Annotated in this window: 167 protein-coding genes, 8 tRNA genes and 4 pseudogenes; 103 read left to right on the top strand and 76 right to left on the bottom strand. The window is 45.7% G+C overall.

Features of this window, described 5'->3' with window-relative positions; translation table 11 throughout:
* Nucleotides 1-240 (top strand): annotated as a pseudogene (locus L5M17_RS05005) (IS4 family transposase); the annotation flags it as partial.
* Nucleotides 241-323: 83 nt separating this feature from the next.
* Here L5M17_RS05005 and L5M17_RS05010 read toward each other — a convergent pair.
* Nucleotides 324-1,757, bottom strand: coding sequence for a glyceraldehyde-3-phosphate dehydrogenase (locus L5M17_RS05010; protein ID WP_028759978.1), 1,434 nt, complete (start codon nt 1,755-1,757; stop codon nt 324-326).
* 203 nt (nt 1,758-1,960) lie between these two features.
* Between L5M17_RS05010 and L5M17_RS05015 the strand changes: the two genes are divergently transcribed.
* Both L5M17_RS05015 and gap read left to right on the top strand, forming a co-directional pair.
* A complete protein-coding gene (locus tag L5M17_RS05015; RefSeq protein ID WP_263145673.1) occupies nt 1,961-2,860 on the top strand; it encodes a DUF2989 domain-containing protein in 900 nt (299 codons plus the stop codon).
* A gap of 201 nt (nt 2,861-3,061) precedes the next feature.
* Nucleotides 3,062-4,072, top strand: a complete 1,011-nt coding sequence (gene gap / locus L5M17_RS05020; protein ID WP_006081590.1) for a type I glyceraldehyde-3-phosphate dehydrogenase — start codon at nt 3,062-3,064, stop codon at nt 4,070-4,072.
* A 159-nt stretch (nt 4,073-4,231) separates the two neighbouring features.
* On the opposite strand, the gene nadA is transcribed toward gap, so the two are convergent.
* The 5 genes from nadA to astE all read right to left on the bottom strand — a co-directional run bounded on the left by nadA (nt 4,232) and on the right by astE (nt 10,423).
* Entirely contained in the window at nt 4,232-5,314 is a 1,083-nt protein-coding gene (gene nadA, locus L5M17_RS05025) for a quinolinate synthase NadA (protein WP_028759980.1), read from the bottom strand.
* 132 nt (nt 5,315-5,446) lie between these two features.
* Nucleotides 5,447-7,057: a dihydrolipoyllysine-residue acetyltransferase gene (locus tag L5M17_RS05030; protein ID WP_263145674.1), complete on the bottom strand. Its 1,611-nt coding sequence runs from the start codon at nt 7,055-7,057 to the stop codon at nt 5,447-5,449.
* 9 nt (nt 7,058-7,066) lie between these two features.
* Nucleotides 7,067-8,044, bottom strand: a complete 978-nt coding sequence (locus tag L5M17_RS05035) for an alpha-ketoacid dehydrogenase subunit beta (RefSeq protein WP_028759982.1) — start codon at nt 8,042-8,044, stop codon at nt 7,067-7,069.
* 3 nt (nt 8,045-8,047) lie between these two features.
* The gene (locus L5M17_RS05040; RefSeq protein ID WP_006081586.1) at nt 8,048-9,226 is read right to left on the bottom strand and encodes a thiamine pyrophosphate-dependent dehydrogenase E1 component subunit alpha; all 1,179 of its coding nucleotides are present in this window, start codon (nt 9,224-9,226) and stop codon (nt 8,048-8,050) included.
* A gap of 162 nt (nt 9,227-9,388) precedes the next feature.
* Nucleotides 9,389-10,423 (bottom strand): succinylglutamate desuccinylase, encoded by a 1,035-nt coding sequence (gene astE, locus L5M17_RS05045; RefSeq protein WP_263145677.1) that lies wholly within the window; start codon nt 10,421-10,423, stop codon nt 9,389-9,391.
* Between the two features lie 330 nt (nt 10,424-10,753).
* On the opposite strand from astE, the gene msrA reads away from it, so the two are divergent.
* Entirely contained in the window at nt 10,754-11,233 is a 480-nt protein-coding gene (msrA, locus tag L5M17_RS05050; RefSeq protein ID WP_105252470.1) for a peptide-methionine (S)-S-oxide reductase MsrA, read from the top strand.
* A 116-nt stretch (nt 11,234-11,349) separates the two neighbouring features.
* On the opposite strand, the gene pgm is transcribed toward msrA, so the two are convergent.
* Entirely contained in the window at nt 11,350-13,002 is a 1,653-nt protein-coding gene (gene pgm / locus L5M17_RS05055) for a phosphoglucomutase (alpha-D-glucose-1,6-bisphosphate-dependent) (protein WP_263145680.1), read from the bottom strand.
* A gap of 73 nt (nt 13,003-13,075) precedes the next feature.
* On the bottom strand, nt 13,076-13,618 hold the full coding sequence (seqA, locus tag L5M17_RS05060; protein WP_198573466.1) for a replication initiation negative regulator SeqA: 543 nt from the start codon (nt 13,616-13,618) through the stop codon (nt 13,076-13,078).
* 298 nt (nt 13,619-13,916) lie between these two features.
* On the opposite strand from seqA, the gene L5M17_RS05065 reads away from it, so the two are divergent.
* The 6 genes from L5M17_RS05065 to efp all read left to right on the top strand — a co-directional run bounded on the left by L5M17_RS05065 (nt 13,917) and on the right by efp (nt 17,781).
* Entirely contained in the window at nt 13,917-14,693 is a 777-nt protein-coding gene (locus L5M17_RS05065; protein ID WP_263145683.1) for an alpha/beta fold hydrolase, read from the top strand.
* Nucleotides 14,694-14,794: 101 nt separating this feature from the next.
* Nucleotides 14,795-15,016 carry a DUF2788 domain-containing protein gene (locus L5M17_RS05070; protein WP_006081578.1) on the top strand — a complete coding sequence of 74 codons (222 nt, stop codon included), beginning with the start codon at nt 14,795-14,797 and terminating at the stop codon, nt 15,014-15,016.
* Between the two features lie 10 nt (nt 15,017-15,026).
* The gene (gene ybfE, locus L5M17_RS05075) at nt 15,027-15,299 is read left to right on the top strand and encodes a LexA regulated protein (protein WP_006081577.1); all 273 of its coding nucleotides are present in this window, start codon (nt 15,027-15,029) and stop codon (nt 15,297-15,299) included.
* Nucleotides 15,300-15,353: 54 nt separating this feature from the next.
* On the top strand, nt 15,354-15,881 hold the full coding sequence (gene fldA / locus L5M17_RS05080) for a flavodoxin FldA (protein WP_006081576.1): 528 nt from the start codon (nt 15,354-15,356) through the stop codon (nt 15,879-15,881).
* 112 nt (nt 15,882-15,993) lie between these two features.
* Nucleotides 15,994-17,175, top strand: coding sequence for an elongation factor P maturation arginine rhamnosyltransferase EarP (gene earP / locus L5M17_RS05085; protein WP_263145686.1), 1,182 nt, complete (start codon nt 15,994-15,996; stop codon nt 17,173-17,175).
* 45 nt (nt 17,176-17,220) lie between these two features.
* Nucleotides 17,221-17,781: an elongation factor P gene (efp, locus tag L5M17_RS05090; protein ID WP_105252465.1), complete on the top strand. Its 561-nt coding sequence runs from the start codon at nt 17,221-17,223 to the stop codon at nt 17,779-17,781.
* 146 nt (nt 17,782-17,927) lie between these two features.
* Here efp and L5M17_RS05095 read toward each other — a convergent pair whose 3' ends face one another.
* The gene (locus L5M17_RS05095; protein ID WP_317629587.1) at nt 17,928-19,262 is read right to left on the bottom strand and encodes a glutamine synthetase family protein; all 1,335 of its coding nucleotides are present in this window, start codon (nt 19,260-19,262) and stop codon (nt 17,928-17,930) included.
* 296 nt (nt 19,263-19,558) lie between these two features.
* Nucleotides 19,559-20,941, bottom strand: coding sequence for a Na+/H+ antiporter NhaC family protein (locus tag L5M17_RS05100; protein WP_263145690.1), 1,383 nt, complete (start codon nt 20,939-20,941; stop codon nt 19,559-19,561).
* Nucleotides 20,942-21,695: 754 nt separating this feature from the next.
* Here L5M17_RS05100 and L5M17_RS05105 point away from each other — a divergent pair.
* From L5M17_RS05105 to L5M17_RS05115, 3 genes are all read left to right on the top strand, one after another.
* Complete coding sequence (locus tag L5M17_RS05105) at nt 21,696-22,910, top strand: pyridoxal phosphate-dependent aminotransferase (RefSeq protein ID WP_263145692.1); 1,215 nt, start codon at nt 21,696-21,698, stop codon at nt 22,908-22,910.
* A gap of 212 nt (nt 22,911-23,122) precedes the next feature.
* Nucleotides 23,123-23,710 carry a 5'-deoxynucleotidase gene (gene yfbR / locus L5M17_RS05110; protein ID WP_263145695.1) on the top strand — a complete coding sequence of 196 codons (588 nt, stop codon included), beginning with the start codon at nt 23,123-23,125 and terminating at the stop codon, nt 23,708-23,710.
* A 25-nt stretch (nt 23,711-23,735) separates the two neighbouring features.
* Entirely contained in the window at nt 23,736-25,085 is a 1,350-nt protein-coding gene (locus L5M17_RS05115) for an anti-phage deoxyguanosine triphosphatase (RefSeq protein ID WP_263145698.1), read from the top strand.
* Nucleotides 25,086-25,270: 185 nt separating this feature from the next.
* Here the strand turns inward: L5M17_RS05115 and L5M17_RS05120 are convergent, their stop codons facing one another.
* Genes L5M17_RS05120 through zwf form a run of 4 tightly spaced genes read right to left on the bottom strand, consistent with a single transcriptional unit; the run spans nt 25,271 to nt 29,964 of the window.
* Nucleotides 25,271-25,912 carry a bifunctional 4-hydroxy-2-oxoglutarate aldolase/2-dehydro-3-deoxy-phosphogluconate aldolase gene (locus L5M17_RS05120; RefSeq protein ID WP_028759995.1) on the bottom strand — a complete coding sequence of 214 codons (642 nt, stop codon included), beginning with the start codon at nt 25,910-25,912 and terminating at the stop codon, nt 25,271-25,273.
* A 20-nt stretch (nt 25,913-25,932) separates the two neighbouring features.
* The gene (edd, locus tag L5M17_RS05125; protein WP_028759996.1) at nt 25,933-27,759 is read right to left on the bottom strand and encodes a phosphogluconate dehydratase; all 1,827 of its coding nucleotides are present in this window, start codon (nt 27,757-27,759) and stop codon (nt 25,933-25,935) included.
* Between the two features lie 24 nt (nt 27,760-27,783).
* Nucleotides 27,784-28,482 carry a 6-phosphogluconolactonase gene (pgl, locus tag L5M17_RS05130; protein WP_263145701.1) on the bottom strand — a complete coding sequence of 233 codons (699 nt, stop codon included), beginning with the start codon at nt 28,480-28,482 and terminating at the stop codon, nt 27,784-27,786.
* A gap of 9 nt (nt 28,483-28,491) precedes the next feature.
* Nucleotides 28,492-29,964 (bottom strand): glucose-6-phosphate dehydrogenase, encoded by a 1,473-nt coding sequence (gene zwf, locus L5M17_RS05135; RefSeq protein WP_028759998.1) that lies wholly within the window; start codon nt 29,962-29,964, stop codon nt 28,492-28,494.
* A gap of 312 nt (nt 29,965-30,276) precedes the next feature.
* On the opposite strand from zwf, the gene L5M17_RS05140 reads away from it, so the two are divergent.
* On the top strand, nt 30,277-31,131 hold the full coding sequence (locus L5M17_RS05140; RefSeq protein WP_006081563.1) for a MurR/RpiR family transcriptional regulator: 855 nt from the start codon (nt 30,277-30,279) through the stop codon (nt 31,129-31,131).
* A 187-nt stretch (nt 31,132-31,318) separates the two neighbouring features.
* Nucleotides 31,319-32,758 carry a pyruvate kinase gene (gene pyk / locus L5M17_RS05145; RefSeq protein WP_168825238.1) on the top strand — a complete coding sequence of 480 codons (1,440 nt, stop codon included), beginning with the start codon at nt 31,319-31,321 and terminating at the stop codon, nt 32,756-32,758.
* Nucleotides 32,759-32,988: 230 nt separating this feature from the next.
* Here the strand turns inward: pyk and L5M17_RS05150 are convergent, their stop codons facing one another.
* On the bottom strand, nt 32,989-35,268 hold the full coding sequence (locus tag L5M17_RS05150) for an acyl-CoA dehydrogenase (protein WP_263145706.1): 2,280 nt from the start codon (nt 35,266-35,268) through the stop codon (nt 32,989-32,991).
* 16 nt (nt 35,269-35,284) lie between these two features.
* Nucleotides 35,285-35,923 (bottom strand): TetR/AcrR family transcriptional regulator, encoded by a 639-nt coding sequence (locus L5M17_RS05155; RefSeq protein ID WP_028760001.1) that lies wholly within the window; start codon nt 35,921-35,923, stop codon nt 35,285-35,287.
* A 220-nt stretch (nt 35,924-36,143) separates the two neighbouring features.
* On the opposite strand from L5M17_RS05155, the gene L5M17_RS05160 reads away from it, so the two are divergent.
* Nucleotides 36,144-38,006, top strand: a complete 1,863-nt coding sequence (locus L5M17_RS05160; RefSeq protein WP_263145710.1) for a M2 family metallopeptidase — start codon at nt 36,144-36,146, stop codon at nt 38,004-38,006.
* A gap of 84 nt (nt 38,007-38,090) precedes the next feature.
* Here L5M17_RS05160 and smrA read toward each other — a convergent pair whose 3' ends face one another.
* Entirely contained in the window at nt 38,091-38,681 is a 591-nt protein-coding gene (smrA, locus tag L5M17_RS05165; RefSeq protein ID WP_263145713.1) for a DNA endonuclease SmrA, read from the bottom strand.
* Nucleotides 38,682-38,799: 118 nt separating this feature from the next.
* On the opposite strand from smrA, the gene L5M17_RS05170 reads away from it, so the two are divergent.
* Together L5M17_RS05170 and L5M17_RS05175 are read left to right on the top strand one after the other, a co-directional pair.
* Nucleotides 38,800-39,375 carry a DUF4440 domain-containing protein gene (locus L5M17_RS05170; protein WP_028760004.1) on the top strand — a complete coding sequence of 192 codons (576 nt, stop codon included), beginning with the start codon at nt 38,800-38,802 and terminating at the stop codon, nt 39,373-39,375.
* Nucleotides 39,376-39,479: 104 nt separating this feature from the next.
* Nucleotides 39,480-39,995 carry a YchJ family protein gene (locus tag L5M17_RS05175; protein ID WP_263145717.1) on the top strand — a complete coding sequence of 172 codons (516 nt, stop codon included), beginning with the start codon at nt 39,480-39,482 and terminating at the stop codon, nt 39,993-39,995.
* Nucleotides 39,996-40,167: 172 nt separating this feature from the next.
* On the opposite strand, the gene L5M17_RS05180 is transcribed toward L5M17_RS05175, so the two are convergent.
* The 3 genes from L5M17_RS05180 to L5M17_RS05190 all read right to left on the bottom strand — a co-directional run bounded on the left by L5M17_RS05180 (nt 40,168) and on the right by L5M17_RS05190 (nt 43,580).
* Nucleotides 40,168-42,351, bottom strand: coding sequence for a putative bifunctional diguanylate cyclase/phosphodiesterase (locus L5M17_RS05180; RefSeq protein ID WP_263145719.1), 2,184 nt, complete (start codon nt 42,349-42,351; stop codon nt 40,168-40,170).
* 244 nt (nt 42,352-42,595) lie between these two features.
* Nucleotides 42,596-42,883, bottom strand: coding sequence for a DUF406 family protein (locus L5M17_RS05185; RefSeq protein ID WP_219233569.1), 288 nt, complete (start codon nt 42,881-42,883; stop codon nt 42,596-42,598).
* Between the two features lie 208 nt (nt 42,884-43,091).
* Nucleotides 43,092-43,580, bottom strand: a complete 489-nt coding sequence (locus L5M17_RS05190; RefSeq protein ID WP_131524165.1) for a VC2046/SO_2500 family protein — start codon at nt 43,578-43,580, stop codon at nt 43,092-43,094.
* A gap of 125 nt (nt 43,581-43,705) precedes the next feature.
* On the opposite strand from L5M17_RS05190, the gene L5M17_RS05195 reads away from it, so the two are divergent.
* The 4 genes from L5M17_RS05195 (at nt 43,706) to L5M17_RS05210 (ending at nt 45,550) form a co-directional block, all read left to right on the top strand.
* Nucleotides 43,706-43,790: transfer RNA gene (locus L5M17_RS05195), tRNA-Tyr, on the top strand.
* Between the two features lie 71 nt (nt 43,791-43,861).
* Nucleotides 43,862-43,946 (top strand) — tRNA-Tyr (locus tag L5M17_RS05200).
* 142 nt (nt 43,947-44,088) lie between these two features.
* A tRNA-Tyr gene (locus tag L5M17_RS05205) sits at nt 44,089-44,173 on the top strand.
* Between the two features lie 231 nt (nt 44,174-44,404).
* Nucleotides 44,405-45,550, top strand: a complete 1,146-nt coding sequence (locus tag L5M17_RS05210; RefSeq protein ID WP_263145726.1) for a PLP-dependent cysteine synthase family protein — start codon at nt 44,405-44,407, stop codon at nt 45,548-45,550.
* Nucleotides 45,551-45,648: 98 nt separating this feature from the next.
* Here the strand turns inward: L5M17_RS05210 and queE are convergent, their stop codons facing one another.
* Nucleotides 45,649-46,317 carry a 7-carboxy-7-deazaguanine synthase QueE gene (gene queE / locus L5M17_RS05215; RefSeq protein ID WP_263145728.1) on the bottom strand — a complete coding sequence of 223 codons (669 nt, stop codon included), beginning with the start codon at nt 46,315-46,317 and terminating at the stop codon, nt 45,649-45,651.
* A gap of 171 nt (nt 46,318-46,488) precedes the next feature.
* On the opposite strand from queE, the gene queC reads away from it, so the two are divergent.
* Complete coding sequence (queC, locus tag L5M17_RS05220; RefSeq protein ID WP_263145731.1) at nt 46,489-47,211, top strand: 7-cyano-7-deazaguanine synthase QueC; 723 nt, start codon at nt 46,489-46,491, stop codon at nt 47,209-47,211.
* Entirely contained in the window at nt 47,208-47,804 is a 597-nt protein-coding gene (rrtA, locus tag L5M17_RS05225) for a rhombosortase (protein ID WP_263145734.1), read from the top strand. Before queC ends, rrtA begins: the two co-directional genes overlap by 4 nt.
* Before the next feature lie 76 nt (nt 47,805-47,880).
* On the opposite strand, the gene uvrB is transcribed toward rrtA, so the two are convergent.
* The gene (gene uvrB, locus L5M17_RS05230; RefSeq protein WP_028760013.1) at nt 47,881-49,887 is read right to left on the bottom strand and encodes an excinuclease ABC subunit UvrB; all 2,007 of its coding nucleotides are present in this window, start codon (nt 49,885-49,887) and stop codon (nt 47,881-47,883) included.
* A gap of 305 nt (nt 49,888-50,192) precedes the next feature.
* Nucleotides 50,193-50,345, bottom strand: a complete 153-nt coding sequence (locus L5M17_RS05235) for a hypothetical protein (RefSeq protein WP_158497640.1) — start codon at nt 50,343-50,345, stop codon at nt 50,193-50,195.
* Nucleotides 50,346-50,955: 610 nt separating this feature from the next.
* Here L5M17_RS05235 and L5M17_RS05240 point away from each other — a divergent pair.
* The 13 genes from L5M17_RS05240 to gloA all read left to right on the top strand — a co-directional run bounded on the left by L5M17_RS05240 (nt 50,956) and on the right by gloA (nt 61,652).
* Nucleotides 50,956-51,031 (top strand) — tRNA-Asn (locus tag L5M17_RS05240).
* A gap of 57 nt (nt 51,032-51,088) precedes the next feature.
* A tRNA-Asn gene (locus L5M17_RS05245) sits at nt 51,089-51,164 on the top strand.
* A gap of 32 nt (nt 51,165-51,196) precedes the next feature.
* A tRNA-Asn gene (locus tag L5M17_RS05250) sits at nt 51,197-51,272 on the top strand.
* Nucleotides 51,273-51,323: 51 nt separating this feature from the next.
* A tRNA-Asn gene (locus L5M17_RS05255) sits at nt 51,324-51,399 on the top strand.
* Nucleotides 51,400-51,610: 211 nt separating this feature from the next.
* The gene (locus L5M17_RS05260; RefSeq protein ID WP_263145739.1) at nt 51,611-53,515 is read left to right on the top strand and encodes a GGDEF domain-containing protein; all 1,905 of its coding nucleotides are present in this window, start codon (nt 51,611-51,613) and stop codon (nt 53,513-53,515) included.
* Between the two features lie 125 nt (nt 53,516-53,640).
* Nucleotides 53,641-54,219 carry an electron transport complex subunit RsxA gene (rsxA, locus tag L5M17_RS05265; protein WP_006081543.1) on the top strand — a complete coding sequence of 193 codons (579 nt, stop codon included), beginning with the start codon at nt 53,641-53,643 and terminating at the stop codon, nt 54,217-54,219.
* 1 nt (nt 54,220) lies between these two features.
* Nucleotides 54,221-54,820 (top strand): electron transport complex subunit RsxB, encoded by a 600-nt coding sequence (gene rsxB / locus L5M17_RS05270; protein WP_263145741.1) that lies wholly within the window; start codon nt 54,221-54,223, stop codon nt 54,818-54,820.
* Nucleotides 54,814-57,426 (top strand): electron transport complex subunit RsxC, encoded by a 2,613-nt coding sequence (gene rsxC / locus L5M17_RS05275; protein ID WP_263145744.1) that lies wholly within the window; start codon nt 54,814-54,816, stop codon nt 57,424-57,426. The genes rsxB and rsxC overlap by 7 nt, the downstream gene beginning before the upstream one ends.
* A 26-nt stretch (nt 57,427-57,452) precedes the next feature.
* Nucleotides 57,453-58,502 carry an electron transport complex subunit RsxD gene (rsxD, locus tag L5M17_RS05280; RefSeq protein ID WP_263145747.1) on the top strand — a complete coding sequence of 350 codons (1,050 nt, stop codon included), beginning with the start codon at nt 57,453-57,455 and terminating at the stop codon, nt 58,500-58,502.
* Between the two features lie 72 nt (nt 58,503-58,574).
* On the top strand, nt 58,575-59,213 hold the full coding sequence (gene rsxG / locus L5M17_RS05285) for an electron transport complex subunit RsxG (protein WP_105252444.1): 639 nt from the start codon (nt 58,575-58,577) through the stop codon (nt 59,211-59,213).
* On the top strand, nt 59,206-59,904 hold the full coding sequence (locus L5M17_RS05290) for an electron transport complex subunit E (RefSeq protein WP_028760019.1): 699 nt from the start codon (nt 59,206-59,208) through the stop codon (nt 59,902-59,904). The genes rsxG and L5M17_RS05290 overlap by 8 nt, the downstream gene beginning before the upstream one ends.
* 204 nt (nt 59,905-60,108) lie before the next feature.
* Complete coding sequence (gene nth, locus L5M17_RS05295; protein WP_168825144.1) at nt 60,109-60,750, top strand: endonuclease III; 642 nt, start codon at nt 60,109-60,111, stop codon at nt 60,748-60,750.
* A 491-nt stretch (nt 60,751-61,241) separates the two neighbouring features.
* Complete coding sequence (gene gloA, locus L5M17_RS05300) at nt 61,242-61,652, top strand: lactoylglutathione lyase (RefSeq protein WP_263145750.1); 411 nt, start codon at nt 61,242-61,244, stop codon at nt 61,650-61,652.
* Nucleotides 61,653-61,824: 172 nt separating this feature from the next.
* Here the strand turns inward: gloA and msrQ are convergent, their stop codons facing one another.
* Entirely contained in the window at nt 61,825-62,493 is a 669-nt protein-coding gene (msrQ, locus tag L5M17_RS05305; RefSeq protein ID WP_263145752.1) for a protein-methionine-sulfoxide reductase heme-binding subunit MsrQ, read from the bottom strand.
* Between the two features lie 46 nt (nt 62,494-62,539).
* Complete coding sequence (msrP, locus tag L5M17_RS05310; RefSeq protein WP_028760022.1) at nt 62,540-63,574, bottom strand: protein-methionine-sulfoxide reductase catalytic subunit MsrP; 1,035 nt, start codon at nt 63,572-63,574, stop codon at nt 62,540-62,542.
* 253 nt (nt 63,575-63,827) lie between these two features.
* On the opposite strand from msrP, the gene rmuC reads away from it, so the two are divergent.
* The 10 genes from rmuC to L5M17_RS05360 all read left to right on the top strand — a co-directional run bounded on the left by rmuC (nt 63,828) and on the right by L5M17_RS05360 (nt 83,190).
* A complete protein-coding gene (gene rmuC, locus L5M17_RS05315) occupies nt 63,828-65,402 on the top strand; it encodes a DNA recombination protein RmuC (protein ID WP_131524979.1) in 1,575 nt (524 codons plus the stop codon).
* An 81-nt stretch (nt 65,403-65,483) separates the two neighbouring features.
* On the top strand, nt 65,484-67,409 hold the full coding sequence (locus tag L5M17_RS05320) for a transglycosylase SLT domain-containing protein (protein ID WP_263145755.1): 1,926 nt from the start codon (nt 65,484-65,486) through the stop codon (nt 67,407-67,409).
* A 239-nt stretch (nt 67,410-67,648) separates the two neighbouring features.
* Nucleotides 67,649-68,353, top strand: coding sequence for an EAL domain-containing protein (locus tag L5M17_RS05325; protein ID WP_263145757.1), 705 nt, complete (start codon nt 67,649-67,651; stop codon nt 68,351-68,353).
* 185 nt (nt 68,354-68,538) lie between these two features.
* A complete protein-coding gene (locus tag L5M17_RS05330; RefSeq protein WP_028760026.1) occupies nt 68,539-69,450 on the top strand; it encodes an AAA family ATPase in 912 nt (303 codons plus the stop codon).
* Nucleotides 69,451-69,521: 71 nt separating this feature from the next.
* A complete protein-coding gene (locus L5M17_RS05335; RefSeq protein ID WP_263145760.1) occupies nt 69,522-70,628 on the top strand; it encodes a DUF58 domain-containing protein in 1,107 nt (368 codons plus the stop codon).
* On the top strand, nt 70,625-72,796 hold the full coding sequence (locus L5M17_RS05340) for a DUF3488 and DUF4129 domain-containing transglutaminase family protein (protein ID WP_263145762.1): 2,172 nt from the start codon (nt 70,625-70,627) through the stop codon (nt 72,794-72,796). Before L5M17_RS05335 ends, L5M17_RS05340 begins: the two co-directional genes overlap by 4 nt.
* Nucleotides 72,797-72,951: 155 nt before the next feature.
* The gene (gene recC / locus L5M17_RS05345; RefSeq protein WP_263145765.1) at nt 72,952-76,710 is read left to right on the top strand and encodes an exodeoxyribonuclease V subunit gamma; all 3,759 of its coding nucleotides are present in this window, start codon (nt 72,952-72,954) and stop codon (nt 76,708-76,710) included.
* Nucleotides 76,707-80,504 (top strand): exodeoxyribonuclease V subunit beta, encoded by a 3,798-nt coding sequence (gene recB, locus L5M17_RS05350; RefSeq protein WP_263145766.1) that lies wholly within the window; start codon nt 76,707-76,709, stop codon nt 80,502-80,504. Before recC ends, recB begins: the two co-directional genes overlap by 4 nt.
* A complete protein-coding gene (gene recD, locus L5M17_RS05355) occupies nt 80,501-82,699 on the top strand; it encodes an exodeoxyribonuclease V subunit alpha (protein ID WP_263145768.1) in 2,199 nt (732 codons plus the stop codon). Before recB ends, recD begins: the two co-directional genes overlap by 4 nt.
* A 95-nt stretch (nt 82,700-82,794) precedes the next feature.
* Nucleotides 82,795-83,190, top strand: coding sequence for a hypothetical protein (locus L5M17_RS05360; RefSeq protein WP_263145770.1), 396 nt, complete (start codon nt 82,795-82,797; stop codon nt 83,188-83,190).
* 164 nt (nt 83,191-83,354) lie between these two features.
* On the opposite strand, the gene L5M17_RS05365 is transcribed toward L5M17_RS05360, so the two are convergent.
* Complete coding sequence (locus L5M17_RS05365; protein WP_263145773.1) at nt 83,355-83,825, bottom strand: GNAT family N-acetyltransferase; 471 nt, start codon at nt 83,823-83,825, stop codon at nt 83,355-83,357.
* 321 nt (nt 83,826-84,146) lie between these two features.
* On the opposite strand from L5M17_RS05365, the gene L5M17_RS05370 reads away from it, so the two are divergent.
* The gene (locus tag L5M17_RS05370; protein ID WP_168825124.1) at nt 84,147-85,160 is read left to right on the top strand and encodes a D-alanine--D-alanine ligase; all 1,014 of its coding nucleotides are present in this window, start codon (nt 84,147-84,149) and stop codon (nt 85,158-85,160) included.
* A gap of 202 nt (nt 85,161-85,362) precedes the next feature.
* On the opposite strand, the gene L5M17_RS05375 is transcribed toward L5M17_RS05370, so the two are convergent.
* The 4 genes from L5M17_RS05375 to L5M17_RS05390 form a co-directional block, all read right to left on the bottom strand.
* A complete protein-coding gene (locus tag L5M17_RS05375) occupies nt 85,363-87,627 on the bottom strand; it encodes an EAL domain-containing protein (RefSeq protein ID WP_263145774.1) in 2,265 nt (754 codons plus the stop codon).
* Between the two features lie 148 nt (nt 87,628-87,775).
* Complete coding sequence (locus L5M17_RS05380) at nt 87,776-88,990, bottom strand: RsmB/NOP family class I SAM-dependent RNA methyltransferase (RefSeq protein ID WP_168825119.1); 1,215 nt, start codon at nt 88,988-88,990, stop codon at nt 87,776-87,778.
* Between the two features lie 143 nt (nt 88,991-89,133).
* Nucleotides 89,134-90,405, bottom strand: a complete 1,272-nt coding sequence (locus L5M17_RS05385; protein WP_263145777.1) for a sugar MFS transporter — start codon at nt 90,403-90,405, stop codon at nt 89,134-89,136.
* A 141-nt stretch (nt 90,406-90,546) separates the two neighbouring features.
* A complete protein-coding gene (locus L5M17_RS05390) occupies nt 90,547-92,169 on the bottom strand; it encodes an alpha-glucosidase (protein ID WP_263145779.1) in 1,623 nt (540 codons plus the stop codon).
* 494 nt (nt 92,170-92,663) lie between these two features.
* On the opposite strand from L5M17_RS05390, the gene L5M17_RS05395 reads away from it, so the two are divergent.
* The 5 genes from L5M17_RS05395 to L5M17_RS05415 all read left to right on the top strand — a co-directional run bounded on the left by L5M17_RS05395 (nt 92,664) and on the right by L5M17_RS05415 (nt 100,937).
* Complete coding sequence (locus L5M17_RS05395) at nt 92,664-95,486, top strand: TonB-dependent receptor (RefSeq protein ID WP_028760039.1); 2,823 nt, start codon at nt 92,664-92,666, stop codon at nt 95,484-95,486.
* 120 nt (nt 95,487-95,606) lie between these two features.
* A complete protein-coding gene (locus L5M17_RS05400; protein WP_263145783.1) occupies nt 95,607-97,847 on the top strand; it encodes a glycoside hydrolase family 13 protein in 2,241 nt (746 codons plus the stop codon).
* Nucleotides 97,844-100,015: an alpha-amylase family protein gene (locus L5M17_RS05405; RefSeq protein WP_263145785.1), complete on the top strand. Its 2,172-nt coding sequence runs from the start codon at nt 97,844-97,846 to the stop codon at nt 100,013-100,015. The genes L5M17_RS05400 and L5M17_RS05405 overlap by 4 nt, the downstream gene beginning before the upstream one ends.
* A gap of 143 nt (nt 100,016-100,158) precedes the next feature.
* The gene (locus tag L5M17_RS05410; protein ID WP_263145788.1) at nt 100,159-100,542 is read left to right on the top strand and encodes a VOC family protein; all 384 of its coding nucleotides are present in this window, start codon (nt 100,159-100,161) and stop codon (nt 100,540-100,542) included.
* A gap of 185 nt (nt 100,543-100,727) precedes the next feature.
* A complete protein-coding gene (locus L5M17_RS05415; protein WP_113939622.1) occupies nt 100,728-100,937 on the top strand; it encodes a hypothetical protein in 210 nt (69 codons plus the stop codon).
* Nucleotides 100,938-101,028: 91 nt separating this feature from the next.
* Here the strand turns inward: L5M17_RS05415 and L5M17_RS05420 are convergent, their stop codons facing one another.
* The 3 genes from L5M17_RS05420 to def all read right to left on the bottom strand — a co-directional run bounded on the left by L5M17_RS05420 (nt 101,029) and on the right by def (nt 103,450).
* A complete protein-coding gene (locus L5M17_RS05420) occupies nt 101,029-101,655 on the bottom strand; it encodes a LysE family translocator (RefSeq protein ID WP_131525774.1) in 627 nt (208 codons plus the stop codon).
* Nucleotides 101,656-101,882: 227 nt separating this feature from the next.
* Entirely contained in the window at nt 101,883-102,728 is an 846-nt protein-coding gene (gene rhlP / locus L5M17_RS05425; protein WP_263145790.1) for a rhombotarget lipoprotein, read from the bottom strand.
* 230 nt (nt 102,729-102,958) lie between these two features.
* Entirely contained in the window at nt 102,959-103,450 is a 492-nt protein-coding gene (def, locus tag L5M17_RS05430; protein ID WP_011789520.1) for a peptide deformylase, read from the bottom strand.
* Nucleotides 103,451-103,729: 279 nt separating this feature from the next.
* Between def and L5M17_RS05435 the strand changes: the two genes are divergently transcribed.
* Entirely contained in the window at nt 103,730-104,158 is a 429-nt protein-coding gene (locus L5M17_RS05435; protein WP_212600583.1) for an MGMT family protein, read from the top strand.
* A 215-nt stretch (nt 104,159-104,373) separates the two neighbouring features.
* The gene (locus L5M17_RS05440) at nt 104,374-105,165 is read left to right on the top strand and encodes a DUF3108 domain-containing protein (RefSeq protein ID WP_105252420.1); all 792 of its coding nucleotides are present in this window, start codon (nt 104,374-104,376) and stop codon (nt 105,163-105,165) included.
* Nucleotides 105,166-105,485: 320 nt separating this feature from the next.
* Here the strand turns inward: L5M17_RS05440 and L5M17_RS05445 are convergent, their stop codons facing one another.
* Nucleotides 105,486-106,265 carry a class II glutamine amidotransferase gene (locus tag L5M17_RS05445; protein ID WP_212600585.1) on the bottom strand — a complete coding sequence of 260 codons (780 nt, stop codon included), beginning with the start codon at nt 106,263-106,265 and terminating at the stop codon, nt 105,486-105,488.
* Nucleotides 106,266-106,509: 244 nt separating this feature from the next.
* Between L5M17_RS05445 and fadE the strand changes: the two genes are divergently transcribed.
* Nucleotides 106,510-108,957 (top strand): acyl-CoA dehydrogenase FadE, encoded by a 2,448-nt coding sequence (gene fadE, locus L5M17_RS05450; RefSeq protein WP_263145793.1) that lies wholly within the window; start codon nt 106,510-106,512, stop codon nt 108,955-108,957.
* 272 nt (nt 108,958-109,229) lie between these two features.
* Here the strand turns inward: fadE and L5M17_RS05455 are convergent, their stop codons facing one another.
* The gene (locus L5M17_RS05455) at nt 109,230-110,387 is read right to left on the bottom strand and encodes a cupin domain-containing protein (RefSeq protein WP_263145795.1); all 1,158 of its coding nucleotides are present in this window, start codon (nt 110,385-110,387) and stop codon (nt 109,230-109,232) included.
* Between the two features lie 219 nt (nt 110,388-110,606).
* Here L5M17_RS05455 and L5M17_RS05460 point away from each other — a divergent pair, with 219 nt between their 5' ends.
* Nucleotides 110,607-111,233: a PolC-type DNA polymerase III gene (locus L5M17_RS05460; protein WP_263145798.1), complete on the top strand. Its 627-nt coding sequence runs from the start codon at nt 110,607-110,609 to the stop codon at nt 111,231-111,233.
* A gap of 117 nt (nt 111,234-111,350) precedes the next feature.
* On the opposite strand, the gene L5M17_RS05465 is transcribed toward L5M17_RS05460, so the two are convergent.
* Complete coding sequence (locus L5M17_RS05465; protein ID WP_113939612.1) at nt 111,351-112,397, bottom strand: LacI family DNA-binding transcriptional regulator; 1,047 nt, start codon at nt 112,395-112,397, stop codon at nt 111,351-111,353.
* A 104-nt stretch (nt 112,398-112,501) separates the two neighbouring features.
* Complete coding sequence (locus L5M17_RS05470; RefSeq protein ID WP_028760052.1) at nt 112,502-113,230, bottom strand: DUF3334 family protein; 729 nt, start codon at nt 113,228-113,230, stop codon at nt 112,502-112,504.
* 357 nt (nt 113,231-113,587) lie between these two features.
* Between L5M17_RS05470 and L5M17_RS05475 the strand changes: the two genes are divergently transcribed.
* From L5M17_RS05475 to crr, 5 genes are all read left to right on the top strand, one after another.
* On the top strand, nt 113,588-115,225 hold the full coding sequence (locus tag L5M17_RS05475; protein ID WP_028760053.1) for a methyl-accepting chemotaxis protein: 1,638 nt from the start codon (nt 113,588-113,590) through the stop codon (nt 115,223-115,225).
* 208 nt (nt 115,226-115,433) lie between these two features.
* The gene (locus tag L5M17_RS05480) at nt 115,434-115,829 is read left to right on the top strand and encodes an ACT domain-containing protein (RefSeq protein WP_198573284.1); all 396 of its coding nucleotides are present in this window, start codon (nt 115,434-115,436) and stop codon (nt 115,827-115,829) included.
* Between the two features lie 28 nt (nt 115,830-115,857).
* Nucleotides 115,858-116,115, top strand: a complete 258-nt coding sequence (locus L5M17_RS05485; protein ID WP_028760055.1) for an HPr family phosphocarrier protein — start codon at nt 115,858-115,860, stop codon at nt 116,113-116,115.
* Between the two features lie 178 nt (nt 116,116-116,293).
* The gene (gene ptsP, locus L5M17_RS05490) at nt 116,294-117,997 is read left to right on the top strand and encodes a phosphoenolpyruvate--protein phosphotransferase (RefSeq protein WP_263145805.1); all 1,704 of its coding nucleotides are present in this window, start codon (nt 116,294-116,296) and stop codon (nt 117,995-117,997) included.
* A 71-nt stretch (nt 117,998-118,068) separates the two neighbouring features.
* A complete protein-coding gene (gene crr, locus L5M17_RS05495; protein WP_006081821.1) occupies nt 118,069-118,578 on the top strand; it encodes a PTS glucose transporter subunit IIA in 510 nt (169 codons plus the stop codon).
* Between the two features lie 221 nt (nt 118,579-118,799).
* Here the strand turns inward: crr and L5M17_RS05500 are convergent.
* Nucleotides 118,800-120,159, bottom strand: a pseudogene (locus L5M17_RS05500) (MFS transporter).
* A gap of 269 nt (nt 120,160-120,428) precedes the next feature.
* On the opposite strand from L5M17_RS05500, the gene L5M17_RS05505 reads away from it, so the two are divergent.
* The 11 genes from L5M17_RS05505 (at nt 120,429) to L5M17_RS05555 (ending at nt 130,016) form a co-directional block, all read left to right on the top strand.
* Complete coding sequence (locus L5M17_RS05505; RefSeq protein ID WP_263145808.1) at nt 120,429-120,773, top strand: ArsC family reductase; 345 nt, start codon at nt 120,429-120,431, stop codon at nt 120,771-120,773.
* Entirely contained in the window at nt 120,773-121,912 is a 1,140-nt protein-coding gene (gene dapE, locus L5M17_RS05510) for a succinyl-diaminopimelate desuccinylase (RefSeq protein ID WP_263145956.1), read from the top strand. The genes L5M17_RS05505 and dapE overlap by 1 nt, the downstream gene beginning before the upstream one ends.
* Complete coding sequence (locus L5M17_RS05515; RefSeq protein WP_263145809.1) at nt 121,906-122,619, top strand: M15 family metallopeptidase; 714 nt, start codon at nt 121,906-121,908, stop codon at nt 122,617-122,619. The genes dapE and L5M17_RS05515 overlap by 7 nt, the downstream gene beginning before the upstream one ends.
* 112 nt (nt 122,620-122,731) lie before the next feature.
* Nucleotides 122,732-123,562: an alpha/beta fold hydrolase gene (locus L5M17_RS05520; RefSeq protein ID WP_263145811.1), complete on the top strand. Its 831-nt coding sequence runs from the start codon at nt 122,732-122,734 to the stop codon at nt 123,560-123,562.
* Nucleotides 123,563-123,887: 325 nt separating this feature from the next.
* Nucleotides 123,888-125,066 carry a porin gene (locus L5M17_RS05525; RefSeq protein ID WP_263145813.1) on the top strand — a complete coding sequence of 393 codons (1,179 nt, stop codon included), beginning with the start codon at nt 123,888-123,890 and terminating at the stop codon, nt 125,064-125,066.
* Nucleotides 125,067-125,076: 10 nt separating this feature from the next.
* Entirely contained in the window at nt 125,077-125,514 is a 438-nt protein-coding gene (locus tag L5M17_RS05530) for a phosphate ABC transporter substrate-binding protein (protein WP_113939603.1), read from the top strand.
* Between the two features lie 298 nt (nt 125,515-125,812).
* The gene (gene can, locus L5M17_RS05535; RefSeq protein WP_263145815.1) at nt 125,813-126,430 is read left to right on the top strand and encodes a carbonate dehydratase; all 618 of its coding nucleotides are present in this window, start codon (nt 125,813-125,815) and stop codon (nt 126,428-126,430) included.
* 193 nt (nt 126,431-126,623) lie between these two features.
* Complete coding sequence (gene kdnA / locus L5M17_RS05540) at nt 126,624-127,811, top strand: 8-amino-3,8-dideoxy-alpha-D-manno-octulosonate transaminase KdnA (RefSeq protein ID WP_028760065.1); 1,188 nt, start codon at nt 126,624-126,626, stop codon at nt 127,809-127,811.
* Nucleotides 127,812-127,831: 20 nt separating this feature from the next.
* Nucleotides 127,832-128,902: a 3-deoxy-alpha-D-manno-octulosonate 8-oxidase KdnB gene (gene kdnB / locus L5M17_RS05545; RefSeq protein WP_113939602.1), complete on the top strand. Its 1,071-nt coding sequence runs from the start codon at nt 127,832-127,834 to the stop codon at nt 128,900-128,902.
* 97 nt (nt 128,903-128,999) lie between these two features.
* Nucleotides 129,000-129,737 carry an 8-amino-3,8-dideoxy-manno-octulosonate cytidylyltransferase KdsB gene (gene kdsB / locus L5M17_RS05550; protein ID WP_028760067.1) on the top strand — a complete coding sequence of 246 codons (738 nt, stop codon included), beginning with the start codon at nt 129,000-129,002 and terminating at the stop codon, nt 129,735-129,737.
* Nucleotides 129,738-129,782: 45 nt separating this feature from the next.
* A complete protein-coding gene (locus L5M17_RS05555) occupies nt 129,783-130,016 on the top strand; it encodes a DUF2897 family protein (protein ID WP_263145817.1) in 234 nt (77 codons plus the stop codon).
* Nucleotides 130,017-130,203: 187 nt separating this feature from the next.
* On the opposite strand, the gene L5M17_RS05560 is transcribed toward L5M17_RS05555, so the two are convergent.
* Together L5M17_RS05560 and L5M17_RS05565 are read right to left on the bottom strand one after the other, a co-directional pair.
* A complete protein-coding gene (locus L5M17_RS05560; RefSeq protein WP_263145819.1) occupies nt 130,204-130,671 on the bottom strand; it encodes a hypothetical protein in 468 nt (155 codons plus the stop codon).
* Nucleotides 130,672-130,968: 297 nt separating this feature from the next.
* Nucleotides 130,969-131,973 carry a rhodanese-related sulfurtransferase gene (locus L5M17_RS05565; protein WP_263145821.1) on the bottom strand — a complete coding sequence of 335 codons (1,005 nt, stop codon included), beginning with the start codon at nt 131,971-131,973 and terminating at the stop codon, nt 130,969-130,971.
* 362 nt (nt 131,974-132,335) lie between these two features.
* Between L5M17_RS05565 and L5M17_RS05570 the strand changes: the two genes are divergently transcribed.
* Entirely contained in the window at nt 132,336-132,992 is a 657-nt protein-coding gene (locus tag L5M17_RS05570; protein WP_263145823.1) for a glutathione S-transferase, read from the top strand.
* Nucleotides 132,993-133,179: 187 nt separating this feature from the next.
* On the top strand, nt 133,180-133,377 hold the full coding sequence (locus L5M17_RS05575; protein ID WP_263145958.1) for a hypothetical protein: 198 nt from the start codon (nt 133,180-133,182) through the stop codon (nt 133,375-133,377).
* A gap of 133 nt (nt 133,378-133,510) precedes the next feature.
* Here the strand turns inward: L5M17_RS05575 and L5M17_RS05580 are convergent, their stop codons facing one another.
* Nucleotides 133,511-135,268, bottom strand: a complete 1,758-nt coding sequence (locus L5M17_RS05580) for a SulP family inorganic anion transporter (RefSeq protein ID WP_263145825.1) — start codon at nt 135,266-135,268, stop codon at nt 133,511-133,513.
* 183 nt (nt 135,269-135,451) lie between these two features.
* Nucleotides 135,452-136,078, bottom strand: coding sequence for a LysE family translocator (locus L5M17_RS05585; RefSeq protein ID WP_263145826.1), 627 nt, complete (start codon nt 136,076-136,078; stop codon nt 135,452-135,454).
* A gap of 92 nt (nt 136,079-136,170) precedes the next feature.
* Between L5M17_RS05585 and L5M17_RS05590 the strand changes: the two genes are divergently transcribed.
* Nucleotides 136,171-137,529, top strand: coding sequence for a PLP-dependent aminotransferase family protein (locus tag L5M17_RS05590; protein ID WP_263145829.1), 1,359 nt, complete (start codon nt 136,171-136,173; stop codon nt 137,527-137,529).
* Between the two features lie 208 nt (nt 137,530-137,737).
* Here the strand turns inward: L5M17_RS05590 and L5M17_RS05595 are convergent, their stop codons facing one another.
* Together L5M17_RS05595 and L5M17_RS05600 are read right to left on the bottom strand one after the other, a co-directional pair.
* The gene (locus L5M17_RS05595; protein ID WP_173496653.1) at nt 137,738-139,645 is read right to left on the bottom strand and encodes a cation:proton antiporter; all 1,908 of its coding nucleotides are present in this window, start codon (nt 139,643-139,645) and stop codon (nt 137,738-137,740) included.
* Between the two features lie 508 nt (nt 139,646-140,153).
* Complete coding sequence (locus L5M17_RS05600; RefSeq protein ID WP_028760076.1) at nt 140,154-140,573, bottom strand: PRC-barrel domain-containing protein; 420 nt, start codon at nt 140,571-140,573, stop codon at nt 140,154-140,156.
* Between the two features lie 285 nt (nt 140,574-140,858).
* On the opposite strand from L5M17_RS05600, the gene L5M17_RS05605 reads away from it, so the two are divergent.
* The 7 genes from L5M17_RS05605 to L5M17_RS05635 all read left to right on the top strand — a co-directional run bounded on the left by L5M17_RS05605 (nt 140,859) and on the right by L5M17_RS05635 (nt 145,280).
* Nucleotides 140,859-141,020 (top strand): DUF3309 domain-containing protein, encoded by a 162-nt coding sequence (locus tag L5M17_RS05605; protein WP_263145833.1) that lies wholly within the window; start codon nt 140,859-140,861, stop codon nt 141,018-141,020.
* A gap of 38 nt (nt 141,021-141,058) precedes the next feature.
* Nucleotides 141,059-141,400 (top strand): BON domain-containing protein, encoded by a 342-nt coding sequence (locus L5M17_RS05610; RefSeq protein WP_028760077.1) that lies wholly within the window; start codon nt 141,059-141,061, stop codon nt 141,398-141,400.
* Nucleotides 141,401-141,504: 104 nt separating this feature from the next.
* The gene (locus L5M17_RS05615; RefSeq protein ID WP_263145835.1) at nt 141,505-142,203 is read left to right on the top strand and encodes a Crp/Fnr family transcriptional regulator; all 699 of its coding nucleotides are present in this window, start codon (nt 141,505-141,507) and stop codon (nt 142,201-142,203) included.
* A 122-nt stretch (nt 142,204-142,325) separates the two neighbouring features.
* Nucleotides 142,326-143,093, top strand: coding sequence for a Crp/Fnr family transcriptional regulator (locus tag L5M17_RS05620; protein WP_263145836.1), 768 nt, complete (start codon nt 142,326-142,328; stop codon nt 143,091-143,093).
* A gap of 376 nt (nt 143,094-143,469) precedes the next feature.
* On the top strand, nt 143,470-143,646 hold the full coding sequence (locus L5M17_RS05625) for a hypothetical protein (protein ID WP_258547609.1): 177 nt from the start codon (nt 143,470-143,472) through the stop codon (nt 143,644-143,646).
* Between the two features lie 345 nt (nt 143,647-143,991).
* Entirely contained in the window at nt 143,992-144,414 is a 423-nt protein-coding gene (locus tag L5M17_RS05630) for a DUF4398 domain-containing protein (RefSeq protein ID WP_219254834.1), read from the top strand.
* On the top strand, nt 144,414-145,280 hold the full coding sequence (locus L5M17_RS05635) for an OmpA family protein (protein WP_263145840.1): 867 nt from the start codon (nt 144,414-144,416) through the stop codon (nt 145,278-145,280). Before L5M17_RS05630 ends, L5M17_RS05635 begins: the two co-directional genes overlap by 1 nt.
* A 142-nt stretch (nt 145,281-145,422) precedes the next feature.
* On the opposite strand, the gene L5M17_RS05640 is transcribed toward L5M17_RS05635, so the two are convergent.
* The 3 genes from L5M17_RS05640 to dnaQ all read right to left on the bottom strand — a co-directional run bounded on the left by L5M17_RS05640 (nt 145,423) and on the right by dnaQ (nt 148,108).
* A tRNA-Asp gene (locus tag L5M17_RS05640) sits at nt 145,423-145,499 on the bottom strand.
* Nucleotides 145,500-145,995: 496 nt separating this feature from the next.
* Entirely contained in the window at nt 145,996-147,369 is a 1,374-nt protein-coding gene (locus tag L5M17_RS05645) for a TIGR03503 family protein (RefSeq protein WP_263145843.1), read from the bottom strand.
* A gap of 10 nt (nt 147,370-147,379) precedes the next feature.
* Nucleotides 147,380-148,108 carry a DNA polymerase III subunit epsilon gene (dnaQ, locus tag L5M17_RS05650; protein ID WP_263138397.1) on the bottom strand — a complete coding sequence of 243 codons (729 nt, stop codon included), beginning with the start codon at nt 148,106-148,108 and terminating at the stop codon, nt 147,380-147,382.
* A 70-nt stretch (nt 148,109-148,178) separates the two neighbouring features.
* Here dnaQ and rnhA point away from each other — a divergent pair, with 70 nt between their 5' ends.
* Nucleotides 148,179-148,649: a ribonuclease HI gene (gene rnhA, locus L5M17_RS05655; RefSeq protein ID WP_006081489.1), complete on the top strand. Its 471-nt coding sequence runs from the start codon at nt 148,179-148,181 to the stop codon at nt 148,647-148,649.
* 190 nt (nt 148,650-148,839) lie between these two features.
* On the opposite strand, the gene L5M17_RS05660 is transcribed toward rnhA, so the two are convergent.
* Nucleotides 148,840-149,748 (bottom strand): LysR substrate-binding domain-containing protein, encoded by a 909-nt coding sequence (locus tag L5M17_RS05660; protein ID WP_263145846.1) that lies wholly within the window; start codon nt 149,746-149,748, stop codon nt 148,840-148,842.
* Between the two features lie 33 nt (nt 149,749-149,781).
* Nucleotides 149,782-150,519, bottom strand: coding sequence for a class I SAM-dependent methyltransferase (locus tag L5M17_RS05665; protein ID WP_263145848.1), 738 nt, complete (start codon nt 150,517-150,519; stop codon nt 149,782-149,784).
* 154 nt (nt 150,520-150,673) lie between these two features.
* Here L5M17_RS05665 and gloB point away from each other — a divergent pair, with 154 nt between their 5' ends.
* On the top strand, nt 150,674-151,465 hold the full coding sequence (gene gloB, locus L5M17_RS05670; protein ID WP_263145850.1) for a hydroxyacylglutathione hydrolase: 792 nt from the start codon (nt 150,674-150,676) through the stop codon (nt 151,463-151,465).
* Between the two features lie 232 nt (nt 151,466-151,697).
* A complete protein-coding gene (locus L5M17_RS05675) occupies nt 151,698-153,245 on the top strand; it encodes a LysM peptidoglycan-binding domain-containing protein (RefSeq protein WP_263145852.1) in 1,548 nt (515 codons plus the stop codon).
* Between the two features lie 140 nt (nt 153,246-153,385).
* Here L5M17_RS05675 and L5M17_RS05680 read toward each other — a convergent pair whose 3' ends face one another.
* Genes L5M17_RS05680 through L5M17_RS05690 form a run of 3 tightly spaced genes read right to left on the bottom strand, consistent with a single transcriptional unit; the run spans nt 153,386 to nt 156,385 of the window.
* Complete coding sequence (locus L5M17_RS05680; RefSeq protein ID WP_263145855.1) at nt 153,386-154,006, bottom strand: BsuPI-related putative proteinase inhibitor; 621 nt, start codon at nt 154,004-154,006, stop codon at nt 153,386-153,388.
* Nucleotides 154,006-155,832: an AsmA family protein gene (locus tag L5M17_RS05685; protein WP_263145856.1), complete on the bottom strand. Its 1,827-nt coding sequence runs from the start codon at nt 155,830-155,832 to the stop codon at nt 154,006-154,008. Before L5M17_RS05685 ends, L5M17_RS05680 begins: the two co-directional genes overlap by 1 nt.
* 58 nt (nt 155,833-155,890) lie before the next feature.
* Complete coding sequence (locus tag L5M17_RS05690; protein ID WP_263145858.1) at nt 155,891-156,385, bottom strand: putative 4-hydroxy-4-methyl-2-oxoglutarate aldolase; 495 nt, start codon at nt 156,383-156,385, stop codon at nt 155,891-155,893.
* Nucleotides 156,386-156,605: 220 nt separating this feature from the next.
* Between L5M17_RS05690 and L5M17_RS05695 the strand changes: the two genes are divergently transcribed.
* Nucleotides 156,606-156,926: a hypothetical protein gene (locus L5M17_RS05695; protein WP_028760093.1), complete on the top strand. Its 321-nt coding sequence runs from the start codon at nt 156,606-156,608 to the stop codon at nt 156,924-156,926.
* A 251-nt stretch (nt 156,927-157,177) separates the two neighbouring features.
* Here L5M17_RS05695 and L5M17_RS05700 read toward each other — a convergent pair whose 3' ends face one another.
* On the bottom strand, nt 157,178-158,950 hold the full coding sequence (locus L5M17_RS05700) for a DUF885 domain-containing protein (protein ID WP_263145860.1): 1,773 nt from the start codon (nt 158,948-158,950) through the stop codon (nt 157,178-157,180).
* A gap of 310 nt (nt 158,951-159,260) precedes the next feature.
* Here L5M17_RS05700 and L5M17_RS05705 point away from each other — a divergent pair, with 310 nt between their 5' ends.
* From L5M17_RS05705 to L5M17_RS05715, 3 genes are all read left to right on the top strand, one after another.
* A complete protein-coding gene (locus tag L5M17_RS05705) occupies nt 159,261-160,664 on the top strand; it encodes a DEAD/DEAH box helicase (RefSeq protein WP_263145863.1) in 1,404 nt (467 codons plus the stop codon).
* A gap of 61 nt (nt 160,665-160,725) precedes the next feature.
* A complete protein-coding gene (locus L5M17_RS05710; protein WP_105252328.1) occupies nt 160,726-161,226 on the top strand; it encodes a peptidylprolyl isomerase in 501 nt (166 codons plus the stop codon).
* A 671-nt stretch (nt 161,227-161,897) separates the two neighbouring features.
* Nucleotides 161,898-162,788 (top strand): DMT family transporter, encoded by an 891-nt coding sequence (locus L5M17_RS05715; protein WP_242068414.1) that lies wholly within the window; start codon nt 161,898-161,900, stop codon nt 162,786-162,788.
* Nucleotides 162,789-162,882: 94 nt separating this feature from the next.
* Here L5M17_RS05715 and L5M17_RS05720 read toward each other — a convergent pair whose 3' ends face one another.
* Both L5M17_RS05720 and L5M17_RS05725 read right to left on the bottom strand, forming a co-directional pair.
* Nucleotides 162,883-163,023 carry a hypothetical protein gene (locus L5M17_RS05720; RefSeq protein WP_263145870.1) on the bottom strand — a complete coding sequence of 47 codons (141 nt, stop codon included), beginning with the start codon at nt 163,021-163,023 and terminating at the stop codon, nt 162,883-162,885.
* A gap of 323 nt (nt 163,024-163,346) precedes the next feature.
* Nucleotides 163,347-163,505 (bottom strand): hypothetical protein, encoded by a 159-nt coding sequence (locus L5M17_RS05725; RefSeq protein ID WP_263145873.1) that lies wholly within the window; start codon nt 163,503-163,505, stop codon nt 163,347-163,349.
* Nucleotides 163,506-163,550: 45 nt separating this feature from the next.
* Between L5M17_RS05725 and L5M17_RS05730 the strand changes: the two are divergent.
* From L5M17_RS05730 to L5M17_RS05750, 5 genes and pseudogenes are all read left to right on the top strand, one after another.
* Nucleotides 163,551-163,844, top strand: a pseudogene (locus tag L5M17_RS05730) (IS256 family transposase); the annotation flags it as partial.
* Between the two features lie 182 nt (nt 163,845-164,026).
* Nucleotides 164,027-164,317, top strand: a complete 291-nt coding sequence (locus L5M17_RS05735) for a hypothetical protein (protein ID WP_263145875.1) — start codon at nt 164,027-164,029, stop codon at nt 164,315-164,317.
* A gap of 239 nt (nt 164,318-164,556) precedes the next feature.
* Nucleotides 164,557-165,237, top strand: a complete 681-nt coding sequence (locus L5M17_RS05740) for a hypothetical protein (protein ID WP_263145878.1) — start codon at nt 164,557-164,559, stop codon at nt 165,235-165,237.
* A gap of 137 nt (nt 165,238-165,374) precedes the next feature.
* On the top strand, nt 165,375-166,658 hold the full coding sequence (locus tag L5M17_RS05745) for a metallophosphoesterase (RefSeq protein ID WP_263145880.1): 1,284 nt from the start codon (nt 165,375-165,377) through the stop codon (nt 166,656-166,658).
* A gap of 42 nt (nt 166,659-166,700) precedes the next feature.
* Nucleotides 166,701-166,982 carry a hypothetical protein gene (locus tag L5M17_RS05750; protein ID WP_263145883.1) on the top strand — a complete coding sequence of 94 codons (282 nt, stop codon included), beginning with the start codon at nt 166,701-166,703 and terminating at the stop codon, nt 166,980-166,982.
* Between the two features lie 471 nt (nt 166,983-167,453).
* Here L5M17_RS05750 and brxL read toward each other — a convergent pair whose 3' ends face one another.
* From brxL to L5M17_RS05830, 16 genes are all read right to left on the bottom strand, one after another.
* Complete coding sequence (brxL, locus tag L5M17_RS05755) at nt 167,454-169,532, bottom strand: protease Lon-related BREX system protein BrxL (RefSeq protein WP_411568933.1); 2,079 nt, start codon at nt 169,530-169,532, stop codon at nt 167,454-167,456.
* A 254-nt stretch (nt 169,533-169,786) separates the two neighbouring features.
* Nucleotides 169,787-172,438 (bottom strand): BREX-1 system phosphatase PglZ type A, encoded by a 2,652-nt coding sequence (pglZ, locus tag L5M17_RS05760; protein ID WP_263145888.1) that lies wholly within the window; start codon nt 172,436-172,438, stop codon nt 169,787-169,789.
* Nucleotides 172,439-172,518: 80 nt separating this feature from the next.
* A complete protein-coding gene (locus tag L5M17_RS05765) occupies nt 172,519-174,336 on the bottom strand; it encodes a hypothetical protein (protein ID WP_263145891.1) in 1,818 nt (605 codons plus the stop codon).
* A gap of 116 nt (nt 174,337-174,452) precedes the next feature.
* Nucleotides 174,453-175,688, bottom strand: coding sequence for a hypothetical protein (locus L5M17_RS05770; RefSeq protein ID WP_263145892.1), 1,236 nt, complete (start codon nt 175,686-175,688; stop codon nt 174,453-174,455).
* Nucleotides 175,689-175,778: 90 nt separating this feature from the next.
* On the bottom strand, nt 175,779-177,581 hold the full coding sequence (gene pglX / locus L5M17_RS05775; protein WP_263145894.1) for a BREX-1 system adenine-specific DNA-methyltransferase PglX: 1,803 nt from the start codon (nt 177,579-177,581) through the stop codon (nt 175,779-175,781).
* Entirely contained in the window at nt 177,578-179,704 is a 2,127-nt protein-coding gene (locus L5M17_RS05780; RefSeq protein ID WP_263145896.1) for an ATP-binding protein, read from the bottom strand. The genes pglX (L5M17_RS05775) and L5M17_RS05780 overlap by 4 nt, the downstream gene beginning before the upstream one ends.
* Entirely contained in the window at nt 179,701-181,068 is a 1,368-nt protein-coding gene (locus L5M17_RS05785; RefSeq protein WP_263145899.1) for an SIR2 family protein, read from the bottom strand. The genes L5M17_RS05780 and L5M17_RS05785 overlap by 4 nt, the downstream gene beginning before the upstream one ends.
* Nucleotides 181,065-182,996, bottom strand: coding sequence for a BREX-1 system adenine-specific DNA-methyltransferase PglX (pglX, locus tag L5M17_RS05790; protein WP_263145901.1), 1,932 nt, complete (start codon nt 182,994-182,996; stop codon nt 181,065-181,067). Before pglX (L5M17_RS05790) ends, L5M17_RS05785 begins: the two co-directional genes overlap by 4 nt.
* A gap of 68 nt (nt 182,997-183,064) precedes the next feature.
* Nucleotides 183,065-184,816, bottom strand: coding sequence for a DUF262 domain-containing protein (locus tag L5M17_RS05795; RefSeq protein ID WP_263145903.1), 1,752 nt, complete (start codon nt 184,814-184,816; stop codon nt 183,065-183,067).
* A gap of 108 nt (nt 184,817-184,924) precedes the next feature.
* Nucleotides 184,925-186,070 (bottom strand): hypothetical protein, encoded by a 1,146-nt coding sequence (locus tag L5M17_RS05800; protein ID WP_263145905.1) that lies wholly within the window; start codon nt 186,068-186,070, stop codon nt 184,925-184,927.
* On the bottom strand, nt 186,070-187,668 hold the full coding sequence (locus L5M17_RS05805) for a hypothetical protein (protein ID WP_263145908.1): 1,599 nt from the start codon (nt 187,666-187,668) through the stop codon (nt 186,070-186,072). The genes L5M17_RS05800 and L5M17_RS05805 overlap by 1 nt, the downstream gene beginning before the upstream one ends.
* 16 nt (nt 187,669-187,684) lie before the next feature.
* Nucleotides 187,685-191,359 carry a BREX system P-loop protein BrxC gene (gene brxC / locus L5M17_RS05810; RefSeq protein ID WP_263145911.1) on the bottom strand — a complete coding sequence of 1,225 codons (3,675 nt, stop codon included), beginning with the start codon at nt 191,357-191,359 and terminating at the stop codon, nt 187,685-187,687.
* 100 nt (nt 191,360-191,459) lie between these two features.
* Nucleotides 191,460-192,074 carry a DUF1788 domain-containing protein gene (locus tag L5M17_RS05815; protein WP_263145914.1) on the bottom strand — a complete coding sequence of 205 codons (615 nt, stop codon included), beginning with the start codon at nt 192,072-192,074 and terminating at the stop codon, nt 191,460-191,462.
* On the bottom strand, nt 192,071-192,670 hold the full coding sequence (locus tag L5M17_RS05820; protein WP_263145917.1) for a DUF1819 family protein: 600 nt from the start codon (nt 192,668-192,670) through the stop codon (nt 192,071-192,073). The genes L5M17_RS05815 and L5M17_RS05820 overlap by 4 nt, the downstream gene beginning before the upstream one ends.
* A complete protein-coding gene (locus tag L5M17_RS05825; RefSeq protein ID WP_263145920.1) occupies nt 192,667-193,566 on the bottom strand; it encodes a WYL domain-containing protein in 900 nt (299 codons plus the stop codon). The genes L5M17_RS05820 and L5M17_RS05825 overlap by 4 nt, the downstream gene beginning before the upstream one ends.
* 191 nt (nt 193,567-193,757) lie before the next feature.
* The gene (locus L5M17_RS05830; RefSeq protein ID WP_263145923.1) at nt 193,758-193,964 is read right to left on the bottom strand and encodes a helix-turn-helix transcriptional regulator; all 207 of its coding nucleotides are present in this window, start codon (nt 193,962-193,964) and stop codon (nt 193,758-193,760) included.
* 122 nt (nt 193,965-194,086) lie between these two features.
* Here L5M17_RS05830 and radC point away from each other — a divergent pair, with 122 nt between their 5' ends.
* From radC to L5M17_RS05870, 8 genes are all read left to right on the top strand, one after another.
* The gene (radC, locus tag L5M17_RS05835; RefSeq protein WP_263145925.1) at nt 194,087-194,593 is read left to right on the top strand and encodes a RadC family protein; all 507 of its coding nucleotides are present in this window, start codon (nt 194,087-194,089) and stop codon (nt 194,591-194,593) included.
* Nucleotides 194,594-194,633: 40 nt separating this feature from the next.
* Nucleotides 194,634-194,996 (top strand): hypothetical protein, encoded by a 363-nt coding sequence (locus tag L5M17_RS05840; protein WP_263145927.1) that lies wholly within the window; start codon nt 194,634-194,636, stop codon nt 194,994-194,996.
* A 139-nt stretch (nt 194,997-195,135) separates the two neighbouring features.
* On the top strand, nt 195,136-195,510 hold the full coding sequence (locus L5M17_RS05845) for a type IV toxin-antitoxin system YeeU family antitoxin (RefSeq protein ID WP_263145930.1): 375 nt from the start codon (nt 195,136-195,138) through the stop codon (nt 195,508-195,510).
* A gap of 215 nt (nt 195,511-195,725) precedes the next feature.
* Entirely contained in the window at nt 195,726-196,139 is a 414-nt protein-coding gene (locus tag L5M17_RS05850) for a DUF2787 domain-containing protein (protein WP_263145932.1), read from the top strand.
* 189 nt (nt 196,140-196,328) lie between these two features.
* Nucleotides 196,329-196,736, top strand: a complete 408-nt coding sequence (locus L5M17_RS05855; protein ID WP_263145935.1) for a DUF2787 domain-containing protein — start codon at nt 196,329-196,331, stop codon at nt 196,734-196,736.
* Nucleotides 196,737-196,844: 108 nt separating this feature from the next.
* A complete protein-coding gene (locus tag L5M17_RS05860) occupies nt 196,845-197,411 on the top strand; it encodes a site-specific integrase (RefSeq protein WP_263145960.1) in 567 nt (188 codons plus the stop codon).
* An 87-nt stretch (nt 197,412-197,498) separates the two neighbouring features.
* Nucleotides 197,499-198,176, top strand: coding sequence for a lecithin retinol acyltransferase family protein (locus L5M17_RS05865; RefSeq protein ID WP_263145937.1), 678 nt, complete (start codon nt 197,499-197,501; stop codon nt 198,174-198,176).
* A 316-nt stretch (nt 198,177-198,492) separates the two neighbouring features.
* Complete coding sequence (locus tag L5M17_RS05870) at nt 198,493-198,735, top strand: CopG family ribbon-helix-helix protein (protein ID WP_263145939.1); 243 nt, start codon at nt 198,493-198,495, stop codon at nt 198,733-198,735.
* A 225-nt stretch (nt 198,736-198,960) separates the two neighbouring features.
* Here the strand turns inward: L5M17_RS05870 and L5M17_RS05875 are convergent, their stop codons facing one another.
* From L5M17_RS05875 to L5M17_RS05895, 5 genes and pseudogenes are all read right to left on the bottom strand, one after another.
* Nucleotides 198,961-199,704 carry a hypothetical protein gene (locus L5M17_RS05875; protein WP_263145942.1) on the bottom strand — a complete coding sequence of 248 codons (744 nt, stop codon included), beginning with the start codon at nt 199,702-199,704 and terminating at the stop codon, nt 198,961-198,963.
* An 836-nt stretch (nt 199,705-200,540) separates the two neighbouring features.
* Nucleotides 200,541-201,203 (bottom strand): inovirus Gp2 family protein, encoded by a 663-nt coding sequence (locus L5M17_RS05880; RefSeq protein WP_263145944.1) that lies wholly within the window; start codon nt 201,201-201,203, stop codon nt 200,541-200,543.
* Nucleotides 201,204-201,548: 345 nt separating this feature from the next.
* Nucleotides 201,549-202,985: a YfjI family protein gene (locus L5M17_RS05885; protein ID WP_263145947.1), complete on the bottom strand. Its 1,437-nt coding sequence runs from the start codon at nt 202,983-202,985 to the stop codon at nt 201,549-201,551.
* A gap of 39 nt (nt 202,986-203,024) precedes the next feature.
* Nucleotides 203,025-203,237 carry a helix-turn-helix transcriptional regulator gene (locus tag L5M17_RS05890; RefSeq protein WP_263145950.1) on the bottom strand — a complete coding sequence of 71 codons (213 nt, stop codon included), beginning with the start codon at nt 203,235-203,237 and terminating at the stop codon, nt 203,025-203,027.
* 73 nt (nt 203,238-203,310) lie between these two features.
* A pseudogene (locus L5M17_RS05895) lies at nt 203,311-203,537 on the bottom strand (IS4 family transposase); the annotation flags it as partial.

Consider the following 203,537-nt stretch of genomic DNA (forward strand, 5'->3'; position numbering starts at 1 on the left):
CATCGGTCGGTCCACCCCAATCAACTGAGTTTTCGGGATGCGGCGAGTTATATCATCTTCAAGTTGACACAACTGCCATCACAAACACCGGGGAATGTCCCGAGAGACGTATTGGATATAGAACGAAATGCACGGCAATTTAAGCTGGATGGTAAACGGGAAAGGGCATATCCACGAGTTCTTAAAATGAGCAAAAACAAGTTTCCGGTTAGACCAAAGAAAAATGCCGTTCACTCTTAAGTGAACGGCATTACCCTATTGGGCGCTTTATTCAAAGGTTAAGCAAAGTCATTAATCACTCGAGCAAAACCTACGTGAGCAATTTACGCAGGTAGAGATAGCGTCGTTAAACCTAACATAGTTTGCATTACGCCAACCACTTGGCAACTGTAACCAAATTCGTTGTCATACCATACATAAAGAATGGCACGCTTGCCTTCTGCAATAGTCGCTTGTGAATCAACCACACCCGCGTAGCGAGAACCGACTAAATCGCTCGATACAATCTCAGTAGAGTCTGTGTAGTCAATTTGATTTTGCAGTGGTGATTGTAGCGCCGTATCTTTCAGATACTCGTTCAGCTCGTCTTTACTGGTTTCAGCATTCAGGTTCATGCTGATGATCGCCATAGAGACGTTAGGCGTCGGCACACGAATCGCGTTACCTGTTAACTTACCGGCTAATGCAGGCAAAGCTTTAGCAACCGCTTTTGCTGCCCCCGTTTCAGTGATCACCATGTTTAATGGTGCACTACGGCCACGACGGTCAGCGGTATGATAGTTATCAATCAGGTTTTGATCGTTGGTATAAGAATGAATCGTTTCAACGTGACCATTCTCGATACCATATTTATCATTCACAGCTTTCAGTACTGGCGTAATAGCATTGGTGGTACAACTCGCCGCAGAAACAATAATGTCTTCCGGGGTAATATCGCCTTCGTTCACACCGTAAACGATATTCTTAATCGCGCCTTTTGCAGGAGCCGTCAGTAATACTTTGCTGGCACCTGGGCTCTTAAGGTGTAAACCAAGACCCGCTTCATCTTTCCAAATACCTGTATTATCAACAATCAATGCATCATTGATGTCGTATTTAGTGTAATCCACTTCGTCGGGTGAATTGGCATAGATCACTTGGATATAAGTGCCGTTGGCTATGATGGCGTTGTTCTCTTCGTCAACTTCAACAGAGCCATTGAAAGGACCATGAACTGAGTCACGACGCAGTAAACTCGCGCGTTTTTCTAAATCGCCTTTCTTACCGCCACGTAAAACGATAGCGCGTAACCTTAACTTATTGCTGCGACCTGTGCGTTCAATCAGCAAGCGTGCCAATAAGCGACCGATACGGCCAAAACCATAAAGCACGACGTCACGCGGTGCGACATCATCGGCATGGTCGATAGCATCGGCCAATTCTTTTGCCATATAGCTTTCAATTTCGCTGACATCAGTATGGTCGCGCCAGTAATTGACAGCGAGTTTACCAATATCCACTTTACATTGTTTAACTGCGAGTTTGCTCAAAGCTTGAACGAAGGGGAAACTCTCGCGTAAACGTAATTTTTCACCGACATGACGACGAACTAAACGGTGCGCTTTAATGATTTCAATCGTAGAAGCATTGAGTAACGGCTTGCCGTAGACCACGACTTCAACGCCTTGGTTACGGTACAACTTGCCTAACAAAGGCTGCATCGCCTCTGCCATTTCAAAACGTTCTTGCCAACTTTGTAGGTGTTTATCAGCGCTCATTTACAGATCCTTTATCTCACTTTTCAATAAAATGTACTGAAAGGTTTGAGTAACATGACGAAAAGACCAATAATCTAATGCGGGTTTTAGGGAAAACCCTGTTTTGGTCGGCGCCATTGTAATGAAAGTCGCGCTTTGTTGCCAGTAAGATATTTTCTGTAAATCTGTAATTTTATTAGAAAAATTATCGTTTGGAGAGTGTTTTGAGACAAAATCTAGTAATAATTACATCATTTACCTTAGGGATGAGCTTTTTCAGTCTTTTCGGTTGTGATAATGACCGAAATATCTCAGCAATTTGTAAAAATAATCCTGAAATTTGTGCCGATTTGCATAAGGACAGCTGGTGTTTGACTGAAAAGACCAAACTTATCCAAAACCGCTACAAGTTAAAAGACAACGAAAACCTCACAGGTAAGCAGCTCTACTCACAATTAACCTACCTTGAGGATTACAGCCGTTGCATTGAACTCGCCTCTGGCGTTCAGCATATCATCCACACCAATCGCACAGCTGATAGAGCCAGAGCCTTTAGACTAAGCACTCAAAATTTAAGTTTACTACAAGATCAAACCCGTGAACGGCAAGACCCTTTTATGTCCTATTACCAATGGACTCGCTTTGGCGATACCGCAGCGTTAAATAGATTATTAGAACAGGAAAACGCCGGAGAAGTGACCGACCCCTTTCTACTTGCCCAAGTCGCAACCTATTACAGCAATCGAAATGCCATCAAAGCGCAACAACTCTATCTTAAAGTCTTTGCGGAGATCCAATACGATGATTTCGACGTTAACTGGTTACTTGGGCTCGCATCTGCCTATCGCCAGCAACAAGTTTTAGATAAATCCTATATGCTGACGAAAGCAAATTTACTACTTACGCAGCAGAAGTATTCTGAAGAAAAAATGCTAGCCTTGCTCGGTGGCAATAAAACGCTGGCGATTGAACTCGATTTAAAAGCCCAAGCCCTTATCGATGCGCTAAAAAAGGGCACTTATTCTATGAGTCCAGTAAGACAATGGCTTGATCCTCAAGCGGTTGCCCAAGCGCCAACTGAAACCGAAGCTGTGCCGCCTGCACCTGTCGAAAAAGTAAACTAAGCAACTGATGGCAAAATGTTTGCCATCTTGTAATTTTTTACCCAATTAATTCGTAAAAAATGGCGATTTCGCGACCGATGTAAAAAAAATACCTAATTTGTTAATCAAGACAGCGGTAAAATGCCGATTTAACTTGACGATAGCTGTCAGTTTGGTAATTTTACTACCAGTTGAATTTTATAATCACCAGAGGGATATGAGATGACTATCCGTGTAGCAATAAATGGCTATGGCCGTATCGGTAGAAACGTATTACGCGCCTTGTACGAAAGCGAAAAAGCTTATCCAATCAAGATTGTCGCTATTAATGATTTAGGCGACGCTTCAATCAACGCTCACCTGACAAAATACGATTCTGTTCATGGTCGTTTCAATGCGAAAGTTGACCATGATGCCGAAGCTATTTATGTGAATGGCGATAAGATCCTCACTTTCCAAGAACGTGATCCTGCAAAACTGCCATGGGCAGAGCTACAGGTTGACGTGGTTTTCGAATGTACCGGTATCTTCACTTCTAAAGAAACCGTTCAACCACATTTAACCGCTGGCGCGAAGAAAGTGATTATTTCTGCTCCAGGTAAAAATGTGGATGCCACAGTTGTTTACGGTGTGAACAACAACGTGCTGACGTCAGACATGACAGTGATTTCAAATGCTTCTTGTACAACAAACTGTTTAGCCCCTTTTGCTAAGCCGTTAAATGACGAGATTGGTATCGAATCAGGCCTGATGACCACCATTCACGCTTATACCAACGATCAACGTTTATCTGACGTGTACCATACAGATTTACGTCGTGCCCGTGCTGCGGCACTGTCAATGATCCCAACTAAAACTGGCGCAGCTGCTGCTGTAGGTTTGGTTGTACCTGAATTACAAGGTAAGTTCGACGGTTTAGCGGTTCGTGTACCTACAGTTAACGTATCACTCGTGGATTTATCTTTCATCGCTGCCCGTGACACGACAGTTGAAGAAGTGAATGCCATTATCGAACGCGCTGCCAGCGTTGCGCCATTGAGCGAAGTGTTAGCGGTAAACAAAGAGCCATTGGTGTCTATCGACTTTAACCACAATGCGTTTTCTTCAAACTTTGACGCAACTCAAACCCGTGTAAACGGTCGTTTAGTGAAAGTGATGTCTTGGTATGATAACGAGTGGGGATTCAGTAACCGTATGTTAGATAACGCGGTTGCACTGATGAACGCCAAGTAAGCGTAAAGTAATCTAGTCACTAGATCCCGCGTTACTCAATCAAGCCTCGCATTTGCGAGGCTTTTTATTGCCTTAGTTTTAATAAAAACAACAGACATAAAAAATCCCCACGCTATGGTAGGGATTTTTATTAGGCTGAAGAAAAGCTAAATAACGCGCTTAGGCATTACCCTTCACTTTCATATTCAGTGTCTTGGCAAAATCCAGCATACGCGTCAGCGGGATCAGCGCTTTAACTCTTAAGTCTTCATCCACAAAAATCTCATGGGTGGTTTTATCGCTGTCGGCGAGTGACGCTTCAATCGCCTGTAGACCGTTCATCGCCATCCAAGGACAGTGGGCGCAGCTCTTACAGGTTGCGCCATTTCCGCCGGTTGGCGCTTCAATTAAAATTTTACCTGGCGCCGCCTGCTGCATTTTATAAAAAATGCCGCGATCGGTTGCCACGATAAAACGCTCATTTGGCATGGTCTGCGCTGCTTTAATCAGTTGACTGGTCGAGCCAACTGCATCGGCCATCGCCACCACACTGGCTGGCGACTCAGGATGCACAAGAATAGCCGCATCTGGGTAAACGCTTTTCATATCGCGCAGCGCATTAGATTTAAACTCGTCGTGAACGATACAATCGCCCTGCCACATCAACATGTCGGCGCCCGTCTGCTTGGCAATATAGCTGCCTAAATGACGATCGGGTCCCCAAATGATCTTTTTGCCTTCGCTGTCTAAGTGCTCTACGATTTCAAGGGCAATGCTCGATGTCACCACCCAATCGGCGCGCGCTTTAACCGCAGCCGAAGTATTGGCGTAAACCACCACAGTATGATCTGGGTGCGCGTCGCAGAAAGCGCTGAACTTATCAATCGGACAACCTAAATCCAATGAACAGGTCGCTTCAAGGGTCGGCATTAGGATAGTTTTTTCAGGGCTCAAAATCTTGGCGGTTTCGCCCATAAACTTGACCCCAGCAACGATCAAGGTTTTTGCTGGGTGATCGCGGCCAAAGCGCGCCATTTCTAAGGAGTCTGAAACGCAGCCGCCAGTCTCTTCGGCAAGGGCTTGGATTTCAGGATCGGTATAATAGTGGGCAACCAGAACGGCATCTTTTTCAATGAGCAGTTGTTTGATACGCGCCTTGTAATCGGCTTTTTGCGCATCGGACAAAGGCACTGGTTTAGGCGGAAACGGGTAATCAATGGTTTCTATTGTTGGAGCAAATGGGCTGGGGGCTAACTGACTCATAACACATCCATCAGGATAACTACGTTCGGGAATTATACGTAATCGGGATCAAAAGATTAACCCATTTGTGCAAAGCAAATAAAAAAGGACGCTTTTAGCGTCCTTTTTGTGTCAGTTATTCGTGCCAGCGGCTTAGCGCATCGCTAATAACATCTCTTGAGGCTGCTCAAGATACTGTTTCCACAGATTACAGAAGCGAGCAATGGTGCCGCCATCGATCACTCTATGGTCACCTGACCAGCTCACTTGCATGATTTGGCGAGCTTCGACTTCCCCTTTCGCGTTAAAGCGCGGTAGGGTTTGCAACTTACCTAAGGCCACAATCGCCACCTCAGGTTTGTTGATAATAGGCGTCGCCACTGTGCCACCTAAGGCGCCAATGTTCGATATGGAAATCGTGCCGTCTTTCAGATCCGCTGGCGCCACGCGGCCGCTGCGGGCTGCTTGGGTCAGGCGGGTGATTTCTGCCGCCACTTCTAAAATGCTCTTGTCCTGCACATCTTTGATGTTGGGCACCAAGAGACCGACTTTAGAATCCACCGCCATGCCGATATTGTGGCGCGCCTTATAAGTCAGCTCAGTGCAATCCGCATTCACTTGACTGTTCATCACAGGGAACTGACTTAACGCGAGCGACATCGACTTCATGAAGAAAGGCATCATGGTCAGCTTCACTTCATCTGACGAATACTTCACTTTCATGCTTTCACGCAGTGCAACTAAGTCTGTTAAATCAAACTCTTCGCAATAGGTAAAGTGCGGAATGCTCGATACAGATTCCACCATCATGCGTGCCATCACAGCTTTTACGCCGCGAATCGGCTCAACCGTGTCAGCGCGTTGAGTCACTGTCGATGTTGGAACTTGGGTTTGAGATGTTTGAGTCGCTTGAACTGACGCCTCTTTTACCTGAGCCGCACTTGATGCAGAAACATTGCTCGCGCCTTGTTGGAAGCGAGTGATGTCTTCCTTATACACACGGCCGTGCTTTCCTGTGCCAGGTACTTGGCTCAAATCGATATCTAACGACCGCGCCATGCGACGAACTGCGGGGCTGGCTAAGGCTTTACCTTGGCGAGCAGGCTCTGCATTCACAGCCTGCACTGCAGGTGCCGCATTAGCCGCAGTATCTGTATTTGTTGTCGCCGCAGGTGTAGAAGCCGCCTGTTCAACTTCAATGGCAAATAAAGGCGCATGTACTTTAGCTAGCTGACCTTTGCGATAATGCAGTTTGGCAATTTTACCCGCTTTAATGGCAGGAATTTGCACCAGCGCTTTATCTGTCATCACGTCGGCAATCGGTTGATCTTCCTCAACCCAATCACCTTCACTCACCAACCATTCAACTAGTTCACATTCAACAATGCCTTCGCCGATATCTGGTAGCAAGAATTCTTCAATGCTGACAGATGAATGAGATGACGTGGTCGCGTTTGTTACTGCCACTGGCTCAGCCACAGCAGATTCAGCCGCAACAGACTCTTCAGCTGCGATTTCAACGGCACCTTCAATTTGTACGGCATAGAGCGGAGCATGCACTTTCGCAATATCGCCCTTGGCGTAATACAGTTTAGTGACCACGCCCGCAAAAGGCGCAGGGATTTGCACTAAGGCTTTGTCTGTCATGACATCGGCAATCGGCTGATCTTCAACGACTGTGTCGCCTTCTTTGACCAGCCATTCAACCAACTCACACTCCACAACGCCTTCGCCAATATCCGGCAAAATAAAATCTTTAATCATACCGGACTCCTAGAAGGTCACTGATGCTTTGATGGCTTCAAACGTTTTGAATGCATCTGGCATGTATTCTTTTTCATGAATGAGTGGGTACGGGGTATCCAAACCACAAACGCGGCTGATGGGCGATTCTAGATACAAGAAGCATTCTTGCTGAATCGTCGCCGCTATCTCACCAGCAAAACCACCGGTTAATGGCGCTTCATGGTTAACCAGTAAACGTCCGGTCTTTTTGACTGAATCGGCAACGGTATCGATATCCCAGGGTGACAAGGTGCGTAAATCGATAACTTCACAGGAGATCCCTTCTTTAGCGGCCATGTCGGCGGCTTTTTCAAGGATTTCCATTTGCGCGCCCCACGCCACTAAGGTGATGTCTTTACCTTCGCGAACCACTTCAGCCTTACCCAGTTCAATTTCATAATCGCCCGCTGGCACTTCGCCAACCGATGCACGATATAAACGCTTAGGCTCAAAGAAGATCACCGGATTTTTGTCACGGATTGACGCCAACAGCAGTCCTTTGGCTTGCTCAGGGTTGCGTGGCACCACCACTTTTAACCCCGGCGTCTGGGTAAAATAGGCTTCAGGTGATTGTGAGTGATAATGGCCGCCCGCTATGCCGCCGCCATAGGGCGTACGGAACACTAATCCACCGACATCGAACTCATTACCGCTACGGTAACGGAACTTAGCCGACTCGTTGACGATTTGATCAAACGCCGGAAAGATATAATCGGCGAATTGAATTTCAGCCACGGCGGTCATGCCATTTGAGGCTAAACCATTGGCAAAACCGGCAATACCTTGTTCTGTCAGCGGCGTATTAAAGCAGCGAGCGCGACCGAATTTTTCTTGAAGACCAGAGGTGGCGCGAAATACCCCGCCAAAGTGGCCCACATCTTCACCAAAAACCACCATGCGTTCATCGGCTTGCATGGCAATCGACAAGGCCTCATTGACGGCCTGTAACATATTCATTTCAGCCACGGCTTATAGTCTCCCTGCACTTTTTGGATAGGCTTGCGGATATTTCTTGATATGTTCTTTAAGATCGGCAAGTTGCTTTTTCAGCACTGGCGTCGGCTTGTCGTACACATCTTCAATAATTTCATCCAGCATAGGCACAGGAATTTTTTCAGCCACTTTTACTGCAGCCAATACTTCTTCACGATATTTTTCATGCAGTTTCACATCATCCGCTTCAGCCAACCAACCTTTGTTGATAAGCCATAATTTGAAGCGTTTAACCGGATCGTGTTGCTGCCACTTGGCTTCTTCATCTTTCGAGCGATAACCTGAGGGATCGTCTGAAGAAGAGTGTGCGCCGAGACGGTAAGTCATGGCTTCAATCAGCACAGGCGCATTATGCTCAATCGCATAGGCACGGGCTTGCTGGGTTGCCGCTAACACGGCCAACATGTCATTGCCGTCTACACGAATGGTGTGCATGCCATAACCTACACCGCGGCTGGCAATACCGTTTCCAGCAAACTGCTCTTCAGTGGGGGTAGAAATCGCGTAGCCATTGTTACGACAGAAGAAAATCACTGGGCATTTCAGTACCGCGGCCATGTTTAGGCCAGCATGAAAATCCCCTTCCGATGCAGCGCCTTCGCCAAAATAACAAACCGCGACTTTGCGCTTACCTTGCATTTTTAAGCTGTAGCCCACACCAGTCGCCTGCGGGATTTGCGTGGCTAACGGTGACGAAATCGTTTGATAATGCAATGCCGCACTGCCGTAATGGATTGGCATTTGGCGACCTTTACCAAGATCTTTCTCGTTACTGAACATCTGATTCATAAACTGTTCAGTGGTAAAGCCGCGATAACGCAGCGCCGCATGCTCACGATATTGTGCAAGGATCACATCTTCTTGATCGAGTGCGGCCACACTGCCAACAATCGCCGCTTCTTCACCCGTACAGGTCATGTAGAAACTGATGCGTCCTTGACGCTGGGCGCCAAGCATACGTTCATCAAGTACCCGAGTGAATACACAGGTATCGTAAATTTTAGTGGCTAAGGTTTCATCTATCACAGGCAAAACCGCGGTTTCATAAGTGGTGCCGTCGGCTTGTAGAATTCGAAGGATAGGAATGTGTAGCGATGCCTTATCCAAGAAGCCGACACGGTGCACTGTATCAGTGTTGAGTGTTGCTTTGCTCATATTGTGCTCTTGTTATCTCATTACGCATCAAAGCGTTTTGATGCGTCTGTTTATACGAATATGCCCGACGAACATTACGTTAACGTAAACTACCTATCAACCATTGGCATAGCTCAAACCACAAGTTATCCCTGCCACGCATGTATATATTGCTTTACAAGCCTAACGCACGTCCGCATTCACCGCAGGGATCAGGCAAATCACAGTGCGATTACCAATAGGCACTTTGGCATTAGGGAACACGACAGACTCAAACTCATGTTCCACTTTAATTTCTTGCCCACCTTCCCGCGCTAAAACAAAGCCCTTCGGGAAAGATCTGAAGTTTTCGACATCAGTTGCGAAGGTAAATTCAAAATCATCGAAATGTTTATTGATGACGCGGCACACTTGGTACAAGTTAACCTTATCGGCATCAAATGCATCCAGCGCCAACGGCTTAGCGGTGATCAAGCGCATGAACATTTCATGGGTGGCGATAAAACGCATCATGTCGTTCTGCCCCATGGGATACACTTTGCCAAGCTCAATGGTAAAGGCATCGGCACCGTAGCGTTCAGAGGAAAAATAGCTGAAGGTCGTGGTCGGTTCATGGTGGAAAAGTACTGTATCGACGCCGCTTGCGGCTAAAAACATAATTTGCTCGCCGCTAAAGGCGCGCCCAGGACGATAGGGATAGATAGCGAACTTTTCATGCTTCGAGGCGCGCATCGCCGTGTGCAGATCATAATGGATGCGCTGACGTCCATCGGCAACCGCAGTATAAAAACGATCGACATAGGCTTCGAGTTTTTTCGCGCGAACTCGCTCAGGGTTCACTAACCCTGGTGGATTGGAATGCTCACCACTAAAGAGACGATTCATGTTTTCGTCAATAATCCGCGTGCCGTTATTAATCGCTAATGGGTTACCAATGAGAAATAAAGTGCGCTGCTTTGCGATGATCTTTTGCTGTAGAAGTTGTTTAATTAAGCTATTGCAGAGTTCAATAGGCGCGGTCTCGTTACCGTGAACACCGCAGGAAAGCACAATATCTTTTCCTTCATTCTTTACTGGTTCGAAAACAATAACACCGGTATCCCACACTTCCACTTGAGTATGATCGCCTAAGTTAAATGAAAATTCGCCATCGAACTGTTTAGGGTGGGCTAAGGTGAGCGCTAAAAAATCCTTTGAATCTAACAGAGCTTGTAACACAGAATTCTCCTTATAATGATGTGTAACAGTATTGGCGCAATAGCATAAGTACAGGCAGTAATTACCACTTAAGCATTTATCTCACCGCGGTTAGTCTCACTCGCACCTAAAAAACGGCTTCAATACTAACACATGTTTTTAGTGCTGTTCTCAGACATTTATTGCCGTAGGACCCAGTTTTAAGCGGAATGACATTCAACTAAGCTGATTGTTAAATTCTTAGGACATTCCCTAAGAATTTCCCATGATAAATATTCCAGCTTGAGGCTTGCTTTTGCACTCAAGTTTTATCACAATCCTTAGCCATCTAGACTTCTATTGGATTTAATTATGGCGTTAGCAACCTTTGGTGCCGGCTGTTTCTGGGGCGTAGAGTATTTTTTTAGACAAGTGAACGGCGTATCGAATGCCACCTGCGGCTATATGGGCGGCAATAATGCGGCGACGAGCTATGAAGAAGTCAAAAAAGGCAAAACGGGCCATGCCGAAGTGGTGCAAGTGGAATTCGATCCCGCCCTTGTCAGTTATGAAGACTTGCTCGATGTATTTTGGAAAAACCATAATCCTACGAGTCTGAACATGCAAGGCGGAGATATTGGCACCCAATATCGCAGCACCATTTTCTTCCACGACCGTGAGCAAAAAGCGGCCGCAGAAGCCTCAAAGTTAGCTTTTGCCCGCTCGGGCCGTTGGGGATTACGCCATATCGTCACTGAAATAGTGCCACTTCAACAGTTCCATGTGGCTGAGGAATATCATCAAAATTACATCGATAAGAATAACTTACCGAGTTGTCATATCGAGTACTAAATACGGTCAAATCAGTATTAGATCAACTACTCACAGCTGAATTAGACACAAACAAAAACGCACTCAAATCTGAGTGCGTTTTTTATTTTGAGACGTTAGCTAAACCTACTACTGCATTAAGCGTTTAGCGCCTTATCAATTAATGCCTGCGCATCTTTGATGATCTCAGCCAAATGCTGCTCACTGATAAAACTTTCGCCGTAGATTTTAAATAACGCTTCAGTGCCCGATGGACGCGCCGCAAACCACCCATTAGCGGTGGTAACTTTGATGCCGCCAATCGCCGCATTATTGCCTGGCGCATGGGTTAACACGTTTTCGATTGTCTCACCTGCAAGCACAGTGGCATTTAAGGTATCGGCATTGAGCAAAGCAAACTTGGCTTTGTTTTCAAGACTGATTGGGCTATCGATACGCTTATAGAAACTTTGGCCAAATTGTTTTACTAACTCTTGGTGACGCTGACCTGGGGTTTTACCTGTCACCGCAAGAATTTCTGCGGCAAGTAATCCTAAAATGAAGCCGTCTTTATCTGTGCACCATGTGCTGCCATCACGGCGTAAAAATGCCGCGCCAGCACTCTCTTCACCGCCAAAGGCGATTGTGGCTTCGGCTAAACCGTCGACAAACCACTTAAAGCCCACAGGCACTTCGAGTAACTTTTTGCCGTGGAAAGCACAGATTTTATCGATAAGCGCACTCGATACTAAGGTTTTACCTATGGCTAAGGTATCGCTCCAATCTGGTCTGTGTGTCAGTAAATAATCAATAGCGACCGCAAGATAATGATTCGGATCCATCAAACCCGTACCAGGGCAAACGATGCCGTGACGGTCATAATCGGGATCATTACCAAGGCATAAATCAAAGGATTCTTTATGGGCGAGTAACCCGGCCATCGCGTAGGGAGATGAGCAATCCATGCGGATTTTGCCGTCTTTATCCAGCGGCATAAAGCTAAAGCTTGGATCAACCTTATCATTAACTAACGTGATATCGAGCCCATAACGCGCGGCAATCGGTGCCCAATAGAAAATCCCTGAACCACCGAGCGGGTCAACGCCGATACGCAGCTTAGCGTTGGCAATCGCCTGCATGTCGATAACATTTTCTAAATCAGCCACATAAGGCGTGATCAAATCAATGGCGTTGACATAGCCTGATGCCAGCGCTTCGGCATACGCTAATTTTTGCACGCCAGCTAACGCTTGGCGCAAGTAATCATTGGCCCGCGATTCAATCCAAGCGGTGATATTACCTTCGGCCGGTCCACCATGGGGTGGATTGTACTTGATGCCACCATCTTGAGGCGGATTGTGGGAAGGCGTAATGATCAAACCATCGGACAATGCCGCACCCGTAATATTGGCTTCGCGATTGGCGCAAATCACCCCATGGGAAACCACTGGCGTTGGCGTAAATCCATCGTTCTGTTGGATTTTCACTGTGACTTTATTTGCCGCCAGCACTTCAATTGCCGACAAATAGGCCGCATAGGATAACGCATGGGTGTCAATCCCAAGGATCAGCGGCCCATCGATATTTGCCGATTGACGGTAGTCAACCACAGCTTGGGTAATCGCCCAAATGTGTTGTTGGTTAAAACTGCCATTGGAAGCGCAGCCTCTGTGCCCAGAAGTGCCAAAGGTGACGCGTTGTTGTACGTCATCCATATTTGGCGTGATGCTGTAATAATGGCTCATCAGTTTTGGAATATTGACCAGATCCGTCTGATTAGCGATTTGTCCTGCCCTTTGATGTATTGCCACCTATGGCTCTCCTGCACTCAATTACAATTAGAAAAAGTAGAAAAATGTCGTACTAACCAGGCTCACCCGAGGATTAAACGCGCTCGGCGATGCCCGCTGCTACTGTCGCATCACAACCAAATTGCACTAAAACTTCCGATAAAATAGTGCGTTTCTTGGCGGTATTGTTGTTACTCGTTACCCAGAAACCACTTGCACCAATTTCTTTTGGGTTAGCCGAAGCACTCGCTTCGAGCAGTTGCTCCTTAGAGCGAGCAAAATACAAACGATCGCGCCCTTGGATCTGCAAAATTTGTGAGAATTGCTCTGGGGCTAATTGATACAAACTTTCGAGCAAAAACAGAAAACGACCTACTGCGCCTTTTTGCTGCGATAACTGATGTTCATCGACTAAGCGACTAAAATCATTCACTGCTGGCACTGTTTGCGCCGCGATGGGCTGAATAGGTTCAGCTTCAAGACTGGGTTGGCTAATCGCCAAAGGCTGGGGTTGTTCGACCGCATCGACGGACAGGCCGAGTAATCGACGAAGAATGTCAGAGGCGCTCTCACCAATTCGTTCTGTTTTGCTGGCAATATGACGATAGAGCTCTTCATCTACTTCGATATATTTCATAACCTTAATTATCCTTTGTTATTCGACAGGCTTAACCGAAAAAAGTGTACCACAGCGATCGGGGCAGATCATTGCGATCTGTTACCAGTGTATCTATCTCTATCAATCTGATAAAGCGCCATTATTCTAAAAGTGCGGGAAATAGCACAGCAAACTAGCAGTTAATCGACAATTGCCGAAAAAGCACACAAGTTACTGGCCGCCCCCACTATAGAAATGGCAACTGACTTGTCAAGCCAACGGCATTAAGGGCACAATTCGCGTCACGCTAAGCTAAAAATCTCCAACAGGAATCACCATGAACTTTGTTTCCACAGGCCAAGGACCCGCAGTGCTCTTGATCCACGGCTTGTTCGGTAATCTAGATAACCTCAAAGGTCTAGGGCAAGTATTAGAAAATCAGTATCAAGTTATTCGTGTCGATGTGCCCAATCATGGTTTAAGTGAGCATTGGGATCAAATGGACTACCCTCGTCTGGCCACTGCAATGATCAGCTTGCTCGACGAACTGGCTATTGAACGCGCCCATATTGTGGGTCACTCCATGGGCGGTAAAATCGCCATGGCGACGGCGTTAGCCTTTCCAGAGCGCATTATCAGCATGGTGGCAGCCGATATCGCCCCCGTAGCCTATGAGCCAAGACACGACACAGTGTTTGCTGCATTAGAAAGTCTGCCCTTAGAAGGCCATACCGACAGGCGCTTTGCCCTAAACCACTTAATAGACAATGGTATTGACGAAGCCACGGCACAATTTTTACTCAAAAATCTACAACGCACTGATACTGGCTTTCGTTGGAAAATGAACTTAAGTGGCCTAAAGGCTTGTTATCCTAATATTATTGGCTGGCAAAATCAGACGCCAAATCCAGTACAAAGCTATGCTGGACCAAGTCTGTTTATTCGCGGCGGCGACTCAAATTATGTCACTAGCGAGCACAGAAGCGCTATCATGGCGCAATTCCCCGCGGCACAGGCAAAAACACTTGAAGGATGTGGTCATTGGTTGCATGCGCAAAAACCCGTCATTTTTAACCGGATCGTGTCTGAATTTATTGACAAACATTCAATGTAAATCAGCAGCAAACTCGACCGAAAGCATATGGCAGCCGCCATCTTGTTGTGATATATTCGCGCCTCTTTTGGCCTTAGAACACTCTCAAGGACTAAGAAAGTATGTTATCTCAGTACATGGAACAAATTGAAACCATCGGCCTGAACCTGTTTTTTGCCTCGATATTTTTCTTTATCGGCATGGCCATCCACGATGTGCTTAAACAAGGTAACGTGCCAAAATTTGGTCGATTTATTGTTTGGTTAGTGTTATTTCTCGGCTGCGCCGGGTTTATTGTAAAAGGTATTATCCAGATCACTTGGGAAGGCTCAGGGATCGGTTAACAATAAGAACATGGCAAAAGAAGCGACAGACAGAACCACCATTGACCTTTTTGCCAATGAAAAGCGCCGGGGCCGCCCAAGAAGTAATCCTTTGTCCCGTAGCCAACAGCTTAAGGTCAACAAACGCAATCAAATCCAGCGCGATAAAGCCAACGGATTAAAGCGAATAGAGTTAAAGGTGTCACAAGATTTGTATGACGCCTTGAATGAGCAGGCATTGGCCAGTAACATCAGCCGTAGCCAGTTAATCGAATTAATTCTTCAGCAACAAGTTGAGTGCTGAACGAGTACCAGCAAGATTAACCTAATAAGTGAACTAGACATTAAAGGATAGACAATGGCAACTGTAGGTCTTTTTTTCGGTAGCGACACAGGTAACACCGAAGCTGTAGCCAAGATGATCCAGAAAAAACTGGGTAAAAAAATGGTTGAGGTGAAAGATATCGCCAAAAGTACCAAAGAACAGATTGCAGAGTATGACTTGCTGCTGTTCGGCATCCCGACCTGGTATTACGGTGAAGCGCAATGTGACTGGGATGATTTCTTCCCTGAATTAGAGCAAATTGATTTTACTGACAAACTTGTCGCTATTTTTGGTTGTGGTGATCAAGAAGACTACGCTGAGTATTTCCTTGATGCCATGGGCATGGTTGGCGATATTGTTCAGGCCCGTGGTGGCATCATCATCGGCCATTGGCCAACTGCAAGCTACAATTTTGAAGCCTCTAAAGGTCAAGTCGATGACGACCACTTTATTGGTTTAGGTATCGATGAAGATCGCCAACCAGAGCTGACTGAAGAACGTGTTGATGCTTGGGTTAAGCAAATTTACGAAGAAATGTGTTTAGCTGAATTAGAAGATTAATTCTGTTAACCATTTGATTAAAGCGGCTTAACGCCGCTTTTTTTATGCATATATTTCTGACTTGTTGCAACTATCTACTTTTTGTAACTAAGAATAACGACATACCACACTCATGACCAACACAGCCCGCTCTAATCACTGGGATATTTTTTGCACCGTCGTTGATAACTACGGCGATATTGGCGTCACTTGGCGTTTAGCAAAACAAATAGCCAATGAGTATCAGATCCCTGTTAATCTGTGGGTCGACGACCTCGCAAGCTTCTCCCATATTTTACCGACACTCGAACCACTAAAAGCCACTCAAACCTTCAATGGTGTGAATATTATTCATTGGAAAGAGCCTTTGCCTGTAGCGTTTGTCGCAGGAGCTGTGCTCATCGAAGCCTTTGCCTGTGAACTCCCTGAACAGGTAAAAGCGCAGCTGGCTTATTTACATCAGAACGCCCCAAAATCTGTACCTGTCTGGCTGAATTTAGAGTATTTAAGTGCTGAGGATTGGGTTGAAGGCTGCCATGGTTTGCCATCGTTACAAGCCAATGGTTTGAAGAAGTATTTCTACTTTCCCGGTTTTAGCGCCAAAACGGGTGGACTCATTTGCGAGCAAAATTTGTTTGCAGAGCGTGATGCTTGGCAAGCTGATACTGCCAATAAATTGCAGCTTTTTACTGATCTAGGTCTTAAGGACATTCAGGCACAAGACACTGTTATTAGCGTTTTTAGCTATGAGACCGAGGCGCTACCCGCATTATGTGAGTTATGGCAGCAATCGGTAGAAAAAATCCATGCGCTGGTCCCCAAGGGGCGTAGCTTAAACAGTCTGACGCATTTACTACCCTGTGAAATTGCTGCTCTAGTGCCGGGTCAACAGATAAATCATGGCAATTTAACCCTGCACATTTTACCCATGACAGACCAACAGGGGTTTGATCGCCTGCTCTGGAGCAGTGATTTTAATATCGTGCGCGGTGAAGATTCCTTTTTACGTGCCCAATGGGCCGCAAAACCCTTCATTTGGCACATTTATCCCCAAGAAGATGATTATCACCTCGTAAAATTAGAAGCTTTTCTCAAACTTTACTGCGATAATCTGCCACCTAAAATTGCTTGTTATTGGTCTGAATTGAATCTCGCGTTCAACCAAGCACAGCAATCAGCCGTGAGCCTTCACTGGCAAAACCTTAATCCTGTTAATTTGCCCTTGTTGCATCACCATGCTAAACAATGGCCAATTAATGCATTAAATGCTGCAGATCTCGCTACTCGACTAGTTCAGTTCGTTAAAAACAGCTAAGATACTGCGCGAAAACAGAAAAATCTAAATATAGGAAATAGTGTAATGAAAACTGCTCATGAAATCCGTCCTGGTAACGTGATCATGTTAGATGGCAGCCCATGGGTTGTGCAGAAAACTGAAACAACTCGTTCTGGCCGTAACGCTGCTATCGTTAAGTTAAAGTTAAAAAACTTGCTGCTTAACTCTGGTACTGAAACGACTTTCAAAGGTGAAGATAAGTTAGAAGACATCATCCTAGATCGTCTTGACTGCACATATTCTTACTTTGCAGATCCTATGTTTGTATTCATGGATGCAGAATACAACCAATACGACGTAGAAGCTGAAAACCTAGGTGATGCAGCGGCTTATATCGTTGACGGTATGGAAGAAACTTGCCAAGTGACTTTCTATGATGGCAAAGCTATCTCTGTTGAAATGCCAACCACTATCGTACGTGAAGTGATCTACACTGAGCCTTCAGCCCGTGGCGATACTTCAGGTAAAGTGATGAAGCCAGCGACTATCACTGGCGGTGGCACAGTAAGTGTTGCTGACTTCGTGAAAGTAGGCGACAAAATTGAAATTGACACTCGTACTGGTGAATTCAAGAAGCGCGTTTAATCGCCCTTCTCGTTTCCAGACGAAGAAAAGCCAGTGCTTGCACTGGCTTTTTTGTCGCTATTTTTTAGTCACTCATTTTTAAGACTCTTGAGTCATTGAAGGGGTTAAAACTTTTATAAGTAATAATTCCCTTATTCATAAAAGCGTTAGCATTGCGGCCCTAAGAAACGTCGCTCCCAAGCCCCTATCTCACTCAAATAACTTTGGAATTCAATTTCCTTCACCGATACAAAGCCAGTGACAAAATCGTCCCCGAGTAAGCGTCGTGCCGAATCACTTTGGCGCATTTGCGTTAACGCAGCTAAAAATGTCTGCGCGAGGTCATGGCAGCTATCGTAGGCGCTCCCAGTTTCTGGTGCACTTGGCGATAATTTTTCTTCTATTCCGGCAAGGCCCGCAGCCAAAGATGCGGCAATCATCAAATACGGATTGGCATCGGCGCCCGCAATACGATTCTCTACCCGTCTCGCCACTGGAGCACTTAATGGCACACGTAGGCCCGTGGTGCGATTATCAACGCCCCAGCTTAAATTAATCGGCGCTTGACTGCCGGAAATGTAACGTCTAAATGAATTGATATTGGGTGCAAATAACAACATTAAATCAGGTAGATACTTTTGTAATCCGCCGATATAGTGGTGAAAACGGTCAGTGTCGCTACCATCTGCATGGCTGAAAATATTATGACCTTTATCATCGACGACACTTTGATGTAAATGCATAGAACTGCCGGGTTGACCCGCTATGGGTTTCGCCATAAAAATCGCATTCAAGCCATGTTTTATGGCGATTTCTTTCGCGGCGTATTTAAACATAAAGGCTTGATCTGCAAGAGCCAGCGGATCGCCATGCACTAAGTTAATTTCATATTGCGATAGCCCCATCTCATGGATCCAAGTATCACCTTTAATCCCAATCGCATCGATAGCGGCATTAAACTCATCCCAAAATGGCGCGAGTTCATTGAGCATATTCATGCTAAACGCAGATTGACCGTTTTCAGCTCGGCCACTTTTTGAAATGGGCGCCTGATACGGCACACTCGGATCGGTATTGGCTTCAGTCAGATAAAACTCAATCTCAGGGGCCACCACGGGTGTTAACCCAAGGGCTTGGTAACGGGCCAACACATTTTTTAACATAGAGCGCGGCGCAAATGGACATAAATTGCCATCCAGTAATACGCAGTCATGGATGGCAAATGCGCGCGGGACTGTGCTCCATGGGATCATCTTGAGAGTGCTGTAATCGGGGACGAGTAAAAGATCAGGATCAGCATCAGGGAAAACAGGATCGTAGGAATACTCACCGGTAATCGCCTGCATCGAAATCGCTTGGGCAATACGTAATTCAGCACCCTGAGCAAAACTTCGGGCTGGCATAAGCTTTCCCCTTGGATAGCCTGAAATATCAGGGAATAAACACTCGACATCACGTATTGTGCCGTGCTCGAAAAACGCAGTAAGAAGAGTTGAGTCCATTTGATTCGTTTGCCACTAATGTTGAAAATAATGCCCTGAAGGATGCAAAGTATAATCAGGCTTTGATTTGAAAAGCTACATGGCGACGATGAAATATGTAAAATATAAATGACAATTCCGTAAAATATAATTTGACATCAGTTGAAAATCTTCATTTAACAGTGTAATCGTGTTTATCCTAGTTCAAGCCTCCTCACTCTTTACTCACCTTTTACTCATTCTAGCCGCCTAACCCCATTACGGCAGACATAAAAAAACCAGCCGTAGCTGGTTTCTTATATTAATCGTGACAGAAGTTATGCAATCACAATAAAGCCGATAAATGCTATTACTGCTGCGATAAGTGCATAAGGTAACTGAGTCACAGCATGGCTCACTAAGTTACAACCTGAGCCTTGGGCGGCCAATACGGTTGAATCTGAGTAGAAGCACGCTTGGCTACCAAATGATGATGCAGACAATAAGGCCCCAATGACTAATGGGATGTCCGCCCCAACCGCTTGCGCTAATGGCATCACGATAGGAATCGTCACGGCAAATATACCCCAGCTCGAACCTGTGGCAAACGCGAGTATAGCCATAGATAAAAACACTACCGCAGGCAGCAATTTAGGTGTCATAAATGGGCTTAATGACTCAATGACATACTGCGGCAGTAACAACTGATCGCACACATCCTTAAACACAAACGCCGCAATCACAGTGCTAATCGCCGGTAGCATGCTCTTAAAGCCATCGATCATCTGATCCATCATCTCGGATAACGGCATTAAACGCTGCCCCGCATAATAAGGAATCGTGATCACTAAGGTCGCCAGCAAGCCTTTCCACACATCGATATCAAAGTACACGGTAAAGGCCACTAACAAACAAATCGGCACTAAAAAGTTATGCAGTTTGCCATGATTATCGGCGTGCTTAAATTCCTCTTCGATGGCTTTAACCGCATATTCATCCGAGGTTTGCACTTGGTCGAAATCCACTTGGGCTTCTGCTGGTTCGCCTTGGGCGGCGCGCAGCTGCGCAGTCTTCATCGGACCAATGGCAGGCACTATGCCGAGTGCCACAAGCAGCACCATAGCCACGGCTAACCAAGCATAAAGCATGTAAGGAATCGCTTGCATATAAACAGCAATGCCCTGACCTTCTGCTGCCACACCGTTATCGACCAGTAATCCACCAAAGAATACAGCCCAGGTCGACAATGGCACTAACACGCACACGGGCGCGGCGGTGGAATCTACGACATAGGCGAGCATTTCACGGGATACTTTAAATTTATCCGTTACACGCTTCATGGTTTCACCCACGGTCAACGCATTGAGATAGTCATCGATAAAAATCACGATCCCAAGGATAAAAGTCATTAATAGGGAAGATTTAGGTCCTTTCGCCAATTTAAGTGCATTGCGGCCAAACGCTAATGCGCCGCCAGTTCGAACTAAAAGTGCGATGAGCGCGCCAAAACCACCACACACCAGAATCAACCAACCTATGGTTTCATCGGCCATAACCTTCAATGACACACTAGCAAAATTGTTTAAGACTTGACTGGGATCGAGTAACAGGAAACCGGTTACCGCACCTATGATCAAAGATAAAATAGGACGGCGTAACCAAATAGCTAACACCAATACCACCAAAGGTGGAATGAGACTTAACGCTGTCGGTTCAGACATGCACTTAGGTCCTCTAAATAAATCGCCTAAAAGGCAAATGGTTTTAGAATAACGTCTGAAATCAACACGATTCAGAACGTCAACACAGCTGCTTCATGATGACTAACCCTGAAGATAAAACCCGCGAATTGCTTGCTATCTAAGGTGCCTTGCCAAAAACATCGCGCAGAAAATAAAGCGCATCGAATATTGAGTCAACTATAAATTTAACTTGATAGAAAATAAATTTAATTCCCGCGAGAAAATTTTACATAACCGTATAATCTAGAAGACTTTTAACGCCATTGTAACTTAAACATTTATGATCTTCTTAGCTTAATAAGCATTCAATAAATATGCCTAATTATCACAAAATAAAATGCCGCTTGCATAAGTTTACCTTATCAAAAATCTGTGATTAAAAATCAACCATTAAGTATCAGCTAAAATACATTTTCTTCTGTCACGATTGATATGGCTAATATAGAGAAATTAAATATGGGTCAGCTAATGAAAACGCATTTTCATCTTTCGAAATGAAAAAACATAAACAAGATTCCCCTACCAACCCAATAGATAAACAATCTTAAAATCATGCCAATGTCAGAACATAAAACTTGTGCAGATTTCTTTAATCGACTGTTAAAGCATATTTAACTGAGGGGTATTTATAAAAAAAGCGCAATTCTGTGCTTATCCCCCCTTTCATCTGCAATGAAATTTCGTTATGGTGCGCTAACTTAAGCCAAAACTTTATGCATGTTCCGAGGTGTAAATGCGCCCTATCATCAAATCCAACAAGCTGGATACCGTTTGCTATGACATCCGCGGCCCAGTGCACAAGGAAGCCAGACGTTTAGAAGACGAGGGGCATCGAATCCTCAAACTCAACATTGGTAATCCGGCCCCCTTCGGTTTCGAAGCGCCTGAAGAAATTGTGCGCGATGTGATCCTCAATTTACCCAGTGCCCAAGGCTACTGTGAGTCAAAAGGATTATTCTCTGCCCGTAAGGCCATAGTGCAGCATTATCAAGCCCAAGGGATTTTTGGTGTCGATATCGAAGATATCTATATAGGTAACGGCGTTTCAGAACTCATTATGATGGCAATGCAAGGCCTGCTAAATACCGATGATGAGATCTTAATCCCCTCACCAGACTATCCCCTGTGGACAGCAGCGGCGAATCTCGCGGGCGGCAAGGCTGTGCATTATCGCTGCGATGAAGAAGCGGACTGGTTCCCCGATCTCAACGACATTAAAAGTAAAATTTCATCACGTACTCGCGGCATAGTGCTGATTAACCCGAACAACCCAACCGGAGCGGTATACAGCAGAGAATTACTGCTGCAAGTGGTTGAACTGTGTCGTCAACATGATCTGATCCTTTTTGCCGATGAAATTTACGATAAAATTTTATACGACGAAGCCAAGCATATTCCTGCTGCGGGTCTATCAGACGATATTTTAACTGTTACTTTTAACGGTTTATCAAAGGCTTATCGTGCAGCAGGATTTCGTGTTGGTTGGATGATGTTATCTGGCAATCTTAAGGCTGCTAAAAGTTACATCGAAGGCTTAGAGATGCTGTCCTCGATGCGCCTCTGTGCAAACGTGCCCAATCAACATGCGATTCAAACTGCGCTCGGCGGTTATCAGAGTATTAACGAGCTTATTTTGCCTAATGGCCGCCTCACAGTCCAAAGGGATGCCTGTTACGAATTGCTTAACCAAATTCCAGGCGTGAGCGTTAAAAAACCCAAGGGCGCACTCTATGCCTTCCCGAAACTGGATATGAAAAAATTCAATCTGCGGGATGATGAGCGTTTAGTGCTGGATTTGCTCAGAGAAAAGAAAATCCTGTTAGTCCATGGCAGCGCCTTTAACTGGCCTGAGCCTGACCATTTGCGAGTGGTTTTCTTGCCCTATAAAGATGATCTGAAAAAAGCATTTACCGAGTTTGGCGCCTTCCTCGAAAACTATCGGCAGTAAGTTTATCCTCAGTTAACAGTTTGAGTCATAAAGCGATCTTAGTGGTCGCTTTATTTTTAGCTATTTCTTTAAATCCTCCACGCTCATGCTCACGTGTCATCCAAGGCTGTGATAATCTAAGACTTCACTAGCGTCAATACTGCCTATTCACTCGTTTCATGTCTTCCATTGCAGCTTGTCGCCTACCGATTTCACTCTTTAGCAGGAAAACTATGAGTCACTTATTTGCGCATTTAGCTCGCATGAAACTTATCCAACGCTGGCCTTTGATGTACAACGTTCGCACTGAAAATGTTCAAGAACACTCGTTGCAAGTTGCCATGGTGGCCCATGCACTGGTGATCATCAGTAATAAGAAATTCGGCACGACGCTCGATCCCCATCAAGCCACGAGTCTGGCGATTTTTCACGATGCCAGTGAAATTCTCACGGGTGACTTACCGACGCCGGTAAAATACTTCAATAAAGAAATTGAAGCCGAGTATAAAAAGATTGAGGCGATTGCCGAGCAGCGCATGTTAGATATGGTACCTGAGGAATTTAAAGAAGATTATCGCAGTCTGTTCATCAGCGATTACGCCGATCCCGTTTACAAGAGCATAGTGAAATCGGCTGATACTCTGTGTGCCTATCTTAAATGCCTTGAAGAAAACCGTGCAGGCAACAGTGAATTCAATACTGCCCGCAAGCGACTTGAAGACATGCTAGCGACGAATCCTAATCCTGCAGTACAGTATTTTATGAACTGCTTTGTGCCCAGTTTCACTTTGAATTTAGACGAAATTAACAAGATGCTTTGATTTTCCACTCTCGCTAGGAATGCATATGACTTCAAGTGTTTGGCAAGAACGCCGTCATGGTGAAGATAAACAACGGCGCTTTGATCACCGCAGCCCTTACCAAAGAGACAGGGCGCGTATTCTCCACTCGGCCGCCTTTCGCCGCCTTCAGGCCAAGACCCAAGTGCTCGGCGTTGGCATGAATGACTTCTATCGCACCCGATTAACCCACTCACTCGAAGTCTCGCAAATTGGTACCGGCATAGCTGCTCAGCTCAGGCGCAAATATCCACAACATAAACAACTGCTTTGCTCTATGAGCTTATTAGAGTCCCTGTGCTTGGCCCACGATATTGGTCATCCTCCCTTCGGCCACGGTGGTGAAGTCGCATTGAATTACATGATGCGCGACCATGGCGGTTTTGAAGGTAACGGCCAAACTTTTCGCATTTTATCTAAGCTTGAGCCCTATACATTAGATTTTGGGATGAACTTGTGTCGGCGTACCATGCTCGGGATTTTAAAATACCCAGCGCCGCACTCGAGGCTATTTGTCGCGGGTGAACATAATGAAATCACCAACCATAGACAGCTCAAGCCGTCACAATGGCCGCCGGTTAAGGGCATTTTCGACGATGATAACGACATCTTCGCTTGGGTGCTTGAGCCTTTGTCTGAGGCGGATAGCCGTCGTTTTACCTCGACACAGCAAGGTTCACACCCCGCCCTGCACCACTATCCACATCTGCGAACCCAGTTTAAATCCTTCGATTGCTCGATTATGGAACTGGCAGATGACATCGCCTATGCGGTGCACGATCTCGAAGATGCGATTGTGATGGGCATAGTCACAGCGTCCCAGTGGCATCAAGATGTGGCGCCGACACTGACCAGCAGCAGTGATGCGTGGATAAAACAAGAGCTGGCAGATATTGGCAACAAGCTGTTTTCACATGAGCATCACCTACGTAAAGATGCCATAGGCACACTCGTTAATGGCTTTGTCACCGCTATTGTTATCTCAGAAGATGACGTGTTCGAAGAGCCATTATTGCGCTTTAATGCGACGTTAGAGCCGGAGTTTGCCATTGCGCTCAATGTACTTAAGCAACTGGTTTATAAATACGTTATTCGTAAACCCGAGATCCAAATGCTCGAATATAAGGGCCAGCAGATTGTGATGGGATTATTCGAAGCCTTCGCTTCCGATCCCGAGCGTTTACTGCCACTGAACACCCAAGAGCGCTGGCGCGAAAGTGAGCAACAAGGCTTAAACAGTCACAGAGTGTTGGCGGACTATATTTCAGGGATGACAGATGAGTTTGCGGGGCGACTGTATCAACAGTTATTTAGCCCCAAAGCCGGCTCAAATGTCGAATTGAGTAAGGAAATGTAGCCAAGCTGACATTACGTAGCCCGACTTGCTATAAATCCAGACCGTTTGTAAATGTGCGAGTTACTGTAAAAACCAGACTTTCTACAGAGTCAGCTATCGCAGCCGTTCTTTATCAAAATGCGAAAAATAAAAGACAAAAAACCACCTCGCGGTGGTTTTTATTTTGTCACTATTTCAAACTCGATTTATAAAGCGCCAATGGCATCTTTACAAAGTTGAGTGATACGATCCCAATCGCCGTGTTCCATTGCATCCGTTGGCGCAATCCAACTACCACCAATACAATCGACGTTTTTCAGCGCTAAATAATCTTTATAGCTACTTGGCGTAATGCCACCTGTTGGGCAGAAGCGAATATCCGCTAGCGGACCCGAGAAGGCTTTAAGAGCATCAACACCACCCGAAGCTTCAGCTGGGAAGAATTTAAAGTGGGTGTAACCGAGCGCCATCCCCGTCATCACTTCTGAAATGCTCGCAACCCCTGGAATTAAAGGGATTGGACCATGCATACCCGCTTTGAGCAGTTCAACCGTTGCACCTGGGGTAATAATAAACTGCGCACCCGCGGCAATCGCAAGATCAAGCTGAGCTTCGTTTAAAATAGTACCCGCGCCCACTAAGGCCTCTGGCACTTCTTTGGCGATTTTAGTGATAGCTTCGAGTGCACAAGGAGTACGCAAAGTCACTTCTAATACGCTAATGCCGCCGGCAACCAGTGCTCGCGCTAATGGCACCGCATGTTCAATCTTGTTAATCACCATAACAGGAACAATAGGGCTGCGTTTAAAAATATCTTGTGGCTGTAGTGACCAGTTATTCTCAAGCATTGCGTTATTCTTCCTTTGTATTAATAAAGTTCATCGATGGCATTAGTACAACGCGCACCAGTTTCTGGACTACTTAGATTTGAACGTAGCGCACTAAATAACTCGCGGCCCATGCCATAACGTGAGCGATGTAAATCCACAATTCCCGCGGCTCTGGTGGCAAGTTCAGCTTCAGAGACCAGCAGGCTCAGTTCGCCAGTTAACGCATCGACACGGATCAAGTCGCCATCTTGGACTTTGGCAATTAAACCGCCATCTAAGGCTTCTGGCGTTAAATGAATGGCCGCAGGGACTTTACCCGACGCGCCAGACATACGACCGTCGGTCAGCAGCGCGACTTTAAAGCCTTTGTCCTGAAGCGTTCCCAATAATGGGGTTAACTTGTGCAGTTCTGGCATACCATTGGCTTTCGGGCCTTGACCTTTAACCACCACAACACAATCTCTATCCAGAGCACCGGCTTGGAACAAGGCATCGAGTTTGTTTTGATCGTCAATCACCACAGCGGGCGCTTCAACGACACGATGTTGTTCTTGTACTGCTGACACTTTGATCACAGCGCGGCCTAAGTTACCTTTGAGTAATTTCAAGCCACCGTTGCCTTGGAAAGGTGATGCGACTGACGTTAACACTTCAGTATCTAAGCTAGTCGTTGGACCATCGACCCAGCGCAGTTCACCGTCGAGCAACCTTGGCTCTTGGGTATAACGGCGTAAACCAAAGCCCGCAACGGTATTCACATCTTCATGCAATAAACCCGCATCGAGCAATTCTTTGATTAAGTACGCCATGCCACCGGCTGCATGGAAATGATTAATATCGGCATGACCGTTTGGATACACGCGCGCCACTAATGGTACAGCATCGGATAATTCAGAAAAATCATCCCAGTTCACAATAATACCGGCAGCACGAGCCGCGGCGACAATGTGCATCGTCAAGTTAGTAGAACCACCAGTAGCCAAAAGTGCCACTATGCCGTTAACCACAGATTTTTCGCTGACCACTTCACCGATTGGGGTATATTGAGTCCCCATTTCGGTTAAACGACACACTTGCTTAGCTGCCATCTTATTTAATGCTTCGCGCAGTGGATCATCAGGATTCACAAATGACGAGCCAGGTAACTGCAGGCCCATCACTTCAAGCATCAACTGATTCGAGTTTGCCGTGCCGTAGAAAGTACAGGTTCCCGCACTGTGGTAAGACTGGGCTTCAGCTTCTAACAGTTGCGCGCGATCCACTTTACCTTGGGCAAATTGCTGACGAATACGGGCTTTTTCTTTGTTCGGGATACCTGATTTCATCGGCCCAGCAGGCACGAATAACATAGGCAAGTGACCAAAGCTTAAGGCGCCGATAAGCAAACCTGGAACGATTTTATCGCAAATGCCGAGCAGTAAAGCGCCATCAAACATGTTGTGAGACAAGCCCACAGCCGTTGCCATCGCAATCACTTCACGACTCAGTAAGCTCAATTCCATACCGGGTTGACCTTGAGTCACACCGTCACACATGGCCGGAACACCGCCCGCCACTTGTGCAACACTGCCGACTTCCTGACAGGCTTTTTTAAGCAATTCAGGATAGCTTTCATAGGGTTGGTGCGCAGATAACATATCGTTAAATGCCGTCACTATGCCGATGTTCGCTTTATTCAATTGACGCAATGCATTTTTGTCGTCTGGATTACAGGCGGCAAAACCATGGGCTAAGTTGCCACAGCTCAATGAGCTACGGTGTACACCATGGTTACGGGCATCATTCAATGCGGCGAGATAACCTTCACGTGACGCTTTACTACGGGCAATAATTCTGTCGGTAACAGCTTGAACTACTGAGTGTATTTCTACTGAGTGCATAGTGACTCCTTAAGCGCTCCAGAACACATCAACGGGCGTTTTACGCTGCGCTAATACGGCTCTGATAGGCATAGCATGGACATCATCACTTTCTAACGCTTGACGATATACGGATAATTTCTGTTCCCCGACCAAGTGCAGATAAATTTGTCTGCTGTTCAGAATCGCACTCTTAGAGAGCGTAATTCTACCATGGGGCGCTGTGGTGGGGTTCGTCGCCACACACAGGGCTTGGGTTGTGAGCGCATGTTCAAGCTCAGCACTGCAGGGAAACCAAGAGCAGGTATGACCATCGTTACCCATGCCTAACACCACCACATCAAAAGGACGTGGGAAGTTAGACAAGGACTCGGCGGCCATATCGGCGCCCGCTTCTGCGGTCGAAAACATGTTTTTTAAACCGCGGAATTTGGCATTCGCCGCACGGTTTTGTAATAAATGTTCACGCACGAGACGCTCATTAGAAGCATCGGCGTCGGCTTCAACCCAGCGCTCATCGGCAAGCGTGATATAAACATCACTCCAATCGATGGATTTCATGCTCAATAGTTGAAATAACTTAAGCGGCGTCGAACCACCGGAAACCACTAAGCTGGCTTTTCCGCGGGCATCGACGGCTTCCTGCAACTGGCTCGCAATTCTATTCGCAAGCTGTTGTTCTAACGCACTTGGCGTATCGAAAGATTTGAATACGGTTTCTTTAATCATCAAAGTCTCCTACTCGTCCCACGAACGGCCATCTTTGGTAATCAAAGCAACTGACGCAACTGGACCCCAAGTACCCGCAGGATAAGGTTTTGGTTTTTCGTTGCTTTGTTCCCACGATTGGATAATGCCATCCACCCAAGTCCATGCCTGCTCGACTTCGTCGCGGCGCACGAACAGCGCTTGATTACCGAGCATAGCTTCGAGTAATAGACGCTCATAGGCATCGGCGATACGTTCATTTTTAAAGGTATCGGAGAAGCTCAAATCGAGTTTAGTGGTTTGTAGACGTTGTTTTTGCTCCAAACCTGGCACTTTGTTCATCATCTGGATTTCAACCCCTTCATGGGGCTGCAAACGGATTGTCAGCTTGTTCGGTGGCAGATTACGGTAGCTTGAGCGATACAAGTTATGCGGTGGGTTTTTGAAATACACCACAATTTCAGAGCTCTTAAACGGCATACGTTTACCGCTACGTAAATAGAAAGGCACGCCCGCCCAACGCCAGTTGTCGATATCCACACGAATAGCCACGAAGGTTTCTGTGTGTGATTGAAGGTTGGCGCCTTCTTCTTCTAAATAACCCGGTACTGGGCTGCCCTTTAAGAAGCCAGCACTGTACTGACCGCGTACGGTATTTTCATACACATTGTCAGAATTAATCGGACGCAGTGATTTGAGCACTTTGACTTTTTCATCACGGATGCTGTCAGCGTCTAAGTTGACCGGTGGATCCATAGCAACGAGCGTTAACACTTGCAGCAAATGGTTCTGGATCATGTCACGCATTTGACCCGCTTTGTCGAAGTAACCCCAACGGCCTTCGATGCCCACTTCTTCTGCGACTGTGATCTGGACGTGGTCAATCGTACGGTTGTCCCACTTAGAGGCAAATAAAGAGTTAGCAAAACGCAGTGCAATCAAGTTCTGTACGGTTTCTTTACCTAAGTAATGATCGATACGGTAAACCTGACGTTCTTTGAAGTAAGCGGAAACTTGGTCATTGATAACGCGAGAAGAGTCTAAATCTGAGCCGATGGGCTTTTCGAGCACCACGCGTGAATCTGGGTGGATAAGATCTTGTTCATGCAAACAACGGCAAATGTCGCCGAATATTGCAGGTGGCGTAGCAAAGTAACTGACCATAACGCGCTCTTCTGGTTTGAGCAGATCATGGAAGGCACTGTAGCCCGCTGAATCGGTAAAGTTAGTGCCTATATAATGGCAGCGGGACAGGAAACGTTGGAGAGTCTCTTCGCACAAAGGCTCTTTCACGAAGGTGTTTAATGCAAGCGTGACTAATTCGATAAACTCATCTTGAGTAAACTCGTCTTTCGCGACACCGATCACTTTCGTATCTTTATCGAGAAGTTCAGCTTTATCTAGCTGGTATAAAGAAGGTAACAACTTGCGTCGTGCCAAATCGCCTTTAGTACCAAAGAGTACGAAGTCACAAGCTTTGGCGCCTGATGTTGTTTTGCCCATTGCGTTACGATCTCCTTTGTATGTCGTGTCCCTTCATGTCGATGAAGAAATCCACACTTTTGTTGTAATATAACAACAGAATTTGTTAAATGCATCTATTTTTATAAATATTAACATTCTTGCTAACTAGTCACTTGCTGCATAAATCTGATATGCTTTTTGTGCTTAAATTACTGAAGGTAGTAAAGTCTTATTTCAAAATTGTACTGAAAAGTTACTACATAGAGTCTATTAGTGGGCCGCCAGTCTTGATCAGCTCCCACGAAATAAAAATAAATAAAATTACATTCTCAATTTAGCGGACATACGCGTATGAATACCCTAGAAAAGGTTCAAAAAAGCCTCACCCATTTTAGTAAATCAGAACGCAAAGTTGCAGAGGTGATCTTAGCATCACCACAGACAGCTATACATTCTAGCATCGCCACACTGGCTAAGATGGCAGATGTCAGTGAACCTACTGTGAATCGTTTCTGCCGCCGCTTAGATACTAAAGGTTTCCCTGATTTTAAGTTACATCTAGCACAAAGTCTTGCGAACGGTACACCTTATGTGAGCCGCCACGTTGAAGAAGATGATTCGACAGAGTCTTACACGACAAAAATATTCGAATCTTCAATGGCTTCGCTCGATACCGCACGTCAAAGCCTAGACATTTCAGCCATTAATAAAGCCGTTGATATTCTCACTCAAGCTAAGACTATTTCCTTTTTTGGCCTAGGCGCATCCGCTTCAGTTGCCCATGACGCGCAAAATAAATTCTTCCGCTTTAATGTGCCTGTCATCTGTTTTGACGATGTTCTAATGCAACGCATGAGCTGTATTAACAGTAATGAGGGCGATGTGGTGGTATTGATTTCCCACACTGGCCGCACTAAGTCATTGATTGAAATAGCGCGTTTAGCGAGAGAAAATGGTGCAGCTGTGATTGGTATTACTGCCCGCAACTCGCCTTTATCAATGGAATGTACACTGCCCGTGACAATGGAAGTGCCAGAAGATACTGACATGTATTTACCTATGGCCTCGCGTTTAGCCCAATTAGTCACTATAGATGTATTGGCAACGGGTTTTACCTTACGTAGAGGCCCACGTTTCCGCGATAATTTGAAACGAGTGAAAGAAGTGTTAAAAGAGTCTCGCATCAATAAAGATCCGATACTGTAACTCACTTCCTTTTCTAAAAATGGCTAGCGTTGATCATTAACCTAGCCATTTATCGTGCAAATATCAGCGATACCTCACAATTTTCATACATAACTTTAGATCAATTTGATTGTAACTTTACTACAAAATTTGGAATTGCATGGTAATATAGTCCCAAGATTTTTTTTAACTTTAACGGAGTATCCTTATGTTCCGCAGAACCAAAATCGTCACCACTCTAGGTCCCGCTACCGATCGTGATGATAACCTACGCCGCATCATCGCGGCAGGTGCAAACGTTGTACGTCTTAATTTCTCCCACGGTTCCCCCGAAGATCATCTAAAACGAGCAACTCAAGCGCGCGAAATCGCTAAAGAGTTAGGCGTTCATGTGGCCATTCTTGGTGACTTACAAGGCCCTAAAATCCGCGTTTCTACTTTCAAAGACAATAAGAAAGTACAACTCGTATTAGGTCAAGCCTATGTACTTGATGCCGAGTTAGCCAAAGGTGAAGGCGACGAGACCAAAGTGGGTATCGATTACAAGCAATTGCCAGACGATGTGACTGTTGGCGATATCCTGATGTTAGATGATGGCCGTGTTCAATTACGCGTTGAGCGTGTTGAAGGCCGTAAAGTGCATACCACAGTGACTGTGGCAGGCCCTTTATCTAACAACAAAGGTATTAACAAACAAGGCGGCGGACTTTCTGCTGCTGCGCTGACCGAAAAAGACAAGGCTGACATTCTCACTGCAGCAATGATCCAAGTGGATTATTTAGCCGTGTCTTTCCCGCGCAGTGGTGCTGACTTGGACTATGCACGCGATCTTGCCCGTCAAGCCGGTTGTAATGCGTTGATCGTTGCTAAAGTTGAACGTGCTGAAGCGGTTGCGACCGATGCCGCTATGGATGATGTTATCTTAGCGTCTGACGTTGTTATGGTTGCCCGTGGTGACTTAGGTGTTGAAATTGGTGATGCTGCACTCGTTGCAGTACAAAAGAAGTTAATCGCCCGTTCACGCCAACTGAATAAAGTCGTCATCACTGCCACCCAGATGATGGAATCGATGATTTCAAGCCCAATGCCAACCCGCGCCGAAGTGATGGACGTGGCGAACGCTGTGCTTGATGGTACCGATGCTGTGATGTTATCTGCTGAAACTGCTGCCGGTGACTTCCCAGAAGAAACCGTTAAGGCAATGGCAAACGTGTGTGTTGGCGCTGAATCTCACCCAAGTGTGATTGTGTCTAAGCATAGATTAGATGTGCGTTTCACTTCAGTTGAAGAGACCATTGCGCTATCAACTATGTATGCAGCAAACCACCTAGAAGGCGTTAAGGCGATTATCGCTCTGACTGAATCGGGTGCAACACCACAGTTAATGTCTCGTATCAGTTCTTCACTGCCAATCTTAGGTTTATCACGTCACGCAACAACCTTAGCCAAAATGGCCTTGTACCGCGGCGTGTTGCCAATCTACTTCGATTCAACGATCCACCCAGCCGATGAGCTAGCGCAAAAAGCGTTAGAAGCATTAACAGCGGCTGGTTATTTGAATAGCGGTGATATGGTATTAATGACCAAAGGCGATGCAATGGAAACCATCGGCGGCACTAACACCTGTAAAGTGTTGATCGTAGCTTAAGTTGCTTAAGCTTCTTCTAACAACTCAAGCTCGTTAGAAAACAGCCAATAAAAAACCACCTCATGAAGGTGGTTTTTTTATATTGACTGTTTTCTGTAAGTGCAGATTTCTGTTGGTGAAAATTTGTTGGTCTCTCATTTCAGAGGTAAATCCAAACGGCCCAAGCGGCTTAGCTATCGAACTTAACACCGCTTAGACCAAACTGCGCTAACATCAAACACTAATAATCACTATAACGCTTCGAAATCATTCACATTAATTGCCGCTAAGCGCAGCTTATCAGCATGCTGTAACTTTTGTTCTTCGTCGGCAGTGATAACGCCAGTCTCGAGTGCTTTTGCAAACAAGACTTGATTCGGCACTTTTGCTGGCAACTCACCGGCACGCTGCGCTTTCTTCAGTTTTTTATAGATATCTTTACAGGCATATTGCGCGATAAATGCTTGCTCAACTTCAGCAATACCGCCCTTATCCCCTTCAAATTCAGGACATAAGAAAGTAATACGTTCGCGAGCAGGGCCAGGCTTCAACATGCCGCTAACTAAATCGGTCGCCATTTTGTCGCTCGGTGCAGTGAAGTGATTACCCAGCGGGAAGATTAAGCCACGCAGTAACCATGCCACAGGACGGCTTGGAAAGTTACGAATCGTGTCTTCCAACGCTTTCGCCGCCAAGTGCAAACGATTGGCCATTACATAACGTACCGCAGGCAAATCGTCCTGTTGACGGCCATTATCTTCAAACAACTTCAAGGTTGCTGAGCCTAAATATAACTGGCTGAGCACATCACCCATACGTGCTGAGAGCATTTCTTTGCGTTTTAAATCGCCGCCCATGATCAGCATTGATAAATCTGTCATTAAGGCTAATGCAGACGAAATACGCGACATATCTTTATAGTACTGCTTAGTTTCACCGCTCACTGGCGCACTGCCAAAACGGCTACCGCTTAACGCGCTAAACAAAGCACTGAAAGCATTACGCGTGGCATAACCCATGTGACCCATTAATAACGCATCAAAACGCTCTAAGGCTTCATGTTGGTTTTCCATCGCTGCGGCTTCCATTTCGGCAAGTACGTAAGGATGGCAGCGAGTCGCACCTTGACCAAAAATCATCAATGAGCGGGTTAGAATATTCGCGCCTTCCACAGTGATCGAAATTGGATTCGACATATAAGGGTGGCCTAAATAGTTTTTAGGTCCTAATTGAATGCCCTTACCCGATTGAATATCCATGGCATCGTTCATCACAGAACGGCCTAATTCAGTCATGTGGTACTTAGCTATTGCAGTCACGACCGAAGGTTTGACTTTAAGATCGATACCCGTGGTTGTTAAACGGCGTGCGGCTTCTAACTGATAAGTGTTGGCAATAATACGCGCCAGCGCTTCTTGCACCCCTTCAAACTGACCAATTGCCATTCCAAACTGGTGACGCACATAGCTGTAAGCCGTTGTCGTCTTAGTCGCCATGTGACCAGAAGCCGTTGCCAATGCTGGCAATGAAATACCGCGGCCCGCTGACAAACACTCAACCAGCATACGCCAGCCTTTACCGGCAAACTCAGGGCCACCGATAATCCAATCGAGCGGAATAAACACTTCTTTACCTTGAGTAGTACCGTTCATAAACGCCATGCCCAGCGGATTATGACGACGACCAATCACCACACCAGGATGATCCGTTGGGATCAACGCACAGGTAATGCCTAAGTTTTTCTTATCGCCAAGCAGACCTTCAGGATCGCGCATTTGGAACGCTAAACCCAGAACTGTTGCTACAGGCGCCAGCGTGATATAACGCTTATCCCAGGTGAGTTTTAGCCCGAGCATTTCTTCGCCATTGAAGGTATCACGGCACACAATACCCACATCTGGGATAGCGCCGGCATCACTGCCCGCTTCTGGACCAGTTAATGCAAAACAAGGAATTTCATCGCCTTTAGCTAAAGCAGGTAACCAACGTTCTTTCTGCTCGCTCGTACCATAGTGGGTCAGCAACTCACCTGGGCCTAAAGAGTTCGGCACCATCACAGTAACAGCGGCGCTTACGCTACGGCTGGCTAATTTGCTGACAATGGTCGAGTTTGCATAGGCAGAGAAAGCTTTACCACCAAATTTCTTCGGAATGATCAGTGCGAAGAAACCTTCTTTCTTAAAGTATTCCCACAGCTCTGGCGGTAAATCCTTGCGGTTATGCACTATGTCGAAATCATCGATCATCGTCAGTGCTGTCATCACTTGATTATCAATAAAGTCTTTTTCTTCTGCAGTTAGCGTGGGTTTGCCATAGCTATGCAAGGTATTCCAGTTAGGATTTCCGCGAAATAACTCCCCTTCCCACCAGACATCACCCGCTTCCATCGCTTCACGCTCGGTATCGGAAAGTGGCGGCAAGACCTTCTTGAAAAAACTAAAAACTGGGCGGGTAATAAACTGCATCCGGATATTTTTCACCGCAAACAACACGACAATGGCTATCAGGGCAAGAATTATAATCGTCAACATTATCAAGACCTTTTAATTAAGAAGAAACGGGGACTGATACGCCAGCCGCCATGTAGGGGATCACTTTACGGATCACGGCTTCGATGTCGTTATGCTCACCAAACTCAGCAGCAGCAATGTCATTTAGGGCATCAGCGGACGCCATAGTGAACACGATAGTGCCTAAGGTAAAGTGTAAGCGCCAAAACATTTCAGCGGGTGGAATATGTGGTGCACTGGCCGACACGGCTTTAACAAAAGCATCGAGATGCTGGCCGTAATGGGTAGTAATAAACCAACGTAAATGCCCTTGGCTTTCGATATAGCCACGGCCTAAAAGCTGCAGGAAGATCGTGGTGCCTTCGGTACGTAGCGCGTTTAAATCCAATAAAGGATCGACCAAAGAAGACAGGATCTCTTCGAGTGTTGCTTGTGCTGGAGCGGCATTTAAACGATGAATTTGGCTTGAAGCGGCAGGCATAAACACGTCTAAATAGCGGGCTAACACTGCACGGATCAGCTCTTTTTTAGAACCAAAGTGATAATTGACCGATGCTAAATTCACCTCAGCTTTGCTGGTAATGAGTCGCAAGGAGGTCTCAGAAAAGCCCCGTTCGGCGAACAGTTTTTCTGCGGCATCAAGTATTCTAGTTTTTGTATCGGATCGACTTGCCATTCCGTGACCTTGAATTAATTTAAAACACTCGTTTAAATTAAACATTGGCACCACGGATGTCAAACTAAAATTGGACAAATTCACCGCTTTCTAGTCTGTGATACAAGCGGTATGTCGTACATGTCCGAATAAGTGTTAAAAACAAGTCAATTAACCCTTGTGCAATAACTTTGTGGTTTAGGTAAACTGTGTAACACAAAAACAACAAGGACAACTAGACATGGTTATTTCATTGAATCGTCGCAGTAAAATCGCCCTCACAGTGGCACTCGCGCTGGGATTAACGGCCTGTAATGATGCACAAAGTAAAACAGACAAGACAGCTACTGCAGCAGCTGTCATCAATATCGCCCCAGATAAAGCACAAGCCATTGCTTTTATTAACGATGCTGAAGCCAAGATGGCCGAATTATCGATTGAATCTAATCGCGCCGAGTGGATTTACAGCAACTTTATTACTGATGATACCGCGGCCCTGTCTGCCGCAGTCGGCGAAAAGGTCAGTGCCGCGTCGGTAAAATTTGCAACCGAGGCGGCTAAGTACGCCAATGTAGAACTCGATCCCATTAATGCCCGCAAGCTCAATATCCTGCGCAGTGCGTTAGTGTTACCCGCGCCGCTCGATCCTGCGAAGAACACCGAGCTGGCGCAAATTAGTTCAGAATTAAATGGCTTATACGGCAAAGGAAAATACTGTTTTGCCGACGGCAAATGTATGACCCAGCCTGAGCTATCGAGCTTAATGGCCGAATCACGAGATCCCGTAAAATTACTGGAAGCGTGGAAAGGCTGGCGTGAAATAGCTAAACCCATGCGCCCCTTGTTTCAACGCGAAGTTGAACTGGCCAATGAAGGCGCAAAGGATCTCGGTTATGCCAACCTGTCTGAGCTATGGCGCAGTCAATATGATATGAAACCCGATGATTTTTCACAGGAACTCGATCGTCTTTGGGGCCAAGTAAAACCCCTTTATGAATCTTTGCACTGTTATGTGCGCGGTGAACTCAATAAAGAATACGGCGATAGCGTCGCACCGACCACTGGCCCCATCCCTGCACACTTACTTGGCAACATGTGGGCCCAGCAATGGGGCAATGTGTATGATCTCGTCGCCCCTGACAATGCCGATCCGGGTTACGATGTCACTGAGTTATTGGCAAAGAAAGGCTATGACGAGCATAAAATGGTGAAACAAGCCGAAGGCTTCTTCACATCATTAGGGTTCGCACCATTGCCAGAAAGTTTTTGGGCGCGTTCTCTATTCGTACAACCAAAGGACCGTGATGTGGTTTGTCACGCTTCGGCGTGGGATCTCGATAATCTCGACGATATCCGCATTAAAATGTGTATCCAAAAAACTGCCGAAGATTTTAGCGTTATCCACCACGAACTTGGGCATAACTTCTATCAACGCGCTTATAAGCAACAACCCTTCCTATTTAAAAACAGCGCTAACGACGGTTTCCATGAAGCAATTGGTGACACGATTGCACTGTCGATCACGCCAAGCTATTTAAAGCAAATCGGCTTATTAGAAGAAGTACCTGATACATCTAAGGATATCGGCCTTTTACTAAAACAAGCCTTAGACAAAATTGCTTTCTTGCCCTTTGGCCTGATGATAGATCAGTGGCGCTGGAAAGTGTTTAGCGGCGAAATCACGCCCGCCCAATATAACCAAGCTTGGTGGGATCTGAGGGAAAAATACCAAGGCGTCAAAGCACCGACTGAACGTAGTGAAGCAGATTTTGATCCGGGTGCTAAATACCATGTACCAGGCAATGTACCCTACACCCGTTACTTCCTAGCGCATATTTTGCAATTCCAATTCCATCAAGCGCTGTGTGAAACTGCAGGCGATAAAGGTCCGGTACACAGATGCAGTATTTATGGTAATCAAGCCGCGGGAGAGAAACTCAATAAGATGCTCGAGTTAGGCTTAAGTAAACCTTGGCCAGAAGCATTGAAAGAAGTCACCGGCAAAGAAACGATGGATGCAAAAGCGGTGCTCGATTACTTCGCCCCACTTAAAACATGGTTAGATGAGCAAAATACCACCGCAAACCGCCAGTGTGGTTGGTAAGGGTTCATAAAATCATCACCCAATAACATAAAACAAAATGCCCAATAAAATTGGGCATTTTTATTCAATACTTATCTGTTTAATCTAACGCCATCCCATTCCTTTACGATTGGCTTCACGGTTTTCAAGCTTAAGCTGTTCTGACTTAGTTAACATCACATAAAGTGCCCCAGCACCGCCCTGCTCGGTTTTCGCCGAATGATAGGCAAGCACCATGTCGAGTTGTGATAACCAATAGCACACAGCGGATTTGAGCAATCCCGCAAAGGGTTGACTCTGATAGCCTTTACCGTGGATCAACATGACACAGCGTTCACCATGTGCCTGCGCTGCCAGTATATAGTTAAGGACGGCATCACGAGCTTGGTTTAACCGATAAGCATGCACATCAAGCTCCATCTTGATGCTGTATTGCCCCATTCGGAGTCGTTTAAAAACGCCGCCTTGTACCCCCTCACGCTTAAAGCTCACAATGTCATCTGGCGCTTGCTGTGGAAACGCTTTTAAATCCAGTGGCATACACGCTAGGAAGGCTTCCCGTTGTAAAGCATCGCGTCTGTGTATTTGCTCAGCCGTCAACGCTTTCGGTGCTAAATTTACCACTGGCATATCGCCTTTTAGTGGCACGACTCCAGCCATTTCCTCAAAAAACAGTGCTGATTCATCATCCAGCATGGCAAGCTCCTTTACTTCACACTCTTGTACAGAAACACACTTTGTAAACATTCAAGGCTTTAGTTCAGCGGGCGCCTCCATTATAGTGACGCCATGATTGCCAGATTAGAATAAAGTAATGAAATTTTTGCCGCTAGTCCTGATGTGCTTATTGTCACTGCCAAGCTTAGCCAATCCAGCTAAAACTCATACAAAATCCACTGATGATCAATTGATCAACGCTAATTACCCTTTGTTTATTAGCGCTTTTAATCAATTGTCCCCTGAGGTGACCCGTGAGATTTACGCTGATGACGCTAGCTACTTATCTGAGAGTCAAAGTAAAGAAATTTACTATGGACGAGACAATATTGTCGCCATTTACAAGAAGTTTTTCGATAAAATCCGCGCCAAAAAAGCTACTATTGACGTGGATTTCCGCATTACTAAACGCAAAATTATCGGTAATGGTGCCATAGATACTGGCTATTATTTGGTTCGATTTTACCCAGCACAAGAAACTGGCGAACCTGTGAGTGAATTTGCGGGCAAATTTGCTATTGGTACAGAAAAAGTCTCATCCACCCAATGGAAAGTGAGCTTAGATACCAATAACCGCGCAGAACCTAGCTATTATCTGAATGCGAAACCAGTGCCTAACTTGTATTATGGTCGCCAATTTCCGCCTTTACCTGCGGGTAAAAAATTACCCTAATGTTAATGCCGATTACGTTTAAATGGGCTGTCTAACATCTAACGCATTTAGATAGAAATCGAATAAATTTAAACAAATACAATTAAATTAAAGATTTAGCTAACATGACTACAACTAAGCAAACCTGTCCCTGTGGCAGTGGGCTAAGCTATCAAGATTGCTGTGGTCCACTGCATACGCATGTAGACTCTGGGCAAGAGATTGCCCGCACACCTGAACAGCTTATGCGCTCACGCTACTGCGCATTTGTATTGAAAAATTTTGATTACATTTTGAAAACACATCATCCCGAGTACCTAAACGGCCTCACCCTAGCAAGTTTGAATATTGGCCCTCACCCACATTGGCTAGGATTAGATGTACAGAGCAGCACTGAAACACCAATCCACAATGCTCAAGCGGCGATAGCTGAACAACGACATGGCACTGTTACTTTTAAAGCTTGGTATAAGCTCGATGGTGAAATTGATGCTATCTATGAGCGATCCGAATTTATCTACCAAGCAAGTCGCTGGTATTACAGCCAAGGCCAGCAAATGACGGCTAAATTACCCGGTAGAAATGATCTCTGTATTTGCCATAGTGGCAAAAAATTCAAACAATGCTGCTTAAAATCTTAATAGGTATACAGTGCTGAACTGCACTGGAGAATGACGGTGAAGGTTTATAGTGCTGATTGAACAAGCACAGAGATGAATAATAAAGGCAACCTAGATTACAAACCTAGGTTGCCTTTTTTTATCGTGAGCAGCACATTTGAAATAATTGTGACTTAGTGGATTATGTGTAACTTTAATGGGTTATGACCGAAGCGCTTTTAGCCGACAAGATAAATTGTGCAAACTCAGGCTCCCGTAATGCAGGGCTATAGAGATAACCCTGTGCCTGATGGCAAAAACTTTTCGCTAAAAATGCTTCTTGCTCAAGGGTTTCAACCCCTTCTGCCGTCAGAGATATATTCAATGCATTCGCCATAGCAATAATGGCTGACACAATTTCGCGACTTTCGCGGCTGACGGTAAGATCTGAAATAAACGAACGATCAATCTTAAGTTTACTGATCGGAAACTGCTTCAAATAACGCATAGAGCAGTAACCCGTCCCAAAATCGTCAATCGCGAGCCCTACGCCTAATTCCGCTAATTCTTGGCATAACAAGGTCGCATGGCGAATATCACCCATCAATTCAGTCTCAGTGATCTCTAAGATTAAAGTCTTAGGTTTCAAGCGATAACGCGTCAACAACTGCCACACTTGCTCAAATAAATTACCACTGAAGAACTGGCGGGCCGACACATTCACATGCATTGTCATATCTGCATTATGATGCTGCCATAGGTTTAACTGTCGACAAGCGGCCTCTAAAACCCAACTGCCGATAGAATTAATCATCCCCGACTGCTCTGCAATATCAATAAAGGAAGCTGGAAATAACACGCCTCTTTTAGGGTGGTGCCAACGGATTAAGGCTTCGGCGCCAATATAGGTATTCTGCTCAAGATCCCTCAGTGGCTGATAATAAAGCTCAAACTGACGGCCACGGATCGCACTGTGTAAATCACGTTCTATCTGCGCATCCTCTTTAAATGCACTCAATAACGTGCTGTTAAATACTTGGATTGCAGTGCCTTTTTTCTTTTTAGCATACTGCACTGCAATATCGGCACAGGTTAATGGGGCAAACAAACTCGCCACAGAGGCAATATCAACCACAGCTAAAGCAGGCTTAGGTTCGACTTGCTCGCGGCCGATTAAAATAGGCATAGCAAGATGTTGATACAGGCGCGTACTAAAATAATCGAGATCGTAAACGGCATTATCATCGGTCAATAGCACTGCAAATTCATCGCTGCCGACGCGGGCAATTTCGGTGGCCTTATTAATCTCAGAAAAATGTTTCAAACGGCGGGCAATTTCTATCAACAAGCTATCGCCATTTTCATGGCCATAAGTATCGTTAAAACGCTTAAATCCCACTAAATCAACTAATAACAACAGTCCCTTCGTGGTACGTTCAAGGACTCGATTAAAATGAGTACGGTTATGTAGCCCCGTTAATCCACAACGCCAAGCAAGCCGTTCAAGCTCTGACTTATAGTTATGCTCGTCGGTATTCTCTTCACACGAGACCAAGGCATAATGATTGCCGCGATCGGTAATGAATTGACTCAGCACGTATGTCAGCCAATAACGACTGCCATCGGCACGACTAAACTGCACTTCGCCTTTGGCAATTTCGCCCCTAAAGATTTGCGCTAGGGTTTGCTCGGCTAATTGGGCATGCTGCTTGAAAAAAGCCAACTCACGGATATTAGCGCCGATAATCTGTTCACGGGGCATGCCAGTGATTTCACTGTGCGCCTGATTCACATACTCGACTTTTTCAGTATGCAGATTAATTAACATACTGATTTGTCGCGATTGTTCAGTGGCACAGCGAAATAAACTCAAGCTTTCTTCTTTATCGTAGCTGTGCTTTGTCGCTAAGGTCAGGGCTAATTGGTCAGCCATCTGGCACGCGAGGTGAATTTCACTGTCATGCCAGTGGGGAGTCAATTGTGCCCGCTCGATGCAGAGCACACCTTCGAGATGGCCATTGATACGAATGGCGATGTCGAGACTCGAGTTGATTTGCCGCGGGATAAAATAGCACTCAGCCAATTCACTTAAACGTGGATCGGTCAGGGCATTGCCTGCATCGATATGGCGCAGAGTTTTGAGCTCGTGTACATACCGGAGACAATCTTGTAATAACTTAGGTCTATGAATGTCTTGCAACATCATAGAACCAAATTGTGCGACGAGTGATTGGGTTTGTTGATCAGATGAAAAAGTCCACACTGATACCAAAGAAACCGCTAAATTCTGGCACAACAACTCTGTGGTTAACTCTGCCGTCTTTGTGAAATCGCCCTGCTGTTTTGCAGTTGACTGTACCAAAGACTCCAATAAATGCTGATGCTGACGTCGCTTCACGCTGGTTCCCTACAAAACTTCGTGTTGGGCTAAAGGTCTTTGCTGTTAGCAAACTTACCTCAAAATGTGGAATTAAGCTGATTGAATTATTCTTATTTGGAGGCAGATTACACTAACTGTTGTAAGCACAGCAACATGTGGCACAATTTATTACAATTTGGTTAACAATAGCAGCATTTTTAGGCAATTAGCGCGATTTCCGGATATCCATAACCGACTAAAAACTAAAGTGCTGCTTTAAAAATTACAGGCCGTTTTCCAATTGAAAAATCATTTTTTCCGCGCTGACATTGAAGGTCAGCAGTAAGTCGACGCCTTCAGCTTTAGTCACAAATTCAGTTTGCACTTCAGCAAATCGAGTTTGAGCGCGTGTTGCCATGCTTTCGGCATCTGCTTGAGCGCTATCGCCAACAAAATTTAACGTCAATAACGTATCGTGCTCATCAATAACGGCGCCGATATCGACAAAGCTGCCGCAATCGGTGCAAGTGTCATTCACTGTCGGGCTCTGTGCTTCTATTATGCCTTTCATCTGTATTCCTTAATGTATAGAGCGACTGATTAACGGCATCACTAAAATATGCTCGTTAAATTTTTAACGCGGTAAATTTTAACTCGATAGGTTAATACGAATTATAGGTAATTAAGCTTCAAGATAACTGGCTTTAGCTCACGCTTATTTATCGAAATGGATCAGATTGACCCGATGGGTATTGAAGATCGCTTGCGGGAAGACAGGCTTAGGCTGAAGCGAGCAAAGGTACAAGATTACGTTGGATTGCCAATTGATCAGCAAAGTGCATGATCTCGACTTTGGGTGCGGTTAATTGGCCCCTTTGCCTCAGCTGAGTGACATGGTCACAGTTACTTAACGCTTCTGCCATTGCGACTGACTCGCCGCCACGGATGACTAAGGCTTCCGGTCGCAATGCTTGTTGTAATTGAAACGCACGTGGACCTTGAGCCATAAAAATACTGCTGTTATCAACCACTGGTTCAGCAGACGATAAATCCGCCATTAAACTTTGCTGCGGTGGTAATTCGAACTGACGCTGTAATTTTTGCGCCATATCGAGTTCATTTTGCCATTGGAATTGTGCCATGTCCCGTGCGTCAACCGACAGTAACGACAGCAACAGGGCGAATTCGCCCCGTCTGTCGTTTTCTATCGCCGCGTTTAAGCGGGTGCCAATTTGGGCTTCGTTGACTAAAGGAACATCAATTTGCATAAAAAAACATCGTCAAAACAATTCGTTGTTAGTTAATCGACCATTTGATACATAACTTTAGGAATATTTTTAAATTGGGTATTTACATGGAAAAGGTTTCTGACTACTATGGCGGCCGCAATTGAGGAGGGGTTCCCGAGTGGCCAAAGGGATCAGACTGTAAATCTGACGGCTCAGCCTTCGAAGGTTCGAATCCTTCTCCCTCCACCATTTGCACTGCAAGTTTTATCGTGTTGTTCGAAAATGATGTAGAGTTTTACAAAAGCGTTAAAGGTATTCGTGGAGGGGTTCCCGAGTGGCCAAAGGGATCAGACTGTAAATCTGACGGCTCAGCCTTCGAAGGTTCGAATCCTTCTCCCTCCACCATCTTTATCTCTAACGCAGAGAATCATTTTCAAAAACTAAACATGGCCAATGTTTAGTTTTGTCTTGATAAACAAGTCCGTTATTGATGATGTTTTGAAAGACAATTTTAAAAGTCAGTTGTAAAGCTAAAAAGAAAGTTTGTGGAGGGGTTCCCGAGTGGCCAAAGGGATCAGACTGTAAATCTGACGGCTCAGCCTTCGAAGGTTCGAATCCTTCTCCCTCCACCATTTCTTTCACTCTCGCATATCCTTCTTGTTCCACTTCCGCATAGTCTTTTTCAACTTAATCTGACTGTTCCAGCTTAATCTAATTAAATTCTTGGCATTTCTATATTAAGTAAACCTCTTGGTGAGCGACATTTGTTTTTGATTTCAATTACGTCGTGCTCTACTTTAAGCGAATGACTTCAAGCTCATCCAATAAAACCGCTTTGCCCGTCCCTGTGATATGCTCTGAAAATGATCTCTTTCGATGTGACTACTATGATTTCTAACACGATTCAACCACCAGTGGATTCTCACAGCGCTCACAGACTCTGCCCAACATGGGAAGCCCACGCGATAGGCAAGATTGAAGCGGATTTTCAGCGCAGCGCCGATACCCACTTGATTAAGCTTGAATTACCTATGCTCGATGGCATAGATATTTATCTCAAAGATGAAAGTACCCACCCGACAGGCAGCTTAAAGCATCGCCTCGCCCGCTCACTCTTCCTCTATGCCCTGTGTAACGGCTGGATTAAGCAAGGCACGCCGATTATCGAATCCTCATCGGGCAGCACAGCGATTTCTGAAGCCTACTTTGCCCGCTTACTCGGTTTACCTTTTATTGCCGTAATGCCCAAAAGCACAGCTAAAAAGAAGATTGAGCAGATCACTTTCTATGGCGGTCAATGTCATTTTGTCGATCATTCCAGTGAGATTTACGCCGAATCGGCGCGCCTTGCCGCAGAGCTAGGCGGACATTATATGGATCAATTCACCTACGCCGAGCGTGCAACCGACTGGCGCGGTAATAACAATATCGCTAACTCGATTTTCAATCAGATGGAGCGCGAGCCACACACAATCCCGCGCTGGATAGTGATGAGCCCAGGCACTGGCGGCACATCGGCGACCATAGGCCGCTACATTCGCTATCAGAGGTTGGCAACACAACTTTGCGTGGTCGACCCGCAAAACTCCGTTTTTTTTGATTACTATCAGAGCGGCGATGCCAGCTTAACCTGTTGCAATGGCAGTAAGATTGAAGGCATAGGTCGACCGAGAGTCGAGCCATCGTTTATCCCAGGTGTTGTCGATACTATGCTGCAAATTCCCGACGCCGCATCGGTGGCGACGATTCATTGGTTAGAACAATTGATTGGCCGTAAAACCGGCGCATCCACAGGAACCAACCTGTACGGAGCATTGCAACTGGCGGTACAAATGCAAGCGCGTGGAGAGCAAGGCTCAATAGTAACCCTCATTTGTGACTCGGGTGAGCGTTACCTTGATACTTATTACGATACAGATTGGATTACAGCTAACATCGGCGATATTGCGCCCTATCAGCGCCAACTTGCAGCATTTAATCATTTCGGCCAGTTAAGTGAGCTTGATTAAGCAACTGTATTAAGTCGTTAGGTTTAGAATCCACAAAACATCCACCATAAAAAACGCCCCACAACTGTGAGGCGTTTTTTATGCTTTGCAAATTAGCATTAATCAATATTCAAATACTTATGGGTCTGGATCGATAAGCGCCAATTACGGGCGATACACACTTTCATCGCCAGTTCTGTCGCTCTAGGCTTTTGACTAATCGGCTGCAGGCAAATCGTTTTCGCTGAAATATCGATGTCATGCAGTAACTCATCAAGTTCATCGATGTGATTTTCAGTAGCGATAGGATGCTTAATCTCATTGGCGCGGTTCAGCGCCTGTGCTAATACCTGATAGCCCCCTTTCATGTTCACCTTGGGTGATACTGTCACCCAAGTGTCATCGGCACAGTTGATTTCAAAGGTGCCACTGGTTTCGATTTGAGTCGCAAAGCCTTGACTGTGCAAGGTCTCGGTTAATTCGCGTAAATCGTACATACAAGGCTCACCGCCGGTGATCACGATATGCCGCGCAGTAAAGCCTTTAGCGTGAAAAGCAGCAATAAGACTTTGCGCCGTATGATCTGCCCAGCGACCAATAGTGCCGTCTACGCTAATGACTTGCTCTGGCGTCACTTTATTCACTTCAAGCACATCCCATGTCTGTTTCGTATCGCACCAAGCACATCCCACGGGACAACCTTGTAGGCGGACAAATATGGCGGGTACTCCGGTAAAGACACCTTCACCTTGAATGGTTTCAAATACTTCGTTGACAGGGTAATTCATACTGACGTTCCACTTTTCTGGGGCGGCATTTATAGTGGATTTTAGCTTGAGCTGCAAGTTTTTGCGCCGAGAAAGCCTATTTCGACCCTATAGTCAGAGTTTGCAAGCCCTAAGGCCTGAGTTACACTAACGACCTATTTATACCTGTTCTACGGTGAAGTGAAATCCTTTATGTCAACGAGCTTAGTGTCAAAAACAGTGGTGTCCAAAGCAGTGGTGGTATTCAGTGGCGGTCAAGACTCAACAACCTGTCTTATTCAAGCCCTAACCCAGTACGATGAAGTACATGGGATCACTTTTGACTACGGTCAACGTCACCGCGAAGAAATTGAAGTTGCCAAATCCTTAGCAAAACGCTTGAAGATCACCAGCCATAAAGTCATGGATGTCACCTTACTCAATGAGTTAGCTATTTCAGCCCTCACCCGTGATGCGATACCCGTTTCACACGAGTTGATGGAAAATGGCTTACCCAATACCTTCGTACCCGGCCGTAATATTTTATTTTTAACGCTTGCAGGTATTTATGCCTATCAATTAGGGGCGCAGGCGATTATCACAGGCGTGTGTGAAACTGATTTTTCAGGCTACCCTGATTGTCGTAACGATTTTGTCAAAGCGATGGAATCCGCCTTAGTTCAAGGCATGGATAAGCAACTAAAAATCATCACGCCTTTAATGTGGCTCAATAAGGCACAAACCTGGGCACTGGCGGATAAATATCGGCAACTTGATCTGGTTCGCCACCATACTCTCACCTGTTATAACGGCGTGATTGGCGATGGCTGTGGTGATTGCCCTGCCTGTCATCTTCGCAAACGTGGATTAGATGACTATCTACAGAATAAAGCGGCGGTTATGGCTGAGCTTGACGCCAGCGAGCTAAAAGCATGACACGCAGTCCCTATTGGGTCGCGCTGATGGTGAGTCTGATCTGTGCGGGTTTGTATGCCGCAGGCTTAGCAAGCCCCACTGTCGATAACTTACTCGCCTATCGCCGCAGTGCAATTAGTGAGGGTGAATGGTGGCGATTAATCAGTGGAAATTTACTGCACACGAATCAATGGCATCTATTGATGAACCTTGCAGGGCTGTGGGTGGTGCTATTTTTGCACCATTTTCATTATCATCTCAAAGGCTTAAGTGCACTATTTTTCGTGTTATGTTTACTTGAAGGTATAGGCTTGTATTTAGGCTATCCGCAATTGCTTGGTTATGTCGGCTTAAGCGGTATGTTGCATGGCTTGTTCGCCTACGGCGCAGTGCAGGATATTGTCCGTAAGCTGCGCTCAGGCTATCTGCTGCTCGTTGGCGTTATCATCAAGGTCGGTTACGAACAGCTTTATGGTGCCAGCAGTGATGTCACCGCCATGATAGGTGCGCGCGTGGCAACCGAGGCGCATTTGGTCGGCTTAATCTGCGGGCTGATTTGCGCTTTAGCGGTGTTTATCAAGCTAAAAATGAGCCAATCAAAAGTCCCTGCTTAATCCAAGTCAAGATATTAAAAAGCCGTCGCTGCATGATTGCTGGACGGCTTTTTTAATGCTGAGCGCAAGAATAAATCTAGGCTTTGATCAACAGGTCCCGCAGGTGCTTGACTTCATCACGCATTGCCGCCGCTTGTTCAAACTCTAAGTTGCGCGCATGTTCATGCATCTTCTTCTCAAGCTGATCGATTTGATGGCTCAACTCTGCCGCATCGGCTTTATGGTAATGGGACTTAGGCTCAGCCACTTTGCCATACACAGCTTTACTGTCGCGGCCATCATCCACATCCATCACATCGGTGATCCGTTTAACGACGCCCTTAGGCGTAATACCGTGTTTTAAGTTGTGCGCCCGCTGACGTTCACGACGTCGGTCAGTTTCACCTATCGCTTTCTCCATCGAATTGGTGATGCGATCGGCATAGAGGATCACTTTACCATTGACGTTACGCGCCGCGCGGCCAATCGTTTGGATGAGCGAGCGTTCAGAGCGCAAGAAGCCCTCTTTATCGGCATCTAAAATACACACCAATGACACTTCAGGCATATCTAAGCCTTCGCGCAATAAGTTGATCCCAACCAGCACATCAAACTTACCTAAACGCAGATCGCGGATGATCTCAACCCGTTCGACTGTGTCTATGTCCGAATGCAGATAACGCACTTTTACGCCATGTTCGTCGAGGTATTCAGTCAAATCCTCCGACATACGCTTAGTCAACGTCGTCACTAACACCCGCTCATTGACGGCCACTCGCTTGGCGATTTCAGACAATAAATCGTCCACTTGGGTCCCAACGGGGCGCACTTCTAATTCAGGATCGAGTAATCCCGTTGGCCGCACGACCTGCTCAGCAATTTCGCCTTCGCTCTTTTCCAGCTCGTAGGCACTCGGTGTTGCCGACACATAGATAGTTTGCGGCATCAATTGCTCAAACTCTTCAAATTTGAGCGGTCGGTTATCCAAGGCGGACGGTAAGCGGAAACCATATTCCACAAGTGTGGTTTTACGGGAACGGTCACCTTTGTACATAGCGCCGATTTGCGGCACAGTCACATGGGATTCATCGATAATTAATAAGCCGTCGGCAGGCAAATAGTCGAGCAAGGTTGGTGGCCCTTCCCCCGGTGCGCGGCCAGACAAATAGCGCGAGTAGTTTTCGATGCCAGAGCAATAACCCAACTCCACCATCATTTCCACATCGTATTGCACCCGCTCATGGATACGCTGGGCTTCAATTAACTTGTTGTTATCAAGTAGATATTGTTTACGCTCACGCAGTTCTTCTTTAATAAACTCAGTGGCAGCGATAATTTTTTCCCGCGGCGTGACATAGTGTGTTTTAGGGTAAACCGTCGTGCGGGCGATACGTTTAATAATATGGCCCGTTAACGGGTCAAACTCACTTAAGCGTTCAATCTCATCGTCGAACAACTCGACTCGAATGGCATTACGCTCAGAATCGGCGGGGAAAATATCAATCACTTCACCGCGCACACGATAAGTACCACGTTGTAGCTCAATATCATTGCGCTTGTACTGCAATTCACTGAGACGAATTAAGATGTCACGCTGCCCCATCACATCGCCTTGGCGTAGATGCAGCAACATTTTTAAATAGGAATCGGGATCGCCCAAGCCATAAATAGCCGACACCGAAGCAATCAGCACCACATCCTTACGCTCTAATAGCGCCTTAGTGGCGGATAAACGCATCTGCTCAATGTGAGCATTAACCGAAGCGTCCTTTTCGATAAAGGTATTTGATGCAGGTACATAGGCTTCGGGCTGATAGTAATCGTAGTAAGAAACGAAATACTCGACCGCATTATGGGGAAAGAACTCTTTCATCTCGCCATAAAGCTGCGCCGCCAAGGTTTTATTAGGCGCCATGATAATCGTGGGCCGACCTAACTTTTGGATCACATTGGCAATCGTGAAGGTTTTACCTGAGCCCGTCACCCCGAGTAAAGTTTGGCAAGCCAGACCCGCTTCGAGTCCATCGACTAATTTGGCAATCGCTGTAGGTTGGTCGCCTGCGGGGGCGAATTGCGATTCAAGCTGAAAAACAGATTCTGACACGCGCACATATCCTTTTAGTGAGTCGCCCCATTCTAATCAAGTCACCGACTAAGCTCCACAGTTATCCTTCCTGTCGTCATATCAATACGATCTAAAACCGCAAGATGACAATTTAAAGGAAGAAACATGAAACTTTTAAACTAAGGCGTTTTCAGCGTTTTTTGCTCACAAAACACCCGCAAACTAAGCAAAAATGCCAATTTAATACACAAGAAATCAATTTCGTTCGATTACAAAATTGCAACCTTGTTTTCACCCTCAACAAAAACCACTTGCTTTTAGTATGCATTTGATAATGCTTAAATTTATTTTTGAACCCCAAAATAGTGCATTTTAAGTCCGCCGCCCATACCCCAAGGCTTTGGCGGCCATTTTTCAGGACAACTCACAGGGTTATCCACAGATTTTGTTGATAAGTCGAAATAACCTAGAAACCACGCGGGATTGGAGGCTGTCATGTGTCTTAACAACCGTCTCTCGGCATTTAGTAATTTAATTACATTTGATAAATGTTGCTACTTGTATCAATTTCACTAACTGTAATTAACGCGAGCTGTAGTCGCGCATCTGGTGCCACAACTTATAGTGAAGTGCATCACTTAATTTGAAAAACAGCTCACGCTAATTCGATAAAGCCTCAATTAACACCTCCATCAACAACAGCAAACTTGTTAAAACAGAAAAACGGGCTTTAACAGCGAAAAGATAACCCACGTTTTCTATCGGTATAAAGAACTGAGTAAATTCACATTACCCCACCTGAGATCCTTTTTTGAGCGGTTTGAGTCTTAAGTACTCGACCAAGTACCGAAAACGGTGTCGATTATTTAGCGAATGATTTCAATTTCATAGAATCACCGCTTAAAAACGATGGACTCAATTATGGCTATATTGCGAATTGTTAAGTGGTTTTTCACGAAAAATGTCGAATTCTGCACCACGATGCACATTAGATGAGCACTTAACAGCATAATTACACTTTTTTTAGTAACTCGAGTTGACTCATCCAACAGAGCGTTTTACTATGCGCTCCGTTCTCAACGAGTCGCTACGATTGTGTGAAACGATTCCCCTGTAGTTCAGTCGGTAGAACGGCGGACTGTTAATCCGTATGTCACTGGTTCAAGTCCAGTCAGGGGAGCCACTTTAAGCACATGATAAAAATGAGTTAGAACAAGCAGTAAGATAAGTTGTAAACAATTCCCCTGTAGTTCAGTCGGTAGAACGGCGGACTGTTAATCCGTATGTCACTGGTTCAAGTCCAGTCAGGGGAGCCAATTACATTATCAAGCTGAAGCATTAAAATGATTCCCCTGTAGTTCAGTCGGTAGAACGGCGGACTGTTAATCCGTATGTCACTGGTTCAAGTCCAGTCAGGGGAGCCAATTTAAAAAATGTTATTTCTGTAAAGTCGATAGCAATATCGCACCCTCTACTCCCCTGTAGTTCAGTCGGTAGAACGGCGGACTGTTAATCCGTATGTCACTGGTTCAAGTCCAGTCAGGGGAGCCAATTTATTCTTCGTTTTGTTCCCGTGTCTTTGCCTCTTCTGGCTTCTAGTTACCCTATTCTTTTCCGTTTTGTTTTTAAGCAAATGCAGTTACACTGTTATCAGCTTATTAATAAAAATTTATGAGTGTCATCACACAGATAGCTGCAGTTAAGTATTCTTGACTTAAACTTATCCTGTTTGAGCTCACCCAAAAAAATAGAGCGGATTTTTATGGCCATGTCAAAATCATATCCAATTTTTTTACTGCTTATTTTCTTAGGTCTTTTTGCTTGGGTTTATCAAAGCGAAAATAGCCAATTACAAATCCAACAACAGCAAGAACTGGATAGCTTTAAAACCAGTTTAACCCGCTACCAACAATGGCAAGGTGATGGCGCCGAACTCTTCAAAAAGCTTTCTGAAAATTACCCATTCCAATTTTTCCAATATATTGATGATACCGATGGCCAACGGAGTCATACCGAAGGTCGTTTAGACAGCCAACATCCTCATCCTTTAGCCCGTTTATTTTCTATCGAGCTCAGTCATACACAAAAATTGGCAACCGGTCGTTTACAAGTCAAACTCAGTGCAAACCAAGCGATTGAAACTTCGATTAGTCATACTCAAAAGCTCGGTATCATGTTACTGGTGGCTTACCTTATCTTGCTGATAGAGTTTATTCTGTTAATGTCAAAACATAGGGCGGCAATACGTTATGCTGCTGATTATATTTCAAAAATACCTGAGTTAGGGTTTTCTGCTGTCGCATCATCAAAACTCACAGGTGAGCTCAACCCCATTGGAATATCCCTTGAAGAATGTCGTCTTCAACTTAAAGCCCAAATCGATAAACTCAATCAAGAGAATGAAAAGCTGCATAAAGCGGCCTATCAAGACACAGTGACGGGTTTTGGTAGTCGCCAGCGCTTTACCCAAAAATTAGAAACCATAAGCAATCCCGATATTCCTCAATTGGGGCTGATGGCAATGGTTAAAGCCACAGAGCTTGCGCAAATCAATCAAAAACAAGGGCGAACTGCAGGGGATGATTATCTTTCAAGGGTGGCCAATTGTATCCGCAAAGCCTGTAGTAAGTATTCAGACGCAGAATGTTTCAGGGTATCGAGCGCTGATTTTGCCATCTTTATTCCTGATGTCATGCTGAAGGATGCGCCAAAATTTTTAGACCAATTAAAAATTTATCTCGATGAATATTTGCAGATGACAAAAGCGGAATCTGTTGCCCATATCGGTTTAGTTCCCTATCACCAAGGTACCGATGCGGTTAATTTGCTGACGATTGCGGATACCGCAGTCAGCATAGCGCAGACCCTTGGACCGAATAGCTATCATATCCAAGAAAAACTCAATGGTGACGAGCAGTTTGGTGATGATCGCTGGAAAATGGCGATCAATGATTTAGTCACTCGCCAAGCATTAAAATTCTACCAACAGCCAATTCAGCCGTGTCGTACCGATGTAGAGGTTTACCGTGAGTTGTTGGCGCGCTTTTACAATAGCGAAGGTAAGTTTTTACCGACCACCACAGTGATCGCTATGGCCGAACGTCACGGTATGAGTTCTGAATTAGATAAACTGGTGGTGATCAGTGCATTAAGAATGCTTAAGGAAAACCCGACCATTTCGGGTAACTTTGGCATCAATATCAGCGCATTTTCTGCGCATCAAGATATGTTTGTCGCTTGGCTAAAGGACATTTTAGGCAAGCAAAAATACATCGCCTCGCGCTTAGTATTTGAGATCAATGAGTCAGGTATGCAGTCTAACTTAGGGGCAAGCTATAAGTTCGTTCGCGAAATACATAGCGTTGGATCACGGGTGTCGATAGAGCGTTTTGGCATGAGCTTTACGTCCTTCAAATTCTTCAGCGAAGTGCGCCCAGACTACATAAAGCTTGATGGCAGCTACACATCGAACATCGATGAAGACAGCAATAATAAGTTCTTCGTCCGTATGATGGTGGATGTTGCAAGACGGATAGGCATTCGGGTTATTGCGACCAGCGTCGAACGCCAAGAAGAAAAACTCACCCTCGAAAAACTCTTAGTTGATGGATTGCAAGGCTATTACATAGCACAGCCCCAAGCCATGGCGATTACAGATCAAATTTAATACTTTAACGGGTTAATTCGTCGCCAAAATTTACAGTAAAGATGGTTAACCCTGCATTCTATATGTTGTTTATGCAAACGGAAAAGTCGATAATACGGCCAAGATCCGTTTAGAAAAGTATTGAGATGACTGAATATCTCCTCTTGTTGATCAGTACAGTACTGGTCAACAATTTCGTTTTAGTAAAATTCTTAGGCTTGTGTCCTTTCATGGGGGTCTCCAGTAAACTGGAGTCCGCTATTGGCATGTCTATGGCGACCACTTTTGTGCTGACGTTAGCCTCGATTCTCAGTTACCTCGTCAACCAGTATCTACTATTGCCCTTTGATCTGAGCTACCTGCGAACCATGAGCTTCATTTTAGTGATTGCGGTTGTGGTGCAATTTACTGAAATGGTGGTGCAAAAAACCAGTGCTGCACTGCATCGCGCTTTAGGCATTTACCTGCCGCTGATCACAACTAACTGTGCTGTGTTGGGTGTTGCCCTATTGAACGTTAACGAGAAGCACGATTTTATCCAATCGGCTATCTATGGCTTTGGTGCTGCGTTAGGCTTCTCATTAGTGTTAATTCTCTTCTCGGCGATGCGCGAACGTTTAGCTGCCGCAGATGTCCCCTTACCTTTCAAAGGCGGCGCCATAGCGATGATCACCGCAGGTCTTATGTCCCTCGCCTTTATGGGATTCACAGGATTGGTTAAGTAAGATGTCCGGAATTTTAATTGCAGTCATATTGTTGACCCTATTGGCATTAGTCTTTGGGCTATTACTCGGTTTTGCCGCCGTTAAATTTAAGGTTGAAGGCAATCCGATTGTCGATGAACTCGAAGCGATTCTGCCACAAACACAATGTGGTCAATGTGGTTACCCTGGCTGTCGCCCTTATGCTGAAGCGATTGCCAACGGTGATAAAGTCAACAAATGCCCTCCCGGCGGCACTGCCACCATGGAAAAACTGGCGACCCTGATGGGCGTCGAGCCAGAGCCGCTGAATGCCGAGGCACAATCTCAAGTGAAAAAGGTAGCCTACATACGTGAAGACGAATGTATTGGCTGCACTAAGTGTATTCAAGCCTGCCCTGTGGATGCGATTATCGGTGCAGGTAAGCTTATGCATACTGTGCTGACAACCGATTGCACGGGTTGCGATCTCTGTGTTGAGCCTTGTCCCGTCGATTGTATTGATATGATCCCAGTCACCCAGAATCTTAAAAATTGGAACTGGCGCTTAAATGCCATCCCAGTGACTCTCATTCAAGAGATTCAGAGCCAAGAACCACAGTTAGAAGAGGAAAAGCGGTGTTAACTTTATTAGATCAATTAGATAAAGGAACCCTTTGGCGCTCACCCGGTGGTATACATCCACCCGAAGTCAAATTCCTCTCGAACGCGACGCCGATTAGCCAACTGCCCTTAGCCACTACGTACTTAGTGCCCATCCCTCAAGTCGGTGAAAACTGCACACTTGCGGTAAACATCGGCGATAGCGTATTAAAAGGCACACCGTTAACTCAAGGTACCTCCATTTGGCATTTACCTGTGCATGCGCCGACATCAGGCACTATCGTTGCCATTGAGCCAAGGGCCAGTAACCATGCTTCAGCATTGCCAGTTAACACTTGCGTTATCCAAGCCGATGGCAAAGACACTTGGTGTGAGCTGGTGCAAAATGAGCTTGAGGATTTAACCCATCAGCAGATGATCGATAAGATCCGTGCTGCTGGTATTGCAGGCATGGGCGGCGCGGCGTTTCCAACTCATATTAAGCTTAATCCGGTCAGTGAAATTGATTTAGTCATCATCAACGGCGTCGAGTGCGAACCTTATATCAGCGCCGATGACAGATTAATGCGCGAATACAGCCAAGATATCCTCGCCGGTATTGGCATTATTCATCGGTTATTAACGCCAAAACGCATTGTTATCGCCATTGAAGATAATAAGCCAGAAGCGGCCAAAGCCATGCAAGCTGCAGTCGTCCAATGTGGGCTCCCAGCGGACAGCATTCGGGTAACGGTCATTCCGACAAAATATCCTTCTGGTGGTGAAAAGCAGTTAATTCAAATCATTACTGGCCGCGAAGTGCCCTCGGGCGCTATTCCCGCCAAACTCGGTATCGTCGTGCATAACGTCGGCACTGCCTTTGCGATTCATCAAGCGGTTACCCAAGGTAAACCGCTGATTGAGCGCGTTGTGACTGTGACGGGCAAAAATGTCGGTAAACCGGGGAACTACTGGTTACCGATAGGCACACCTGTTGAGCATGTGCTTGCTGCGACTGAGTTCACGCCAGAGCCTGAACAAAAGGTGATTATTGGCGGGCCTATGATGGGCCATGCATTGGCGAATATCCAAGTGCCTATTTTAAAAGGTACTAACTGTATTCTGGTGCCAAGCAGCCAAGAAATAGGAACTACGCCAGAAGAAAAAGCCTGTATCCGCTGCGGCGAATGCGCCAATGCCTGCCCTGCTCTCCTATTGCCACAGCAACTCTTTTGGCACGCCAAGGCCGAAGAATATGACAAAGCTGCCAGCTACAATCTAAAGGATTGTATTGAATGCGGTTGCTGTAGTTACGTCTGCCCGAGTGATATTCCCTTAGTCGAGTATTACCGCATTGCCAAGTCTGCACTTAAACAAGCCGCCGATGAAAAGCAACAAGCGGAGCGCGCTAAACAGCGTTTCGATGCCCGTTTAGCGCGTCTTGAAGAAGAAAAGCTTGCCCGTGAAGCTAAGGCCAAAGAAGCCGCAGAGCGCCGACAAGCGACTATGACTGGCACGGATAAAAATGCAGTCGCCGAAGCCATGGCACGGATCGCCGCGAAAAAAGCCGCAGCGGCACAATCAGTCACTGGCGAATCAATTACCGAAGAGTCAAGCGCCACAACAACTGACACCACGGAAGTGCCAAAAGGTAAGGCCGCCGTTGCCGCCGCCATCGCCCGTGCTAAGGCGAAAAAAGCTGCACAAGCAAATGCCGATGGCACTGACACCAATGGTGCTGAAACTGACAGTGCCAAAACAGACAATGCGGTGAATGTTGACGCAAACGACTCCATCTTAGCAACAGATGCAATCGCGCAAGAAGCGCCGTTATCTCAGAAGGACAAAGTCGCCGCGGCCATTGCTCGCGCCAAAGCTAAAAAGGCGGCTCAGCAAGCCGATATCGCGCCGCTTGAAACGACTGAAACGGCTGACAGTACACCAGAAGCCAGCGCTGCCGATGATAAAAAGGCCAAAGTAGCTGCCGCAGTCGCGCGGGCAAAAGCCAAGAAAGCGGCGCAGCAAGCAGACACCGCCGCTAGTGATATTGAAGTTAGCAATACTGACGTTAGCGTTAGTGATGTTAGCGTTAGTGACGTTAATGATTCAGAAGCGATTAAGAAAGCCAAAGTAGCCGCCGCGGTTGCCCGTGCTAAAGCGAAAAAAGCCGCGCAGCAAGTTGAGACAAATGCTGACAATGATTTAACTCAGACCGCGACTCCAGCAGTTGATTCCGCAGCTAGCGTTCAAGCAGATGTGAATGATGATACAGAAGCAGCCGCTACTGACGTTAACGACGCTGAAGCAATTAAAAAGGCCAAAGTGGCCGCCGCTGTTGCTCGTGCTAAAGCGAAGAAAATAGCTGCGGCATCAGCTGCTGAGTCTGAAATAGAGTCCGTTGACGACATTCAAACTAAAGCTAACGTGGCATCGCCGTCGATAGCAGCACTTGACGCCGTCGCAGCTAAACCCGAAGCCGTTTTACCATCCGCAGAACAAATTGCAGAACCCATTGAAACGACAGCCTTATCAGGCGATGAGCTTAAAAAAGCACGGATTGCTGCGACCATCGCCAAAGCGAAAGCCAAAAAAGCGGCACTCGCTCAAAAAACCGAAGCTTCGAGCGATTCAAGTGTTGCTAATGATTAAGAACAGAATGATAAAAAGGGAACACAATGGCGTTTAAAATAGCCTCATCACCCCATGTCACACGTAATTTGCAAACCTCAACTGTGATGCAAAGGGTGATTTTATGTTTACTACCGGGCCTTGTGGTGCAATGCGCCTTTTTTGGCTGGGGCACACTCGTGCAAGTCCTGCTGGCGATCCTCGTAGCCTTAAGTTGTGAGGCCGCGGTGATGAAACTTCGCAATCGTAATATCAAAGCCAGCCTTAGCGATAACAGCGCCATGCTGACCGCAATCTTGATTGGTGTCGCCATTCCTCCCCTAGCACCTTGGTGGATGATAGTGATGGGCACCGCCTTTGCGATCGTTATCGTTAAGCACCTTTACGGCGGTTTAGGCCATAACCTGTTTAACCCTGCAATGGCGGCGTATGTATTGCTGCTAATCTCATTCCCAGTGCAAATGACCACTTGGATAGCACCGAGTACCGTTGCGCTGCATTCACCTAGCCTAGCTGAGAGCTTGCAACTTATCTTCAACATTGGCGCCCACGTTAACTTGGAACAGTTTCGTTTAGGGATAGATGGCATCGCAATGGCGACGCCACTCGATACCCTTAAAACCGATTTATCCCTAGGATTAACCACCACAGAAAGCCTGACTAAAGCCATTTTTGATGGCAGCACAGGCGTAGGTTGGTTCTGGGTGAATTTAGCTTATCTGGCTGGCGGTTTAGTGTTACTTAAACTGAAAGCCATTCGTTGGCACATCAGTACTGGCGTGTTATTGGGGCTCTTTGTTGCATCAAGTATCGGTTTCTTACTGTCGCCCGATACCCAAGGCAGTCCCCTATTACATTTGTTTTCTGGCGCGACCATGTTAGCGGCATTTTTTATCGCAACCGATCCCGTCACAGCTGCAACCAGCCCCCGAGGTCGCATTATCTTCGGCGCGTTAATTGGTGTGTTGGTGTATATCATCCGCATTAAAGGCGGTTACCCTGACGCCTTTGCCTTTGCCGTGTTATTGGCTAACCTCTGCGCCCCTTTTATTGACTACTATGTGCGTCCACGCACCTATGGTCATTCAGCTAGCTAAGGCCATTGGGCGGACTAGTCATGCTACAAGATAATGTCATTCTGCTGGCAACGAGAGCTTAAGGAAAAAGAGTTGAAAAATCCGATGATTAAAAATGGTTTTTTATTGGCACTGTTTGCCTTGATTTGCACGGGTCTCGTCGCCGCGGTCAATCAACAAACCTTTGACAAGATTAAGCAGCAAGAACAACAGGAATTGATGCGAGTATTGCAACAATTAATCCCTGATGAAATACATGATAACGAGCTTACCGCTCAGTGTACCTTGCTATTAAACAAAGAAGCATTAGGCACGGATAGTCCAATGCCGGCCTATATTGCTACCCATGCAGGCAAGCCTGTCGCTATCGCCATGGAAGCCATAGCACCCGATGGCTATAGCGGTAATATCAAATTAATTGTTGGGATTAATATCCAAGGTGAAGTCTTAGGCGTACGTACCTTGTCCCATCAAGAAACCCCTGGGCTGGGTGACAAAATTGAACTACGTAAATCGAATTGGGTCACTCAGTTTGTTGGTAAAGTGTTGGGCTCTGCAGATGATAAGCAATGGTTAGTTAAAAAAGATGGCGGCGATTTTGACCAATTTACCGGTGCAACCATTACCCCGCGCGCTTATGTTAAAGCAGTCAAAAACGCGGTATGGTATTTCAGCACTAACCAAGCACAAATTTTCAGCCAGCCGCTAAATTGTGAGGCCAACCATGACTAATTATCGCGAAATTGCGTGGCAAGGACTGTGGAAAAACAACCCAGGCCTAGTGCAACTGTTAGGTTTATGTCCGCTACTCGCGGTTACTGCAACGATCACTAACGCCCTTGGCCTTGGTCTAGCCACTATGCTGGTGCTGATTGGCTCTAACATTTTGGTGTCACTGGTGCGCGACTATGTGCCCAAAGAAATTCGTATTCCTGTGTTTGTGATGATCATCGCCGCGCTAGTCACCACAGTGCAACTGCTCATTAATGCCTATGCCTACGGCCTGTATTTATCCCTTGGGATCTTCCTGCCATTAATTGTGACGAACTGCATCATCATCGGCCGCGCCGAAGCCTTTGCCTCGCGTAATAATGCGTTTAGTGCCGCCTTCGATGGTCTAATGATGGGCCTTGGTTTTACTTTAGTGCTTACAGTGCTGGGCGCAACGCGGGAAATCTTAGGTCAAGGCACACTGTTTGATGGTGCGGATCAACTGCTCGGCCCATGGGCTAAATCGTTAACCATGCATCTATGGCAAGTCGATACCCCATTTCTCCTTGCTATGCTGCCACCCGGCGCATTTATCGTGATGGGATTATTGATCGCATTGAAAAATGTGATTGATAAAAAAGTCAAAGAACGCCAACCTCAAGTCGCCGCAGAGCCGAGTGTTACCCGCGCACGGATCACTAAGGTAGGTTAGGCTTTCAAGTAACGACAGGCATTATGGCGATCAGATATGCCCTAGTGTTAACGCGTTTAATGTGTGCCTAGCACATGATTAGCGGCAAAACTCAAAGCATAAGAAAATCAGCGAACGTGGGTTGTAAACTCATCAATCATCATTAATAAGATAGTGATAATGAACGGTTGAGAGTTGAACCCCACCACAGCGCAGGAATCGTACATGAATCAAGAAAAACGTATCCAGATCCTCACTCGTCTTCGCGATAACAATCCCAAACCTGAAACCGAACTCAATTTTTCAAGTCCCTTCGAACTGCTAGTGGCAGTGACGTTATCGGCCCAAGCAACAGATGTGAGTGTTAACAAGGCAACGGATAAACTCTTTCCTGTGGCGAACACAGCCCACAGCATTTATGCCCTTGGCGTAGAGGGTTTAAAGCAATACATAAAAACCATAGGCTTATATAACAACAAAGCCATCAATGTGATCAAAGCCTGTGAGATCTTAATTGAGAAATACAATGGTGAAGTGCCAGAAAACCGCGAAGCTCTAGAGTCTCTGCCCGGCGTTGGCCGCAAGACGGCTAACGTGGTACTAAACACTGCCTTTGGTTGGCCAACCATCGCCGTCGACACCCATATTTTCCGCCTCGCCAATCGCACTAAATTCGCGCCCGGCAAGAACGTAGTCGAAGTGGAAGAGAAAATGCTAAAAGTCGTGCCGGCGGAATTTAAAGTCGATGTACACCACTGGTTTATCCTGCATGGCCGCTACACTTGCCTTGCGCGCAAACCCCGCTGTGGCAGCTGTATCATTGAAGATTTATGTGAGTTTAAAGAAAAAATATACCCTGAAGAATAAGCTTCGAATCAACTGAGTGGAGTAAATTGACGTTTCAGTGTTGTTTTCACATTGATTAGACTGGATTTCAAACAAACAAAAAGCCGCAATAGCGGCTTTTTGCTTAACTTGGAACTGGGTTAACTCAAACTTGTATTAGTCGTTAAAACATTGAAACAAAGAACGCACTGAAAAATAAAGCAATAACAACTGTGGTGCCTAAAGCCATTTTAAGTTCGGTGTTCATCATTCACTCTCCTAGTTGGTATGGCTACATTATTATCAACCCAGTGATAAAAACCCATGTTTGTCTCTGTGTTTTGTGAGCGATAGCCAATTTATCGGCAATTTTCTCTTCTAAATCCTGAAAATCCCTCTTACAGACAATCATTTCCCTATCCTAAGCTTTAATCTGGGTCAAGCGCTGTAAAAACAATGGCTGACATTTATCGAGGTCCATCTACGGATTTTTGGTATACTCCACCCCCGTAATCTATTTAGAGAGAGGACCTATGTCGCAACTATTACATACTATGATCCGCGTCGGTAACTTAGAACGCAGTATTGCTTTTTATACTGAAGTGCTCGGCATGAAACTACTTCGCACCTCTGAAAATCCAGAGTACAAATATTCTTTAGCTTTCGTGGGTTACGGTGAAGAATCCACAGGCCAAGCCGTAGTTGAACTGACCTATAACTGGGGCACTGACAAATATGATTTAGGCACAGGCTTTGGCCACTTAGCGATTGGCGATGAAGATATCTACGCCCGTTGCGCTGCGATTGCCGCAGCCGGTGGCAAAGTGACTCGTGCTCCAGGTCCTGTCACAGGTGGTACCACTGAGATTGCGTTTGTTGAAGATCCAGACGGTTATAAAATTGAGTTCATTCAAATGAAATCAGCGACCAAAGGTTTAGGTTAAGTCTTGCCACCTGAGCAAGAAGATTAACTGAGCTAGATTAACTGAGCAGAACAGTTCGCTAAATGAGAAATGCCGAATCAAGATTCGGCATTTTTGTTTTTATAATTTATATCTTGCGTTAGGCACAAAGAAACGTAAAACAAGCCAAAGATTCACCGCTCGCACTATGCGTTTAAGCTGATTTAATCGACGTTTTATCTTGTCCAATGGTCGTCTTTTTCACGGTTTTATTCGTCCCTTTACGGCTGAGGATGCGCTTAAGCCAAGGCGTGCGCCATAGCAATAACACGCTAAAACCTACGATATACAGACTCGGTTCGATGATTTCTGATTTTACCGACCAGTAAAAATGGATTGGCGCCAATATCGCGACTAAATACACCCCATAGTGCAAGGTTTGCCAACGACGTCCCATCTTGCGCATCAAGGCTTTAAACGAAGTTATCGCCAAAGCGGTGACGATAAGATAAGCCACAGCGCCGACTAAAATGTACGGCCGTTTTACCACTTCACTAAACAGTAATTCCCAAGCAAATAACAGATCTAAACTAAAAAACGCCAAGATATGCAAGGTGGCATAGGCAAACACATATAAACCCACTAAACGGCGGGTCTGCATCAACAGCCCTTGCTTGGTCAACTTGGCAATCGGTGAGATCAGCAAGGTCGCCGCTAGCGCATTTAATGCGCCTATGCCTGTGTAGTGAATAATGTGCTGCACGGGATCGCCACCCGCACGGCCAAGCACCACAGTGAGCACAAGGTAGACGATGGGCACTAAACCCAACAAATGAAATAACGCCTTTAGCCAAAACAAGTGCTTAGCGGTTAATCTCAACATAGCTTGTCCCCGCTTAATGGCGAATCCCCAAACAACAAACCAATCATCAATAGTATTTCCTCAGATCCATGCCGTCATACAGTGAAGCCACAAACTCGCCGTAACCGTTGAACGGCTGGGTATCGATGCGGGTTGCTGAAAACAATCCCCCCTCGCCGATACGACGCTCTGTGGCCTGCGACCAGCGCGGATGATCCACCGCCGGATTAACGTTGGCATAAAATCCATACTCGTGTGAGGCAAGCTGATTCCAGCTGGTCGGCGGTTGTTTATCCATGACGCGAATTCGCACTATTGATTTAATACTCTTAAAGCCGTATTTCCACGGCACCACTAAGCGAATGGGCGCGCCGTTCTGCGGTGGCAAGGTTTTACCGTACAAACCGACCGACATTAAGGTTAAATCGTTCATAGCTTCGGCTATCGTGAGGCCTTCAACATAGGGATAATGAATACCTCCCCCCATTAATCGGCTCTTCTGCCCCGGCATTTGCTCGGGATCAAAAGCGGTTTCAAAGGCGACATACTTGCCCTTACTGGTGACGCCAACTTTTTTCAATAATGCCGCCAGCGGGAATCCCACCCAAGGGATCACCATAGACCAAGCTTCAACACAGCGCAGGCGATAGTTACGCTCCTCAAGCGGGAACATTTTAGTCAGATCATTAAAATCTAAAGTCATGGGCCGTTCAACTTCACCTTCGATACGCAGTTGCCAAGGATCGACTTTAAAGCCTTGGGCATTATTGAAGGGATCTTGTTTGTCCGTACCAAATTCGTAGAAATTATTATGCTGCGTCACTTTATCAAACGGGGTTAACACATCAGCGTCACCGTACTGCTTATTGGATTGAAACGTCAGTGGCGTAGTGATAAATGAGGACTTAGGTTGATCGCCAAATAGATCGAATAATCCAGCCTGCACATAACCGGGCACGCTGGCACCGATAGCACCGAGTCCCATGGCTTTTACAATTTGCCGACGCGAGCGAAATACCGCTTCGGGCGTCACTTGGTTGTCTTGCATGTGCCACTGCGCTTTTTTAAGAATACCTGGGGTAAAACGGGAATGTTTAGCCAATTGACACCTCTACCATCCAATGATTAAAGCCACCGAGTCGCGATAAAAATCTTCTCTGGCGCTAGTCTGTATCGCTCACTCTTATATAGACAGGTAAAAGTCAGAAAAACTTTCCACCCGTGAATAAATTCACCTTAAACGTATAAGACTTGCTCATTCAAGCATTAAGCGCAGATATAGTTGATTAAAGGGCTTGAAGCCTGTTGGGGGGCATGCGAACCTAAGCGCCAAAGCTAAAGGAGTGCTATTGATCATGCCATTTTCTCAATCTTTTTCTGTCGCCGAAATCATCGGCCTTCTCGCCATTGCCTTCTTAGGCCTGTTGATCGGTGCTCTGCTCAATCAAAGACTCACCCGCCAACGCTGGCAACTACACAAAGACCAACTTGAGCAAGAAATGCGTCAAGTAAATGAAGATGCAGAATTATCCTTAGCACAACAGCAAATTTTGGTCGATGACAAAGAAGCGCAATTACGTCAATACCAGCAACGCCTTGAGCTCAAAATTGAACAACTGGGCAAAGCCGAGGCCTTAGCCGAACGCGTTCCCACCTTAGAGCAGCAATTAAATGATAGCCAGCGCCGTCAGTTAGAGATCCAATTAGCCCTGTCGAAATCCAATGCCATGCAGCAAACCATTCAAGCCAAGGCCGATGCCCAGCAAGAATCGCTGCAGGATAAAATTGCCAGCTTAGAATCGGCCGAAGTGCGTTTACAAACCCAATTTGAAAACCTCGCAAACCGTATTTTTGAAGAACGTAGCGAAAACTTTAAGCACCAAAATGCCAGCCAACTCGAAGGCGTACTTGGGCCATTGAAGCAACAGCTTGAAGGATTCAGACAGCAAATTCGTGAATCCTACACCCACGAACAATCCGAGCGCAGCGCCCTCAAACATCAGCTTGAGCACTTAAGGGAGCTCAATCTAAAGATGAGCCAAGATGCTATCAACCTGACCAAAGCACTCAAGGGCGATAACAAGCAACAAGGTAATTGGGGTGAAGTGATCCTCGATCGCGTGCTGCAAGAAAGCGGTCTACGTGAAGGCCATGAATACCATACTCAGCAAGATCTCAAAGATGATAGCGGTAAACGCTTTAAGCCGGATGTGATTGTGCATCTGCCAGAAAATAAAGATGTGGTCATTGATGCTAAGATGTCGTTGGTCAGTTATGAGCGCTACTTCAACAGTGAAGATCCGGCACTGCGCCAACAGGCGATTAACGAGCATGTCATTTCAATTCGCAGTCACATTAAAGGCTTAAGTCAAAAGGATTATCAACATCTGCATGGCCTTAAGAGTCTCGATTATGTATTGATGTTTATTCCTATCGAACCGGCATTTTTACTGGCGTTAGAGCATGATCCTAGCCTAGTCAATTTTGCCCTTGAGCAAAATATCATGCTCGTTAGTCCAACGAATTTGTTGGTGGCCCTGCGCACAATTAACAATATTTGGCGCTACGAATATCAAAATCAACACGCACAAACCATTGCAAAACAAGCGGGTCGAATTTACGACAAGTTATGTGGTTATATTGAAGACATGGAAAAACTCGGCCGCGCCTTAGATAATGCAGAAAAAACCTATCACAGCGCAATGAACAAGCTGTCATCGGGCAAAGGCAACCTAGTGCGTCAAGCCCATTTAATGCAGCAGCTCGGGGTCGATACCAGCAAACAACTGGATAAAATGCTGCTAGAAAAAGCACTCAATGAAGCCCAAGACGATAACGACACTCAGGATGACGACGCTGAACTTAATCTGTCGCATACCCGCGATCCTAAGGACACAGAAATCGAGCCTGTCGAGTGCAATGATAGATAACAAGAATTGAACACCCATTAATTACCTCAAATCGATACGGACATGTCGATTGATACCTTGATGCCCGGAGGCAAACGCTCCATGTGCAAAGCAGTTATAAATGTGGTTATATCCAGTGCAATATTGCTCGCAGGCGCATTGAATGCCCCTGCTGCACTTGCGTTAACGTCAACGCAGAAAACCTTTCTTGAGGCCGAAAAAGCCCTGAAGAAGCAAGATTATGCAACCTACAAACCCCTACGGGCAAAACTAGGTAATTATCCGCTCGCGATTTATTTAGATCATGATATCGACATAGGTGCTCTTAATGCCTTGCAGGGTTATGCAGCTAAAGCCTTGATTGAAAAATATGAAACCACACCCATGTACAATAGGTTACGGTCTAAATATTTAAACAACGCTGGTAGCCAAAAACGCTGGAATGATTATCTTGCGATCACCCCAGAAGCGCCTAGCGACATCCGCCTGCAGTGTTATTACTATGAGGCGAAACTCGCCAAGGGCGATCTAAAAACGGCTTATGCGGCCGCACAATCACTTTGGGTATTTGGGGGGTCGCGACCAAAGGAATGTGATCCTCTTTTCAACACATGGACCAAAGCGGGCAAACGCACACAAGATGTCGTATGGGCGCGAATGATGCTGAGTTTCGAGGCTGGCGAAACGAGTTTACTGAGTTATTTATCCCAAAAAATCACCACCCATAGTAACGAAGCTAAGCGTTTAGTCGCCGTCTATAAAGATCCCAATAGCCTGCGCCATACCGAAAAGTTTAAAGATAAAAATCCCATTGTCGGTGACATTGTTGCCGCAGGATTAAAACGCCTTGCCCGTAAGGATCTCGACCAAGCCATTAATTTGTATGACCGGTATCAAAAGGCCCATCGTTTTACCCCAGAACAAGCGCAGCAACTCGATAAATACCTTGTTCGCCGCATTTTAATTGAACAAGAAGATAACTATAAAAACTATGTCGACAATGTGCTCACTGAGCTGAAAAATGACGACTTATTTGAGCGCCGTTTAAGATGGGCTATCCGCGATCACGACATGCGCAGTATTGCCCGTTACTTGAACCTACTCCAACCAGAAACCTTGGCAAAGGAACGTTGGCAATACTGGCTTTATCGCACCAATGCCAAAGAAGCGCCTGAAAGCGCCATAAAAGCGCTCGCGACAATCAGTAATGAACGTAATTTTTACGGTTTTGCTGCTGCGCAGTTCTTAAATAAACCGGTATCACTCAATCAAAGCCCTGAGCCTGTTGTTGATGCCAATAGCCAAAAGTTAACCGATGATCTCGGCTTTGTCAGAGTGCAAGAGTTAATGGCGCTCGACCGTTATTTCGATGCTCGCTATGAATGGATGTCGCTACTAAAACGCAATGACAATACGATGCGAGCACGCTATGGACGCTATGCCCATGAACAGGGCTGGTACGATTTTGGTGTTGAAGCCAGTATTCAAGGTAAGCTGTGGGATGATATTCCTCTACGCTTCCCTATGGCGCACCAAGCCGGTTTTGAGCACGCCAGCAAAAAGCATAGGGTTAACATCGATGAGATCCGTGCGATTAGCCGCCGCGAAAGTGCATTCTATCTTTATGCGACCTCGGGTGTAGGTGCCCGTGGCCTAATGCAAATTATGCCTGCCACGGCCAAAGCTACAGCCAAAAAACACGGGGCCAGATATAGCGATCCAAAGGATCTCTACAGCGCAGAGCTTAACCTCAATCTTGGTAGCGCTTACTATGCCCAGCTGTTGAAAGAGTTTAACCAAAACCGCATCCTCGCCACGGCGGCCTATAACGCGGGTCCCTCTCGCGTGCGTCGCTGGTTATCAAACTCTGATGGCAAACTCGATGCCATGGGCTTTATCGAGGCCATTCCCTTTACTGAAACCCGTGAATATGTTCAAGCCGTCCTCAGCTATCGATTGATTTATGAGGCGCAAAAGCAAAAAGCACAGCCATTATTCAGTGAAGCTGAGCTTAAGTTTGCTTACTAACTCGTGACATGAAAAGGAACTCGATACTCAGCTGCATCGAGTTCCTCCTTTTCAGCATACCCTAGGGTAACGCTCATGCTTTAACCACCAAAAATTCTAAATGATATTCTCTAAATTCAAATAATTAGCAAAGCGAATAATTATTCAGCAATCACGCCGTTTTATCGAAAACTTGTTTGCACTGAAAGGCGTTAAATGCGAATAATTAGTATTAAAGCATTAAGAATCCCATTACACCCATGATTAACCTTAGTTCGTTAACCCTTAGCTGCGAATACCAACCCTTTGTCAATCCTCATACTTTAGCCATCGACGGCTATGAAGCCTTAGCACGCTTTTACTTGCCTAATGGTGATGCGGTTGCACCTAATATTGTGTTCGAGCAATTGCATGAATCCACAGAAATACTCGCTGCAGTTGAATATCAAGCCAAGGCATTTCAACTCATCCATGCGCCGAGTCAGCAGCGAATTTTTATCAATGTTGATCCCCACGCCGTCGATGGACCACATACCGCCAAGCTCATTCGTTTGCTGTCCCACTATGAACGAGTCACGGTCGAGATCATCGAAAACACCTGCATTAACGATGCCCAGCTGGCCAGTCAATTATTCACTCAATTTAAACAAGCTAAGATACATGTGGCGCTGGATGATATTGGTGCGCCCCACTCCATGCTCAGTGTCGATCTGATGATGAACGTGGATTATCTTAAGTTCGACCGCCATTGGTTAACGCACATAACACACCCCGAGGGAGCACAATTATTAATTGCATTGGTCAACTTTGCCAAAAAGACCCACAAACAGTGCATTTTAGAAGGCATAGAAACTGAAGCTCACTTAGCCTTTGCGCGGGATATCGGTGTCGACTTTGTCCAAGGCTTTTTGTTTAAATCCTGGTTTATTCGCCCCATCAGCAGCCAAGCACTGTGCCTTACGTAAGATCAGGCTAAAACGGTTTACATTCGCGCCACCAGCCCACTCAAGACCAAACCTAATGCTGTCGAGTAGTTGATTTAGCAATAGAAATGCCACTGGATATACGGGCGATGATCCGCCATAGTGATAACGCACATCAGCTTGCAAATGCACCTTAAGCACACTTCCAAATGTATTAGGAGTCGCCCGTGGCACAATCTGGGATCAGCGAATTACTACAACAACTCGAACAAGTATTGCTGGGCAAGCCTAGACAAATTCGTCTCGCTCTAGCCTGTATTCTCGCCCGTGGGCACCTGTTGATTGAAGACTTACCCGGCATGGGTAAAACCAGTATTTCCCATGGTATAGCCCAAAGCTTAGGTTTGAGCTATCAGCGGATCCAATTCACCAGTGACATGCTGCCTGCCGACATTCTCGGCGTATCGATTTTTGATAAACATCAAGCACAATTTATCTTTCATCCTGGACCGATTTTTAAGCAGATGATTTTGGCCGATGAAATTAATCGCGCCAGCCCTAAGACACAAAGTGCTTTACTCGAAGCGATGGCCGAACAACAAATTTCCGTCGATGGCATCACCCACAGATTGCCCAATCCTTTCTTTGTGATCGCGACTCAAAATCCCACCGATCAATCCGGTACATTTTCACTACCAGAATCGCAGCTCGACAGATTTATGATGCGTCTGTCTATTGGTTATCCAAGCCACGATGCTGAGCTCGCTATGCTTAAGAGCAATCATAACCACTTAACCTTAGATCAATTGCCCCAATGCCTGACACCGATGGCCTTAATGCAACTGCAAGAGCAGTGCGACAAAGTCAGCGCTTCCGATGCCTTACTCAATTATATTCTGGCCTTAGTGAGTTTTTCCCGTAGCCAAAGTGACAGCGTAGGGTTATCACCGCGTGCCACCAAAGCGCTATTACAAGCGGCTAAGGCATGGGCCTTTTTAGAAGGTCGACATTATTTAGTCCCTGAAGATGTACAAGCGGTATTTTGCTGCGTGGCTGAGCATAGACTCAGAACCAGTAGCCAATTACAGGGTGAAGCCTTATCCGAGCGAATTCTGGCGAGCGTTAACCCTATTATGTAGCAAGATACTGTAATGAGAAGATATCGCTAAAGTATGCATTTAACGCATTAAACCAAGGAAATGACTGAGAAGTGAAACGACTGATACTCCCGACTTTCATTCCGACGTTAGTCCCGATTTGGCAACGTTGGTTAGCAAGACGCTTGCCACCGAGTCCCGAAATAACCTTAAGCCATCGCAGCATTTTTATTCTGCCGAGTGGTTTTGGGTTAGTTTGGCTCGGTCTGGTTTTACTTTTATATCTATTCGGCACTAACTATCAAAATAACTTAGTCATTGGCCTCAGCATCTTACTGCTAAGCCTCTTTAATACCTGCATTCTCTACAGTTACAAAAATCTGGCCGGCTTACATGTACGGGCCACGACGCCGCCCGAAGTCTATGCGGGCGAAACCTTAACTTTTCCTGTCCTTATCAACACTCACCATAGTGGCCATAACATACAACTTAACTATCCGCATAATCGCACTTATACGGTGCAGAACGTCGGCACAGATGAACAGCAAGCACTCGTACCCTTCGAATATCATCAGCGGGGCCAAGTGTCACCGGGTCGGCTCAAAATTGAATCCTTCTATCCCTTAGGGCTTTGCCGCGCATGGTCCCATGTGGATTTGGCCATTAGTCACTTAGTCTTTGCCCAGCCGATTGAAGCGCCGCTGCAGCTTGAGGCTGATCATACCCAGTCGGAGCAAGATCCCCTGTTACTCGCGGGTAAACATGTATCGGGGATTGATGAGTTTAAAGGCCTTAAACCCCATGTGCTCGGCGAATCCCTCAAGCAAGTGGCATGGAAACAATGGGCACAGGGTCGCGGCATGCTGACTAAAGAATTCCAGCAGCCCCAAGGTGATCCCGTCTGGTTAAGGCTCAGACCCGATACCAAACGCCTCGAAACCCAATTGAGTCAGCTAAGCTGGCAAGTCAATAAACTCACGCAACTTGAGCAGTATTTTGGCTTACATCTGCAAAACCCAATGGGAGACGATGTGCTGATCGCGCCCGCGATAGGCAATCACCATAGGATCGCCTGTCAAAAAGCCATTGCCTTATATCCACAATTAGCGCCTTCAGCGGCGAAGCCCCCATATCAGTCATCAGCCGCTAATCACCCACAAAAAACGAATCAAGCTCCCCGCAAGCAGCATCATATCCCTACTTCGAGGGAGCAAGTATGAAGTTAGCGGCCAATAGCACGACACCTCAAATCGGCGACAATATTAGCCGCCAGACACTTTTTTGGTTATTGATCACCAATATTGCGGTATTAAGCCCACTATTTGATAAAACCACGCCTTGGACTTTGGGCATTTGCGCTATCTGTTTGCTGTGGCGTGTGGGGATTTATGTCGGCAAAGTGGCAAAACCACCGCGTTTTTTGGTGACCAGTCTTGCGATCGGCGCCGCAACCACACTGGCACTCGTTTCAAAGGAAATCGGCTTACTCAATGCGCTAGTGAATCTGCTGCTGTTAGGTTATGCCTTAAAATACATTGAAATGCGTAATCAAAGGGATGTGCGCGTTGTCGTCCTCGCGGGCTATTTTATTATCGCGCTGACCTTTATTGATCACCAATCCTTACTCAATACCGCGCATTTACTCGTGGTGACGTTGATCAACACCTGCGTGCTCGTGACTTTGTATCAAGATAAGCAATCCTTAAAACACACGGCTTGGATCGGTGGCAAATTTTTACTCCAGAGCCTTCCCCTCGCGCTGCTGTTATTTTTAGTGTTACCGCGTCTTGCACCGCTCTGGTTACTGCCCAACATGAAAGAAGCCCAAACGGGCTTGTCCGATAGTCTGGCGATTGGTGATATAGGTAAGCTCACCCGTTCGACTGAACTTGCCTTTAGGGCGAGTTTTACCAATGCAACGCCCATTAATGCCGAGTTATATTGGCGCGCCCTCGTGATGGAGCACTATGATGGTGTCACTTGGCGCCAAGACGCGGGGATTAAACAGTTGCAAAAAGATGCGCTGCTGTTTCCTCCCTCACGGCCCAGCCCAGCATTGATGGTCAATAATCCTGATCCCATGAGTGATCCCATGAGTAATAGTCCTGCTTCGATAAGCAGCGAAGATCAAGAGATGGCATCAGGTGCGCAAGATAAGCATAGTATTCGTTACCAAGTGATTGCTGAGCCGAGCCACCAGCCGTGGTTATTTGGCCTCGATGTCGCCTACAGCCAAGATGATAGTGTGGTCAATATGCCAGATTATCGGCTGTTAGCACTGCGCAATGTCGATCAGCGAATGAGTTATCAAGTAGAGTCTTGGCCTAAGGCGAAGATGGATCTTAGGCTCTCTGCGCGGCAAAGGCAGATTAACCTCGAACTACCAAGTAACAGTAATCCACGAACTTGGGCGCTGGCCGAGCAATTCAAGACTCAGTATCCCGAGCCTAAGCCACGATTGTGGGCCATGATGCGCCACTTCAATACCGAGCCTTTTTTCTACACTCTCACGCCGCCTCCCCTTGGGCCGCAGCAAGTGGATGATTTCTTATTTGAAAACAAAGCCGGTTTTTGCGTGCACTATGCCGCTGCCTTCATTTTTATGGCGCGGGCCACAGGTTTACCCGCACGTATGGTCACAGGCTATCAGGGGGGAGAATATAATCCGCAAGCGGGTTACTACAGTGTGTATCAATATATGGCCCACGCATGGGCAGAAGTCTGGCTTGAAGATGAAGGTTGGGTGCGTTTCGACCCCACCGCTATGGTGGCGCCCAATCGTATCGAGCAAGGTTTCGACGCCCAATTTGATCCCGAGCAAAGTTACCTGCAGGAAAGCCCTTTTAGTAGCTTACGATTTAAATCAATGCCTTGGCTCAATGAGTTAAGACAACGTTTTGCCAGCATAGATTATTACTGGAGTGTGTGGGTACTGGGTTTTAACCAAGAGAAGCAGAATCAAGTGCTCAGTGGCATTTTAGGCGATGTGACTCACACTAAAATCGCGGTCTTTATGGGGCTCTGTATCAGCCTTATCGTGCTCTATATTGCCTACAGTGCGGGCTTATTACATTTTAGAGTTCAAGGCGATCCTATTAGCACTCGTTATCAACAGATCTGTAATCGTCTTGCACACCACGGCATTAAGCGCAAAGACAGTGATGGACCAAATCAATTTGCGCAGCAGATTATTGAGCAATACCAACACAGTGCACCAAAGCTTTGCACGCTGTTCCAAACTTTGACACAAAGTTATGTGGCGCTGAAGTATCAAGATTTACCGGCTAAAGACTATCAAGCGCATTTAACCGCATTTAAAGCGGCGGCGAAGCAACTCAACTGGTTATTGCTCAGAGCCAAAGTGAAAGATAAGTTCACGCTAGCCTAGCATTCGTCAACTGAGCTGTAACTGACGATACATCATCGGAGCAAGCAGCAATAAACACCTAAAATTGCGGGTTAATTCCACAGAAGCAGCAATAGTGTTGAATCTTATAAATCAAACACATAGAATTGTTTTATTGTCACCATGCCGAGTTGCACATGCTAAAGTTAATCCAGTCCAATCAGATGGAAGTGCTCTGCGCCCATTTAGCCGCTTACCTGACCCAACCGCTTGCTTTTGCACGTCTACTGAGTAACGAGCATATTCTGGTACAGAGTCCCGGCATGTCGACTTGGCTACGCCTCGAAATCGCCAAACAAAATGGAATTGCCGCCGCACTGGAATTCCCGCTGCCATCGAGCTTTACCTGGCAGTTGTGCCATGACTTATTGCCCAATGTGCCTAAGGATAACGCCTTCACTAAGGCGGCAATGACGTGGAAGCTGATGCAACTCTTACCGCGCATGCTACAAAATGACGCCTTTGGGCCGTTGAGACACTATCTAAGTCATCAGCAATCCGCCGCCGACGCGAGTGAACAGCACAACACCCGTGATATGACGGCTGACGATATTAAGCTATACCAACTCTGTGGCCGCATTGCCGATATCTTCGACCAATACTTAGTGTATCGCCCCGATTGGATTTTAGCGTGGGAGCAAAACGAGCAGCCCGACTCACTCACCAAGCCGCTGAATGAAGACCAACGCTGGCAACCCATTTTATGGCGCGCGCTCATTGCCTTTAACCGTGATGAGCTTAATCAAAGCCATTACCACAGGGCCAACCTGCACAGTGACTTAATTGCCGCGCTGAATCATCCCGACACGTCACTCGCCAAATTACCGCAACGCCTATTTGTGTTTGGCATTTCCTCGATGGCGCCGCAAACCCTTGAAGTACTTTACCATCTAGCAAGTCGTATCGATGTGATCGTACTAGGCTTAAGCCCGTGTCAGCACTATTGGGGCGACATTGTTGATCCCCGTAATCGTGCCCGCATGGCGGTGCAATATGCGGGTAAACGCCAATTAGCCGAACTGTGGGAAGATAAACTCGAAGTGGGTAACCCGCTGCTTGCCAATAACGGCAAGATGGGCCGTGAATTACTCGATATGCTGCTTGAGCTCCCCGCCGAACACTGCGACTTTGGCGACGATGTGTATTGTGAACCCTGTGACGATCCCAACTCGCCACACAGTCATGCCAGCATGCTCCACGGCGTGCAATACGATATTTTAGAGATGCAAACCTTAGACAGAGTACTAGGGCCTGATGCCGAGCTGTACCAAAATGTCGAGAACAGACGCCTGCTTAAGCGCGACGATGAATCCATTCGAGTCAAGAGTTGTCACAGCCCACTGCGGGAAATCGAAACCCTGCACGATCACTTGCTTGAGTTACTCAGCAATGATGTCGACCTGACGCCTAAAGACATAGTGGTGATGATGCCCGATGTCGCCGCCTACGCCCCCTATATCGATGCCGTCTTCTCGGCGAAGCAAGGCCTGCATTACATTCCCTACGCCATTGCCGACCGCGGTGCAGCGCAGGAATCACCGCTCATCAATAGCTTTTTAAATTTACTTGGAATTAATCAAAGTCGTTTTGGTCTGACCGACATTTTGAGCATACTCGAAGTGCCCGCCATTTTGCGCCGTTTCCAGCTCGATGACGATGAATTGCAACTGATCCGCCGCTGGTTAGATGAAGCGGGCGTGCGCTGGGGCCGCGATGAACAAAGCCGCCTTAAACAAGGTGTGCCAGCGTTTGAGCAAAACTCGTGGGCCTTTGGTATTAAAAGGCTGATTTTAGGTTACGCCTTGAGTGACGATGCGCCGCTCTACCAAGACCATCTTGTCGTCACTGGCATCGAAGGCCAATCGGCGCAGGCGTTAGGTAAGCTACTCAATTTTATTGAAGTACTCGATGAAACGGCGCAAATACTCGCCCTGCCGCAAGTGGGCGCCCTGCGTTTAGCGGAATTAACTGAGCTACTAGATGCCTTCTACGACACAGATGAAGACGAACACGAACAATTACAGGAAATCCGCGATGCCATTGCCGCCCTAGAGCAAGAGTTACTATCGGCGGGCAGGCCCTTAGATACAAAAACGTTAGAGACAAATCCGCTAGAGGCGCTAACCCAAGAGCGCATAAGCGGGCTTAGCCTCAGTATTGAAGTGCTGCAACAGTGGTTTAATCAACGCTTAACCGAATCTCGGGTCGGCCAGCGTTATCTTGCGGGAAGCGTGAACTTTTGCACCTTGATGCCGATGCGCTCGATTCCTTTTAAGGTCGTGTGTTTACTCGGCATGAACGATGGGGTTTATCCTAGGGTTCAACATCCCGTCGGCTTTGATTTAATGGCGCATTTCGGTGCCCGTAAAGGCGATCGCTCCCGCCGCCTCGATGACAGATATTTGTTTTTAGAAGCCTTATTGTCGGCGCGGGAACAACTGTATATCAGCTATATTGGCCGCAGCGAACGGGATAACTCTGAACGTATCGCCTCTATGCTCGTCTCTGAACTGATTGAATATTGTCAGCTGTGCTATCTACCTGAAACGCTATTTGCTCAATCGCAAAACGCTTCAAGCCCCATAGACCCAGAGGATGCCGAAAAAGCCCTCTATAACGCAATTGTCAGCCACCAGCCGCTGCAACCCTTTGATCCCAAGTTGTATCAAGCCACAGTAAAAAATGATGACAAAGATGGCTCAAACATAAGCCAACATAACTCAGGCATAGGCCAAAGTTACAGCCTGCAATGGTGTCCGCCCAATACGGATGCTGCGGGCACACATGCGGGCTGCTTTATCGGCGCGCAAACTCGCATTATGCTCGACGCGGATGAACAAGACTCAGTGCCAGATTCTGAGCACGAACAACAGCAAAGTAAGCAAGTGGATGTGTCAGCCCTGATCCGTTTCTTTCGAAATCCGGCGCAGTACTTCTTCAACCGTACGTTAAAAGTCGATCTCAGCCTTAATATTCAGGCTGATGATAATGACGAGCCCTTTAGCTTGAATGCCCTAGAGCGCTATATGTTACAGGCCAAGTTACTCGACGATGCCATAGGCCAAGGCCTAACTGAGCCTGATATCGAGCTGATTAAACGCCTCAAAGCCAGTGGCACTTTGCCCATGCAGCCCTTCGATGATTTGCTATTGCGCCAATATCAGCATGATATTAAACCTTTGATTGGCAGAACTTTGTTCCTCAAGGGAGAACAAGCCAGCAGCCATGCGGATATTAAACTCGTGTTTGACTTGCCCATCACGGCGGGTAACTCCCAGCAAGTGTTACTGCAAGGCCGTATTGATGACATCAGTCCTAAGGGATTAGTCAATTACCGCCCTGGTAGCGCCCACGGCCGCGATGTGCTGAGGTTGTACCTTCGCCACCTGTGTTTAATGGCAATGGGCCACACACATGCAAGCTATCTACTCGACATGGGGCATTTCCACGCCTTAGCGCCAATCACTGCTGAGCGCGCCCATGCGTTACTGGCCGATTTGCTGGTGCTGTTTTATCAAGGTCAGCAATACCCACTGTGTTTTATGCCGCGCACCTCACTGGCCTACGTCAGCTGCGAGGGTGAGCACGATGAGCGTTTGCAGCAAGCGTTACCTGAATGGCTGGATGAGCAGAGTCAGTTAGGCGAAGGGAACGAACCCCATTACCAGCGATTATTCAGTTTCCCGCAGGAGTTCTCTGAGGATAGCTTTGGCGCATTAGCCGAGCGTATCTATCGCCCTATGGTGAGTTTATATCTCAAAGACACGCTGGCTCAGCTTGAGGAATTTGCGCTCAACGATGGTATGAGCCAAGGCCCTGCTAATGAACACGCGACTGACACACAAGCTCTCGCACCACATTTGAACCGCGATAGCGCACAGGGAGAGCAAGCATGAGTGAACAGATGCCGTTGAACACACAAGCCTTACATTCAGCACCACAAGCGCTTAATCCTCTCACTCTGCCCTTTGGCGGTAGTCGTCTTATTGAGGCCAGCGCTGGCACAGGTAAAACCTACACGATTTCAGGTCTTTACTTACGCTTATTGCTTGGTGATGGCATTCCTGCGCCGCTCACCTGCGAACAAATTCTCGTGGTTACCTTCACCAATGCGGCCACCGAAGAGTTAAGGGATCGTATTCGCCGGCGTATTCAAGTCGCCTTTAAGTGTTTCTTAGGGCTAACGATTGCCGACCCCTTTGTGCAGGCGTTGTATGACAACACCCCAGAGAGTGATCGCGCCATTGCCCTGCGGCGATTCGATCTCGCCCTTAAATCCCTCGACGAAGCGGCGATTTTTACCATTCACGGTTTCTGTCAGCGAATTTTATCGGATCTCGCCTTTGAGTCTTCCTTGCTGTTCGAATCGGACTTTACCTTGGACGACAGCGAATTTTTGCACCATGCGGTGCGGGATTTTTGGCGTGAGGCCTGTTATCCGCTGCCCGATTACTTAGCGCAAATCATTGCCAAGGAATTTGGCGAGCCCGATGGTTTAGTCAAACAGTTGCGACCGCTCCTTGGCGCCAGTCAAGCAAAGCCTTTGAAACCCGCGCTTAAGTTTGATGCCTTAGCCCTGTCACTACGCCAAAGTTTAGAGCGCTTTAAATTAGCTTGGCCAAGGGGACGCGATGGCTTATTGGCATTGCTACACAGTTTGCCGCTGAATGGTACCCGCTTTGGCAAAGCAACGGATAAGTACCCCAAGCTCGCCGCCATGTTCGATGCACTAGATAACTGGCTCGCCTTCGGGCATGGGTTGCCGCCACTGAAAGAATTAGAAGCCTTATCGCTGTCTGAGTTAAAACTCAACAAGGGCGGCGTGATCCCAAGTGTGAGCGAAGCGCCGCTGATGGATCATATGGAGCAACTCGCCACATTGATTGCCGCCATTACACCGGCATTTTTATATAGCGCGAAACTCGGCATAAGCGAGCGATTTGCCCAGCAAAAACAACAAAAAAATGTGCTGACTCCAGATGATTTGCTCACGACATTAGCGAGTGCGTTAAACGCCAATAATGAAACCTTGCCCAAAGCCGTGGCAACACGCTTTCCCGTCGCGCTTATTGATGAATTCCAAGATACCGATCCGCTGCAATTTGCGATCTTCTCTGGCATCTACCAAGACCGCTACTCGTTTGAGCAGCAAGGCAAAAACGATACAGAAAATAAGCTCAGCCTGTTGATGATTGGCGATCCTAAGCAAGCCATTTATGCCTTTCGCGGCGCCGATATCCATACCTATATTGAGGCCCGTCATCATACGCAGGCCCACTATCATCTGGATACCAACTACCGCTCAAGCGCAAACATGGTCGCTGGGGTTAACCATCTGTTTAGTCAGCATCACGATCCGTTTATCAGTCAATCGATCCCCTTTGATAGCGTGAAAACGCCCAGCAGTGCTAAAGGGAAAATCCTCACTGAAAAAACCGCCAATCCAGCCGCTTTAAGATTAAGACTCTTAAGCGAAAGCGCAGAAAACGGCCTCAACAAAACCACGGCAAGACACTTGCTAGCCGAAGACGCGGCGGCACAAATTACCCGTTTACTGACAGATGCGGCCAATGGCGAATGCCACAGCCCAAACGGACCTTTGATCGCCAAAGACATCGCTATCCTAGTGCGGGATCGCAACGAAGCGGCAGTGATGAAAACCGCATTAAGTAAACGCCACATAGGCGCAGTATTTTTAAGTCGCGACAGTGTGTTCGATACCCTTGAAGCGCGGGAAATGGCGTTAATTTTGCGCTCTCTAGCGAACCCAAAAGATGAACGGGCACTGCGCAGCGCCCTAGCCACGGCATTATTGGGCTACAGCGCCGAGCAAATTCATGCCTTTAACCAAGATGAAGAACACAGACAGCTGTTATTAGAGCAATTTTTTAACTTACACCAAGTGTGGCAAAAACGCGGCATCATGCCCGCGCTATTAAGCCTTGCCAATAGCACTAAGTTGATTGACCGTTTACTGCACACCGCCAGTGCTGAGGTAGATGCTCAAGAGCAAGATGCCACAAACGGTGAGCGCCGCCTGACGGATTTTCGCCACCTTGCCGAGCTATTACAGCAAAAGGCCACCGAACTTGATGGTATTAGCGCCCTGCTCAATTGGTATGAACAGCAACTGATTGATAACACAGGCACAGATGAACAGCAGCTGCGTCTTGAAAGCGAGCAGAATCTGGTGCAAATTGTGACTATCCATAAGAGTAAGGGCCTTGAGTATCCCGTGTGTTTTGTGCCCTTTGTCAGCCTAGCCCGTGACAATCGCCGCCGCCCAACGCCTATGCTGTACCACAGAACCAACGATGCAGGTGAGCAAGAGCTAGTATGGGATATCGAAGGCACGGATGAGGGTTGGGAGCGCGCAAAACAAGAAACCTTGGCCGAAGACTTGCGCCTTTTGTATGTGGCGCTCACTCGCCCTGTGTATTTGTGTTACTTGTATATAGCCAACCACAGTCGTCAGCTTAAAAATGGTCTTAAGAGTCAGCTGCATGAAACCGCTATCGGCTATCTATTGGGCATAGGCGACTCAGAATGTGACTTTGCCCGTATCTGCAATGCTGCGCAGCAGCTCGCCCAAGATGTGGAAGCCATAAGTCTTGATAAGGTGCCCGATGACATAGACGAGCGGCCATTGCCCTCAAGCCAAGACATAGCGCAAATACTGAGCGCGAAAACCTTAACCCGTCAATACAGCACGCCGTGGCGAGTCGGCAGTTATTCAGGTCTCGTTAAAAATACCAGCCATGGTAAAGCCGCGCCGGGTGCCGACGATGAAATATTAGGTACGCTTGAATATACGGCTGCGCAAACACTCTCAATTCCTGATGAGGCAAGTCATGATTTGCAGGATGGCATGCTCAATCGCTTTAACTTTGAGCGCGGCGCCAATGCCGGTAGCTTTATGCATTTAGTGTTAGAAGAGATTGATTTTACACAGGCAGAAATCGACTTACCGCTGCAATTGCCTAAAGCCATGTTGCAATACGGTATCGCGCCCGAATGGCAAACAGTATTACACACTTGGTATTTGGATGTGCTGCATGCACCGCTCTGCGCGATGCCGCATGCCTTAGAGTCGCAGGTCACTAGCCATGTAAGAGCCGTAAGCGCCGTCAAACCTGCTCATCCAGATCTGTGCTTAGCCAAGTTATCGCCGCAGAATACCTTAGTCGAAATGGAGTTTTATTTACCCTTAAGCGAACTTAAAGATACTGAGCTCAATGCGCTACTGCAGCAATTTGGCTATGAGTCGACACTTAAGTTTGATGATCTCAAGGGCATGCTCAAAGGCTTTATCGATTTAACCTTTGAATACCAAGGTCAATATTATATCGCCGACTATAAGTCGAACCATTTAGGCGACAACATCAATGCCTATCATCAGAGCGCGCTGCAAAGCGCAATAACCGATCATAGGTACGATTTGCAGTACATCCTCTACTCATTGGCGCTACACAGGTATTTGAGTTTACGCCTGCCAAGTTATGACTACGACAGCCACATAGGCGGTTGTTATTACTTGTTCTTACGGGGAATGTCGGCTCAATATCCCGGCTATGGTATTTACTACGACAAGCCGCCGAAGGCACTTATTCTCGCGCTAGATTCACTTTTTAATGACAATTTATTTCACAGCAGATTGGCTGGTGCAATCGATATAGGAGTCACGGCATGATGCGCTCAACCCAAGGGCTAAATGCACATTCACTCACAGCAGCGAAATGGATAGACCATGGCGCAATTCAGCTTACAGCGCCGCTGCCAGAGCTGTTAAAACAGTGGGAGCAAGAACGACTGCTCACACCGCTCGATCGGCATTTCGCACTCGAAATGAGTCACTTGCATCCAAGCGACAGCCAACAGCCCTTGTTTATTTTGCTGTGTGCGCTATTAAGCCAGCAATTATCTTCACAGCACAGTTGTCTAGTGCTCGCCCATATCGTGCCACTCAATCCCATGGCCGAGCAAAATAGCCATTGTAAAATCACCTTAAGCCTAGAAGCGCTCACAGAGACTTTGCAAAGCTTTGATGCCGTCGGCCAAGCGGGCAGTAACAAACCGCTTATTTTTGATAATGGCAGACTCTATTTACAACGTTATCATCAATTTGAAACCTCAGTGGCCGCTGCTTTAATTCGCTTGTCCGGAAGCGTATCTAAGCACTTATCTGAAGAAGCAAGCCACCAAAAGCAACCGCAAATCGCTAAGTTGAGGTCACTGTTAGATCAACTGTTCCCTGCCAATGTGAGCGCGACCCATGCACTCACTACCAATGTACTCACTAACAGTGAAGACACAGCACCCATTGATTGGCAAAAGGTCGCAACGGCCACAGCGCTGGGTAAAAAACTGTCAGTGATCACTGGCGGCCCAGGTACGGGTAAAACCACCACTGTAACTAAACTTTTGTTATTGCTACAAATGGAATCACAGCAGGAAATCCGTTTAGTCGCGCCAACGGGAAAAGCTGCGGCTCGCTTAAGCGAATCAATCAAAGCCTCAAAAGCGCGTCTGGCGAAGGAACTCAGCGCCCATGCTAATGTTATTGATGAAGCTCGCAATAGACATAGCCAAGACTTTTTAACGGCTCTGAGACGTATTCCAGAGGAAGCTTCAACCTTACACAGACTGCTTGGGGTGATCCCCAATTCGCCGCACTTTCGCCACCATCAAGGTAATCCGCTTAGGCTCGACTTATTGATTGTCGACGAAGCCTCTATGGTCGATTTGCCCATGATGTATAAATTGCTGAGCGCATTGCCTGAGCACGCCAGTTTGATTTTACTCGGCGATCAAGACCAACTCGCTTCGGTTGAGGCTGGCGCTGTGCTCGCCGATATTTGTGCGGGCCTTAAAATACCAGTAGATCCCAATAACCTTGCTCAGAACAACATAGCGTCAAACAGCCCTGCTCTGTGGCAAATGCGCTATTCCAAGGAACAAGCCGAGCGTCTGAGTGCTTTAACGGGTTTTGAGTTAACGCCCTATATCAGCAATGCCCCTAAACTTGGCGATAGCTTATGTATGCTAATGCACAGCCACAGATTTAAAGGCGATGCAGGGATTGGACTGCTCGCCAGTGCCGTCAATCGTGCTGATCTTCAAGGTATTTTGCAGGTATGGCAACAGGGACCTGCAGAATTGAGCTGGTTAGAACACAGTATGATCGTAAGCCAAACCCAAGCCAAAGTAAGCGAGCCTGCTAATAATGTGGGACTCAATTTACTGCTGGAGCAAGCCTGCCAGCAATATGGCACTTATCTCAGTGCCTTGAATAGCGATACGAGTAATAGTGATTTAAGCAAGCGTCCAAGCACAGCTGACATCATTGAACGCTTTAACCAGTACCGTATTCTATGTGCTATGCGCTCGGGCGATTATGGGGTTGAAGGCATTAATCAGTATGTGACTCAAGCACTGACCAATGCCAAGCTGATTAAACCGCTACAGGAGTTTTATCTGGGTCGGCCCATTATCATCCAAAGCAATGACTATAACTTAGGCCTGTTTAACGGTGATATCGGATTGATTTTGCAGGATGAAGATAAACCCGAACGTTTAATGGCGCACTTTATCAAGGCCGATGGCAGCCTGTTAAAAGTCTTGCCAGCCCGTTTGCCCAGCCATGAAACCTGTTATGCCATGACAGTACACAAAAGCCAAGGCAGCGAATTTAGCCGTGTGGCCTTAGTATTGCCGCCGAGCCCCAGCCTAGCCCAATGGCAACTGCTGACCAAAGAATTGGTCTACACCGCCATCACCCGCGCTAAAGTCCACTTTACCTGCTTAGGCACCCAGCACGTATTCGAGCGGGCCAGTAGCCAAGCAACCCAACGCGCATCGGGTCTTGCCGACCGCCTTTGGGGGTGAATGAAGCTTTGTGGTCAATGGGGAACACTTTAGGAACTACATTTTAAGATATGATTTTTAGATTTACTCTAACCATGAAACTAAGGATTTAAACATTGATTAAAAAGGACATTATTACACTTAAGGATCTACAAGCCGTTATTGCCTTGTTTGACGCCATAGCACCAGATGCCGCTTTACCTAAGCGTTATTATGAAAAAACCCGCTATATCAAGTGGTCAGAATTTAAAGACATGCAGATATACGCACTCGACTTTGAGCCCTATTTAACGATTAGCCAGCGTTGTAATATGACGTATTTTGGCATACATCAAAGTACGCGACGTTTATACCTAGCACACTGTAATGATGCTGGCCACGCACCGCGCTGGGAAGCGAGACCAGTGGCCTTAGCACAACTGATGGATGTAGAGTTAATGGTGAATTTACATAAAAATCATGCCTATAACTTAGGGCTAAACATCTGTTTTGATCTGAACTATTTACTCTGAGCTTTGGTATTAATGTACAAATTCGGATGACTAAATATCGGCTGTGGGCCAGGCAATATCAGTTGCTAAAATCAATTTGAAATTATCAATGTCACCCGCAACGTTTTTCCGGTACCCGAAGGCACAAGGACAACGGATCTGTTTATGCTCGCTCGAGCCAAGAATTAGCCGTTTTGTTCGCTCAAAACTAAGCTGTAGCGAAAGGACGTTTTGGTAAACCCTATACTTTCATAGTATTGCTGTGTGGCAATGCGCTGCATCGATGTAGTGAGTTCGAGTAACTGGCAATTCTCTTGCTTTCCCCTTTCTTTCGCAAAGGCAATCAACTGAGAGCCAACGCCCTGACCCCGCATGTCGGCATCCACCACAATTGCGGTTATACGACAGATACGACTCAAGGCGGGGAAATAATCAAAGAACATCAAGGCCATCACAGCGACAACTTGCATGTCACCCTGCGCATTATGTTGCTCATACACCAGTAATTCATCACTGCGGCACAAAGAATCATGCTGATATTGGCTTAACGTCTGGGCTAAAGCAGCATGGGGCAAAGAATAACCGAGTTGCTCAAGTAATACCTGCACACTATCTGTATCCTGTAAGCGGGCTAACCGAATGTTTTTATTCACCATGAGATACCATGCTGTAATCTGCCTAAAGTCAATGTCACTCGTACTGGGTTGCACAGTTTAGATGACGGTGACGAAGCAATAGTCCAACGACATTGCCATCTCACGCCACAAAAATCAAAATAAACCCGACAAAGGCACTACCCCATATTTGCAATGCGATGTAATGCGTTAAAATTCACCACTTAATAGCCATCAGTCAGCAAAACCTTGCACTCATAGGGGCAAGAAAACTAAGATGACAGCGGCTGTACTATAGGATGATATTCGTATTGCCACAGGCCGATGTCATCCGATTTTGCTCACTTTGAGGAATCACTCACAATGTCTAAGATCAACCTGCTTTTGCTGTGCGGCGGCGGAAGTGCCGAACACGATATTTCACTCATGTCGGCCAATTATTTTGAAACCTCACTGGCAAAATCCGAGCAGTTTTGTGTATTGCGTGTCGAACTGGATAAATTTGGTCAATACCGCACCGCTGCGGGTGATGATTGTGAACTGACCAATAGCCGCGAAATTCGCTTCCGCGATGAGAGCAAAGCCCCATGGCCGGTCGATTACGTCATTCCCTGCATTCATGGCTATCCCGGCGAAACAGGTGACATTCAATCCTATTTTAACCTAATCCAACTGCCCTATTTTGGCTGTGAGTCCGAGGCTAGCAGTAACTGCTTTAATAAGATCACCGCTAAAATGTGGTTCTCGGCCTTAGGTATTCCGAATACTCCGTATATTTTTCTAAACCAATTCGATGATGCAGCAATAGAGCAAACCCAAGCCGCATTAGCACTATGGGGATCCATCTTCGTCAAAGCGGCCTCACAGGGTTCCTCTGTTGGTTGTTATAAAGTCGATGACAGCGATAAAGTCGCTGGCGTGCTTAAAGATGCTTTCGGCTATGCGCCCTATGTTATCGTTGAAAAAACCATTAAAGCCCGTGAGTTAGAAGTCGCAGTATACGAGTACAACGGTGAAGTGGTGGCGACAGTACCAGGTGAAATCATCTGTGATACCAACACCTTCTACACCTTCGATGAGAAATACGCCAAAAACAGTAAAGCACGCACCGATGTGGTGGCACAGCATGTGTCAGCTGAGATCAGTGAACAAATCCGCGCCTATGCAATCAAGGCTTTTAAAGGTATGAAATTGCGTCACCTGTCGCGCATCGACTTTTTCTTAACCGCGGACAATGAAATTTTACTAAATGAAATCAATACCTTCCCAGGTTCCACGCCGATTTCTATGTTCCCCAAAATGCTGCAGAATCACGGTCATGACTTTACTGAATACTTGAGTCTAGTGATTAACAGCCAGATAACCGCTAAATCTTAGCGCTCGCCACCTGACTCAATGTGAACGCAGAGACTCAGTACAGCACCTGTTTCCAGTAATAAAAAGAGCGCCTCGGCGCTCTTTTTATTACATTTCAATGCATTATATCTAAAACTTGAATTCTTACCTTACATCTAAACCCAATATTAAAATCAGACTGTCACTGATTAAGCCGCCCTCACATCTAGGTCAAACATCAAGGTTAAACGTCAAAACCCTTATGTAGCTCAGCTTGCTTTGCCAACAGGGCAAAGAATGCAGCTTTGGGCATAGGCTTATAAAATAAATAGCCTTGAATTTCTTGAATATGATTTGCCATTACAAATTTTAGCTGGGACTCAGTTTCTACCCCTTCTGCCGTCACAGTTAAATCTAACGCATGGCTTAAACGCACTATGGCCTCCACCAACGCTTCGTGACGTTTGCCTTCATCTAATCTGTCGATAAAGCTCTTATCAATTTTAATTTGATCGATAGGGAAATTAGCTAAATAAGATAGAGATGAGTAACCCGTCCCAAAGTCATCCAAGGAAATTTTAATCCCTTTAACTCGCAAACCATTAAGTACATCAATAAGATACGTATGCTGCTTCATCAGCAAAGATTCAGTGATCTCAAGGGTTAATCTGTCATAGGGGAAATCTGTCACCTCAAGTTGCTCGGTAATCGCAGCAAAGGACTCCACAAAGGCATCTTGTAGTTCATGGGACCAAAACTCAAAGGTCGAGACATTCACCGATAAATTAATGGGCCAATTTCGCTCATGCATCTCTAAAATAGTCTGCATAGCACCAAGGCGAACATCTCGCCCAATATCAACGATTAAACCACTGTTCTCAGCGATGGGAATAAATTCATCGGGTGGAATAAACATTCCCTCATGCTGCCAGCGCAACAGCACTTCAGCACGAACAATCAAGCCTGTGGTCGCATTGACTATGGGTTGGTAATAAAGCTCGAAGGTATGCTGATCTAATGCCTGCTTAAGCTGATTATGAAGGCTAGCAACACGCTCGGCATTTAGCTGCATTTGTTCAGTAAAAAAATGATATCGATTGCGACCATTTGCCTTAGAAATATACATGGCCTGATCGGCACAATTTAACAACTGTTCAAGATCGAGGGCATCTTCAGGAAAACGTGCAATCCCTATACTGACCGAGCTATAAACGCCTTTTCCATCGGCTAGCACATAATGTTTTGCCACATTTTTGTTAATTGTATCTGCAATTTGTGCCAATTCTTTCTGGTTAACAACCCCAGGTAATAGCAAGGCAAACTCATCCCCTCCTAAGCGTGCAAACACCATAGTGTCATCGACACACTCGCTGATCTGTTTAACCACTTGCACTAACAGTGCATCACCTTTGTCATGGCCATGGGTGTCGTTGACTTGCTTAAAGTTATCTAAATCCATCAACATAAAACTAAAGCCGGGTGTCAAACTGTCGGAGGTAATTAACGCTTGGATCTGCTTGAATAACGCATTGCGGTTAGCAAGTCCGGTAAGAGAGTCATTATTGGCCTGATACTTAATCAGCTGCGCCGCTTTTTTACGTTCACTAATGTCTGAAAATAGCCATGCAAAACAGGGTTGCTGACCATTGGACTCTCGGAAGGTCGTGACGATAAGGTCAAGATAAAACTCCTCGCCATTTCCCCTAAGACCCACCAACTCACCCTGCCACATTCTGTCCTGAGCTAAATGCTCAAATAACCCCACTAAGTCATTAGATTGGGATAATGCTAAAAAAATCTTAGGATGAAAGTTAGCTATATCAGTATCTTGAGGAATAACTATATGTCTGAAAGCGGGATTAGCATAGAGAACTGCATCGTCAGAATTGGAAATAACCAGAGCAAGAGGTAACCGGTCAAAAATTTTCACAGCTAAATACTGAAATTCCATTGCACGACTGCGTTCAATGGCTAAACTCGCCAGTCTTGCCGCCTCTGAAATGAGTTCTAAATCCTGCTCTGTTGGGGACTTTATCGTATCATAATACATGGCAAATGTGCCTAGCACTTTACCATGAGTATCTTTGATAGGTTCTGACCAGCAAGATTTAAGACCTGCACGTAATGGTAGTTCTTTATAATTAACCCAGTAAGGATGTTGAGCGATATCTTCAACGATAACACGCTGCGCATAATAGGCAGCCGTGCCACAAGAACCCACATTGGGGCCAATTTCAACACCATTAATGGCTCGATTGTAACTGTCGGGTAAATTGGGGGCGGCACCTAATAACAGACGTTTACCGTCAGCACTGAGCAGTAACACAGACCCTCTGGTTCCTACTTTTTGAGCTTCGATTTTTAAGACTAAGGCGTGCAAGATTTCATGTAGCGGTGCGCCATTGAGCAGCATAGAAAGAATACTGCTATAACAAGCTATGCTGACATTGTGGGCGAGTTTAACGTCTGCATGATCGAGCAGATCTGGAAGGTTAACGCCGTACGCCATAATTTCCTTAAGAGCAAAGTTGCAATATAAATACTGATTAACAATGTTAAATATTTATAACTTATAAGAAATTCTAGGCACTAATGTTAATTAAGTAAACCCTTTACCTACGCGGTAAAAGGTTTACTTTAGTCTAAAAAGCAATGCTTTATTCTTGAATACGTTCAAGTTTGGCAAGGTAAAAGCCATCAAAGCCGCTATCGGCTGGGCTGATACTTTCATCCTCAATCAGGCGAAAGTTGGGGTTCTCGGCTAAAAACGCATCCACTTGACCGCGGTTCTCGCAAGGGAAGATAGAACAAGTCGCATAGACAACTATGCCACCGACTTTGACCATGCGGCTATAACTGCTCAAAATGTGTTTTTGCAGTTCCATTAACACGGGTAAACGCTCTACAGTATCACGCCATTTTGCATCGGGATTACGCTTTAATACACCCAAACCAGAGCAAGGCACATCAAGCAATACCCTATCGGCACTGAGCTTTAAGCGTTTAATGGTTTTACTGCTGGCGATAACACGGGTTTCGACATTGTGTGCCCCATTACGACGGGCACGCTCTTTGAGTTTGTCGAGTTTCCATTGCTCCACATCCATGGCCAACAAGCGTCCTTTACCCTGCATTTGCGCAGCTATGTGTAAGGTTTTACCGCCCGCACCCGCGCAAGCATCAATCACTTTCATGCCTGGCTTGGCATCAAGCGCCGCAGCTACGCGCTGAGAGCCCGCATCCTGCTGCTCGAATAAGCCATCTTTAAAGCTTTGTGTACGGAACAAGGCTGAATCGGAGGTCACTTCAAGGGCGGAATCGACCCCATCAACACAGAGCGTGCTCACAAACTCGGCAGCAAGCTTAGCGGCCAGTTCATCACGAGTCACCTTAAGGCCGTTAGCGCGTAAAAAACGTTTCGGCGCAGTACTTAACGCGGCGCGCTCTTTTTCCCAAGACTCACCTAGTTGCTCACGGCCCATAACATCGAGCCACTCAGGGCAACCGTCCCACAACACAGGCTTAGTTTTCGCTTGCTCTATACGCTCAGCTAAACGCGCCTCATCAACTTGCAACGAATATTGCATTTTAGGCAATTCAAGCCCATGGAATAAATGCCAGGCATTAAGCAATTTAGAGCCAAAACGCTCCATCTCATCTGGGCTGATTTCCGCCAGATAACAATATAGATTTAAACGACGTAGGATATCACCCGTCGTTAATGCGATACGCGCCTGCTCGGCGGGTACTAATTGCAACCCAGAAAAATGCTGAGAATAGGCCCGATCTAAGGGTTTTCCTTGGCTCAGCACCATAGTTAAGATACTGATCACTAATTCGTTCGAGCTGGCAGAAAGCGGAGAATTCAACATTTAAAAGGTCACCATGAATGATAAAACCGGAGGATCATAGGAGGTCAGGCCCTAATACGCAAGCGTGCTGGCGCCGAGTTAAGGTTAAAGCCATAAAAAAAGCGATCCTAAGATCGCTTTTTTGCCACAGTCAGTTTAACCCATTACATTTTTGAGCCTTTAGCCCCGTAGAACAGGATAAAACCATAACAAATCACGGGCAGAATAAAGGCGATCTGAACGCCAAGATTATCCGCTAACATACCTTGGAATAAGGGCAAAATCGCGCCGCCCACAATCGCCAAACACAGAATGCCACTGCCCTGTGAAGTGTGTGGACCTAAATCACGAAGCGCTAAGCTGAAGATCGTTGGGAACATAATCGAGTTAAATAACCCCACCCCAAGGATTGCCCACATGGCAATACTGCCACTGGTTGTCATCGCTGCAACCACAAGTAGCGCCGCCATAAAAGCATTAAATGCAAGCACTGAGCCTGCTGGTACTTTTTGCATCACCACAGAGCCAATGAAACGTCCCACCATAGCGCCGCCCCAATAATAGGCGATGTAATGGGCGGCTTCGGCTTCTGGCATACCCGCTATATGGCTTTCACCTAAGAAGCTAACTAAAAAGCTACCGATAGACACTTCTGCGCCTACATACACGAAAATACCCACAGCACCGAGCACTAAGTGCTTGCTTTGCAAGGCACTGGTTTTACCAAGATGGGTTTGAACTTCACCTTGAACACTTTCATCATGCTCACGGATCACAGGTAAATCTAACTTCGCAAAAATCAGCGCTAGAATAGCCAAGGCGCCAGAAAGTAACAGGTATGGCAGTTTAACCACTTCCGCTTCAGCGCTCGCTTGGGCTAAATCGCCTGATACTGAACTGGCAACAGAAAGAATTAACATAGCACCAAAAAACGGCGCAACCGTTGTGCCTAAGGCGTTGAACGCTTGCGTTAAGTTCAAACGACTCGACGCAGTTTCGCTACTGCCTAAGGCATTGACATAAGGATTGGCTGCCACTTGCAGGATTGTGATGCCTGATGCCAAAACAAATAATGCACCGAGGAACAAGTTGTAAGTAGCGAGGGCCGCCGCGGGATAAAACAGCGCACAACCAATACTTGCAATCACGAGACCAGTAACAATTCCCTTTTGATAACCCAGCTTTTTCACTAAGTTACCCGCAGGGATTGAGACTAGAAAATAAGCACCGAAGAAACAAAACTGGATCAACATGGCTTGAGTATAATTCAGTGAAAACACCGCTTTAAGATGCGGGATCAGAATATCGTTCAAGCAGGTGATAAAACCCCACATAAAAAACAGTGAAGTCAATGAGATCAAGGCAAAACGATAACTGCCCGACCCATTTTCGCCAGTGCTGCTCGTGTAGCTACCGGTATTAATTGATGACGCCATAGTTATTCTCTCTGTATGTTTTTATTATCAGGAACTAATTAAGGTTACATTCCCCATGGTGCCCGTGGGCGGGTTTATATCGAACTGTGGGCTTGGGATCCCGTATCTATAACACTTCAACCGAATAAAAATGAATCATTTTCACTTTAACATTGCATAAAAGCTGGTAAATGCCGAAAACTTCAGCTGATTGTGTTCTATTTGTGCGGTTTTAAGGCCATGTCCCGTCAGCGACTCACTGATTTCAAATGCAGAGAAATCAAACTCGACCTCGGTATCACCTAAATTGAATCCCACGAACACTTTTATATCGCCTAAGGTGCGAACAAAGGCCAAAATGGGCTCCTTTGTATCAACAAATTTAATATCACCTTCAACTAACACTGGGTGTAACTTACGCCAAGCCAGAAAACGTCGATAACCGTTGAGCATGGAATCAGCATCAGATTCTTGTACATCCACAGCTAACGCTTGGTGCGCAGGTGCAATTGGCAGCCAAGGAGAAACATCACTAAAACCACTAAAGTCAGCGCCTTGCTGCCACGGCATTGGCGTACGGCAACCATCACGCCCCTTAAACATAGGCCAAAATGTTTTGCCAAAGGGATCTTGCAGCTCATGGTATTCAATTGGCGCCTCGGTTAGACCGAGTTCTTCACCTTGATAACTACATATACTGCCGCGCAGCGAACTTAGCATGGCATTGAGCATTTTGACCATGTCTGAATTCTGCTTACCTTGCCCCCAACGACTCGCTACGCGCTGCACATCATGATTGCCGATAGCCCAACATGGCCAGCCATCACCTATGCTCGCTTCCAAAGCCTCTACGGTTTGGCGAATATAACTTGCGCTGTAATCATCAGTCAGCAGCTCAAAACTGTAGGCCATATGCAGGCGATCTTCGCCCTTAGTGTAGGCAGCCATTACAGCCAAGGAGTCTTCGGCCGAGACTTCGCCTAAGGTAACCGCTCCTGGATAGCGATTGATGAGCTTTCGTAAATCTTCAATAAAAGCGATGGTTTGCGGACGGTCATTATTGTAGTAATGGTATTGATATGCGTAAGGGTTATCTTCACTGAAACCACGGCCCTGACGTTTATCCTTAGGCTTTGCCGGATTATCCCTGAGCAGTTCATCGTGATAACAGAAGGTAATGGCATCTAAGCGGAAGCCATCTACCCCCTTTTTAAGCCAAAATTCAACGTTATCCAGCACAGCTTGGCGCACTTTGGGATGATGGAAATTAATATCGGGCTGACTACGCAGGAAGTTATGTAAATAGTATTGCTGTCTGCGCGGTTCCCACTCCCAAGCACAACCGCCAAAAATCGCGAGCCAGTTGTTAGGCGCTGTACCGTCTTCCTTAGGATCGGCCCACACATACCAATCCGCCTTGGGATTCGTACGGTTTTCACGGCTCTCGATAAACCACGCATGTTGGTCCGAGGTATGACTTAATACTTGATCAATAATGACCTTAATACCTAAACCGTGGGCTTTTTCAATCAATTCATCGAAATCATGCATAGTGCCAAAAAGAGGGTCAACTTCGCGGTAATCACTGATGTCGTAGCCAAAATCTGCCATAGGAGATTTAAAGAAAGGTGAAATCCAGATGGCATCGACATTAAGACTCGCAATGTAATCCAGCTTTATGATAATGCCGCGTAAATCCCCGACGCCGTCACCATTAGTATCTAAAAGGCTACGCGGATAAATTTGGTAAATCACTGCACCACGCCACCACGTTAACTCACTCATTGTTGCCCCTTTATCATTATTCTACAGCGAACTTTCCCTAACACACTCAAGCAAACAGTTATCGTTTTGTTACTGCAGAGTAAAGTCATCGCGGCTTCTTTTGTGTTACCGAGCATACGTGAAGAGGGAAATAAGGTTCAATACACCTGCATACGTATGCAGAAGATGCTGCCAATAGTCACATGGCATCACAATGAAATTTACTTTTTATTAACAGTCACTTGATTACAAAATAAAATCATTTTATTCCCTGAGTTCACCCTCTATCACAGTCTATTCTTAACTCTGCTAGGTATTGAATACGTATGCACTCTGTTGTTCAGCTAAGAAACTCGGGAGTAGTATCTTCACCGTTGCATAACAATTTGGTCATAAACGCAGCACTTATGCAGTCAATTAAGCGCCCATATACCAAAAAAAGGCCGCAAAAATAACGCGGTGATAACGATAAACGCTCTACAAAGCGATAAAGCGACTCCAAGGGGAAGAGAGATATGATGCGATTTAAACCCAGTTTGCTAACCTTAGCGCTCATCGCCGCAGGTGCCAGTATGCACTCCTATGCGGCAGATGAAGTGACCACAGATAAGGAAGCAAAAGCAAAAGAAGCTGCGATTGAGGTTATTGAAGTTAAAGGCTTTAGAACCAGTGTCATCAAATCACTAAATGATAAACGCTTTGGAGATACCGTCTCTGAATCGATTTCAGCAGATGATCTTGGCGCCCTTCCCGATCAGTCAATCGCTGATGCACTGACTCGCTTACCAGGCGTGACCGCTGTGCGCACTGGTGGACAAGCAAGCGGCCTCAATATTCGAGGTCTTGATGGTGATTTCGTCTTTGCAACGCTTAATGGACACGAACAAGTGACAACGGGCGGTAAACGCGCGATTGAGTTTGACCAATATCCATCCGAATTAATTAGTCAAGCCGCCGTCTATAAAACACCAAAAGCCTCGCTGATTGAAGGAGGCGTCGCCGGTACGGTAGAATTAAAAACCGCAGATCCCTTAAAAAGCGACAAAGACCAATCATTTAATATCAATGCTCGCGGCAGTTTTAATGACAGAGCGGATGAGATTTCCGATGCCGATCAATATGGCAACCGTCTTAGCTTTGCCTATCAAGGCAAATTCCTTGAAGATACACTCGGTGTGGCGCTAGGCTATGCCCATTTGTACCAACCTTATGTTGCCAGTCAATTCATTGGTTTACGTTTCAACGACGATAAAAAAGATGTCAATGGCGACGGTGCTGCCGAATCAATCAGTGAAGGTTTTGAGTTACAGCAAAAAGGCGGTGATGATACACGTGATGGTTATATGGCGGCTATCCATTGGCAACCAACAGACAATCTCAGTGTAAAAAGTGATTTATTCCATTCAAAATTCACTTCCGAAAACTTTGCCCGAGGCTTTCGCGTTAAGTCATTAAAAAACGGTACTATTAGTGATGCGGTTGTCGAAAATGGTTCTATGACAGGCGGAACGGTATCAACTGATGGTACTGATAACTTTGCCGTTTTTGTTATCAATGATAACGACTCAAAATATTCAGAACTGACATCAGGCTCAGTCAATATTGAGTGGAACAATGGCGGCGCATTAACTGTCGCAGGTGATGTGAGCTATTCAAAAGCCGATGGTGAGTTCGTCAACGGCGGCACGCGTGCCGTTTTATATGATGATATAGGTAATGAAGTACGCTCAGCCGAATCAATTAATTATCAACTACATGGTTTAAGCCCCGCCGATGTCAGTTTTTCAAACGACTATACCAATACCGCGACCTTGGGTTTAAAAGAAGTGGGTATGTGGCCATACGATCAACAAAATGATCTTGTCGCCTACAAGTTAGACTTTAACTATGCATTAGATTCTGGTTTCTTAACTTCAGTTGATTTTGGTCTGCGCTACTCAGAACGTGAGTTTAATGCGCAACGTTCACAAGCCGGTTATGGTTTTGAATTTGGTAAAAACCCAACTAACCAGCCGGTGCTTCAAATGAACACTGACATGACAAATGTCGTCAACTTTGGCGGTGAATTATCAGGCTACCCTAACTTCCTTTCCGTTGATTTCAACAAAGCCATTGAGCTGGTTAACGCGCAGTTAGCGGCAACAGGACAATCCCCTTTCACCCCGACAGCAAATTGGTCTAATAACTGGACCATGATCCAAAGCGGTTCGGTCAATGAAGATGTATTAGCTGGCTATGTCCAAGGTAATCTCGAGTTTGACTTAGGCGATATGAAAGTCACGGGTAACGTGGGCGTGCGTGTTGTTCAAACAGATCAAAGCAGTAAAGGTCTACAACAAGTTGGCTATGGTCTAGGTGAAGCGATTACTGATGAACTTGGCGTGATCAGTACCGATTATATCCGTAACGAGATAGGTAAAACCTATACCGATTATTTACCGTCACTCAACTTAACTTTCCACCTCACTGAAAATGATCAACTGCGCTTTGCTGCAGCCTCTGTGATGTCACGTCCTCCAATCGACAAGCTAAAGTCAGGCATGGGATCTTGGTATGACGATTCTGCTACTCCGGGATACAAAAAGTACAATGCTTGGGGTAACACCAGTCCTCTACTCGATCCGTTCTATGCCGATCAATACGACTTATCTTACGAGCACTATTTTGAAGATTCTGAAGGTGCGGTTGTCGTAGCCTTGTTCTACAAAGATATTAAATCCTTTATCAACAATTTTACAATCCAACCATTTGATTTTGAAGGTAATGGATTTATCGTCCCCGATACTATTATCGATAATGGTGTTGAATTCCCAGTAGTAAAAGATGAAGGTCAATATCAAACTGCAATCAACAACGACAATGGCGGCTACATTCGTGGTGTTGAGTTAGGTTATACCCAAGTCTTTGATTTCCTACCATCGCCACTCAGCGGTCTTGGCTTCACTGGCAGCTACTCGTATTCAGACAGTGAAGTGGAATTTACCACAGATTTAAGTGGTTCAAACTTAACCATTCCATTACCAGGTTTATCAGAAAGCGTACTCAACACCACCTTGTTCTATACTCTGGACGGTTTCGATACTCGCGTCAGCATGAGATATCGTAGCAGCTATGTTTCAGAACAAGTGGCAGTTGAATCACAACTTGCTTTCTTCGATGCCGAAACGATTGTGGATTATCAAGCTTCATACGCTCTGGAAAATGGACTTAAGTTCTTATTCCAAATTAATAACTTAACTGATGAACCGAACAAAACCTATTTTGGTGAAGAACATCAGACAGGAACAATCCAATACTTCGGTAGACAGTACTTCCTAGGGTTAAGTTACTCTTTATAAACTACCCCAAATAAAGCCTGCTTCAATTAAGAAGCAGGCTTTTGCTTATGTAGATTTCAGCATTTCTAACATTCATCATGCCAGCACGTTTTACTTATTTCTCTTTAAAAGGCTTACATTATGATCCGTCAAAACCTAATGATTGCGCTTTATTTATGCTTGGTTTGCTCTTCATTTAATACGGCCTATGCAAACACCTTTGAGCCAGATATATCGACGGACGTTAAGCTTGAACCCGCTTTTTGGTGGGGGGGAATGCAGAATCCTGAGTTACAGCTGGTGCTGTATAGCCGCGAACTTCCAAGCTTACCGCAGCAGATTAAGGTTGATATACAAGGAAAAGGCATCACACTTAAAAGCCTTGAGCACACTGATAACCCTCACTATCTGTTTATCAATTTAGATCTGAGCCAAGCTGCGCCGCAAACCTTTGAGCTAATAATTTCCAACACTGACTCGGCTTCAAAAGCCGACACGCCTCTTTATCGCCTGCCCTATACGTTGCAAGGGCGTGCTAAGGGCAGCCGTGAGCGCCAAGGATTTAGCTATAAGGATGTGATTTACCTTATCACGCCGGACCGATTCGCCAATGGCGACACGAGTAATGACAATCAAGCCGATATGTTAGAGCAAGTCGCAGCTAACTCTCCCAGTAATCTCAACTATCCCGATGCTCGCCATGGCGGCGATATAGCAGGGATCAGCCAGCACTTAGCATATCTGGCAAAACTTGGCGTGACTCAGTTATGGATCAATCCGCTGCTTGAGAATAATCAAGCCCAGTATTCATACCACGGTTACTCAATTACCAATTTATACCGCGTCGATCCCCGCTTTGGCAGCAACGAAGATTATAAAGCCTTAGTCGCTAAGGCTAACAAGCTTGGCCTAGGGGTGATTAAAGATGTTGTGGTGAATCATATCGGCTCTAACCATTGGTGGCTCAACGATTTACCTAGCCAAGACTGGCTGAACGATGCCACAAAAACGCAGCTACATAATCGCAAATCCAAGCCTGACTTGATGCAGTCTGCCGATACTAAATCCAGTGCTATTAAATCCAGCGTTACCAGCCCCCGTTTCACCAGCCATAGGCGCACGACAGTGCAAGATCCCTACGCGGCAGCGCAAGATCATATTGATTTTGTCGATGGTTGGTTTACCGACACTATGCCAGATCTAAATCAAAGCAATCCAAAACTGGCAACCTATCTTATCCAAAACAGTATTTGGTGGGTCGAGTACGCAGGACTTTCGGGGATACGTGAAGATACTTATTCCTACGCCGACAAAGGGTTTCTCGCTAAATGGTCTAAGGCCGTAATGGCTGAGTACCCAAATTTTAATATTGTTGGCGAAGAATGGACCGCAAACCCCATCACAGTGTCCTATTGGCAAAAGGGCAAAATCAATGACGATGGTTATACCTCAGATTTACCCAGTTTGATGGACTTCCCGCTATACGAAAAATTGATTGCCAGCCTTAATGAGCCAGAAACCTGGGATACGGGTTTTATTAAGCTTTACGAGATGTTAGCCAACGATGTTGTGTATGCTGATCCCAGTAAGCTAGTGCTATTTGAAGGCAATCACGACACCAATCGTATCTTCAGTTTAGTGAAAGAAAATATAGACTTATACAAGATGGCCCTCACCTATGTGCTGACCGCCAAACGTATTCCGCAGCTGTTCTACGGCACTGAAGTCTTGATGACCAGCCCAACCGAAGGTCGTCACGATGGTGTTGTGCGCAGTGATTTCCCCGGCGGCTTTGCCAACAGTGCCATTAACGCCTTTACGGGCAAAGGACTGAGTGAACCTCAACAACAAGCGCAGCAATTTGTCAGTACGCTACTGAATTACCGTAAACAATCCCTTGCGCTGCAATCGGGTGATTTACTGCACTTTGTGCCGCAGGATGGCATCTATGTACAATTTCGTTGCTTATTGAATGACCCATTATCAGCTGAACAGAAAGCCGAAGCACTTAAGTCACTAACTCAACACAATTCTCAAACCCAACACAATGCCTGTACTCAGCCCTCGGCCGATAAAGTCATGGTGATTTACAATAAAAATGACAAAGCAGTCACGCTAGATGTAAACCGCTTTGCCAGTGTACTTGGCGATAACCGCGCCGCTACAGATATCATCAGTGGCAACACAGTTTCACTCAATCAAGCGCTAGCATTGCCCCATGCAGGGGTCACTATACTTGAGTTTAAAGCAAGACCGCAGCTAAATACTGGCTTACCTAGCCGTCAGACCTCTAATCACATGAGTTACTCAGCTAGCGATTTAACTCAGGCTCAAACAACTCACCCAATCAAAAACTCAACCCTAAAAGGAATTCAGTCTTGAGCTTTTTATCGCCTATCTATTCCCGAGTGACTCAGTGCCCCCAAGCGGCTAAATTTCCCATAGTGGCTTTACTTATAACCCAAGCAGCGAAAGCCCAGCAGCGCCGACAGTCATCACTCAGCTTATGTTTAAACGCTCTATTCAGTGCCTCTTTATTAACTGCCTCGCTTTTTAGCTTATCGGCTGATGTGAATGCATCGGCGCTGACGCTTGATAATGAGTTACTGCCAAAGTCTGAGAGTGAGGTTATGACGCTTAAACCTGTGGTGTATCAAATCTTTACTCGCCTTTATGGCAATAAAAATCCAACCAACAAACCTTGGGGCACGATTGCCGACAATGGCGTCGGCAAATTTAATGATATCGACGATGTTGCACTCAATAGCATCAAGGACCTAGGCGTTACCCATGTGTGGTACACGGGCGTTCCCCACCATGCATTGATTGGTGATTACAGCGCGATTGGCGTGAGTACTGATGATCCCGATGTGGTCAAAGGACGCGCGGGCTCACCCTACGCAGTCAAAGATTACTACAACGTCAACCCAGATCTGGCGGTCAATCCCGCCAACCGTTTAGCCGAGTTCGAAGCGCTCATTGCCCGTACCCATCACCACGGCTTAAAGGTGATTATCGATATAGTGCCAAACCATGTGGCGCGCCATTATCAATCCGTTAGTAAACCCCAAGGCGTGCGTGATTTTGGCGAAGATGATGATACCAGTCTGGAGTACGCCAAAAACAACAACTTCTATTACGTTGTTGATAAAGTTGATGTTAATAATGGCTCGGAGGGGGCAAAGGGAAAAGCGCATGCCTTTGAAGTGCCAAGCTTACCCGCAGGACTTAAACCGCTGGGCGGAGAAGCTCACCCCTTAAGTGACGGCAAATTCAACGAATTTCCCGCAAAATGGACTGGCAATGGCTCACGCTTAGCCAAGCCCGATGCCAATGATTGGTACGAGACCGTTAAAATCAATTACGGCGTACGCCCCGATGGCACCTATGACTTCCCTCGCCTGCCAGCCAATTTCGCCACTTTAACGCAGGCGCAGCATTACGCTTTCTGGCAACAACACTTAGCCGAGCTCCCAAGCTCTTGGATTAAATTCAATCAGATTGCCCAGTATTGGCTAGCGAAAGGGGTCGATGGCTTTCGCTATGATATGGCCGAAATGGTGCCAGTGGAGTTTTGGAGCTATCTCAACAGCCAGATAAAACACACAAATCCCGATGCCTTTATCTTGGCCGAGGTCTATAACCCCAAGCTGTATCGAGATTATATCCAACTTGGCAAAATGGATTATCTGTACGATAAGGTCGATCTTTACGACACCCTAAAAGCCGTAATGGCGGGTAAAACCAGCACAGCTAATATCGCGGCAGATCAGGCAAAAGTGCAGGATATTGAATCTCACATGCTGCACTTTTTAGAAAACCACGACGAGCAACGTATTGGTAATGCGGCATTTTTAGCATCGCTACACACAAATAAGCCCACGGCAACCCAAGCCGTTAATCCACACTATGCCCTACCCGCTATGGTAGTGTCGGCAACGATAGGTACTTCACCGACGTTAGTGTATTTTGGCCAAGAAGTGGGAGAAGCCGCCATCGACAACCCAGGATTTGGTCATGCATCACGCACCAGTATTTTTGACTATGTTGGCGTCCCCGCCCATCAGCGCTGGATGAACAATGGCAAGTTTGATGGTGGACAATCAACCGTAAAGGAAGCCACTTTGCGGGCTTATTATCAAAAATTACTGAACCTAAGCACAGGTAAAAATGTACCGGCGCTTTTAGGAGAATATTACTCGCTCGATGCCGCCAACCGCAGCGCACAAACCGCCACAATGGATACACATGGCAGCGCAACGGGTTATGATGACTGCACTTTTGCCTTTGTGCGCTTTGAGGAAAATACGGCCAATAAAACGGGCCAAAAACTGATTATTGTGAATAACTTTAATCAAACCCAAGCAAAGCCATTATCCCTTAAGCTGCCAAAGCCACTTATCGACCAATGGCAGTTAACGGATGGGACCTATCCACTTAAGGATTTGCTGGAAGACAACAAAGCGCAGTTGGTTGTCAAACAAGGTGAAGGACAAGTTCAGATGCAACTTGCACCGCTGTCTTCAGCCATATTCGAGCTGGAAGATTAAACGAGCAAAAAGCCTAGGTGAGCTAAAAAGTGAAATCGACCGATAGCGTCACGCTAAACTGTGACGCTATCTTTTTTTAACCGTTATACTCTCAAACCTTTCTATCTTATTTGATCACCCTTTAAAAATCACAAAGGAAAGCGATGTTACTCGGCATTCACCATGCAGCGATTATTTGCAGCGACTATCAAAAGTCCAAACACTTTTATGTAACCATTCTTGGCCTTACCGTGCTTGCAGAGCATTTCCGTGAGGCACATAAGTCCTATAAACTTGATTTACAACTGGCCGATAAGAGTCAAATTGAGTTATTTTCATTCGATAATCCACCCAAACGACCAAGCTATCCCGAAGCCTGTGGACTTAGGCATCTCGCCTTTCGCGTAGCATCGATTGAAACCGCCATCGAACATCTTCATAGCCATCACATTACCGTTGAACCCGTCCGCATTGACGAATACACAAGCAGAAAATTCACCTTCTTTAGCGATCCCGACGGCTTACCCTTAAAGTTATATGAGCTATAGCACGAGTGAAATAAGGCAACATCACAGCAATAAGATGAATAAAGCTTAATTACGCTAAGGGATGGTCAGCATTAGACTCAATAAAACGACGCAGCCGTTTAACCAATAGTTTAAGTAATCGATTGACCAATTTGGCGCTGTGATAAGGTCAAAGCCTACCTAGGCTAACCATTGAGGAACTCAAGATGTTTGATAATCCAGCATTATTACTATGGAGTTTAGTCTTTAGCCTCTTTGGTCTTGGCTTTTTCACCTATGGCAAACGCCAAGGTGCACCCATCCCCCTCGTCGTTGGGATAACCCTGATGCTCTACCCTTATTTTGTCAGCAACCTAATCTTACTCGTCTGCATCGGCATAGCACTCATCGCGCTACCGTATTTTGTGAAGTTGTAACAAGCGATCTTTGTCATAGCTAGATTGAAAAGCTCATATCTATCAGAGCAAAGAGGACTTATGTCTTACTCGACAAAATGACCTTATTCCACTATCTATCACTGGTCATGACTTTACTGGCCAAGCCAATAAGCAACACACCTGATATCCCCTCTAAGGCTCTCGAATAACGCAGGGAATTGGGGCGACTAAATACCCAGCTTCCTGCCGACGCATAAAGGACGTTACACAAGGTCGCTAACAAACTGAAAATAAGACCAAGGGTTAACAGCTGAATTGACGTTGAACCCGCTAACGGGTCAATAAACTGCGGCAAAAAAGAGAGGAAAAATAAAGCGACTTTAGGATTAAGTACACTAACGACAATGCCTTGGAAAACTACGTTGCCGTTTGGTTTGCTATTGTTATCAACCACAATTTTATTATTGCCACGCCACATTGATATTAACGCTTGAATGCCTAAATACACTAGATACGCGGCCCCTAACCACTTCACAATACTAAAAGCCAACGCTGAACTGAGAATGATGGCAGATAATCCCAAGCTAGCAGCAAGCGTGTGAACAAAATAACCCACACCTAAACCCATCGCAGCTTTAAGCCCACTGATCATTTTCCCTTTCATTGTGTTAGATACAATGTAGATGACATCAGGTCCAGGGATAAGATTGATAGCAAGGCAAGCAACTGCAAACAGTAATAGTGAATTTAAATCCATTTAATTTTTCTCCTTGTTAAACGCGTAATCTATCGCGCCGCTTAAGTGGTGTCCGACGCAATACCGCAGCCTCTGTAAACCACTTTAAAAAAAAATCAAAACGTTAACTACAAGTAAATTGGTAACCAGAACCTGTGCTCAACTTTATATACTTTTTGCTCACGTCTTGATTCAAAGCAAACTTCAATTTGCTCATCCTTAACGATCTTAATTTGCGCTTAATTTCTTTATTCACGGCAAATCGTTAAACGGCGCATCGCAAAAATGCCCAATAGTGAAAGTATTAATAAAGATAAGCTGCCACCGCCGCTGTAACCTTGTTTATGTTCTATGGTGGCGACGTGCTCTTCCTTAACCCGAGTTTTAAAACGGGCAAGCTCGTCATCTAAATTGACTATCATGTCGTTCACCGCAAGATCAAAGCCCTCGTAAGATTTCTCTCTTAGGGTTGTCGTCACGCCAACAGCGGTTGAACTCTCAGTTAACTGATTAATACCTGGCGCCCTAAATAACATCTTCTGGCTACGCATATCGAAAACGGCTGTATCAACAAAGGTTTGAATCGCATTTTCATTGCCGGGGATTAAATACATGCCCACGATAGTCCAATAAAGAATGGCGGATTTGTTCTCGTGGCTTTGCATCAATTGATCGTAAGAAACCAATGACATCACATCAACATCATGCAGGCGAGCAACCTGCTGCAAGGTTTCAAAACCTTTACCATTTTTAAGATAGGTACTTGGGATCACTTCGATACGATCGATATAGTCATATTTGACAAAGGATTTTTTCACCTTATCAAGTAATGCCATCTGAGTTCGGCTATCAATTGCATCGGCTTGCCAATGGGACGAAGGCAAGAAAGCGATGCCGACGGTAATCGGTAAACGCAGCACAGGTAAGGATGGCTGCTGGGCTTGGCGACTCTTCTCATCGGGGTATAGATATTCAACTAAGCTACTTGATACCGCATTTTTCTCCGTAGTATTACCGTTAAAAAATGCACTACAACCACCCAGTGAAAGCATTGCGAATGAGGCTATACTACAGGCTAATACCTTAAGTTTCATTTGTTTCCCTACCGTATCCATACACTTGCTGTTAATGATGAAAACTGAACCTACAACTAATGTAGATTTTGGGTTACCTTATCCATTCATCAGAGTAAAAACAAGCTGTTATGTTCACATATCACAGCATTAATCTTCCTTGATTAGATTTTAAATACAAAAAAGCCGCACTATAAATGCGGCTAATCAATAGGTACAACCATTCTCTAAAATACAACTTAAGTCAAAAGTTAAGCGTATTTACGCACTTTTTTAAGGGCGATTTGTTGTTTTAGCATGGATAAATGTTCGATAAACACTTTGCCATGTAAATGGTCGATTTCATGCTGTAATACTATGGCTAAAAACTCATCGGTTTCGATTTCAATAGCCTTGCCCGTTCTGTCTAAGGCGGTCACTTTAACCTTTTCAAAACGTGACACTTTAGCGCGATAACCTGGGATAGACAAACAACCTTCTTCACCGACGAACTCACCTGACTTTTCAACAATCTCAGGATTAATCAGCACTAAAGGCTGGTCGCGACCGTCAGATAAATCGATCACGATAATGGCATCTGTACTGCCGACTTGAGTTGCTGCTAAACCGATACCATCGTCCGTGTGATACATGGTTTCGATTAAATCATCGATAAATCCCTGAACAGCTTCAATATCTTTTACAGGTTGCGCTTTACGTTTAAGGCGCTCATCGGGAATAGTTAGAATATCGAGTACAGCCATGCCAGTTATCTTCTCTCATCGAGTCAAAAAAATTGGCGCTATTATGGACTATTTGACCATTTACACAATATTTAAGCTAAAAACAGTTTAAATATTTTGTTAGTAATCGAGCTAGCCGATAAAAATATCGAGAAGTGCTTAATCCTTTAAACGCCAAATACCCTCTAATCTTCCGCTAAGCCATGCTTTACCGTTACACTAACGTGAACTCATCAAGCAAAAGTTTTTGAGCGTGATTCTTTGTGAGTGAATACCATTAAGCTGAGGGTTAACAATTCAATGGCATCGTTCCCTAAAGACAAATCACCACTGTATCAATACCTTGAACAAGATAAACAGAGTGTAGCGAGAAAACAGCCCCAAGCAGTGGACTTGTCTCCTATGGCGAAAATCTGGCATATCGTCGCCATGATCCCGCAGGGTAAAGTCAGCAGCTATGGCAAAATTGCCGATTATGCAGGATTACCGGGACGAGCGCGTTATGTGTCAAAAGCACTGAAAGCAGCTCCCGAACATTTGTCACTCCCTTGGCATAGGGTACTCAATAGTCAAGGCAAAATATCCTTCGAGAAAAATTCAACCTTCTTTCAAGAACAGATGGAATTATTAAGAATTGAAGGGATAACAGTGAACTGCGGCAAAATTAATTTGTCTGAATACGAGTGGCGCCCGGATCTGGTGACTTTAGTCATGGCAATGCCATTTTAATTTAATATATTGATCCATAAACTATTTACATCTCTATTTACAGAAACGTCGTCCTCGGCTATAACCTGCTTACAGTCGATCCGATAATTGATTTATGCTCAACTGATTGACCCAGAACTGTGTAAGTAAGCATGCTACTCGACACTTTTTTATCAACCACTACCGACCATTCTGTAGTGATACAAGGTGAAAACCTGCGACCCAAGGAGCATTCTTTGCGTACCATTCCCACATTATTAGTGAGTTTTACCGTCCTCACTCAAAGTATGTTTGCCATGGCAGCGCCAACGCCGCTAACACCGCAGACGGCCGAATACCAAGTCAACTATGGAGACATTGAATTAGGAAAAGCCAAATACACGCTACCCAATCCCGAAGATGGCGTGTTTAAGTATCGTTTTGATAGCGATCTCAGCCTATTATTGTTAACCGATGTGCGTCACATCTTGAGTGAATTTACTCAAAATGATACGCAGCTCAGTCCTTTGCGTTACTTACAACAACGCCAAGGTGTCGGGCCTAATTACACGGAGCAAACCGCATTCGCCAAAGCTCAAGGCTTTATTCATACCCGTTACAAAGATGAAAAAGGCAAGTTTCCCTATGATGATAAAATCTTTGATCCTCTTATGGTGCAGTTGCAATTTAGGCTAGATATGATGGCGGGCAAAGAAGTGCTCGACTATAAGATGGTCAAGGACAACGAAGTCGATGAATACAAGTTTCATGTGATCGGTAAAGAACGAATGAACATCGACAGCGGCAGTTACGACACAGTCAAAATTGAAGTCGTGCGTGACAATAAAAAACGTCAAACCTTCTTCTGGATGGCGCCTGACTTAGCGTATTTGCCCGTGCGTCTAACTCACTTTGAAAAAGGCAGTAAGCAGCTCGATATTAAGTTACTTAAATATCACTTCGATGAAGTGCCGCACCAAGAAACCATACCTGCAGACATTGCAGAGAAACCGCTAGTGCCTAAACTGCTCGGCACGACTGAAGGTTAATCGGTAAGGCATTGAGTTAAGATGTATAAACTTAACCCAATGATACAAAGCCTTAGCTTCACAATACTGAACTAAAGCCAAACTCATATCGAATAAAGCCCAACCGAACTAATACTAACCGAACTATATTTAACTGAACTATATCTAACTGAACTTAGGGCCTACCTCTAAGTTCAGTTAATGTTCATCGCTAATGGTTCATCACTGATTGCTAGAAGGTATGTTAGATACTGACTCGAACTTTTTAATAAAGTGACCTGAACAAAACAAAGTCAACCGTAAATCCGCTTGCCCTCATTATTTAGCTCAGTGGTATCACATCAGAGATCGATTAACAGCTCACCCAATCTGAACAGCTTCCAGTTACCCGGCTGCATAACGCGCCACTGTTCATTCTCGGTCAATGGGCGAGTCGCAATCACAGTCACCACATCATGGGCGGTAGTTTCCTTATCAAAATCAATCACCACATCGGTATCAATAAGTTTCGCTTTACCAAACGGCGCGCGGCGAGTGATGTAACATAAGTTATTACTGCAATAGCTCATTAAATGCTCGCCATCGCTCAATATCATGTTGAACACACCTAAGGCACGGATTTGCTCGGCCAACGTCGCGACAAAATGGAACACAGCCAACATATCTTCAGGTTTAGTACCGCCAAACTTCTGGGCGACTTGTTCCAAAATCCAGCAGAAAGCAAGTTCGCTATCGGTATCGCCTACGGGTTGATAGCGCGAGACATGAAACTTGGGCAGATAGTCCGTCAATTGCCCATTATGGGCATAGGTCCAATAACGTCCCCATAATTCGCGGGTAAAAGGATGAGTATTCTCTAAAGACACACAGCCGCGATTAGCCTGCCGAATATGGCTTATCACCACTTCACTTTTAATCGGGTAGGATTTGATCAATTTTGCAATATGCGATTCGCTACTCGGGCAAGCATCTTTAAAAGTACGGCTACCTTTCCCCTCGTAAAAAGTAATACCCCAGCCGTCCACGTGGGGACCGGTTACACCACCACGTTGTGCTAATCCCGTAAAACTAAACACAATATCGGTCGGCACATTGGCGCTCATCGCCAGTAACTCGCACATATTTCTCGCCTATCATCAATCAAAAAAACTACTTATTGGCATTGTAACTAGTTGATGACATTTGTGGAATGATCAAAGCTGACAAATAATTTAAACAATTGTTTGAAAAATACTTGTATTAAAATTCTCTTAGGTTTAACTTTTATGCGACACAGGTCTGACCACAAACTATAATTGTGATCGCAATCAATAAAACACTCTATGACCTGTGGTTGGCACTCGGTCATATTTAAGGAGAATTACAGTGACTACCCTACTTTGGATCATCGCCATGATCTTAGTGCTAGGAGCCCTAGCTTACCTTCGGGTATCTTTGCTCACTGCCACTATTACAGCCGCTGTTGTGATGACAGCAGGATGGACACTCGATGTTGTCGGCCCTATCTCTTGGATCGTTTTCCTCGTGATCGCGCTGCCGTTAAATATCAGTGCATTTAGACAAAATGTGATCAGTCGTCCACTGATGAAGGTATATCGCGGCATCATGCCGGAAATGTCTTCAACAGAGAAAGAAGCGATTGAAGCCGGCACCACTTGGTGGGAAGCCGATCTGTTTGCGGGTAACCCGAACTGGAAAAAACTCCATAACTACCCAGTTGCGCGTTTAAGTGCAGACGAACAGGCCTTCCTCGATGGCCCTGTTGAAGAAGTGTGCCGCATGGTGAATCAACACCAAGTGTCACATCAACTTGCCGATCTGCCTGCTGACGTATGGCAATATCTGAAAGATCACGGTTTCTTCGCCATGATCATTAAGAAAAAATACGGCGGTTTAGAATATTCAGCTTATGCTCAATCTCGTGTGTTACAAAAACTGGCGGGGTTAAGCAGTGAGTTGGCTTCAACTGTTGGCGTACCAAACTCTTTAGGCCCTGGAGAGCTGCTGCAACATTACGGCACGCCAGAGCAACAAAACCATTATTTACCGCGTTTAGCCAAAGGCTTAGAAGTCCCCTGTTTTGCACTGACCAGCCCAGAAGCCGGTAGCGATGCAGGCTCGATTCCTGACTTTGGTATTGTGTGTAAAGGCCAATGGGAAGGTGAAGAAGTTCTGGGTATGAAACTGACCTGGAACAAGCGTTACATCACTTTAGCCCCTGTCGCGACAGTATTAGGCTTAGCCTTTAAACTGCGCGATCCAGAGCATCTACTTGGCGATAAAGAAGAACTCGGCATCACTTGTGCTTTGATCCCTACCGATGTGGAAGGAGTAGAAACGGGTCGTCGTCACTTCCCGCTTAACTGCATGTTCCAAAACGGTCCAACTCGCGGCAACGAAGTATTCGTGCCATTAAGCTTCATCATTGGCGGCCCGAAAATGGCGGGGCAAGGCTGGCGCATGCTGGTGGAATGTTTATCAGTGGGTCGTGGTATCACTCTGCCATCAAACTCAGCTGGCGGCGTGAAAACCGCAGCGCTGGCAACAGGTGCTTATGCTCGCATTCGTCGTCAGTTCAAATTGCCTATCGGCAAGCTTGAAGGTATCGAAGAGCCAATGGCACGCATCGGCGGTAACGCTTATCTGATGGATGCGGTAACCACGTTGACCACTACAGGTATCGACTTAGGTGAAAAACCGTCGGTTATCTCTGCGATTGTGAAATATCACCTGACAGACAGAATGCAGAAATGCGTTATCGATGCCATGGATATTCACGGCGGTAAAGGCGTGTGTCTTGGCCCCAATAACTATTTAGGCCGTGGCTACCAAGCTGCGCCTATCGCAATTACTGTTGAAGGTGCAAACATCCTTACCCGTTCTATGATCATCTACGGCCAAGGCGCGATTCGTTGCCATCCGTATGTACTCGCAGAAATGGAGTCAGCGTTTGATACTGAATCGGGTCAAGGTTTAGCTAACTTCGATGCGGCTATCTTTGGTCACATTGGTTTCGCGACCAGTAACTTCATCCGTAGCTTCTGGTTAGGTCTGACATCAAGCCGTTTCTCTAACGCGCCTTATTCAGATAAAACCAAACGTTATTATCAACAGATGAACCGTTTCAGTGCCAACCTTGCCTTGCTCTCTGACTTAGCCATGGCAACCTTGGGCGGCAACCTGAAACGTAAAGAGCGTATCTCTGCCCGTTTAGGTGACTTACTGAGCCAACTGTATCTGGCATCAGCCACGCTAAAACGCTATGAAGATGAAGGCCGTCAAACCGACGACTTGCCATTAGTACAATGGGCAGTTGAAGATGCGCTATACAAGCTACAAGCTTCTTTAGACGATTTACTGGATAACTTCCCTATGGGCCTTGGCAGCGCATTACGTGTGGTGATGTTCCCATTCGGTCGTCCACTGAAACGCCCAAGCGATGTGTTAGATCATAAAGTTGCTAAGATCATGCAAACACCGTGTGAAAGCCGTAACCGTTTAGGTAAAGGCCAGTTCTGGACTAACTCTGAGCACAATGCTGTGGGTATCCAAGAACAAACACTGCTCGACATCATCGCGTCTGAACCGCTACATGACAAAGTCTGTAAAGCCAGTGGTAAACGTCTACCATTTATGTGGTTAGATAAAGTTGCCGCAGAAGGTAAAGCCTTAGGTGTGTTAAGCGATGCCGAAGTGCAATTACTGGAAAGAGCAGAAATTGGTCGTATGAAATCAATCAACGTTGATGACTTTGACCCAGCAGAACTGCGCCCAGAAGTGGTTTCAACCACTTCACAGGAACGTGCTGCGTAATCCACTCAGTAAGATTTAAACCACAAAAAGGAGGCTAATTAGCCTCCTTTTTTATTCCGATGGCAGGGCGTGCCACAACTAAGTGAATTTGGTTGAGTTACGACCTCGACTTTGACCAATGCTTTCATTGCTCAGTATGACTGAACAGTACTATGCAAATGACATTACTATCAATCCATTGATAAAAGAATACCATGTCAGTAAGTCGCTGACATGCCACTTTAAAAACTGTTCAGTTTTTAAACCTGTAAGGCTTTAGATCTAATTCAGCCTTAACACTCTTCATCACTCAGGTCTTCAAAGTACCAGTAACCGAGGTTCACCCACTCAGTCAGCTGCGTAAGCAAATCGGTATCAGCTAACCAGGGGGCTAAGGCGGCTTTATCTAACTGATTACTATCACATAGTAGTGGGATCACCGCGGCCAATTCGGCTGAAAGCTGATACTTATCACCATTAATATAGACAACGCCTTGTCCCACATTGATATCAAAATACAAACAACGCAGTCCGCCGAGGCGAATAAGCGGCTGCTCATCGAGCCAAGCGAGCACTTCGTCTTGCGTGATGTCCAACGGCTCATCGGGTAAATCGAGGGCGCATTTAGATTGAGTTAAATAGCGGCCCGAAAACTCGCTCACCAGTTCATCGGTTAACATATTAGTCAGTTGCGTGCGTAACCGCACTAAATCGCGATTATCGACACAACCACTGCGCGTTGTCAGCTCGCGGTCTGGATCTTCAATCTGCTGTGCGCCTAAATCTTGCTCAGACAGATGATCAGCCAAAGCACTTACCATATCTTTGGCGGAAGCGGTGCGATAACCTACTGAAAAACTTAAAGACTGTTCTAAGGTTATGCCGTCATGGGGGAATCCTGGGGGAATATAAAGGATGTCGCCGGGCAATAACTCAGTATCGATAATCGGTTCAAAAGCTTCTGTGTGCAGCAAAGCGGGATGCGCGGCAAACTCTTTGTGCGGTCCCAGATCGCCTACGCGCCAGCGGCGACGTCCCGAGCCTTGGCAAATAAACACATCATACAGATCGATATGCGGTCCCACGCCACCGCCAGGAGTGGCAAAACTCACCATCACATCATCTAAACGCCATCGCGGAATAAAATCAAAACATTGGATCAGGGCTTCTGCATCGGGCACCCAGTTGTTCAAGGCTTGCACGATCAAAGTCCAATCCCGTTCACCGAGATGATCGTAGGAATCAAAAGGGCCAAATTCAGCCTGCCATTGCCCAGCCTGTTGGTACACTCGCCGAGATTCCACCAGCTCATCCATGGCTAACCCAGCTAACTCTTCGGGCGAGATTAAATCTTGAAAATGTTTGAATCCTTGGCGGATAACCAAAGGGTTTTTCTGCCAATATTCTGCTAAAAATTGCGCGGGTGTTAAGCCATTAATATCGAGTTGCATGGGTCGCTCACAAACCAAACTGTTATTCATAGAGGTAAATGCTAACAGGAAGCGAAACCAAGAAAGCTCGACCGGATCAACAAAGCATTAAGTCTTTTATCAGCGTCAATGTGATAGTGAATTTACTAACGTATTGAATTACAATCGGCTTATCTAAAAGCGTTGTACTGTCAAAGACGGCAATGCTGACACATCATTTATAGAATCCACATAAGATCTATGCCTACATCTGCTGCTAACACTTTGGTCGCGCTCGACTTTGAAACCACAGGGCTATCGCCTAATCAAGGGGACCGCGCGATTGAAATCGGAGCGGTGCTAATTGAAAACGGCGTGATCACCCAAAGATTTTCAGAGTTGATGAACCCAGGATTTAGAATAAGTCGTTTTATTGAGGACTACACAGGGATCAGCAATCAAATGCTCAGGGATGCAGCGCCCTGCAATGAAGTGATGGCGCGTTTTGCCGACTTTATCGCCGATCATAACTTAGTCGCCCACAATGCGGCATTTGATCAGCGCTTTTTAGACGCGGAATTTGGCCAAATTCGCCATCGCTATCAAGGGCAATTTGGTTGCTCCTTGCTAGTGGCAAGACGTTTATATCAAGCGGCACCGAATCATCAGCTAGGTACTTTAGTGCGCTATAAACAGTTACCAAGCGATGGCACCTTTCACCGCGCCTTAGCCGATGCCGAAATGACTGGCCATTTGTGGCTGGCAATGCTGGCAGACCTTCAGCAAGAGTTCGGTCTCAATGCTCCCACCTTCGAGTTACTGCAAAAAATCGCCAAGAAAACCAAAGCAGATGTGCCGAAGTTTTTACGTCAATGTGCGGTTAAGTGATCCCCAAAAGCAAAAAGCCGATAAATCCAAGGATTATCGGCGATGTTTCAATAAGCAAATTAAGTGCTCAACGACTTGCCAGCAAAAAACAGCAAGCTCCTAGCAATAACGGCCCATCTATAACGGCTTAAGCGGCGCACTATCAATGCCGCAGGAACTGCGAACCACTAAGGTCGTCGGAATAAGCTGCGCACTCACCTCTTGTCCGCGGATAAGTTTGAGTACACTGTCGACTAAGATTTCACCGGCTAATTGGGTATTCTGCTTAATGGTCGTTAATGGCGGATTGGCAAAACTCGCCACAGGAATATCATCATATCCCACCACTGCAACTTGTTCTGGGACTGAAATGCCCTTCTCTTTCAGCGCACGAATAGCACCAATGGCAATCAGATCGCTAGCAGCAAAAATAGCATCAAACTGTGCGCCTTTGGCCATCAATGCCATAGCCGCATCGTAGCCAGCACTTTCAGTGCTAATTGCCGACACTTGCTTAGTGCGATCGACAGCAATATTCGCCATTTGCAGCGCCTTCACATGGCCTAAATATCTGTCCCTAAACTCAGGGCTGTGGCTTGAGGCATCGCCTAAAAAGGCAAAAGCTTTACGACCAAGGGAAATCAAGTGCTCTGTGGCAATCAAGCCGCCTTGATGATTATCACAACCAATGGAAAGTACTGACTTATTGTTATGCTCAGCGCCCCAGATCACAAAGTGAGTATTCTGCGCGAGCAATCGCTCCAACTTTTGCTCGTAGTCCATGTAGTCACCGTAACCAAGCAGGATAATGCCGTCAGCTTTATTACTGTCTTCATAATCGGCGTGCCAGTCGCTGGACAATTGCTGAAAAGAAACCAATAAATCATAACCTTGCTGCGCCGTTGCTCGGGTAATGGAGCCAAGCATAGACAGGAAAAAAGGATTGATTAACGAGTCATCGTTGGTGGGGTCTTCACACAATAACAGCGCTAAGGTATGGCTATTTTGGGTGCGAAGATTGCTGGCATTTTTATCGACCTTATAATTCAGCTCTTTGGCAATGGTTTGAATACGTTGGCGAGTTTCTAAATTGACTAACGGGCTGTTTCTAAGGGCACGGGAAACCGTTGACTGGGATACGCCAGCACGATAAGCAATATCAATCGAGGTCGCTTTCGATGCCATAAAGAGGATTTAACCTTAGTTATTATTTTGCGTCGATACTAAAACAGTTCCACTCACTTGTATAGACGAATGCGTTAACATCCGTCTTACATTAGAGACTCTGCTTAAATGCCGAGCTGATCGAGCAAATCATCGGCTTCATTATCAATGGCACGAGTCGCAATGGCGGGTTTATCGGCCATCTTAACCCAAGGCGAAACATTCGAATTTGAGTCGTTATTTCCCCCAATCGAACTGTGCTGCTCTAACAGACTATCGGGATCGAATTCTTCATCGTAGACAAATTCATCTAAGCGAATGAATTCGGTTTTGTCCATGGCAAACTCGAGGTAAAAAATATGGTTATTTTCAGTCCTAAACGACACTCTACGGGCAACCGCATCGTCTAAGTTAGCGTCGATTGATATGGTTAGCTCTTTATTAATCGTCAACATTTTTGGCTGACTTTGGCTGATTGACGTTTGCAATTCTTTAGAAATTTTATTAATAAAATCCCCTAGAATTTGGTTCATCAGTTCGCCCATCACATTACTCACTTCATCTGAAGTATGTGAAAACGCGAGCTCAGACTCAGGCATGCCCATGTTCAGCATGTAGCGACGGTAGATTTCAATCGCTGCAGAGGCTGAAAAGTTGATCACAACCAGCCCTGAAAAACCACCGTCGAAAATCGAGAAACAACCGAGATCAGGTTTAAGACGAGTACGCGCAATACTTTGTACCATACCCGCATGGGTAACATTGCTGGCACTGGTGCTAGAAAGGACGTGGGCGACTGAGTGGCATAACTTCAGTAAAATATCATCCGACGTTACGATAGTATTTGTGGTCATAATCGATTCTCAAACTGAATAATGAATTAATCTTGCGCGTAAAAGCGTAAAAAATCAAAATTAAAACAATTGATTAGCCTAATATAGCAAGATGGCAAAATTAACATAATGCTAACTTATTGATATTTAATAGATCAGATAAAACCTTCAACATAAAGCGACTTATAAAACGGCCTAACTTAATAAGAACATGCCCCATAATGCAACAGATTAAAGTTCCCTATCACTATTCCCTGCTTTAGATCAAAGAAACTCATATTTTATAACGGCTTTTACTTAATTTATGTCACAGACGATTCAATTGAGATTGATTCGCAGGTATATTGATGCACAATAATAAGCCCTTAAGGAATCCAAATGATCACGTTTTTGCGCCGGTTTACCATTTTGCAACGCTTAATGATGATGCTCCTTATGGCCGCGATAGGGACTGTGTGTTTTGCCAGTTTTTCAATTAAAGAGCAGTACAGTAATTTAATTGAGCAGAAATGGTTGCAGATAGACGGTCAGCTCGCCAGCATGTTAAGCGTGATAGATGTGCACCGTCAGGATGCGCTCAAAGGTAAGTTTAGCGAAGCAGAAGCTAAACAAATCGCCGCGGATTTAATCAATCAAACTCGCTATTCAGGTTCAGGCTACTTCATTGTTATTGATGATAATAATCAAATCCTCGCCCACGGGGATAGCGCAAATCTTATTGGTACCTCAGCATTAACCTTCAAGTTACCTAATGGCACAAATCCCTTAGCCACTATGCTGCCATTAGCGCGTGCTAAATCGAAAACAACCCTCGAATACCCTATCGCCGATCCTATGACCCGCGCGATAGAAGACAAGCTTGCTGAAGCCCGTTACTACCCGCAATGGGGCTGGACAGTCATCACAGGCGCTTATCTTAGCGATGTCAAAGCGAGCTTAAAGTCAGTCATTATCGACTATCTGATTATCATGTTTTTGATTTCAGTGCCAATTTTTGCCTTCTTCCTTGTGCTTAACCATTCCATCACCTCACCATTAAATGATGCTATTGATGCCCTTGAAGATATTGCCCAAGGCGAAGGCGACTTAAGTCAGCGCATTAATGCTCAAGGTAAAGATGAGATTGCCCATCTCGCCCGCGCCTTCAACATGTTCGCCCAAAAAATTGGCGACATGGTCGGCCATTTACAACCTTTAGGCCAAGCATTAGATAAAGATGCAAAACAGCTTTTGATTGCAGTTGAAGAGTCCAATCAGAGTGCTGAACATATCCACAGAGAAACTGGCAGCGTCGCCACAGCCGTCAATCAAATGCTGTCGACCACCCATGAAATGGCGAGCAACACCCAGCAAGCGGCCGATGCGGCGAACAGCGTAAAAGAACAAGCGCAGCAAAGCCAAGTCGTGATCGACAACACAGTCAGCAACACAGAAAAACTGGTGGCAGAATTAAAAGCCTCTGAAGTCATCACCCAAAAGCTGGGCGTCGCCTCACAGCAAATCGGTAGCATTCTCGATGTGATCCGCAGCATTGCCGAGCAGACCAACTTACTCGCCCTCAATGCCGCCATTGAAGCTGCTCGAGCTGGGACCCACGGCCGTGGTTTTGCCGTAGTTGCCGATGAAGTCCGCGCCCTTGCTACTCGCACCCAAGACTCGACCAATGAGATCCAAAAAATCATTAGCGAGATCCAATCCGGTGTTGGCTCAGTGATGAAGAGCAACAATCAAACTCAACTGCAATCCGATGAGCTACAGGCCCAAGCCCACGAAGCGGGTAAAGCCATGGCGGCGATTCTGCAATTGATTGCCCATATCAGTGACATGAACACACAATTAGCCAGCGCCACCGAAGAGCAATCACTGGTGACCGAAGAAATTAATCGAAATATTTGTAATATTTCGGAATTAACCGAAGTCTCAGTAAAAGCTAACGAAAGTAATAGCCATGCAGCTCAGTCACTGCAAGACATTAGCCAAGACATGTCCCGCACCTTAGGCCAGTTTAAAATCTAACTAAAGTGTATGAGAACGGCATGACTTGTCGATTGGGGCGCCATAGGGCGCCCTTTTCTTTGGGTAAACCTTCTGGTACCGCTTGTTAACCGCTATCTCACCAACAATGAATTTCAACGAAAAAATCCCATTAACCACAAATTCTCTGTCACGCTAACGTTTGATATGCGGTATGCTTTAGCCTTAAAAATCCAACCGAGACACTGCCATGCGAATGACCTTAGCCGTTCACCCTGAACAGTACACAATTCATAGCTTTAGCCCGAATGCCGTATTGCCCAGTGAGGTTTTTGCACAGGACATGTATTTCATTGGTAAGACCCAAGAAGGTTTATCTTTAGTCGTTTCCAGTGAAATGGAACTCGACAGCCTAGAGCAAGAACCGGGCTGGTGTTGCTTTGAAGTACTCGGGCCACTGGGATTTTCGATGACAGGCATTTTATCTAAAGTGTCTGGCACCTTAGCGGACGAACAAATCAGTATTTTTGCGATTTCGACCTTTGATACCGATTACATTTTAGTAAAAAATAATCGCCTCAAAAGTGCCATCGCCGCCTTGAAAAAACAGGGCTATCACATCATAGAATCGAAAGACGAAATGTAATACCCCTTTAAATATGAGTTCATCTACTATGTACGAAAAAACAGTCACCATTACCGCCAAACATGGCATTCACACCCGTCCAGCAGCCTTACTGGTTAAAGAAGCCAAAACCTTTGACTGTGATGTCATGGTCGAGTGTAATGGTAAGCAAGCCAGTGCTAAGAGTCTGTTTAAGCTACAAACCTTAGGCTTATATTCTGGCGTCACGGTAAGAGTGTTTGCCGAAGGTGAACAGGCACAGGCCGCGGTTGAGAAAGTCTCTGAGCTGCTCATTACCCTAAGCTAAGCCTTTTCTTACGCTAAAGTGCATTTATCTGCAGGTTTAACCGACACGCAAAAAACTCGTCTCGACCGTCTTGACATGCCAATGCTTTACATACAAACGCTTTACAAGCTTAGCGTCACTCAACTAGACTCGCTATCGCTAACGGACACTCAGTTCAGTGGTTAATTTAGGAAGGGATATGTCAATAACGGGGATTATAGTGTCATCGGGAATTGCCTTTGGACAGGCACTTCACCTGCTCCACACCGAACATCACCTCGATTATCGCCCTATTCCCCTGTCTAAAATCCCTCAACAACAGGGTAAATTTGCCAAAGCCTTACAAGAACTACAGGCACAACTGACCCACAGTCAAGCTGCACTCGACAGCGACTCCGAAAATTATCAGTTGATCGAAGCCGACTTATTGTTATTAGAAGACGATGAATTAATCGAGCAAGTGAACGATGCCATTCGCACCTTACAATTGTCGGCAAGTGTGGCGGTTGAACGTATTTTTGCCCATCAGGCCAATGAGTTACAATCCTTAGATGATCCCTATTTAGCCAATAGAGCCCAAGATGTACGCTGTTTGGGCCAAAGAGTCGTCGCGGCGATAAACGGCCATTTAGCTCAAGGACTCGAAAAACTCGATAGACCCACTATCTTATTAGCGCAGGATTTGACCCCCGCCGAATTTGCCTTACTGCCGCGGGAAAACCTTTGCGGTATTGTACTGAAAACGGGCGGTTTAACGAGCCATACGGCCATTTTAGCCAGAGCAGCTGGCATTCCAGCCATGTTAAGTTGTCAGTTCGACGCAGACTCTATTCCCAACGGCACGCCCTTAGTGCTCGATGCACTCGCGGGTGAACTTTGTGTCAATCCCAATCCAGACCAACAGGCAAGACTCACAGTCACCTTTCACCATGAACAAGCAAGGCGCGCAGCACTTCAAACTTACAAGGATGTCCCAGCGCAAACCCAAGACGGTCATACCGTGGGACTCATGGCAAACGTGGGTAATCTCAACGACATCACTCATGTCAGCGATGTCGGCGCCGATGGAATAGGTTTGTTTCGCACCGAATTTATGTTGATGAACGTCGCCACCCTGCCCGATGAAAAAGCCCAATACAGCTTATATTGCGATGCATTGCACGCCCTAGGCGGTAAAACCTTTACCATCCGCACCTTAGATATAGGTGCAGACAAAGAACTCCCCTGTTTATGCCAAGAAATTGAAGATAATCCTGCCTTGGGTCTTCGCGGCATTCGCTACACCTTGGCGCACCCAGAATTATTTAAAACCCAATTGAGGGCAATTTTGCGTGCAGCTAACCATGGCCCGATCCGTTTGATGTTCCCTATGGTCAATCAAGTCGAAGAATTGGACGAGGTTTTTGCACTCATTGCCCAGTGCCAAGATGCCTTGGAAGAAGAAGAAAAAGGCTATGGCGAACTTAGCTACGGTATCGTTGTCGAAACCCCTGCTGCGGTATTTAACCTCAACGCTATGCTGCCACGACTCGATTTTGTCAGCATTGGCACCAATGATTTAACCCAATATGCAATGGCAGCCGATAGGACAAACCCGCAGCTTACCCGTGACTATCCGTCCCTTTCGCCGGCCATTTTAGCGTTAATTAACATGACAATAGTCCAAGCAAAAGCGGCCAATGTAAAAGTGTCGCTCTGCGGCGAACTGGCCAGTTCACCACAAATTGCACCGCTGTTAATCGGCATGGGGTTGGACGAACTCAGCGTTAACTTAAGCTCACTCTTAGAAGTGAAAGCGGCCATTTGCCAAGGCAGCATCACACAATTTTCTGCATTAGCGCACACGGCATTACAACAAGATAGAATTGCAAGCTTACAGCAGTGTATAACAAGCTATAAATAGAGACATTTATTCGTTATGCTGCATTACAGAACAAAAACAATGACAAAAACAAGCAAAAGAGGCTCTTGATTATGGGATTTTTAAGCCGAATAAGGCGCTTGGTATCGGGCCAGACTCAGTTAGCTGGCGGTATCATGGTATATGCCCCCGTTTCCGGGGATATCGTCGCCATTGAAAAAGTCCCCGACGTGGTTTTTGCTGAAAAGATTGTCGGTGATGGCATCGCTATTGCCCCCAAAGGCGAATTAATTCTGGCGCCTATCGACGGCACTATAGGTAAAATTTTTGAGACAAATCATGCGTTCAGTATTGAGTCTCCCCAAGGTTTAGAGCTATTTGTTCACTTTGGTGTAGGTACAGTCGAGCTGAGAGGCAAAGGGTTTAAACGTTTAGCCCAGGAAGGTCAAGAAGTGAAAGTCGGCGATCCGATCCTGTCATTCGATATTGATTATCTAAAAGACCAAGTCGACAGCCTACTCACTCCTGTCGTGCTGGCGAACATGGAGGATGTCAAATACCTCGACAAAGCCCAAGGCAGTGTCACCGCAGGTAAAGACGTGATCTTTACGGTACAGCTCTAATTTAACCATTTCGAATAAATCGTTTATCGGTTGTTTTCTGAATAATAAAAGGCTGACTCACCATCATGAGCCAGCCTTTTAAGTTTTTGAAAACCAAGCCTATACACGGTATTTGAATTCGCCAAGCTGTATCGATACACAGACTTAGGATAATCTATTTCGGCCGTCCTCACGCTAAGCATCACGTTCCCTGTGAATAACGGCTACATGACTCTAGTAAACTAATCTACTTTGAACATGGCAAAATCGGGGCGCGGCAATTTATCTAAAATACTGTACAGATAAATCACCAATACCGAGAGTAAAGCGCCTGTCAAAAACAGCCACTGACCGCCAAAATGATCCAATATGATGCCACCTCCAAGGGGCGCGAGCGCAAATCCTAAGTCATAGAATGAAGCGGCCCCAAAGTAAGCGCCACGAAGATGATCAGGGGCTAAGCGGTCGATATGCACATTCATAGTGGGGAACAAAATAGTCTCGGCGACACTCATCACTACAATCGCACCAATCCAGCCCCAAAATAGATCCAGTGGATTAAACGCCAGCCAGATTTGTGAGCCGATCAGTAATAGCAATCCGATTTGAATCCGTTTGACGAGCGGAAAACGGGCCATGAGTTTCAATAGCAAAAATTGGGTGGAGATAATCACCATAGCATTGGTGAAAATCATGCCAGAAATTAACGTCAGCAAATCAGGCGCACCTGCGCGAGTAAGATATTGGATCAACGAACTGTCCATTTGGGCATAAATGAACATACACAAAATATTGGCAAAAATTAAACATTGCAGCAGTTTATCTTGCAATAGAATGGCGATAATTTGCTTACGGCTCACGACTGCCGCTTTTTTCGTGCTTGCCTCTACATCAGTCGATAAGCCATTCACACCACGATTAACACCATCACTTGTCATGTCATTTACAAAGTCACTTTCACTGCCACTCGTATCGCCACTTAAATTGTCACTCGATGAGGCGCCAGCCGCCATAGCAGGTTCCTGACGGGTTTGATGGTTAAATCCCCAATATAACAAGGCCAACAATACGGCAAAGGCCACTGCAGTAAGGTAGAATGCCCGTAAGACCAAGCCATACCCCCAGCATAGGGCCAACGGCGCAGCCAACGTTGACGATAAAATACAGCGACTGCATCGCCAATTCGCGTGTCTTAGGATCAGTAATAATGTCGCCAATAGCGGCGGATGTCAGCGGTCGCCACAGTGAAGTGGCCATAGAGCACAGGGTCATCACGACCACATACCCCTAGACAGAATTTGCTTCAGCCAATAACGAAAACGAGATGATATAGAGGATGCCCGTCAGGTACATCAGCTTATGACGACCGATTCTGTCGGACAATGAGCTACCAACAAAGCTCGTAAATACCGAAATAATCGCGGCGCTGGACAAGACCATGCCGACCTCAGTGGCACTTAGCGCAAATTTCTCATATAAAATAACTGCTAAGAATGGCCACACCATGTAATAACTGCCACGGGTGATAAAAGACCCAAACAAAAATATCCACATCAAGCGCGGAAATTGCTTAAATCGCTGCAATGAAACATCGCTGTGCATCTTAATCCTTTAAAAGCGCATTGACCTCAATGCTTAAATCAAACTGATTTTAATGAAAAAACAATATATACAAGGCACTTAAGTTAAACAAGTGTTAAAAAGTTAAACCAAAGCAAGTCACCAGCGATTATTATCTCTAGAAAATTAACGTTTTATTAATCACCAGATATCGGCAACACATCCCACTTGTGACATGCGACGCACAATGCCACAATGCCAGTAAAATCAATGCTTGCAAGCCAAGCGTCCATCCACACTGGAGCATCATTTTGACCCTCTACGGTATTAAGAATTGCGATACAGTGCGTAAAGCACGTAAATGGATTGAAAATCATCAACTTCCAGTTCATTTCCATGATTTTAGAGATGACGGCCTACGTCAAGAAGACCTCGAATTCTGGTGTCACACCGCTGGCTGGGAAACCGTATTCAATAAGCGCAGCACGAGCTTTCGTGCGCTCAGTGACGCAGATAAAACCGATATCGATCAAGCCAAAGCCATTCAACTTATGCTGGCGCAACCGACACTGATCAAACGCCCCGTCTTAGTCGTCGGTGAACAAGTGCTGATTGGCTTTGATGAAGCCGCCTATAAAAGAGTATTCTCAGTATGATGCCAGCCGACAATTATCCCGTTACAGAACTGACCAAAGCACTGATCGCCCGCCCTTCGGTGACACCGCTTGATGAAGGCTGCCAAACCCTAATGGCTGAAAGACTCAGCGCCATCGGCTTTAATATCGAACCTATGGTATTTGAAGACACCACTAATATGTGGGCTCGCCGTGGTAATGAAGGCCCCGTTTTTTGTTTTGCGGGTCACACAGACGTTGTACCAACGGGCGATGTGAGCCGCTGGCACACGCCGCCTTTTGTGCCCACCATCATTGATGGCTACTTATATGGCCGCGGCGCAGCGGACATGAAAGGCTCACTCGCTGCTATGGTGATTGCCACCGAACGCTTTGTGGCTAAACACCCCAATCATCGTGGCTCTATCGCCTTTTTGATCACCAGCGATGAAGAAGGTCCATTCATCAACGGCACGACGCGAGTCATTGATACCTTAGAAGCGCGCAACGAGAAGATCACCTGGGCATTAGTCGGCGAACCCTCATCAACCCTAAAGCTGGGCGATGTGGTCAAAAATGGTCGCCGCGGCAGCTTAACTGGCAACTTAACCGTGAAAGGCATTCAAGGCCACGTGGCCTATCCACACCTTGCCGATAATCCAATCCACAAAGCCGCACCTTTCTTAGCCGAGCTAAGTCAGATGCACTGGGATAATGGCAATGAGTTTTTCCCACCCACCAGCTTCCAAATTGCCAATATTAATGGCGGCACGGGCGCATCGAATGTGATCCCTGGTGCACTGGAAGTGATGTTTAACTTTCGTTACTCCACCGAAGTGACCGCCGAAATCTTGATTGAGCGAGTTGAAACTCTATTGAAATCCTATGAGCTAGATTACGATATCAGCTGGATTTTCAATGGCCTACCATTTTTAACCGGTGATGGTCCGCTATTAGATGCTACCCGTATCGCGATCCGCCAAGTCACAGGTTATGAAACCGATCCGCAAACCACAGGCGGCACATCAGACGGTCGCTTTATCGCACCAACGGGTGCCAAAGTGTTAGAGCTTGGCCCTGTCAACGCCACCATTCATAAAGTGAATGAATGCGTTAAAATGGACGACCTTGAGCAGTTAGCCCTTTGTTATGAAGTCATTTTGGAACAATTACTGTGTTAGCACATCTGAAGATCCGTCCCGAAACCGCAAAGCTTTACGGCTTAAGCTCCCCTGAATTAGTGGATTATTTAAGCCCGTATCACCTTGGTTATCATAGCTTTGGGTTAGAGGAGAACACAGCTATCGCCTTTAAGTCTATGGCGACAAAAGCTGAAGATGCGGGCATAAAACTCGCGATTTGCTCGGCTCATCGTCCCTTTGAGCGGCAACTGGCAATTTGGAATGCCAAGGCTAGCGGTAAACGCGCGGTATTAGATGCCAATGAATTACCGGTCAATATTCAGGGTTTAAGTGACGATGCTATAGTTGACTTGATTTTGCTCTGGTCGGCGTTGCCTGGCGCTTCACGCCACCATTGGGGTACCGATCTCGATGTGTTCGATGCGGCTCAAATTGATGTTAAAGCCCTGCGCCTTGTTGAAGCTGAATATGTTCAGGGTGGTCCCTGCGCTAAATTACATGCTTGGCTGGTAGAAAATGCCCATGATTTTGGCTTTTACTTCCCGTTTCAGCAGGGACAAAGTGCGGTAAGTCCTGAGCCTTGGCACATCAGCTATTTCCCTGTAGCGCAGTTATTGTTGCCACAATTCGATCGTGCCGAACTGGCAATCCTGTTAGAAAACAGTGATATGTTGCTAAAAGATGCAGTACTCGCCCGATTAGACAATCTAATAGATGAATACGTGCTGCGTATCGCTCAGCCCTAATCACGAAATACTCGCCAAGATCAGTCAACACAGGTTAAGCATAGCGCTATATCGTCAAAATTGGCGCCAAAATGCGGTTTAACACAATGATATATTTGATAAAGTAGGTTTTATGGATTTTTCTTCACACCGTCAGCAGCTTGTTATTGCCGATCGAAAATTAAGTTACCTTGATGTCGGCTCAGGCCCTGTATTGTTGTTTGGGCACAGTTATTTATGGGATAGCGCTATGTGGGCGCCTCAAATTGCCACCTTAAGCGCCCAATATCGCTGCATAGTGCCTGAACTTTGGGGCCATGGTCAGTCAGATTTACTGCCCAATAACAGCAAAACGCTACTCGATATTGCCGATCAAATGCTTGAGCTAATGGATGCTCTTGAGATAACTCACTTTAGTGTTGTCGGACAATCTGTCGGTGCTATGTGGGGCGCAGAATTGGCACTGAAAGCACCAACAAGAATTAAAACCCTCATTATGCTCAACAGTTTTATCGGTTTCGAACCCGAAGTCACCCGTGCGAAATATGATGGCATGCTGGATATGATCAGCGCCGCTAAGGCGATCCCTGCGCCGCTGATCAGTGCAATTTCACCTTTATTCTTCGCCAATGATGCCGCGAATAACACTCCTGAACTGGTTATGGGCTTTGAAAAGTCCCTTGCCAGTATCACAGCGGAGCAAATCCCCACGATAATTAAACTTGGACGAATGATTTTTGGTCGTCGCGATACCATGGAATACGCCGAGCAATTGACGCTGCCCTGCCTCATCATGGCTGGCGTGGAAGATAAGGCCCGCAGCGTATTGGAAAGTTACCTGATGAGTGATGCCATTGACGGCAGCCAACTTGTGCATATTCCTGCGGCAGGACACATATCAACTCTCGAACAAGCGGAATTTATTAACCAACATTTAGCCGATTTTCTGGCTAAACATTATTAATCAATCGCTAAATCTACGCTTCAAGGTGCGAAAACTCGCATCTTGAAGATGAGTATTTCTACTTAGCACATGTTACTAAGATGTGCTTATATCAATATTGCTCACCCATACTTAATTCCTATTTTATGGATAAATACATTAGGCTTTACTTTATTAAAGTCTGTTATTGAGCACGCCTCGTTTCATTAAACTCACCTGTGAAACCTCTATTAACAAGTAAAGACGTTGTTTTTGTTCCAAGCGGCTTAAAAAATGTTGCACAAAGGTGAAATCTACTAATTATCAACTACCTTTATACTGTATTCCCTCAACAAGGTATTCTGCCATGAGAAAAAGTACAGTTGCCCTCTGTGTATTCAGCACACTTTATATACCGTCTCTTTATGCCGATGTTCAAATAAATGGATTTGCCTCTATTGTCGCGGGCTCAAGTCTAAGTGACGATAAAAGCTATTATGGTTACGATAAAGAACTCGATTTTAATAATGATTCCAAAGTTGCCTTACAATTTACCGCCGATCTTGGTAGTGGCTTAAGAGCGACTGCACAAGTGCTATCCAGAGGCAGTAACGATTATAGCGCTGAATTCGAATGGGCTTATATCTCCTATGACATCAGCGACAAACTTATGCTTATGGCGGGTCGCCAACGTTTTAATCTCTATAAATACTCCGATTATATTGATGTAGGCTATGCCTATCATTGGATCACTCCGCCCCGCGGAGTTTATTCACTACCATTTAATTCAGGTGAAGGTGTAGGCTTAGTTTATGCCGATTTATGGGGAGATACCGAAGTAGGTTTGACCTATAAATACATTACCACTTCAGTTTCTGACTACTCGCCTACCGGTTCATCAACGCCTCCTGCGCCCTTCTCCGCCGAGGGCCACATAATGAACTTTAACTTTGTAACCTCAGGGTTTGAGTACGGTTTAAATATTGGCATAGTCACCGATTTCTCCTACGAATTACCCGCACTACTTGGCTTAGGTAATGCAATTTCTCAAACCGGACTCTTTACTCAGCAAGTGGTTGATGATCTTTTACCAATTAATGACAGCGCGTTACTCATTGGCGCTAACGTTAAATATGATGCTGAAAAATGGTTTATTTTGGCCGAATACACGCGAATTGATGTCGATCCCAGTAGCTTTAATATTCAAGATTCAGCCTTTGTTTCCGGCGGGATCCGCTATCACGATTTCACCTTCCACTTGACCTACGGTATTGATAAAGGTGAGCCTCAATACGATGCCTATGACACTATGTTACCTGTTTACAATGGTCTGCCACCGGCAAACCAAGCTGCACTCGCACCGCTTGTTTTTGGAACACAAGCGGCGCTTGAAGCACAGCAGGAAGACAGCGCCTACTACATCATAGGCACCCGCTGGGATTTCCATCCTTCTGCCGCACTGAAACTAGAGTACACCAACTACAGTAACGACAAACCGTCCTCCGATGAACAGTTGCTGAGTATGGCAATAGACTTAGTTTTTTAAGGAGTTAAGCATGAAACTATTAATAAGTTCTCGGTTGATGATAAAAACCTTAGTCGCCAGTGTGCTTCTACTTGGCAGTGCCTGTGTTCAAGCCGAAATTGCCGTCGTGGTGCACCCTTCTAATACGTCAGAAATTAGCGCTGCGGATATTTCACGGATCTATTTAGGCAAACTCAAGTCTTTCCCCAGTGGTGGCACTGTCGTCGCACTCGATCAACCTGAAGGCACGCCCGCACGTGATGCCTTTGTTAAACAGATCCTTAATAAAACCGAGAGTCAGTTAAAAGCCTATTGGTCAAAACTGGTCTTTTCAGGCCAAGGTCAACCGCCCAAAGTCGTCGACTCCAGCGCTGAAATGCTCGCATTGATTGCCGCCAATCCCAATATGATCGGATTTGTTGACGTCAGCGAAGTAAACGACAGCGTGAAAGTGATCAGTAAGTTCTAACCCATACTGCATCATCCTTGTCCGCCTTAACCTGTGGCGGACAAGGTTTCCACTCAGCATTAGCGCGATATAAACAACAAGCACATTATCAAATGGTTCTTGAACCCTCAGAGAGGGCTTATCCATTTGCAGTACTATTAAGAAAAAATAATCTCGATTTTTCAATATCCTGATTCAAACCTTAATTGGATAGACCAGCAGAGCCAAATTTGCTGGTATACTCTTGCTAAAAATGTGCTGCTTGCATGAATTAGAGCATGAGAAGACATTTTATATGTCAATAAAACAATAGGTTAAAATGAAACTACTCAAACCTTTATTCGACAATAACCGCCGCTGGGCCGGACGTATACGCCAAGAAAATCCTGATTTTTTTGAACAATTAGCGAAACAGCAACATCCTGAATACCTGTGGATTGGCTGCTCAGATAGTCGCGTACCCTCAAACCAAATCATTGATCTTATGCCCGGTGAAGTCTTTGTTCACCGTAATATCGCCAACATGGTGATCCATACCGATCTTAACTGCTTATCGGTACTGCAATACGCCGTCGATGTGCTCAAGGTGAAGCATATTATGGTGGTGGGTCACTACGGCTGTGGTGGTGTGCGCGCGGCCATGGGTCAACAACGCTTAGGACTCATCGATAACTGGCTCGGGCATTTACGTGATATCTATCGTATTTATCAGGAAGAATTACAACAGATGGACGAAACCAAACGTTTTGATCGCCTGTGCGAGCTAAACGTGATTGAGCAGGTTGCTAATGTGACCAGTTCAACCATAGTGCAAGAAGCTTGGGATCGCGGCCAAGAAGTGGCGGTACACGGCTGGATTTACGGCATTGATAACGGTTTACTGACAGATTTAGATGTCACGGTTGACCGTGAACATGGTTTAGCTAATCCACGCTAACAGCCTGAATGTAGGCTTTCAACACCCCGCTGAGCGTCATCAATGCTCAGATAAAACCTGCCCCTGTGCAGGTTTTTCTTTTTCCATGACAATTTTCAGCAATAAAACATCGCAAGGGTCTATTACGCCAGTTATAATCCGCCAGTTAATTGCAGGCGACCTATGCGCCACAAATTCTAAGGAGATACCTTCCATGCCCGGTTTTGAATTATTTGGTCCTGAAGAGAAGCAGGAAGTCGCTGACGTTATGGAAAACGGTTTTACCTTCCGTTACAACTTCGACCATATGCGTAATGATCGCTGGAAGACGCGCGATATGGAGCAACTGCTTTGCGAGAAGATGAACGTGAAGCATGCTCACCTTTTATCAAGCGGTACTGCTGCGCTGCAAACGGCCATGATGGCTGCAGGCATTGGTGCTGGCGATGAAGTTATCGTGCCACCTTTTACCTTTGTAGCCTCAGTTGAAGCGATTTTTATGGCAGGCGCTATTCCGATTTTTGCCGAAATCGATGAGACATTGTGTTTATCTCCAGAAGGTATCGAAGCCGCGATTACCCCACGCACTAAAGCCATCAACTTAGTACACATGTGCGGTTCTATGGCGAAGATGGACGAGATCAAAGCCGTCTGTAAAAAACATAACTTACTGATTTTAGAAGATGCTTGCCAAGCCATCGGTGGTAGCTACAAGGGCCAAGCGTTAGGTACTATCGGTGATGTGGGTTGTTACTCATTCGATTCAGTCAAAACCATCACCTGTGGTGAAGGTGGCGCTGTGATCACTAACAACACAGAAATCTACAACAATGCGCACATGTTCTCAGATCACGGCCATGACCATATTGGTAAAGACCGCGGCGCAGAGTCACACCCTATCATTGGCTTGAACTTCCGTATTTCGGAAATGAATGCCGCCTTAGGGTTAGCGCAGTTACGTAAACTCGATACCATTATCGATATTCAACGTAAAAACAAAAAGACCATTAAAGATGCAATGGCCGCTATTCCAGAAGTCACCTTCCGCCAGATCCCCGATCCAGAAGGCGACTCGGCTGGCTTCTTAACCTTTATGTTGCCAACCGAAGCGCGCACGCAAGAAATCAGCAAAAAACTGGCTGAAAACGGCGTTGATGGCTGCTTCTACTGGTATGTAAACAACTGGCATTATTTGAAAAACTGGAAACACATTCAGGAGCTTAAGGCATCTGCTGCGTTGCCAATCACATTAATCGCCGACAGACCTGACTATACTCAAGTTTCTGTGCCTAAATCCGATGCCATTATGAGCCGCACGATTTCTATGCTCATCAAGTTGTCTTGGACCGATGCTCAGATCGCCGAGCGTATCGAAAACATCAAGAAAGCATTTGCCCAATAATTCTACGGGAGTTTGTTGCAATGAGTTTTAAGAATTTTAAAGTAGTTGAAAAAATGATCTTCGGCCGTGGCTCATTCGTCCAATTGGATGAAGTGTTAGCTGCTGAACGTAAAACCGCCGACGACTTCGTGGTGTTTTTAGTCGATGACGTGCATCAAGGCAAAGCCCTTGAGGGCCGCATTCCTGCTAAAGCACAAGACATGGTGATTTGGGTTAACGTTGATGAAGAGCCAAGCACAATTCAAATCGATGCCCTGACTGAACAAGTTCAAGCTTTCAATAGCAAACTGCCAGTGAGCGTCGTCGGTTTAGGTGGCGGTTCAACCATGGACGTAGCTAAAGCAGTATCGCTGATGCTGACAAACCCAGGTGGCTCTGCTATGTATCAAGGTTGGGACTTAATCAAGAACCCAGCGGTACACCACATTGGTATCCCAACGATTTCTGGTACTGGTGCAGAAGCGTCACGCACCGCCGTATTATGTGGTCCAGTACGTAAGCTAGGCCTGAACTCAGATTACACAGTATTCGATCAAATCATCATGGATTCTGAGTTAATCGAAGGCGTAGAAACGGACCAATGGTTCTATACAGGTATGGATTGCTATATCCACTGTGTTGAATCTTTACAAGGTACCTTCTTAAACGAGTTCTCTAAATCCTACGCTGAAAAAGCGATGGATTTATGTCGCCAAGTGTACTTAGACGACCACGTAGAAAAAGACGACAAGCTAATGATGGCGTCTTTCATGGGCGGCATGAGCATAGCTTATAGCCAAGTGGGTGCCTGTCATGCGGTTTCTTACGGTCTGTCCTATATCCTGGGTTACCACCACGGTATCGGCAACTGTATCGCCTTTGATGTGTTAGAAGAATTCTATCCAGAAGGCGTTGAAGAGTTCCGTCTGATGATGAAAAAACATAACATCACGCTGCCGAAGAACATCTGTAAAGATCTGCCAGACGAAACCATAGCGAAAATGGTTGCCGTGACTAAGAGCATGGGTCCACTATGGGCTAACGTTTACGGCGCGGGTTGGGAAGAGAAAGTCACAGATGAAATGTTGACTGCGCTGTTCCGTCGTATCTAAGCTCTAACACATATTAAAAGGGCTCAATTGTGAGCCCTTTTGTCTATATGCATTGTATATCTACACTGTATATCTTTGATAAAAGTAGGATAATTTGATGAATGTGACTCTGTTAATCCCGGCTCGTTACGGTTCAAGCCGCTTCCCGGGCAAACCCTTAGCCCCGATTAACGGCAAGCCAATGATCCAACACGTGTATGAACGCGCGTCGTTAGCCAAAGGCCTCACCAATATTTACGTCGCTACCGATGATGATCGCATTAAAGCGGCCGTTGAAAGTTTTGGCGGCAAAGTGGTCATGACCAGCCCAGATGCTGCCTCGGGTACAGATCGTATCAATGATGCAATAAACCAACTGGGACTGAAAGATGACGATTTAGTGATCAACCTACAGGGCGATCAACCTCTAATTGACCCAACCTCTATCGAGCAAGTCATCAGCCTCTTCGAGCGTCACCCTGGTGAGTTTGAAATGGCCACCTTAGGTTTTGAAATCGTCAATAAAGCCGAGCTTGACGATCCTATGCATGTGAAGATGGTGTTCGATAACAACAACTACGCCTTGTATTTCTCTCGTTCGCGTATTCCTTTTGGCCGCGATACTCAAGATTACCCCGTTTATAAGCACTTAGGTGTGTATGCTTATACACGCAAATTCGTACAGGCCTTCGCCGCCCTACCATTAGGTCGTCTAGAAGATCTGGAAAAACTCGAGCAATTACGTGCATTAGAGTACGGCCATAAGATCAAAATCGCCATTAGCGCCTTTGATTCTATTGAAGTTGATACGCCAGAGGACATTCGTAAATGTGAGCAACGTTTAGCGGTTGATTAATCGCCCGTTAGGTGTGCGCGAGTCAATTCGAAATAGGAGCTGAGTATGTCGACCTTAGAAGTCTGGATCATTATTATTTTGATCGTCGGTGTCATCGCCAGCAATCTTGCTGCGTTGAAGTACAGTGCTAAGTTCAAACTGCCGCAGTTCGGTCAACATGGTAAAGATAAGCAGATAAAGTCAGATACTGCCAAGCCTTCGGCAGCAGACAATGATGCCGATGCGGCTTCAAACAAGCCAAGTTCAGCGGACTCAGAACCCAATAAAGCAGATAAGTAAAACTGAGCCACCTAGGGGCTAAACTCAATGGCGGCTTTTAAAAGTGAGTCTAAAGATGGCTCTTGAATACGCCTTTTAAAGACTGCGCTATAAACACTGAGCAATGACGTTCGCAAACATAGAAAAGGCGCCACAGGCGCCTTTTTTGTCTCTCAAATAACAAGCTAGCCAATGCCACTCATCAGCCTTAGGCTTTTTTCGCTGATGTGCGACTCAATGGCTGCTCCTCAAGGTGCGCCACTAAAAAGACTAAAAAGCGAAACAGGGATTTAATCTTAAGATCATGATTTTTATTGGGCTCAGCCGCGACTAACTTCTGCAGCGATTTGATTCTAGCGTAAGCATTCTCGACTAAAGCGTCGTTCTCTTTACCGACATATTTATTAAACTCGGCAAATTCACCAATAAATTTTAGTGTCACTTTACGGCGATTTAACGCTGTGAGTGCTGCGCCCTCTTTCAGTTTTGCCTCAAAAATACTGCATTCTAAACCACTGGCGATCGCACTTTGCGACAAACAGCTGCTTAACGCATCGGCCAGAAAACCCAAATTGGCTTTTAACTCGAAGGCAATCGCCTGCTTACTGGCGCTCGATTGCTGCCAGCGACTGCGTTCCTTATCAAAAATATCGTATAGCTCTTTCCAAATGCTCATGCGCTTTGCCTACCTTGCACTGAATCGCTCCCTTCGTATATAGCACTCGACTTTTTTGAAATGCTAGCGTTGTTAATACTAACGTTTTTAATACTAGCGACTGAAAGTTATCATAAATTTAAGGTTTTCGGCATAGCGCTATGATAAATAATGGTTTAAAGCACATTCACACTCAAACTAAAATCGGCATAAAAAAATGGCCCGAACGAGTCGGGCCAGAGTGCAAGCTACCTGAGTACGAAATGAGCTCAGTGCGAACTCATGACTAACTCACTACTCATCTAATGACATATAAAGTTAAAGCGCTTGCGATTTTTTCGCGTTATTTTTCTCGGCGGTGAGTCGACGCTGCGCTTCTTTTTTCTCACGGCGCGCTTCAATCACTTGATTTACATCGCTACCGATATGCGCTTCATTACGGGCTTTAGCCAGATTCACTTGACGTTCACGCTCAACGAAACGTTTACGCTGCTCGTCAGAAATTTTATCGATACAATGTGGGCAACTGACACCTTGCACATAGGCAGGACTCTGTTTTTCAGCTTCGGTGATTGGCATACGGCAAGCATTACATTGATCGTATTGGCCTTTCTTCAAGTCATGGTTAACCGCGACGCGATTATCGAACACGAAGCACTCGCCTTCCCACAGACTTTCTTCTGCTTTGACTTCTTCAAGGTATTTAAGAATGCCGCCTTCGAGATGATACACCTCGTCAAAGCCTTGCTCTTTTAAATAAGCAGTTGATTTCTCACAGCGAATACCGCCAGTACAGAACATGGCGACCTTCTTATGTTTAGCAGGATCAAGATTCTGCTTCACATATTCAGGGAATTCTCTGAAGGTTTCAGTCACAGGATTAACGGCATTCTTAAAGGTGCCGATTTGTACTTCATAGTCGTTACGGGTGTCGACTAAAATCACGTCCGGATCAGAAATCAGCGCATTCCAATCTTGAGGCTTCACATAGGTGCCAACCACTTTAAGCGGGTCTATACCTTCAACGCCCATAGTCACGATTTCATTTTTCAGCTTGACTTTAGTGCGGTAGAACGGCATTTCATCGTCGAATGACAATTTGTGCACGATATTGTCTAGGCCATTTTGGCCGTTAAGCCACACCAATAATGCTTCAATTGCTTCTTGGGTGCCGGCAACTGTGCCATTAATTCCTTCGCTTGCGAGGAGCAGAGTGCCTTTGATCTCGGCCTGTTCCATCATAGCGAGCAATGGCGCTCGGATAGATTCAAAATGCGGTAAAGACACAAATTTATATAACGCACACACGACAACTTTAGCCATAACACCCTCTTTGCTGGCTGGAACTTAATTTCCAGTGCATAAACAAATCAATCATCTGCAGCCTTGCTGCAGATCCCAAAAATAGCGCGGAATTCTACCTGAGTCACAGCAAGATAAACACAGATAAAATACAGGGTCTTTAATTCTTTACGCACAGTGGTGAGAAAAATCATTCTATGATGGCAATTTAAGCAGAAATCCCAGTATGAAAGCGTTACCATCTGCGCCCTTTAAACATTGCATGATTGGCACACAACATTTGCATTGGCATACTCGCGTCGTCAATAAGCATGACACGCTGACATCAGCTTTAGTCGCATCAACTTCCATCGCATTAGCGCCGTACAGTAGAGGAAATCCGAATGACTCTTGCCGTCTTATACACCTTCCGCCGTTGCCCCTATGCAATGCGAGCACGTTTAGGACTCTTGTTAGCCCAATGCAATGTTGAAGTCCGTGAAATCGCCCTTAAAGCCAAACCACCACAAATGCTAGCTGCCTCACCTAAGGGTACTGTGCCGGTATTAGTGCTAGCAAACGGTGAGGTGATTGCCGAAAGTCTTGAGATCATACGCTGGGCACTCACGCAAGCAGACCCCTTAGATCTATTGTGTCAGCAAAATCCTGCTATTGAAGATAAAATGGCACAGCTTATCACGCAAAATGATCAACAATTTAAACCATGGCTTGACCGCTATAAATATGCCGACCGTTACCCTGAGCAAACGCAAGCTTATTATTATCAGCAGGCGAGTCATTTCCTCCTGCAACTTGAAACATGCTTAGGGCAACACCCCTTTTTAGTCGCCGATACACCTCGCCTTGCCGACTACGCAATCATACCTTTTGTACGCCAGTTTGCCGCAGTGGATCTTAAATGTGCACTTAGTGATGATTTCCCGCGAGTCGCCGCTTGGCTAAATCGACTTATTTCGAGTGAAATATTTATTCGTGCGATGGAAAAATATGTGATCTGGGACGCTAGCCATTCTCCAATTTGCTTGTTAGGAGACGTGTAAGCCAATAAGATTTAAAGATTATTTTTATTTTATGTTATAGCCATCGGTAAAATATTCGAGTAAGGTACTTGCCACTAGGTAGCTAATTTAGCTAATCGTAGCTAGACAATCTTCTCAAGAAAAGTAACCACGCCTAAAGACTCAAGGACGTGAATGATAGAACACAAGGATAAGACAGTTGGAAAATATGGATATTAATATCATTATTATGCTTGGGGGCCTGGTGATATTGCATTGTCTATTTGCCCTTCGGGCCTTCAAAAGTAAAGTGGATCTCAGCACCAACAAAAAGTGCTTATGGTGCCTACTGAGTCTGATACTCGGCCCTATGGGTTATTATGGTTTTCACGGTTTTATTCCCCTAGATAGAATTCTCAAAGACTAAACGGTAAAACTGAATACCTTCAAAAAACTAGTCATACCATTGATTTACTTATCAAATTAAGACAAAAAATAGCGCAACCTTAAGCTGCGCTATTTTTACGACCCAGTTTAATCAATCAAGGCATTACAGTTAACTACAAATGACTGTGCAACAATACCGAGTCATCAGGAACTTTTTGGATCACAGGCGCTTGCCCTTCAGCCAAGGCTTGTTTATAGCTTTGATTCATTTTAAGGGCGAGATACAAATCTGGCCGGATCAAAATACCACCTTCCCCTGTCTGCATGCCCGCTTGCTCAAACCAACTCAGCATCTGCCGTTTACGTCCCGCAAGCACTAAACGAACGCCACGTTTTTTAAGCAGTTGATGTAAATCAGCCAACATGGCCATCACACTTAAATCCAAATGGGTAAAACAAGGCACTGCATCAATAATGATGCAATCAACAGGCTCAGATTCCCGAATAAACTTTTCCAGTAAACGGCGCTTAAAATACGTCGCATTAAAGTAAGTTAACGGTGAATTAAAGCGATATATAAATACTCCTGGAACCGATTTAGCTTTACCCGATTCATCGACACTGCGGATAACGCCCTTATGATCTAAACCAAGCACTTGATCCGTAGGCCGCATCACAGTAGCAAGGAACTGGAATAAACCCAGTAATACAGCCAAGGTTATCCCAGGGATAACCCCAATAAACAACACAGAGAACAAGGTGATACAGGCAAGTAGAAAAGCAGACCTATCCCGCACTCGCAGATTCCACAGTGACTTTAAATCGATAAGCGAGATAGAGGCAATTACCAGCACCACACCTAAGGCGGCACTGGGGATAAACTTCAAAGGCGCAGTGAAAAATAGCGCCACAACACCAATCAATACCGCCGCAATGATAGACACTAACTGGCTCTTACCACCATTGGCATCATTAACCGCAGTGCGGGAATCCGCACCGCTCACCGCAAAACCTTGAGATATGGCTGACGCTATATTGGCTATTCCTAATGCCCTGAACTCTTTATCGGCATCTATATCGTAACCGTTTTTTGCCGCAAAGCTTCGAGCCGTCAACATCATGCTCACAAAGCTCACCATGGCTAAGTTAAGCGCTGGTACCACAAGCTCACGGGCGATACCTAAATCAAATACAGGCGCTTGAAATGAAGGTAATCCTGAGGTCACTTCTCCGACGACGCTAATATCAAAGCTCGTCAGGTTAAACACCCAAACAAGGAAAGCTGCCATCGCCATTGCGCACATAGAAGCAGGCCATTGGGGACGAAACCGTTTTACTAAGGCATAAGTCGCTAGCGTCACAATCCCCATAGACAATGTCGGCCAATGGGTTTTGGATAAGTAAGAAGGCGCACCGCTGAGGCGTTCGATTAGATAACGCTCATCGAAGGTAAAACCGAATATTTTTGAAAACTGTCCCACGATAATAGTAATTGCAACACCATTAAGCAGTCCCATCAAAATCGGTTTTGATAGAAAATCGGCGAGAACCCCTAGCCTAAAACGACTCGCAATCAAGCACCAAAAGCCTGTCATGGCCGTCATGGTCATCACTAACTGCCAGTGCTTCATACTATCCCCTGCAGCTAGGGGCGTGACAACCGCGGCGATAACAGCACAAGTCGCCGCATCTGGACCCACGATTAATTGTTTTGAGGTGCCAAATAGTGCGTATACCAACATTGGTAATACGCAGGAATACAAACCCACGGCAGCATTCACACCTGTGAGCTGGGCATAAGCAATCGCTACGGGTAATGCCACAGCGGCAACGGATAAGCCTGCGCGCACATCATCCCTAAGCCATTGCTTTTCATATTGTAATAATTGCGCCAATCCCGGCATAAACGAAATCAAACTAGGGAACTTCACTCGGCAACCTCCATATACACACTATCAAGATAAGCAACAAGTATAACTGAGACTGAAAATGTTCAGCTAAAAGGTCATTACCTAAAAAGCCATCAATAGTATGTTGGTTATGGCATAAAGCCAATCATTACGCGAGTGTCTTCCTCAGAATATTTATAGGGTTAGCACTTAATTCAAGCCAAGCTAGCGTAATATCATAGGTAATGACACTAAGAGCAAGCTGCCCATAAACCAATTAAAATGGCGCTTACGTCTATCGGTATTGAGTTTCTTACTGATCGCGGCACCGACAAAGACCCAAGTAAATGATGCAGGAAATCCCACTAAGTTGAACATTAATACGCCAAGAAACGCACTCAACCAAAAGCCATCGCCACTTAATGTAAAAGCGCTACACAGGGTAATCGTCGACATCCAAGATTTAGGGTTAATCCATTGAAATAATGCAGCTTCAATGAGCGTCATAGGTTTTCGTCCATCATCCAAATGCGTGCTCTGCACTGGCGAAGTCACTAATTTATACGCGAGATACAGCAAATATGCTAAAGCGAAATATTTCAATACTTGGTGCAATACCGGTAATGCTTCAAACAAGGTACCGAGGCCGAATAATACCGCAAGATGTAAAGAGGTCGAACCCAAGCGGATCCCTGCAATATGTGGCACGGTACGCAGCACACCAAAATGCGCTCCAGAGCTAGCTAAGAGAATATTGTTCGGTCCGGGAGTCATTGTCATCGTCGCACAAAACAGCGCGGTCGAGGCCATTAAAGTCCATAATTGTGGTTCATAAAGCAGTGCAGTATTCATATTCATCTTAAATTGTATGCATACATTTGTTGACACAAAAAGATGCAATAAATAATATACGGAGAATATTAGAGATCAATGGATTTATTGTCATGGGTACAATCTGGACGCCAGACCTAACGACTTTTTCAGGCCCGAAATATCAGCGCTTAGTCAGTGCCATAGAACAAGGCATTTTGCAGAAGGTGTTAACCCAAGGCAGTAAACTGCCACCGCAGCGCCGTTTAGCTGATGCCTTAGGCATCACAATTGGCACTGTGACCCGCGCCTATGCATTGGCGGAACAAAGGGGTTACGTCGAAGCACGAGTGGGAGATGGCACCTATGTCAACGCCTCCCCTGTACCTGAAATGGGTAACGTACAATTGAATATGGCGACCTGTCAGCAGCCACTCACAGATCAAATCAGCACCCTAAGCGATTGCCTCAGCCAATTAGCGAAAGACCCCACTAAATTGAGTCAGTTACTCGGTTATCGCGCCAGTCCATTAGATCAACACCAACAAGTGTTCCACCAATGGTTAAACCAACGCGGCATACAGCAAACACCCGAGCAACTGGTCTTTACCCATGGCGGCCAGCAAGCCATTTTTGCCTGTTTGAGCGCATTTTTATCAACAGGCGATGTACTGTTACACGAGCAATACAGTTATCCAGGCGTAAGAATTTGTGCTAAACAGCTTGGTGTCACTAGCGTTGGAGTGCCCCTTCTCCACGAAGGATTAGATCTGCCGCGCTTTGAAGCCCTATTACAGATCCACAACCCTAAATTAGTCTATCTCACACTGAATAATCAAAACCCCACTTGCATTCAGTACAGTGAATCACAGCGGCAGAAAATCCTTGAATTATCAGAGCAATATCAATTCTATATCATTGAGGATGACGTGAATTATTGTTTACCTGAAGAATGGCATTCGCCCCTGTGGCAATTAGCAAAACAGCTGGCGATCCCAAGGGTGATTTATATTTCCAGCCTGTCCAAATTGTTTTCTGGCGGCTTAAGGCAAGGTTTTATTCTGGTTCCTGACCCCCTTATCGCCCAAGTGCGACTCGCTATTCATAGCCAATGCTGGATGGTGTCGCCGCTGAATATTGAAATTGCCTGTCAGTTGATAAAGAAAGGTCATATCACTGCAGAACGAGATACGCTCGTACGTCAACGCCAACGTCACTGTATCGCTATGGGCGAACAGCTGGGATTAACCCAAACTTGGCGAGGGTTAAACGGTTGGATACAACTGCCAGAAGATATCAAAGCCCATCACCTCGTTACCGCACTGGCCGCAAAAGGCATATTAGTCCGTAATGGTGATGACTTTAATTGCCATGACAATTTTATCCGCTTGAGCCTTGGTGGCGCCGAAAACGACACTCAATTCAATCTCGCGGTTGAATGCATAGAATCGACCATACGTTCCTTAGTGCAAAATGCTTATTCAGTAGTGTAATGACTGCTTGTATAAGAGCTAACTTTCTGCATAAACATGGCTTTCTAGCCAAGTTATTTTTAATACTCTTTTTTGGGCTGTAATCTATAGCTGCAGTAAGATTGGCCATAAAACTCACGCAGCTATGATGCCTTGAATGTGCTATTTGAGAAATATTCTTCAGCTAGTCAAAAAATATTTCGATAATAAATCTTTTGGTAACTTTAACTTATCCAACAGCGTCATCACCTTCACTTTCATGCTCTTCCGCTTTTACCTTTGCTAAAGCAGATTCTGCTGCTTTTTCTTGGGCTTCCCGCTCTGCAATCGCTTGCTGCACTTTGGCTTCTTCTAAAGCTTCAATTGGCAATAGACTGATAAGCTCAATGCCATTCGGAAATACGGTATCATTACCCGAAACAACGACGACCTTACCTTCTTTCGTCAAGTAAACCAGTGGTATTGCCGTCTCACCGTAACGTTTACGAAAATGTTCAAAGCTGAAGTTTTCGGTTAAATTCGTTACTTTCAGTTGAGCGCCTTTCGCCATTAGGCTGGCTATCTTGGCATAAGACACTGCATCACCAAACAAACATAAACGTTGCTTATAACTTTCAGAGAGCTGGTGGCGCGCACTGCCAACTTCGGTATTATTAAGACCAAAAACTTTTTTAGCACCAAAAAAGTCTTGGAAATGAAAGCTCACTAACGGGTTTAACTGTCGGTAAGGTGAAATAATCAACACGCGGCCAATTCCAGTTAAATCCATATAAGTTTCAGCATGTTCCGAAACAGGATTACCAAAATACACTGGAATATTATCCATACGCGCGAGCCTAATGTTGTCCCAGTTATTATCAGCCAGTAGCACTTTGACATCTTTGGCTTTTAAAATTTTCGCTAACTCTCTGGAAAATTTTGAGGCACCAAAGATCAATAAACCTTGGGCAGAATCGGCTTTAACTCCAAGAAATCGTGCCCAACGTCCCGCCGTTAAACTTTGGACCACCACAGTGCCGATAATAATTAAGAACACTAAGGGCACAATTGCATCTGCGCCCTGCACATTGTTGGCTTCTAACTTGATTGCAAATAAAGAAGATACCGCCGCGGCCACAATACCTCGAGGGGCAATCCAGCATAAAAACCACTTATCCGCTTTCGACAGAGATGTGCCTATACCAGAAGCCCAAATACTAAGCGGTCGTGCCAATAACATGGTCACAGCTAAAACACCCAGTCCACCCCAACCTAAGCCGAGCATGGCATTAGAATCTAATCGCGCCGCCAGTAAAATAAACAGTGCAGAAATTAACAGTACGGTTAATGTTTCTTTAAATTCAAGGATTTCAGCAATATCCACACCACGCATATTCGCAAGCCAAATGCCCATAACCGTCACAGTCAATAAACCCGATTCTTCTTGTAATAGGTTCGAGCCGACAAAGATACCCAGCATTAAGGTCAAAACGGCGGTATTACGCAGATAGTGTGGCAATAGGTTGTGTCTTAAGATTTGTCCCGTTAGATAACCCGCCACTGCGCCAAGTCCTAATCCGAGGGACAACATAGAGCCTAAGGCATAGAGCACATGCGTCGTTTGATCGCTGGCAACGGTTATGTATTCAAAGACTAACACTGCGAGCAGCGCGCCTATTGGGTCAATCACTATACCTTCCCAACGCAAAATACTCGCCAGCTGGGATTTAGGACGCACACTTCTGAGCATTGGCACGATAACGGTAGGTCCAGTCACTACCACTAGTGCCCCAAAGAGCAATGCAATTTCCCAACTAAAATCCAGTAAATAAAAGGTGGCCGTACTGATACAGGCCCAAGTGATCACGGTACCGATAGTCACAAGATGCGTCACCATACGACCATGATCTTTGATTTCTTTGAAGTTAAGAGTCAAAGCCCCTTCAAATAAAATCACGGCGACCCCGAGGGAAATTATCGGAAAAAGCAAATCACCAAAAATCGCATCAGGATTGAGGAATCCAAGCCCAGGGCCTAAAGTGAGCCCACATAGCAACAAGGGTAAAATCGCTGGTAACCGCAGTTTCCAGCCAAGCCATTGACAAAATAACGATAGCACTCCAATTAGCGCTAGCATGCCAGTAATGTGTTCAACCATATAAATCCTTTAGATAACTGAGCTAAATACTAATGAGCTTAGCTTTAATGACGCAGATGACAACAGCATGAACAGTAAGCTGAAATTATCTATTCGATATATCCACTGTTAAATATGACTCTTCCCTCATCACCTATGGAGAAAAATCAAGAAAACGGAGCAATCTAGCGACATCAAGTAAAATAAGCTGTAGTACAAATCCGAAAACATCAGATTTACCTTAAATAGGGATTTAAACTTAAAATAGAAAAACAAAAAAGCCTTATCTTTCGACAAGGCTTTAATCATTTGATGAAGCGAAGACATTGATCAGCGATACACGCTGGTGACTTTCGATAATACGCTAGCTCAAACTTTTATCGTTATTAGGTTACAACCATGGCGATAAGCAAATCCCTAACAACTAAAATGCGTGTGGGCCCTACTCACTTGATAGGCACAACCACACTTATACATATTTACCGAATCCAAATAATAACGCAGGGGATAAATCCCCTGCTTAACACCATTAATCCCTACGGCTACCGTAGTAATCGTGCAGTTCGTTTTCCCATTCAACATCTTTCATATTGGGCCAATGGCCTTTGTCAAACCCCGGCGCCGTTTTGAGTCGCTCTAATGATATGTCCATGACAAAACATTTTTGCTCATGATTAAGTGTCAGCATCTTCCAAGGCACTGCAAACAGCTTTTCTCCAAAACCAAAATAAGTACTAAACGACAGTACCGCATACCCGACGTGGCCCGTTTCCACTTCAAGCATAATTTCTTTGATATCCCCTAAGGTTTCACCAGAATTATTAACAACATTATTGCCGATCAGTGTTTCAGCGCCCATCAGATATGGGCCGGGTCCTTGTGCCAATGATGGAGAAGCGAACTGTGGATTGTTGTAAATACCGTAAACATCGCGATCATGATAATTCATTTTGTTGACCTCTTTATTAGCGCAGCCCATGAAACTGGACAACGGAATAAGTGAAATACCAAACGTTGGTTTCGAATTGAACATGTCCGTCATTGGACATAAGTTAGAGTATGCATCTCTACAATCACTCGCTCTGTTCGGCATACCGCTTATCAGTTAATGCGAATATAAACACATCGATTCGTCAGATCCCTGTAAGTGCGCCACCGTACCGACATCCCATTTACTAGGGCACAGACTCATGTTACCCAGTGCAAAATTGCCCCGGTATCAGGAAGATTAGCCATGTCAATTGCGACTATTTTATTGATTATTTTAATTTTGTTATTTCTCGGCATGATCCCCACTTGGCCCCATAGCCGAAACTGGGGTTATCGTCCTGGTGGACTTATAGGCATAGTGCTACTGGTGCTGATTATATTGCTGTTAACGGGACGCGTTAGCTAATGCCCCCATTTTTACTCTTTATCAAAAAGGATAATCTGATGAGAACAATTAAAATGTTAAGTATCTTCCTGCTGGCTCTAGGCTTAGTCGCCGTGGCCAGTTGCAGTTCTGCATACAACAAAGAAGGTACTGGCGAGTATTTAGACGACAGTGTGGTCACCACCAAAGTGAAAGCTGCCATTTTAGGTGATAAAAACTTAAGTGTGGCCGAGATTAATGTTGAAACCTTTAAAGGCGTGGTCCAGCTCAGCGGGTTTGTTAAATCGCGTGAAGATATCAATACTGCGGTAAAACTAACAAGCAAAGTCCCCGGCGTTATTTCAGTCAAAAACGATATGCAACTAAAATCTGGCGCACCTTCACCGCAACTAAAAAACTAGTCATTTAATCTCCATCATTCCGCAGCCCCGTTCTGATGCTGCGGCCCTTCTTTTTGCAGCAGATTTTCTGGTGCCAAGTCAATGCCACCACAGGTTGAACCGCTATGCCCACTCAACACCAAGACACATTAGCCCCACAAATTCAGAACCGATTAATCCGTCATCTGCCAGTGGTGGAACAAGCAGATTTATTATCGCAAGCTGAATTAGTCCAACTTAACTTTGCCGACTTACTGTGCAAGCCTGGCGAGTCATATCAATATGTCTATTTTCCCTTAACGGCTTTTATTTCTTTGATTGCTAAACTCCCCAAACATCCTGCATTGGAAATGGGTTTGATTGGTTACGAAGGTATGCTTGGGGCGACAACCTTGTTGGGCACTCGGCAAGTGCCTTCCGAGGCGATCATCCAAGGTTCAGGTCAAGCTTGGCGGCTCCCCATTGCAACCTTTGAAGGCTTACTCGCTCAAAATACCAATCTGAAGCAAATAGTAGAGACTTATCTATACACCTTGTTATGCCAATTATCACAAAATGCAGTCTGTGCCCATTTTCACTCCATTGAGTCTCGGCTAGCACGTTGGTTGCTAATGAGTCACGACCGAATTCAAACTGATGAGTTATATCTAACCCATCAATTCTTAGCCGACATGCTGGGTGTTAGGCGAAGCAGTATTACCGAAGCCGCAGGCAATTTACAGACCCGAGGTAGCATTTCATATAATCGTGGGCGGTTACATATTCTTGATCGGCAAGCTCTACTTGCCCGTTGCTGCAGTTGCTATCACTCAATGCGCACTTAAGTGCATATTTTCCACTCAACGATTCAAAAAATCTGCCATTATGTTCGCTACCGTACATAGCATAGGTGTTTCTCGCTGTAGCCTGAGTTAGCGACATCATCAAACAAGGACACGCTATCATAATGGACACACTAACACTGAAATCTGTATCAGAGCGCCCGCCACCGGAAACTCACTTACCGCCAGAATCCAATCGGTTGTTATGTGAATTGCCAGAAGAAGTCAAACAACGTATTTTCCCGCATCTGGAACTGGTTCCATTAGAACTCGGACAAGTAGTCTGTGAAGCAGGTTCAAAGCAGCGTTATGTGTATTTCCCGCTGGACTCGATTATTTCGCTGCTGTATGTGATGGAAAATGGGGCATCCGCTGAAATTGCCGTCGTTGGCAATGATGGTATGGTCGGCGTTGCCCTGTTTATGGGAGGAGAAAGCACCACGACTCGCGCTGTAGTGCAAAGTGCTGGCGTTGCCTATCGATTGTTTGGTCAGCGGCTTAAAGACGAATTTAACCGTCATGGCGCCCTGCTCCATCTGTTACTACGTTACAGTCAGGTGCTACTGACCCAAATGGCCCAGACCGCAGTTTGCAATCGCCACCATAGTATTGAACAGCAACTGTGTCGTTGGTTACTGCTTTCGATAGATAGGCTGCCCGATGATCGCGTGCTGATGACACAAGAATTGATTGCCAATATGCTCGGCGTGCGTCGTGAAGGTGTCACCGATGCGGCAGGCAAACTGCAGCGCATGGGAATTATCAATTACAGTCGTGGGAATATTGAAGTGGTCGATCGCGCGTTACTAGAACAAACCTGTTGTGAATGTTACGCAGTCGTTAAGCAGGAATCAGAACGGCTGATGCCACCTCAACAAGCGCAGCAAACATAAACGTACTGTGGATAAAAATACACATAACGGATGGCTAGACCACTCGTACAACAGCCATTCTATCGTTATCCCATATGCCACTTCAGTACTACAACCACACTGGTACTGCAGAGCATAAACAAAACAGGCAGTCATCAACCCTACACGCCAACATGGCGCAAACTGATACTGCCTAATATCCAACACATTATCTTTGTAATCAATGTATTATAATTAATCATATCGACCCACCCAGCAAACAAAAAACGTGCCAAGCGGCCAATATTGCCACCACTAATCCCATGCGCGCTAACGCACAGACGTTCAATATTTAGCAGGTCATGCTGAATGTACGGTTCATGCACTCTTGCACTACACTGGGTTACTTGAGGTTTATATGAAAAAATTCACAGAACAACATAAATCCATCGATAACGATGCACAGAATTCCAACACCAACAAAGCCAATCCTCCCGTCGTAGCCCGCAACCGTCAGATGATCAAAACCACAGTTGCGGATAAAGCTAAACAAGACGTGGATACCAGTAAAAGCACACAAAATAAGCGAGGTTGAAGAACTTAAATCAAACGACAAGGAAGGTAACTGGACTGAAAAAGAGCCAAATCATCACTCGTTAGACTAGGACGTGACGAACAAACAGGGAAAAGTTTCATTGATTAAGTGTAAAAACTAAACCTTGCAGTAACACACTGCGTTTAGCTCAAGCCGATGCAATCCTTACTGTGTCGGCCCTCTTTAACTCAGAGGAGTAGATCATGAATTTCCGTGGCGTCAAATTACTCACTCATACCAACTGACTCAAAAATGGGGCTATTCACCAGCATATTGACTGTGCATGGTGGAATAACAAACCTAAAGACCACACTCGGTGCACTGTTTCCGAGAAAGGAATTTCAAATGAACATCAATAAAAATCAACAACCACAGCAATATCCAATCAGTCTACAGCGAGCCAAGCACTTCTTATTGGCAGGTTGTATTGCAACAGCGCTCGTGGGCTGCAGTTCAACGCCATTGACTAAGACCGCAGAAATGGAACGGGCTGAACACACCATTGCCCGCGCAGAGCAAGCAAGAGTCGGCCAATATGCCTCAAATGAACTGGCACAGGCCAGACTTAAACTTCAATCTGCAAGCAGCGCATTACTCAATATGGACACTGTCAGCGCCGATCGTTACGCCATCGAGGCGAGCCTTGAGGCCGAATTGGCCCAAGCTCGCGCTGAGCTGGCACAAGCCAATAGCGTCAATAATGAAATGAAAAACAATATCAGCATACTGCAGCAAGAAATGTTGCGCCGTTCAGGAGGAATTCAGTAATGAAAAAACCTATCGTTTCATCGGGTCTGCCTTTACGTTTTAGCCGCCATCTACTGGCATATAGCCTAATCCTAAGCACAGTAGCAGCTTGTAGCAGTACGCCTAAAATAGCTGAAGGCATCGGTGATATCCGTACAGAACTTAATAAACTGCAAGCGAATAATGAACTGGCAATTTTAGCCCCTGCTGCCATTAAACAAGCTGAAGAAGCCGTTCGCGCTGCTGAACAACCGGTAAAAGATGAGCAACAATCACAACACCTAGTGTTTGTTGCTGATAAGAAAGTCAATATTGCCTTAGCTCAAGCGCAGAGCCGCTTTGCCGAGGATCAACACAAAGTCCTCGCTAAAAAACGCGATGACGCCAGATTGGATGCTCGCACCACAGAGGCCAATCAAGCCCATCAAGATGCGCGCCTAGCCCGTGCTGATGCTGCAGATGCGCGTCAGGAAACGACCGAACTGCAAGCCCAGCTCACATTGCTGAATGCCCGTCAGTCAGAACGTGGTTGGGTCGTAACCTTAGGTGATGTTTTATTTGATACTGCCAAAGCGGATCTTAAGTCATCGACCAGTCAACATCTAACCAACCTAGCGAACTTTCTGAACAAGTATCCCGCGCGTGGTGCCATGATTGAAGGGTATACAGATAGCGTAGGCAGTGAACAATACAATCTGGGTTTATCGCAGCAAAGAGCTGATAGTGTTAGCCATTTTCTACAGGGAAAAGGGATCCAATCCAATCGGCTCAGTAGCCTAGGTAAAGGTGAACGCTCACCTGTTGCCAACAATGAGTCCGCCAGTGGCCGCCAGCAAAACCGTCGGGTTGAAGTCATCCTCACCGACACCGCACAGGCTCCACAGTAGCTATCTTAATCCTATTAAGATTTCAGCGTGATCCTTGCTGACATTTGAATCGAGTCTCATCGCTAATAAGATGAACAGCGCAGAAATTAAGGAGATCAGTAAAAAGCAAAAAGCCCCATCTTTCGATGGGGCTTTTGCAATTTGGCGGAGCGGACGGGACTCGAACCCGCGACCCCCGGCGTGACAGGCCGGTATTCTAACCAACTGAACTACCGCTCCAAATTCTTCCACATCCCAATATTTGACGGGTATCTAACCTACTAACCCCAGCGTGACGGGCCGCTGATGTCAAAACGATAGTCTAACCAACTGAACTACCGCTCCAAATTCTTCCATATCCCAATATTTGACGGGTATTAAACCCACTAACCCCAGCGTGACAGGCCGCTGATGTCAAAACGATACTCTAACCAACTGAACTACCGCTCCAAATTTTTCCTTATCCAAGTATCTTACGGGCATCAAACCCGCTAACTTCAGCGTGACAGGCCGCCGATGTTAAAACAGAACGATAATTCAACACACTTATCAAGGCTCTGCTTAAGATGCGAAGAATAATACGGTTGAGCCCTGCAGGCGTCAACCGTTTTTTTACTTCGATTTATCATTTGATTAAAAAAAAGCCAAATCAATTGCAGACCTTGATTTATATCCCAAATATCGCTGCAAGGTTCCAGTTCAAAGTCATAAATCAAACACATTAAGCAACGCTTGGCTAACGGTCTTTATCAGCCTCATCTGGCATAGTGAGATCGATTTCATCTAATGAAGGCGCTGCGGGTGGATTTGCAGATGCTTCATTCAATAAACGTAACTCCGCGGCAGCTAAGGCCTGCGCCAAACTTTGACGCTTACGCCACACAATTAATCCCACCACGCCTAAGACCAATAAGATAGCGTTGACTGTAATGATCCAGAACATTGCATCTTTCTTCGCCAGCTCTTCTTCCTCTGCCGCTTTTTGTGCAGCAACAGCAGCCAACTCTTCAGCACTTGGTGGTGGTTCTGGTGGTTGAATTAAGTTAAAGAAAAGCTCAGGTAAATCCAGCACGATTTCACGACCAGTGACAGTCGTCGTCGCCACAAAACCTTTAATTCGATAACTACCAAACTCTGTCACTGTAGGTAAATCTAATTCAGAGTCAGGCTCAGTGAGACCATTAACAACCAAAGGCAGTTGCAAGCCAGCAGGGCCGACTAACTCAAAGGAAAAATGCGTCTCAGCCAGCTGCAACACTGTCTTATCCACGTGTAACATGACTTTCCATTGCCCTGTTAGCGGATCGTCAGGGGTAATAACTTCTAGATTAATTGGCCGAGGTGACAATTTAAACGGGAATGAAACCTGCCGTTCAAACACATTATTACGTGCCTGCACGACAAACTCATAATCACCCCAAGGCTGCTTTATATTGATATTGCTGGTAAATACACCATCGTCGGGTTTTTCATCGTAATCTTCACCATTGTCTTTATAAGAACCAACAATAATGTCACCTGCGGCAAAGTTTTCATCGCCCGCCTTATGTTTACTCACAAAATGTGCCGTCCATTCAACTAAATAATCTAACCCAGGCATACGCACACGCTGCTCGTCACCCATTAACTGCGCGACAATTTTAACTTGTTCACCTTGGAAGATTGGCTGCGGTAAAGGCTGGACTTCGATTTCGAGTTTAGAGAGCTTCTTAAGGGTTGAACCAGAGACGACCTTGCCAACCAACTGCCAAGGTCCGGGCAATGGTGACTCAATGTAAATAATATCGCCCGTTATACCATCCACCCACTTAACGGTTTCTGGATGACGATTGGCGTACCATTTACTGCCATCGGGTAACACTATGACCACGGGCGCAGAGCCATATTCACGCTCCACTAATAAGGTCATGTTATCAACCATATGATCAATACGAAAACGGTTTTTAAGCTCGGAAGCCGTCTCCAATCCTACAATCGGCGCAGCCTTGGGCGGCTTGACGACTTTTTTAGCGGGATCTAGGTCAGCGGCCAATACACTCGCCACACTACATAACAGCGTAGTGGCAAGCAGGCAAAAAGCTAAAATGGGTTTATGGCGCGACATAGGCATAGTAATTCTTCTATCCTCTCCAGAGACATTTACCTGATTTTGCGACTAAATCAAGGCGTTGTTCATGCATTGTCAGTTCATCGGCCGATGCGCCAATCACTTTAAGATTAAGTGATTGCGGATCAAAACGTTGAATCCCCCCCGCTTCCTGCCCCGCTTCTTCATTAGACAAATTAAACTTTGTCTGTCCGCCAGTCATGATCAGATAAACATCAGCGAGGATCTCGGCATCGAGTAATGCGCCGTGGTACTCGCGGCGAGAAGTATCGACGCCGTAACGCTTACAGAGCGCGTCGAGATTGTTTTTCTGGCCGGGATGTAAAAACTTAGCAATCTCTAAGGTATCGAGGATCTGACAAATATCAGCGGTTTTCGGACCACGCGGCTGCAGCAGTGAAAACTCATGATCCATGAAGTTCACGTCGAAGCTCGCGTTATGTGCGACGATTTCAGCACCGTCGATAAAGTTGATAAACTCTTGAGCAATTTGATGGAAACGCGGCTCTTTGGAAACGCGCTCATCGGTAATACCGTGAACGGCGATGGCTTCGGGATCGATTGCTTGACCTGGATTGATATATTGGTGGTAATAACGCCCCGTCAAACGACGGTTCACCACTTCCACACAACCTATCTCGATGATCCTATGGCCTAAATAGATGGCGCCGCTGCCTTGGTTCATACCTGTGGTTTCGGTATCTAAAATAACCTGACGGCTAGCATTAGAGATAATATTCATGTTTTTATGCGCTTCTTATGACAATTTTTAGTTATACTCGGCCGAAATTCCCGGCTATGGTAACAATTTGATGACTGAACTAAAACTGATCCACATCTTCACCGACGGCTCTTGCTTAGGCAATCCCGGTCCTGGCGGCTATGGCATTGTAATGAATTATAAAGGCCATACAAAGGAGATGTCCGACGGTTTTGCGCTCACGACCAATAATCGCATGGAATTGTTAGCCCCAATCATAGCGTTAGAAAGCTTGAAAGAGCCTTGCCAAGTCGTGCTCACCAGCGACAGCCAATATATGCGCCAAGGCATAATGACATGGATACATGGCTGGAAGAAAAAAGGTTGGATGACATCAAACCGTACCCCAGTCAAAAACGTTGACCTATGGAAACGATTAGATAAAGCCTCACAGATGCACACTATCGACTGGCAATGGGTTAAAGGTCACGCAGGACACGCCGAAAACGAACGTTGCGATGTGTTAGCTCGCACCGCGGCAGAATCTAAACCAACCCAACCCGATTTAGGTTATCAGCCATAACCCAGTGCTACTCAGTGTAAACTCGCTAAATTCGAAAAAATAAGTTCGATGCCATCACGCCTAAGTTAAGCACTTGGGCGTGATGACTTAATTCGCGATTCATCTCACAGTTTAAGCTTACCGTCAAAATTAACCTTTTAAATAAATCGCTTAAGCTCACTGTTTACGAGGGCCATTGCTATCAAACTGCTTATTTCAGTTCCACACCTGCAATATTGAAAAAATTCTCACAAAACAGCACAAAAGCTTGACCTAGGGATGTCGCCTGACGGCTCTTATGGGTGATGCGATAAAACTGCCGCTCGAGTACGAGTCCCTCAATCGTGACTAACGCCAACTCTTTACGACTGATTTCTTTCTCCAGCGCCAACTCAGATAACACCCCAAGCCCAGCACCTTGTTTCACGGCCAATTTAATCGCATCCGGCGTAGTAAAGCAGAATTTAGCCTCTGGCTGCATATCCAACTCATTGGCGGCATTTACAAAATATTCGCGAGTGCCCGATCCTTCCTCACGTAGCACCCAAGACAGGCCTTTAACAGCTGCAGGTTTAACCACTTTCCCCGCCAGAGGATGCGCCGGATGACAAAACACCAGCAGCCTATCCTTATGCCATGCCTCGACACTTAAACGATTGTCAGTGCAATGGCCTTCAATAAAACCCATTTCAGAGCGGAACTGAGCTACCGCTTGGATCACATCTTGAGTATTTGTGATCGCCACATCCACATGGGTTTGAGTGTGCTGCTGACAAAATGCCACTGCGGCTTTCGCCATTAGATAATTACCGATTGTCGAACTGGCACTGATACTTAAGCGCCCAACCAAATCGCCACCATGGTAGGTAAATGCCTGCTCAATTTGCTCAACACGGTGCAATAAATCCGTCGCCAGTGGCAACAGTAAATTGCCCTGCGAGTTCAGCTGTAATCGATTACCAATGCGCTCGAATAGGCGGGCATTGAGCTGTTTTTCTAACTCAGCCAAAGCCATAGAAGTGGCAGGTGGTGATAAATTAACCTGATCCGCCGCCTTTGCGACTTGGCCGCTACGTGCCACAGCTTCAAATACCGCCAATTGTCTTAAGGTGATCCGCATATTAAAACCTGTACTTAAAAAGGAAATGGCTTATCAGTTTTCCGAATGCTCTGATAAATGCCCTGAACGTCCCGCGGTCGGTGCCGTGGTCCAATTCGTTTGCCGCACCTTACGTTTATCGCGAATAGGCGTGAGTGGCGACTCGAGTTTACGCGCCACAATCAAATACAAACTGCCCGCGCTAGGAAGCCATGACGCTAAACTCTGTTGAAAAAATTTACCTTGGGTGAAATCACCCATTAAGGGGTGATAGACCAAACGCTCATCACCCACCACTTGATAACCTAATAAACCTAACCAATCTCGCACCCTTGATGGCATAAAAAAGCGGCCATTCCATGGGAGACAATCCTGATACTTAGGCCATAACTTACCCAAAAATACTGGACTCAAGGGATTAAAACCGACGATAAAAAGATAGCCTCCGGCGATGAGTACCCGATCGGTTTCACGAAGAATACGATAAGGATCGGGTTCAAATTCGAGCAATAGACTCATCACCACCGCATCTATCGCCGCATTCTGCAGGGGTAGATGGCAAAAATCGCCTTCAATAGAGGTGCCTTTAGATGGCGAGAGTGAAAAATGATGGGCGACTGGCGATGCCATACTCGACAATTCGGCACTCAAAGGCCCTAACTTTAATAAATGATAACCAAAGACTCTTGGCCACCAATCTTCAAGCTGTTTAGCGACGGCTTGCTGTAGTGCCTCACCATTGGGTAGGTCACTCCATTGTTCGGGCTTGAGCTCAGTACTAAAATGCGACACAGAGTTCCTCCGTTAGCTGGGTAGACAAGTATCCAATTGGGTCAAAGATGACCAACATTCTGCCACAGGGCAAAAGCGGCAAAGGTCGCCAAGGGCCGTTCACTCATGGATAATACCTTTATCTTCAAATTGAAATACAGACATAGGCAGTTCTATGCTCACTATAACAGCGATCAAAGCCTTTAATGACAATTATATCTGGGTGTTACAACAACAGCCCCATACTCAGGTTTATGTTGTCGATCCCGGCGATGCAAGTGTGGTCATTGACTACCTGCAAGCGAATCAACTCACGCTAGCGGGTATTTTACTGACCCACCACCACAATGACCATACGGGTGGCGTAGCAGCGCTTCAAGCCTATAGTCATAATAGACTCACGGTTTATGGCCCAGATAATGAGAAGATCGAAGGCATCACACATCCACTGCACGCAAAAGCCAAGCCCAGATTCACACTGGAGTATCTCAGCGCTGAGCTGCAAGTCTTAGATGTACCAGGCCACACAGCAGGACATATAGCCTACGTTGTTGAAGATGCCTTATTTTGCGGTGACACCCTGTTTAGCGGCGGCTGCGGACGCTTATTTGAAGGCACGCCAGCGCAAATGCACAACTCACTACAGCAACTTGCCCAGCTTCCCGCCGACACTCGGGTTTATTGTGCCCATGAGTACACACTTTCAAACCTCAAATTTGCCCTCGCGGTCAATCCCAACAATCGCGAGCTCCAAGACTATAACGAACGCGCGATGCAGTTACGTCGCCAAGACAAAGCGACTGTTCCCTCCACCATCGCTTTAGAGCGTGCCATCAATCCTTTTTTACGCCCTAGCGACACTGAAATTGTCGATAACATAAAACAGCATTTTAGCGGTCTAAATCACGCAAATTTAGACGAACTCAGCGGTTTTACCTTACTCAGACAGTGGAAAGATAATTTTTGATCACAAAAGCAATATTATAGATTGAAATTCAAACAGTTTTTCTCATTTTTGATGATGTAAGTCAAAAATGGCCTTACATTATGTACGATAATTAAGGGACAAGATCGAAAAGATCCCATAGAATGGCTCGTTTTGCGTGAAAACTTTGCGCGCTGCGTCGTCTTTATCTTCTTATAAAACATACTGTTACTATAAAGAAAAGCGATGCACTAACAGAGGACTACCGTTTTCAATGAGAGTATCACTTTATGTTGTTGTAGGGGGATTTGCCCTACTCACAGGCTGTCAAACATTAGACAACCATGGCGTTAACCAAACAGAAGTTGAAGCCGTCACAACCGAAAATACAGTCCCAGAATATTACCTCGCAACCGAGGCTCCATCGGCGCAAATTACCGATGTGTGGGAGCGAATTCGTCAAGGCATGCAGTTACCGGTTCCAGATCAAAAATTGGTGAATCAATACCGTGATTGGTACATCAAAAATCCACAGCATCTGGCGATCATCTCGGAACGTGCTGCACCTTATATGTACATGATTGTAGAAGAACTTGAAAAGCGTCATCTTCCTATTGAGATAGCTTTGTTACCCATAATTGAAAGCGCCTTTGATCCTTCCGCATCATCGACTGGCGCGGCATCGGGTCTGTGGCAATTTACCACACCTATGGCCAGTCATTTCGGTTTAGAAATGAACTGGTGGTATGACGGTCGCCGTGATGTCCCCGCATCAACGACTGCGGCGCTCGATATGCTGGAATACCTCTACGATAAAACCAATAACAATTGGCTTTATGCTATTGCTGCCTATAACTCGGGTGAATCACGGGTGCTCAATGCAATCAAACGTAACGAGAAAAAAGGCTTAAAAACGGATTTTTGGTCATTGGATTTGCCCAGAGAGACGGAGCGCTATGTGCCGCAACTTCTCGCACTGGCAGAAGTCATTAAACACGCTGATGAATATGGTATTTCTTTAGCGCCAATTGACAACAATCCGACAATTGAAGTGGTTGATATTGATAGCCAAATTGATTTAGCCATGGCGGCAGGTTTTGCCAATATGACCACGCTTGAGTTACAAAAACTCAACCCAGGTTATAACCGCTGGGCTACATCGCCACTTGGTCCGCACACCTTAGTGCTACCAATTGATAAATCGGAAGAATTTAAAAAAGCGCTCGCTGAAACAGAAACCGAAGATAGGATCAGCTGGTTACGTTACACGATCAAATCTGGCGATAGCATTGGTAAGATTGCTACGCAGCACCATACGACCGTTGCCGCTATTCGCGCCGCCAACGGCATGAAAAGCAACACGATCGTCGCAGGCAAGCATTTGATTATTCCTGTCGATGCGCAAGACAAGCAACTTTATGCCCTGTCAACTAAGCAGCAATTGCCGAAAAAATCACATGCTGCAGTTGAATCAACAAAAATTGCTTATCAGGTTAAGTCAGGAGACACACTCTCTGAAATAGCCCAAACCCATAAAGTGACGGTGAAACAACTCAGCACTTGGAACAAATTGGCTAAGAATAGCAAGCTACAAAACGGTCAGAAGTTAGTGATCTTAGCACCAAAGGAGCTTGAGCAAACCGCACAAATTCGTACTGTCAGTTACAAGGTAAAATCCGGTGATTCACTTGCCCGTATCGCCAATAAATTTAACGTAACTGTTGCCGAGCTACTCGAGTGGAATAGCCTAGCGCAATCACAGTATTTACAACCAGGCCAAGTGATCAAATTAGTGGTTGATGAAACTAAGTTGAGTGCGTAAGGACTAAACTGGCACATAGTTCGAACGGATTAGTGCTATAAATCCTAAGCAAAATTGAGCCATAGATAACAAAAAGGCAGCAACCCTATCGGATTGCTGCCTTTTTCTATTACGGGCTTTCTCTATTATGAGAGGCGGCGTTATTCCATCGTCAGTAATAAGACAACGGGCGCCATAACAACGGCATCAGACTCTAATGCTTTAGCGGCAAAATGCGCTTCTAAGCGAGCACCATCTGCAGGTATTCCTGCAAATGCTTTGGGCGGAATACTAAATGAAGTCGTGATCACTTTCCCTGCCGCCAATTGGCTATCACGTAATGCTTGGGTAAACATCATATCATCCGACCAAGCCCACAGACGTTTGCCCTCTTGCGTTACCAACCACAAATCCGCCGTCATCCCAGAGTTATAACGTAGGCCGACAGCATAGGTTTGTGGATTTGTCACAGTCAATGTCGCCTTAACCGACTGCTTAAAATCGATAAAAGGTTCTAGAGCTAATTCGCCGCGAAGCAAGCCTTGTGCCTTTTCTGCCATCACAGGTTCAGCCTTTAATGTCGGAGTGCTTTTAAGCCCAGAAACATCGAGCGCCAGATCGGCAGCGCGAATAATCTCAGGCTGAACGGCCGCAGCTGTTGTAGTCTCACCCTTGGTTGACTGACTCGTGTCAGCGGCTTCGGGCGCCGAGCACCCAACAAGTTGCCCGCCGACAAAAGCACTCGCGCAAACAAGTAATGCGTAACGCGTTGAAGCAACCATTAAAAACCGCCTAGTTTTTTCAATAAGGAGTCTTTTAATTTTTCCTTAGCTTTGTCGGTTTCTTCCTTTAGCTGATTATTCAGTAAGGCTTTAGTATCCAAAGCATATTCAGGTTTTTGGAAAGTGCCTGTAATCGCCAACGGAATGTCAACTCCAGCCAGCGCATCTTTGTCGCTACCGCCCTGACCCTTCAATGAATTCACTAGGCTAGCGGTTAGTCTGTAGTCCAAGGCTTCAGTCAATAAATTCGCAGTGCCTTTACCATCCAAACGCAGTAAAGGCGAAGACAAGGCAAGATCTGGATTCGTGGCAACGCCATTATCCAACGAGAAACTGCCCGTCAGACTCGAGAAGTCAGTTTTGCGCTCCGCCTTCGTTTCTGGCGATAAGTCGCCCTTTAACTTAGCTTGTGCGCTGCGGATCATCTGGGGAATATTTACCCCGTACAGAGCACCGTCATTAATATCAAAATGACCATTCGCTAACAGGTTTTTCTTTAACTGCTCAGGGATCAAACTCTTACCTTTCCCCTTCACATCAAAGTTGGCTGTACCGGCCAATAAATCCACATCCGCCGCATCTTTCAGCAAAGGACGAATTTGTACGCCCGTCACTTTTTTATCAAATTGATAACTCGCCACTGCTTGACGAGCATCAACCTGAGCGCTCACCAGCAACTGACCTTGATATAAATCCGCATTCAATTTCGTCAGATCTAACACGCCATTTTTAATGCCCACATCCATTAACCAATTTTGAGTCGACAGATTCGCGACCTTAATAGACTTAACAGTCAACTTGAGTTTTACATCAAGCTGCTTAAGGGCTGAGAGATCAGGCTCAACTGCCTGAGGGTTTGCTGCTGGCGCTTGTTCAGCGGTGGCGGTGGCCTCTGTTTTAGGTAACAGTGTATCTAAATCAATATCACCAACTTGAAAATCAGCATTAATTTGTGGGATTTTCGTACCATAATTAACACCCACTTTACCCGCAGCGGTAATGCTCGCCGCGGTGAGCTGCGCAATATCGACGGACAATTGCTGTTTATCAAGGGCGATTTGAGTTGCTAAGCTGACAGATGTTTCGAGTTTCTTGTTCGGAATACTCTCTCCTTCCACTACAGTGTCAATTTTCAGCCCATTGATAACGAGTTGTTTAAAGTCTCGACTGAGTTTTAGTTCACCTTTAGCTTCGCTACTTACCGTCATATCCGGCATAGTTGCACTGAATTCAAAGGCGATAGGCGCAAATTTATCTAAGGAGAACTCACCTAAGGTGAAGCTATTTAAGGTAAAGACTTGAGTCTGCTTATTAGCTTCGTCAATCATATTAATTTGGGTATTGGTGATAGAAATGCCACCAATATTAATGTCGTTAAGTTTGGCATTCGATGAAGATTCGGCGGCAGCTGGAGACGCTGTTTTTGGGCTATTATCGCCGCTCAACCCATCGAAACTGTTAGTGCCATTTTTACGGGTGACTAAATTGATCGTTGCGCCATCGAGACTCAATTCTGCAATTTCAATTTTCTGACTAAACAACGGCATTAGCGCCACTTCAGCAACGGCTTTTTTGACTTCTAACATAGCCTTAGGCGTAAAGCCTTCAGGGTTAGATAAAGACACCCCTCCTAAATTAATACCTATAACAGGGAAAAATGTCCAAGATAAATCGTCAGTAATGACTAATTCACGACCCGTTTGTTTTTTTACGGCATCGACTATTTCAGGTTTAAAATCATTAGGGTCGAAAAAGACGGTGAGATAAACGGTAACTAAAAGAATGAGCGTCACCATTAAGGCTAAGAGCCACTTAATGAATTTCATATAAATATCCTTATCAAAAAACAACTTGAATTTATAGCAACTAATGCATTTAGAAATGTTAATTTAAAAATGCAAAGTTCAACATTTCATCACTTACTGCAATACCATTTTCATCAGCATAGAGCATCATACCTGGCTTAACCGTCACGCCCCCCATATCGACAGCCACATTAATTTGGCCTTGACCTAACTTTTCGGTTTTTATCGGCATAGCCCCTAAGGCAAAGACACCTAAGCTGAAAGTATTTAATCTCGCCACATCGCGAACACAACCATTAATCACTATCCCTTGCCAACCATTATCTAAGGCGCTCTGCGCTATGAGGTCACCTAACAATGCGCGGCGCAGAGAACCACCGCCATCGACAACGAGCACTTTTCCATGCCCATCCTGTGCAAGTATCTCTTTTACCTTTGAATTATCCTCAAAACACTTTACTGTGACTATCTCGCCCCAGAAGAGCCGTTTACCACCAAAGGGTTTAAATACAAGGGGAAGTAACTGTAATTTAGACGGATAGTGGTCGAATAAATCTGGTAGTAGATCAAGCATTTGAATCTCCATGATAGTCTATAACTTTAGACTACTCATTATTGTAGACCCCGACAAGGTCAAAGCAAAAATCAGCGGAATTTTTTATTTCATTTTAACGTGCAAAGGCTTGGTGTATATTGGCATAAGCATTATAATCTGCGATAGTTAACGTCCTATGACACTCTTTAAAGTTTCATACATTTGTTCCCACACCTCTTTGTTATAAAGCGAAAACCAAATGACAACTGATCTTGATTTACAGAGCGCAATCGCAGCTCTTGATGAGTATGGATATGATAAGAAAGTCTCAACGGATCTTGAGCAAGCACGTAACAAGCAACAAATGGGTAAATATATTAAATCTCTCGACTATAGTTTACGTCGATTATTGATATTACAAGAAACCGTTAATGAGTTAGTTGAAGAAAAGAAACATCAATTAGCTCAGCAAGAGAATATTCAAACCTACAAAACAAAAATCATTAACTTGTCTAGAGAATTTAACATTTCTTACGATGAAGTATTAGCGCTGATGGCATCATCTAAATCTAAGAAGTAAGTTTATCGCCATTGTGCTCTATCACCACGCAGTGAAATTGTTTGATTAACATCTGCATATGCCATATAACGAAATATATACTTTTTCGGTTATATGGCAGAATTTTTGGCTTTTCATTATTCGCACAGTGTTAACGATTTCATTTCATAAGTAACAATGCCAACTTATGTTAAGCTCACACTATACCTGTCTAGCTATTTGGCATAAAAAAGCAGAGCCTAAGCTCTGCTGATTTATATCAATATGCGAACTTATTTGCTCTGCATTAATTGGCGAATATATTTCACTGGTGCACTACCATAACTCAAGAATGTTTCGTGGAAAGTTTTAAGGTCAAAATCTTTACCTTGCGATTTTTTGTATTCTTCACGGAAATCATAGATTTCTCGATAACCTGAATAGTAACTCGTCAGTTGCACTTGACTAAGTGTCGCACGGCGCCACTTGCCTTCGGCTTCAGCTTGCTGTTGGAAGGCTTCATTCATCATCAGGGCAATAGCTTGGTCTTCGGTCATGCCTTTCACATGAATGCTATAATCCAAAATCGTGTTACAGATAACACGTAAATTCCACTTGTAGTACATCAACCACATTTCAGGCTCAAAATTTCCATAGCCTTCTTCTAACATCATACGCTCGGTATAAACCGCCCAACCTTCAACCATAGCGCCATTGCCAAATAAACTTTTCACTAAACTCGGAGATTGATTAGAATAAACGAGTTGAGTGTAGTGCCCTGGGATGGCTTCATGAATATTGAGGATTTGCAGGATCCAGTGATTATATTCACGTAAGTAACTCTCGGCAGACTCATCACTCATGCCATCGAGCGGCGTCACGTTATAATAAGTATTACCTGACTTCTCATAGGGTCCAGGCGCACTAATTGATGCACCGGCATAACCACGCATATATTCGGGCGTTTCACGGACAACGAGTGGTTTTTTAGGATCTAATGTGACTAGTTTTTTCTTATTTACAAATTCAATCAGCTCTGGAATTTGCTTACGCACTTCATTCACGAATTCATCGCGCTGAACATGCTGAGTCGATAATTTATCGATTAATTGGCGAATGGCGAGCTTACTGTCAGCAGGCTTTGGCATAGTAAAATATTTAGGCCATAACTTATCGGTAATTTTAGCCATTTCTCCTTGAACACGCTCTTTATCGGCTACGGCTTTTTGATATAGCTGTTTCGCCGTCATCCCCGCTTGGATATCAAAGGCAAATTTTTGCTCATATAACGCCTCGCCAATTCTAAAACTACGTGCTCCATCTTTTTTAAGTTGAACCACTAATTTGTCTAACCAAGCGATATGGCCGTTAATCGCGGCAGTTGCTGCATCGAAACGCGTTTTAAATAACGCTTTTTCCGCATCAGTCAGACCAGAGTCGGCGACCTGTTTTAATAAGTCATCGGAAAAAACCGAAAATGCACCTTGATTCTGCAGCACTGCTAACTCAGAGTGCTCCAATGTTGGTTTGCTAATGTTCGCCTGCGCAGCAGCATAATAAGCTGGCACATTTTCTAAACGCGCTAATACCGAACGTAATCTGTCATCTAATGGAGCGAAATTTTCATTGATGATTTGGGCAAAACCGCCCGATACGTTGTAACTTGAAGGATCCCACTGCCAAGATTTAAAACTGTCAATTTCCCATGCCATACTACCGAGTAAATTGTCGATCAGATGGTAATCAATCAGTTCATTCGGCGTTAGCGACTTTTGCTCGAACTGAGTCACTTGCGCTTGCTGAGCTTTCACAAACGCTAAGGTCTTTGCTCGACCTGCTGCATCGGGGATTTCAAGGTAACCATCGTTAACATGCTTGCCACTGTATAAGGCCCAAGTCGGTGACAATTCCCACAATGAATCAATAAAGGATGCTGAAAATTGCTCAAATGAGTGGGCTTTAATTTCAGGTGCGACCACGGGCGCGATTTGACTCGTATGGGACTGACAACCAGCAAGGCTGGCCAGCGATAGCACTATCGCAAGGGAAATAGCGTTTTTTTTCATTATTATGGGTCCTTTGTTGAGATTTATCAGGCATACAAAAGTTACCTCAGTTAATCATATTGTCCCAATAATTGCAGCTATGTTAGCCATGAATACATGCGCGGTTACAAAATTGTAAGTTCTCAATATTTTTCCGCCTATCATTCGCCTATTCGACGTTTAAGCCCCTCTTTACCAAACACACACAAATAATGATAATCGCCTATTCTGTTTCACCTCCTGCTATAATATCGCCCTACTCCACTGTTCATGCTTTAGCGTAACAGTTTGCTTATACATTATTGACCTGACCCTTTACCTGAGACATTCAATGCCATTTTCCAAACTTGGATTAAGCGATCCGATTTTAAGAGCCATCACTGAGCTCGGCTATTCACAACCTACTCCGATCCAAGAAAAAGCCATTCCGGTGATCTTGAAAGGCAAAAACCTGCTTGCTGGCGCGCAAACAGGTACAGGTAAAACCGCCAGTTTTGTGTTGCCAATACTGCAAATGTTCGCCGAGATGCCGAAAATCCGTGCTAAACGCGTTCGTGCATTAATCTTAACACCAACCCGCGAATTGGCCGTTCAGGTAGAAGACAATATTGCCAAGTACGCAAAATACCTGCCGCTGACGTCTATGGCCATGTATGGTGGCGTGGATTCCGCACCGCAGAAACAACGTCTTATTGAAGGCGTCGATATTCTGGTGGCAACACCCGGTAGATTGCTCGATATGTACACCCAAAGAGCGATTCATTTCGATGAAATCTCGGTATTAGTCCTAGATGAAGCCGATAGAATGCTCGATATGGGATTTATCGAAGACATCAATAAGATCATCGAACGTCTGCCAACAGAACGCCAAAATCTGTTGTTTTCGGCAACCTTATCTAAGCAAGTGCGCTTTTTAGCGAAAACAGCGGTTGAAAACCCTGTCGAAATTGAAATTGCCCGCGACAGCGCAAACGCACCACAAATCGACCAATGGTTGATCACTGTCGATAAAGATAAAAAGTCGGCCCTGTTAAGCAAACTCATCACTGAGCAAGCGTGGGAACAGGCACTGATCTTTATCCAGACGAAACAAGGCGCCGCCAAACTGGTTAGCCAACTCGAAAAACGTGGCATTGCCGCCGAAGCCATTCACAGCGGTCGCAGCCAAGCGGTACGCGAGCAATTATTAGTGGATTTCAAATCTGGCAAACTACGCTTTTTAGTCGCGACTGGCGTTGCTTCCCGCGGTATCGATATCGACGCCCTCACCCGTGTGGTCAATTATGATTTGCCCGATGAAGCCGATGATTATATTCACCGTATTGGCCGAACCGGTCGTGCTGGCGCCTGCGGCGAAGCCATCTCCTTTGTTTCTAAAGATGATTTTAGGAATCTATGTGCTATCGAGCGCCGTCTAGGTCACCTCATAGTGCGTAAAGAAATTGAAGGCTTTGTGCCGAACAAAGAAGTGCCTGTGTCTATTCTCGATTTTGTGCCCAAAAATACTACGCCAAAAACCTTTAAAACTCGGGCACCTGAGGCCAGATCCTCGCGCCCCGCGAAGGAAGGCTCCTTTGAAACCGCCCATGCGAAAAAGCATCGCAGCGCAAAATCAAAGCCAGAGGTTAAAGCCAATGTAACACGGCCGCAATCTATTCAGACTGACAATGGTAACGATACAACGGGTCGCAGCGCGCCCTTTAATCCGTGGAATAGCGGCCCTAAAACTAAGTAATGACTCAGTACAAGTCGTGACTTATTAGATATAAAAACTCATTAAGATAGAAGATATTAGCATGATTACATTTAGCACAAATCTAGGCGACATCACTATAGAACTCGATTTTGAACATGCGCCTGTCAGTTCAAAAAACTTTGTTCGCTATTGTGAAGAAGGCTTCTTTGAACACACTATTTTTCACCGAGTAATCAAAGGCTTTATGATCCAAGGCGGCGGGTTTACCGCAAAAATGAAGGAAAAACCGACCCACGAGCCTATCGTTAACGAAGCCAACAAAGGCCTAAGTAACACCATAGGCACAATCGCTATGGCTCGCACCGATGCGCCTCACTCGGCCACCGCGCAATTCTTCATCAACACAGCCAATAATGACTTTTTAGACCATACCGCCACCACCAATAACGGTTGGGGCTACGCGGTATTTGGTAAGGTTACGGCGGGAATGGACATTATCCAGCAGATTGAGAAAGTCAAAACCACCACGGTCGCTGGCCACGAAGACGTGCCCCGTGAACCTATCGTCATCGAGAAAGTAACGATTAATATCCAAAGTTAATTTTTAAAACAACAATATTTTTTCGTTAATATGATTAATCGCGCAGTTTTAGTTGAGCGATTAATCATTTCCCCAAAGTTATTTAGTTAACTTTCCCGTACTATTCAACGCAAATTCATTTTATATAAACCTAAAAACACTAAATCCCCAATACAAAATCACTTAGTATAAAATCAACTGATGGATTATTTAAGCGTTGCCATTATTGACTTAAGACTACTACATATAAAATTAACCTCACAATATAGACCTCTTTCAAACAATGTTATTCATCATAAAAGCTGAAAAACAGCAGCACATACCTGACATCAATATCTTATACTAGCCGCACAAGTTGATAATATTAAAACAATACACCAACCATAATCCTTATGGTAAAAAGAGGCTTAACTTGCCATCTGATATAGATAAAAAAACCATATCTGTATCTATTATCATTTCTTGCTAATGCTTATTATCCCTATTTATTTTTAAGCCAGAATCATTACTACCTTAAGCAGCGAATCCTATTCAGATAAGCAGAGAAAGCTTGCTATAGTGATCAGAAAATGATGTTTCTATTGGATTCTAATAAGCTATATCGTAACTTCTGTGCCTTTGTTGATGAAACCAGAACTCTCATGACAAAACTTTTGACTAGAGATAGCGTCTAAGCATTTAGGGAATTTATTTTGAATAATAGAAAAGGTAGTCTGTTTATGGTTGCTGCGATGGCAGCATTTTCTATTGAAGACATGCTGATCAAATCCGCAGCAGAAACCACCTCTATCGGCCTCATTTTAGCGCTATTTGGCCTAGGTGGAATGTTGATTTTTATACTGTTAACCTGGCGAAAGGGTGAAACTGTGCTTCATCCTGCAGTCTTGTCTACCCCCATATTAGTACGTGCACTATGTGAAATCGTCGGCCGATTCTGTTTTGCTTTAGCCATCACGTTAACGCCACTCTCAAGTGCATCCGCTATTTTGCAAGCCACACCTTTAATCGCCATGCTTGGCGCGGCATTGTTGTTCGGTGAACAAGTGGGTCATAAGAGATGGCTTGCAGTATTGATTGGTTTTATGGGCGTGCTGATGATCATTCGTCCAGGACTTGATGGTTTTGAGGCCACATCTTTATTCGCCGTTATCGCTACCTTAGGTTTTGCAGGACGCGATTTAGCAACACGCGCAGCTTCTCCCGTGTTATCTAATATGCAGCTTGGAGTGTATGGTTTTTTTGTGTTGATTCCTACAGGCTTAGCGATACTGATTTACCAAAATGAAGCAATACAGTTTAGTGCTACCGCAGCAATACAGATAATTGGAGCAATCGTCTTTGGTGTAATGGCTTATAATGCGCTGACAATCGCTATGCGCACTGGAGATGTATCGGTAGTAAGCCCCTTTCGTTATACACGTTTACTCTTTGCCTTAGCTTTAGGAATATTTATATTTGGAGAATCCCCAGATTTGCTGACTATTCTGGGAAGCCTACTCATAGTATTAAGTGGCGGCTATACCTTAGTTCAAGCGCGTAAAAGAATGACGACGAATAACATACCTAATGCGGCAAAAACCTAAGGACTCACTAAGAATGGCTAATCGTATCTCTGAAATGATGGGTTTTAGTGAGGAGAATAACGGACTAGAACACCCTGAATTGGTCCTAAATAGGTCAAAAAGCAGCAAAGGGAACCAGTAATACACTGATTCCCTTTGCTTTAATTTGGCGAGAGAGGGAGCCCACTTCATGACGCAACCCATTGAAAATCATAAAAAATAAAGGCGCACCAAAGAGCTGCATTACTTTTTGCATTACTTCCGATTTTTGATAATTTCTTCAATTAGACCAATGACTTACCCTGGGAATCCGGCTCCTCAATTTCAGTTCAAGATAATAAAATAAGCAATTGTATTTATTGACTTTATTCGACTTTTATAAAGTCAATAAAAATTTTACCACAAATAACGCTAATCGTCATTTTTGACCAATATTCACACATCTGTGACTTATTTTGATAGCTTCAATGTCTAGATCAGACATCGTTTCAGTAACGACTTTATTACTAATAGGCAAGCGCGAGTTACCGCTTGCATGGTGTTTAAGTTTAAGTGTGCCACAACAAGCATGCCGTATAACTAACCATCGATCTCATTCCCTTTGGCTATCACCTCTTTTTGTTTTTGGATCGCCTCTTCGATAATTTTTGTAAAAAACTTTCTTTTCTCACTAGATGATACGTTGCGCACAAAATCAGAGAATGCTGTCGATTTGACCTTGCGACGTTTGGTAATCATTAATACCTCTCAAAATCTGCAGCAAACCAAACAGGCCTATGATAGTTTGCCGAAACCTCGGATAACCAACATCCAAGCATCAGCAAATCCCAGCGAGACAACTGGAAACGCCTGAGCGTGTCATTCAGCAATCCACCAGAGATACCGCTAACGAATCACTTAACGACAGCCTGCGTCAAGTGATCAAGGCTAGACGGTCATTCCCAGACGATATTACAGTGCTGAAGTTGCTATATCTGATTTTACACAAGATGACTAAAAAGTGAACAGCACCACTAGGAGCGAAAGCCTACTCTGACGCAGTTTATGATTATGTACGGTGACCGTGTATCTTTGTGATAAACAGCCACTTATACAGAAGATTTTATAGTCTTAAATTAAATTCTTTTTTATTCTGTCCATCGGGCGGACAGAAATATTATTTCCGGAGTTCTGCCCTGCAAATGCCACTGCTGAAGAGTAGACATAATATTTAATGTAATGAAATTTTAGTGAGAATTACGTTTTTTAAGGAATTAGTTATGGATGATCATTTTAAGGAACTACATCACACCCTTTTCCCTGAAGAGTATGATTTTATTTATGATAGTATCTCTGATGCCTATCGTCGTAGGAAAGGCATAAACCCTATGTCTACTGAATATCAGGAAGAGGTTGACAATCGTCGCCTTGCAATGGGGGTTGAGCCATATGTAGTGCCCAAACTACGAAAGCTGCCACCATTTGAGAAAAATGAACAACAAACCGAAACTAACTCTTTAATCAGTTCAGATGAGTATTGTCGCCAGTACTTGTTAAAAAATAAGCCATGATGATTAAAGTATTTTTGACCATCGGTTCGTTATAAATAGCATCTCAATTTTAAATAGTGAAGATACTTATTCCATAAAGTCGCTCTCGAAAGATCAACTGCTCCTAAAGTTCTAAAATGAGTGCTGGAGCCGCTAAGGCAAGTCATTTCAGGACGATTAGAAGGTAGAAGGCCAGAGTTAAAAGGCTCATTGATAATAAGGATCGTTTTTCAAAATCACAAATCAACGAGGGAGTGATCGTGAGTCGTATATTTATCGTGATGTTTTTAATTATTTTAACTCTATTTTGTGGTTTGTCCTTTGCTCAGGCAGAAATGAAGATGAAGACCGTAGCTCAAACAGATGTTGCACCATCTTCCTATTTGCAGAAGATTGATGACTGGTATGCCGGACTTCCTGATGGACAAAAGACGCAGATGGTACAGTCTGTAGGCATAGCGTTGATCGTAGTCGTCTGTTTTGTGCTTTTCTTGGTGGGGACTAGGCGGGTTGTGTTTTACTACGATCATCAAGATGCATTTTGGTCAGTAGCCATTTTTTTGTTTCCGATGATTGGTTTTTTGATTGTCGCAATGTTGACCCCTGAAAATGCCACTGCTGAAGAGAAAGTTATACCTACCTATCTCACCATCGCTTCTTTTTGTGTTTCAGGACTCGCCTGTGGGATTTCGGTGTGGAACTCTATCAAGTACAATAGCAGCATCTTCATTGGCCTTATTGTAGGCGTATTAAAAATATTAATGGGCTTTCTGATGTTGTTGACAATATTCGGAATGTTCGCAACGGCGACGGATAACAATCGCACGAAGAGCAATCGAGCTCTAACAATAGCCATATTCGTGCTCATTTTCGGTTTGTTTTGGAAACTTCTCGTCAATGGCTATGCAGTGGAGCAGCAACGCCAACTAAAGAGTGCATAAAAATACCCTAACAAAAATTTATACCCGCTCTTTTTTTGGCTAGAGGAATAGTCCAGTGCTATCCGCTCTTAAATAGGTACTTCTGACATCCTATTCCTTATGGCTCAGTTTTTTCACAGCTTGCTCTCTGGTGGGTTATGACACGACAAGATTTGATTTTTATCGGTGATATTCACGGGCAAGACGGAAAGCTTCGTGCGCTGCTCGATCATCTCGACTTTATTGCTGATCCGCTTCAAGAACGTCGCCAGCTGGTTTTCATCGGCGATCTGATCGATAACGGCCCCGAGGTCGAAATTGATCATCAAAAGGCCCTAACCATGGTCAAGGCCCTATGTGATCAGGAACTCGCCTGTTGCTTGATGGGAAACCATGAATTTAATGCCGTGGGTTGGGCTCTGAAGCACCCCAATACAGGCTTACCGCTTCGTCACCACAATGACAACAACCGCAAACAGCATCAACTTTTCCTTCAAGATGTGGACGAGGGAAGTGAGCTGCATAAAACTTGGATCGACTGGTTTATGAAGCTACCTCTCTTTTATGATTTTGGTCATGTCAGAGCTATTCATGCTTGCTGGCACGAGGCGACCATCCAAAGAATTCTGCCATATCTCAACGAGGATAACAGCTTGAAGGTTGAGCATTGGCCCAATGCCTTCGACGAGCGGCACGAGCTATATCAGCTATGTGAAATCTTGCTCAAAGGTCCAGAGTTAGCATTACCGCAGGGTTATAGCTTCCAGGATAAAACGGGTACTGAGCGTTACAGAGTCCGGATTAAATGGTGGAGTGAAGAGGCCAAAACCTATAGAGATATAGCCCAAGTACAGCCCAATATGGTCAATCGTATCCCCCCCATTCCACTGGCTGATGAACATTGCAATCCGATAATCGAGACACCAGTTGTTATTGGTCACTACACTCTAGCAGGACTCCCTGCGCCACTCAGCGGTAAGGTGGTATGTGTCGATTACAACGCGGCCAGTGCGCAAGGAGAGCTGATAGCTTACAGCTGGTGGCATGATGAGACGCAACATCAGCTGCATGAGCGCAACTTTAACTACTTAAGTGACATGGAGTTTGGTCAGAAGGGAGTAGCGGCGATGAGAGTGTTATTTGACCAGTTTGCTGATCGCTATGCCCCTGCACTATTAAAACCAGAAAAATGGGAGGAGATTCGTCAGTGTCTGCTGAACCAGTGGGATCCAGCCTTCGTCAACGGATTCGATGAGTGCAGCGACGAATATGACAACTATATAACCCCTTTGGCTACTTTGGCCCAACAAGCGAGCTGGGGGGAGTTATCCTGCTATCTGATGGGTATAACCAAAAGCTATTTCAATCAGGAGTTGGAGCCTGACGTTGCAGACCGATTAGCCAAGCGCTTACAGCTGGTGATGAATTCAGAGTTGGATTGAGCGTAGAGATACATCGGTAACTTCTTAATTAGGAAAATATATATGAAACGATATTTGAAAGTGGGTGATAGTTGCAAAGTGTGTAGTACTCCCCGAGTAGACATTAGCCATCAGACATTGCTCGAGATACTAGAGCTGCGCCCGTCGATTAAATCGATTCAGGAGAGTGTGTTAGCAAAGGGTAAGGATTTTTATGCAATCTGCCCGAGCTGCGATGCTTACGCATTAGGGATGGAACTAACCACCGGCTTTCCCTTCACCGAAGCCGACGGCAACATCACCAATATTCAAGAAATTACTTCAAGATCCGATTTGGGTTGGTAAATCACAAAATGCTTGTGTACGTAACCTCATCCAAACCAAGCGTTTATTCCCGAGTGACTATAAATCGACGACTATGTAGCAATTCATCAACAGGCAAGGAGCCACATTAACTTCATTGATCAGTAACTCGCTGAAGCGGCCTTAGCTTATGAGTTAGCTAGTCATTTGGCGAGCATAGAAGGTGCAAATAGTAAAAAAGTTAAAAACCCCATTGGGGGCTGCGAGTTAAACATCCTCAGTGGCACCGCAAGCACCTTAGAACTTCAATAAGTAAAAAACACCAAGCCTAGCTTACCTGATGAGGGGCTGTATCAGCAGGTTAACTTTCATCATAAAAGATTCCATCCAAAATAAAAAATGGGCTTCTCATCCTAGAAAGAGTAGCCCATATAGGTAACATTAATATTGACAATCTGAGGTATAAGAACCTAAAGATTATCTGTCTTATCTGGTCGGCATCACCTCAAATGGCTAATTCACTCCCAGTGCTTTATATACCGCATCCACAGGATCGGCATAAAAACTGATTTGAAACTTGGAGAAGATCTCCGCCGGTACGGTTGGAATATCCGAGGCAGACGCCATGGGCAGTAATACTCGCTTACCGCCGCTGTCCATTGCCAATTGTAAACTGCCTGCCAGATCTTCTACTGGATTGACCACACCGCCGAGCGTCATGTCCCCAAGCACCACCATTTGTTCCTGCACAGGTTTACTCATCAGGATGGAACAAAATGCCACCAGCGCAGCAAGGCTTGTTTTAGTGCTTGGGCCTGAGTTGTGAAGCTCTACGACATGAAGATGGTATTCATGCTCTGAAAACTTAGCCGTTGCACTGATTCGATTCAAGTTACCCTTAAAGTAATCAAATCCTACCCGAATGGCTTCCTTTGCAGGCGTATTTGAGCCAAGGCCAGAGGTTGAGTGCCTGCCATTACCTGGCGTCATTTGAGTTTCAAAACGATAAAGCCCCAGTTGACCAGTGCCCCCTTTCGTCACCATATGCACCACACCAGGTTTACCCAATCCTTCGGGGATCAATTGGCTGCCGCCCTGCTCCGGTACATTGACAAAAAACTCTTCCAGCGTTTGATTATCAAGGTAACTAAAATGCACATCAAAAAACTCCATCCCGCCGAGTTTCTTCAACTGCTCTTTGATACGCCGACGTAGCTCCAGAGCATAGGTCAAACAACGGCGTACATCTTCTTTATCAAATACACCATGGGGATGCAGCAGCTTCAATAATCCAGACACAGTACGACGCACGGCAATCACATCGCGCTGGTTCAAGTTATTACCTAACTTAAAGTAGCGATCGATGGCATCCGAGAAGCTACGTTTACGCATCTCGCGCATATATTCAGCAAGGTAATCGGTGATCAGGCCATAATTATTGGTAAAAAACTCTGGCCGCATCTTGGGAATATCCCAACCGGGAATATAAGCATGGAAGCGATCAAAAAAGGCAGTGTCGATCATTGCCTCAGGGAATGGCGCTAACAGATGACTGGTCTTAACCAGGGTTTCGACGCTCTGGTTGATATTGCCGACAAACACCATCGAAGCTTTAGCTTCAATCGAATCACGTCCCCGAGAAAACGATCCCGACGCCATGTAATCCTTCATGATCTGCACGCCATCTTTATCTTTAAAAGTGATACCTGCGACCTCGTCAAAGGCTACGACATCCCACATGCCCACTAAGCCGACTTGTCGAGAACTCATGTTATAAAACAAATTGGCAACCGTGGTTTGCCCGCCAGAGACCAACAGCGAGTTGGGCGAGCACTCCTTATACACATGGCTTTTACCCGTACCACGAGGTCCAAGTTCACACACGTTATAGTTATTTTCAACAAAGGGGATCATCCGCGCCAATAAATGCCACTTAACACGATGTTTTAAGTTCGTAGGCTCCATGCCGATGGACCGAATGAGTACATCTAACCACTGATCGGTTGAAAAATAAGCGCGAGCGGCAAACAGCTCCTCCATATCCATGGACGGCATTTGAATCGGTTTAAGCATGGAAACTGAAAAAGGTGAGGTTTTTTGACCTTCTTCATAAAAATAATTGAGGGTGATGATGCACCAGATCCCACCCGTCAGCAGCTTCTCATTCTGCTTGACAATGTTCGATGGGATCACCGCATCCTTAATGCCTAGGTTCGATAACTGCGCCTCGTAGACATCCTTTTTCTGGTTGAGTTTTACCCCAACCTTATCAATCACCTTAAAGCTACCACGCTCGCGGATCAGCGATTTAACCTTTTCAGCCTCGTCGGGACGTACGTAGTTTTCCGCCAAGATCTTCTTAACGTTTTCCAGTCCTTCGCGCACCACCTCATCATCGTCAGAGGCGCAGTACATCCCAAGCAAGTACTCCAAAACATATACTGGCACGTTAGCGCCTTCTTTTAATTGCTTAGTTAGGTCTTTACGAACCACTTTACCCTTAAAAAAACGATTAAGGCGGGTATCGAGATCCGCCGAATTCAGCTCAGCAATTTCATCCGCTGCGGATTTGGGCGCACCAAGACTAGGCATAGCCTCTGTATCTGGTGTATTTTGCCCATCGAGCCCACTGCCGCTCTGATACACATCCATTTGCTGGATCACCACATTATTGGTCACATGGGTAACAGATACAGACTCAGCCTGTTCTACCTTACCTAAAAACTCACCGTCAGGACTGTGATTTTCGAGTGTCGACATGCCGTTCACCTTGCGGGCACTAACTGCCCTGTTGTTAATTTTATATATCAATAAGATATTAGTGATTGATTGGTTTTTAATTGATCTTAAAAACCAAAATCATTACTAAAAGCCAAGTCAATGGTCACAGGGTAACGGGCAAGCTCAATCCCTTCGTTATCATCGGTGATCACTAACTGATAATGTGCCTTACGATCGTATTGCTCAGCAGTAAGCTTAAGTCGCACGTCCTGAACTCGTTCATCGAGGCTTGAAGATGCAGACTCAAACATCACCCGTTCGATAGCCGAAACGCTTAAGCCATTATCATCCACTATACCAAAGCGCACATTGCGCGGCTTAAACTTATCGCCAACGGCATCAGTTTGTAAAAAGCGAACTTTATCAATAGCATTAACCAGCTTAATGGGTTGATGCGCTGGAACTACACCGACTCTTTGCTTTTCATTTTGCTGTAACTTCTTACCACGTAGCTCCTGCACCTCAAGAATAGGAACACAAATTTCCTGCAACATTGCGCCACCATGGACAAAGCGCGCTCCGCCGACAAAATGAAACCGGCTTACTCCGCGCGGTAGATAACATTCCATATCTGTCGTACCACCAATAATTTGTGACAGCTGGCCATGCCACACCTCGTCGTTTTGTGGCAGATTACGCCCCAGCAAATAACGTTTTTTGGCTTCAACCGTACCAGCAGGTTCGTGAAGTAAGCCCGATTTAACCGCTGCCACTGGGCTCGCCTGCTGGAACAAAAAGCCATGGTCTGCGGTCACCAGTACTCGCGTAACACCAAAACCATTAATCACTTTGGCCACCAGCGCTTGCAGTTCGCCAATCGCTTTGCGTACTGCGCTAAAAGTTTGATGTTCAGTTGCTGCCTTATCCCCTGTGGCATCAATCACATCGTGATAAATGTAAATCACGCTGGCCTCGCCCACTGCCGTATTGGCCTGAGCCCGGGTCCAGCCAAACAGATCCTTGGCAGAAATGGCAAGCCCGCCGACGCTAGCCAAAATGGCACTGCGATTTGCAAGGCCTGCGCTGCTTTTGCCATCCACCAGCACTGTTGCTCCGTCGCTTGAATAGCCCAACAGTTTATGGGGTAACAACGCAGCCATGCCAAGCTGAGTGTAACTGGGCAGTACCCCAAGCTGACTTTTCAACTGAGCCGAAAAGCGTTTGGCTTGATTTATCTCACTCTGCAACTCATAGGCGACTTCGTAGCGTAGCGCATCACTGATAATCACAAACTGACGTCGAATCCCTACTTGCGCCAAACGAGAACGGACTGCGGTTTCAAAAAATTGCTGCTGCGCCGGAATGCCCAACTGCCAGTGTTCAAGACGCTGCTCTTTGGCAAGCAGTCCATCCCAGCTAAGCCCCAGTTGGTACAGGTACCAGTTTACGTACAGGTCTTCAATAGCGGCATCGAGGCTCGCGAGGATCTCCACCGCCTGCCCCTGCAACTCATCCACCGCCTCATTAAATAATCGGTAGGAGGCGTCAAACTGAAATAGTTCTTTCTCATAAGCCAAATACATGGCCTGAGCACTAGGATAATGGAATCCATCAGGAAAGCGCCTTCTTAACTCAAATAGCTGTTCAGCATGGCTAAGTGCTTGGTATAAACTGCGGTATTTGGGTGTACTTCGCGCCCAGTACATTTGGCGGCGGCGCGACAGTAACATGGCAAAATCGGCACGAGAAAACTCCAATCCCCCCGCCTGTAAATCGTCCACTAACGCCCGAATAAGCCATTGCTCCACCGCCTCAAAGGTTTCAACCGCCAACAACTGCGAGGTCTCTAAGGTTGTTAAACGGTTACTCAGTTCTAACTGCTTAGCGAGCATAGCCGACAATTGACGGTAATCGTCACCATAGCGACTCGAATCTCGCCACAAGCCCAACAATGTCATGGCATTAGCGCGGCCCGAAGGATTGGCCAGCAGTAAACCTTTCATCCATTGCGGTCTTGCACCGTCCATCAACTCATAACACTCGCTAACAAACATGCGTCTAAACAAGTCATTTAGACTTGGCGTTACTGACTCATCTGAAAAGACAAGGTAATCAAAATGCTCCGCCATCAGTGCCCAAAAGCTTACCAGCACACCATGCTTTTCAAGCAGCGCCAGCTCTTTAACGATGGTGCTCTCATCTTCATCAACCAAAAAGCTGCCAAGAGTCATCAGCATATCGGGGAAATTGGCCTTGCACCCCAGTAGCACACTGATAATTTTCATGTCCAGCGTCAGCGGTGTTTCCTGGCCACTGCGGCCATCGATGCGGGCTTTAAGGGTTTTCAGTCGCTCCTGACTGGCAAAAAAGGTTTGCCGCGCCGCAATGTGCTCCCGCAGCGACATATCATGCAGCCCAAGCTCGTTGAGAATAATGGAGGCCGCATCGGCATAAAACGTCTCACTGTAGCAGCGCATGTCTAGCAGCCAATCCTCGGCGGCAACAGGCTCAGCACTCGGCCAATACAGTAAAAATGCTTGGGCCTGAGGCTGTGAGTGTAAATCGGGCAAAGCCTGTAAATTCGGCAAATCAATCCGGCAACGTACCGCCAACTGCGACTCATGGGCCATATTGAGCAAACATACTGGCGCATCTTGATGCCACAGTGATAACTCGTTAAGCACATCGACAAAGCTTTGCTCCGGATCGTGCCAAAACACAATCCGGCTTTCGGTGAATTTCATATTAAGAGCTTGCTCTAATTGAGATGTGTCCATTAATTACTCTGTTATTTTTTCTGCAGTCCTGCGGCTCTTTCACGGTGAAATTGAATAACATTCACGCAACGTTCTGAGTGTTATTCGGTAGTTTCATCATCCGTTTTGACCGTAGGTGTGATCGCATCAAGTAATGCAGCGCCCAAGGTATGGGAATCAAGATGCGAATTTCCCTTGATCATACCTGCTATCGACATATTTTCCTTCACTAAAGAAGTAGAATTAAGGTTTTGCATACTTGTCTGTTTAAATACCGATATCTCAGTCGCCAATACTACGAAACGATTATTAACATGAAGTTGGTAAGAATGTTTTGAGCATGGCACCAGATACACTTTACAATTTTCAGGATGATGAATTAGCTTTTCCAAACTTAACATCGCCTTATCGGAAATAGAGTGCAGTCTTAGTCGATGAACCATCTGAGTATCAGCTACTTCAATAACTATTTTTTCGCTCTCGGTGAGATCGACTGAAATGGGTCTTACATTAATCCGATTTTTTTTGTTAATGACAATTAATGGGTGGCTATCTGGGGGACTGCTAACAACATTCCTAATAAGAACACTATCAGACGGCTTTGCTTGCCAATAAGATACTATTCCTCGGGACGTTTTTGGTATTTTCTCGTCAGTATTCAGTATATAAAGCCAATAATGGCTGATAGTTTGATCTTGATATGCACTATGACCTTTGTCTGAGCTGGGGATATTTTCACAAACAGCTTGCAGTAAAATCTGTAACGTTCCCGCCGTAAAGTGCTCGGGCAATTCCCCTAGTCTAAAAAATCTATTTGGAACAATCAGTTGAATATCACGATCACCGAGTTTACCGCTGACAATCTTAGTAGTCACAGTGTCAGGAAGGATGTTTATGTTTTGTAAGAGCTCCATGCCCACACGTGCGAAATCCTCAGGTCGGGTTGACCTCGGCTGGGAGTACATTTGCTCACTAAAAGCACTGGCAGGTATAACCGCACTTACAAATTGACGACTCATCCTATCCAGAATATAAACGACCTGATTTCCTTTCTTAGTGGGTTTGCTTATCCAAGCCTCAAGACTTTTTATACTAGGGATAAGATGTTGAAATGCTTTTTCCTTAACTATCACTGTATAAGAATGGAATGAATGCATCAGCTCAATATAACAATCATTATCTTGGTTGCAGCGGACAGGCCCATCAAGTTTAGTCAGCGATTGTAGTTGTTTCTGATTTAGAGGTAGCATCCTAGGTTTTATGGTGGACTTATCTGTATTTTCAGCCTCTTTATCAGTCAAAACACCGTGAAATGTCATGGCAGTCAGGCCATCATGTAGTTGCACCGACACCCCATGGCCTTCGACCTTGGCGAGCATAAGTAAATCTTTAACCTTGGACTGGGCTATGCCTTGCTGTTGTTGCTTAATTAATGGGATCTCAAACCTAACTTCCAAGTGATTAGCCCGAGCCTGCACTCGTAATGATTTGCCAGACTGCTGTAAGACTTCTTTTTCATACACCAGTGGCAGCCAGCCCAGCTTTTGCCAGTTTGGAGAATGCTTACCTCTCACATTCTTCTGCTTATTTCTATCCGGCTTCTTCAAGCCAGTTGCAGACTTGCCCACCTGCCCAGCTTCATAACAGGGATGCTTGGGCCAGGGTGGCCCAAGTTCATCAAACAGCACTCTGGCACCATTGGGGTGCTCGTAATAAAACACCTTTTCGCCACACACCTGGCAAGTAGCATTGGGTACGGTAAAGGCTTCGGCAGCACGATAATGTCCGGCTGCCAATGTCTGCCTGGGTACCTGACGGCGATGCGACATCTGTCCGCTAGCCGCCTGACCTGCCATCACCTTACTCACAGTGATGGGCCTTAGCACCCCATTGATGTAGCGAAAGATAACTTCTGCCATCTTTTTCCTTGTAACGTCGGCAAAAAACTAAATAGATATTTCTAAATCAAATCCTGCAATCTACTTTCGGCGATAACTAACTAATTTTATTCAATACTTAAATAACGCTAAAACAGCTAAAGACCAGAATCATCGACTTGTTTGATTTCTGTATCACAAGCCTCTTTATTGGAAAAACTGTATTCCAATGCTAAATACCCAGAACTGGAGGACTTGGCTTGTGCGATCAGCGCGATTGTAGAAAGCTCATTCGGCAGAGATGTCTTCCCCCCTTCCCAAGCAGACATTAAATACCTATCAGCCTTGACTAACCCCATCATCCAATCTTGAGGATCATTCCAAATAGATGCTGGCATCAAAAAGTCAGTACGCTCATGCACGCCATAGCGTTTATCTAACTTAGTCTCAAACTCATCGAACGCCCCTTTTAGCTGCATTCCATAACCATTAGAGGCAACGTTTTTCCCAATCCCTTTAATCCAACATAAACCTGATTTTTCGCCTATTTTAACAACGTAAGATTCAAACTGATCATGCGGTATAGGTGGTTTATCCAAAAAATAGAGTCCCGTCTTCGCCTGAGTTAATCGCCCATTAAACATTTCTTTAGTCATTCCCATGGCTAAACCAAAAGGTCCATCTGCGACCAACATAGCTTGCTCATGGGAAGATTGAGCCTCTGGGATTTGAGCATTGGCCTGTGCGGTTTCAGGGAGCGGCGAAGCTACCGCACCAGAGCTATTTGCACCAGAGCTATCCGCACCATAATTGCCCGCGACCGAACCCGATGAAGAAGTTGAAGATGCACTTTTGGCAATATTCTCCGCAGGGGTGAATGGCGCAAAGCTCAAGCCATATTTAGCCACCAAATATTGCTGCTCTAACATCGCCAACGTTTGCTCCTGCGTTGCCACAGTAGAAAGACTCAATGCCGCAACTAAACCACCGCTATAACGGCTGGCATTTTCCTTTGCAACGGCCAATTGCGCTTTTGCTTGGTCAATCTCTGACAATAATGCGGTTGCTCGCTCAATTGACGGCTGAGTAACAGGTACAGTAATAGTGACCTTCGCCCCAGACTCAATCGCTTGAATACGTTGGTTCACAATATCGCGGGTTAACTTAAGTGTCTCAAGCCGAACTTGTTTAATATTCTTAATCAATCCACCAGAGTACTGCGCCAGTTCTGTGACTTCTATGCCGATTTCAGTGTCTACCTTCTGTAATTCCTGTTTTAGGCTACTGACTTGCTGCTCCTCCTCTGGCGTCAGCTTTTTTTGCATATCACATGCACTTAACAGTACCAGTGACAATAACACCATACCCACAGCCTTACGTTTTAACCCACTCATATCGCTTCCTTTTTGGTTATTTTCCTTGGAGACAACCCATTCCGTTTAATACTCAACGCATAGCAAACTGTCGCTTTAACGCTAAACACATCACTCGCCCTTATCGCCGGTGATGGCTTTCACCTCACTGAGCAGGGTGCCGAATTTACCGTAGTTGACCTTCACACCATCATCCAAATCAAGGGTGATGCGCATATCGGCGTGGTGTTTAAGCTGGTCATCAAAGGCGCGCAGTTCACTGAGTTGCATGGTGAGGCTGTCGATCTCTTTGGCGATGCGTTTGGCTTCCGCCGTGCTTGCCTCGGTTTGCTCCATGCGTTTGCGCTCAATGCGGCTGGCCATTTGCCCAAGCAGTGGCGTCACATACTCGGTGCGCATCCGTGGCAGGGTGGACTCGTTATAGCGGTGCAGGTACACCAGACACTCAAAAGCCTTCTCTTTGCCGGAGCTGAACAGCCAGTAGATCGGGCGTTTCTTGTAGGTCTTCAGATGATCTTTGTAGAACTGGCTCGAGAGATAACGGCGAATGGTCTCACGGGCGGTTTCGCCGCCTTTTTTAACCGGTTTAATGGCATACAGGCAGAGGCTGTCGGCAATAAAGTTAAGGTTTTCTTCCAAGTTTTCATTGCCCCACACGCTGGCAACAAACTGCTCGATGCGCGCCGCCACATCATCTTCAAACCAGTTCTCAGAGGTTAACGGCAAGATGCCATCATCATCGGCAGCAAAGGTGGCATAGGCTCCCTCCTCCACCAGCGCCTTAAAGCCCTCGTTAGCGGCATGGGCGTAGACCAGCCCCTCACGGTCGAGCGAATAGCGGCCCATCATGCAGCCGATGGCGTAGGAAATCAGCTCTGCGATTGTGTCGGATTGAAGTCGTTCTTCCCGCTCCTTGTCGGTCAGATTACCGCCATAGCGATAGTGCGGGTTGCAGGTCAGAGTGATTTCGGAGAGCGGCACCTCGGGTGTCAGTTCATCCTGCAAGCCATAGGCGTCGATAAACAGGCGGTTATTTTCCTCTTCAAGATGCTTTATTTCAAGATTGGTTTTAAGCCAATTTTCACGTAAGTTATGATAATTTGCCCTCAATAATAGCTCTTTTTGATATAAATTAACTAATGACAGACAAGTAAATCCCCACGAGGTCTCATAGCCATTCCAATCATCCTTGTGTATATCTATGGAACATAGGGCTATTCTTTCTAAAACCTCCCGTTGACCTTCAATGGTTACAATAGGCAAAGCTGCAACATTTCCAGCTTGAAAATTAAAGGTTGGATTCATGGCGCCCATTAAATAATCAGCAACAGAACTGGACAAAAATGCTGCCATTGATAGCATGTCAGCATGTTCAGGAAATATTGATGACCCACCAACATCAAAAACAAAACCTTTGGGTGAAACTCTTATTGAGAACTTTTTAGCTCCTGCCAGAGACCAAGATATTGATGGCTTAAAATAACAACCCTCATTAACCACGCGGCCACCAGCTTGCTTCACTGGATCATTTGCGATAGCATTTTTTATATCCTCACCATCATTCCTCCAGTTTAAAAAATAATCACAATTTCCATACCACCTTCTGAATCCACCACCTTTGTTATATGGGAACCATTGTTTGCCTGATTTAATTGCCGCCTCTCTTGAAAGCATATCAAATCCGGCTCTTGAAATATCAACCTCATGCCATAACCTCAAGTATAAATTATTGTCAGTTGTATTTAAGCCCACCTTAGGACGAGAAATGTCCCGTAGCAGGTCATTATTAGAGAACAGCTTATATGTCTCTTTGTTAAGCCAATAAGCAACTGGGTTTCCTGGGATTTTCCCTAAGTCTTCAGCAGAAGCGCGATACAAACACTTTGCTATCTTTTTATTATCTTGCTGGCTCATTCGGCCACCTCTTTATCTAAATTTGGTTGTACGTCTTCACCATTGTTTTGCTGCCAGTCGTCCGCAACGGCCTTCCAATCAATAGTCCTTTCTTCTAGCTCACCAACTATCAAATCATGATCTAAACCCTCACCTGACCAAACAGCCCAGAAATCAGGATCATCCGATTTCGGTCTGTGCCCCTCAGGCAGAGCATTCATCTGGACCAATACCGGCAGTTCGGATGCCCAGCCGAGCAGAATGGCATGACGGGAAGGTAGTGAGGGGAGATCTCGCAGCAAGCCGCGCAGGTTGTCGGGCACCAGCTTGTGCACCAACTCCTGATCGCGATCGTTGCTGATGCGATGAAGCAGATAGCTGTTGCATTGGGAGAGCACGGTCGGTGAGAGCTCACTGGGGCGCTGTGACGACAGCACCAAGCCGAGCCCAAACTTGCGGCCTTCACGAGCGATCTTCTCGAATACCTGACAGCAGATGGCGGCAGAGTTCTGGTTTTCTGCGTCATCGTGATAGCGCTTGATAAAGGTGTGCGCCTCTTCCATCACCAGCACGGTAGGCAACGTTTTACCGTGGTTTAATTTTCGATATCGCTGCAAAGACTCGAGCGTCATCCGTGCAATCACGGCGGTGATGATATGCACCACTTCGGCAGGCACCAGCGAGAGATCGATAACGGTGACCGAGCCATTGGACGCCTGGTTGTCGCCAATGTAGTCGCGCAGCCACTCATCCAGCGTCAGCCCATTAGCATCGCCTGAGACGACCTTCATGCGGCTGTCAGACAAGATGGTACGAATACGCATTAGCATGGTCTCGACATATTCGGACACACCGAGCAGTTCTGCCGTGGCTTCGATGCTTCGTAGCAGCTGGTCGCCGGTAAATGGGCGCGGTACGTCGGCATCGATGGGCAAGATGTCGGTGTCGCTGCCGCCAAACACAGAATGCGTCAGGCTCAACTGATTAAATAGCGTACTGATTTCTTGCAAGGTAAATATCGCTGGCCAATCACCTTGATGTGAACTCAAAAGCTGGGTGAGGTGTTGAATCAACCCTGTAATTGCATCACTTTCTGTCTGATGAAAAGTGGCACTATCCACCAAACCTTCTTTCCATTTGATCAATCGATCACGGAAACCCTTTGCGGGCCCAGCCCCCTTCCAAGGATTACCTGTATTTTTTTCAATCTGAATGGCAGAAACGAGTGTCCTAAGATAACGACGCATCTCATGGCTGGGTGTGGCAATTGAAGATAATGCCCCGTCACGAACCGATCTCAATGCCTGTACCAAGGTCGGCCGCTGCGCCTTAGCGCTGGCTTGAGTAAACGCACTCCACTCAGCACTGTTCCAGAACCAGAGGGGGACTTGCAGTTGCTCAATGCCTTCGGAGGGCTCAACGGCAAACACCCGCACCTTACTCATATCGCGGAAGGTGTTGGCGTATTCGCCGTTGGGATCGAGCACAATAAAACGGGCATTGGGGTCTTCACCGCCACGGGCTTTGCGGGCTTCATCCATGGACCAGCGGATAAGCCCGGCCACCGAACAGGATTTTCCGCTGCCTGTGTTACCCAATACGGCCAAATGGCGGCCAAACAGGCGATCCGGGTCAATTCTCACCTCGGCATTGGCTGCGAGTGGGCTGGTGCCAATCTTGATGCGACGGTTGTCACCCGACTCGACGATGGCTCGCAGTTGCCTTGGGGTCGGTAACAACACCGCTTCACCGACCGTAGGATAGCTCTCTACGCCACGCCGGAAGCGATAAGAGTCTTCATCGTTCTTATCCCTCCCCTCGTAAGCCAATACGCCCAGCGGGTTCAAGCTCATCTTGCGTAGGGGATAGGGCAAATCTACCAGACCAAAATCCTGCATCCCTTTACGTTTGGGGTACTGGGAACGTTCGATGGTGATCCATTCCACTTGGGCTACCAGATATCCCTCATCGCTGGGGATCAGTACATAGCCGTTGATGCGCGGGAATGGACGTGGTGTACCGGTATTGAGCGCCACACCATCGGGGGCTTCAATATCGATCAGCACCTTGATTTCGTCTGGCGAAACAAAGTCGATGGTGCCAATACGCAAAGAGTCGGCATACGCCAATGGGGAGAGGCTCATTCCGGTAGCCCCCCAGCTGATAGAGTCACACTCTCCGGTGGTTTTTTATCTTCGGTCTGTGATGTGCCCCAGCGCTGTTTGAGCAACTCGCTCATGCGGAAGGTGGTCTTATCGATGGCGGCTTTGGGCAGGTAGCTTTCGGTCAGTATCGCCAGATCAGCCAATGCCGGGCCAATCAACAGGCTGATTTGCGAGGGTCTGCCCATCTCTTCATAGGTTTTCATGATGCGCCCAAGCGGATCGTCGTAAGAAATAACGACCAGATGGGTTGAGGGAATGGTCAACATGTCGCGGATCACGCGGTTGATATGCTCATCGCCAAAGCTGTAGCCATAGGTCACCAAGGTACTGTTAGGACGACACACGGCAGCAGCCAGATCGCGAAACAGCTCCACATAGGGGTAATCGGCAGTTTCTCGATCTTTGGCGGCATTCGGATAGATCATCAGTTGGTTGGCCGTTACTCCACCAAGGCCCGGAGCCTGTATGTAAGGAGTAACCTTCTCGGCTCCAAACGGCAGGCCGATGCGGCGAATGTCCTTGCCCGTTTGTACCCAGTCCACCGAACCATGCAACTTGGTATAGCGTGCTACCCCCTCCAGATAACGCGGCTCTCCTCGAATACCAGGCGGGTTGTAATGCATATCCAGATCGAGTCGAGAGGAGCGGAAAATCGGCATCAGGTTGCCCAAGAATCGGTCCAGCAGGTGCAGTCCAGCCAGTTCGGCCCCCGCCTCAATCAATCGGTCGTAGTTAGTGGTAAAGATATTGAGACGGTCGCGTACCCCGGTGCGGCTGGCGAAGCTCATCAGGAATGTTATCAAGGTATTGAAGGCCTGTTCGCGCTTGGCTTCCTCTGCAGTGGCAATGCCAGATTCGCTCTGCAGAATCGACAATGCGAAGGATTTCATACCTTCTTCAAGTTCTTTGCGCAAGGCATCAGCTTTGCTGTCCTGCATGATCTCCAAACCACGCAACAATTCGTTGGCGACGCGCAGTTGATCTTCCAGGTTACCTTTCTCTCGCCCTGCAGCATCCGCAGCGTTCTCTGCGGCTTGAGTGATTTCGGTCTGATGGTTGCTCAATGTCAGCGCCCCCATACCGGCAGCGCCCTTTCCTGCAGCAAGATAATGCACGGCATGCGTCAGCCCAGAACCCGCCAACAGCGAAAGGTGTTCTGACTGGAACAGTGAGGTCAGCCAAGGCTCGATACGGGAACGAAGCTCCTTTTGGGTAAAAGTGTCACCACTTACCCAAGATGTCTCCTGCCCCTCACTCAGTTTGAATCCGTTTTCATCGGTTACAAACTCTATCGGTCGCTTATCATCGCGAACTTTGATGTAATTTTTAGGTGTCCCGCTCATGCCAACGCCTCTTTAAACATCGCCGCTTTTTCGGCTTCCGAGTTCCCATCCACCAGCCGGAAATAAGCCCCCTGATAGGCGGGTAGATGAGGCCGGGCCAGCACAAAGGCGGTGGTCGATACCACCTCACCGCCAATACTGTCAAAGGCACGTGCGCCCAAGTGAGCCATGCCCAAGATAGTGTGTTGACCCAGAATACGGGCTCGCAATGCCTCAAACGAGGAGAGGAACATCCAGCTTTGCATGGTGATCATGGCGACCACGCCTGCTGCGGTGGTCAAGTCGAGATTGCGTTCGATAAAGATGGCGAACAGGTCTGATTTGCTGTTGGGGAACTGCCTTTTGGCAAACTCTTTTAATTCCGCATTCATGCCCTTGCTGCCCATATAGGGCGGGTTGGCAATCACGGCATCATAGCGTTTGGCGAGTACGCTGGCTTGTTGGAGCAGCGGCAGCAGCGCCCGGGCAGCAGGTTTTTGCATGGCATCGCCGCTGATACTTAAGGTCTGCAAGGCGTTGCAGAGTTCCTCGATCGCCTGCGCCTGCGCGGCTGGCACCTCAATAAGCGACCCCAGCGTCTTGGCATCCAAGAAACGCTGGTGCAGGTCATTTAACAAGACCAGTCGAGCGTCATTGGCAGCTAACGTCGCTGGTGCGGCGGCAAACAAGTCTTGTACCTGAGCGCGGTCCCAGTCGGCATTCAGGTTAAGCGCTTGCCACAGCTTAGGGATATTGAGCGAGCGGCTCTCCTGCAGAGCATAAATATTGAGCTGGATTTCACGAGAAAACAGGCGGCGGTCATCCTGACGGGCGCGCATCAGCAGGGCAAAACCGGCAAGCTGCGCGGCGCGGTCGTCAATGTCGAGCCCATAGAGGTTATGGCCGAGGATGAGCAGCGGAATGTCGCGGCTGCGATAGCCGCGCTCTTCGTAAATGCGGTAGAGGATGTTATAGGCCTCCACCAAAATATGGCCGGAGCCGCAAGCTGGATCCAGCACTGTGATGGATTCGGGCTCAATGCTGGTGGGCGTTAACTTGGCAAGTTCGCTAAGCACCTCAGCGGGCTGCTCGCCGGGTGCCACATAGTAAGGCATGTGCTGGCCAAGGGATGAACTGGGGTAGGTTTGCAGCCAGTAGCGCCCCAGCGAGTTTTGTACCAGATACTGCACAATCCAGTTGGGGGTAAACAGCTGGGTGGCGGCGGGAATATCGGCGGATTTAACGACTTTGCCGATGACCTCATCTTTTTTATCGCTGATATAAAACTGATACAGCCAGCCAATCACCTCGACCTGAGTCCAGTTATCTTCGGGGATACCGTCTACCAATTCACGCCAGAAGGCATCGGTACGGGTTAGCCCTTGGGGCAGCAAGAGCTCGGTTTCATCGTCGATGGCTTCAAACAAAAATGGCATAGCGCCATGCAAGCGGTGGCACTGACCGAGCAAAAGTTCACGGAACAAGGCCTCTTGCTGGTTACCGGCCAGCAGTAAATCGAGCAGTGCTGGCTTATCGAGGGCAACGCCCTCTTCCATTAAGGAGTCAATTACCTCGGTGGCTCTGTCGAGTACCTCAAAGCCTTGGGGCTGAGTGGGGTGCGACAAGATGCGCACGCCGTGCTCGAGATAGCCCTCTTCGCTTTTGAGCTCCATAAAACGAATGGCGCAAAAACGGTTAAACCAGGTGTAAGCCATCTGTTCGATAACGGCGGTAAAACCCTCGCCCTCCATTCGCTGGCTTAAACGCTTAAGCGGCGAGCTGACACTGGCCGAATGGGTGTAACCCGCGACCTGCAGCACATCGCCACTGACGGCGGGGGCGCTGATGCCCTTGGCACTTAAGCCAAACTCACCCGCTCTTGTTGCAATCGCAGTGATAAAGGCACTGCGGGCCCGTGGGGCGACCTTTTTAAGGTTATTGGTGTTCATTTTGCTTTATCCATAACAAGGCAACGCATGCCGCCTTGTAATTATTTTAAGATTGATAATCCTGTCTATTAGGCTTCAGCGCTATGCAGAATATTGCGTAACCTGCCAAGTAAGGTTTCACGGCGTTCCTGATAGAACTCGGCAAATCCCAGCAGGGATTCAGGCAGAGTATTGATGGCTTGCGACTGGAGATGGTTGGCACGAGCCGCCGGGTCAGGCCACATCATGGCGTACCACTCATGTGGTAGCTTCTCCCGTTTTTCATTGTTCAGGCTCCCTTCGAGCAGTTGTAGATTGGGCAAACAATTGACCATACGACACCATTCATCCGCTTGCATCTCATCGATGATCCCGATTTTTTTCAACTGTGTTCGAGTAAAGCGGCCTTTGGGAAAGATATGATCTACATGGAAGTGATGACTAAAGTTATGGCCGGGAAAGAGCAACGACAGCAGTGCAAAAGTACGGCGGTTACCGTAGTCGAGCTCGACTAGAGTTTGTAACTCTTCTTCTTCAAAACGCAGGCTCTTGCCGCGCTCGGTCATCGCCGTATTAATCTCAGTGAATGGGAATCCGTGCTGACCATGCTCTTTGATTTTACTACGCAAGGTTGTCAGCAGCGTATCGAGGCCACTCCCCCAGATCCCGGATTGCTTGAGGACTGAACGGATCAACCAAGCTCTCAACCCTTGCCGGTCTGCGGCATGCTCACTGCGTGTCAGGTAGCTGTCGCCAAGTTCCCGCTGATAAAGGTAGTAAGCTATCGGCAATATTGCGCTATCAGCACCCAGGTTATAGCCATTAAAACCGAAGCTGGCGAGCAGGTTGACGGCCAGTTGCAACGCCTTACGGATCGGCTCCCAGTTCTCCTCCAGCTTGGCCATGTTCTCTTTACTGAAGTTTTCAACCTTGAATCCGACACTGCCGATATCACACAGCATCAGACCCGCTTTGAGTACCAGATCCTTGCTAAATGAGAAGCCATCACCAATCTGGTTAAGCTCATCCACCAATTTGTGGATCTCTTCACGGGCATCCAGCTTACCCCACTGCGCCACGGCGATGGAGAGCAGCAGATCAGAATAGGAGAGCGCTGTGCCGCCGCTGTTCATCCGAATGAAAATATTGAGTACCTTTTCTAGGCTTTGATCTGACTCTTCGTAGTAGGAAATTTTGTCCTGTAGATGAATTGTGCGATGCAGCAAACGCAGGGTATTACGCGCTGTTTTGCGGTTTTCTTTTTGCAGATCAATGTCATCGAGCTCATCGGTTAATTCATCGATATCAATGTCCATGATCCGGCTTACATGAAACCAGTAGTGCTCTTGGTCCTGTTTAGCCGCCTCATCTACACTCAAGAAGCGAAAATCATAACGAGCCCCCCCTTCAATCTCACCGTCCGCTAGCAAGTTGAGATATAGGCGACGCTCGATAAATGCATCAGGACTGGACCACCATTTTCCCTGCGTCTTCCAACTGTATGACCCGCGCAGACCGATGTTTAGCGCCGTTATTCGCTGCTGACCATCAAGTACAGCGATACGATCTTGTTCTCCCGTGAACTCAAGTTTCTCGCAATGCACACGATCACGCTGGTGATAGTGACGCATAAAGTCATAAAACTGATACTCATGCTGATGGGTGGACTTTATCTTCCAAAAGAGAAATGTCCCGAAGGGATAACCCTGCAGCAAAGAGTCGAATAATTGGCAAATTTGCTCTGGCTTCCAGACAAATTCACGCTGAATTGCAGGTAAAATATATTCATGCAGCTCAACCTTGGTCAGCAAGGCGTTGATAGTGCCACCGGCTTGGTACATAACTACTTCCTAAAATAAGGTGCCTAATTTGACTTTCTTTTACTTCGATAAGGTTCGACACTCGTGGTGCATCTGTCGAATCGGTATTGCTAAAAGCGCATAAAGGCATTAGACCAAAGGCTGCAGAAGGAACAATCGATATGCAAGGTACGCAACTGCCGTGATTAAGATTACGCCCGTTACAACTGTAGATATCAGCCAGCGACGAGCACTTCGTTGCCAGCACACTTCTGTGCGCTCCATATCTCTGCCCAGTTTAGCAAGCTCTTCGGCTTGGGTTTGCAATAATGTCTTATGACTTTCGATAGTCTGAGCCTGCAACTGGTGATGTTGCCCTGCTGAGGTAGCAAGCTCATTCAAAGCCATTTGCTGGATATCCAATGCATCGGCCCATTCCATTCGCTGCTGAGTCATTTCCGCTTGCCAACGTGTGTCATGCTCTGCTAAAGCTTGCTGCTGGAGTAATACTGCCTGTTGCAGTGCTTGCTTAACTTGATTTTCAGTCTCTGCTAACGATTGGTAAATATTGCTCTGAATTTGCGAGACTTCCTCGAAGGATTGTTTTATCGCTGCTGCAACTTCACGCTCATAGGCATCCAACTCTGACTCTACCTCAGATCTTAACCCAGACTGTGAAAGCTCCACTTTTGCAATATTTTCAGTTAAATCTTGCTGCATGATTCGATGTGACTGGTTGATGTCAATGATTTGCTGGTCAACAGTGGCTAGCAGTTCATCTTTAGTTTGCTTAACTTCGTTAGCAATTTTAATGAGTTGAATTGCACCTTCTTGTGTTAACCCTTTCAACTCAAAGTATTCATTTACCAGTTGTGTGAGCTTTACATTCTGCTCTGATAACTCAGTTTGTTGCTGTTGTATCTCTTCAGCATTTTCAGCAAGTTGCTGCGTTTGTTCATGGATAAGTTCTTGTTGCATAGCTAGATCGTCTTGTTGACTAGCAAGCTGCTTCGATTGAACAACACTTAGCACCATTAGTTGACCGAGTTTTTTAGAAAAACTCGCTTGAAGCTCGGCAGCGTCTAATTTAGCACGTTCAAGTTCACCACTATTTAACCAACGACTTATAAAATTTCGACTTTCATGCTTGGCTCTAGCAGACTTAAGATCATCCAACTTTTTATAGTCAGTAGAAAAGCCTTGCAGTAAACCTTTCATATCAACCGCCTGTAAAACGTCTTCTGGTATCGCGACTTCGGCCATTGATTTGACTAACTTATTAACTTGCGTACCCATTATACACTCCATCCTTTGATATTCATGCTGTCCATAAGTACGTCCAGCTCTTGTTGTTTATCTTGATATTGTTGACTTTTAGCACTAAGTTCCTGCAGTAATTGCTCTCGTGTCACTATGTCTCGCTCATATGACTTATTCGTCGTAGCCAAAGCATCGTTAGCCACATCTAGAGAAAACTCTATACTAAGATAGGTTTCGGAAATTTTTTGATAGGTAATTGAATTTTTGAACTGCGATTCCAATAAGTCCGCCATATGCAACATATTGCCATGCAATTCATCAAGATGTGCTTCTTGTGCCTGTAACAGCTCAGTGCCTTTTTCTGACAACCAGTCAAACAAGTTATCGAGACCATATATAATCAGTGCCGTCATCACGCCAGTTAAAATTCCGGCAACCGCAGGCGCAAGAATAAATGCCAAAGGTGCCAGTAGCGGAATAGAGACGATAAAAGCTTTGATTGATTCTTCAAACAGCATACCAAGTGCCATGGTAACAACACCTGCAATAATTTTGGTTACCTGACGACAAACTTCATCGAAGCTCATATTTTTAGGAGGGTTGACCATCATTTTGATCGCCTGCCACAGCCCTTTCATACCTTCACGTATGATGGTAACGACCTTGGCTGAAGTAGTGATTACTGAGTTGATAATAAAGGTCAGCAAGTTGCTGACAAAGCCCTGAATCCCGCCCTGAACCGCGGAATCTAAAGCACTACCCAGTTTGTTAATGACTCTGTTAGCAACCCGTTTAAAGGCAGCTATAAGTCTGTCGATAAAACCAGGCTCTTTGTATGTATGCCATAGTTGTTTGAATTCAACAAACAATCCATTAATAAGTTCATAGAGCAAGACACCGAGTGCCTGTCTTAATGCATTTTTGCCCGCATCTTTTGCTCCTGTCATTGCAAGCTCTTTACCTTGCTTTTGAATTTGTGCAACTAGTAGATCACGAGCTATAGCTTGATCGGAGTTTTTTACAGTTTGCTCAAATAATTTTTCATTAATACCAAACGACTCGGCATTCGTTTTCCCCTTATCAGCCTTACGTTCCTGAGCAGCCCATTCTCGCTTATCTTTATCTTGCATTGACTGATTAATACGCCCTTCCGTTGGCACTAAGTTAGCGTCTTGATTGGCCATTTCGACCCGCTGCTCTTTCGTCATGAACAGATTGGCAGACGAGTCCATTTCAATGCTTTTGGCAGCTCGAACATGGTCAAGGTGAGTTTGACCGTCTCTTGTTAACTCGTCCCCTGTATAAGCGCTAACCGGCACATCCTCTTGCTTGAACATTTGCTTACGTTTAGCAGGAAGATCCTTGTCGTAATCCGATCTATCAAAATTTGCAGTTCTCTTTTGCTGTAACTCATTATATTTAGCTTGGTCCTCTGAAGTAGCAGTTACTCCCTTTTCAAAGTTATGAAGTGTAGTGACATTTCCCCCTGTTTTGTCTTCAAACATTATCGGCGTTAAGCCAAAGGGGCCTATCAGCTGTTGTAATACCTGCTGTTGGCAACTATTAATTAACTCCTGTAGACGCTGTTCTTTTAACTCTGTCTTGGTCTGAGTTGATTTCTTAATATGATCCATCATTTTTGCCTTTCAGTTATTTAATCCGCACCCGTTTGCCTGCACTGATGGCATCGCTTAAGCGGCTGCGCAGTTTGTCGAGATAGGCTTCGATGTCGTCCGGTGTTTCAATGAACATGTGGCTGGCGCCCAAGAGTTCCGTCGGCGAGACAATTTCAATCGGCTTGGCGGCAGGGGCTTTTGGTGTAGTTGTTGCCCCCATTGCTGCAGCTGCGCTTGATATCGATGCGCCGCCAGCTACGGCTTGTGATCCTGTGCCGGACAGCAATGACGGCTCAGTCACCTTAGAGTCCTGCTGCATTTGAGCCTGCTGCACAGCGCTGTACTTGTTGATGATGTCAATGACATCATCTTCTAGTTCATCGGCTTGTTTCTCAAGACTCAACATCTCGTGAAGCGAGTGGCTATGAGCTACCTTTTGCTTGAGGCTTTCGAAGGGATGCAGAGCGCGATTGCAGAGCTCATCTGGCGATCCTTCCAGCAAGTTGACACAGCTTTGCTTAACCGTACCAATGCTAACCACTGCGGCGTAACGGCGGCTCTCAATCAAACGCTGATTGACGCGTTTTAGGGTATCAATGTGAGTTGCGACCGTACGCAGCTTAGCATAGGGCGCACTGGCCTTGGCGATAAGCTCAAGCTCAATTAAGGCATTGGCGGCTTCGGCATCAAGTTCCAAGGCATGACGATTAGCGGCAAATTGTTCACCAATAGCACGTTTTAACTGTAGCCAAGTATCAAATTGGCGGGTAAAGAACTCTTCGACTTCTTCAAATTCTTCGGAAAAGTCTTGTAAATCTTTGCAGTCGCTTTGTAATTGTTCGATTAGGCTAAAGCTGTTGTTTTGCTGCTCAAGCAAGGTTGCCACCAAACGTGTCCCTAGCTCCAATACCGATTTACCTGGGCAGTCTGACAAATTGGCTTTTTGAGTAAACTCGCGCAGCAGCGATTGCCAAGCTTTAAGCTCTTCTACTAATTTTTTAGCCAGCTCTTTTTCATTGGCTTCAAAGGGCTTATTAAAAATCTCTTTTCCCAGCTTAGCCGCTTTGCTAATTTGCAGTTCGGAGTGTTGTCTAACGCGGCGTAGGCGCAAGGTCGCGTAACTTCGCACTGAGGTAAATTGCTCATAACTGCGTTTAAGGGGTAAATCCCCGGCTGGTGTAGACAGCGCCACTTTACCTTGTAGTACCAGATGCGCTAATTGCAGTATCACTTCGTCACGGTTCCAGCCAAAAGGACGGCCAGTAAATCGCTCCAGCATATCTTTTAAATACACTGCCTTATTGGCTGAATCAGCAACATCAAGGAATAGCGAAATTTCCTGCTTTGCACCGGCATTAGGATCTTGCTCTGTCAGTCCAAGATTGAGCTGTGCCACATCATCGGCGGTGACGACGGCCTTAAGCTCTTGCAATGGTGCGTTGCCTGAATTTTTAAGCAAATTAAGTTTTTGGAATGAATTTTCAATTACATAGGAAAAACACTCGTCAATAATGCTCACCATATTGGCGGCTTTAACATTGAGTTCGCTGCCAAGGGCATAGCAAGGCGCTTGCTTAACCAGATCTTCAAAGGCCAAGCTTAAGCGTTTGCGACGACTGGTGTTTTCCATGGCTTTTTCGGCGAGCAATTTTTCTTGCTCTGGGCGCTGGCCGCGGATTCCTGAGAGGAATTTTTCGGTTTTAAGCCATGTGTCAAACTCATCCCACAGGCGCTTATCGCTGGGTAATCGTAATAGCACACAACCCTGCCCTTCACTGCTCATGGCTTTGCAGGCTTGCTCATGGTAAGTGTCGTAATTGGCATCCAAGGGGGAAATCACTTTGAGCACTAAATCGGTTTGCAAACTGCCATCAATTGGGTGGCCATTACAGAACCGGCTTAAGGGATAATCTTGTTTATTGACCGGATAACGGTACTGACGCTTGCCGCCGAGGACCTCGTCGAATACCAGTTTCGCCAGTTGGCGGTTTTCTTCAGTAGACTCTACTTGGGTGTGCTTGATTTCCTGTTCGATGGCTTTCTCATCATCGGTGAGGAACACGTACTCATCGCCGTTACGGGTGATCAGTAGCTGATTTTCCAAACGGTTAAGGCTGGCTTCAATCCGACTTTTTAGGGCGACTTTATCGGTGTCGATTTCTTCAATAGACAACGTCACCAAATTATCTAAGGTCGATTTAAGAATATCGACATAGCGAATTAAAAACAGCGTTTTTAGAATGCATACATCGTAAGGCTCTAGGGTCTTTTTCTCAGCGGCCTGCTCGAAAATACGTTTGACGTTGGTATCTAGAAACGACTCGATAGCGGGATAAAAGGCATGAAACGGAATGAGCACACCTACGGATTCTTGCATAAATTGCCGCGCCGCATTTTGAAACGCATCTAACAATGAACGTTCACCGCGGGAGAGGTGCTTACCTGTGGCGCCGACTTTACGGATAGCCTCAAACACCTTCTGCACTAATAAATATTGATAAGGTACAAACGGATAATGGTCGACAAATTGGACGTTATCCTCAAAACTATTGAGCTCTACCGTGGTATTACTGTCAAAAGCGAGTTGGTTTTTGAGGATATCGCCCTTCCTGGCATACAAGGCTGCTAGTTCATCTTTGGCTGTTGGACTCTTTTCGAGCAACCTAGCTTGGATCACTTCACTGGTATTAGAAGACGAGAGTGAAATCCGTGTATGGAAACGGCCTTGAATCTTTGAAAAATCTTGGCCCTTTTTAGCACTGAGATCACCGAGTACGGCATCAATATCTTCCTGCGAGGTAACAATAACCCATGCCCGGCCACCACAGGCTGTGCCAAGGTTTTCAGTGATGGTTTGCAGTTTGAGCATCATCTGTGTGTTGCTACCAATAAACTGCCCTACCTCATCGACTAAAAACAGAATCCGCCTATCGCCACAGCGATCTAAATACTCCCTTACCCATTTGGCGAAGTTAGCAATATCGAGGGTGAACATGGATTCGAGGTTTTCCATGCTTTGAATTGAGGATACTTCTGACTGCCCTGTGGCATGTGACCAAGCAATTGCCATTTCGTCACGGCAGAAACCATAAGCATCGCGCTCATCTTCCCACTGTTCGCCCTTGACCTCAAAAAACTTGTCTTTAAAAGCTTGATATTGACCGCGTTCATCGAGCTCGCGCTCAAGGTGCGCAATATGGGGATGATCGGCGCTGTACCCTAAGCGCTCGTTAAACACTCGCAGAAACACTTTGAGGATGGCATCTTCTTTATCTTCGGTATCGGCACGACTATCGATGTTAAACAAGATCACATCGGTGTCGCGATTCACGGCGGCGTGGATATCGCTAAACAGCAGGCTGTCGGTGATTTTGGATTTGAAGAACTCTATCGCAGCTCGGGTTTCACCCTTGTTAACGGCCTTTTGATTACCCAGCAAATAAGACAAAATTTTAATAAAATGCGATTTACCCGAACCAAAGTAACCCGAGACCCATATACCAATTTTACCTGCAACAGCAGGATCATCGGGATTGGCTATACCTGGCAGGTAGGACTCAAAAAAACGGCGTAAGTGGCGGTCAAGCTCTCGGGTGACTACATATTCGTCCAGTTCGCTCCAGACAATTTGTTCATCGAGCTGATCGGCTTTAACAACGCCATTGATTGGACGGTCGAGCTCTTTGTTGAATAAATCTTTTAATTGCATAATGTCTTCCCGAAAATGACGGTTCAGATTTTTATCTGGCATTCCGTTGCTGGTTTTTATGGTTAAGTCTGTTTATTCGCATCGTCGATATGCGTTTAGTTCAATAGTGCTTGGCTCTAGGGACTAACGGGAACGCCCGATAGTAGTTTGCCTGTGAGATCTCAGCAGAATCAACATCGAAGGGGTATAGCTCAAGCCCCGTATAACGTCCTGGGTACATCAGCACCAAAGGGATTTGTGCCATTTTGGCGTGCAGTGCATTTAATAAGCTGTGACCTCTAAGTAATGGCCAACATTGCCCAAGGCCTGATAAGACAACAAACTGTGGCTGTAATGACTGAACTTTATCCGATAGTTGACTAGCTACTCTGCCTTGTTCTAGCGGTCCCTTGAGGGCCTTTGACAGTGCTTCAGTGCCTTTTTGTATTTCCATTTCAAAGGCTTTATCTAGAAGTTTTCGGCTTCGGAGCATTTCGATGATTTCTTCGAACAGATTCAGATGTAGTAATCGATAACCCTGACGCTCAAGCTTACCTAAAGTGCTGGCCAGATGGTCTCTTATCATCAACTCGTACTGAGGAGGATAATCGAAAATATAAAAACCAATCTCGCCACCAAGTTCTTGATTGTTTAAAAAGCTGTCACTCTTGAGGCGCTCTTCTATCGCATCCAATCGCGTCAAAAGCGAAACTTTGCTTTCCTGCTGCAAGTTCATCGTGCACCTTCCATGGCATTAAGAATATGGGTGCAATCGAACTGATTACACCAATCAGTAAGCTCGGGTTGCAGATAAACATTTTTGAGTTTTTTACTGCGGCCAGACTCGAGAAAGCCTGCATCCGCAAGGATTTTGAATATATTCGAGCCAATTTTTTGGATCGAGGCAGTTGAGTACTTTTCAAGACCCTCGATTACCCTAAATCTTGAGTTAATAAATTCCTGCCAATCATCTAATCTGAGCACTTCGCGGTACATGCGCCGCGCGTCAGAAACGGTTGTCATCATAAAATCTGATAGCACTGGTGATTGTTTCATCACCGCAAATAACAGGAGCTGATTAGCTAGCTCATCTTGAGCAACCTCGAGGTCAGTCCAAAACGCTTCCCCTAAGGGCTCAATACGTTTTCGGACTGTGCTTGCCATCCGTTTTGCGCTGTGAACTGAGGGCTTTTGTAAGATATTTTCATCAGCAATGGCTTGTAGCCATTGTTGATCATTTGGGTGTGACTTAAGTAGCTTGGCGATAACCCTACTTTCACGGAGCATGATGCTGCCACCGATAATGTCGCCTAAGTATGCTTTTGCATTCATAAAATTGGACTTCCAGAATGGGAGTTCATCCCAGGTGCTAATACGAGATTTTCAACGCCGTAAAGTGCCTGATGATTTTTGAGCGCCAGATGTAGCTCTGGCCCAGTAAGCGTATGCCCTTGGCTGCAATCAACATTCCATAATCTGAGTAAGTAACCTGCCAAGGCAGCTCTGATATCAATTTTTAACGCGCCCTGTTCCATTTGATAATCCCGTTCAATCGCTTCCTTATGATTAATGGTGGGGTGAGGGACCAGTTCCAATTCCACGATGCGATTCCACTGTTTGTCCTTGGCTTGCAGCTCATGTTCTTCAGGCTCATCACCATGCAGATTGGCCGACTCAATACGACTCAGCACAAAATCACGAAATTCGTTACTCGTTCTGTCAAATGCACGAACATGCCAGCGAAGACCAGTATCGACCAGCGTATGAGGCACAATCTCGCGCACCGATTTACCCGATGATAAGGAGTGATAAGTGATCTTCAGCGTAGAGACTTTATAAATACCCTCACTGATGACGGCGACAATATGGATAGCAGGACGATTCAGACGATATGGACTTTCACAGGTGATTGTAGGAAAACCTTGCCTTAAAAAACCATCACCAAATCCTTGGCTTAAAGTGGCTAAAGTTCTGATCACATCAAAATCGAAAAGGGACAGAAAGGACGCAGCCTTGAGATGTTGCTTACGCTTTTCATCATAAAGCACATTTTGCGGCGCAATCTCTTTATAACGGGCAAAGTCTTGGGTCGCAACGGAAGGGGCAATATTGAAGCGCTCGATAAGATCCGTTCGCCGGGCTTCACCTTTGAACATTAACACAAAGTCAATGTGAGCAAGTCGCTCGCGCTGCGCAAGAGTTAAACTATCCACAGTTAATTGAGTCAAGGTCTATCCTTAGTATTCTCGCGTGGAAATACAACAAACTGAGATTTATTATACAGCCTACCGAATTTAAGTAGGCTAATATTACCAACTAGTTTATCCCGCTGCTACATCTATCAGGTGTTAGATTGTGATTTAAAGCAGAAATTTAGTTTTTTTTGGTGTGTTGAAATATCAATTAAGTATTCATAGTCTTAACTCAATTCTCCCTGCTCCCTCTGCGCGATCCTTTCCAATATCCACCCTTGTATTTCACTTTCTACCCATGCAACGGCTCTACCGCCCAATGTCACGGCTTTGGGAAAAATACCTTTATCGATGTACTTGTAAATGGTTGAACGAGCTAAGCCAGTGCTGTTGATAACATCTTTTAATCGAATAAGCTTTATGTTTGGTGTCATGCTGAACTCTTGGTAATGGTTTCATTCCATTACCTATGCCAGTAATTTTTAACTTTTCCAAATCTTTTCAGATATATATCACTCCAGTGCATAAGCCCATTAACGCTTTCAAGGAGCTTGATATGTCAACAAAACCAATGCATCCCCAATCAGTAAAGCCCCTCTCGCTAAACCAACTGATCAACCAGTGGCCGCAGACTGCCGAAGAGATCCTCGCCTCTGCCGCCAATATCATTGCCGAGCGCTATGTGAAGAAGGACGCCTATACCAACCCTCAAGCCACTAAGGATTTTTTAACTTACAAACTCTGCGGTTATGAGCGGGAGGTGTTTGCAGTGATGCTGCTCGATAACCAGCATCAATTACTGGAGTTTAAAGAGCTGTTCTTTGGCACTTTAGATGCCGCCAGTGTCTATCCACGGGAGGTGGTTAAGGCGGTATTGGCCATCAATGCAGCAGCGGTGATCTTTGCCCATAACCACCCGTCCGGTGAATCTGAACCTTCAACTGCAGATAAGAACATCACCAAACGGTTAACCGATGCATTAGCACTTATCGATGTGCGCGTGCTTGACCATATCGTGGTAGGCCGCTTGCCGGTGTCCTTTGCTGAGCGCGGCTTACTTTAGCCAGCGTTTAAACCTGCCACGCCAAATCAAGGAGTCCATCATGATTGAATTTACCGACAGCTTTTCTCAGGCCTGTGTCGCCGAAGCCTGCGCCGCTTTTCCTGAACTGCGTAACCGCTTAACAGTTGAGCTGATTTTGCCGATGTTTGTGCGGCCGCTCAATGCCATGGGCCAAGTGATTGGCAAGCCAGTCGTTGCACCACACCGCGAGCTACATAAAACCGTATTATTTGTTTTTCACCGTGATGTGGTTGAGCACTTGCCCAAGGAGATCAGCTTTTGCCGCTATGTTTGCCCCTGTGATAGTTATGGTGTGCCAAAAGGTGAATGGCAGCGTGTGATCAACGGGGTGTACTTTAACCATGGCAGTAATGAACATCCTAATTGGAGCGTACACACCTAAAGACCGTTACCTGTCATCACACACTCCACTAGTCGGCTGTATTAACCGCTCTTACTAGCACTGGTATTAATCACTGATCTCGCCAGTCAGCTAACGAGCACCCTACTCCCTAAAGTTCTTTTCAACCATTGAGGTCACTATGACAACGCTAAAACTTTTTGATATCGAGCACGCCTGGGGCTTACCCCGTAAAGTGTCTCCCCGCTTTGGTGCAAGGCTGATTTTACGTGGTCTGCACTTGGATTATCTCCATGACCGTGCAAGCTTTGTTGGTGAATTTCCACCAGCAATTAAACAACAATTTGTCGATGCCTTTCCGACCATGGTTAAACAGCTTGAACGGCTGGTGGCCACCGGCGAGATTGATGCCACTGAGCAGCACTGCGTCACCATTGAGCACGCTGGCTTTACCTGTGAGGCCGACACATTAGGCAGCCACGGCTATTTGTATATTGCGATTTATCAAACCGAAGATAAACCACTGACCACCAGCAACCTCGCCCTCACTCGATAACCCGTTCATTATCGTAAGCCAGTACTAATCCGTTAAACATAACCACCAAACTTTAATCTCCCAGCTCAAAAGCTTTAGCAAGTAGCCCTTAGCGAATCACATTAAACCGCTTAGCCAACACTCGTTCTATTAACCAAACCGCATAGACAGCAAAAGCCAAGGCGTGACTGCGCCTTGGCTTTTGCGTATGCCCGTTTTTAAATAAGGAATATTCCATGACATTAACTATCAAGCGTAATCAACTGCCAGCGATGCCTGATCGTTTTTACCAAGTGATTGAAAAGGAACTGGCTGAAGTCACACCAAAAGACGCCAACGCCATCACCCTTAATTTTCGCGATCCAGATTACAGCGCCGAAGCCGGTGGCTTTCATCCCGTCGAAGTGCGGCTTGAGAAACAGCAAGATCACTGGCGTTTCGTCTACGTCACCGACTTTGCTTTTCGTGGCCATCCCTTCCCTGAACTGGTTAAAGACATCGATATCTGCTTTAACAGCAAGCAGGTCTATTGCCTGTTTAGTGGCTGGATTACTGAGCGGGAATCACAGGGGCTGATTAAGTTGTTTAGCGATAACTTTGTCAGTTACTACCAGATGGAAGCCTACCAGGTGCAGGTGAGTATGGATTAACCCGCCTCGCCCTCATTTCGCGCAAGCATCCTAACCATATCTACCTGTTTTTGCCCTATCGCAATCAACGGGCCAAGCACATCAACCCACGCCCTTGTAACCTAACTCATTACGTCAAGTCTATATCGTTAACAACCTACCCTGCTCGCAACGCCTATCGTTCGCGGGCTTTTTGTTTTGGAGTCCACCATGAAAATACATAGCGAAACCATCCTGTCACTGCCAGAGCCTTTTTATGAATTGTTGGAGCAGCAACTGGCCGCACTCAATAACCCGAGTCTCAACATCGTCACCCTGAACTACCGCGATCCCGACTACAGTGCACAGAGAGGTGGTTATCACCCAGTGGAGATCAACCTCTACCGCCAGGGGGATTGCTGGTATCTCAATCACTTCACCGACTTTGCTTACTGCGGCGGGCCCTTCCCTGAGCTTGAGAAAGAAATGGAAGTACTGTTTCAGGAGAAGCAGGTCTACAACAGCTTCTTTGGCCGCTGTTACATCGAGCAAGCCGACAGCTTGGTGAGGTTGCTGCTGGAGAACTTCTGTAACTACGTGGAGATGGAAGTCTATCAGGTTCAAGTCAGTGCCGACTGAACGTGGTGCCCACAAAGGTATTTTGGGCACCAAGCAACGCAGGCCCGATGCGGGTTTGCAATGTACTGGTGCCCACATTGATGACATAGCTAATTGAGGGAACCAAGCATGAACGAAGTCGAGGCGGTCAAGAACCGCGACACCATCAAGCTTATCAGTTACCTGCTCGAACGTCACTTTGGTGAGCAGATGGCGGATGTCTGGAATATCGGCCTTAACCTGGCACTGCGGATCTCTGACTTACTGGCGATCAAGTTCAGCGATATCGACGGCGACCGCTTAAATATCATCGAGCAGAAGACCGGTAAACGCGCCAGCATCAAACTCAATCCGAAGACGCTGGCGTTGATTGAGGCGATTCACCAACGTCACCCCGAGCATATCTACCTGTTCCAATCCCACCGCTCGAGCCAAGTCAAAGACCAGCAGGCCCCCGCGAAACCACTGACACGGCGTGCAGTCGCCAAAGCATTTGCCTTTGTCGGTGACGATATCAAGTTAGCCCTAGGGACGCACTCGATGCGTAAAACCCGCGGCTATCACCTGTATCAAGCCTGCAAAGACATTGGCCGGGTGATGCGCATGCTGCGGCATCAGTCAGAAGCGGTCACCCTGCGTTATATCGGCATTACTCAGCAGCAAATCGATAAGGACTTTGTCGAGTTGGAAATCTGAGTCAATCACACGTCCATTTCACCCGATTCAACCCATTAGCAGATGCGACCTAGGGGTATCTGCGTTGTTTTTCTTGGAGTCCATACCATGTATACATTTCATCCCGGTGATCATCTGGTCACCAATATCGATCCGCTTGGCTTAACCGAACACCACGGCCTTTATGTTGGCTATGGTAATGTGATTCATTTATCTAAACAGGGCATCATTGAAGAAATCGACCTGCAGCAATTTTCGGGTGGCCATAGTGTCAGAGTGAAAAAGTCCACGCTGTTTCCTCATCAAGCCATTGAGCTAGCTCGCAGTAAGCTGGGTCAGACTCCATACGGCGTTGCGACGAACAATTGTGAGCACTTCGTCAATGAATGCTTAGCGGGAACCAGCACCTCCAATCAAGTGAGTAATCTTACCCACATTGCGCTGCAAGGCTCTGCCAGAGCAGGCTTACTGGGGAGCACTGCGTCAATGCTGGCCTCGGGGACTGTCGCAAACGTCGTGTTAGCTTCTACCGCCATCAAAATGACCGGTGAATACCTAGGGCTACCCGATAACGTGAACACACTGCTAGGGACGCCAGGGGATCTTATTGCCAAGCCTGCCGAATGCCTACTAAAAGGCACCACCCAAACCCTGGGTGAAAGTTATGCTTGCTTACGCCAAGACGAGATAACTGATGCTGGGATCAAACTCGTCACCGGCAGTGTAGAAACCGGCTTAAACACCGTGTTGACGACAGTAGAAGTGGGCATCAATGGCGTAGGCTGATAGCCGATGCATGGCATTGGCTTAAGTCTTAATACTTCAGCTACGGTATTGAGTGCTAAGTCCCCCATTAGCCAAACCCTATAAACGAAGCGGCATGCCGCCGCTATCGTTTTCCTCCCTCTTGCTTTTATGCTAAAGATTAGCGTGATGACGGCGTAACATGTTTGCCCAGTTAAGTGATACAAACTATCTTCTATCATCCTTGAGCTTATGGCGTTGCTCGTGCAGGCAAGTAAACGTGTAATCATTATTTTTTTGTACTACGTTATGCTAGGGTATTACCTAGTAGTACTAAGCATTACCTTTGGAGTAACAGATGAGCACAATCAAACCCGTGTCGGTTAAATTAGATGCCGATATTAAAGCCAGAGTCGAGCATTTAGCCGAAACTCGCAAACGTTCATCACACTGGATGATGCGTGAAGCGATCCGTGAATACGTTGAGAGAGAAGAGAAACGCGAGGCACTGCAGCAAGAAGCGTTACGCGCATGGGAAGAACACCAGACATCAGGCTTGCATGTCACCGGTGACGAAGTGGTGAGTTGGCTGGAGTCCTAGGGAAGTGAAAATGAAAAGGCTGCCCCTACCTGCCACAAATAGTCTTCACTGCCACTGCGTTAGCTGATTTAGAACGCTGACCTTTAGCTCTTCGTATTTAAGCCTGACGCTCGATGAATTAACTGACCGCTTTACCTTTTAAATTTAGACTGTATCACTGATGATAAAAAAGGCCTGTCCAATACTAAAATAATCGCCATAATATATCTGCAGCTCACTCCACTATCAATTAGGAGATAGATAGACTTCCGAGTTAAATACACTAGTCTCAAAAACCCTAATTTCACCTGCAGTCAATGAATGTGCTAAATTCGATAATTTCATGTAATTTTTATCATCCCAATGTTCCTCCGGTACCCATGTTTTCATTATTGGAATGCCTGAGTTTTCTTGACGAACAAAAGGTATATAGCAATTTCTTGTAACCACAACAAAATCTTCAAATTTCACATCGGCATCTGAGTAAATCATTCTAATTGTATTCTCATTAAATATACCTGCTACCGTATCAACAACGACTTTAATGCTCTGTTTACTATTACGAGTAATCATTCTTGCCATTGCATGCTCAGATATATACACTAATGCTCTGATACAATATCCATCATTTCGCATAGGCCGTTTTTTATCCACTATGTGGGAGCAAAGTGGATAAAAATGTTCATCTTTTGTATATTTATAACCTTCTATGTCAATAGCCGTGGCGCCAACATATATATATTCTGTTAGCTCTGCGGTTTTTCCCTTGTTAAAAGTTTTATGTTCAATCAATAACTCAGACAAAGATTCTCGATTGATATCAAGTTGTAGTTGATAAAAATTTTTCAATGTTTTATTTTTTCTTTCAAACGCTAAATTATGCTTATCATTCACCGAATTAAAAAGCTCTCTGAGCCGTCTAAACTCTCCTCGTATAAAAGCCTTTGCAGCACTTTCGTTAGATATTTTGATTAGTTTACTGTTATCCATATACACTCCTTTGCTAACTAAATAACATATAAGTAACGTCACATAAATTTTGTAAATTCTGGACTCGAAAAATACCTATCAATATCTACCTGACTACAGCTACTCGTTTGTTCATGGGCCAACAATTTATCTATTGGAATTATCACACCTTCAACATCTGTCGTTGACGTAGCTTTCAGCCTAAATGCATACCCCGAATCTTCACCAGATTCCCACACAAAGACGCATGACACGGAACCATAATCATCCCATTTTTTCCGACACGCCCTTTTCTTCTCAACAAGTTTAAGGCTCCATCAGGGCCTTTAATAGCCATTTCTACCGATGAATGTCGTGCTTTTCGCCATGGACTGCGAGTATGAATAGCTCGATAGTTTATCGTCATTGCTTTGCTCCCTGCCTCTATCGGTTGTTTCGTTTAAACCATCTATTATTTTAGCAGGCTTCATATCAAGGCATGTCAAAAAATTCACAACAAGTGACCGTCTTCGTTAGCTAGTTTATTGTAATTCCGAAAGTGGTCGTCCTATCTATGGCAATGACTATTGTTTTAGGGAACTGCTTATCGACTTTGGTGACACCGGTTATCTGGCAATGTACCAGTATGATGGCAGCGAACGATTGACCGTGTTGTGTACCCGCCACCAAAAAGAAGCCGGCTATTGATCTGGCTGCGCAACGGAGTGTTCTAGTGGACTATGTCTCAAGTCTGCAGTGTGAAAATGCCATTGCTCTATATGAACGCTAAAGCAAGGGAGCTTAATCCCTTGCTCATCACTCCTTTATTTTGACTCACTCCACCAGCAACCTCATTTAGTAAGCGAATCACTTGGTAATCATACTGATACGCGACTACAACCAAAGTTGTGATTGCCATTCCCATAAATTTTCGTGTCAGTTTTAGCAAAATAACTTAATCTTTTAAACAAGTCTTGGTAAATGTAAGTGAAATCAGCTTGGTTACGACACAGTAAATATTGAGCATTTTCTGGGAAATGGAGCAACCCTTGAGCATTGAAAATATCTAACCTTAGTGCACTCGCCCAAGCTTTGTGTATTCTGTTATACATATTAGCCCGACCCAATTCAAACTTTCCTAAACTTTTATACGCATGGCCATTGAAGAACAAACAGACATGGTAATGACACTTATCCCTTCCACTCATCTCTTTAACCCAAATGTAAAATAACTCACTTGCATGAACCTGACCGTCAGTTGTGTTTCGTAGTTTCGCCTGATAATCCGCTTTTAACTGAGCCTTCAACGATTCGAAGAAACGGGTGATCACTGCTGTATCACCCGATTCAAACATATCAGGAAATCGTAGATCAACTCTTACCGCAAATACCTTTGAATACTCCATAACCACGCCATTTATAACCTTTGTAATTTTATTCAGAAATTCTTCAATAGCACCATTCTTAAAAGAAAGTGTTTGCAACCCATCATATCGAGGTGTTGTTAACACCGTTAAATTCCTATTAAAAATACTATTCATAACTCACCCTCCCTTTCCCATCATTATTTAAATGGTGTAGTTAACCACTCAAAATTAATACACTAATTTTGATGAATACAAAACACCCAAGTAATACACCAAACAACCAAATTAAAAGCACTAAGCAAGCAACATATAAAACGCAGATATAATACTATTAAAACCCTAAATAAAAATTATCGAAAACCAAACAGGCTAAAACGATATTTGAAATTTAGATAAGTAAAATCACTATAACTAACAGTTATCACCACTCTGAATTAATATGCATAGTATAATAAAAATTAAAGCGATTTATTGTGATTTAAAAAGTACCGTTCATGAATAGCGCGCTATATTTTCATCTTATTGAGTATAGTCAGTTTCTTGATTGAAAAACAAATCTATTACCATAGTCTTACCTATCATAATTTCTGCCATTGGATTACTTTGCTTTAGATAATCTAATGCAGCTTGTAAGTCGGCTTTTTTACGAATACAGTTTGGACCGTATTGTAAAATATAATTTTTCCTTATTTGTGTTATTCCAGAATCAATAAATGGCTTCAGCCAATCGTTCAGCGCATATGCATCTAGCACATATTTAGGCGGAGGACAAAAGACTCGCATAAAATCTCTTGAGAAATAACTTAACAACTCAACGGCTAACCACAAGGATTCTACAGATATTTCAAAATCGTCCGGATGTTCGAAGCAATGGATCAAGGCTGCAACCCTAGCAATGTTCTCTGGCACCTTAGATGCGTGGTCTTTTGCATATTCATACATGCCACCGGGGGCCATTTTAGTTTCGATATCATTGTAAATATTCCACCAAATCTTTTCAGCTGCCGAAGAAAAAACTACCTTTGTTCGATGCCGATAATCAACTAATCTAAAAGACTGCTCGAGTAGTTGTCTAATCCTGCAATTAAACTCTTCAATACCCTCACGGGAATACTGATAACCATAAGATTGGCGAAAACCACAAGTAGAAGGTGGAGCGCAAACCAACATCCGAGATAGAAAGCCATTATCACGAACATTAACGTTAGACTTATTCAAAAAGTTCTGTAACGTATCTGGTTGCACCATGATATGCATAGATAACCGAATATCGATTAATTTAAAAGATGGTGAGGTTTTTCGATTTACCGTCATATCATCACCACTCCACATCGGGTTAAAATTAGCAGCGTTGCTCATAATCCTACTTTTAAATATTAGATCTCCTTCACTGGTGCCAAAAAACACATTAGGCAAATCATTTTTTAAACCATCAAGTAACGCTTCACTGGTGGTATCCTCATATATCACTCTAGGGGCTCGAGGTTTTGTAGGTTCTTGTTCTGATAATGCCACCAATTGCTGGATCGTCTGTTCATTTTCAGCATTATCCAGGGTAATAGCCTTTTTTAATTTTGCTTTTTTTTCCTTATGTATATCCATCTGAATGTTGTACTCTTTTAAACTTTTCTGATAAGCAGCCTCTTGTTCTTTTTCAATACTTTTAATCTCTCCCATGAACAAGTTATCAACGGTCGATTTACGTTCACCCGATTGTGCTATGGTCATTACCATGAGTGATACGGGAGCGATTTTCCGAGTAGGAATTTCAACATTGAACACCCCTTGCATAGCGGTTGCCATCGACGTTAACTGACAAGCCAAGGTCATACCATCGGGTGCTTGCAGCAATTCTCTTGCTTCTTCAAACGCTTTCTCCATCTTAGGAGCGACGGTTAGACTTGGAACATAACCGTAGGAGATTGGAAATAATTTCTGGTAATAATAACTATTCATAATTCACCTTCATTCTATAAGTTAGTCAAATTTTTAAGGTCAGCAAAATCTTCTACCTTGCAGCCACTGTTTGACTTCTTGCATGTACCAGCCTACGGCACGAGCGCCAAGACAAACTTTTCGCGGAAAAAGTGGATCAAACCTTGGGGATTTGGAATTGAGTTTATCGTAGATAGTTGAACGCGAAAGCCCTGTAAGCTGAACCAAGGTCTTCAGTCTAATAATGGAATTGCTTGTGAGAGTTGTGTTCATAATCGTCCTCAGAGTTGTGAATAAACGTCTACAACCCTGAGATTAGATGGTTATCAAGCACTGAAGGATCCCCTCATAAATCAGCCATAGCATAGCCATATTTGAGCAACTGATTGGCGAATAATACCCAGGCCGCCAGCAATTCTTTCTCCGTGATTTGATAATCAGGCCGCCTGAGTACCTCCAATCCCAAGCGAATCGTTGAGAGTACCGTTCGATGCCCAATGGTATTGGCCTGAAAATGCTTATCCCAGCCCTGTTGCTGTGCGTGTAAACCAACTAGCCACAACAGGCATTGAA

It is taken from the genome of Shewanella sp. SW24, assembly GCF_025653395.1.
Classification (GTDB): Bacteria; Pseudomonadota; Gammaproteobacteria; order Enterobacterales; family Shewanellaceae; genus Shewanella; species Shewanella oncorhynchi.

Bases quoted from the DNA above. Each gene is read 5' to 3' on its own strand.
- L5M17_RS05010 (WP_028759978.1), bottom strand. From the start codon at position 1,757: ATGAGCGCTGATAAACACCTACAAAGTTGGCAAGAACGTTTTGAAATG.
- gap (WP_006081590.1), top strand. From the start codon at position 3,062: ATGACTATCCGTGTAGCAATAAATGGCTATGGCCGTATCGGTAGAAAC.
- nadA (WP_028759980.1), bottom strand. From the start codon at position 5,314: ATGAGTCAGTTAGCCCCCAGCCCATTTGCTCCAACAATAGAAACCATT.
- L5M17_RS05030 (WP_263145674.1), bottom strand. From the start codon at position 7,057: ATGATTAAAGATTTTATTTTGCCGGATATTGGCGAAGGCGTTGTGGAG.
- L5M17_RS05040 (WP_006081586.1), bottom strand. From the start codon at position 9,226: ATGAGCAAAGCAACACTCAACACTGATACAGTGCACCGTGTCGGCTTC.
- msrA (WP_105252470.1), top strand. From the start codon at position 10,754: ATGGCGTTAGCAACCTTTGGTGCCGGCTGTTTCTGGGGCGTAGAGTAT.
- seqA (WP_198573466.1), bottom strand. From the start codon at position 13,618: ATGAAATATATCGAAGTAGATGAAGAGCTCTATCGTCATATTGCCAGC.
- L5M17_RS05065 (WP_263145683.1), top strand. From the start codon at position 13,917: ATGAACTTTGTTTCCACAGGCCAAGGACCCGCAGTGCTCTTGATCCAC.
- L5M17_RS05070 (WP_006081578.1), top strand. From the start codon at position 14,795: ATGTTATCTCAGTACATGGAACAAATTGAAACCATCGGCCTGAACCTG.
- ybfE (WP_006081577.1), top strand. From the start codon at position 15,027: ATGGCAAAAGAAGCGACAGACAGAACCACCATTGACCTTTTTGCCAAT.
- fldA (WP_006081576.1), top strand. From the start codon at position 15,354: ATGGCAACTGTAGGTCTTTTTTTCGGTAGCGACACAGGTAACACCGAA.
- earP (WP_263145686.1), top strand. From the start codon at position 15,994: ATGACCAACACAGCCCGCTCTAATCACTGGGATATTTTTTGCACCGTC.
- efp (WP_105252465.1), top strand. From the start codon at position 17,221: ATGAAAACTGCTCATGAAATCCGTCCTGGTAACGTGATCATGTTAGAT.
- L5M17_RS05095 (WP_317629587.1), bottom strand. From the start codon at position 19,262: ATGGACTCAACTCTTCTTACTGCGTTTTTCGAGCACGGCACAATACGT.
- L5M17_RS05100 (WP_263145690.1), bottom strand. From the start codon at position 20,941: ATGTCTGAACCGACAGCGTTAAGTCTCATTCCACCTTTGGTGGTATTG.
- L5M17_RS05105 (WP_263145692.1), top strand. From the start codon at position 21,696: ATGCGCCCTATCATCAAATCCAACAAGCTGGATACCGTTTGCTATGAC.
- yfbR (WP_263145695.1), top strand. From the start codon at position 23,123: ATGAGTCACTTATTTGCGCATTTAGCTCGCATGAAACTTATCCAACGC.
- L5M17_RS05115 (WP_263145698.1), top strand. From the start codon at position 23,736: ATGACTTCAAGTGTTTGGCAAGAACGCCGTCATGGTGAAGATAAACAA.
- L5M17_RS05120 (WP_028759995.1), bottom strand. From the start codon at position 25,912: ATGCTTGAGAATAACTGGTCACTACAGCCACAAGATATTTTTAAACGC.
- pgl (WP_263145701.1), bottom strand. From the start codon at position 28,482: ATGATTAAAGAAACCGTATTCAAATCTTTCGATACGCCAAGTGCGTTA.
- zwf (WP_028759998.1), bottom strand. From the start codon at position 29,964: ATGGGCAAAACAACATCAGGCGCCAAAGCTTGTGACTTCGTACTCTTT.
- L5M17_RS05140 (WP_006081563.1), top strand. From the start codon at position 30,277: ATGAATACCCTAGAAAAGGTTCAAAAAAGCCTCACCCATTTTAGTAAA.
- pyk (WP_168825238.1), top strand. From the start codon at position 31,319: ATGTTCCGCAGAACCAAAATCGTCACCACTCTAGGTCCCGCTACCGAT.
- L5M17_RS05150 (WP_263145706.1), bottom strand. From the start codon at position 35,268: ATGTTGACGATTATAATTCTTGCCCTGATAGCCATTGTCGTGTTGTTT.
- L5M17_RS05155 (WP_028760001.1), bottom strand. From the start codon at position 35,923: ATGGCAAGTCGATCCGATACAAAAACTAGAATACTTGATGCCGCAGAA.
- L5M17_RS05160 (WP_263145710.1), top strand. From the start codon at position 36,144: ATGGTTATTTCATTGAATCGTCGCAGTAAAATCGCCCTCACAGTGGCA.
- smrA (WP_263145713.1), bottom strand. From the start codon at position 38,681: ATGCTGGATGATGAATCAGCACTGTTTTTTGAGGAAATGGCTGGAGTC.
- L5M17_RS05170 (WP_028760004.1), top strand. From the start codon at position 38,800: ATGAAATTTTTGCCGCTAGTCCTGATGTGCTTATTGTCACTGCCAAGC.
- L5M17_RS05175 (WP_263145717.1), top strand. From the start codon at position 39,480: ATGACTACAACTAAGCAAACCTGTCCCTGTGGCAGTGGGCTAAGCTAT.
- L5M17_RS05185 (WP_219233569.1), bottom strand. From the start codon at position 42,883: ATGAAAGGCATAATAGAAGCACAGAGCCCGACAGTGAATGACACTTGC.
- L5M17_RS05190 (WP_131524165.1), bottom strand. From the start codon at position 43,580: ATGCAAATTGATGTTCCTTTAGTCAACGAAGCCCAAATTGGCACCCGC.
- L5M17_RS05210 (WP_263145726.1), top strand. From the start codon at position 44,405: ATGATCTCTTTCGATGTGACTACTATGATTTCTAACACGATTCAACCA.
- queE (WP_263145728.1), bottom strand. From the start codon at position 46,317: ATGAATTACCCTGTCAACGAAGTATTTGAAACCATTCAAGGTGAAGGT.
- queC (WP_263145731.1), top strand. From the start codon at position 46,489: ATGTCAACGAGCTTAGTGTCAAAAACAGTGGTGTCCAAAGCAGTGGTG.
- rrtA (WP_263145734.1), top strand. From the start codon at position 47,208: ATGACACGCAGTCCCTATTGGGTCGCGCTGATGGTGAGTCTGATCTGT.
- L5M17_RS05235 (WP_158497640.1), bottom strand. From the start codon at position 50,345: ATGACAGCCTCCAATCCCGCGTGGTTTCTAGGTTATTTCGACTTATCA.
- L5M17_RS05260 (WP_263145739.1), top strand. From the start codon at position 51,611: ATGGCCATGTCAAAATCATATCCAATTTTTTTACTGCTTATTTTCTTA.
- rsxA (WP_006081543.1), top strand. From the start codon at position 53,641: ATGACTGAATATCTCCTCTTGTTGATCAGTACAGTACTGGTCAACAAT.
- rsxB (WP_263145741.1), top strand. From the start codon at position 54,221: ATGTCCGGAATTTTAATTGCAGTCATATTGTTGACCCTATTGGCATTA.
- rsxD (WP_263145747.1), top strand. From the start codon at position 57,453: ATGGCGTTTAAAATAGCCTCATCACCCCATGTCACACGTAATTTGCAA.
- L5M17_RS05290 (WP_028760019.1), top strand. From the start codon at position 59,206: ATGACTAATTATCGCGAAATTGCGTGGCAAGGACTGTGGAAAAACAAC.
- nth (WP_168825144.1), top strand. From the start codon at position 60,109: ATGAATCAAGAAAAACGTATCCAGATCCTCACTCGTCTTCGCGATAAC.
- gloA (WP_263145750.1), top strand. From the start codon at position 61,242: ATGTCGCAACTATTACATACTATGATCCGCGTCGGTAACTTAGAACGC.
- msrQ (WP_263145752.1), bottom strand. From the start codon at position 62,493: ATGTTGAGATTAACCGCTAAGCACTTGTTTTGGCTAAAGGCGTTATTT.
- rmuC (WP_131524979.1), top strand. From the start codon at position 63,828: ATGCCATTTTCTCAATCTTTTTCTGTCGCCGAAATCATCGGCCTTCTC.
- L5M17_RS05320 (WP_263145755.1), top strand. From the start codon at position 65,484: ATGTGCAAAGCAGTTATAAATGTGGTTATATCCAGTGCAATATTGCTC.
- L5M17_RS05325 (WP_263145757.1), top strand. From the start codon at position 67,649: ATGATTAACCTTAGTTCGTTAACCCTTAGCTGCGAATACCAACCCTTT.
- L5M17_RS05340 (WP_263145762.1), top strand. From the start codon at position 70,625: ATGAAGTTAGCGGCCAATAGCACGACACCTCAAATCGGCGACAATATT.
- recC (WP_263145765.1), top strand. From the start codon at position 72,952: ATGCTAAAGTTAATCCAGTCCAATCAGATGGAAGTGCTCTGCGCCCAT.
- recB (WP_263145766.1), top strand. From the start codon at position 76,707: ATGAGTGAACAGATGCCGTTGAACACACAAGCCTTACATTCAGCACCA.
- recD (WP_263145768.1), top strand. From the start codon at position 80,501: ATGATGCGCTCAACCCAAGGGCTAAATGCACATTCACTCACAGCAGCG.
- L5M17_RS05365 (WP_263145773.1), bottom strand. From the start codon at position 83,825: ATGGTGAATAAAAACATTCGGTTAGCCCGCTTACAGGATACAGATAGT.
- L5M17_RS05370 (WP_168825124.1), top strand. From the start codon at position 84,147: ATGTCTAAGATCAACCTGCTTTTGCTGTGCGGCGGCGGAAGTGCCGAA.
- L5M17_RS05375 (WP_263145774.1), bottom strand. From the start codon at position 87,627: ATGGCGTACGGCGTTAACCTTCCAGATCTGCTCGATCATGCAGACGTT.
- L5M17_RS05380 (WP_168825119.1), bottom strand. From the start codon at position 88,990: ATGTTGAATTCTCCGCTTTCTGCCAGCTCGAACGAATTAGTGATCAGT.
- L5M17_RS05385 (WP_263145777.1), bottom strand. From the start codon at position 90,405: ATGGCGTCATCAATTAATACCGGTAGCTACACGAGCAGCACTGGCGAA.
- L5M17_RS05390 (WP_263145779.1), bottom strand. From the start codon at position 92,169: ATGAGTGAGTTAACGTGGTGGCGTGGTGCAGTGATTTACCAAATTTAT.
- L5M17_RS05395 (WP_028760039.1), top strand. From the start codon at position 92,664: ATGATGCGATTTAAACCCAGTTTGCTAACCTTAGCGCTCATCGCCGCA.
- L5M17_RS05400 (WP_263145783.1), top strand. From the start codon at position 95,607: ATGATCCGTCAAAACCTAATGATTGCGCTTTATTTATGCTTGGTTTGC.
- L5M17_RS05410 (WP_263145788.1), top strand. From the start codon at position 100,159: ATGTTACTCGGCATTCACCATGCAGCGATTATTTGCAGCGACTATCAA.
- L5M17_RS05415 (WP_113939622.1), top strand. From the start codon at position 100,728: ATGTTTGATAATCCAGCATTATTACTATGGAGTTTAGTCTTTAGCCTC.
- L5M17_RS05420 (WP_131525774.1), bottom strand. From the start codon at position 101,655: ATGGATTTAAATTCACTATTACTGTTTGCAGTTGCTTGCCTTGCTATC.
- rhlP (WP_263145790.1), bottom strand. From the start codon at position 102,728: ATGAAACTTAAGGTATTAGCCTGTAGTATAGCCTCATTCGCAATGCTT.
- def (WP_011789520.1), bottom strand. From the start codon at position 103,450: ATGGCTGTACTCGATATTCTAACTATTCCCGATGAGCGCCTTAAACGT.
- L5M17_RS05435 (WP_212600583.1), top strand. From the start codon at position 103,730: ATGGCATCGTTCCCTAAAGACAAATCACCACTGTATCAATACCTTGAA.
- L5M17_RS05445 (WP_212600585.1), bottom strand. From the start codon at position 106,265: ATGTGCGAGTTACTGGCGATGAGCGCCAATGTGCCGACCGATATTGTG.
- L5M17_RS05455 (WP_263145795.1), bottom strand. From the start codon at position 110,387: ATGCAACTCGATATTAATGGCTTAACACCCGCGCAATTTTTAGCAGAA.
- L5M17_RS05460 (WP_263145798.1), top strand. From the start codon at position 110,607: ATGCCTACATCTGCTGCTAACACTTTGGTCGCGCTCGACTTTGAAACC.
- L5M17_RS05465 (WP_113939612.1), bottom strand. From the start codon at position 112,397: ATGGCATCGAAAGCGACCTCGATTGATATTGCTTATCGTGCTGGCGTA.
- L5M17_RS05470 (WP_028760052.1), bottom strand. From the start codon at position 113,230: ATGACCACAAATACTATCGTAACGTCGGATGATATTTTACTGAAGTTA.
- L5M17_RS05475 (WP_028760053.1), top strand. From the start codon at position 113,588: ATGATCACGTTTTTGCGCCGGTTTACCATTTTGCAACGCTTAATGATG.
- L5M17_RS05480 (WP_198573284.1), top strand. From the start codon at position 115,434: ATGCGAATGACCTTAGCCGTTCACCCTGAACAGTACACAATTCATAGC.
- L5M17_RS05485 (WP_028760055.1), top strand. From the start codon at position 115,858: ATGTACGAAAAAACAGTCACCATTACCGCCAAACATGGCATTCACACC.
- ptsP (WP_263145805.1), top strand. From the start codon at position 116,294: ATGTCAATAACGGGGATTATAGTGTCATCGGGAATTGCCTTTGGACAG.
- crr (WP_006081821.1), top strand. From the start codon at position 118,069: ATGGGATTTTTAAGCCGAATAAGGCGCTTGGTATCGGGCCAGACTCAG.
- dapE (WP_263145956.1), top strand. From the start codon at position 120,773: ATGCCAGCCGACAATTATCCCGTTACAGAACTGACCAAAGCACTGATC.
- L5M17_RS05520 (WP_263145811.1), top strand. From the start codon at position 122,732: ATGGATTTTTCTTCACACCGTCAGCAGCTTGTTATTGCCGATCGAAAA.
- L5M17_RS05525 (WP_263145813.1), top strand. From the start codon at position 123,888: ATGAGAAAAAGTACAGTTGCCCTCTGTGTATTCAGCACACTTTATATA.
- L5M17_RS05530 (WP_113939603.1), top strand. From the start codon at position 125,077: ATGAAACTATTAATAAGTTCTCGGTTGATGATAAAAACCTTAGTCGCC.
- can (WP_263145815.1), top strand. From the start codon at position 125,813: ATGAAACTACTCAAACCTTTATTCGACAATAACCGCCGCTGGGCCGGA.
- kdnA (WP_028760065.1), top strand. From the start codon at position 126,624: ATGCCCGGTTTTGAATTATTTGGTCCTGAAGAGAAGCAGGAAGTCGCT.
- kdnB (WP_113939602.1), top strand. From the start codon at position 127,832: ATGAGTTTTAAGAATTTTAAAGTAGTTGAAAAAATGATCTTCGGCCGT.
- kdsB (WP_028760067.1), top strand. From the start codon at position 129,000: ATGAATGTGACTCTGTTAATCCCGGCTCGTTACGGTTCAAGCCGCTTC.
- L5M17_RS05555 (WP_263145817.1), top strand. From the start codon at position 129,783: ATGTCGACCTTAGAAGTCTGGATCATTATTATTTTGATCGTCGGTGTC.
- L5M17_RS05560 (WP_263145819.1), bottom strand. From the start codon at position 130,671: ATGAGCATTTGGAAAGAGCTATACGATATTTTTGATAAGGAACGCAGT.
- L5M17_RS05565 (WP_263145821.1), bottom strand. From the start codon at position 131,973: ATGGCTAAAGTTGTCGTGTGTGCGTTATATAAATTTGTGTCTTTACCG.
- L5M17_RS05570 (WP_263145823.1), top strand. From the start codon at position 132,336: ATGACTCTTGCCGTCTTATACACCTTCCGCCGTTGCCCCTATGCAATG.
- L5M17_RS05575 (WP_263145958.1), top strand. From the start codon at position 133,180: ATGGATATTAATATCATTATTATGCTTGGGGGCCTGGTGATATTGCAT.
- L5M17_RS05585 (WP_263145826.1), bottom strand. From the start codon at position 136,078: ATGAATACTGCACTGCTTTATGAACCACAATTATGGACTTTAATGGCC.
- L5M17_RS05590 (WP_263145829.1), top strand. From the start codon at position 136,171: ATGGGTACAATCTGGACGCCAGACCTAACGACTTTTTCAGGCCCGAAA.
- L5M17_RS05595 (WP_173496653.1), bottom strand. From the start codon at position 139,645: ATGGTTGAACACATTACTGGCATGCTAGCGCTAATTGGAGTGCTATCG.
- L5M17_RS05600 (WP_028760076.1), bottom strand. From the start codon at position 140,573: ATGAATTATCATGATCGCGATGTTTACGGTATTTACAACAATCCACAG.
- L5M17_RS05605 (WP_263145833.1), top strand. From the start codon at position 140,859: ATGTCAATTGCGACTATTTTATTGATTATTTTAATTTTGTTATTTCTC.
- L5M17_RS05610 (WP_028760077.1), top strand. From the start codon at position 141,059: ATGAGAACAATTAAAATGTTAAGTATCTTCCTGCTGGCTCTAGGCTTA.
- L5M17_RS05615 (WP_263145835.1), top strand. From the start codon at position 141,505: ATGCCCACTCAACACCAAGACACATTAGCCCCACAAATTCAGAACCGA.
- L5M17_RS05620 (WP_263145836.1), top strand. From the start codon at position 142,326: ATGGACACACTAACACTGAAATCTGTATCAGAGCGCCCGCCACCGGAA.
- L5M17_RS05625 (WP_258547609.1), top strand. From the start codon at position 143,470: ATGAAAAAATTCACAGAACAACATAAATCCATCGATAACGATGCACAG.
- L5M17_RS05630 (WP_219254834.1), top strand. From the start codon at position 143,992: ATGAACATCAATAAAAATCAACAACCACAGCAATATCCAATCAGTCTA.
- L5M17_RS05635 (WP_263145840.1), top strand. From the start codon at position 144,414: ATGAAAAAACCTATCGTTTCATCGGGTCTGCCTTTACGTTTTAGCCGC.
- L5M17_RS05645 (WP_263145843.1), bottom strand. From the start codon at position 147,369: ATGCCTATGTCGCGCCATAAACCCATTTTAGCTTTTTGCCTGCTTGCC.
- dnaQ (WP_263138397.1), bottom strand. From the start codon at position 148,108: ATGAATATTATCTCTAATGCTAGCCGTCAGGTTATTTTAGATACCGAA.
- rnhA (WP_006081489.1), top strand. From the start codon at position 148,179: ATGACTGAACTAAAACTGATCCACATCTTCACCGACGGCTCTTGCTTA.
- L5M17_RS05660 (WP_263145846.1), bottom strand. From the start codon at position 149,748: ATGCGGATCACCTTAAGACAATTGGCGGTATTTGAAGCTGTGGCACGT.
- gloB (WP_263145850.1), top strand. From the start codon at position 150,674: ATGCTCACTATAACAGCGATCAAAGCCTTTAATGACAATTATATCTGG.
- L5M17_RS05675 (WP_263145852.1), top strand. From the start codon at position 151,698: ATGAGAGTATCACTTTATGTTGTTGTAGGGGGATTTGCCCTACTCACA.
- L5M17_RS05680 (WP_263145855.1), bottom strand. From the start codon at position 154,006: ATGGTTGCTTCAACGCGTTACGCATTACTTGTTTGCGCGAGTGCTTTT.
- L5M17_RS05685 (WP_263145856.1), bottom strand. From the start codon at position 155,832: ATGAAATTCATTAAGTGGCTCTTAGCCTTAATGGTGACGCTCATTCTT.
- L5M17_RS05690 (WP_263145858.1), bottom strand. From the start codon at position 156,385: ATGCTTGATCTACTACCAGATTTATTCGACCACTATCCGTCTAAATTA.
- L5M17_RS05695 (WP_028760093.1), top strand. From the start codon at position 156,606: ATGACAACTGATCTTGATTTACAGAGCGCAATCGCAGCTCTTGATGAG.
- L5M17_RS05700 (WP_263145860.1), bottom strand. From the start codon at position 158,950: ATGAAAAAAAACGCTATTTCCCTTGCGATAGTGCTATCGCTGGCCAGC.
- L5M17_RS05705 (WP_263145863.1), top strand. From the start codon at position 159,261: ATGCCATTTTCCAAACTTGGATTAAGCGATCCGATTTTAAGAGCCATC.
- L5M17_RS05710 (WP_105252328.1), top strand. From the start codon at position 160,726: ATGATTACATTTAGCACAAATCTAGGCGACATCACTATAGAACTCGAT.
- L5M17_RS05720 (WP_263145870.1), bottom strand. From the start codon at position 163,023: ATGCAAAAAGTAATGCAGCTCTTTGGTGCGCCTTTATTTTTTATGATT.
- L5M17_RS05725 (WP_263145873.1), bottom strand. From the start codon at position 163,505: ATGATTACCAAACGTCGCAAGGTCAAATCGACAGCATTCTCTGATTTT.
- L5M17_RS05735 (WP_263145875.1), top strand. From the start codon at position 164,027: ATGGATGATCATTTTAAGGAACTACATCACACCCTTTTCCCTGAAGAG.
- L5M17_RS05745 (WP_263145880.1), top strand. From the start codon at position 165,375: ATGACACGACAAGATTTGATTTTTATCGGTGATATTCACGGGCAAGAC.
- L5M17_RS05750 (WP_263145883.1), top strand. From the start codon at position 166,701: ATGAAACGATATTTGAAAGTGGGTGATAGTTGCAAAGTGTGTAGTACT.
- brxL (WP_411568933.1), bottom strand. From the start codon at position 169,532: ATGCCTAGTCTTGGTGCGCCCAAATCCGCAGCGGATGAAATTGCTGAG.
- pglZ (WP_263145888.1), bottom strand. From the start codon at position 172,438: ATGGACACATCTCAATTAGAGCAAGCTCTTAATATGAAATTCACCGAA.
- L5M17_RS05765 (WP_263145891.1), bottom strand. From the start codon at position 174,336: ATGGCAGAAGTTATCTTTCGCTACATCAATGGGGTGCTAAGGCCCATC.
- L5M17_RS05770 (WP_263145892.1), bottom strand. From the start codon at position 175,688: ATGAGTGGGTTAAAACGTAAGGCTGTGGGTATGGTGTTATTGTCACTG.
- pglX (WP_263145894.1), bottom strand. From the start codon at position 177,581: ATGAGCCAGCAAGATAATAAAAAGATAGCAAAGTGTTTGTATCGCGCT.
- L5M17_RS05780 (WP_263145896.1), bottom strand. From the start codon at position 179,704: ATGAGCCTCTCCCCATTGGCGTATGCCGACTCTTTGCGTATTGGCACC.
- L5M17_RS05785 (WP_263145899.1), bottom strand. From the start codon at position 181,068: ATGAGCGGGACACCTAAAAATTACATCAAAGTTCGCGATGATAAGCGA.
- pglX (WP_263145901.1), bottom strand. From the start codon at position 182,996: ATGAACACCAATAACCTTAAAAAGGTCGCCCCACGGGCCCGCAGTGCC.
- L5M17_RS05795 (WP_263145903.1), bottom strand. From the start codon at position 184,816: ATGTACCAAGCCGGTGGCACTATCAACGCCTTGCTGACCAAGGTTGAG.
- L5M17_RS05800 (WP_263145905.1), bottom strand. From the start codon at position 186,070: ATGGGTACGCAAGTTAATAAGTTAGTCAAATCAATGGCCGAAGTCGCG.
- L5M17_RS05805 (WP_263145908.1), bottom strand. From the start codon at position 187,668: ATGGATCATATTAAGAAATCAACTCAGACCAAGACAGAGTTAAAAGAA.
- brxC (WP_263145911.1), bottom strand. From the start codon at position 191,359: ATGCAATTAAAAGATTTATTCAACAAAGAGCTCGACCGTCCAATCAAT.
- L5M17_RS05815 (WP_263145914.1), bottom strand. From the start codon at position 192,074: ATGAACTTGCAGCAGGAAAGCAAAGTTTCGCTTTTGACGCGATTGGAT.
- L5M17_RS05820 (WP_263145917.1), bottom strand. From the start codon at position 192,670: ATGAATGCAAAAGCATACTTAGGCGACATTATCGGTGGCAGCATCATG.
- L5M17_RS05830 (WP_263145923.1), bottom strand. From the start codon at position 193,964: ATGACACCAAACATAAAGCTTATTCGATTAAAAGATGTTATCAACAGC.
- radC (WP_263145925.1), top strand. From the start codon at position 194,087: ATGTCAACAAAACCAATGCATCCCCAATCAGTAAAGCCCCTCTCGCTA.
- L5M17_RS05840 (WP_263145927.1), top strand. From the start codon at position 194,634: ATGATTGAATTTACCGACAGCTTTTCTCAGGCCTGTGTCGCCGAAGCC.
- L5M17_RS05845 (WP_263145930.1), top strand. From the start codon at position 195,136: ATGACAACGCTAAAACTTTTTGATATCGAGCACGCCTGGGGCTTACCC.
- L5M17_RS05850 (WP_263145932.1), top strand. From the start codon at position 195,726: ATGACATTAACTATCAAGCGTAATCAACTGCCAGCGATGCCTGATCGT.
- L5M17_RS05855 (WP_263145935.1), top strand. From the start codon at position 196,329: ATGAAAATACATAGCGAAACCATCCTGTCACTGCCAGAGCCTTTTTAT.
- L5M17_RS05860 (WP_263145960.1), top strand. From the start codon at position 196,845: ATGAACGAAGTCGAGGCGGTCAAGAACCGCGACACCATCAAGCTTATC.
- L5M17_RS05865 (WP_263145937.1), top strand. From the start codon at position 197,499: ATGTATACATTTCATCCCGGTGATCATCTGGTCACCAATATCGATCCG.
- L5M17_RS05870 (WP_263145939.1), top strand. From the start codon at position 198,493: ATGAGCACAATCAAACCCGTGTCGGTTAAATTAGATGCCGATATTAAA.
- L5M17_RS05875 (WP_263145942.1), bottom strand. From the start codon at position 199,704: ATGGATAACAGTAAACTAATCAAAATATCTAACGAAAGTGCTGCAAAG.
- L5M17_RS05880 (WP_263145944.1), bottom strand. From the start codon at position 201,203: ATGAATAGTATTTTTAATAGGAATTTAACGGTGTTAACAACACCTCGA.
- L5M17_RS05885 (WP_263145947.1), bottom strand. From the start codon at position 202,985: ATGAATAGTTATTATTACCAGAAATTATTTCCAATCTCCTACGGTTAT.
- L5M17_RS05890 (WP_263145950.1), bottom strand. From the start codon at position 203,237: ATGAACACAACTCTCACAAGCAATTCCATTATTAGACTGAAGACCTTG.